This is a genomic window from Paenibacillus sp. MT124 (assembly GCF_058792755.1).
On the sequence record NZ_CM179500.1, the window covers coordinates 2,936,619 to 3,167,304 of the forward strand.

Sequence of the window (230,686 nt, forward strand, 5' to 3'; positions counted from 1 at the left end):
GGCCTGATCCCATTTCACACCCACGCCGAATTGGCTGCTGAACGAACTGAGCGGAATGAGTACGCGTCCTTCTCGCTGAACCGGGGCTGCGGCAAGCTTCACTTTGGTGCCATTGACGGTGGCTGTGGTATTCCCCACTTGAAGAAGTACCTCTGTAGCCTGACCTTTTACTTTGCCTACGGCTTTGACGGTTTGGGTTTTACTGTTCCACGTAATCTGGATTCTCAAGGCTTCACCTACGGTACGGAAGGGAACATAAGTAACGCCTTTATCAATTCGCGGGGCAGCATCAAATTGCAGTGCAACATTATCCAACTTGACCGATATGGCAGGTGCTGCATGCACATCACCGATGTTTACCGTCGTTCCAAGCAAGGACAAACCAATCAAGGTGGCAGCAATGGTTTTACCTATGTGTTTACGAACCATGTTTGTATATTCCTCCACATTCATAAAATAGTAGAAAAAAGGACGTATGGACAGTAATCTAGCATAGTGTAGTATAGCAAAATTTTCATAGAGTTCCAATTACAAGATGAACTAAACTTGGCTTTATTGATAATCATTTTCAATTGGGCTACAATAGTGGAAAGAGTAAACCAAAATGCGGTTAGGCTGGAGGGTAACCAGTGTGACTGCAATCAGGAGGAATAATGATGTTGATTCAAACGCGCAGTATGGTTATAGAAAAAGGGCATAGTGACAAGGTACTGGAACGTTTCAATGGCCCAACCCCAGTGGTGGATATGCCTGGTCTGATTGATTTCAGTGTCATGGTCAACAAGAAGAGCAAGGAACATGAAGAGGTTATGGTTATGATTCGTTGGGAATCGGAGGAAGCGTGGAAAAACTGGGAGAAAAGCGATGCACACATCCAGGGCCATCGCAACAAAAGAGGGCAGGAAAAACCTGAATATCTGATCAGCACAACCGTAAATATGTATGAAGTCCAGACTGTAAAAACTGGCAAAGGTACGGTTCAACAATAGGTTCAACAAATAGTGTTTATATGACGATCATCAGGACCTCCACGGGAGGTTCTTTTCATTCAAACCAGCAACGAATAGAGCGCACGTCTATATAGAAAAATTAACATCCTTGGCGGCTGCCGAGCGCCTTTCTTGCCGAAACGATACGTAAATTGCTATTATGAATGATAATATATACTTGAATTAATCAATCTGGAGGCATATCAATGAATCAGCGTTTCCGTATCACCCGAACCATGCAAGAACAAATTGGGGAACCAGCCATCACTCTGGAAGAGTGCAAGGCATACTTTGCAACCCAGCCTGACTTTACGTATTCACAGGTTTACACGGTTCAGGGAACCGAAAGTACCATGTCCATTGATGGAGATTTCTTTATGTGGAAGCAGGATAACGTGGACATTCCTTTCCGGCTATATTCAGGGGATTTGTACGTGGCCATTTCCAGTGAAGCTGTGGTTCCCAAGATGATTGAAGTCGCGACTGCTCTGCAAGCAGATACTGTAGAGGGATAGTTCATTTGAAGCCTGGTCCTTAAGTGGATCAGGCTTTTTTTATGACAATATGATGATTCGTAGCCACCTAAATGTTGGAGTATTATCAATAAAATATGTAATGGACTTGCCGAAACGACAAGAATGTGTTGCAAAATGTAATAATTTTGTTCAAAACGTAAATTTAATCTCCAATTATTTCATTTATCTTGTTATGATCTAGAGGATAGATTTGGTAACACACAACATAAGACAAGAGGTGAAAGGGATTTATGAAGCATCGTAGTAAGCTCAGCTGGATTGTCATCATGGTTTTGGTGTTCTCTACTCTTTTTGGTGGAATTGCGGCTGCCGAGACGTACACCGTTAAAAAGGGAGATACGTTGTGGACCATCGCCAAAACAAATGGGACAACCGTAGCAGAGATGCAAAAGCTCAATCGATTGAAAAACGTAAATGTCCTTCAAATTGGCCAAAAGTTAAAGCTTCCTGAGAAGCCGTCCACAGGGAGTGAGGTTCCTCAAAAAGAAGAGGAAGCCGACTCCACTACAATCACCATTCTGGGCACCTCTGACGTGCACGGGAATCTGTGGGGCTATACTTATGAAGATAGTGCGGAAACAACGAATAACGGGCTCGCACGGATATCTACATATGTCAATGAAGTGAAGAAGACCTCCCCTAACGTGTTGTTGATTGACAATGGGGACACATATCAAGGCAATATTTTAACTGATGATATTTATCGTAAAAACACAGATGTCATTCATCCTGTTTCCAAAGCCATGAATGCCATGAAGTACGATGCCATGGTTTTTGGTAATCATGAATTCAATTTTGGACTCGATCATGTGGATCGAATTATGAAAGAACTGAACTTCCCCGTACTTGGAGCCAACATCAAGACAGAAGATGGCGGGACACTTGGCGAGCCGTACAAGATTATTAATGTAGATGGCATAAAAGTAGGAATTATCGGTGTAACGACACCCAATGTACCTCGTTGGGACGGCGATAAGGTAGACGGCCTTACGTTCGAGCATATGGGTGAAACGGTGAAGAAGGTTGCACAATACCTCAAAAATGAGAAAAAAGTGGATGTACTTATCGCGAGCGCTCATGCAGGCATGTTTGCTGAGTTCGACGAAGACGGAGCTTCAGACTCGGCTGAACGAATTGTAAAGATGGTGCCTGAACTTGATGCCATGCTGGTTGGGCACATGCACATTGTGGTTAACGAAAAAATCGGACAAACCGTGATCGGTGGCCCTCGTAACCTCGGCCGTGACATTGTGCGTTTTGATATCGAAGTGAAAAAAGATCAAGGTAAAAATAAAGTGACGGACCGTCAGGTTCAAGTGGTAGACATGGCTTCCTACACCCCTGATCCGGCGATTCGTGACCTGGTGAAGGAAGAGCACGAAGCTACGATCCAATTCATTACAGGTGGTGGTTCTGCCGGAGCGGAAGGCTCGTCGGGTGGTATCTTCGGTCAGGCAACCGAGGACTTCCAGCCTGTGAATGAAATTAATGGGATTCCTGAAGGCAAACTTCAAGATACAGCCGTGGTTGATCTCATCAACAAGGTTCAGATGGAAGTGAGCGGAGCGGATGTTTCGGCTGCTGCACTCTTCAAAGACACCTCCAATCTGAAAAAAGGTAATATCACATATGCGAATATTTTCGATATTTACAAATTCGATAACGTGCTCTATACCGTTAAGGTTACGGGTAAAGAACTGAAGGCGTATATGGAATGGTCTGCTTCCCATTACAACCAGTGGAAAGAGGGAGATGTTTCGATCAGCTTCGATCCTGAGGTTCCAGGTTATTTGTATGACATGTTTGCTGGCGTAGACTACAAAATCGACCTGTCCAAGCCTGCAGGGCAGCGTATCGTCGATGTAATGTATCAAGGCAAGCCTCTGGCTGATACACAAGAACTGAAGCTTGCTGTAAACAACTACCGATACAGCAGCGCACTGAAAGCTTACAAATTGGTAGAAGCAAACCGCGATTGGGAATCACCACGCAGCATTCGGGATTACCTGGTTGAATATATTCAAGAACATCAGGAGATTTCCCCGGAAGTGGACAATAACTGGGAGATCGTTGGAATCGATCTCGCTAGCCCTTATCGGGATGAGATCATTAAACTGGTGAATGAAGGAAAGATCGATGTTCCTTATGACCAATCACTTAATGTGAACGAGCTGCTCAAGCAAGGAATTATTAAGAAATAATAGGAAGTAAACCTGCTTCCAAATTGCAAGATAAATCAGTCGCCATCATGGCGGCTTTTTTATTTTGTGAAGGCAATTCGGATGAGTCAGTTTATGTAATAATGTGGTTTTGGTTATTCTTCAAGTTGACATGACCAGGAGATTAGACATCTGGTGAACGAAGGAGTATTCTTGTTTATACTTATGATTAATTGAAGGAGACCAAAAGATGAAGCCGCATTCCATAGAACGTATTAAGATTCCAGCCGGATTCTGGGCAGGCTTGGAGCAATTGGGGATCGACACCCATGTCGTAGCCCGCAGAGCACAACTGCCACTCACCAAGATTACGAATACGATCGTCAATACAGACGAATATTTTGCAATCTGGCAGGCTTATTCCGACCTCATGGGCGATACGGCTGAAGGAATCATCAAACTGGCAACCGCTTTTGAAACAGCCCACTATCCACCAAGTGTATTAGCCACCTACCATGCTCGTGACTACCGTGATGCGCTATATCGGATGGCTCGGTACAAACGGATGTGTCCTCCCGAAGGCTTGCACATTACCGAGGAGCATGATCGCTGCATTATTGAACTGGAGTGGATGAATGGTGGACCGTCCGGACCTCCCGTCCTGGTTGGAATTACGCTGGCCTTTCTTCTGGAGCTAGGACGTCGTGGTACGGGGCTGTCTTTGAATGCACTGCAGGTCGAATTCTCACAGCCCATGGGGGATGTGAAGGCTCTGGAAGCTTACTTCGGCTGCGATATCCGGAAGGGTGCAACAAGCAATCGATTGATTTTGCGTCAAAAGGATCTGGATCTGCCCTTCATCACGTATAACGAAGAGCTGCTTGAGATGCTGACGCCCATACTTGATCGCTCGCTGGATGAACAGAAACAGGCTCAATCCATGACAGAAGCGGTCGTATGGATTCTTAAACGGAGCCTCACAGGTGGACGTCCCGATGTCCAAATCGTAGCGAAGGAGTTAGGCGTAAGTGATCGTACACTACAGCGCAGACTCACCGATGAGAACACCAGCTTCAAGCAGCTGCTGACCCAAGCCAGACATGAGCAGGCTCGAGTATACCTAGCTGATCCGTCACTTGATATCAAAGAAGTGGCCTTTCTTGTAGGGTATGAAGACCAGAATTCATTTTATCGGGCATTCCGGCTATGGGAAGGGGAGACGCCTTCGAATTGGCGCTCAAAGCAAGAAAGCTGGCCTGAAAGGCTAGTCACGAATTGATGGATAATCTATTAGATACAAAAACCACTGAATTAGGATTCAGTGGTTTTTGGTGTTAATGAAATAAATGATAGATTAGTGCCTATTCTTCATAAGGAAGGATGGCATAGATTTTCCAGCTGTTATCATTCATTTTCTTGAGTTTATACAATCCGTCCATGGAAACCGTTTCTTCCTGTTGTTCTTTACCCGAATGGATCGTTACTTTCATCTTGCCGCCTTCTGCTTCTAATACAGCCAAACGGTTAGAGGTTTCGATGACAGTAAAATTCGGTTGGGAGAGCATTTCAATATCCATTGTGGTTTCTTCATCTACTGCAGAAGTAATATCTTCCAGAGACGTAAAATTGGATGAAAGCTGATACCCTGTGTAATAGGTTGCATAGGTTACAGACAACTGATCATATTTATGATCCGTCATAGCTTGAATCTCCGACTTCGTAGCAGTGGAAGCAAGTGCCGTCAGTTCAGATGTATCCGGCAGCTCGGTTTGCTCCAATTGTAAAGCACGTTCAAGCATGACTACAGCTTGAGCGCGTGTAGCTTTTGCGAAAGGTTGAAACGTAGTCGTTGTCATTCCTGAAACAATACCAGCCTGGCTCGCTTTAGTAATAGCGGAAGCTGCATAGTAGTTTGGGACGTCCTTGAAGGTTTTGGATGGACCTTTAAACTCTACCGTATCGGAGAACGCACGTACGACCATTACAGCGATATCGCCGCGCGTAATCGGGAGGTCAGGTCCGAATTCAGTGCTGCTTACACCCCCAACGACGCCGAGTGAACTGGCAATCCGAATGGACTCAGCATACCATTTGCCTGCTTTTACATCACTGAAGGATTTTCCTTGAGCTGTACTATGTAGTCCTGTAGCCTGAACAAGAATAGCTACGAATTCTGCACGAGTGATGGGATGATTGGGCTTAAGAGCGACCTCGCCATTGCCCAGGCTGTAACCGTTAAGGAGGTCAGCGTTAACGAAATTGTCAAGCGTATCGTACGCCCAGTGGCCATCAATATCTGTCGGGAAATACAAATCTAGCGATTTGTACGAAGCGGCAGCATGGGCTTTGCTCCACGAAAAAGGGAATACCACAAGGGTCATGGCGAAGAAGAAAAGAGTGAAGCGGTTAATCGTTTGTCTCATCTAGGAAGTTCCTCCTGTAAATTGAAATTTGCCGTCATTCAGCATAACAGAGAAGGGGATGGATGGCTAAAGGAAATCTTTACTAACGATTGAATCGATTAAATTTGAGACTAAAGATCCATTTATATACCATTAATTCACTTATATTATATATAGTGTAAATTATATTTTAGGAGAGTGAATGATGTGAAAAAGAGTAAATTGTTTTTTGCCATGGTCATGAGCATACTGATAGCCATTTCGATACCTGGTATTGGTCAAAGCTCAAAGACATTCGCTGCGACAGAACGGACACCTGTTGTCTTTGTTCATGGATTAACAGGTTCTGATAGCAATTTCGCTTATATTGAAAGTTATCTGCGTGGTCAAGGTTGGTCCAGAGATGAGCTGTTTGCGATTGATCTGCCCAGCAAGCAGGGGAATCAGCTGTTGAATTCGGCAGCTATCAGTCAATTCGTAGACAATGTACTTCGGGAAACAGGCCATAGCAAAGTTAACATTGTGGCTCATAGTATGGGCGGGGCTAATAGTTTATATTACATATTGAACCGCGGGGGCTCTACCAAAGTGGACAAGCTGGTCACCTTGGGGGGCGCCAATCGTTTGACTACAACTTCAGCCCCACAGGGAGTTGAGGTTACTTCCATCTACTCTACCAGTGACACGATCGTTTCTCCTGCACTTTCCCGTTTGAGCGGAGCGAATAACATACAGGTTTCGCTAGTTTCCCATATCGGTCTGCTCTTCAATTCACGGGTTAATGCCTTGATTAAGACAGCATTGAATGAATAGAGAGACAGCGGCAGCTGAATGAAACATGAGTGATCCCATAGATCACTCGTGTTTTTTTTGTATTTTGCTAACAGATGAATTTATAATAGATTGTATTGTACATTGCTGCGTCCATACATAGAATTTTGATTGCCCAAATAGACACAACAAAGGAGCTTACACGAATGACGATGACCGAGAAAGAAAAAGCACAACAAGGACTCTTATATGACAATAACAACGATCCGCAGTTGGTAAACGAACGCCTTGAAGCAAAAGAGCTGTGCTACGACTACAACCAGCTTCGTCCGCGCATGATATCCGAAAGAGAAGCCATTATGAAAAAACTTTTGGCAAAAACAGGAGAGAAGTTTTGGATAGAACAGCCTTTCTATTGTGACCAAGGATACAACATTGAGATTGGAGAAAACTTTTATTGTAATCATAATGCGGTAATGTTGGATGCAGCGAAGATTACCTTTGGCAGCAATGTGTTCATTGCACCGAATTGCGGATTTTACACTGCTGGTCATCCTTTGGATGCTGAACAGCGCAATCAAGGGTTGGAGATTGCACTCCCGATTACAGTAGGGGACAATGTCTGGATTGGCGGAGGCGTATCTGTGCTGCCAGGTGTAACGATTGGAGACAATACGGTGATTGGCGCGGGAAGCGTAGTGACGAAGGATATACCGGCAGGAGTCATTGCTGCAGGCAACCCATGCAGAGTCATTCGAGCGATTACGGAAGCAGATAAGAATAAATACCCTAGACGGTAAATGGGTCATAACCCAAGAGAATAGAAGGGAGAACGGGAGCCAGTTTACTGGAACCCGTTTTTGGTTTCATTGATTTGGCGTTGACGGATGCATTCCCTTCAGAAGAATGAACGAAATGATCACATGACTTGAGCTTCAGAGCAAAGTAAATCTTGCAGAAAAGCGTTATGGTTATGTTTGCAGCAGATGACAGAAGGTAGGAAGAAGAATGGATGTACAACGAACTGAAAAATTAATTCATGCTCCAAAAGGAATGGAACAGGCACCAGACAAAGAGGGAAGCTTGAAATGGAATGGGCTTACAGTCATCCAATTTTGTTTGCATACGCAGGGAACCAGAGGAAGCTTTTTTCTGAAAGACCATCTACTGCTGTTCGTTAAATCAGGCGTATACACGGTTAAATTTAGGAATGAAAAGTATACAGTGCGTTGTAATGAAATGATATTCTTGCACAAAGCGATCAAGGTAGACTACGAAAAGTCGGGTGAGCCCGGTACTGAACATTTACTGGATTATATGATGTTTTATATGAACGGGGATATACTTCAGAAGTTCGCAGATTTTGCAGATTGGAAGACCATTCATTCCATCAATGAGGTCGCCCCGGTATCTGTCATTTCAGTTAACGCCCCAATGAGAGCATATATTAACTCCCTAAAATCATATTTTAACCAATCTGATTCGATCAGCGACGGATTGGTCGGCGTCAAGTTCATGGAGCTGCTGTTTCATCTTGCTGAAGCAAACACAAATTTGCTGCAACAGCTGCTGTATCCTCATCCTACTGAACGGAGTCAGATTGAACAGGTCGTTGAAGAGAATGTGACCAATCCCGTTTCCATTGAAGATCTGGCCTATTTGTCTGGCAGAAGCCTGTCAACATTCAAGCGTGAATTTCGGACATTGTATAACTCTTCTCCATTAAAATGGATCCGTAATCGCAGATTGGATCTGGCCAGTCAGCTCCTGCTCGAGTCGACACAATCGGTAACGGATATCTGTTTCGCCTGCGGCTTCGAAAATACGACCCACTTTTCCAAGGTGTTTAAAATGCGCTTTGATCTATCGCCAACTGAATATAGACGACGGAACTTAAGAAAAGAATAACGAGGAGGACGAGAAAATGGAATATGTGAAGCTGGGGAAGACAGGGTTGGATGTGTCTAGAATTTGCCTCGGATGCATGGGATTTGGCGATGCCAGCCACTGGATTCATCAATGGGTACTAGACGAGGGGAATAGCCGGCCAGTCATTAAGAAGGCTCTGGAGATCGGCATCAACTTTTTTGATACAGCGAATGTCTATTTGCTGGGTGCAAGTGAAGAGATCCTTGGGCGGGCCTTGAAGGACTATGCCAAACGAGACGAGGTTGTTATTGCGACCAAGGTGCATGGACGAATGCATGAAGGACCGAACGGCGCCGGATTGTCCCGTAAAGCCATCATGAGCGAAATCGATAAGAGTCTGATGCGGCTTGGAACGGACTATGTGGATCTGTATCAAATTCATCGCTGGGACTACCATACCCCAATCGAAGAAACCATGGAGGCATTACATGATGTAGTCAAAGCCGGAAAAGTAAGATATCTCGGTGCTTCTGCAATGTACGCCTGGCAGTTCCAAAAGGCCTTATTTGTCGCTGAGCGTAATGGCTGGACCAAATTCGTTTCCATGCAAAATCATCTGAACTTGCTGTACCGTGAAGAGGAACGAGAGATGCTTCCCCTATGTAAGGAGGAAGGGATCGGAGTCATTCCTTACAGTCCGCTTGCTTCAGGAAGACTGACGCGTGACTGGTCGGAAACAACGCATCGCTCGGAGACGGATCAGGTCCAGAAATCCAAATACGACTCTACTGCCGATACGGATCGCTTCATTGTAGAGCGGGTTGCAGAGATTGCAAGCAAGCAAGGTGTTCCGCGGGTTCACATTGCTCTGGCATGGCTTATGCAGAAGCAGCCCGTAACAGCTCCCATTATCGGTGCGACGAAGATATCACATTTGGAGGATGCCGTTGCAGCCATAGATTTGAAGCTGACAGCAGAGGAAATTGCGTGGTTGGAAGAACCTTATGCGCCACATCCGGTTGTGGGTTTAATTCCAATTCAATAATCTGTGTAAATATATTAGCGGATGAAGGGCTTGCCCTATCGTTCGCTTTTTTTGTTTCCCGTCTTCAACATGAAAAAGGGTCAATTGGGAAAGGATACCTTAAGCGGTCCAAAATATTACAGAAGAGGAATGAAGAAATGAGTAAAGCATCAGAGGCCTCAACGGAGGAAAAGAAACTAAAGTGGTGGCAGCTCAGCTTGCTTGGTGTAGCAGGCACCATTGGTACAGGATACTTTCTGGGCTCCAGCCTCGCGATCTCGATCGGTGGCCCTGCAGTATTAGTGGCTTACATTTTGGCTGCCCTCGGTACATATGTAGTTTTTGATGCCTTGGCGAGAATGACATCGGATCACCCTGAGCAGGGATCTTTTCGTTCTTATGCCAAGAAGGCATTCGGAAGCTGGGCAGGCTTTGCCAGTGGATGGGTGTATTGGTTTTCGGAACTGCTTATTATGGGAAGTCAGTTGACGGCCTTGTCCATTTTTTCGCGTTTTTGGTTCCCGAATGTTCCTCTCTGGATATTTGCTGCCGGATTTGGAATTGTCGGTCTTTGCATCGTTTTCTTCGGGAATAAAGGATTTGACCGGGTTGAAAATGTACTTGCCATAATCAAACTCGCAGCAATTCTTATGTTTTTGGTACTTGCCATCGCGCTTCTCGCAGGATGGATTGGGGGAACAAAATATGAGCATAACGTACCGCTGAGCATGACTGAAATTTTCCCGAAAGGCGGGATCGGTCTGTGGTCTGCGTTTCTATTTGCCTTTTATGCCTATGGGGGAATTGAGGTGCTCGGAATCATGTCTTACCGTCTTCAAAAACCTGAAGAGGCTCCCAAGGCAGGCAAAGTGATGCTGATCTCGCTTTCAACGGTATACGTTGTGTCGATTGGACTGGCTCTGACCATGGTCCCGCTGGGGGCCTTTAATCCCAAAGAGAGTCCTTTTGTACTGGCACTGAGCAGTGATCATTTGGCATTTGTTCCGCATTTGTTCAATGGAGTGTTAATTGTAGCAGGTTTCTCTACCATGACGGCGTCACTCTATGCGGTGACCTCCATGATGCTGACCTTGGCCCAGGAAGGAGATGCTCCGCGGTTATTCTCGCGAAAATGGAAAAAGAAATATCCATTATTCGCGCTCTCACTGATCGGATGCGGGCTTATCGCAACCATCGTCATGTCTTTGCTGCTTCCTGGCAAGGTGTATGAATATGTAACAACTGCAGCCGGATTGATGCTCATGTACAATTGGTTGTTTATTTTGTTATCTTCTGGCCGTCTCCTGAAAGCAGGGAGGTTCAGCGTTGTCAAACGATGGATTGGGCTTGTACTGATTGGCCTCGCTATAACAGGTACGCTTTTTCACCCGCTGAGTCGACCCGGATTCTTTATCAGTCTGCTGCTTGTCTTACTTATTGGAATTAGCGATATGATTGTGCAACGAGTTCACAAGAAGAAGAAAAATGAAGAGTCTTCCACCACAGATCAGGAAGAAAAAGAATCACACAACACCCTGGAAAGTCCGAGCTTCCACATTACCGGGATTCGACTTCGAAAGAACAAGATCAAATGAAAAACAGAAACTGAACAGCTTTCGCTCCAAAATAACATCCGAAACCGACAAGAGAGAGGCCGGAAATGATGGATATGCCCTTAAGGACGCCTAAAGTAAGATACTTGCGAAATAAACTCGCAGCGGCGGCCATGAATATATCCCAGATCAGGATACCCAGAATAACGGCTCCACTGTTGATTAGCGTCTGCTCCAGGGATGAATCATTCACCGCCTTGGCCAGAATGGATCCGTAAATGCCAAGCCAAAACATAATGGATAGGGGATTGAACAGTGACATCAGGAATCCATTCATGAACGATTTGGATAGCGCTGCTTCGTCCCCTCTCATATTCGACTGCGTAAGGGTTCCTGCATTTTTGATGCTTTCCACACCGGTATACACAAGCACAAAAAAACCAAATAGCCATAAGAAAGCCTTTACAAAGGGCAGATCCAGCAAATGAATGATGCCGAAATAGACGAGCAGCATGTAAATGATATCAGCAGTGATCGCGCCGAGTCCAACAAACCAGGAAGGCATGAATCCACCCCGAACACCCTTGTCCAACTGAGCAGCATTGATGGGACCGATTGGGGCTGACAATGAAATCCCCAGTAAGATATAACCTAGTATCATGGAACGTTGTCCTCTCCTTTCATGTACTTTATCAGCTTATTCCAGGGAGTACTTAAATAGGACAATGTCTAGATTTTGGCATAATCTTGACGGATATGATCCATATTAAACGGAAAATAAAGGATGTGAGATGATGCTGTTCCGCTGGATGAAAAGAGTATTTCAATCACAACCGCTACCTCAGAAGAACGAGAAATCCTTTCGAAATCAAACAAAGCCATATGAAAAATTGGATCCATCACTTTCGAATACACTTAGCTCCATTAGAGAATCTTTTAAGGACAGTCCAGATTTTGTGGTTCGTGAATTTGCTGAATCTGCAGCCTATAATACCCCACTAGCGGTTTGTTATATTGAAGGTTTAACTGACCCAGTCCTTCTCGTAGAGCTAATGGAACATGTAGTTCATTTTGTCAATACAGCCGCATCTAATGAGGAATTACGAGCGGACGATGTCGTGAGAAGGATCTTACCTACGGGTCATATTGAAAATCTGGATTCACCTGATCTGATTTACCGAGCAATTTTAACCGGATATGTGGTTGTTCTGGTTGATGGTGTACGTTATGCCATGGCAGTTCCCATTCCTGGAGGAGCAAGAAGGTCAGTGGAAGAGCCGACTTCTCAGACTGTGGTTAGGGGACCGAAAGAAGGTTTCACAGAAGAAATCAATACCAATATGACTTTAATTCGGAGAAAAATAAGGACTCCTGATTTGAAATTTCAAATGCATTATATCGGAGACTACACACAAACATCGGTTGCTGTAGCTTATATTCAGGGCATCGCCAAGCCGGAAGTGGTAGCAGAGGTGACGAAGCGTTTGAGCTCCATTCGTACGGACAGTATACTCGAGAGTGGTTACATAGAGGAATTCATTCAGGACGCTCCGATCACCCCTTTTCCAACCCTCATTAATACCGAGCGGCCTGATACAGTAGCAGGCAGTTTGCTCGATGGACAAGTAGCCATACTTGTTGACGGGACACCATTTGCTCTTATTGGCCCCGTGACTTTTTTTAATTTTTTTCAAACGACAGAAGATTACTACCAGCGTTATGATATTTCTACTTTTTTGAGAGCCATTCGATTATTGTCTTTTTTGGTCTCTTTGCTGCTTCCATCTACTTTCATTGCATTAACCACATTCCAACAAGAGATGATTCCTACCACCTTATTGATTTCACTTGCCGCACAGCGGGAGGGCGTGCCGTTTCCTGCGTTACTTGAAGCGTTGCTTATGGAAATTACGTTTGAGGTCATTCGTGAGGCAGGTGTTCGGATGCCACGAGCGATTGGGCCAGCGATATCCATTGTAGGTGCATTGGTCATTGGCCAAGCAGCAGTGGAAGCGGGATTGGTTTCCGGGGCGATGGTTATCGTGGTATCGTTCACGGCCATATCCAACTTTGTTATTCCTTACTTCAGCATGGCAACAGCAGTACGTTTGATGCGTTTTCCATTCATGCTGCTCGCTGGTACCCTTGGATTGTTCGGTATATTGGTAGGTGCAGTGCCATTGTTGGTTCATTTGATATCGCTCAAGTCATTGGGTGCGGATTATATGATGCCTTTCAGCCCATTTTACAAGTCAAATATGAAGGATCTGATCTTGCGGGTACCTTGGTGGGCGATGAAGACGAGGCCGAATGAAAAAGCGGCACCTAACAAAACAAGGCAATCTGCACATCAATATCCTTCGGGCTCCAACAATGTTGTAGAACATATTCAAGAACCTGAACCTGACAGATAAGAGGGAGGCTTTTTTGTGATCCGGTGTTTCTACACACTTATACTCCTCGTTTCAGCGATCTCTATTGCCGGGTGTGGTAATCGTACGGAGCTGAATGAACTGGGCATCACGACAGCTGCAGGATATGACAGACAGAATGGTAATTGGATGATTACCTATCAGATGATTGTTCCTCCTGCGAGTAGTATAAACGGAACTTCAGGTGGATCTCAATCTGCGGTGACTACCTTTTCCTCTCAAGGGAAAACGATTCGGGAAGCGGTATCTAAAAGCAGTCTGGAGAATCCGAAAAAGTTATACTTTTCACATACCAATGTCATATTAATTGGCCAAGAAGCCGCACAATATGGACTGTCAGAGATCTTGGATGATTATTATCGCAATATCGATGCAAGGGAATCGGTTAAGGTGATCATCGCAGATGGCCAGGCGAAAGACTACCTGAAGAAACTGGTGCCACCTGAAAAACAACCTGGTCGGGCACTAGCTCAGATTATAGAACGTAACCATGAGCTTGGATCCTATTATCCGGTCATGAATCTGCATGAAATTGCCTTGAAAATAACGTCCGACAGTGGTTCAGCAGGCATTCCCATCCTCACAGTAAAAGGGCAAGATACAAGACAACTGGAGTCCATCGATATTTTTAAGCAGACATCAACACCAAGTAAGCTGAGATTACAAGGATTAAGTGTATTTTATAAAGATAAGGAAATCGGTGTATTGAATCAAAGAGAGAGCATGGGCATTTCGTGGCTAACTGACCGGGTGAACAGGACTAATTTAAGTTATGTCAATGCACATGGTGAAATCAATTCTTTTTTGGTTCAAAAAGCAAGTGTCAAGGTTGAGCCCGTGAAGTCGGGTCATCATTACAGCGTTCAGGTGAATGCTAAAGTGAAAGCTGAACTGAATGAGAGTACAACACTTGCAGATATAACAAGCCCCCATATTATTGACGAATTGCAGCTGCAAGCTGAGCGAATCATTACCTCACAGATGATGGAGGGGTGGAACGCAAGTCAGCGGCTCCATGCCGACATGTTAAGCATTGCTAACAAAATTCATCAAAGACATCCAAAGGACTGGAAAACATTAAAAGAAAAGTGGCCGCAGGAGTTGGCACAGATGGAGATTAACGTAAATGTCGACGTAAGCCTAAGACGAACCGGGCTGCTGCAGGATTCATTCAGTCGGTTGCTTCATAAGGAAAGCGGAGAAAGTGAAGGGGAACATTAACGCCAAGGAGATGTGTAAATATGAATTCAGCTGGATCCGTTCGTGTATCCGAATTGGCCGCTGGTCTTTCCCTGTTCGAAGTTGGAAGTACAACCTTGTTTCTGATGGGCGGAGAAGCGAAGCAGGACGCATGGTTAGCGATGCTAATTGGAGCATTTGCTGGCCTATTGCTGCTAATTATCCATCTTTCCATTCATCACCAGGAACCTGAACTGGATTTGTTCCTTCTGTTGAAACGCTACATGGGCAAGATACTGGGAACAGTAGTAAGCTTATCATTTATCGGTTATTTCGCTTATGAAGCTTCCCGGAATTTGCGGGATCTGAGTGAGGTTACCACGTTGACGTTGTTGAATAAAACACCCATGTGGTTGATCAGTATAATCAGTTTGCTGGTTGTAGCCAACACCGTGCGGTACGGATATCGTGTGCTGTTCCTCATTTGCATGATTTTGTTCCCTGTAATAGTTTTCGGTTACGTGTTAATCAGCATTCTTATTCCTGCCACTGGTCTTTTTCATACTGAATTGAGTTTGCCTGTATTGGAAAACGGGTGGGGAAACATATTCAAGGCTGCTATTCCAGAAATTATCTCCTTTCCATTCGGACAGGTTGTTTTGTTTTTGGTCTTTTATCCTTATGCCCGTAAAGGAAAGAATCTGAACAAAGTAGTGATCATAGCATATATGGCTACCGCGGTCAGTTTAACATTTATCAATCAACTCATTATTTTCGTTATGGGACCGGACATCGCAATGTTTAGTACGCTCCCTCTGCTGCAAACCGTTCAATTGATTGACATGACAGAGGTGCTTGAACGGATGGACGCCCTATTCACGCTGCTCCTGTTCTTGGGATTAGGGATTAAGATCGCTTTTTTTTTCCAAGGTGCTGTAATTGGGCTTGAAAGAATCACCGGACCCAGTTATCGGAAATGGATACTGCCAGTAGGGTTTACAGTGTATGGGCTGTCATTCTTATCTCCGAATTTTACAGAGCATCTTGAAGTTGGGCGAGGCATTACGTTGATCTATTCTTCACCGATATTTCAAATTTTTCTTCCCCTCATATTATTAATAGTTATTCTACTGAAAAAAAGAATGAAGACAAATAAGTGATGCTTCAAGACGATCAAGAAGTTGGAATGAATATCAGATACAGATTGGTAATAGTGACAAATGTGGAATAGCGAATAATAAAACGACTCAGTAAACACTGAGTCGCTTAACTTTAACATTTTATTTGGAGTCCGCTAATTTCAACGCCGTATCCGATTTTTCCAAATCATGCTCGACTTGTTCTTCGATATTGTAAGGATGATACATTTCGTTTTTGATCATATAATCGGCGATTTTTTGATGCGTATCAATTGCGGTGTCCAGTTGGGCCTTAAGCACTTTTCGAACACGTGGTGTTGCCGTTTCGGTAAGAGCAATCGCATAAGTGCGTACAGCTGACTTGGCGGACAGTAGCATATCGGTGGCAATCGCAAGATCATCCATTGGCTTGATGGCCTTTACCAGCATTTCCTTGGTCATCGACGTAGACATAATAAGAATCCTCCTTATTTCAATAGGGATTTCAACTCTTCAATTGCTTGGGAAGAATTGTTCAGATCGTCTTCAATCAAGGATTTTAGTTTCTCGTCTTGGACCAGCTCCAGCATGGTAACCGCTTTGGTAGCACATGATGTTTTGAGCGTTAGCAGTTCATGAATTTCAAGTTTCTCGTGGACAGCAAGTTCCTTCGTCGCCATCGTGAAACACCTCCAGATATCGATATCTATTGATTAGTACCCAAAATAATAGAGCAGAAACGTAAATGAAATGATAAATATAATGAATATTTCAATGGGTTAACGATTACTTATCGCTCGCTTTCCCATCGAGGTCGTGATGAAGTTCTGTGGCAGGAATGACAGGCTCGTAGACTTGTCCTTTTGGAACCGGGTTGGATACGTACACAAAATCACCAGTACCATCTGGAGCACTTCCTTTCGCCCACAAACCTTCACTGGATTCTGTACCTTCGGAAAGATTCCAGAACTCATAGGCTTCAGGTTGAGATTCCTGCTCGGCTTCTGGTGGGAAGGAAGCAGGAACAACGACGCCGTTCTTTTCTTCCAATTCCTGAATGGCAGCCATCCACTGGTACTGATGGTAACGGTCACGTGCCAACATTTTGCGGAACGTCGCCCGAACGCCTTCATCGGTAGTCATGTGATAGAGTCTTGCAACCTGGAGACGGCCCTGGCTTTCGGCATGAAGGTTAGAACGCATATCTGCAAGAAGGTTGCCGCTTGCCACAATATATGAACCGTTCCAAGGTACGCCGGTAGAGTTCGTAGGTAAGCCGCCGAGCCCGCTCACCAGCAGATGTTGAGGATTGATTCCTCCCATAATGGCTGCAGTAACAGGGTCCTCAGCTGCTTTTTGCTGCTCAGCAGGTGTGGCGCCATCCAGCAGCTGGCTTATCAAAGCGCAGAGCATTTCAACGTGGCCGATTTCCTCTGTGCCGATGTCCATAAGCATATCTTTATATTTTTCTTCGCCACGACAATTAAATCCTTGAAAGAGGTACTGCATCATTACGGTCATTTCCCCGAATTGTCCTCCCAATACTTCCTGGACCTGACGGGCGAATACGGGATCCGGGCGATCTACTTTTACTTCGAATTGTAATTCCTTTTGGTGTCTGAACATGTGAATCCCTCCATTGGTATGGTTGATTAATTCTAAATCTATATAACCTGTCCAATTAAATTTAAACAAAAGGGAAACACAAAAAAGACAAAGAGGGAGCAGAACAACGGCTCCTTCTTTGTCTTGAACGGGCATTGAATGTTCCTTAAATTAGGCGATGTTTAGGCTTACTCCGAATCTGGTCTTTTGATTTGCAGAGGAGGAGGAACAAGCCAGCCTTTTTCTTTGACTAATTGCAAAATGCGCACGCCTAATGCCGTCTTGGTTACGTGATATTTGGCGAATAATGCACCGATATCTTCCCGAATGGATTGTCCCATGACCTGGCTCGCTGCAACCAGACCTAACGAGGTGTCTGCTGCGATTTTGGCTGCGATCTCAGGATCAGTGAACCTTGCGCCAGCGGGGATATCTTCCAATTTGACAGGAGGTCTTTCGGGCAGCATTGGAGCTGGAGCGATGCCATTTTCGGTTAATAAAGCATCGCACTCTTTGATTTCCAGTTTGGCCTGATCCAGCAGGTCATCAAGGATTTTTTTCAGATCCTTATCTCCGGCATGGTTCATGTACGCCTGATAACAGGAAATGGAGCCTTTTGCTACCATCGAGCACTGCCACACGCTGAAGATTTCTCCGTAGTGCATCGGTTCGTCTTTGGGATTGCCACTTAAAATACCCATTTATCGTATCCCTCCAAATATTCAGTTGTTTTACCGGGATAGGTTCTCCTTAATAAAAGAATTATATTCTTGCTCCGAATCCAATCATTGGGTGAGCTTGCTATCACATAAATCCAGGAAGAAGGCAGAAACTAAGGCTGTAATTTACTTGAATGGAGGACAACCATGTTTTTTTATAGAGAAGATCTGATTAATATGATTGTTCCGGATAAGCCGGATCCGGCAGCAGCCAAAGTGTTACAAGAAACATTGGGCGGACAATTTGGAGAAATGCGTACAATGATGCAGTTTTTCTTCCAGAGCAGCAACTTCCGCGGAAAAGCAACACAATACAGAGACCTGCTTCGTGGTGTATTTCTGGAGGAATTAAGCCACATCGAATTGGTACAGCAAACGATAAATCAATTATTGACCGGAGCAGGAGCGGAGGGGGCAGGCGATGCCGGCCTGGACGGAGCTCCACTCGACGAAGCCATCAAGCATGCGAATCCGCATCATTATATTATGGGGGCTCAGAGTTCTCTGCCTGTAGATGCAGCTGGTAACCCATGGCTTGGGAATTACGTCTACGATCATGGCAATCTGGTCAGCAATTTGCTTGACAACGTTGTATTGGAATCGACGGGAGTGTTACAAAAAACAAGAATCTATGAAATGAGTACAAACAAAGCGTTTCGTGAAACGTTGGGTTTCCTGATCGTTCGTGATAATGCACATCAAAATGCATTCGCGAAGGCCCTCGAAACGTTGGGGGTGAATTGGGGAAAAGTGTTTCCAGTGCCGAACTACGATATCAACAAATACCCGGAATGCCAGAAATACGTTGACCTCGGCTTCCATAATGCCCAGTTTAACTTCCGGTTGGACAATACCCGGATTGCTGAAATATATAGCGGCCAATCACCTAGTCGTAATGGCGGCGAACTGAAAGTTACTGACCCTCCGCAGGGATTCCCGCTCCCATATATGCCGGAGCTTCCTAATGAGCATAGTCCGGGCCTGCATGACTTGAATGCCTGAGCACTTCCTTACATGTAATAATAGCTCCAAAAAAAAGAGCCCATATCCATGGGTTCCTTTTTTTTATACATATGTTATTGACGATGCTGGTTTGGAAACTGTCCGAACGTTTGCCCAGTAATACCGACATTCGGGTTGTTATAAGGTTGTTCTAAGTATGAAACATGTTGAGAAGTCGTGCTCACGAGCTGTTGAGCAAGATTGGCGATTTGCTGCAATTGCTGGATAGCTGTTTGGTGTCCTTGAAGTGCTGTTTGAATCATATGAGCCGCTTGCTGCTCGCGTTGAGCCAGTTGTTCGAGCTGCTGAGCATTGCTCTGCTCCTGTCTCAGCAGTTGTTGATACTGCATAGAAGCTTGCTGTGTTTGCTGCGTGAGCTGCTGAGCCAGTTGGCTAATTTGTTGGGACTGTGAAAATTGATTCAAGTGAGTAGCCTCCTAAATGTCATTTGGATTACTTGAAGTAGTATGCAAATCAGTTTGGTGAAATATTCATGATTTACTAAGAAAAAGGGAGCTTAAACGTTACTTGAAGATGATCTAAGTTGAACAAAATACAGACTAGATATAATTTGTTAATTGCTCCCAGATTAATCCTCTTGTATACTAGATTCGTTCCAAATGTTTACTTTTTACGCAATCAAGATTTAGTAGATTTAAGAGCTTTACACTAACAAGAAGGAGGATTTTCATGCTGAACAAGCAGACCAAATCACAAACGGAGAAACGAAAATATCATCCCTACGTTCGCACCCTTACAGGGCTGACTGCTGCTATGATCGCTGTTAGCGGAGGGTACGCCGCGATGCCTTCTCAGGCACTGGCGGAGAAAGCGGATATCTCCATCTACGATTGGAATTCATATTCCAAATTAACGGTACCTGAACTTAAACCTTCCTGGACAGTGAAGGTAGACTCTTATACGAATCAGAATGAAAGCTTTCAAGGACAACAGGCTGTTGCAGAAGACGGTAAAGTATTTGCCTTTTCTAATCGCAAGCTGATCGCCTTGGATGCAGCAACGGGCAAACAGCTCTGGGCATTTGGTAAAGATCTGACCCCGAGCATGGTTTATGACAATGGCGTTCTGTATGGTCTAACCTCCAGCCATAAGCCATATGCGGTAAATGCCAAGACAGGAAAGGCTGTATGGCAATCTGGCACTTCCACATGGATGGATACGCGTGAGCGGACCGAAGCATTAATTCCTACTGCAGATACACTATATGTCATCAAGGGAAGCACCACGTATGCTTTTGATCGGAAGACAGGCAAGCTGCGGTGGAAGGCGGATGAAGCATTAGCCGAAGGCAATGGTACATCGTATCTACAGGAATCGGATGGAGTGGTGCTGCGAACCTTCTTCGTGCAGGGGGCACTGACTTCTGTGCAATTGAATGCTTATGACAAGAAAAGCGGCAAAAAGCTATGGAGTGAGTTTGGACAGGGAGAGGCACTTCAAATTAAAAACGGATTGGTCTATTCCGTCGATTACTATACTCCGCTTCTTCAAGATTATGAATCTGTCCCGGACCGGAAAGTACAGGTGAATGCCTTCAATCTCAAGACAGGGACACGTAAAGGAAGCATGGACTTCACTTGGAAAATGTCCGGCGACCCGCCGTATGAGCGCGGCCAAGGGAGTATATTGGCTAATGATGGGAAGATCTATATTGAACAGGCAGGCAAGATTGCTGAATATGACCTGAATACGTACAAGAATGGTGATGCTCCGACGAGGACATTTCAGCCTCCTGGTGGGGTAAGTGGCGAGCTGGTAGGGGTTGTTCAGGAACGTCTGATCTACAGGGACTCTGTTACAGATAGTGAATTAAAGGGTGTCAAGCTGGTAAACGGCAGTGCGGTTCAATGGAATGGCGATGCTCCTGTGTCGCAGGTTAGCATATATGGCAAAGGAATCTATCGTGCGCAGCGTAACGGAACACTGCTTGGAATCAATATGCTGACAAGCCAGCCTGTATTCCGTGTGAAAACCGGGGCTGACTTGCACGAGGCAACGCTGAAGACCGGCAGCATGATTATTGTACAGGCCGAAGGCAAACTGATTGGCGTCAAGCTACCAGCATCGCTGAAATAGTGGGCGATTGAAGAGTGGTGCTATGAGGGAAAATAAATAGAGCTTAGAGGGACGGATATTTTTCGTCCTTCTTTGCTGTGCATAAGTGTCTTATAAGATAGGCAAATATGGATTGACGAATGAGTGCATAGTGTATATATTATATATACACACTATGCGCTTAATAAACACCAATGAGGTGAATGACCATTAAAATTCTGATATCCAACGCTTCGAGCGATCCTATCTATATGCAGATATTAACCCAGATCAGGCAAAGTATTTTAAGCGGGGAGTTGGTTGCCGGGGATAGTCTTCCCTCCATCAGGCAGCTCGCCAAAGATCTGCAAGTCAGCGTGATTACCACCAAACGTGTCTATGAAGAGCTGGAAAAAGAGAAATTAATTGATTCCGTCGTAGGCAAGGGCAGTTTCGTCTCAGGAGCCAATCAGGATTTTATTCGGGAGCAGCGGATGAAACGGCTGGAAGAGAAAATGCTGGAGATTATTCGGGAAAGTAAGGAATTAAGTATGACGGAGCAAGAAGTAATTCATCTTTTTACTATGTTGTCTGAGGAGGAAACTTCATCATGAATGCAATTGAACTGCGTAATTTAACCAAGGTGTATCCCTTATTTAAGGTGGACAATGTATCTCTGGATGTAAAACAGGGGTATATTACTGGGCTCATTGGACAGAATGGGGCGGGGAAAAGCACCCTGATCAAAATGATCATCGGCTTGATCCACCCAGACTCGGGTACGATCAGGACACTGGGACAGGGGATGCCCGCTCAGGAGGTAAACATTAAGCAGCGTATTGGTGTCGTATCTGATGAATGCTTTTATTATGAACATCTGACGATCCGAGAAATGAAAAAAATGATTGCACCCTTCTATAAGAAGTGGGATGAGCAGAAATTCAATGGCTACCTAGAGCAATTTGAATTGTCTCCGAAAAAGAAAATCGCTGATTTGTCCAAAGGGATGAAAATCAAGTTCTCTCTGGCCATCGCTCTATCACACGATGCTGATCTTCTCATTATGGATGAGCCGACATCCGGTCTTGACCCTGTATTCAGAAGAGAACTTCTGGATCTGCTCTCGGATCTGATACAGGATGAGACAAGATCCATTATTTTCTCAACACATATCACGACGGATCTGGAGCGTATAGCGGACTATATTGCATTCGTCAATCAGGGAAAACTTGTTTTTAACGAAACAAAAGATGATGTGCTTGAGAGGTATACGATCGTTAAAGGAGATATGGAGCTGCTAGATGGGGATATCCGGAATCAATTTATCGGACTTCGCGAGACAGCTGTTGGTTTTGAGGCACTGGCAGACAACAGGGAAGAGGCTGCACGGTTATTTGGAAGTTTTGCCCTTTTGCAAAGACCAACTTTGGAGGATCTGATCTACTTTACGGCAAAAGGGGGACGCAAACATGCTTAACCTGCTTCGCAAAGACTTCATAGCATTAAGAAGTTCATTATGGACTATAGGATTATATCTTGTTGTGTTTAGCTTGGCCTTTATACCCAATATTGAAATGTCGATGTATTTTGTGGGGATCTACACCGCATTTGGTTCGGTAATCTTGGCAACCATGATCGATATCAAAAACCATAATCATAATTTCCTGGTTACCCTTCCAGTCAGCCGCAAAAATATCGTGCAAGCCAAGTATGTATCGGCCATCCTATATACCTTATTTGGCGTGCTGGCCTCGTTCGGAATTCACTGGCTGGTTAACTTGAATTTCCCAGAACTGAACAAGCCAAGCTATACCTTCATGGACATTATGGTTTCCATAGGCATGGTAATGGTGCTGGTATCCATCTATATGCCGCTCTTTTACGCACTTAGTAAAAAGGGAGCCGGAATAATCAACGCCATTTTCATGGTTACACTCATTCTTCTGGCGCAGCCTTTTGCTGTGCTTATGAATATGGTCAGTGAGAAGGGCGTAGATGGCCAAGTAATAGCCATGATATCGATTGGGATAATACTCATCTTCGGTGCATCCTATGTTTTAACCACTCGTTTGTTTGCGAGAAAGGATTTATAGGAATTTGATCAAATGATATGAAGAAAACCCCGCCGCCTGATTCGTCAGGTAGCGGGGTTCTTCATTATTTTGGATCGGATTTCGTAACTTCAATCTGAAATTGATCGGAATATGATTTGAGGTTGCCCGCAAGGCCGGCGAGCTGACCGGAAATGTTCGATAGTTCGCTCGCGGATCGCTGCTGCTCCTCGGCACTGGCCGTGACTTCTTCAGCCATGGCTGAAGTTTCCTCTGTTGCAGAAGCGATATAGCTTAGGTGCTGTTCCACTTCCTGACGAATGGAATGCATATTCATTGTGCGGTTCTCCAAACGCTGAGCAAGCTCGTGCACTTCAGTCGATAATTGGCTAACCTGTCTGAACGCCTGAAGGCAATCAGCAATCTGTTTTTCCTGCTCTTTGACCGCTACCATATTCGCTTCAAAATGACTGCCCATCCGTTGGATTTCTTGAACAAATGAACTCAGAATCCCATCAATCTCCTGGATGGAATGTTCAGATTGCTGAGCGAGCTGGCCCATTTCACCAGCAACGACGGCAAAACCTTTACCAGCCTCACCAGCACGGGCTGCCTCGATGGAAGCATTCAGTGATAAAATCTGGGTTTGTTTCAGGATATTATGAATTTGTCCACTAATGGAAGCAGCGAGCTCTGATTGAGTGGTTAAAGACTTGGAAATTTCTTGCTGATGCTCAACCCGCTTGGCATTCTCCCGGCCCTTTTCAAGCAGAACCTCATGTTCGCGTGTAACTTGTACTTGTACGGCAGATAGCTGCTCAGAAGTATGGGTGAACTGCTGCACGTATGTACCAACTTCATCCATAATCTTGCCGAGGTTCTCTGAATGCTGGACGGAGTGTTCTGTCTCTTCCGCCTGTTTCATGGAGCCTATGGCGATTTCCTCGATTGCTCTGGAAAGTTCTTCGGTCTGACGCTGATTTGTCTGAGCGGTTTCCGCAATATTTGCCGAGGACCGCTGCAGCGTATCAGACCCTTGCTGTATTCCCTTCAGTATGTTCGTCAATTGCGAAGCCATGACGTTAATCAGGTCACTGATGTCACCGAGCTGATCGTTGGACAGATGTTTGGATACCACTGTGAGATTCCCATCCGCTACCTGTTCGAGGCTTGACTTGATATCGCGCACTTGTCTGAGAATGCCTCTTACCACCAATAGCATCATGACCAGCGATAGAATCAATACAACCACAAAAATCGGAATAATGGTCCGATACGCATTATTCACCGATTCAGAGGATACTTGATTCACTGCTGCAGCAGAAATATCAATGCCCAGATAACCAACAATTTCATCTTGTGAATCCTTGATTGGTGTAAAGGAGGAGAGCAGCTGTCCCCAGGTTGGATCATCCACAATGCCTGTAGTAACGACTTCACCGTTTAGCAAGCGTTCCTGAATCTGGGGATTGAATTCCATTGCCGTTCCGTAAGGGCTATATTCCGTATCGTCCCAATCTGCTCCATCTATCGTGTACATCCAACCATCTGGCGTTTTGTTATACATATATACATAGAGGGCTCCCGATTGAAGCCGGACTTTAGCGAGTTCGTCTCTAAGACTTTTGTATTCATCGCTTTCCTCCGAAGCCGTAGAGTATAATGTCTTGATCGATTCCGATTCCTTGCCCAGCAGGGAGGCGGTGTTTACTGCTAACTGCTGATTCTTTTGCTGTATGGTCATTACAGATGCATTTTCACTGGAATGTATGGTCGTCCACATGATGAGACCGCCCATGGCTAGTAATGGCACCAGAATGATTAAATACAGTTTGAGTCTTAAGTCCATCTTTATCTTGCGGGTCTGTCTCACGTTCTGTTCCCCCTTGGAAGTAGTTAAAACAACGGGTTTTTCGTATAACCCCATACTATTTATCGTAAATTGTGAGGAAGAAATGAAGATCAGTCCTAGATTTAGATTGACATATGTGAAGATGAGCTGCTCAGAAAACGGCGAAGACCCGGATATAAACCGATTTCAACTGAAGGATCTGGACCTCTGAGATAAAATGGTAAAATGGGTGCTGTACAAACAAAAAAAGACCTAATCCGGCTCGATTGGTCTTAACAGCGTTCATGAAATTTACTAGTTACTCAAATGCTGCACCAGCATCTCAACGAATCGTTTGGCGAATTTCAGATCGCTTTGAACGGTAACGTGATCTTCTTCTGAAGCCAGACTCATTTTCTGCAGCATACTCATCATGGATACAAAGATAAAATGGGCTGTGTTAAGGGGATCAGGATCAGGCTTCAGCGTACCATCTTTATATCCGGTCTCCAGAGCATCTAACAGGAAATGTTGTTCCTTTTTACGTTTGATAAACAGATCGTATTGTTCTTTCAATTCTTGGCCTGAATCATAGGCGTCATAATGCAGGTCGAATAATAATACGAATTTGATATAACCGAGATGAGTGGAAGCGTAATTTACCCAAGCTTCAAGCATGGAAGCAAGCATCTCTTGGCCGCTCATTTCTAGAGAAGAAGCATTTTTCACGTATCCGGTCATACTCTCCAGAATCTCCACTTGTACCGCCAGAATAAGCTCGTCCATGGATTGAAAGTGCTTGTAAAAGGTAACCCGGCTTATTCCGGCTTCGCTGCATATATCTTTGATATTCACATTAAGGAAGCTTTGCTTCATGCATAATTCTTTGGCTGCTGCAATCAGAGCTTCCCGGTTTTTGTTTTTAAAATTTTGGTGCCAGTTCTCAGTCATAGGAAATAACCTGTTCCTTCACATGGTTTTTTTGCATCGTCCGTACAAGGGCGGGCCCAAGGATAAGTGCACCAACAATATAAGGAATATGAATGTGTTTGTCAAACAGCAATCCATCAAACAGTGGTCCAATAATGTTCCCCATGCTGGAGTAAGGTTGTATTAATCCTGCAGCATATCTCTGACGATTCCGGCATAACTGGCGACCATAGTTCTCAATAAATATGAATATATTTACATGTAATTTACATAAACATGCAAAAATCAACATATTCCTCTCGTATGATATAGCTGGCTAATCTAGTAATCATTCATGTAATAGCGCTAGATTCACATTATTGCCAATTGAGAGGAGAATATGATGATTAACCCATTGTACAAAAAGGTTCTGGCCATCCTGCTATCAACCGCACTGGTTATTGGATGGTTTGGGGGACTGGGCTCCGCACCAGTAGTCAAAGCAGCGGAGACAGTTGAACCTCAAGCAGACATCTTGCTTAGCAAAAATTCAACGTGGAAGTATTTTGATCAAGGTCAGGATTTAAAATCGGTATGGCAAGCTGTCTATGAAGACAATACTTGGGCAGTAGACAATGCTCCTTTTGGTTACAAAGATAATGGCAAAGGCATATCAACGACATATTTCGGACCGCTTCAGACAGAAGTGGGCTATGGTGGTAACCAAGATCTGAAACATCGCACTACATATTTTCGCACAACACTGACAGTTAACCAGGAGCAAATCCAAAATTATGGTCAAATTCTGGGTACCTTTGGCATTGACGACGGTGCTGTTCTATATGTAAATGGCACAGAAGTTCGCCGGTTGGGTATGCCTGATGGTGAGATTAACTACTCTACCAAAGCAACATCTTCTATGGATCTGCCGGTTATGTATACCGATGTGGATCTGACCGAACCGCTTCAAACGCTCCTGCATGATGGGGAGAACATCATTGCAGTGGAAGTCCATCAGCAAAGCGATGGAAGCTCGGATCTATACTTCGATATGGAATTGAGAGCGTTAGCTGACGCACCAGCAATCGATATTAGCAAAGTTACAGCGACGTTCCATGGTGACGCCAAATCGAGCAAGGGATTTACCTGGTATACTCCGCTTGCTTCGACCAATAGTCAGGTGCAAGTGGTCCGGAAACAGGACGGAGCTCCTGATTTTAATGAGGCACAAACGTTTAATGGTGAAGCCATAATCTCCAGAAACTCTCCGGGAGAAATGGTTCATAAAGCAGAAGCTGCAGGACTTGAAGCAAACACTTCATACTATTATCGTGTAGGTGACGAGACGCTTGGCCTCTGGAGTGAAACAGGGGAGTTCAAGACAGCTCCAGAGGGTGGAGCATTTACCTTTGTTGACTTAACGGATACACAAGCGAAGGATGAGGAAGAGGCCCGTTTATCCGCGGCAACGCTGTCAAAAGCATTAGCTACCGTTCCAGATGCAGAGTTTGTCGTTCACAACGGTGATGTTGTCGAGAATGGGACCTCGGAACAGGAATGGAACTGGCTGCTTGGTTATTCTCAAGAGGATTTGATGAGAACGACACTTGTACCATCTGCAGGCAACCATGAGAACAAAAACTATGCATTCTATGATCATTTTAATGTAAAACAGCCGGAGAATGCGGCGACGGTCACAGGTGCTTATTATTCCTACGATTACAGCAATGCACATTTTATCGTTCTGAACTCCAATGAAAATTCGACGAATTATGCCAACTTCTCGAACGAACAAGTGGAGTGGATGAAGCAGGATGTGGAGCAGGCCAAATCTGCTGGAGCTGAGTGGATCATCGTCAATATCCATAAAGGACCGTATACAACGTCTAATCATGCGACCGACAGTGATATTATGGGTGATAACGGGGTTAGAAATAAAATCGCTCCGCTTATGAATGAGCTTGGCATCGATCTTGTGCTTCAAGGACACGATCACATCTATGCTCGCACAAAACCAATTAAGCAGGATGGAACAGCTGAAGAAGTTTCCACAATAGAGGAAACTTTTAAAGGACAAAGCATTAAATACACCGTTAACCCGGATGGAACTATTTACATGATTCCAGGTACAGCAGGGGCCAAAGTATACTTCAAAAATACGAAACCTCAACTGGGCGATGCATACTTTAGCCTGTTTGAACGAGCAGAAGAGAATCATGCCCGTGTGTACGGAGATACAACGAGTGCAGCAAGAGGTCAGGTGCAGAATTTTACCTCATTGACAGTTGATGGCGGCAAGCTTACAGCGATCGTTTATGAAATCGATCAGAATCGATTTAATGCTGAACCTTTTGTCGTAGATACATTCGGAATTACCAAGGACACACAATCCAATGATGAGCAAGTGAGCAAGGTTACGGTTACGTTTAATGGAGATCCAACCACTAGCAAAGGATTTGCCTGGTACACATCCGAACAATTCACAGGAAGTGACCTACAGGTCGTAGAAAAAACAGCAAATATCGCTGACTTCTCCAGTGCAATCTCTTATGAAGGACGTTCCGACCGCTCCGTGAATTCCCCTGCTGAACTTGTACACAAAGCGGAAGCAACGAATCTGAAGCCAGATACGCTTTATTCCTTCAGAGTAGGCGAAGCTTCCAGCAATACGTGGAGCAAGACGGGCACGTTCCGTACAGCGCCGAAGACAGGAGCCTTTACATTTATCGACCTGGCCGATACGCAGGCGAAGGAAGAGGATGAAGCGATCCTTTCCTCCGAGACACTGGACAAGGCACTTGCAACCATTCCGAATGCACAATTTGTGATGCACAATGGAGATATTGTTGATAAAGGTGTCAAAGAAGAGCAATGGTACTGGCTTCTCGGACATTCTCAATCAAGTCTTCTGAATACAACCATCGTTCCATCGGCGGGGAATCATGAAGATGAAAATTTCGCTTTTATCGATCATTTCAACCTGGATGTACCGGAGAACTCGGCGACAGAGACAGGGGCTTATTATTCGTACGATTATAGTAATGCACACTTCGTGGTGCTGAATTCGAATGAGGATTCAGAAGAGTATAACAATTTCTCAGCAGAACAGGTACAGTGGCTGCAGGACGATGTAAAAGAAGCTCGCAAAAACGGAGCTGATTGGATCATCGTCAATATTCATAAGGGTCCTTATACAACGTCCAATCATGCGACAGATTCGGATATTATCGGAACAAACGGAGTACGTAACAAAATTGCTCCGCTGATGGCAGAACTGGATATCGACTTTGTGTTACAGGGGCATGATCATATTTACGCCCGCACCAAACCGATTGATAAGACAGGAAAGGCAAAAGATGCTGTCAAGATTACGGAAACATTGAACGGTAACAAGATTGAATACGCCGTGAACCCGGATGGTACCATTTATCTGATTCCAGCAACAGCTGGACCGAAAGTATACTACAAAAATCAAGATCCTGTTCTTGGGAATGCGTATTACAGCTTGTTTGAGTTGGCAGAAGAAAATCATGCTGCAAAGTATGGACCAGATCCAAAGGACGATCGTCGTCCGAAACGCGGGCAGGTTCAAAACTTTGTGGGCATCACCATCGATGGGAACAAGCTTACAGCGGTAACGTACGAGATTGATCAGAATATAAATGATGCAAAACCGTTTATTATTGACCAATTTGGAATGATCAAGAAGTCGAATACAGAAACGCCGAATCCAGGACCGGGTACATCTAATCCTGGCTCAGGTGGCAGTTCTGGAAACAGTGGCGGGTCTGGAAGCACTACCCCAACACCTGGAACAGATTCTGAGACGACGCAGCCCGGAACAGAACAGGGAGGTAAGCCGGATACCAGCAATCCGGGTCAGTCTGGCGGTGGCAACAATGAGAATGTACCACAGCTGAAAGATACGGAAGGACACTGGGCGAAGTCGCTCATCGATCAAGCTTTGACTGCAGGATTTGTACAAGGATATGGCGATGGAACCTTCCGTCCGGATCAAAAAGTAACTCGGGCGGAGTTCATTACCATGCTGGGCAGAGCCATGAAAATGAATACAAGCAGCACGGCAACTACGTATACCGATGCGAAACAAATTCCAGTCTGGTCTGCTCCATACATTGTGGAAGCAGCTTCAGCAGGCATTATCAGTGGATACACGGATGGCTCCTTTAAGCCGAATAAACCACTGAACCGTGCTGAAATGGTAACCATGATTGCTCGTGCAAGCGGCACACCGGAAGGCTCCAAGGCTTCGCTTTCTTTTGAAGACTGGAATCAGATTCCTGCATGGGCAGCGCCGTACGTGGCTTCCATGGTTGATGCCGGCTTGATTGACGGTATAGGCGGTAATCGATTTGCACCAATGCAAACGGCAACGCGGGCTGAATCGGTCAAATTAATCTTAAGTCTTCTGGACGAAAACTAAATATTCGTTGATAGTCAGCCTGACCCTGTACGGTTATTTACCTGGGGTCAGGTTTTTTTGCGTAACAGAAAGATCCTTTTATTTAAATTTCACAGATAGGTAATCCATTCTCTGATACAATGATAGACAAGTGCGGTTAACCCATAATTAGGAGTTGAAATCATGTTGCCCATTATTAACTTGCAAGGAGTCTGGAGAATGCAGCTTGACGAGAACAAGCTGGGAATCAATAGTCCGTATGACGACACGATAACCATGCCAAATACAACGTCCCATGCCAGAAAGGGAAAGAGAAACGAGCTGGCTGAGGTTGGGGCGCTCACGGACGAATACGCTTTCGAGGGATGGCTCTGGCTGGAGCGGGAGTTCGAGGTTCCGGAGGAATTGGAAGGAAAGTATTGCTGTCTGCACTTGGAGCGTACACGGGTTACAACGGTTTGGATAGATGATATTCCACTAGGTACACGAAACAGTCTCAATACGCCCCATGAGTATGTTCTGAATGAAGGGCTCTCTGCAGGTACACATACCGTTAGGATCAAGGTGGACAACACGAGCTACCCAACCAAAGGGGGGCATATGACCTCCAAGGATACACAGACCAACTGGAACGGCATTACGGGTAAACTGGAATTGAAATTCAGCAATGAAGCACGTATGAGTGATGTGCAAATTTACACTGATGCGATGCATAAATCGATAACGCTTTCGGTAAAATTGGATGGAGTGCTACGGAACACCCAAATTGCAGTGTCTGCCAAAAGTTTCGCCATTGATGAACGAACTTCCGACCCAGAAGAAGCGGCATATGAAGTTGCCGAGCGGATGTACCCCGTTGATCATAACGAGATGAGTATCTCTTATCCGCTCGGGGATAAAGCGCTCTTATGGAGTGACGATGCACCTCATTTATATAAGATTGCCATCACGTTGCGCGAAGAGAATGGGAGAATCATTGATGATCGTGACATCGTAATTGGACTGCGGGATTTCAAGGCGAGTGGAGACAAGTTTACAATCAATAATCGGCCAACCTTTCTGCGCGGCAAGCATGATGGGTTGATCTTCCCGTTAACGGGCTATGCACCAACGGACGTAAACGAGTGGGTGAGAATCCTCGGCATTTCGAAATCCTACGGTATTAATCATTATCGTTTCCATACCTGTTGTCCACCTGAAGCAGCATTTGCTGCAGCCGATCTGCTGGGAATCTACATGGAACCCGAGCTGCCATTTTGGGGAACGATTACGGATGAGAGCGATGCGAACCATAACCAGGCAGAACAGGATTATTTGATTGAGGAAGGCTTCGCCATTCTGCGCAGCTTCGGGAATCATCCTTCATTTGTCATGATGTCACTGGGGAATGAGCTGTGGGGGAGCAAGGAAAAGCTAAGTGCTATTCTGAAAGACTATAAGGCATATGATCAGCGGCATCTATACACGCAAGGCTCCAACAATTTTCAGTTTACCCCGGTTATTCTGGAGGAAGAAGATTTCTTCAGTGGTGTGCGGTTCTCCCGCGACCGCTTGATCAGAGGTTCCTATGCGATGTGTGACGCTCCGCTGGGTCATGTTCAAACCGATCTGCCTGGTACAATGAAGGATTATGATGAGCACATCTACCCGCAGCAGCACTCTGGACTAGAGGATTCCCATTCGCAGGAACAGGAGATTCAGATTCAATACGGGACAGTCTCCAAAACCGTGAAAGCGGCTGCAACGCACAAGGAGCTTATTCCTCATCTTCCTGTAGTCTCTCACGAGATTGGACAGTATGCCATGTATCCGGATTTTGCGGAGATTGAAAAGTATACAGGCTCAATCAAAGCACATAACTTTGAAATCTTTCGAGAACGATTACAGGCCAAGGGCATGGGGCATCTCGCTGAATCATTCTTCCGTGCCTCAGGTCAATTGGCCGTAGACTGTTACAAGGAAGAGCTTGAGGCAGCTTTCCGATCCGAGCGACTTGCAGGCTTTCAACTGCTTGATTTGCAGGACTTTAGCGGACAAGGGACGGCCCTTGTCGGCATATTGGACGCATTTATGGACTCCAAAGGTTTAATTAGTGCGGAAGAATGGCGAACCTTCTGCTCGGATGCTGTCCTTTTGGCTCGCTTTGAGAAGTATAACTATGCTGCTCGTGAGACATTTAACACTTCGGTAGAATTGAGTTACTATCGTCCGGTCCCTCTGAATGGTGAGACGTTGCGATGGGAATGTACTCAAGGAACCAACATTATATCCGAAGGAGAACAGCTCATTACAGAGGATCACATGAAGCCCTACCAGAAGCTTGGGAACATCCTTGTAACTCTGCCAAGTGTAGAGAATATGACTCAGGTAACGTTAAAGTTGTCCATATCGAATACGGACATTTATAAATCCTATAACATTTGGGTCTACCCTGAGCAAGAGGATCGTCAGTTTGCTGACGCGCCTGTGTACAAGGAGCTGACAGATGCAGCGCTGCAGAGGTTGGAAGAGGGAGGCTCAGTTCTTCTGCTGGCTTCTCCCGGACAGGTTAGCAACGCTATTGAGGGCTTATATAGTACTGATTTCTGGTGTTATCCCATGTTCCGGTCCATCTCGGAAAGCATGAATAAACCTGTTCCGGTGGGTACGCTTGGTTTGCTAATTCAGAATGATCATCCGGCTCTTCAGCATTTCCCAAGCGAGATGCACTCCACTTACCCATGGTGGAATATTGTCACCCATTCAAGCTCCATCATTTTGGACGACCTTCCGGCCGATTTACAGCCGATTGTGCAAACGATCGATAACTTTGAGCGTAATCATAAGCTCGGACTGTTATTTGAGTGCAAAGTAGGCAGCGGCAAAGTGTTAGTTGGGGCGCTGGATTATGACCAGCTGCTTGGTCAGATCGAAGGGCGACAATTTATTCACAGTCTGCTGCAATATATGGAAAGTGATGATTTTCACCCGATGCACGAGATGACTGCTAAGGCATTGAATCAGCTGTTGTTTAAATAAACGCTAAAAGGTGATAGAGGCCGTCCTTAAAGGACGGTTTTTATTTTTTTGTGCACTTATACATTGGATTGTAGAGACTCATTGAGCGTACATTTGCATTTTTTTCGATGACAAGCAAGTTTGCAGCGTATTCGACATAGAATCAGCTATCCCAACAAATGAGGTGATGGTTTGTTTTTTAATATCAAAGAATTGCAGTATCATGCGAAACCGGATCGTCCGGATCCCGTATTTGCGAGAAAACTTCAGGAAGTCCTTGGCGGACAGTTTGGTGAGATCACTGTTGCTATGCAGTATTTATTTCAGGGCTGGAACGTACGCGGGGATGGAAAATATAAAGATTTACTTATGGACACGGGGACAGAAGAACTCGCCCATGTGGAGATGCTGGCTACAATGATTGCGCGTTTGTTGGATAATGCACCTCTGGCAACATTGGAGGAAGCCGCTAAAGATCCTGTCATCAACGCTATCCTCGGGGGGAGCAATCCTCAACATGCCATTGTGACTGGATTGGGAGCAGCACCAACAGATAGCAACGGTTATCCATGGAACGCCAAATATACAATTGCAAGCGGTAATCTGCTTGCTGACTTCAGACATAATCTGGCTGCGGAGTCTCAAGGGAGGTTGCAGGTTGCCAGACTGTATGGAATGACCAATGATCGCGGGGTCAGAGATATGCTATCCTGGTTACTTGCACGAGACACGATGCATCAAAATCAATGGATCGCAGCTATTCAGGAGCTGGAAGAAAAAGAGGGTGTTGTTGTTCCAACAACCTTCCCGAGAGAATTGGAAAAACAAGAGGTATCCTACGTGCTGTTTAATTTCTCGCGAGGAGACGCAAGTGCAACTGGACGTTGGGCTCATGGACCAAGCATGGATGGTCAAGGCGTGTTTCAATACGTGCAGCATCCTCAGCCGCTTGCAGCTGCGCCCAAATTGCCTCCTGCACCTCCATACATTTATAATACACCGGCGTATGCTCTCAGGAAGGAGAATGCGGAGAGCCTGCCGCCCATGGTTTAGCCGGTACAATTGAATGGTTCGTATGTATTCGCAATATATACAGCGAGCAGGCATTCGAATCCCCGGAAGGCCTGCTCAGCGTTACCGTGTTCCTGCTTATAGCGAAATTGCTTTGTTGGCCATGGCTACATCGTTCGCCAGCAGCTTCGGAAGATCATAGGAAGGGTAGAATCCCTGCTCAAGCATAAAATAAAACACTTTGCCATGCAGGTTAATGGCGCCGTTTAATTGTTTTTGTAACGTTTCCCGTAGTTGGGGAGTGGCCGTTTCAGTAATTGCAATGGCATAGCTCCGAACGGACGTCTTAGCGAATCCGAGCAACTGGCCCGCGTAGAACGCGGTCATGTCCTGATCATTTCCGCTGTTTCTGTTTCCTTGGGGGGCTAGAGGGAAGTATTGCAAGAGCTCCTTCAGGTTCTGTTCGATGCTCATGATGGCCTCCTTGTACAAGGCTTGCAAGGTAGGGTTCTTCACATCGTTAACTACCATTTTAAAATGTGTTAATTGGTTGCTCTGAAATGCAGTTAATTCATGGAGCTCGAGTGTCTCGTGCCATGCTAGATGCTGTTGCCGGTTAGCTTCATAAGTATACAACTAAAATCCCTCCTAAACGGTATGCATTAGCCTATGCACGACATTAGCAAGGGTTACTGATCCGTTGAAATACATAAAAAATGTAAAAAAGCCTTCTGCATATCCTTGGTCCATAAAATCAATAATAAACTTCGGACTGCGCCAAAAAGCAGACAAATATGAGGAGGTTACACGATATGCAATTGCAAAATCATCAAAACATTGAAACAGGTACGATCCCACCACAACTCAACCATGGCGGACATGAGATGTTTGATGTCCATGAGGTGCTTGCTGGAGCCATTAATACGTTAAATACCTATACGATGCTGAGTCAGCATGTCCAAGATCCGGAACTGCGTGATATTTTGCTGCGTCAAAAACAATTTATGTCCGAAGAGTACAACATTACGCTGGAATGCTTCAGAACTGGACAAGATCCATCCAAACCGACGCAGAGCTATAAAATGTCACAAGACAACGACTTCACATATGGCATGAAACCAAGCCAACCGAAGAAGCCAATGCTCTCGGCAACTGAAATTTCTGACCAAAGCATCTCTCTGAGCATGTTGAATGCAGTGAAATCGGGAGCAGTAATGAAAACAACGGCTGCGCTTGAATCAACAAACCCGGTGGTGCGTCGTGTACTGGCAGATTCACTGCCAAACTGTATCGAGATGGCATATGAGATCTCCATTTATCAAAATAAGAATGGATTCTATCAGGTGCCACAGCTCCCGCAGCAGGATATGCAGCAAATGCTGAACGGGTACGCACCATCCATGATTGCATCCCAAACAGGTGGAAACTTGCCACACTAATCTTTAACGTGTAAAACCGTACCCCATAGAGGACATGCATATGTCTACTATGGGGTTTGTCTTGCACTTTGTCATATACAGAGACATATTAGATATTTTCTTGAGCAGTTTTTGATCAGAGGTGATCGATAAAAAAAGAACACCGGGCTAAACGCCAGATGTTCCATTAAAGGTATAGATCTTAAAGTTACAAAAAGATAAGTAATAAGGTTCCGGCAATAAAACAATAGTAGGAGAAATATTTTAAATTTCCTTTGGCCATAATGCCCATGAACCATCTCATTGAGAAATACGTGACTACGAGTGTCGTTATGAAGGCAATCAGATAAGGAATGGCAAGCTCTGATCGATTGGGGTCGTTTGCGATGTCGGATGCTCCCATGACCAGTCCACCCAAGCTAATCGGGATGTAGAGCATAAAGGAAAACCTGAGCGCAGTTTCCTGTTTCATACCGACCGCTATGGAAGCTATTACGGTTGCTCCGGAACGGCTGATCCCTGGAATCAGGGCTACAGCTTGAGCCAGTCCAACGAGAATCGCATCTTTGGTAGACAGATCTCCATCACGTTTACGGCCGCGCAGATTGCGAATGAGCCACAAAGCAACTCCGGTAACTAAAAGAGCAATGGAGACGGTATGTACGGAGGCAAAAACTTCTTCAATTCGATCCTTCAACAGTACTGCAGCGAGCGCGGCAGGAATCGTCCCGATAATAATGTATAACACAAACATAAATTCTGCCCTGTATTGTTGGTCACGTGTACGAAGGTATTGAACTGCGCCAACAATCAGCTTTTTGATATCTTCACGAAAGATAAAAACAATAGCTATTAGTGAAGCTGTGTTGGTTAGAATTTCAAACGATAATCCGTTTTGTTTCATGCCCATCAGCCGCTGTGCAATGATCAGGTGTCCGCTAGAAGAAACTGGGATTGGCTCCGTTGCTCCTTGGACCACACCCAAGAACAAATACTTCAACCACAAAATAATGTCTTCCATCTTCTCCTCCTTGACGTTATTTCCAGAAAATATACATAGGTTTTCATTCTATCATGATCATAGCTTGTTCTCTTGTTGGGTTGCAAGTTTTAATATCTAACCGTCATGATTCACTTGAAATAATTGGTTGATTTTAAGGGAGGTCAACGATTATACTAGACCATATCTTTTGAATTGAGGTGAAATGAATGTCTTACCGTATCGTTCGAAGTAACTAGTTTTCGGGCCGGATCAAAACGCGTACCGGCTATCAAGGGGTTCGTATGCCCATTTGATCGCATGAAACTAGAAACTTTGGATGGTGCCCAGGCAATCATTTTGTTCGCAGGCCAGGACACATCAGATCTATGGAACCTACAATGACCTTCTCATAGAGAAGGTCTTGCACAGGTCCATGTCTGGAATCGTCCTGGCTTTTTTCTCATTTTAAAAGATAAAGGGGCAGGAAAACGGTGTTAAAACAATGTTTATTTCAATTAAAATGGTGGATTTTCCTATACATTGCCTTAGGCTGGGGCATTCAACTATTCAGCAGTTTGGGGATTCTTTTCTTCCAGAAAATATTGGACACGGCTATAGAGGTTAATCAGATGGATGAGATGATCCATATGATCATGATCTACGGAGCACTTCTGGTGGGGACGGTCATTCTGAACTACGTGGATGAGTATCCAAGTGTCTATCTCTCCAAGCGGTTAACCGAGCAATTGAAGATCATGGCACTGGCCAAAATAGCAAAAATCGATTATCAGGCTTATCAAAACGTGGGAACTGGACAAATGATCAAAATCATCGAAAATGGTTCAGAGGCAGGAAATGAGATCATTTATGGTTTTTACCTTAAAACATTGCATGAACTGCTGCCAACGATTTTGTTCAGTCTGCTGTTTATCAGCTTCTACGATCCACGGATTATGATTATTATTGCGGCTGGTTATGTCGTCGTTTTTGGAGTAACAAACCTGATCTTGAAATTTCTGTACCGAATGAAATCAACGATATTGAACGAACAGGAGTCCATCTCCAGATACTCTATACGCGGATTCATGGAACTGGTTGTATTTCGGACGAACAAACGATATGAGAAGGAAATGGCGAAACTCAGCGCATCAGCACGGCTAATGATTAACAAAAGCGCGCAGCTGCGGATGATTCATGAAGCTTTTTTTGCGATATTTGAGGTGTTTATCACCGTCATTAAGCTTGTCATCCTGTTCTTTGGGGTTAAGAGCGTTATTACAGGAGACTCTTCCATTGGCGTGATCGTGGCATTGTTTCTTTTTATAGAAAAGATATACACACCTATCGCCATTTTCAACGTGCTGTTCGTGGATTATCGGCTGAATCAAGTGACCTATAAGCGCTTTGAAGCGTTTATTCAAGCTCCGGAGGACCGCAACCTGGATCGTGGTCATGAAATGATGGGGCTGAAGGGGAAGATGGAGTTTCGCGACGTCTTATTCGGTTATGGTGGGGATCGTATCTTACATGATATCTCGCTGACCATTCCCCAAGGTTCCTCCGTTGCACTGGTTGGCATGAGTGGGAGCGGAAAATCAACGTTGATCAAGCTGTTAACCGGCCTGTTAAAAAAGAACAGTGGCAAGCTGATGGTGGATGGCGTGGATATCGACGAGCTGAAGCTGAATAGCTACTATGACCATATCTCATATTTGTCACAGGAGACGCCAATCTTCGATGCGACCATCCGGGACAATGTTTGCTTTGATCAATCGATTTCGGATGAAGCTATCTACCAATTGTTGGATAAGGTTCATCTGAAACATACCATTCTGAAATGGCCGGAGGGATTAAACACGCTTGTTGGTGAGAGAGGGTTGAAGTTGTCTGGCGGGGAACGTCAGCGGCTTGCCTTCGCCCGAATCCTGTTACAGCGCAGAAACGTGTTGATTCTGGACGAACCAGTGTCGGCTCTGGACAATATTACGGAGAAAAGCATCATGGAAACGATCCTGAAGGAGTTCAGCGGCAAAACGGTCATTATCGTCGCACATCGATTGAACTTCATCCGGCAGGTTGATCAGATCGTGGTTATGGACCAAGGAAAAATTGTCGGTCACGGACCTTTCGACAAATTGATTCAGAACTGTGAACCATTCCGGGAACTGTGGCTAAGAAAGGACGTAGAGCAAGCTTTGCAGCCGACTTGAATGATGGTGGTGGGTAGATCCATTTCTTATATAGCTTAGGTTCGGATTGTTCCAGAACAGATCAGAAGATAACAATAAAAAAGGATTTCCGTCATTGGACGGAAGTCCTCTTTTTATTTTACTGCTTAATCCATATCTTAGAAATGTCCATAAAACCAAAGTCCGACGTCTGAAGGCCTGAAAGGCTCTGATTAAGCTGAGCCCTTTTGTTCACATGGGCCCCATGCAATATCCAGCAATTACGGCGTAATATATCCTCTGCTTCATTCAGCAGGCTTATCCGATCAGGTTCATCCAACTGTGCAAAAGGCTCCAGCTTATCATCCAATATGGACATCTGCTCAGGTGACATGCAGGCATTGAACTGATTGGACGACGTCTTGAAATAGTGAATCATGCCGTATTGCCAATCCTGCTCCAGAATCTCCTCCGCCATGATCAAATCCGCAAACGATGTCTCTTGAGGCTGGAGGTTGTCGATGGAAGCAGCCACCTCAATGTGCAGTCCAATTGCTGCTGCACGTTGCTGTATCCAATGAGCAACACGCATATCCTTGTTAACGGTACAAGACAGAATCAAGGTTTCGCCCTGATAACCGCTGCTGTCCAGCAATTCATGTGCATGATCAAGCGATGCTTCGGACCAGTGCTGCTGCGCACTTCTCCATGGGAAAAAGCTGCTAGCGGGTGTAATCAGATTCTCTCCCAGTTCAGCGACTAGAGCTGCAGAGTCATACACCATTCTCAGTGCTTGCCGAAAATGGGGATGATGGTGGATACCAGGCTTCTGGAAGTTAAACAGCAAATACTGACATCCGAGTGCAGGATAATCAATATCTTTCGTTGCTTCATCATTTGAAGGTTTATTCAAGCGTTCGGTTCCTTGCAATTCGTAATGTCGGTATTGGCTGCCCAAATCCGGTACAAACCAGATATATACCTGATCAAGGAGGGGACGAAGTCCATAATAGCTGTCAAATGCACGAAGTACGAGCACTTCATTATTCAGTTCATCAATCTGGAAAGGGCCTGTACCGATCAGTTGGTTCGAACTGTCAACATCATAGGGGAGAATGGTCATGGGAATGCAGCTGAACAGGTGCAGAAAAAAACGATTGGGCCGATGAAGATAAAAACGAATGCAGTAATCACCCTCTAATTCAGTGTGATCGATATCCCGGTACAGCCATAGTGAAGGGCTTTGGACATCATGCAGACGCTGCCACGTTGACTGCACATCTGCTGAAGTCATGATGCGTCCGTGATGAAACCGGACACCCTTACGCAGATAAAAGACCCACATCTTATGGTCCTCACTGCATTCCCACGAATGTGCAAGACTTGGCTGAAATGTTCCTGACTGAGCATCGAAGGTAAGTAATGTATTGCAGATCTGACCAAGCAGATAAGTCTCAAATGCCGTGTAGACAGAAGCCGGATCCAGGTTCCCCAGACGGCGCGAACGCATCATTCGAAGTACATCCTGACCCGAGCTTGTTTCCATATGGCTGTGAAAACCCATCTGCTGGTTCAACAAACGCAGCAATCTCTGCCTGACCATGCCATTCAGGTCCCAAGATTCCAGCGAACCGATGAGTTCGACAGCTTCCTTCATTTTGCCATTGCTTATTAAGCCAAGAAAGTGATCTTCCATTACTTCATCCATACTCTTTAGAAGTGTCAATTTGGAATGATGTCCCCTGCCGATTCCCGGCTGCCAAACAATGAAACCACCTGCTTCCAGCTTTCGCAATATGAATTTGACATTACGTGGAGTACAGAATAGCGCGATCGAGAGGTTTTCTATAGTTATCGCAGCAGGTTCATTCACATGAAGTGCAAGCTGCTCTGATGTGACAAGCCGAAGGTAGTGTGTGATGTATATATCCATAGGTCTTCTCCTTTAAAAAAAGGTGAAATGCAAAATGAATTGCTTACACTTTTATTTCCCCCTTTGATCCTTACAATTATAACTAATGAAAGTGACATGCGCAGTCCTTTTTTAATCACCCGGAATAGGAGATATACCTTATGAAGCATCTTCTCAGGCAAATACACCCTTTGGCGTGGACCATCATTATCGGTACCATGTTCGGACGTCTGGTGACATCCATGAGCATTCCGTTCTTATCCATCTATTTAACTCGCGTATTGGAGGCTTCGCCGACAGAAACGGGTCTAACCGTTGCAGTAAGCTCGCTGGCTGGCGTACTCATTAGCTTCTACGGAGGATACGTCTCGGATCGGATTGGTCGTCCAATTGTTATGCTGGTCTCGGTGTTTAGCTGGGCAGGCGTTTTTTTTATCTTTTCATCGGCGCAGCATTTATGGGTATTTTTCATTGCCAACACACTAAATGGCTTATGCCGTGCTTTTTTTGAGCCGACTTCACGCGCGTTGTTGTCGGATATTACTCCTTCACAGCACAAGCTGCTCGTTTTTAATCTGCGCTATGCTGCGATTAATCTTGGTGTTGTTTTTGGTCCAATTATCGGACTTTACCTTGGATCGGCTGAATCGACGTTTCCGTTTATCATAGCAGGCATGGTATATGTGATGTACGGCATGGTCTTGTTGTTTCAGTTTAGCGTTAGGTATACCGATCTCTCTAAGCCAGTCAACACGCTTGCACCAAGCCTGAGGGCTGCTCTGAGTACAACCACCAGAGACCGGGTATTCCTGATGGTCCTCATTGGAACAACGTTCTGCGAACTGGGTTTTGGACATTTCGGTTCAACATTAGCTCAGTATCTGACCCTGAATCCGAATGTAGAGGACGGAAGCCGAATTTTCTCCTACATGTTCTCTCTTAATGCCATGACCGTGCTCCTCGTCCAATACCCGATTGTTCGGACAGCCAGGCATTATTCGCCAATTGCCTCTCTTATTCTTGGTAATATTCTTATTGCTGGAAGCTTGCTGCTGTTCGGTTGGGCGGACGGTCTGGTGCTTTTATTCATTAGTGTCATTCTGTTTACCATTGGAGAAGTGCTGCTGTTTACCATGATGGACTTGTTCATTGACCGGATTGCTAAACCGGAGAACAAAGGGATCTATTTTGGAACCATTGGCTTTAATCATTTGGGCAGTGTGATAGCACCTGTGTTTGGAGGTCTGCTTCTTGGCCATTTTGGGGCAGCGAATGGGGTTTCCGTCTTTGTTCCGCTGGCTCTCGCAACTGCATGCGGGCTTCCTTTTCTATGGAAGGCACGGCAGCATCAATTATCGAGAGAGCGTAAAGAAAAAATGTTTCAAGCGAGTGCTTAATAAGGTAATGGAAGGTGCGGCTGTTGACAGTTATAAGTACATGGTTGAGACAAAACATTTTTGATTGAAAGAGGGATTATTGTAAATGATAAACATATTGCGAACGAATCCAGCATGAAAAAACACATACTCACCTTTCACCAAAAAATGGTTTGGGTTAAGGAATGAAAGATATGAGGAGTGCGCTTTACAACGGTAAATAAAGAGTCAAGGCAAAGCATACTTATGTAGTGACACCGTGAGCATCATCATTGGAAAAGAAATCAATACTTAAAATTTAAATTGTTTATTTTCACAAAAAGATTATGACTGTATAATGAGCAATACGTCTGAAAAAAATGTAACACAGTAACGTAGTAGACCGAGAAGGGGAGGACATATGAAAACAACAAAGGTCTCGTTTTTTGTACTTTCGCTAATGCTGCTCTTGGTGACCGGATTATCTGGTTGGGCCGGAGCGGCTGATGCAGAGTCCAACACCAGCAAAACTTATGTCATCGGCACAGACATTACCTTTGCTCCGTTTGAATTTCAGGATGTAAATGGTGATTTTGTCGGAATCGACATGGATTTGCTTGATGCCATTGCCAAAGATCAAAATTTTAAGTATGAAATTAAAGCGCTCGGATTTAACGCCGCCGTGCAGGCACTGGAGTCAAACCAGGTGGATGGCGTTATTGCGGGGATGAGTATTACCGATGAGAGAAAACAAAAGTTTGATTTCTCAGATTCTTATTTCGATTCAGGCGTAGTTATGGGCGTAAGCGCCAATAACGATACCGTGAAAAGTTATGAGGATCTTCGAGGCAAAAAAGTTGCTGTTAAAACGGGAACAGAGGGTTATACTTTTGCAGAGTCTATTGCCTCGAAATATGGCTTTACCATTGTACCGTTTGATGATTCTTCACAAATGTATGATGATGTCAAAACCGGAAACTCCGTAGCCTGTTTTGAAGATTATCCTGTACTTGCTTACGGGGTGAAGCAGAATAACGGTCTTAAAACGGTTACAGAACCCGAAATAGGAGGCTCTTATGGGTTCGCCGTAAGCAAAGGCAAGAATCAGGAACTTCTGCAAATGTTCAATGATGGACTAACAAATATCAAGGCAAACGGGGAGTATAAACGTATTACTGAGACCTATGTTGGTGAAAATGCTTCGACAACTGCCAATATGGGACGCTGGGAGTTGGTTCAGAAATCCCTACCATCCCTGATTAAAGGTCTGGGTAACACGCTCTTATACACCATTGTTTCTTTGTTCTTTGCCTTTATTCTGGGTCTGATCTTCGGATTTATGAAAGTGGGACAAAATAAATTCCTTCGCGGTGTAGCCACGGTATTTGTGGATGTATTCCGCGGGATTCCATTGATCGTCCTTGCCTTCTTTATTTATTTCGGGATTCCGCAGGCGCTTGGCTTCACGATGCCTCTGTTCCTGGCAGCCATTCTGACGTTAAGCTTGAATGCCGGAGCATATGTTACCGAAATTATTCGCGGGGGGATTCAATCGATTGATCGTGGACAGATGGAAGCTGCCCGTTCACTTGGTATTCCTTATCGCAAAGCGATGATGAAGATTGTTATCCCTCAGGCCATCCGGGTTATGATTCCTTCATTCATTAATCAGATGGTTATTACACTGAAAGATACGTCGATCTTGTCCGTCATTGGTCTGGTGGAGCTGACGCAATCAGGTAAAATTGTCATCGCAAGAACTTTCGCCTCTTTTGACATCTGGTTAACGGTTGCGATCATGTATCTGATTGTCATCATCACATTGACTAAAATCGCTGACCATCTGGAGGTGAAGGTTCGCCGTGGGTAAAATCAAGGTTGAAGGATTGAAGAAAAGTTTTGGCTCGAATCAGGTTCTGAAAGGGATCGATATGACGGTCGCCGAGGGCGAAGTGGTCTGTGTCATCGGCCCGTCCGGTTCGGGAAAAAGTACGTTTCTGCGCTGTATAAACCAATTGGAAGAGATCACTGCAGGCCGGGTTATCGTGGATGACCAGGATCTGAACGATCCGAAAACCAATATCAATAAAGCTCGTGAAAATATCGGCATGGTATTTCAGCACTTTAACTTGTTTCCGCATTTTAGCGTGCTCAAAAATATCATGTTCGCACCAAGAGAGCTTGGTAAGCTCAACGAGCAGCAAGCTAGAGAAACGGCTCTTCGTTTACTTGATCGGGTAGGTTTGTCAGACAAAGCGGATAGCTATCCTAACAAACTTTCGGGTGGTCAAAAACAACGTGTCGCAATTGCTCGCGCGCTTGCGATGAATCCAGACGTCATGTTGTTTGATGAACCGACTTCCGCGCTTGACCCTGAGATGGTTGGTGAGGTTCTGGGCGTAATGAAGGACCTCGCCAGCGAAGGAATGACGATGATGATCGTTACCCATGAGATGGGATTTGCTCGTGAAGTTGCAGACCGGGTTATCTTCATGGATGGCGGATACATTGTAGAGCAGGGCACGCCTGCCGAAATATTCGGTAATCCGAAGCATGAACGCACCATCAGCTTTTTGGAAAAAGTTCTTTAATATTTGGCGGAAAAACCTTCAAGACACTGTTCTTGAAGGTTTTTTTGTTATATATATATCAGAAAATAAGAGGTTAAATATGGTAATATTAGAACGGTTTTATTTTTTGGTAAGTTATTTTAAATAACAAGGGGGTTCGGAGATATTGAAACTTCAAATAAAACGACGGATCGGGATATGTTTTGTTGTGATTATTCTCTCGATCTCCGCATTGTTAACTTATGTCTATCTTAACGATAGACCTGGAGGGTTCTCAGATCAACGGATGTCCAAATGGTTGGGAGTGGATGAGACCATACACATCCCTATCGGGAAGACTCCCGAAAGCGCGATTCAAAAGTTTAGAACAGAACAGTTATCATCACATATTATCCATGAAGAGCCAGTGGAAGGCGGCATGATTGTATTTACACAAAGAGCAAGCTCTGAATCCAGTAACCTTCAGATAGAATATGTACGAAAGCGGATTTTCGGTTGGAAATGGGGATGGGGTGGAGGATACGGGATTAGTAAATCTTCTTCAAATTCACCCGAAATGGACTATATGAGTATGCCTCGCTTGGAGCATATCGAATCTCCTTTTCCCATCGTATACGGAAATGTACTGAACCCTGCAATCAAGCGGATAACGGTCGAGACGAAGGGGAATGGAACACAGATTTCTACTGAAGCTAAATTGGTTGAGGTGGGGGCTGAAAGAAACATATGGTTTGTATTGCTTCCCTCGTCTGCAAGCACTCCATTCGAAATAAAGGCATTTAACGAAGAAGGCGTACGTATCGCAATTAAGGAGATTAATGATCCTAACGACATCGGAGCTCTACTGATTGAAGACTGATTACACTCAGCCTGATAAGAAATGCAACCCCAACAAAAGCATAACTGCTGCGTATCTTAGGTCGCCTTATATGGCGGCCTTTTTGATAATTATACCCGTACCAACCGATTCTCCACCGAATGAACCGATCCTGCAGAAGCTTGCGGTGTAAGCGATTGGTTCATTGTTTGGCCGATTGCACGATTGTTGATCATGCTGCTCGCCCATATGATGTGAACAGAGGATCCTGCTCATCATTCACACTATTAACTGCTAAAGGGGGCCCGAGATCGTATGGCTGAACTGACGGAAACACCTGCCCGGCAACCCGGAGTTACAGTCGTCAAACGTGCCAAAAAAGGATATTTGCGAAACATGAGGAAACATTGGATGTTGTATGTCATGATCCTGCCCGGCATTTTGTTTTACATTATTTTTAAGTATATCCCTCTGGGAGGAAGCGTCATTGCATTTCAGAATTTTCAGATCATGAAAGGGATCTGGAGCAGCCCGTGGGTGGGCCTGGATAACTTTAAGTTTATTTTTACGTATCAGGACTTCTATAATGTACTTCGAAACACAGCTCTGATTGCGTTCTACAAGCTGGTTGTCGGATTTCCAGCTCCCATCCTGCTTGCGCTGCTGTTTAATGAGGTACGGAAGATGCTGGCCAAACGTTTCCTGCAAAGTCTGTTCTATTTACCGCATTTCCTCTCCTGGGTCGTAGTGGGTGGAATCGTCTTTGAAGTTCTTGCCTCGGGTGGTTTTGTAAACGCTGTCCGTGGATGGTTTGGCTTCGAGCCCATTCTGTATATGCAGCAAGAGCAATATTTCCGGCCCATTGTTGTCTTGTCTTCCATATGGAAGGAAGTGGGGTGGGGGACCATTATTTATCTTGCGGCCATCAGCGGCGTTGATCCAACCCAATATGAAGCTGCCGTCATGGACGGAGCTAATAAATGGAAACAGGCGATTTATATTACACTGCCCGCATTGTTTCCAACGATCCTGATTCTGTTCCTGCTGAATATCGGAAATTTCCTGGAGCTTGGTTTCGATCAGGTCTATAACCTGCTGACGCCAATGACCTATTCGGTAGGGGATATTATTGAGACATATGTATACCGCTCAGGTGTGCTGCAGGGGCAGTATAGTGTCACCACGGCGATTGGACTGTTCCAATCCGTCATCGGGTTTATCCTGCTCTGGGTCTTCAATCGATTGGCCAAAAAGACAGGGGAGGGGTTGTGGTGATAAAACAAACCTTTGGTGAAAAATGCTTTCAAGTCGCCAACTATGTGTTCTTGACAGCTGCAGCTTTAACCATGATCCTGCCATTGCTTCACCTGCTCGCTGTATCCTTAAGTTCGCCGGTTGCCGCCGATTCCAAGGAAGTTTTTCTGTGGCCGGTCGGCTTTACCATGGCTTCCTGGAAACATATTTTACAGAGTTCGGGCCTTTGGCAATCGTTTGGTGTAACCGTATTCATAACGGTAGCAGGGACAGCGCTGAGTATGCTCTTTTCCGTGCTGACCGCCTTTCCGTTATCACGCAAAGAGTTTCTAATTCGCAAACAGGTCATGCTCGGAATTGTCATCACGATGATCTTCAATGCGCCGATGATTCCCTTCTTCCTGACGGTCAGAGAGCTGGGGATGATGAATTCCATATGGGCACTGATTATTCCGGGGGTCATCGGTACGTTCAACATGGTCATTCTGCGCACGTTCTTCATGAACTTGCCCAAGGAATTGGATGATACTGCCCGGATTGATGGCTGCCACGATTTTAGAATCCTGTTCCAGATCTATCTGCCGCTGTCCAAGCCGGTTCTTGCCACAGTCAGCCTGTTCTATGCCGTAGGATACTGGAATACGTTCCAGCGCGCCGTACTCTTCGTTCGGGATCCTGATCTATGGCCGCTTCAGATGAAGCTGCGTGCCTATTTGACCAGTCCGGAAGAACTGGCTCAGGTCAATATGTTCCTTGATGATTACGACTTCAACACAACCACATTGAAAGCAGCGACAATTCTTTTTGCAAGCGTTCCCATAATATTGGTGTATCCTTATTTACAGAAATATTTTGTCAAAGGTTCGCTGCTTGGATCGCTGAAAGAATAAATCATGATCAAGGGGATGATTCGATGAGAAGACGACTGACCCAAAAGTTTGTACCGATTGTGCTCAGTATGGCCATGCTGTTAGTCGCCGGCTGCAGTTCCAATACCAGCGATTCAGGGAGTGGTTCTGTTGAAGGGAGCTCCGGTATCCCAATCGTAAAAGTATTCAAGAGTCATATGGGCATCGGGAGCATGCCCGCAGCTGATGATCCACACGTGAAATATGTTGCTGATAAGACGGGTGTCCAATACGAGCTGATTACGACGCCTCCTGGCTCGGAACCCTCGGAATATCTGAACCTGATGATCGCTTCCGATGAGCTGCCGGATATTTTGCGCCCGATCGGAGGCGTGGAACAAACATTGATTCAACAAGGTGGAGCGCTGCCGCTGGATGATCTGCTCCCTGAGTACGCTCCGCATGTCTGGGAAAGTATTCCTCAAGAAGCCTGGGATATTGTTCGCTCAGCTTCTCCCGACGGCAAAATTTATTATGTCCCCAAAGTATTCCTTGTCCCGGAACGGGCACCTTTGATCCGCAAGGATTGGCTGGATAAGGTGGGTATGGAAATGCCAGCAACCGTTGACGAATATGTTGAAATGCTTAAAGCCTTCCGTGACAAGGACCCGAACGGCAATGGCAAAGCAGATGAACTGCCCACAAGCGGAAGGGAATTTGGAAGGTGGATGGACCATCTATTTGCCATGTATGGAGTCGCCATGTGGGAAGGATATCCGGAATGGGATGAATACAACGGCAAGATTCAGTATGCCGGGACAACGGATAACATGAGAGAAGCAATTAAATTCATTCGGATGTTATATGAAGAAAAACTGCTCGATAATGAAACGTTTTTGAACAAAGGGGAAGTATGGCAAGCCAAAATTAACAATAACCTGGTGGGCAGCTGGTACCACTTGCCGGCGAATGTTCGCGATCGTCTTAACGCTATGCTGACACAGGCACCGAATGCTTATATCGCAGCGATGCCACTGCCCAAAGCCGAAGGCTTCGAAGCGTTTGTGACGCAGAAGAGCATGGGTGAGCCGGAATGGATGATTCCAGCTGTGAAGCAGGATAATGCACCCAATGCATTGAAGCTGCTTGATTTCTTCTACAACCCTGAAAATGATGAATTTGTCCGTTTTGGCCTGGAAGGAGAGCAGCATGAAGTCAAAGACGGACGAAAAGTCATTCTTCCGCCTGCCGACAACAAACCGCTTGCCTTGGGTATGAAGAACCTGACTACTGCAGAGGACATGAACAAACGTATTGAAGAGACCTATCCGGAGGACCAACAGCAAATGGTGAAAGACATGTTCGTTGTGAGCACAGCCGATGCCCGGCAAATTGCGGGTGATGGTCTCCCGGCTTCCGTGTACGAAGGGTTCCCAGATATCCAGTCACATAAGCTGTTTCAGGAAGTATTGACCAAGATCGTTATCGGAGAACTGCCTCTGGAGGCTTATGATGAATACGTGAAGAAATGGAATGCTTCTGGAGGCGAAATGGTTACCCAGCGGGTCCAGGAATGGTATGAGAAGGTGAAGAAGTGAAAAAAAGATATGCTATATGCGGAGTGAGTGGCAGAGCTTTGGGGCAGTTCGCTAAGCCTATACATGAGTTGTTCACCCACAATTCGGAGATCGTGGCATTGCTGGATACGGATCCCGCGCGTTTTGAAGCTTATCGAGCGCGCTTTCCGCATCACTCCGAAGTTCCTGTGTATGGAGTTTCTGATTTTGCGTCCATGGTGGAGGATACCAAGCCAGACTGCATTATTGTCGCCGGCAGGGATGATACCCATGTCCACTATATAACCGCCGCGCTGGAGCGGGATTTGGACGTAATTACCGAGAAACCAATGGCGACAACCGGAGCGGACGCCAGGCGAATACTGGATGCTGAAGCGGTGAGTAAAGGTAAAGTCATCGTAACATTCAACTACCGATATATGCCCATTCACATGCGGATCAAGGAATTGATACAGGAAGGAAAGATTGGCCGAGTCACTTCCATCGATCTCAACTGGTACATTGATACGCATCACGGCTCCAGCTATTTCAAGCGCTGGAATCGTGAGCGGGCTTATTCGGGTGGACTGTCAGTTCACAAAAGCACCCATCATTTTGACTTGGTTCAGTGGTGGATTAACCAAAAGCCTGTAGAAGTCTTTGCTTATGGAGCACTGAATTATTATGGTGCAGATGGGGAGTGGAATCCGGCACGGGAAGATGGTCGGCATTGTCGTACGTGCAATGTCTCGGAAGATTGTGCGTATTACTCCCGTTGGACACCGCGCAGTCGGCAGATCCGCGTACCGGATGATCATCTGAACCTGCTAGGCTCGGCAACTGCGGACTTTCCATACACAGCATACCGTCCGGATCAATGCATTTTTGATTCTACCATTGAGATCGAAGATACGTATACAGCATCTGTGAGATACAGTGGCGGCGCACTCATGAGTTATTCGGTCAATTTTTCCCTTCCTTATGAAGGTTATCGGCTGGCAGTGAACGGTACGAAGGGGCGCCTGGAAACACTTGAATACCATATGCCTGCACGTACTCCTTTTCCGACTCCGGTTCAAACCATCGACTATTTCCCCCTGTTTGGTTCCAAAGAGACCATACATGTCGTACATCGGGAAGGCGGACATGGCGGAGGGGATCCATTACTTCTAGAGGATATCTTTCTTGGAGAAGATCAACACCGCCCTTTCCGGATTCTGTCCGGAGCCGTGGATGGAGCTTACTCTGTCGCAGCAGGCGAAGCCGTATGGCGTTCGGTCTCCGAGCATCGTCCTATAACCATAGAAGCGGTGCTAGGAGGCTGGGGGGATAAGGTGTCAGTGCAGAATTCGAGAAGTGAGTGAACATTTAATTACGTTAAATGATGGTGAAAACAGCCAAAACAGCGGGCAAGTGTGAGATCGAGATGCTTGAAGAAGTCAAAATAGGCTGTTGGGCCGGGTCGCACCAGGCAGGGCGAAACTGTATAATTGCGGTATATTGCACATAAGGTGGGAGATAACTGTGACCCTTTCCTTTTTGAAGTGGTTAAAATTCAATTTCACCAATACCCAGACCCGGCTGCTGCTTATTTTGACCATTGTTGTCTTCATGATTATTATCGCAGTAGGCATGACAACGTATTATTCGGCCAAGTCGGTATTACAGCAGGAGCTCAGTGAACCGCAGCACCAGATGCTGCGCATCAGTATGAATGATATTGATGAAGTTATTCGGGAAAGCGACCAGATTGCTGTGAAAATTGCACTGAATAACCATGTGTATAAATTTCTCACAAGTGAGGTGCAGGGGTCATACCGCAATGTCACCGAATTGGTACAGTTTCTTGAAACCTTGACTAGCAGTACTCCTTTTATTAAAAGCGCTTACATTTATGATGTGGAAAGGGAGAGCATGGTCGCTTTTCCTCAGGGATATAGTTCAAGCAAAGTCAATTTTCCCGATTCGGGCTGGGTAGGTGTGGCTGCTGAATTAGATGACCGCCCCATGCTGGTGAAGCGGAGGGAGATTGCTGCAGGTTCAGGGGTTCCTGCCTCCCAGATTACACTTTATCGCAAGATTATGCTGGCGGGTCAACTTAAAGGGATTATTGCCATCAATTTCAAAACAGATCAAATGTTCAAGCACATGCTTCTTTCTTCCGTCTCTGATCTCGATAATCATCGTTTCATTCTGGATGCCGACAATAAACCATTATATGACCTTGGTAATTATCCAGTAGGAGAGGAAGCGGTGGACCAGGTCCTCGCGACTCTGGAAGGAGAACAGCTTGGTGAGTTCAAGCACGAGGGTCAATTGCTGCTCGCTTCACAGACGATGTCCCCGTATACAGGTTGGCGCTATCTTTCAATTATTTCCCAGGAAAGTTTACTGTCCAATGCCCAGAAGATTAGGAACATTGTATTCTTCGTTTCACTGTTGGCACTTGCCGCAGGCGCCGCTACGATAGCTTTTTATAACAGAGCAGCCTTTAAACCGGTGAAACGGATGAGACAACTGCTTAGCGGATATGACCGTCACCGTATCAGTCCAGAGTTGATTGATCTCGAGAAATTAACAGGACAACTGCTGACGGACCATGCACAGCAAGCCATTAATCTCAGACAAACACTTCCTGAAGCATCCTCCAAATTTCTGACCGACATTTATGCGGGACACATGACGGGTTACCGGGAAATTGGTGAAAAGTGGAATCGATACTTCAAGGAATGGAGTGATAGTCCGCTGACCGTTGCTATATTGTCTATTGATAATTATCACGCATGGTGCGAAAGGTTTAAGAAGTCGGATCAATCCCTTCTGAAGTTTGCCATTGCCAATATCATTGCAGAACTGCTGTCAGGGGAGTGGCGTCTCACTCCTGCAGATCTGGGCAGGGACCGATTGCTAGTCATGCTGCAGCCGCTTGATCCCGTTAGAGATACGGATGCATCCACTTCAATTGGTGAAGCACTGAGAATGATTCCGAAACTGCTCAAGTTCCAGGTTTCCGCAGGCGTAAGCGAGGACCAAGGCGGACTCAAGGACCTTCAACAGGCGATGCAGCAAGCGGACAGCGCTCTGGGTTTCAGGTTGTACCACGGATATGAACAAGTGATACGGTTTGAGGACATTTCTGGTCACGAAGAACCTGGACGTGCAGAGGAAAATGAATTCATGTCCCAATTGACTGAAACGATCGAAGCCGGCAGTGGTGAAGATGTAATCAGGCTCATGGATAAAAGATTTAACCGCATGAAGAGTGAACGGTGGCACCCGTCCTCGGCGATATCCTTTCTTGAATCTGTAGCGGAGACGCTGGAACGAATTCGCATGAAACGGGATCCTGAAGCTTGCGGGTTCCGAGTTTATGGTTTGCGGACAATGAATCTGGAGTCTGCATGGTCACTGCTGCGCAATGAGGCAGAAGCGCTCGCAGCCTGGTATGACAGCATGCTGCTCAGGAAGGATTATATCGTTTGCCAAACGATGATTGCATTCATGAGTGACCATCTGGAAGACCCGGTTAGCATTCAGGACATTGCTGAGCATGCGGGTATCGGTTCCAGTTTGGCAAGTCAGCTGTTCAAGCAAGAAATGAACGACACCATTCTTGGTTACTTTACGAAGCTCCGTATGGACCGGGCTTGTGAACTCCTGCGGGATACCAACTACAGAATATCTGAAATCGCTTCCATGGTGGGGTATCAGCATGAGAATAGTTTTATCCGTGTATATCGCAAAACCAAGGATATTACACCGGGGAAATACAGGGAGATGATGCGGGCCCGGAGGGGGTCCTTATTGGAATCCTAGTCCCCCATTCGAATGAAGAGAAGGAGGAACAGCTTACATGAACCGTAAAACGATAGTCACTCGAAACCATCCGGTATTGACCCAGCTTGAGCCCAGGTCTCCTTTGTCTGTCGGCAACGGCGAATTTGCATTTAGTGCTGATTTTACCGGCCTTCAGACCTTTCCGGAAGCATACGAAATCCCTCTTGGCACACAGTCCAATTGGGGGTGGCATTATACCGGAGGGCATGAGGTTTTCGGCGATCAGGATATCGTCTACCAGTCGTTTGAAACGTATGGACGGAAAGTGGCGTATCCCATGAAACCTGAGAACCGAGAAGAAGCCTATCACTGGCTGCGGCAGAATCCGCATCGTCTTCAACTGGGGCGACTCGCGTTTCGCATACTGAAAGAAGATGGAGAAGAAGCAGATCTGTCACATGTGAATCCGGTACGACAGGAATTAAATCTGTGGACAGGTACACTTCACAGTGAGTTCACCGTAGATGGGTTCAGGGTTCAGGTGGAGACTGCCTGTGATCCGGAGAACGATGGCATCGGCATTCGTGTACATTCAGAATTAATCCGCAAGGGGCGTCTGCATTTGTTCCTTGTTTTCCCCTGTCCGGATATGACACATCGGAGCTGGTCCAAGTCCGTTTTTCCCGATTGGGAACAGGACAGCAGACATCACACCGAGCTAATGGCGAACGATTCGGTTTCAGCTTCACTGAAACGGATTTTGGATGAAGACGAATATGGTGTGAGGTGGATCTGGGACAAGGGGCGTCTGGAGCAGACCGGAGCACATGAGTTTACGCTTATTCCTGAAGTATTGGAGCTTTCAGATAGCTGGTCTTGCAGTGTTGCTTTTGCTGCGTCGAACCCATCAGTTCAACCAGCTGAGGCCGTAATCCACGCCAGCTCGGTCTACTGGGAGCAGTTCTGGAACAGTGGAGCAGCCATGGATGTATCCGGCAGTAAAGATCCCCGAGCAGCAGAATTGGAGCGACGAATTGTGCTGTCCCAGTTCCTATGTGCTGTACACAGTGGCGGCTCCATGCCGCCTCAGGAAACGGGTTACATGTATAATAGCTGGTTCGGTAAAATGCACCTAGAAATGCACTGGTGGCATGCTGCACATTTTCCCCTGTGGGATCGTACAGATCTGCTTCGCAAAAGTATGGATTGGTATATCACCATTTTGCCCAAGGCTCGTGAACTGGCACGTTCACAGGGATATGCTGGTGCGCGCTGGCCCAAAATGGTTGGATATAACGGTGGGCAGAGCCCTTCACCAGTAGCACCAGGGTTAATCTGGCAGCAGCCTCATCCGATGGCACTTGCCGAGATGTGTTACTTGGCCCGGCCTGAGAGGTCTGTATTGGAACGGTATAAGGACATCGTATTCGAGGCAGCTGATTTTATGGTTTCCTTTGCCCACTGGGATGCTGAAAAAGAGGCATATGTACTTGGGCCGCCGTTGATTCCAGCTCAGGAGAATCATGCCATGAATGAAAGTCTGAATCCGCCATATGAACTGGAATACTGGAAATTTGGCTTGGAAATCGCCGCTATGTGGGCGGAGCGGCTGGAGCGGCCTGTGAATCCGGAATGGAAAAAGGTTGCGTCTCATATGGCAAATCCTGTGCATGAGAATGGAGTGTATCTTGCGCACGAGAATTGTCCAGACACATTTACTGCCAAGAACCATGATCATCCTTCCATGCTCGGAGCGCTCGGCCTGCTTCCCGGCACGCTGATTGACGGCAAAATCATGAAAAATACACTTCTCAAAGTGAAAGAATGCTGGGATTGGGAATCCGCATGGGGGTGGGACTTTCCGATGTGTGCGATGACAGCGGCAAGGCTGGGAGAACCTGAGCTGGCCGTTGACTTTTTATTGATGGATGCCACCAAAAACACCTATTTGCCCAATGGACACAATTATCAAAGGCCAGGATTATGGGCGTATCTGCCTGGGAATGGTGGACTGTTAACTGCGGTAGCAATGATGGCTGCCGGATGGAGCGGTGAGGAAGGCGGGAACAATCCGGGATTTCCGCAGGACGGGAGTTGGTCAGTTCTATGGGAGGGGCTGCACCCCCTGACCTGATCCGATTAGGTGATCGTATGTTCACACGTTGAGTAGTCGGGATTGGCTTGAGCAATAATACGCGAGCGAAAAAGGAGCGATTACGTTGGTTGAAACGTTAACAAAGGTCTCTACTCAGAATCGCAGAATGTCTGCCAAAATTGCGGATACGCTAGTTTCCGAATGCCTGGATGGGAATCATCCCAAAATTGCCGGGAAATGGGGGTACGTTGCCGGAATGACGCTTCTGGCCCTCGAACGTGCCGCCGTTTGGAATAGTGAACCTCGATATAGTGAACTGGTTCTCCATCATATGGATGGCCTGATCGATAAAGACGGTACCATCAGGAACTATCAACTTGAGGATTATAACCTGGACATGATCAATGAAGGCAAAAATCTCTTTTCTATGTGGAAGCTTACTGGGGAAGAGAAATACCATCAAGCCATCTTGCAACTGGTCGCCCAGTTGAAAGGGCAGCCTCGAACCAGTGAGGGCGGATTCTGGCACAAAAAAATATATCCGTTCCAGATGTGGCTTGACGGGATCTATATGTCTTCCCCGTTTCTGGCAGAGTATGGCCATATGTTCGATCACCCTGAGAGCTTCAATGAAGTCGCGCGTCAAATTCTACTGATTGAGCGGAAGACCCGGGATCCGCGAAGCGGTCTGCTGCACCATGCATGGGATGAGAGCAGGGAACAGCGCTGGTGCGACAAAGACACGGGTCAATCGTTCCACGTCTGGGGCAGGGCGATGGGGTGGTATGCGATGGCGGTAGTGGATGCATTGGAGTTTTTTCCAATTGATCATCCTCAGCGCGGTCAGATCATGGGCATCTTCGAGAGAATGGCCTATGCAATCGCCCATGCCCAGGATCAGGAGAGCGGACTGTGGTATCAAGTTATGGACCAGAACGGCAGGGAAGGCAACTATTTGGAAGCGTCGGCTTCCTGCATGCTGACCTACGCCTTAGCCAAGGGTCAGCGTCTGCATTATTTGGCTGAACTGGATCGCAAAGTTGTTGATCTGGCGTATGCTGGTATTCTCAGTCACTTTGTTACGGAGGATGAACAGGGGGTACACCTGCACCGCATTTGTCATGGGGCTGGACTCGGAGGAAAGAAATATCGTGATGGTTCTTATGCCTACTATATTAGCGAACAGATCGTCAGTGATGCTCAGATGGGAGTAGCACCATTCCTGCTGGCCAGTATTGAAATGGAGATGCGGGGAGCAGAAGGTGCGTGAAGAAATTAAACGGATCTCAAGCGGGCAGACCCGATAGGAACAAGATGATTCTGAAGTATCCCGCTTCATGGTGGAAGGGGATGTGGCGGGAGGCACTTCCTTCCGGTAATGGGATAATTGGTGCCTCTGTGCGAGGTGGTATACATCAAGAAGTGATTTTACTGCAGCATGGTGAACTATGGCACTGGGGAAGAAAGGATGAACTCCCCGACGTCAGTCACACATTGCAGGAGACCCGGCGACTTATGGACGCTGGGGAATTTTCGGAGGCCAGCTGGCATCTGACCCGTGCCGTGCAAGCAGAAGGATATGCTTCCAAACTATCCTCCCGTTTTCCTTTGGCTGAATTGACACTTACCATGAATTGTGACAATGCTTTTCACCATTATCGCAGGGAACTGGATATGGAAACGGGAGAAGTTCATGTCTGCTGGGAGGAAGGGGGACGAAAGATTTCAAGAAGTCTTTTTGTCTCTCGTGCAGATGATTGTGTGGTGTTCAGAATAAACGCTGAAGTACTGAACACGAGCGATTCGGTACAGGTTAGGGAATCAGGAAGTACGCCAGTGATATCGGGAAGTGTTGGTCTTCAATTTCCGCCGGGTGACCGTGAGCGGGATGATGAAGAATTTAAGGAACTGAAAATATCCGTCACGGTTAGAACGGATGAAGATGAGCAATATGTATTTTATGGTGGCAGAAATGACGATGGAGAGGATTATGGCGCTGTAATGCGTCTAATGTGTGTGGGAGATGATCATGGGGCTGGAGTGATGCCTTCCCATAGAGCATTACATTTCCCGGGAAAAGGGGGTACCATTCCAGACACGGATCAGCGAGATGACAGCGGAAAACAAGCCATTCACGCAGAGATCCCGTTCGAAATGTCGGGCGAAGTGCTTGTTCTCGTTAAGATGTTTGTTACAGGCAAGCGGGAAGAGGAATGGTTACGACTGAAGCAGGAGCTTGCAGGGCTGGAGACTGATTATAATTCAATGCTATCCAGACATATGGAGCTACATCAGCCGCTGTTTCACTCCGCAGAGCTTGATCTGGATGATGCGGCTGATGACGGGCGCAGTAATGAAGAGCTTCTGTTAGATGCTTATGAAGGCGAAGCTCCCTTGGGGTTGATTCGCAAGATGTGGGCATTCGGTCGATATTTATTCATTAGCGGAACCTCTGAGGAAGGCAATATGCCTTTTGGTCTTTATGGGCTATGGGGCGGAGATTACCGATTAATCTGGGGTCATCACATGGCTAATGAAAATGTTCAGATGATGTATTGGCATTCGGCTGTTGGCGGTTTAACCTGCATGAACCTGTCTTTGTTTCGGTATTACACCGATTTGATGGATGTCTTCAAGGAAAATGCACGCAAGCTCTATGGCTGTCGCGGGATCTACATCCCTGCTGGGACTACGCCAGGCATGGGCATCCCAAATCAGGTTGTTCCTGTCATCATGAACTGGACCGGAGCAGCCGGGTGGCTGGCCAGACATTATTATGAGCATTTTTGGTATACCGGTGATATGCAATTTCTGCGCGAGCAGGCGCTGCCCTTTATGAGAGAGGCCTTACAGTTTTATGAAGACTTTCTGGTGCTGGACGAAGAGGGATGGTATATGGTATACCCATCCGTTTCACCCGAGAACACACCGCAGAATTTCATGCCTCAGGATGGTAAACAACTCGCACATCCCATGCCTACAGCCATTAATGCCACAATGGACGTCGCCATCATCAAGGAATTATTGCAGCATACCATACAAGCGAGTCGGATAATCGGTGTTAATAGCAGCAAAATACCAGAGTGGGAAGATATGCTTACACGTCTGCCTTCCTACATGTTGAATAAGGAGGGGGCTGTCAAGGAGTGGCTTCATCCTGCTTTTGAGGATCGGCAAGATCATCGTCATCTGTCCCATCTATACCCTGTTTTTCCAGGACAGGAAGTCAGTCGGGAAGAAGACCCACTGCTTTTCAAAGCCTTCGAGAAAGCAGTACACCAGCGAAGACTTGGAGCACAGAGTGGGTGGTCCCTGGCTCACATGTCATCGATCTATGCCCGGCTGGGCGACGGAGAACGGGCTTTGGACAGCCTGGATCATCTTGCCCGGTCCTGTGTTCTATCTAATGGTTTCACACTCCATAATGATTGGCGCAGTATGGGAATTTGCCTGACGTTAGATGCTGCTCCAGTTCAGCTTGATGCCAATATGGGCTGGGTTAATGCCGTACAGGAAATGCTGCTGCTGGTCTCGCCTCAACGGATCAAGCTGCTTCCGGCACTTCCTGTAAGAATGCTGCGTGGAGAGCTGCAGAATTGGCGTATACCCGGAGGCGTTCTGTCGCTTGCATGGGACCGCAAGTCAGGGACATTTCAAGCTGAGTTAGCCGCCACTAGGCGGATGTCCTCGAAAGTTCAGCTCCCGGACTGGGTCGACATCTCTTTATGTAGACAGTTTGGCAAGAACAAATATAAACCACTCCCCATGGAGAATGGTGCATTCCTGCTTCATTTAGAAGAAGGGGAAAAGTGGTCGGTGGAACTGAACACGGAGTAATATGAGACACTTAAGAAGTCGCCCAAGTGGCGGCTTCTTTATTCTTTTTATATATCATAAAATCTCGGGTGGATTTGTAAAAGTTAATATTATTAATATATTTCTATTGTTTATATTAAGAAAATAAATAAAAAAGTAATTATAACTTTATATTGTTAACTTTTAGATTGTCTGTTATACTTCGGTTCATAACAAGTTAACTAATATGACATGAGAAGATGACAGGAGGAGTTATGAATGGGAAATCGATTAAAATGGAAGGTTTTCGCTGCGTTATCCATTGGTTCACTGTTAATGCCAGGTATGAATGTAGTCAATGCTGACATTGATCAAGTGTCCGTGAAGCCAAAGACACATGTTCTGAAGGCAAATTCCGAAAATGTCCGGTGGGGTAATATCGGCATGGGTGAAGCAGTACTAACCGTCAACTCCGGAGATATCGTTACGGTGGATGCGATTACTCACCATTCTGGCGATGATTATGAACGAATGATCAAAGGTGACGCTGGCGTCGAAGATATTTTTCATTGGACCGAATCCGAGAAGACGGAAGCAGATCGTGGTCCGGGAGTACATATCATGACAGGCCCAATCGCGGTTGAAGGAGCGGAACCGGGAGACGTACTGGAAGTGAAGATTTTGGATATGAAACTTCGTCCTAATGGTAACGGCGAATATGCAGGAAAAACATATGGTTCCAACGTGGCTGCAAACTGGGGGTTTCTATATGGAGAGATGGAAGAAGAACCGGTGACACGTGAGGTTGTGACGATTTACGAAATGGATTCTGAAGGCGGTACCGATTACGCTAAGGCATTATATAGCTATAGATGGACTCCTCAAACCGATCCGGATGGAAATGTGCATCCTACAATAGATTATCCTGGTGTGGTAGTCGATCATACAACGGTGAAGGAAAATCACAATGTCCTGAAAGATGTTCGAGTGCCTGTTCGACTCCATTTCGGTACCATGAGCGTAGCTCCGAAGGAAGCGGATATCGTTGATTCGGTCCCACCTTCCTATTATGGCGGAAATATCGATGACTGGCGTGTTACGGAAGGAGCAACCATGTACTATCCGGTTTCTGTCCCGGGAGCGCTGCTGTCGATCGGTGATCCACACGCAGGGCAAGGAGACTCTGAATTAAATGGAACAGCCATTGAAACGTCTGTAACTGGAGATGTTCAGATTATTCTTCATAAAAAAGATAAGCTGGATAACAAATTAAAGTCGTTAAACTTCCCATTGCTGGAAAATGAGAACGAGTGGGTGGTCCATGGTTTCAGCTACGCCAACTATCTTGAAGAACTGGGTGAGGATGCCCAGAAGGAAATCTTCGATAAATCTTCCCTCGATAAGGCGATGAAAGATGCTGCGCATAAAACCAAGGCTTTTCTAATGAGAGGCATGGAACTAACCGAAGACGAGGCTTACTCTTTAATGTCGGTAACCACCGATTTTGGGGTTACACAGGTAGTGGATGGGAACTGGGGAGTTCATGCGATTGTTGACAAGAAGTTGTTTGGAGACGCTGAACGGAATATGACACCATTACGCAGCAGCTTTGAACAATTTGGTGCCAAGATTGAATGGGAGCCAAAAACGAAAATGGTTTCAATCCTGTATAATGGCAATACACTATCAGCGAAACTTGGAGAAACGAAGGCTTCATTCAATGGAGAAACCGTTAGACTGATTGCTCCTATTCAATTAAATGCCCAGAAGTCAGCAGAGGTAAGCGAGTACTTCGTCAATTTCTATCAAGCCAAGCTTTCCAAGACGAACTAACCCATTTCATAAAGCAATAATTCCTTCATATTAATAACAAGAACCGTTGGTCTTAATGCCTGACGGTTCTTGTTTTTTATATATTCAATCCATCCTGATTTTTGTGTCGTTTCATCAGAATCTGCGTTTCAGCACGGACGATACCTTTCAGCGAATATATGGATTCGTTCATGAATTGTTCCATCTCTTCAATACTCTCGACAAGAATATGTATATGGAGGATACAGGGACCAGTCATTTCGTATAACACAGCGACTTTATCGTTATGTTTCAACGCCTCTATGATCTCATTCAAATGTGCTGGCTCCACTTCAAGCTCCAAATAGGCAGATATCTTTTTGCCGAGCTTTTCGGCGCTAATTACAATGGAGAACTGTTCAATGATTCCTTGATTGACAAGCCGGTCTATGCGCTCTTTGACGGCAACACCAGACAATCCAACCTCTTTTGCCAAATCGGTATAGGATATCCGGCTGTTTTGAGCCAGTCTTCGTAAAATATGACTATCAATTGAATCTAACATGAGTTTCACTCCTTTCCGCTTCATATTGTAACAGAAAAAAAGACAGCCCGCCCGTGCGGGGTACATAATCCCTCAGATTTGGAACACACTAACAACCGTCGTGGGGTGAAGTGTCTCTGCTGAGTTGCTTCAATATTTCCGCTTAATATCCCTCGGCATGTTAACTAGTAAATATATAGTAACTTGACAATGCTCATTAAAAGGAATACGATTAATTGTGTCAAATAAACGACAAAACTTACATTATGACTAAATTATATGATTATGGTTACATATAAAATTATGTTAGTTTTGTCTAAAATTCAACAATTACTGGAGGAATCACCATGACTAATCTTAAAGACAAAGTTGCTATCATTACAGGCGGAGCTTCCGGAATTGGTTTGGCTACAGTAAAAGCCTTCTTGGATAAAGGGTCGAAGGTTGTTATCGCAGATTATAATGAAGAGCACGGCAAAGCTGCCGAGCAGGAATTAAAACAAACATATAATGATGATGTCGTGTTCATCAAAGTTAATGTTGCCGACGAAAAACAAGTTGAAAACCTGGTAGCAGAGACAGTGAAGCAGTTTGGTAAACTGGATGTCATCTTCAATAATGCAGGCATTGGTGTTCAAAAGCCTTCACATGAATTAACGGACGAAGAATACAAACGTGTCATCGCAATCAATCAGGACGGTGTATTCTACGGTGCGAAATATGCGATCCGTGAAATGCTGAAAACGGGCGGAGGATCTGTAATCAGCACTTCCTCGATCCTGGGTTCTGTTGGTGAACCAACTTCCATGCCTTATGCGGCTAGTAAAGGTGCGGTCAACCAAATTACGAAATCACTCGCTCTGGAGTATGCGGATCGTAACATCCGCGTCAACGCAGTTGCTCCTGGATTTGTGGAAAGCGGCATGGTAAACAAAGAATCACTGGGTGAATTTTACGACGGCCTGGTTGCCAAACATCCGCTTGGACGTCTGGGTAAACCGGAGGAAATTGCTCACGCTGTTGTATTCCTGGCTGAAAATGATTTTGTTACTGGAACAACCGTCTTCGTTGATGGCGGATACCTGGCAAAATAAGATTCTAATAAGAAGAGGCTCCCTTAAAGGGAGCCTTTTTAATTTCTGTTATTTCAACTTCCGGGCGGAACCGTTAGAGTTGTTGTTATTGAGGAATAAGCTTTAAGAAAGCTTTGCTGTCGAAATTCATCAGCTTGTATTTGTCAGTCTTAATATTTAGTTGGGGCCAGTGCTCGTTCGATTGGCTTTGACATATTTAAGCTGAGCGACAATGATGACGCTAATGATTACGAGCAGGAACCAGGAGCTGATTTTGCTGAAACTAACCAATTGCCAGGCATCGTGCTGGTCAGGGTACTTCCAGCCATTAAAAAATGTAGCAATATTCTCGGCAGCCCAGATGAAGAAGCCTACAATGACAAAAGCGAGCGATAAAGGCATTCGATATGTCTTGGTCCGTACCCGGTAGATGATCCATGTTTTCCAAAATACGATAAAGACCAGAGCAGTCAGCCACCAACGAAAATCAGGAATGAAATGGTGGGTGAAGAAGTTGAGATAGATGGCTCCTCCGAGCAGAAAGGAGGGTGCAAAACCAGGCCATCCAGTCATGTCCATGCGTAATCTGCGCCAGATCTGGCACATGAAACTTGCCACACTCGCATACATGAAGCCGCTGTACAGCGGCACTCCAAATATTTTGGTGAATCCAGGCTCTGGATAGGACCAAGAACCCATGCTTACTTTGTACAGTTCAAGAACCAGGCCAATCATATGAAACACACATATGACTTTAATTTCATCCCAGGTCTCCAACCCACTTCGGTACATGAGATATTGGACACCAAGCAAGATCAGTAGAATGGCATCATAGCGATGAAAGAATGGAACCTCGATCACGCTGGTGATGGCTAGGGTTCCGAAGATGGCCACAGGGAAAATGCAGCTCATCGCCTGATGATAGCCGAAATGCAACAATTGAATAAAAGCTTTCAAATCGGGAGATCTCCTTCCGGTGCTTTGTTCTAAAAATGATGTAGAATTCAATTTGCCTTCTATAAGTACATATGTAGAGCTACCGTTAATCATACAGAGACGAAACCAAAGAAAAAAGAGAAATTAAATGATGAATCTCTTCTAGTTTTCGTGTAGGCATATACGTGTCAAATGACCTAAAAAGGTTTAAATCTATATACAAAAGTTTCTTCATGAGAGAAAATTAGGATTTATACATACGAGAGAGAGGAAGATTAGGTTGAAGAAATGGCATTACCCTTTATTAACATTCATGCTATTCGGATTACTTGTTGCTTGCGGAGGGCAAAAGGGGGTAACCCCGGAAGTGTACAAACAAATTCAGGAAGGCATGAGTCAGCCCGAGGTAGAAGAACTAGCAGGTCAGCCAGCTGAGAAAGAAACCAATAATCCCTATGATGTATGGATCTATGATGGCCAAGATGGAATTGAACGAGGCGCAACGGTGCGAATTGAATTTTCCAAAGAGGATCTGGTTCTGTTCAAATCTCAGAAAAAGCTGTTTGAGGCGCCCACGGCCGAAGAGAAAAAATACACTCCGGAAGGAGAGCTGAAGGAGTTCATCACCACATTCAATAACCTTGTCATTCAAAATGAAGACGTGGAGTTCCTTCAGCCGATTTCGACGGAAGGCCTGGATTTTAAGAGAACAACCTTTTACGATGGACAAGGCACAATTATTACGGTATCCGACCCAGCAATGATCAATGATGCCAATCAATATTCGAACAAGATGCATTTTGAAATCCAAGAGGATGGGACATTAAACGAGATCTATTATATTGGTGCAGATCTTGAATATCCTGTTCTGGTGTTACATGCGCTGAACGTTAGTGAGGAAACCATTGATCAAATCCTGACAAGTTATAAGGACATTGATGTGGAGACGTTGGAAAGTAAAAGCTTTAACTTTAATGAGGGTCGCTATTCAATCGACGTTAAGAACGGGACACCACGAACGTTAGTTGTGACCATGAATGATAAGTAACGCAGTTACGATAAGGAAAGCTGGTCCGGGCAATCTTGTTGTCAGGATTGTTATTTTTGGACAAAACATATGGCAATAATCTCCTGTATTAGACGGGCCGCCCCGTATGCTACAATTCTCAAATGTGCCAATTATTGCATTCATATTCTGGTATATAATATCTCTAGAAACGGCAGATGATCATTTGATTAAAAAAAATTCTAAGTTGGTCTGGATATTCGTAGTCCTTATTTTAATCCTTATTGGATTCTACAACTATCAACTCAATACGGCGAGAGAAGAATCGGAAAATTTGAAGAAACTTTATCAAGCTAAAAATAATAGTGGTTTTCTGACACTTTTGAGACAAGGACATTCGGTTATTCCCTTGGCCGAAACACTTGAGAAAATCAGCAAAGTAACCGATCAGGAAGATCCTGCTAAAGTGCAGAAGTTTATCGAACGGGCCAAGAGCCAAGCGGACGAAGCTACACAATTTCTGATTACGCTTGTAGAGTTTAGTGATAATTATGTGAACGATTCTACCCCTCAGTTTATGGTGAATCAAACAGTTATGACTTCCAAGGAGCAGGAGGATTTATTTATCCTTGCAATGCAAGCGGATGTATTCAGGATCATGTACGAAGTCAGTTACAGTTATTGGAAAGATAAACCAAAGCAAATCCCGCAGAAAACAAAAAATACGCTTGCTTCCATAGCCAAAGAGTTACAAGCCATGGATGTCACCCTTTTACAGTTCAAGGAAAAGGCCGCACACGAGATGGTATGGGGACAGTTTGCGACCACGGAGCAATTGAAGATTCTAACTATGAGAACAATGAAGCCTCATTTTGAGGAATTGATTAAAATCATGACAGAGTTCAGAGAATAAACAAGGACAATGTTATTGCAGGATATATGATGTCCAATAAGCAACATTAAGCAAAGATAGCTACGATACAAGTCGCCGATATGGCGGCTTTTTTTCGATTACGTCGACAGTTTCGTATTTTTTCCATAATAGATGTGACGTATGAATTTATATCCTTTATAGTAGAAAATAAAAGCAAGATCCGAGGAGTCCTTATATGAACAAACAAGCAGTACCGTTAAATTCGTTGACCAGTGTCACGGATGGAGGCCATATCATTTATTTGTTCGAGGATTTCGATCGTTATGTTGATAATGCGGTATCCTATATTCTAACGGGTATAGACCAAGGTCATCACATTTTATTGATAGAAGAAGCAGACACATATCATGATATTTATAACAAGCTTAATGATGTTATTTCTGGTGACCAGCTTCAGTATCTTCATTATGCTAACAACGTGGATTATTACGGATCACGGGGAGATTTTAGTTTTGAGCATATTCTTACTCATTTTCACCAGGTAATGGGGATGGTACAAGAGAATAACATGTCCATTCGTACGTGGGCCAATGTAATGACGTGGGGGGAGCATAGCGAGGACAAGATCCAGGGGAATTTGGTGGGTTATGAGCGACAGACTTGCGGCGTAGTCCGTGAATACGGGATGGTATCTGTATGCGCATATAACGCATCCGCCATTTCTTCGTCCTTGCAGCTTAAGATGATGAGAGAGCATGAGTACATGATGACTGACGTGGAATTTGTGAAATCACCCTTATATAGCCATCTGTCTTCGGACGAGGTTGTATTCCCTTCCCTTTCAGTACAGAGGAGATTGCTTAACGAACAGAAGCATCTCTTAATCGAGAAGGAAGCCATGGAAATGGCCAACCAGGTGAAGAGCGAGTTTATAACCACGATGAATCACGAGATTCGGACCCCGATGAATGGCGTGATGGGAATCACGGATCTGTTGGCTGCAACCGATCTTACCAATAAGCAGAAGGAATATGTAGCTACACTGCAAAAAAGCGGGAAGTCTCTACTGCGTATCGTCAATGATATTCTGGATTACAGCAAATTGGATTCAAATCATGAACAGCTCCTGAAGGAAGCCTTTAGCATCAGGGAAGCCGTAACGGATACGCTGGATATCCTTGGGGTTGGAATTCTGAATAAGAAACTGCAAGTTAACGTTTCCATTGATCCGGATATTCCAGAGATTCTGATTGGGGATGATGGAAGATTCAGACAGGTGATTCTTAATTTGCTGGGAAACGCCGTGAAATTCACGGATGAAGGTGACATTTCCTTGGAGGCCAGACTGCTCTCCATAGATGCTGGTAGCATCCGGCTTCAATGTACGGTCAGGGATACAGGGATCGGAATTCCTCAGGATAAACGGAGTCATTTGTTTATTCCATTTCACCGAGTTGATAACAGTGTTACTCGCCGGACGGAAGGTACAGGTCTCGGATTAGCGATATGTCATCGGATTGTACAGTTAATGAATGGTGAAATTACTATTGAAGCGGAAGATCCGACTGTGCGCGGGTCCGCAATTACATTTACTGCGGAATTCGGTACGTATACAGCATAAGTAATGCAATACTTAGAGGCTCATTTAGAGGGAATATTTGTGCTCACCGATGTAAAGTAAGTGGTCAGGTGATTTCGAATTGTTAATTCTACATGGACATATGGTAAAATGGATGAAGTATTTATCTTTCAGACCACATAAGGAGATCACTATGCAACTTATACAACCTCAAGATGTCCAAGCCCGGCTCAATGGTTTCATTGATCAGGATCTATACTTACACCTCGAAATGACGACAGGTGCGTACGCCAATCACTACGATAGTACACGTCACCCTGCCTCGGCTTTCATTTCCAATGCGGCCATTCGATACACACAGGGATCCATTTCAGGCACGAACCCATACCGGGTAGGCTTAAAAACGACGACGGGTTGGGTTTATGCGGAAGGCCTTACCCATATTGATGAAAATGAAAAGGATCGACTGATTTTAGCGGGTCATGACAGCCAGGGGAAATTGGTTGTCGCCTTTCAACTTAGTCGGGAGAGTTTCTGATGGAAGCGGAGGATCGAAACAGCATGAACAATAAATCATACGAAAATGAACGCATTTTGGTAATATATCCCCATCCTGACGACGAGGCTTTTTCCGTTGCCGGAACGCTCGCAAAATATATTGATGGCGGTGCGTACGTTACGTATGCCTGCCTGACTTTAGGCGAGATGGGCCGCAATATGGGCATTCCGCCATTTGCGAACAGGGTCACTCTGCCTGCCATCCGCAAGGTGGAGCTCGAAGAGTCTGCTCAGGCGATTGGTATTCATGACTTGAGAATGCTTGGTTTTCACGACAAGATGATCGAATTCGAGGATGCACATCTGCTTGATAGCCGCATCATGGATTTGATAGAGGAACTCAAACCAACCATCGTATTTACCTTTTATCCAGGTTATAGCGTGCATCCCGATCATGATGCTACGGGTGCTGCAGTCATACGGACGATTTCCCGGCTGCCGGCAGAAGAGAGACCCATCGTATATTGTGTTGCTTTCTCCAAAAACCATGAGCAAGCCATCGGAAAGCCAGATGTACATGTTGATGTAAGGGGATATCTGGAGCAAAAAATGGGAGCCATTCAGGCTCACCGTTCGCAATTTCAGGCTGCAGAGCTTGTCGGTAACCGGAAATTGGATGATGAAGAAATCCAGCGCAGATTCGGCAGAGAAGCATTCTGGACGTATCGCTTCGAGTAAAATAGCTTACCCTACCAACGGAAGAACAGTGGGCCGCCTTCAAGGCGGCTTTTTCATTTTTAAACGAGAAAGACGTATGGCTCAGAAACATTAGATTGACAAAGGTTCAAATTAAGGATATTCTTCTTGAAGATTATTAATAGGCTATGCTAGTATCTCGGGGAGGGCTTAACCTGATGTCAACTCATCAAGACAAAGATCCCATTGGATTGCTATTATCCAGAACTTATTTTGTCCACAAAAAAAGAGTTACCCATCTACTGCAGGATTACGGCATAACACCTGAACAATATGGGATGCTCGAACAGCTGTATCAGAACGAAGGCATTACACAGAAGAAGTTATCCGAACTCCACGGTAAAGATCAAACAAGTGTCGGCAAGACATTGGAGCGGTTGGAACATAAGGATCTTATTATTCGAAGCACCGATCCTGTTGATCGGCGAGCCATCCTGCTGCGGCTTTCCGAGGAAGGGAAAAAGCTTTATTTACAGGTAGTTCCTCTGATGAATGATATGGATCAGTCATTGAGGGAGTTAATTACCCCGGAAGGGGCAGAACAACTTGCCGTACTCCTCAACAAAATTTATGAAGGAATCTCCAGCTGATTCGTCAGCTGACTTTTTTTGTGGATATACATGCATAGCCTATTATATGTTAGCCTATTAATTTGAAATTGGAGCCATATCCAAGAAGGAGAGAAATACATGTCTGTTTTTTCAGTATTAAAAGATTTTATGAGGATTCTACAAACCAAGATTGGATTGGTCTTTGCTTTGGTCGTTCCATTGATATTCACCATTGTCTGGTTGACGGGATACAACGGAGCAACGGAACGAGTGGACCAACTTAAAATAGGTATTATTAACTTGGACGGAGCGAATGGACAGAGAATAGAAAAGATCATTCAGGAAACAGTCCCTTTCAAAACAGAAAACTATTCATCTCTTGAGGAAGCTGAGCAAGTCATGAATGATGGGGATATTGGTATGATCGTAAGCATTCCTGCCCAATTCGCTGCGAACCTGGACAAAGGGGAAGGGCAATTAACGTATTATGTCAATCAGGCAGCTTCGGAAGTTTCCAGATCCATATTGGAAGGATCAGCTGAAGGGATATCTACCAGCGTAGGTGCTCAGCTATCAGGAATCGTTCAAAAAGAAGTAGTCACGACAAATGTGGTCAAGTCTAACAACATCACCAATTTTGCACTCAGCATGCTGCCCATGATCCTTGGGTTTATCACATATATCGCAGTGATGACCATGAATATTCAATTGAATCTGTCAACCATGATCCTAAGTCACAAGTACGACCGATGGAAAATTTTCTGGGCCAGACAGCTTCTGTTATTGATGGTGTGTATCGTAGCGCCTCTCATTATAACGACTGTAGCCATGTTGTTTGTCACACCTGTCGCTTCCTTCTGGGAAATGTGGGGATTCCATATTCTCGTATACATCGCCTGCGTATGCCTGACTCAAATGTCATTTGTATTATTTGGTGGATTGGGCGCACTGTTCAACGTAGCCTTGATTCCTTTCCAGCTCATGACAGCAGGCAACATTATCGCAACCGAAATGCTCACACCATTCTATCGTCATATCGGGGATTTCCTGCCTGCATCCAACGCTGTCCGGGGATACGTCCGACTTATCTATAGCGGAGCACCAGTGACTTCAATCGTGATTAATCTTATTTTGATTGCACTGGTTACATGGGGAATAAGCTGTGCACGTGTGGCTTTGCATAGAGCACCAGCACCTGGCGTTGCAACCACTAACGCTCATTAAACATGACAAGCAATATATACGAACAGAAATAAGAATATGTTTGCATGATAAGTCGCCTTGCAGGCGGCTTTTTTTGCTAGAATGACAGGTGTCATTTCAAAGGTTTTTCACTGTATTCAGTTCAAATGGCATACTCCATCTAATTCTTGGGTACGATTGACAATTAACGTTTACATATGTAACATTTAAATAGTAACAAACAAAAATATAATAACTAACGGAGGGATTTTCCTTGGCTAAAGTAAATGTAGGCGAAGAGAATGCACAACCAATTGAACTGTATTATGAAGATCATGGCGCGGGAAAACCCATCATCCTTATTCATGGATGGCCATTGAGCGGACGATCCTGGGAGAAGCAAGTACCTTCCCTGATCGAAGCAGGCTACCGTGTTATAACGTATGACCGTCGTGGCTTTGGTCAGTCTTCCCAACCTTGGGATGGTTATGACTATGATACCTTTGCTTCGGATTTACATAAATTGATTCTGCACCTTGATCTGCATGAGGTTACACTGGTTGGGTTCTCCATGGGAGGCGGCGAGGTAGCTCGCTATGTGGGAACTTACGGAACCGAACGTGTTTCCAAAGCCGTATTTGCGGGAGCAGTTCCTCCTTATCTCTATATAACTGAAGACAATCCTCAAGGTGGATTGGATGATGCAACGATTGCAGAATTCCAAAATGGCGTAAAAGGGGATCGTCTGGCATTCCTGGAAGGCTTCACAACTAACTTTTTCGCCGCAGGAGACCGCAAGGACCTTGTGAGCGAACCGTTCCGTATCTATAACCGGGACATTGCAGCTCTGGCTTCTCCTAAAGGGACATTGGATTGTATCGCTGCCTTTGCTCTTACCGATTTCCGTCAGGATCTGGAGAAATTCAGTATTCCGACACTGGTTATCCATGGTGATTCCGATGCCATCGTTCCGCTCGAAGTGAGCGGACAACGTACACATGAATCGATCCCTGGCAGCCGTCTGGTGGTTGTAGAAGGTGGGCCACACGGATTTAATGCGACTCACCCTGAACAATTTAATGCAGCATTGATTGATTTTTTACAGGGTTAAGTTTAACTGGACTGAAGGCTTCTGAAAAAAGCAAGAAATGAAAAGAGCAGGACACTCCATATGAAGGAGGGGCGTCCTGCTCTTTTTAATTTAAACTGCTTTGATGGCATGATGTTGTTCACGTGCGATTTGGGTCGCTTGAACCATGTTGCGCAAGGAAGCGACCGTTTCTTCATGTCCACGGGTTTTCAGGCCGCAATCGGGATTAATCCAGAACAGCTTGGGATCCAGCACACGCAGGGCGCGCTCAATCATGGTTGTCATTTCTTCCACGCTCGGGATACGAGGACTATGGATATCGTACACACCAAGCCCTATGCCGAGATTGTACGTATTCAATTCAAAGCTGTGAATGAGCTCGCCGTGACTTCGTGATGTTTCTATGGAGATGACATCAGCATCCATGGCTTCAATGGAATCGATCATGTCATGGAATTCACAGTAACACATATGGGTATGAATTTGCGTTGTATCTTGTACCGTACATGTGGAGATGCGGAAAGCTTTGACCGCCCAGGCCAGATAATCAGCTTGCTCATTTTGCTTGAGTGGAAGGCCTTCACGAACAGCAGGTTCATCCACCTGGATCATGCCAATACCCGCCTGCTCAAGGGCTTCCACTTCCTGTCTGAGTGCATATGCCAGCTGATAAGCAATGTGCTCACGCGGAATATCATCCCGGACAAAGGACCAGTTCATAATGGTTATCGGTCCGGTCAGCATGCCTTTTACCGGTCGCTGGGTCTGTGACTGAGCGTACTTGGTTTCTTCAACCGTCATTGGCTGAACGAACGCAATGTCACCGAAAATGATCGGTGGTTTTACACAACGGGAACCATAGGATTGTACCCAGCCATACTGAGTGAAGGCAAATCCTGCGAGTTTCTCACCGAAGAATTCCACCATATCTGTACGCTCAAACTCTCCGTGAACGAGGACGTCCAGTCCGATCTCTTCCTGAATTTGAATCCAGGCATCAATTTGCTCGCGAATAAACTGGGCATATTGCTCGTTGCTCAACTCACTCTTGCGCCATAGCTGCCGGGTCTTGCGTACCTCTGCAGATTGAGGAAAACTGCCGATCGTAGTTGTCGGAAAAAGAGGCAGATTCCATTTTTCCTGCTGAGCAATATGACGTTTAGCGAACGGGAGCGAGCGCGAAGGCTCTTGCAAACGGAGGGCTGCGACAGCCTGCTGCACGTCAATGCGATTACGTTCCTGTGACTGCTCAAGAGGCAGCAGCGCCTCATCTGCTTTATCAATCGCCTCCAGAATGTCGGCATGTCTTGATGTGCATGCTTTTGTCAGAAGAGCAATTTCCTTCAGCTTCTCATCTGCAAAGGCGAGCGAGCTCTTGAGCGCAGGGTCGAGGTTCGACTCGCGTTCTGTTGTAACAGGCACATGCAGCAGACTGCAGGACGATTGCACTATTAAACGTTCAGGTGCGACCTGCTCAATCAGCACATCAAGCAGGGACAGTTTCTCTTGAAGTGAAGCCTTCCAGATTCCACGACCATCAATAATGCCTGCGCCCAAAATTTTGTCAGCCGGGAAGCCTTTAGTTTTAATGGATTGCAGATTGCCGGAGAGCCCTTGGGCGAAATCCAGTCCAATTCCTTGTACCGGAAGGGTTATAATGTCGCTATAATTCTCCACAGATTCAAAGTAAGTCTGCAATAAAATGTTCAAGTTAGGGACTGCGTCTGCAAACGTCGTATAGATGTTTTGCAGAAGCTGTAAGTCATCCTTGCTTAATTCGGTAACCAGAACAGGTTCGTCAATCTGAACCCACTGTACACCTTCTTCTGTAAGTTCCCGAAGCACCTGCGTGTAGAGTGGAAGCAAACGTTCCAGCCAGGCTTCCGTCTCGGATTTGTCGTAACCTTTGGAGAGCTTCAGGAAGGTTAAGGGTCCAACGATCACCGGCTTGCCTTCAATCCCGAGCTTTTCTTTGGCTTCGCGGTAAGCGATAAGAGGTTTATTTTCGGTAAGTGCGGGAGTTACGTCATTTAGCTCTGGGACGATGTAATGATAGTTAGTGTTGAACCATTTCGTCATTTCGCTGGCTGCAGCGTCCTTGGTGCCTCGTGCGATGCCATAATACACCGACAAAGGAACGGCCCCGCCATCATATGTAAATCGTTTGGGAACGATACCGAACATCACGGCAGTATCAAGAATGTGATCATAATAACTGAAGTCGTTGACTGGAATAAGATCAATTCCTTGATCATGCAGCTTGCGCAAATGGCCTAACCGGATCTCCTGTAAACGGGTGTGAAACGTGATTTCATCCAGTTTGCCCGACCAGAAGGCTTCCAGAGCTTTTTTCCATTCCCGATCAGCGCCAATTCGCGGGTAACCCAATACACTGCTTTTAGTCATTTACATAACCCCTCTTCAAATGTGTTACAGAAAAGTTATCACAGTTGTGAAGTTATAACGTAATTCCATTAAATTATATCTAGCTATAGCCTGAGACTATATCAGAAGAGGGGATATTGGCGAAAAAAGAATTGGAAGTTTACTCCATATGGTATGATTACCTAAACACATACACAAAAATTGGCTCTGGTGAGAGTAAGTCATCGATCTGAACCATTGGAGGGGAAATGATGAACAAAGATCAAGAAACTCCCGAGATGATGAGAGAGCGACTACAACGAGAAGAGCAGCACGATCATGCTGCGGGTACGTTCAAGAATGGATTGGAGCGTGCGCAATTCGGTAATCTGGGGGAACTGGCAAGCAGTCTGGGATGGGTCGGTACAGGCGTGGTTATCGTAGTAATTATTGCTGTTTTTGTATGGTTGAAATAATTGTCTTACTTATACAAAAGATCTATCGATAGAATGATTGACGCTGCGATCATCAGGTGTTATTTTATACACATCTGTAATGCCTATAAAACCAATAGAGTAAAGGGGTTTTGCACATGTCGTTGGTTGTGCAAGCGGCTGCTGAGGACGTACGCAGCGAAGATTCAGTGCAGTTGATCCGGGAATTAAGCAGTGAGCTGGGCTTGTTATACGGCGGGGATGGAACCGCAGGCTTTCAACCATCGGACGTCGAAAATCCTCGTGCTGCCTTTATTGTAGCCAGATTGGATGGGCATCCGGTTGGGTGCGGAGCCATTAGGCGGCTGGATGATCAATCCGTTGAGGTTAAGCGTATGTACACCAGACCCGGTTATCGCCGTAAAGGAGTTGCTCAGGCCATACTTGCGGAAGCGGAGCGCCTTGCTGCGGAATTTGGTTATACCAATCTGAAGCTTCAGACTGGGCCACTTCAGCCAGAAGCTGCAGCGCTATATGAAAGAGTAGGGTATTACAGCATTCCGATTTTTAGTGGCGACTGGGACAGGGTTCTGGCTTTTCAGAAAGACCTGGTGCATCAGCAAGTGAATTGAAAAATATAAATAAAGCACCTTCAAGGCTTTTAGCTTGCCGTACGACAAGTAGAAGCCAAGAAAGTGCTTTATTTTGGTTTGAAAACTGCTAATAAATACAACAAACAAAGTGTAAATAACCTACGAGATTAGCCCAGGAATGACACAGTAGACATGTGAAATCCGATCCTAATTGTCCTACTGTTTTTCCTTAGCATTTAGTTCAGCAATAAGCTTGTCACCTTCAACATCCAGGTTAGGAAGCGAACGATCCAGCCATTTTGGCAGCCACCAGGCTTTATCCCCGAAGAGAGACATGACTGCCGGAACCAACGCCATTCGAACAACGAATGCATCAATCAAAATACCCAAGGCCAAGGCGAATCCAATCTGCTTAATCATAATATCATGCGTGAAAATAAAGCCTGCAAATACGGAAACCATGATAATGGCAGCTGCAACCACAACGCGGCTGGCCATCTGATAGCCATTCATAACGCTTTGGTTACCACGATTTCCGTGTACATAGGATTCTCTCATCGAAGAAACAAGGAAGACCTGATAATCCATAGCCAGACCGTAGAGAATTCCTGTTACCATGATTGGAATGAAACTGAGCAGAGGACCGCCCGTGTCAAAATCAAACAACGCCTTCGCCCAACCCCACTGGAATACGGCAGTGGTCAGACCGAATGTAGCCAGAATACTAAGCAGGAATCCAATCGTTGCCTTGATCGGAACCAGGATGGAGCGGAAGACCAGGAGCAGGATGACCAGAGACAGAATAACGATAATTCCGATATATACCGGGAAGACTTCAGCCAATTTGGCTGACATATCAATATTGACCGCTGTAAGTCCGGTAACGCCAAGCTTCATATCGTGATTGGTTGCAATGGTAGAGTCAGGAGAACGCAATTCTTCAACCAGCTGTTTGGTTGCTGCGTCGGTTGGACCCGAATCTGGAATAAGACTTAGGATGGCCATTTTGCCATCTTCACTCACACCTGCTGGTGTGACAACAGAGACATGTTCAAATTGTTGCAGATCCTGGGCGATGGCGCCCAATGTTTGTAATGATACGGTTTGGGAAGCGTCAGTAGGTTCAGCAACAATGAGCAGGGGACCGTTGAATCCTTCACCAAAACCTTTCGTAATAGCATCGTAACTTTGCCGTGCAGTAGTATCCAGGTTAGCGGTAGCGCCAGAAGGCATCCCCAGTTCCATTTTGGCGACCGGGATTGCAGCCGTACCCAGAACGACAATAACAGCTACAATGACAAGCCAGCGGAATTTAACGACACCAGAGATCCAGCGATTGGCAAACCCGTTTGATTTTTTGTGTGCGTTGTCCTGATTTTTCTCTCTTGCTTTACGAGAGCAGATGCGCTCACCGAGGAGACCCAGCAATGCCGGGAGAAGAGTAAGGGCAATCAGTACGCTGAACAGTACGGTAACCGAGGCGACGATAGCCATCATGCTCAGGAAGGTGATACCAATAACCAGCATTCCACAAAGTGCAATAATAACCGTTAATCCAGCAAAGAACACGGCACTTCCTGCTGTTCCAACAGCTCTGCTGGCCGCTTCGCGTGCATTCAGGTTCTGGTCGAAAATAAGTCTACGCTGACGATTGACGATGAATAATGCATAGTCAATACCAACGGCAAGCCCGATCATGAGAGCGAGTACAGGTGTAAAGGATGTCATGCTGACAAAGTTGGAGACAGCAAATGCTCCACCAACACCAGCCGCAACCCCAAACAGGGCAATGACAATCGGCAAACCTGCGGCAACAACGGATCCCAGTGTCATGAACAACACAATTGCCGCAATGACCAATCCGTAGATTTCGTTGGTTCCAATCGGTATGCCCACTTCTTTCAGGGAATCACTTGGCAAAACCGAGATGTTTGTACCTTGTTCGGCTTCGCTTACTGCATTCACAACCGAATCCGTGACACCTTTAGGCAGGGAGTTTTGCTGCACTGTGAATTGGAACTGGAACAGCGCAACATCTCCAGCGTTTGAGATCAACACGCCAGGTACTGGCATTCCTTCAATCATGAGTGGTCCATAAGGAGGCAGGTTGCTTGGATCCGCACTTTGCGCGCCTGCTCCAGCAGCACTCTGACTCGCCTGTTCCTGCATAGCTGAGGCATCGGCGCCACTTGCAGCAGCGAGCTCAGCAGGGTTAATGACATAATCCAGTTTGTAAACTTCACTTACTGCCTTACTGATGGCTGCCAAATTCTCAGGCGTATCCAAACGCTCGCCTTCAGGAATATTAAAGATTACGCTGCCCTGACCACCAGAGGCTTGAGGAAGCTCCTTTTCCAATTTGTCCAAGACGTTCTGGGATGCGGTTCCTTCAAGTTTGATGTCTGAAGACACGTGCACACCGTTTATGCCAAGCGCCGTTCCGACGATGCCAAGCACCAAAATCCAACCCATAATGAAATACCACGGTTTATCGTAGGCCGTTTTCCCCAGCCTGTAGAGTAATTTTGACATCGAAATGATTTCTCTCCTTCTATCTCTAATGTTCGCCTCTTCTAAAATCCATCTCGCAAATACGTAAACATAGAATCTATGTACTCATCGAATGAAATAGATTCTTCCTTATCTCCTGAAGGAAGCCCAGGAAGTTGTACGTGTACACTCCCATCCAGCATAGGGATAATTGCCGCACAAACAGCGCCAGCAAGAAAGTGATTATAACCCGCGGGGTAACGATCTCCGAATAATTCACTTAACATCAATTTAGCACCGTTTTGCAAGCGATTCAGCAGGGTGAGCGTATGAGGCATTAAGCTTGGATAGTTCTTTGACAGTTCTATAATCTGATAAATTCTTCGAAGGACTTCTTCAGTCAACTGCATCTTAATGAACTGATACATCACCTCAAGCGGTGTTGTATCCTCAGGCAGCTGACTGATCATATCGAAGTATTCCTCCATCCTGTGAAAGTGCTCACCGGCCATGACGACGGCTTCTTCCTTACAGGAAAAATGATTGGCGAATGTTCTTCGCGAGTATCCGGCACGCTGCACAACGTCCTCAACCACAAATCCGTCCATTCCATGCTCTAATGCGAGTTGGAACGCAGCTTCAGATAGGGCACTTGCAGTCGCTTCCTTTTTAATGGCTCGTAAGCTTTGTTTCAAATGGTCTCACCTCCAGTTCCACATTGAATGTGTGAATGGTACTATCATATCAACTGATTGCCCATTGTGCAATTTTACCCAAAGGGTAATTTTGCGCAAAAGGAATTTAATCGTTTTGTTAGGAAGATGCTTGATGAAATTTGTGGACAGCGATGTGAAAAACAATTATGTTAATACTTAACGAAAGTATTTTCATAAGTGTGAGGGGCGAGAAGGATTACAAAAGGACCTATTACTAACAACACCATGCGAGTGAAGAAGATGAATGAGGAATTGGTGCGGCAAACATTAAGGACAATGAGACAAGGTACCAAATCTATGGTTGCACAAGCAACAGGGTTGAGTATTGCTACCTGCCGCAGCATATTAATCGATCTCTTGAATGCAGGTGAACTTGTGGAACTGGATATGGAGGAATCGAGTGGGGGCAGGCCTGCTCAGATCTATAAGTACAACGAAAACTATGCCTACATTGTTGGTCTCATCGTGAAGGCAGGAATCAGCCATCACTCCATCACCTATGGCGTGGTTAATCTGACAGGGGAAACTGTGGAAAAAGGGGAACTGCATACGGAAACGGATCAAATGAATGAAGCATTCATCATTCAGCTCATTGATCGCCTCATCGATAACCATCCGCAGATCCGAGCTGTGGGTATCGGTGTCCCAGGTGCAGTTCATCAAGGCATCATTAATGTGTCGGATATCCCCAACCTGGTCCATGTTCCACTGGCCGATTCCATCCGAGAAAGACATGGGGTCGAGGTTATTGTAGAGAATGACATGAACCTGACGGTGTACGGTCTATATCAGAAACAGGAATATGAAGATGAGGAGTCTATCATTGTCGCGACCTTCATTGAAGGCTCCTTACCAGGTGCAGGAATCATGATTGATGGGCATATTCACAGGGGGAATACCCAGTTTGCCGGGGAGATCGCCTTTTTGCCATTGGGTCTCTCCCATGATGAGCAGTTTAGATTACTCCATAATCGGAATACATTCCATTCGATTGCAGCACGTGCCGTGTCAAGTCTGATTGCTGTGATGAACCCTGAGACCCTTGCATTGACTGGTACGTTGGTACAGCCGGAGGATGTAGAGATTATCCGGAATGAATGTTTGAAGTACATACCAGAGATGCATATGCCTCAGATGAGGCTATTGAATGACCCAGATGAGAATTATATGTTTGGATTAATATCGATGACTCTGGAAAGCCTCTCGTATTCGCTGCAGCTTGTGGAAAAACGGAGGTAACGAAGACTATTACAATACGGAGAGGATGCTGGATATATGGATACGAAAACGGAAAAACAGAAGATGCTGGCTGGAGAGCTCTATAAAGCTTGGGACTCTGAACTGACGCGTGATCGAGCGTACGCAAGACGGATGACTCGTATGTATAATCAGAGCACCGAAACAGATGAGGAACTTCGAACAGACATCTTGAAAAAATTGCTGGGCACAACGGGTGAGCACTTGAGCATGGAGCCTAACATCCGGTTCGATTATGGCTACAATATCCATGTGGGTGATCACTTCTACACCAATTTCGATTGCACCATCTTGGATGTATGTGAGGTGAGGATCGGCAGTCACTGCTTGTTTGGGCCAGGAGTTCATATTTACACAGCGACACACCCGATTGATCCTTTCGAGAGAAATGAAGGGCCCGAATATGGTAAGCCGGTAACAATCGGAAATAACGTGTGGGTAGGCGGACGAGCGATCATCAATCCTGGAGTCACCATTGGCAATAATGTAGTCATTGCATCCGGAGCCGTGGTAACCAGGGACGTTCCAGACAACGTGGTTGTTGGAGGAAATCCAGCCAAGGTGATCAAGAACATTGAAGTTTCGCAGTAACCTCCTATGCTGTATTGAAAGCTGAGAACGCATATCTATGTAACAGCTTGTTGATTTTTGAGATTCGTGGTAGACAGCTAAATCTGCATGATGGGATGATAGAAATAAATCAAAGCCGATATGGAGAGCGTTCCATATTGGCTTTTTTGCATCTGGGCAATTGAATCCATCTTGTGTTAACATGTGCACTAACTAATCCTATACCATGCTTATAAAGGGGAACCCATGTCCATTCGAATAAAGATGCTGCTGTCCTTCACGGGCATGCTCGTGATAAGTTTGCTGTTTATCCTGCTTACGGCAAGTCTGTATACGATTGCGGCAACAGGAGATCTGCAGAGTTTTCGTGATATTTATAAGGTGCATTATCAGATTAACCCACTGACTGAACAGGGAGAATCGATCTTTCAAGAGATGAAGTTTATGGCCAAAAATGAACCGGATGAGCTGCAAAACAAAGATTTGCTGCGTGAATACGACATGAAACTTCGAGCCGAGAAATCAGGTCTCTATGTCAGACGCGAGAACAGCCAGATCTTCGAATCGCTGACCTTCAATCAGCCTGAACTGAAGCAGGCACTGCCTGCCTATGATCTGAATAACTATCAGATACGCAGTACGTTTAATATTGGTGAACGCTTTTATGCCTATGCCAAATTTGACTTTAAGTACACGGATGGGGAACGGGGAAGCATCTTCGTCATTCGTGAACGGAGTCCTTTTGCCGAATTGACCCGTAAGCTGCTGCCCGTGATGTCAATCCTGCTCATCGGGGTGCTCATTATTGCAAATCTGCTGCTGTTCCGCTGGATTACTCGCAGCTTCATTAAGCCGTTGAATCAGCTGAGGAACTCTGCAGAGCAGATAAAGGAAGGGAACCTCTCCTTCAAGCTCCAGCTTCATTCCAATGACGAGGTAGGCCAGCTTAGCGAAGCGTTTGAGAGCATGCGTAACCAGCTGCAGCGTTCCAATGAACTAAGGCAGCAGGACGAAGCCAATCGCAGAGAGCTCATCTCCAACATTTCGCACGATCTCCGGACACCGATCACCAACATTAAAGGCTATATTGAGGGGATTCGTGATGGAGTGGCGAACACGCCCGAGAAAATGGAGACCTACGTCAATATCATTCACTCGAAGGCAGTCAGCATGGATAAGTTGGTGGATGAGTTGTTCCTCTATTCCAAGCTGGATTTAAATCAGGAGCCTTTCCTGTTCAAGGTCGTAGACCTTGTTGATTTCCTTGAAGACAGCATTGAAGAGCTGAGATACGATCTGGAGGATAACGGGGTCGCACTCGATTGTGATAACCAGTCGTCAGGTCCTGTTATGGCTTCAGTGGATCTCGACAAACTAAAACGGACTGTCGTCAATATAGTCGATAATGCACTGAAGTACATGGAGAATGAACACAAGCGATTCGGCATTACACTTCAAGCAGATAACGAATGGATTACGATGGCGTTTAAGGATAACGGCAAGGGAATACCGGAAGAGGCGCTGCCTCACATCTTCGAGCGTTTCTATCGGGCAGAGCAATCTCGCAATTCCTCAACCGGGGGAAGCGGATTAGGACTGGCGATTGCCCGTCAAATTATTGATGGACACGGAGGATTCATCTGGGCAGAAAGTATGCCTGGTGAAGGTACAACGATTTATATTCAATTGAAAAGGCTGATGGACAAGGGGGAGTAGCGGCAGTGACAAGCATATTAATCATTGAGGACGAAACAACAATTGCCGAACTGGAACGCGATTATTTTGAGCTTAACGGATTCACGGTGGAGCTCTGTCATAATGGAGAGGAAGGCCTGAAGCTCGCTCTGGAGGGAGATTACAGTTTGATCATTGTTGACCTGATGCTTCCGGGGCTTGACGGCTTCGAATGCTGCAGGCGTATTCGCGAGGTGAAGGAAGTACCGATTCTGGTCGTCTCTGCCAAAAAAGAGGAGATAGACAAGATCCGAACCTTTAATTTGGGCGTCGATGATTTTATTACCAAACCGTTCAGCCCAAGCGAGCTGGTTGCTAGAGCAAAGGCTCATCTAACCCGCTACGAGAGACTGCTGGGCATGAGCAAACCCGTTGAGCAGGATGAGATTCACATTCGCGGACTGCATATCGACAAAGGATCACGCCGCGTTTTCTTGAACGGGGAAGAGGTCGCGATTACAACCAAGGAATTCGATCTGCTCGTATTTTTGGCGAGTCATCCGAACCGTGTGTTCAGCAAATCCGATCTGTTCGAGCGGATCTGGGGCATGGATTCCAGCGGTGATATCGCAACCGTTACGGTTCATATTCGCAAGCTGCGCGGTAAGCTGGAGACAGATCCCAAAAATCCGGATTACATTGAGACCGTATGGGGTGCGGGCTACCGGTTTACGGTATAAGTTTCGATAAAAATTAGCTTCAGTTTATATTTTGTTAATCATTTTGACCTTGGGAGTTTCTTTTTGTCCTCTATTCTATAGATACAAGCAAGACCAACCTATAGAGGAGGAATTCAACCATGAATCCGACAACCCGAAAAATCGCTGCATTTCTGACCATAACTGCATTAGGTACGGCAGTATTACCGCTTGCTGCGAACCAAGTACATGCAGCTACATACGTTACAAACGCTGCCGCAACAACGGCACAGCTTAGCAGTCAGCAGATCGACACTGCCATCAAGGAACTGAACAGCTTGGGAATCATGAACGGATATGCCGATCAATCCATGGGTGAACAAAGAGCCATTACTCGCGCAGAACTAGCTTCACTAGTGTATAAAACCTTTAGTTTGGAAGACAAGACGGGAGAGAGCGTAGATTTAACAGACGTTAATCCGTCTGCATGGTATGCGCCTTATGCAGCAAAGCTCGTTGAACTGGGCATCATGGAGGCAAATGACGGTCAATTCAATCCGCAAAGCCAAGTTTCCGATGCCGAACTTGAGCAAGTTGTATCCAAAGCGATGCAGCGTGACGTGAAATCCGTTCACCATTGGATGAGCACGTTCTATGCCGAGAATGGGTCGTCTACTCGCGGTGAAACAGCGGTGCTGCTGAACACGGCCCGCCAGGCCATTCCTTCCGAGCAGGCTAAGATCGAGAGTGTACGATCACTGAATGCCATTACGTTGATTGTGACTTTTGATAAACCACTCACAGCAGCAGATGAAGTATTTGCCAAAGCACAAAAGGATTTTGCGCTTAGTGGCGGTTTGAAGTTAACCAACATGCCTCGCCTGAAAACAGGATCCATCGCAACTTACATCGTTCCAACGTCTGTTCAAAAAGCGGGTGAGGTGTATAACCTTACTTATAAAGGACAAGATGTGGGTTCCTTCGAAGGCAGTGGAACCAAATTAAACATGACGAAGGTTAGTCAAGTCACGAACGATACGTTCGAGATTGAAGCATTGCGGGAAAACGGTGTCGTTGATTATGGCTATATTATTTCGGCATACAGCGGTGGTCGAGGAGCTAATGCGTTCGTGCTGGATGAGAAGGAACAAGCTGGAGGCCAAACGTATCAGATTATCTCATCCATGCAGGCAAGACAAGTCATAATTACGCCGGAAGGCGGAGAACCGATCGTTGCCAGATACGTTCCGTTTACGCAATCAACAGACGGCAAACAAGAACCGAAGTTCAGATTGCCTGAAGGACAAACGCTGCAATCCGGTGTCCAATATACCGTATCTTCGGATTGGGCGAACATCGATAATGCAACATTCACCGCACAATCGTTTGATGCGCTGCAAGTTGCCAGTGCACAGGCCGTGAGTGAAACCTCCATTGAAGTTACACTTGCTCAAGATCCTGGGGATGAGCTGTTTTCGGGCCGAAGCGTAACGTTAACCTCCCCGAGCGGTGACACCCTGACGGCAACCTATAAATATTCAAGCCGGAAAGGCGCAACAGGAGTTTTCGACCTCGTTAACGATGGCAAATTAAATCCGGACACGACCTATGAAATCAGTCCAGTGGGTGATTGGAGTGTCGCTTCGGAGGTAACCGTAACGCTACAGTAAGGAGGCAGTATGAGTAAGTCAATCCTAATAGCTATTCTTATCAGCACGATGTTCGTCGTCCAAGGCTGTGCTCCGGCAGTAAATAACAACTCCATGGTGAAGGAGCAGGCAGCTTCCCTGAATGAACAGCTTCTAGAGGCAGCAGGAGGATCAGATCCTGAGAGAGTCGAAAGACTAATCCAAGAGGGTGCCGATATCAATGCTCAAGATGATAGCGGAAGAACAGCTGCGATGATTGCGACCTACAACAATGATCTTGCATCGGCTCAATTGCTGATTGAAGCTGGAGCAGATGTTAACATACAGGACGAGATGAAGAACAATCCGTTTCTGTACGCTGGCGCTGAAGGATATTTGGATATTTTGAAGCTCACAATTGATGCGGGAGCCGACCCAGCCATGACGAATCGATATGGAGGAACAGCGCTGATTCCCGCTGCAGAGCACGGATATGTGGATGTGATACGGGAGCTTCTGACTCAAACGTCAGTAGATGTGAATCATGTGAATCGATTAGGCTGGACGGCATTGCTTGAAGCGATCCTATTGAATGATGGGAATACACGGCAGCAGGAAACGATCCAGCTGCTCATTGACCATGGAGCAGATGTGAATCTTGCGGATGCTGATGGTGTATCGCCTCTGAGTCATACCAAGAAAAAGGGCTTCAAGGAAATCGAGGAGATTCTGCTTCAGGCAGGTGCGAAATAAAGTATATGGGAAGATCGATAATATGAAAAGAAACAGCATAGCAACGTAGCATGTGGAATATCTATTGTGCATATGATTCTAGGAGAAGTCGCCGATATGGCGGCTTTCTTTGTTTTAGACATAGAAGTTTGAAAGTTGAAATGAATTCATTCCAATCCACTCGTTTTCCGGCTTTGCAATCGCAAATGTTAGGCTGATGGGTGTTAGATATACCTTTTCATTTATAAAAATATATCTTTATTGGTGTAATATGGGTTATCATTTGAGAAGATTAAATCTTGCGGTGTGAATTTTAGGCGGAAAGGAACGGGAAAGTGGAAAGAACATTTAATACGGTTTATTCAAGAGTGAAGTGGAATTTGATAACCATGACCTTATTGGGAATTTTTTGTGTATTTAATTTCAACATCAGCGATGAGCGGTGGTCTAAAATTTTTTACGCGTTTTTTACTATATACGTTTTGACTTATATCATTGTGCTGTTAAAAATGTTATTTACGAAACTAACGTTTACGTTCGGAACAGATTATGTTGTTTCCTCGAAGGGAAAGCAATTCGAAGCTTCTCAAATCAAGTGTATCTACATGAATAACCAGAGAATTGGTTTCAAACTGCATGGCCGGTGGTTAGTGCCAATGGAATTATGTTTCTTTTTTGATAAGAATGAAGAACGCGAAGGGTTACAGCAGCTTCACCAATGGGCACAGCACAATAAGATAGAAGTGAAAAGGAAATTCTTTCAGACATGGACGTAATATATCGGATGATAATAGTGTCATTCAGCTCAATCTTAAGGAAGTAGGTGTCAACATGGATCGAGACCGTATTTATCTTCTAAAAGCATTTGAACAGGCTGAAATGGCAAGAGCTGAAGGAACCTTTCCCATTGGTGCAGTCATTGTTGATAACCATGGTGAGCTCGTCAGCATTGGTAGAAATAAAGTATTCTCCCAATGTGACACAACCGCTCATGCGGAAGTAGAGGCAATTAGAAAAGCAGGTTCATTCATGTTGGATATGAAAAGCAAGAGATTCAACCAGAATAACTTTTTAACGTTATATACAACTTGTGAACCTTGCCCTATGTGCAGTTGTACCATAATGATGACATTCTCAATCAAGCGAGTGGTGTGGGCTGCCAACGATGTAGCAATGGGGGCAATGCGCAAGTTTACAGAAGAATCTTTATTGTTGGATCAATTCAAAGACATATCTATTGAAGCTGCACCATATAAAGATCTCGAAGTGAGGCAAAGAAAACTAATGGCGGATTTCAATACAAGTCGTGGTTATTTAAGCACAGACTGGCACTTGGAAAAGATGTAGCAAAAAATCTTCAAGAAATCGTCAAGACAATACACATAAACCTATGTCACCTTTAACTAATAGATGGTTGAAAGGATTTTTCATGAAAAAAATGCTGCTCTCTATACTATTGCTACTTTTTCTTTGTGCATGTAGTAGCAATCACTTTGATCAAGAAACATGGTTTAACGAACCAGAGAAAAGAAATAGCATGGTGCATAGCTTGCTAAAGCATTTTGAACTAATAGGCATGACGGAGACGGAGATTATTGACTTGCTTGGAGAACCTACACAAAAAGTAGACGAGCTTTCTCGTCAATATGTTTACTATTTGGGAAGAGCAGGATTAGGAGTAGATGATCGCTTGTTACGACTTCATTTTAATAAAGAAGGTGGAATTGAAAGTCATGAGGTTACTAACGATTAGATCGTTTGCGACATAAAGTCATGGAAGATCTAAATTATGAAAGGAGGGGTAAATCAATTGTGATTACGCTCAGAAAGATTACATTGGATAACCGACGTGCAATCTTTAACCTGGAAGTTGCAGAAGAGCAGCAAAAATATGTGGCATCGAATCTTTCAAGTGTAGCTTCATGTTATGTTTTAGCGACCAATGGAGGTTCGCCTTTTCCGTTTGCAATCTACGCAGATGAACAACCTGTTGGGTTTGTAATGATTACGTATGGAATTACCGGTTATGATCTCCCCAACATTGCTGATAATAACTACTGCATATTACGGCTCATGATCGACAAGCAACACCAGAATAAAGGGTATGGCCGTGAAGCACTGAAGAAGGTAATTGACTTCATTCGCACTTTTCCGGCTGGTCCGGCCAAACTTTGCTGGATTCCCTATAGCCCAGAGAATCTGGCTGCGAAGAAGTTATATGAGAGCTTAGGCTTCAACGAGAACGGTGAAGTGTGTCATGGCGAGCTTGTAACGGTATTAGAACTCTGAAAAGTTAATATAGTTAGTTCTCATCGGGGTTGCTACGAGACATGAATCTAGCGAAAACATATCAAGAAAGGAACACTTAATGAAAAAACATCCTAAACATAGAGTAACTGCTGTAGCGGTCGTATTAAATGAGGAAAATAAGATTTTACTAATTAATGGGCCAAAAAGAGGTTGGGAAATGCCAGCAGGCCATGTTGAGGAGGGAGAGTCACTTTCTTCGGCTGTGATAAGAGAAACGAAAGAGGAAACTGGAATAGATATTGAAATCATTGGGTTTTCTGGAATCTTCCAAGATGTAAAGGGATCAATTTGCAGTACATTGTTTATGGCTAAACCAATTGGAGGGGAATTGAAAACATCAAGTGAAAGTATTGAATTAGGTTATTTCGATATTGAGGATGCGAAGAAAATGGTGACTTGGCGATCTTTTATAGAACAAATTGAGTATTGTACTCATCATAAAGATCCGTTTGTGTTTGAATTCAATCACTAGAGAGCAGAGCGGAGCGGAGGGACCATGGATTATATAAAATGGATCAGAAGCAAGGTCGGAAAAGATATGATTATTCTAAATTTTTCAGGCGCGATCATAGAGAATGAGGCACAAGAGATTTTACTCCAGAGAAGGCGGGATCGAAATGCGTGGGGGTTTCCCGGAGGTGCAATGGAGCTGGGAGAATCATCGGTAGAAACAGCAGTTAGAGAAATAAGAGAGGAAACGGGTTTAATCATATCCATAGGGGAACTAGTTGGCGTTTATACAAAGTATTTTGATGAATATCCTAATGGAGATAAGGCTCAGACCATTGCATTTATGTATCATGGAAAAGTGATCGGAGGACAATTAGCTGCTTGCAATGAAGAGAGCCTTGAGCTGAAATTTTTCCATCCTGACTTCATGCCGGAATTGTTTAACCAGCAGCACAAAGATGCTTTTGACGACTTTAAAAATAACCGTATAGGGGCTACTAGATAGCCTGATGATATGAAGTTACATAAGATCTGATCGTATAAGAAAATCTTTTCAATATGCTTGAAAAATAAAACCATGACAGTCCTAATGTCATGGTTTTTCTCATGGTTTGAGGAATATATTAACCCCCTGACAGGTAAAAATCAGTTTCTAATGAAACGTTACCTATATCCCAAACAACAGGATACCTATAATTATTTATATGAGGAACATGACCAATTTAACGAATGAAGTGGAGTGAAGAAAACAAATGAAGGACTTTTTTCGCTATGACACGATGGAAGAAAGAGAATCTCTGCTAGCTAGAGCCAGAAATGTGGCACTAACTGCATTACAGCAGTATGATCTGGCGTGGGAACGCATTCAGTTTATACACTTATCCGATACGATCACGTACAAAGTTGAAACAAATACACCCGATTCTTATTTGCTTCGGATTCATTCCGATCGTTGGAGCAAGGAAGAAATACAATCTGAACTTCTATTTCTTCAGTCCTTGAATACAGTGGATGACATTCATGTCCCAGTGGGGATCACTTCTCTTACAGGCTCTCGTGTAGTAGAGATGGATACGATTGAGGGTTATAGACGACCGTATGTTACGGTGATGAAATGGGTCGAAGGGGAGCATATACATGGTGAAATGACGGGAACTATAGTTACTAGAATGGGAGAAATGATGGGAAAGCTTCATGAAGCTGTTTCGGGCGTTCACTTACCTCCCAACTTTGTGCGTCCGGTCTGGGGAGCAGACTCTTTTCGAAGTGAGTTGGTGAAGCTTGATCGATATTATAACCGATTTTTGTCCGATCAAGCCTGGACGGAATATCAACATGCTGTCGAGAAAATATTGAGTAGACTTGCTGATATGGACAACAATGAACAAAACTACGGAATGATTCATGCTGATTTGCACGCCGGTAACATCGTTTTCAAGGATGGTTTACCGTATCCAATCGATTTTGGAAGATGTGGCTTTGGTTATTTTCTATATGATCTGGCAGGCAGTTTAATTGGACTCTATCCCAGAGAGCGAATGACTTTTATCCAAGGTTACGAGAACGTGAGAAAACTGGGAACTGATTATCTTCGAGACTTGGAATGTTTCTTCATTATGTTCATGATTGAGAACTACTGTCATCACGCCTCTAATCCAGAAGAAACGTCAAATTTATTGGATGAACAACCCTATGCTCAAGCATTAATCAGAGAATTTTTAAACGGAAACCCGTTTTTGTTTGTTCCGATTGAACCAGTGGACGTAGATAAGGTTCAACAGTGAATTTCTAACATACGTGTTATGGTTGGTTCTTAACTCCCCATTCACATAACTCTTCCATAATCGGCAGCAAGCTCTCTGCCTTGGCGGTGAGACTGTACTCGACCTTGGGTGGAACTTGCGGGTACTCCTTCCGGTTCACCAGACCATCGGCTTCCAATTCTTTGAGTTGTGAACTTAGCATCTTATAGGTTATCGCTCCAATCTGCCTCTTCAAGTCATTGAATCGAACGGTTTGACCTTCAGCCAAAAGGTAGAGGATCACCATCTTCCATTTACCCCCGATGACAGACACCGTATACCCAAAAGGGGTATCCTGAATGTTCTTCACTTTACCTTTATAATCAGTCATGCTCATACGTACACTATCCTTCCGGGTAGTACCTATCATTAAAGTGCGTACTACGATTATATTTTCGTTCAGTTTATACTAGCCTTACTTTCAAGTAAAGGAGAGTATCATATGTCTACAAAAACAATACGCTTGCTCATGCCGCAATGGCAGGGGGGCAACAATCCTAACTATTCTTTTGGAGCCGAACTGTTAGCCTGGCTGGCACCAGATAATGATCAACCCCTAATTAAGGTACCCGTTCATGCTTATGATGGAACACCACTTGTGAACGAGAACGGCATGAATGGAAGAACACAACTGCTGGAACAGCTGGAGGCTGCCCAGCATATCATCCAGGCTCACAAGCCGGATCGTATTGTTATGTTTGGCGGCGACTGTTTGGTCGAACAAGCACCCTTTGCCTATCTTAACGAACGATATGGAGGGGACCTTGGGTTAATTTGGATTGATGCACACAGTGACCTGGTTCGATATGTTGGCTATGATAACGGACATACGCTGCCACTCGGGAATCTTCTGGGTGAGGGAGACGAGGAGTTCTCGAGACATGTGAAGGTTCCTTTGAAGCCCGAAAATATCTTTATGGCGGGATTGGCAGTTCCTACAGAACAAGAGATGGAAGTGATTTCGGAAGCATTTGAAAGAATGGGTGTATACGCTGAGGAATCAGATACAGAAGTCATTCAGAGACTGGGAATCAAAACAGCCGGAACAGAGGAGCTCTCGAGCAGCACTGAAGTGATTAAGAAATGGATCAGAGAAAGTGGAATCAAACATCTTGCCATTCACGTGGATCTGGATGTGCTGGACCCCAAAAAATTCCGTTCTCTACTATTTGCTAACCCTGACGAACCATATGTTTTCTCACCTGCCGGAACCATGCAGTTACCTCAACTTCTGCATTTGCTTAAGGAGCTGTCAGAAGAAACAGAGGTCGTGGGACTGGGTATAACCGAGCATATGCCGTGGGATGCGATTCATATGAGAGATCTGCTCAGCGAGATACCGATATTAAATACGTAAGGTGCAAAGCTTCGAACATAGGTGTGGCTAACATTCTATCGGAATATTTGATACGATGTAGGGAGTCTGAATTAATTTGATAGAGAGCTAAGAAAGGCAGGCTGACCATGAATCTTATCTTTCCGAAAGTTAGTACACCCGAAGAAATCGCTGCACTGTCCCGCTTGGCCGCCGAAATTTGGCAGGAGTACTACGTATCCATCATTACGCTTGAACAGATTGATTACATGATTCAACAATACCAATCGGTATCAGCTGTTACAGAACAAATCCAAGAACAGGGCTATGAATATTATTTCATGCAACGTGATGATACGCCTGTCGGATACATGTCTGTAAAAGTAGAGGAAGGCAAAATGTTCCTGAGTAAGTTTTACATCGGCAAGGAACATAGAGGCCAAGGCTACGCCAGCCTAGCGTTCGCTTTTCTGGAGCAGCAATGTATAGAACGAGGCATTAACCTGATCTGGTTGACCGTCAATCGCCATAACGAATCAAGTATTGCTGTCTATGAGAAAAAAGGATTCCGGACTGTCCGGGAGCAGGTTGCGGATATCGGCAATGGGTTTGTTATGGATGATTTTGTTATGGAAAAGGCAATCCACGTTTCTTAAACGAAGCTTCCAGGTCAGTTCAATAGGATGAGTCAGACAATGAATGATTTATTGATCAGCATAAGAGGAGAAGTCGCTTAAATAGCGGCTTTTTTTATTGCATAAAACACGGATCTGAAATTACGCATATAAATGAAAGCCCTTTCTTCATTCTATGATATACTACGTTGTAACTGACAACCCATGAATAACGGAAGAGATATTTGTGCTAGTTATCCTCTCACTTTCACGCGCAAAGGAGATGTCTGAATGTTTAATGTTCTTGTTGTGGATGATGAGTGTGTTCAAAGAGAAGGAATCAAGGATTTGATCGCCCTGTATGGATTTCCTTTTCACATCATGGAAGCGGAGAACGGAAAGAAAGCAGAGCAGCTATTGATACGAAATGCAATTGATATTTTGATTACCGATGTCAAAATGCCGCTCATGGACGGACTGGAACTTAGCAGGATCGCACGCAAAACACAGCAAAATATCGATATCGTTATTTGCAGCGGATATGATGAGTTTGAATACGCACGCAGTGCCCTAAGGCTCGGTGTCGTCAATTATTTGCTTAAACCGCTTATGAAGGAAGAGTTTTTGCAGGTGATGGTGGATATTACGAAGATGAGTCCGTATGCGGGGAAGCCTGAGCCTGAAACGATGGAAATGAAGGTGATCCGGCAGGTGAAGGATTATGTGAAGGATCATTATCAGAAAGATATTTCACTAACAGAAGCAGCTCACGACGTGTATCTGTCTCCAGGATACCTAAGCATTCTGTTTAAGAAAGAAACCGGAGAGAACTTCTCCAAATATCTCACGGATTACCGGTTGAGCCGTGCGAGCCATCTGCTTGTTCACTCCAATATGAAAATTAATGATGTTGCGGTGGCTGTTGGTATAGACAACCATTCATATTTTGCCAAGCTGTTCAAAAACAAGTTCGGCGTTAGTCCGTTACAGTTCAGAGAGTGCGGGGTGCTTCATGATCGGGTGGATCAAGAGCAGGTTCAATGATATCAGGTTCCGCAACAAATTATTGCTGTCTCATCTGGTCATTGCCCTCATTCCCATTCTTCTGCTTGGAATACTCTCCTTCATTCAATCCTATCGTATTCAGATGAGAGAGCTGCGAAGCGAAGCTGAAGCAAGCATCGAGCAGGTAGCCAGCATTATGGATTACAAAATCAATCGTTACAATACGCTAAGCGAGTTTATGGTACTTAATCGGGATTTCTCTCAGATATTCACCAAAGACTATGATGAAAATTATTATCAGATGTACCTGGATTTTCGTGACATTATGGAGCCGATGATCTCGAACATCAAATTGATGGACGATGATATTGAAGGGATCACCTTCTACACATCGGGAGAACTGCTCGGAATTCGCAATAACATTTTGCCCATAGGGGAGCTAAGGAGCAAGGCTTGGTACGATGGTTTTCGGGGCAGACGCTGGATTGTGGACGGAGAGAAGCTCTACCTGGTTCAGGAACTGATCAGCAATCCAAAAGACAGCAACTTTATGGTCATATCCATACAGCATGACAGCATCTTTGGAGATCTGGATAATCTGTCTGAGCACATATCCGTTCATATGGAAGATCCGGAACAACATATCATTTTTCAGGAAAACAGAAAGCGGATTGGTGCTGTTGATTTGGAGAAAAGGGAAATGACAGACCTGAGTTTAAGTCGATCCCTTGCCAGCAATGGCTGGACGATCTATTACAATTTGCTGAATACCAATGCCTACGCGAATGCAATGAGCATTTTTCAAATCACGCTATTCGTCATCATCCTCAGTCTGATTATTACCTTTCTGCTGATATATATCATCTCCACTAACTTTACACGCCGAATTCTTCGCCTCAAGACCAAAGTTGACAAGGTGGAACGAAACAATCTGGATGTGATCATTCAGAGTTCATCACGTGATGAATTTGGTGAGCTGACGAATGGGATCGGGAAGATGCTTAGAAGGATCAACAGTCTGATCTCACAGGTCTATCGCGCTGAGATTGCCAAGAAGGAAAGTGAGTATAACAGGCTGATCAGTCAGATTAACCCTCATTTTCTGTATAATACACTCTCTTTTATCAGATGGAGGGCCGAGAAGAAGGCCGATATTGAAACAAGTTATATGGTATCTGCATTAGCACGTTTCTACAGAACGACGTTGAACCAAGGAAGGCATATGACCACAATTGAGGCTGAGATTCAGCATATTAAGGCATATCTGGACTTACAGCTCATTATGAATGATGGTCTGTTTGACGTGGATTATGATGTTGATGACGCGGTGCTGCAGGAACAAGTCATTCATTTTGTACTGCAGCCCATTGTGGAAAATGCCATCAAGCATGGTTTTGTGGGAGCAGCAGCGAAGGATTATGGCATTCAGATTACAGTTCAGCGAGTGGGTGAAGGCATCAGTTTAGCCGTTACGGATAATGGCGTAGGCATGACTTCGGAACAGATCACACAGCTGTTAACCAGTGAAAATGGGGGATGCGGTGTGCGCAATGTGAATGACCGAATGAAGCTCTATTACGGGCAGGACTATGGGCTCGTGATTCGTAGTGAACCCGGTTACGGAACAGAAGTATCCATGGTGATTCCGGCATCTTCACCGTAAGCAGCAGGAAAACGTCAAATAAAATACTAAGAAATGAAGGCGGTTGCTGCGGCAGCCGCTTGTTTGGTTTCCGAGTTAGAAATGACAAGGCCCACAAGATCGTTGAGGTCATGAAAAAAGTGATACATATCCGAAAATAATTGCATATACGCGAAAAATGAAGACGTATACAATTTGATTATTCAAGTAAATCACATAAAGGGGATGACAGGATGCACAAACGCAGCAAGATCGCTTCAATGCTGATGGCCTGTATGGTGCTCGTTATATTCAGTGGCTGTAGCGGGGGGAACAGTGATACCACACAGCCGCAGATATCAGAGCAGGACTACGAACCTTACGGCAAATATGAGACGCCAGTCGAATTCACGATCGGCCGTAATACCAATCATGTGAATAACCTGCCTCCTGGTGACACCATTGAGGACAATTTGGCCACACGGTATGTAGAAGATCGCGTGAATGTCAAAGCGAAGGTGGCTTGGGAAACAGACGATATGGATCAGAAGCTGTCCTTATCCATGACCACAGGTGAATTGCCTGACGTCATGTTAGTTAGCCGGGAGATATTTAATCAGTTGGTAGATAATGATCTGATCGCCGATATGACTGAGGTATATGAGAAGACAGCATCCGAAGGTGTGAAGAACATCTATGGCTCCTACGGTGATTTGCTGCTTGATCAAGTGAAGGTGGATGGCAAAATTATGGGGCTTCCGATGACAAACATCGGTAATCAACACCAATTGCTGTGGATTCGTAAGGATTGGGTAGATAAGGTGGGTGCCAAGCTGCCGGAAACGGCCGAAGATGTGTGGAATCTTGCCAGAACATTTGTGGAAAAGGACGTATCCGGCACAGGCAAGACGGTGGGTATGGTCATGGATTCAAATGCGATGAATTTTAGCCCAATGTTCGCGACGCATGGCGCGTTTCCAACGAATTGGATCGAGAAGGATGGTCAGGTGGTATACGGGTCCGTTCAGCCCGAGATGAAGCAGGCACTTGCTGAAGTTAGCGCCATGTACAAAGAAGGCTTGATTGATAAACAATTTGCAGTCCGGTCGAGTGAAGAGAAGGAAGCGCTGGTGATCAACGGACAGGCGGGAATCGTTTTTAATCCATGGTGGATCGGCTATACCAATTACAAGGATTCCATCAAGCAAAATCCCGAAGCCGTATGGGTCGCGGTATCTGCACCACTGGATCAGGACGGCAAGTTCAGAACAATTCGTCAGGATCCTGTGGGGGGAGGAATCGTTGTTGTGAACAAGAATTTCGCCCATCCAGAAGCCATAATGAAATCGGTCAATCTGACTACGGATTTCCTTTATTCCTTAACGGATGATGCGATCAACTACAAGAAGGAACATCCCGATGAGATGCTGACTGATGCGAGCCGCTGGAATAACGATCCTACTCAGATTCCAATGCAGGTCGATTTTGACGATGTGCTGAAGCGCTATTACGAAGATCTCATGAAAGCCGATGAGTCCGGAGATGCTTCCGCCGTTCAGGAAGACCGGGTTGTCTCGTTCAAGGCTTATCAGGAATTCAAAGAGAAAGGCAATGCCGTTGACGTCAACACCTACGGCGAATATCTATCTCGGATTGAAGGACAACGAGAAGCAAATAACCCCAATTTGGAAGTGACTCCTGCAGGCTTTTACGGGACGACAGAGACGATGAAGCTGAAATGGGCGAACCTGCAAAAGCTGGAAGAGGAAACAATTCTCAAGATCATTATGGGGCAAGCTCCTATTGATGAATTTGATACGTTTGTCGATACATGGAAGCGCACAGGCGGAGATGAGATTACGGAGGAAGTGAACGAGATGGCTCAAAGGTAATACAGGCTGTGTGAAGCAGGACTGTAGCATAGCGGAAGCCTGATACCAGACTTCCGCACCTGCCTTTAGCGATATGACATGCCTATAGATATAGCAAGATGGAGGTGAGAAGGCAATGGCGCAAGCAGAAACGACGATACCACCCAAAAGGGAACTACGCTCAGTCCAGAAGAAACGTAAGCGATTTGACGAAATGACCTATCATTTTATGCTCCTGCCTGGCATGGTGATGCTGTTTATTTTCTCGATTGTGCCCATGTTCGGCGTAATCATGGCGTTCCAGAAGTTCATTCCTGCCAAAGGCATATTCGGTTCCAAATGGGCGGGGCTTAGCAACTTCACCTATATGTTTCAACTGCCGGACGCGAAGCAGATTTTTATCAACACGCTGGTCATTGCTGTCGGGAAAATTGTGCTGGGATTGATTGTTCCTATTGTATTCGCCCTTCTGCTTAATGAGGTTCATCTGAAAGTGTTCAAGAGTTCGATTCAAACGATTGTGTACTTACCGCATTTCATGTCATGGGTTGTCTTGGGCACGATGCTGACCATGATATTTTCTTTTGACGGCATGATTAACAACTTCCTTGAGCTTCTCGGCTTGGAACGCATTATGTTTCTGGCCAGCAACGATTGGTTCAGACCGCTGCTGATCGTAACGGATACCTGGAAGGAGTTTGGTTATGGAACCATTGTCTATCTGGCTGCGTTAACGGCCATTAACCCTGCCTTGTATGAGTCCGCTGCAATGGATGGTGCGAATCGCTGGAAGCAGACGCTCCACATTACGCTGCCAGGCATGTTCCCAACCATTATCCTGCTGGGTACATTGAGTCTCGGAAACGTACTCAATGCCGGATTCGATCAGGTGTTCAACCTGTATAATCCGCTCGTATATGAAACGGGTGATATCATTGATACCTTTGTGTACCGCATGGGTCTGATCAATATGCAGTATTCGTTCGCAACAGCCATTGGTTTGATGAAATCGGTGATCAGCTTTGTTCTGATTGTCATTTCGTATAAACTGGCTTCCAAGTATGCGGGGTACAGAATTTTCTAGGAGGGTTAGCATGATTCAATCCAAAACACTCGGTTCCAGGCTATCCCGACTATTGATTATGTTCACGTTGATCCTCATTACATTCATGTCCCTGGCCCCGATTGTAAATACGATTATGGTTTCCATCAGCAGCAGTACGGCAGTGAATGCAGGCCGGGTTTATTTTCTCCCGGTGGAGCTGAACTTCTCATCCTACGCACAGATTTTGAAAGATACGAAGTTCTGGAATGCGTTTCTGATCTCGGTTGAACGGGTGGTGCTTGGTGGTGCGATCAATATGATTTTGACCATTCTTATGGCCTACCCCTTGTCACGCAGTATTTCACAGTTCAGATCCCGGAACACATACATGTGGATTATCGTGTTTACGATGTTATTCAGCGGAGGTATTGTTCCTTGGTACATGGTGATTAGCAAGCTAGGGCTGATTAACAGCATCTGGGCATTGGTTTTACCGGGTGCGGTACCCGTATTCAATGTGATCCTGCTCATGAACTTCTTCAAAGGCATACCCAAGGAACTCGAAGAGGCTGCCTTTATTGACGGAGCGGGGCCGATCAAAATTCTGCTTAACATCTTCATCCCGATTTCCATGCCGAGTTTGGCGACTATTATGTTATTTGTCATCGTTGGACATTGGAATAACTTCTTTGACGGAATCATTCTCATTAACGACAGCTCTAAAATACCACTACAGACTTACCTGCAGCGGCTTAGTCTAACGCGAGACCAAATGCAGAATCTCTCTGTTGAACAGCTGCAGCAGTACAATAAAATTTCGAACACGACATTGAATTCTGCCAAAATTCTGGTCTCGATGATCCCTATACTATTAATCTATCCTTTTCTACAGCGTTATTTGATCCACGGTATCGTCCTCGGGGCAGTGAAGGAATAATCTGATGACTTTAAGAAAGGAAGGATATGCAAATGCGAAAGAAAAAAATCGTAAGTCTGACGGTGGTTCTCAGTATTATTCTGGTTACTACGATGGGTGCAAGTGGTGGAGGCAAAAAGCACTATGCCAGTCAAGCACAGTGGGCGCAAGAGAAACTGGATGAATATTACTGGAACGATGAAGCACAAATGATGAATAACGCTTATCCTTCGACACCGGAAGGTGAAGAGCCTTTGAATTATTGGTGGAAGGCTCATGCTGTTGATGCACTGGTAGACGGATACGAACGAACAGGAGACGAAGCGTATACGGAACGGGCGGAAAAGCTGGTGCGCAGTATTATTGAACGCAATGGTTCGCTTCATAATGAATTTTATGATGATATGGAATGGCTGGCTCTTGCTGCTCTCCGTCTTTACGATGCCACAGGCAGTGAAAAAATGAAAGATTACGTGCTGGAACTCTGGGCAGATATCAAGACAGCCTGGTGGGAAGATGACCTGGGAGGCATGGCTTGGAAGAAGGACCAGCGATACAACCGTAATGCGTGTTCAAGTGGTCCGGCTTCGATTCTGGCAGCAAGGCTGTATGAGCGTTTTGGTGATCCTCAGGATCTGGAATGGGCTCAAAAAATATACGAATGGGAAAAACGCTATCTCGTTAATCCGCAAACAGGACTCGTCGCAGACGGCTTGGTGCTGCGTGAAGACGGCACACTTGATGTGAATGAAGCGTGGATCTTCACCTATAACCAGGGCACATTCATAGGTGCCGGCGTGGAGCTCTACCGGATTACGGGAGACCAGGTGTATTTGCAGGATGCAGAGAGGACAGCTGCAGGCTCCCTGAAGTCCTTGACGAATGAGAAAACCGGAATTTTCTTAGAGGATGGGGATGGAGATGGTGCCTTGTTCAAAGGCATATTGATCCGTTACATGGTAGAGCTGTATGATGCCGGGCAGAACAAGACTCTGAAGCAAGCGATCTTCCGGAATGCAGATGCGTTATGGAAAGGCAGCCGGAAAAATGGATTATTCAGTCAGGCCTGGGGTCAACCGGCCCAGAATCCGCTGCATCTTACGGCCCAGCTAAGCGGTGTCTTTCTGCTTGAGGCAGCTGCGAAGCTGGAGACAGGTAAACGTTCCAAGTCAGGAAAACAACAGAAATAGCAGCAGTTAAAATAAGCGTTTGTTTTGAAACCTTTTGATCATAAGCAATTCGGGTTGTCACACCACGGAAAAGAAGCATCGTATCCCTATTAAGGGTTACGATGCTTTTAAGCGTTGGGGTACTATACCGTATGAAGTATGAAGACTATTATGAAGACTATTTGATAGCAGGCAAATGCTTACTTTCTCGAATGAGGGAGAAATAGTCATCCGCTCGAACCACTTCAAATTCTTCTCCCAGCTCTTCAGTGAGTGCAAGTGCATCGGATGGAGTCATGCTCCAGGCAAGCAACCCAAGAGAAATGAACAACGGCGACTTTCCATCCCAGTTCGCTTTTGCTTCATTAAGGACCTGTAACCCATCCTGGGCTGTACTTATCCCGCGAATCGTAGATACCGGCAGACTCTTGCCAACGATCTCGACGCCATAGTTATCTTCATAACTAATGAATAGACCTGGTGAGTGATAGTCTTTCTCGTAAGCGTTTGCTTTAAATGGGGTGAGTGGTATATTTTCGCTGTCTGCCCGGTTTAAAACATACGAGATCGTCATGCCAGTCTTTTTGAGATATTTTTCGGTTTGTTGCAAAAATTGCCGGAAGCTCGAATCTGGCCATGCACCCGGATAGAAATATCCGGCACCGGATGGTCCGGCAATCAGCAGATCATTGGCAGTCGCCGTATTCACATAATGATTCAATATCGCTGGTGCGCCCTCATAGAGAAGCGGGCTTGATGTCCAGTTGAGTGGAACCTTGCCTCTCGCCGGATCGTCCCACATCACGCGCATGCGATGCTGATTGTACTGAAAATTATCGCCTTCAGTAAAGGTATACGTTACATAAATTTTGTTCTCCAGCTGGGGACGTGGAGATTTTTTGACAGGCTTGAAATTCGGCTCGGTTCCCGAGAATACGGTCAGATTACTGAACCAGTCGGCAGCGAGTACGTAAACGCCATAACGGGAGGCAATCTCAACAGAGCTGAATTCACCTTCCACATCATTGCTGAACCAGCCAAGGTAGGGGGTTCCCGATTTTACATCAGACATGATTTTCTCAAAAAGAGCTTTTTGTTCAGGTACATTAGAGTCAAGCCAAAACACCATCGCTTTATTGGCGACCGCATAGTCCCGTAAATAACCATAGGGTTCACGCTGTTCTGCAGAGAGAGGACGGATATTCCCAGCGGATACCTTATACTGGTTCCACATGTCCACTTCAGCCGTCAGTTCATTCGTCCCTGCAGGAGGGCTGAATTCATACACAAAATAATTGCCATTATCGGCGAACCGATGACCGCCTTGACCCTCAGCCACCTTGGAATTCTGTCTGTCATACAGAAATGCTTCTTCTTCAGGGGTGCCTGCAACGAAGTTTGCAATGACTTTGCCATCTGCCTTCACTGTAACTTCATGTACCGCCGGTCCCCAGCCATCCTGGGTTACGGCGTCATCAAACCTAAGGTATACCTCGGACTTGCCAAGTAGGGAAGAAAGGTCAAGGGAGTATGTGTCTCGGTTGCTGGCATCACGTATTGGCTGCTTTTCCTCAGCAATGGTCACAAAGGACTCCGGAAGGCCAGAGGGGATCCGAATCGCTGTATCCGGACCAAGTCCGACTAACATCTGCTGGGTCGTTTTCTTCCACAGGTTCTCATATTGCCAGGTATAAGCATCAAGCCGGCTGCTGAATTTGCCCTGCAGATCATCAAGGATCTTCAGTTTATACGGAGCTTTGGACAATTGGGCGGCAAGCTCTGGACTGGCAACAACCGCATCTTTCAGACCAGCAAGAGTGGTGGCCACATTAATTGAATCAGGCAAATTCGGGTCATACACAATCATGCCTTTGACATCGTTACGGTATGCCGAGAACACTTTCCAGTAATCCTGATGAAGCGTATAGGGTACATTGAGATCATTGAGCCAGGTCATTTTTCCTTCTTCCTGGGACTCGATCAGATAAATCCGCGGTTGTTTCCTGTTAACGATCCCCTGCAACGTTGCAAAGAGCAATTTGACATCACCTGGCGCATCATAGATATCAGCTGCATCCAGATGCTTCGGCTTCTTAAAACTGGGTAGTTCCCGGTTGACTTTGGAATCCACAGGTTTAGTGGTTTGTACAACGGTTTCCGAAGCAGACGCCGCTCCAGCAGTTAAGGAAAAAGCACATAGGAAGGCTAAACAGAACATCTTGAATCTACGAGCCATGGCGATCTCACTCCTTGTTTGTAGTCAAAAATTAGAGCGTGTGTATCCCTCAGTTATCTCATCCTCCTTTTGCGGCCAAAAGCCAGACACACATCTCATTTCAAGATATATTAAATATATTCATATATGTTATTGCAAGGGTTTCGACAAAACTTCCCATTTATTTAAGGAAAAGCGACATTCCGATCCCGATATTTACCTGGAAGAGTTATAGTATACTGCGGTTAAGTTCAGCTTGTTTATTGCGCTTGCTTGTGAAAGGATATATTATATATCTCAAATATTATGAATGAATTGGTGATGTGATCCGAATGAGTACAAACGAACGAATTCCGTTGTATCAGCAAATCCAGGACTATGTCAGACATATTATAACTACAGAAAAGATGAAACCCGGCGATCGCATACCGACAGAAAAGGAACTGATGGATCAATTCCAGGTCAGTAAAATCACCGTGGCCAATGCCTTGACCGGATTAGCGAATGAAAAGTTGATCGACAGGGTGCCCGGCAAGGGGAGTTTTGTGGCTGAAGAAAACGATATCGTACCTGCGCCGCGAGCAACGGCGATCGCATTGAAGGGAAGAGAAGGTATACTGGCAACCGGGATGGTCGGTGTGGTTATGCCTTCAATCCATGATTACTTTGCCATAAGACTTGTTGAGGGAATTGAACAGGCCCTTAGCGAAAAAGGTTATCGCAGCATGGTCATGTTTACACAAGGCAGGCTGGATAAAGAGAAGGATGCCATCAAGGAACTGAAGTCACTCGGCGCTGAAGGCCTGTTAATTTTTCCTGTCGATGAGGAAAACTATAACGAGGAGATCCTCGGCATGAAGCTTTCCGGTTTTCCTTTTGTACTGATCGACCGCTATTTGCCTGGTGTCGAGACACACTATATTGCGGCGGATGGACGACGTGGTACAAAACTTGCCGTAGAGCATCTGTGGGAGCTTGGCCACCGCGATATCGCCATCTGTTCGGATTCGCCACTGCAAACCGTCACGGTTCAGGAGCGGATCGAAGGTTATATCGAGGCATTGAAAGACAAAGGATCGTTAATTAATCCAGCGCATATGATTACAGATTTCCAACCCTTAAGTGTGCTTAAAGATGCGGAAACCCACCCCTTATACAGGTATATTGTAAACCGAATGGTCACGGCATACATTTCGCTCAACGGAAGGCTAGGTGTGCAAATTTATCAAATGGCGAAGCAAGCAGGGCTTCGGGTGCCTGAAGATGTATCCATAGTAAGCTTTGATGATCCCACATCCATTGTGGAGGAATTCAGCATTTTTACCCATGTGAATCAGTTTGAACGAGATATGGGTTATCAGGCTGCGGTTAAATTACTTGAAGTGTTGCATGGTCATGAAGAATCGAAAAGTTATAGTAAAATACTGATTGAACCTGAACTTATGATACGCCAGACCACTGGCAAGGCTCCTCAAACCTGATATGGATGAACATGAAAACCTTCTCCGTCAACGACGGAAAGGTTTTTTATTTTATCAAAAAACATATTGAATATATTCAATCCATATATTATAGTCTAGAAAATGATGGATAATCATACAACACAGTCCAAACCACATTTCACAAGGGGGTTAGAATGTGTCACGAGACCGCAAGGAAGAGCGCACCGGATTTCAGGAGTCTGCTCCGTATCATCCCGATTATGATTTGCAGACTGACTTTGTAATGGTTTATGGCATCGACGAATCCATGCCGGAACGCATCAAGCAATGGAAAGACAAAGGATATATTGTGCATCTCATGACCGGGGTTGCCTGGGGAGAATACAACGATTACCTTGATGGCGAGGTAGATGGCATACCCCACTGGGATGAGGCTCAGATGGATCGTCACCAGCAGATGATTCTTCATGGAAATAAACCGGTTATTCCGTACATGGTACCAACCATTTCGTTTGGACGTTATCTAGCCGAGCGCATTCGAATCGCTGTAGATGCAGGCGTTGAGGCTATCCATCTGGAAGAGCCTGAATTCTGGGTGAATGGTGGATATTCCGAAGCTTTTAAGAGGGAATGGCAGCTATATTACAAGGAGTCCTGGATTCCGCCGCATGCTTCGCCGGATGCCCAATATCGCGCTTCCAAATTAAAGGCCTATTTATATACCCGGGCCCTTGATCGGTTGTGTGCCGAGATGAAGGATTATGCATTGCAGCGATATGGCCGTGTCCTCCGCTTCTATGTTCCAACGCACAGCCTGATCAATTACACGCAGTGGCGAATCGTCAGTCCGCAATCACAACTTGTTGAGCTGGCTTCCATCGATGGATACATTGCACAGATCTGGACAGGGACATCGCGTACAGCCAATGTGTATGAAGGAGTTCGAGCGGAACGCACTTTTGAAACCGCTTACCTTGAATACGGCGTGATGCAGGAACTGGTACGTGGAACCGACAGGCGCATGTGGTTTCTGCATGATCCGATCGAGGATAACCCGAATTACACCTGGGCGGATTACAAACAGAACTATCTAAAGACCGTTGTCGCCTCGCTTCTGCATCCCGGGGTTGCCCATTACGAAGTCGCGCCATGGCCACGAAGGATCTTTCAAGGGACTTATCCCACGGAAGAAGGTTCCGGCAAGGAAAGAATCCCCGCAGACTATGCAACAACCCTGCTTCAAGTCATGCATACTCTGGGTAACCTGGACCAGAATGTGACCGAAATGGATAAAAATCCGCTGCAGGTTGGTGTTCTTATTGCCGATTCTGCTATGTTTCAGCGAATGAAGCCGGATCCAGAGGCGCCTAATCCAGGAAAGTATGATGGAACAGATCCTGAAGGGTTTCAGGAAGAGGGGGATACCGAGCTGCTCGATTTCTCTCCTTTTTATGGTCTCGCGCTTCCACTGCTAAAACACGGATTGCCCGTCCGTCCCCTTTTGCTGGATAATGTGCGACGGTATCCGGGTTATCTGGCGCCCTACCGTGTACTTGTCCTGAGCTATGAGTTTATCAAGCCACAGTATCCGGATGTTCATTATGTGCTGGCACAGTGGGTGCAGGATGGCGGGGCGCTGATCTATGTTGGCGATGATAGTGACCCCTATCATGATATTCGCGCGTGGTGGAATCTTAATCAGGAAGAGGGAAGGTCTGGAACCAAGTATCATTCCCCGCGTGAGCATTTGTTCGAGCAACTTGGTCTGAAGGAGAAAGCGGGCGGCGCCGACCGGATAGGCAAGGGAGGGATTGTCTGGCTGAACGAACATCCAGCAGAATTTACACGATCCAGGGCAGCTGCTGATCGCCTTCGTCAATCGGTTCAAGATATCATTGCCGCGCTCAACCCACCAGCTATCCGGTGGGAACCGAGGCCGTATTTCAAAATGAGGCGCGGCCCTTACATCATCGTATCTACTTTGAATGAGTCGGTAAGCGAAGAACCTCTGGTCATATCGGGCCCGGTGGTGGATTTATTCGATTCGAAGCTCTCTGTACTAAGCCAGGTGGTTCTGAAACCTGGAGAGCAGGCGCTGCTCTATGATGTTGAGTCAGGACGTCCAGCAACTGGAGAAGTTTCTCTCATCGCGGCTTCCTCCAGAATCGAATCTTTGTCCGAATCGGGTACAGGTTTTCAATTTTTGGCGAAAGGACCTGCCCGTCTGCAAGCAACCGCTCGGCTGTACAGCAAGGTTGAGCCTGTATCGGCCCATTACATTGTTGAAGGTCAAGCGGTATCCGCAGCTTGGGAATGGGATCCGGATTCACAGACCGTGCTTGTTCAATACGAGCATGGAAATGAAAACAATACAGAGGTACATGTGAGATGGTCTTCCTGATTTCATAGCCCAATCACCTTAACAGAGAGGAGCAACGATCATGCCATACGAACCGATTAGGCCAGAACGGTTAATACAGATGATAAATAAACTTCGAGAAGCCATATATGAGCCGATTACCGAGCTGGAAGTAAAAGCTTGGGTTACGCCAGAGCCCGTATCCTATGAATCCCGGATGTCGGGAACGGAAGTTACGCTCCATCCAGGAGAACGCTGGGGAGAGCTATGGGACTGTGCCTGGTTCCGTTTCACGGGCAAAACGCCAGCCCATAAAGTCAACAGTCATGAGAGCATCGTTCTCTTGTTGGACGTCAGCGGCGAACTATGTCTGGTCGACCACGAAGGAACGCCTGTTCAGGGGTTGACGACCATTAACTCCGAATTTGACTTCTCCTTGGGCTTGCCTGGCAAGCGAGTCGTTCAGCTCCGTGAAGCATGTATCAGAGGAGATGAGATCGAAGTATGGGCAGAAGCAGGCAATAACGATTTGTTTGGCAAGTATCAGGGCGGCTCTCTGAGAGAGGCTGTTATCGCAGTCTGCCGAGAAGACATTCGTAGTTTGTACTATGACACCGAAGTTCTACTGGAGACGGCAGAACATCTCCCAGCGGGTACAGCTCGCAAGGAAAGAATCTACCAGACACTCTATGACGTGTCCTTGCAGCTGACCGAATTCTCCGAAGAGCGTATCCGACTGGCGAAGAGACAAACGCATGAGCAGCTCAGTTTTCAAGGGGGAGATTCGGTCTTAACCCTGAGTGCTGTAGGTCATGCACATATCGATTTGGCCTGGTTATGGCCGATCCGTGAGACGATCCGTAAAGGGGCTAGAACGTTCTCGACCGTGCTTCGCATGATGGAACGTTATCCGGACTATGTGTTTGGAGCGAGTCAGCCCCAGCTGTACGATTGGATGAAGCAGCATTATCCCAAGTTATATGATCAGATCAAGGGACGAGTACGTGAAGGAAGATGGGAGCCGCAGGGAGCCATGTGGGTGGAGTCGGATACGAATGTGCCGGGCGGAGAATCCCTTGTACGGCAGATTCTGTATGGCAAACGTTATTTTCAACAAGAGTTCGGGATGGAGATGAAATCACTTTGGATGCCTGACGTATTTGGTTATTCGGCAAGCTTGCCCCAACTATTGAAGAAATCCGGAGTCGATTATATGATGACCCAGAAACTCTCCTGGAGTGAGTACAATAGACATCCCCATCATTCATTTATGTGGGAAGGAATTGATGGCTCAGCGGTATTAACGCATATGCCTCCCGAGGATACGTACAACAGCCCGGCAGCACCCCGTTCTATTGCCAAGGCTGAGCAGGGATATCTGGATAAAAATGTATCCGGACACGCGCTGATGCTCTTCGGGATAGGCGATGGGGGGGGAGGACCGGGTGAAGAACATCTGGAACGGCTTGAACGGACCAAGAACCTGCTCGGCTTGTCTCCCGTTATACAGGAGCCTTCATGGTCATTTTTTGAAAAGCTCAATGAAGAACGAGAGAAATTCCAGACGTGGCGCGGGGAGCTGTACCTGGAAAAGCATCAGGGTACCTTGACTAGTCAAGCGCGTAGCAAGCGGTATAACCGGAAAATGGAGAAAGCGCTGCGTGAATTGGAATTTGCATCCGTTCTGGCTGCAGCCCAGTTAGGTCACTCTTATCCCTCTGATCTACTTGAAACCATTTGGAAGGAAGTCTTGTTGTACCAATTTCATGATATCCTTCCGGGATCATCGATCAAGCGGGTATACGATGAATCGCTAATCAGGTATGAAGAGCTGTTCATCCAAACAGAGAACATGATTGCAGATACCTACAGCCGTTTGGCAGATCAGATGGCTCCAAGCGAGAAGTCTTCCTCCGCATCTGCAGTGGTGTTTAATTCATTGCCTTGGGAGCGCCAGGAATGGCTTTACATGCAAGGCCGGTGGATGAAGGTTCAGGTTCCCTCCATGGGATACACGGTTGTTCCTGAATATTCGAACCAGAACAGCATGGATGAGTCCGGAGCCTGCATTGAACAGGAATCAGGGATACTGGATTCAGAGTTACATGTAAATGTGGAAGAACGTTTCATAGAAAACGACTTATTCCTCGTGAAATTTGATCCGAACGGTGCCATTCTCTCTATCTTGGATAAAGCAGAAGCACGAGAAGTCATTCCACAGGGACATCAGGGAAATAAACTGCGTGTGTATCATGATGAAGGAGATGCATGGGATTTCAGCCATGATTATTCAGAGAAGGCCGGAGTGCCGCCAACATTGCATGAAATTCGTGAACTTCGCGAAGGGCCTAGGATTGGACTCATCTTCCAATACAGCTATGGCGAATCCGAGTTGACTCAGAGCGTTATTCTTACTGAGGGCAGCCGGAGAATCGATTTTGTAACCAAGGTGGATTGGCGAGAAAACGCCAAAATGCTGCGTACGTCTTTCCCGGTGAATGTTCGCACAGATCAGGTGCATTGTGAGATTCAGTTTGGCAGTCTGTCCAGACCGACCCATCGCAATACCATGTGGGATTTTGCCAAGGATGAGATCTGCGCACATCAGTGGATGGATATATCCGAGCCTGATTACGGTGTGGCGTTACTCAATGATTGCAAGTATGGTCACAGAGCCTTTGATAACGTGCTTGACCTGAACCTGCTGCGCAGCAGCTCGTACCCTGATCCGGAAGCAGATCGTGCTGAACACGAATTCACTTACTCGTTATATCCGCATCAAGGGAATCACGTTCAAGCCGAGATCTATCGAAGAGGCAATGAATTGAACATCCCTTTGCGTGTAGTGGCGTTACCCTCGGTAGGCGTTAAACATGATGGAAATCTGCCTTTCTCAAAATCATTTCTGCAACCTGACCATACACATGTCATGGTGGAGTCCATCAAAAAGGCTGAAGATGGTGACGAGATCATCGTTCGGCTGTATGAAACGTCTGGAACACATGCTCATACGGTCATTCACCTTGGATTCGATACCGCTGAGGCCTGGGAAGCTGATCTGATGGAGAACATCATATCGCCACTTCCGATGACAGATCCATCCCAAATATCGCTATCATTTAAGCCATTTGAAATCATGACTCTGCGTTTGAAGTTGTTGCAGGTACAGCAGAGGTAGCAGATGTTCGTCATTTGGAGAAAGGAGAGGTGGGAATGTGATCAAGCCAAGAGCAACCAACAATCGATTGATGAAGCGAATCTGGCAGCATAAACTTTTTTATTTGTTCATGCTGCCAGGTATTGTCTGGTTTTTTCTTTTCTCTTATGTCCCGTTGTACGGAATCCAGGTTGCCTTCAGGGACTACAACTTTATGGGTGGATTTACCGGAAGCCCATGGGCGGGTTTCAAGTATTTCGAACAGTTCTTCAATTACTATCAATCCGGTGACATCATCCGCAATACGATCATCATCAGTCTTATGAAGCTGCTGATCGGTTTTCCGATGCCCATTATTCTTGCACTCCTGTTAAATGAAGTCCGCATGATCCGGTTTAAGAAGACTGTTCAAACGTTATCCTACTTGCCTTATTTCGTATCCTGGATCGTAGTGGTCACGCTGATGCAGAGGCTGTTGACACCCTATGGTGGACCAGTCAATGACTTCATGGGAACGATGGGGGCAGAATCAATCCAGTTTCTGAACAATCCAACCTGGTTCTATCAACTAATTGTTGGATCGGACATCTGGAAAAACATCGGCTGGAACTCCATTATCTTCATGGCCGCCATCGCAGGGATCGATCAGCAGCTCTATGAGGCTGCCAAGATTGATGGTGCAGGACGCTTCAGGCAGATGTGGCACGTGACACTTCCCGGCATTCGCAGTGTGGCGATCCTCTTATTCATTCTTGCCGTAGGCAGCTTGATGAGTGCAGGATACGAGCAGCTGCTTCTTCTGAATGGACCTGCTACCGCGAGCATTGGCAGCGTACTGGATGTTCATGCCATCAACTCAGGGATTCGCGAAGGGCGCCTCAGTTATGCCGCAGCTGTTGGGTTATTCCAAAGCATTATAGGACTTATTTTGGTACTGACCGTCAATCGCATTGCCCGCAAAGTCAGTGATGTATCCCTGTTCTAAGGAGGTGACGATATGGAACGAAAATGGTCTGTATTCTCAGTGTTCAACTATACTTTTCTTGCGTTGGTCGGTTTCTCCATGATCTACCCCTTTATTTATATTTTGGCCTACTCATTAAATGAAGGTAAGGACTCGATGCAGGGGGCAATTTATTTTTTACCCCGAAAATTCACTTTGGAGAACTATGCCGAGGTATTTGATAATGCACGCATCTGGAAGGCATACCAAATTACCCTCATGCGCACCGTGCTGGGTACGTTCCTGCACGTGATATTGTGTACCCTTATGGCTTATGCACTTTCCAAAAAAACATTGCCTGGCCGTTCCTTTTTTACCTTTTACATTTTTTTGCCCACGATTTTCAGTGCGGGTTTCATTCCGTTCTTTATAACACTTCAAAAACTGCATCTGATCAATACCTTTTGGGTGTACGTTTTGCCTCTGTTATTTAATTTCATGCACATCATCATTATTCGTACGTTTCTGCAAGGCATACCGGAGGAATTGGAGGAGTCTGCCCGTATTGACGGCTATGGCGATTTCCAGATCTTTGTGAGAATCATCCTGCCTCTTTCAGGACCTGTGCTCGCAACCATTTCGCTATTTATCGGAGTAGCTCATTGGAATGACTGGTTCTCTGGTGCCTATTACGTATCCAACAAAAATCTGATCCCGGTGCAGACCTTGCTGCAAGAAATGCTGACGGAAGCAGAAGCATTATCCAATTCCATGCAGCGGGCAGCGCAGCAAGGAGGCCAGACGATAGGTGGAGTCGGCGGGGCAGGAGCAACACCGGAATCCATGCGCATGGCCCTGCTTGTTATTACGGTTTTTCCAATCTTGTGCATTTATCCGTTTCTTCAACGCTATTTTGTCAAAGGGGTCATGATCGGCTCGGTTAAAGGTTAATCATATCAGTTCTATCTATCAGGCTTAACCTTGATTCATTGATATCCATATCCAGGAGGCGATTGGTGTGAATAGGATTTGGTCGAAAGGCATTTCCGTATTACTCGTATCCATTATGACTGGAAGTTTGCTGAGTGGTTGTATGAATTCATCAGGGAACGGGGAAGGCGATGGAGAGGGTGGCGGAAACACGCTAAAAATATTGCATAATTGGAATGGTTCGGGCGGATCGGATAATGGAATCACCCCTTTAGAGGAAGTCATTAAGGAAAAGACCGGAGTGACTCTGGAATGGGAATATACCAAAGGCAGTGAGACCGAGAAGGTGAATCAGATCTTTGCCACACAGGATTTGCCAGATATATATACTGGACCTGCTTGGGGAGGGGAGCTTGATGGGATCATCAAAGCCGCCAAAGAAGGTCAGTTAGTCGACATATCCGATAAGTTGGATAACTATCCCAACCTGGCCAAGTCGATTGCGGAAGAAAATGTGCCGCCAGCATTATATGAAAAAGCGATCAATGCATATGACGGCAAAAAGTATCTGCTTTTGCAGAATCAGCCCGCTACAAACGAAGACGGTATTGATTGGCTCTACGGGTTCTATGTACGCAAGGACATTGCTGAAAAGGTAGGTGTGGACCCGCAGTCGGTGGTAACGAAAGAGGATTTTTATGCATTTCTCAAAAAAATAAAAGACGCCAACCTGCAGGAAAACGGACAGCCCGTATTTCCACTGGGCGGATTCAGTAACGGTTGGGCAGTAGGTATTGGCAATACGATGTTCTATTCTGGAGCAAGTTACGTAGACAATGGCGATGGTTCCCTAGAGCACAGTTTCTTCACTCCAGGTTATGAAGAATACATGCTGTTCTATCGTAAACTGTTGGCGGAAGGCCTGCTCGATCCGGATGTATTTACCCAAACCGACCCCATCGCCAAAGAAAAGATTAATCAAGGCCGGATTGCCATCCTCGCCGCACATTATCCGGCCATCTTGGATGCTTCGAAGGAATATGTCACCTCTCATCCCGGAAGCGATTACATTCCGGTTGGACCGTTAGAGCGTGCTGATGTTGATCCGAGTCGCCCCGTGGACCTTGGCATTCAGGGCAACAACGTAACGGTTATCACCAAAAGCTGCCAAGGTGCATGTGTGGATGCAGCACTTAAGTTTCTGGACTACATGGCTTCTGACGAAGGCTTTATGCTGGCCAGATATGGGGTGCAAGGCGTTCACTGGGATATGAAGGATGGCAAACCTGTAGCCAATCAGGAATGGTTTGAACAATTTGCAGCTGATCAATCTGGTAAAGTTCGCAAGAGTGTAGGTATTGGCATTGGTTTGGAATCGCTAACCGGACTTGATCGCATCAACTCATATGCCGGAGGAGATATCTGGGCAGATCAGGACAGACTGGATGCCATGGATCATGCTCGTAAAATACTTCGTCCAAACGGTACTCAGGTTATTACCGCCTATAATCCGGGGGATGTCATCACCAAAGCACCTGAATGGGAAATGTTGAAGCCTTCCATGGACAGGATGGGAGATGCCTGGAAGGAAGCTGTTTTTGCAAAATCGGATGAAGATGCCTTGAGCATCATTAACGAATTGAGGGATCAGCTGAAGAATACCGGATACGATCAAGCGATGCAGTTTACCAATGAAAATCTGAAAGGAAAAGACGTCGTGACCGTCCAGATGCCGAACTGATCTTTCTAACTCGTAAACTAATATGAGAGAATCCATGGGCTTTGTATTGCCCTGCCAGGCAGGCAAACGAAGCCCTTATGGATGAGTAGAGCAACGACCTGTAGAAGTTTAACGTGCGTATACATTTTAATATTCAGAAAAGACAACCAATCATATGAAGGAGTGTAGCGTCATGACAACAAGTTTCAGGCCGCCAGCGGTGCCGCTTGTAACGGTCGACCCGTATTTTAGCGTATGGTCTACAGCCGATCATCTCTATGAAGAACACACTCGGCACTGGACCAACAAAACTCAAGGCATGGTAGGCATGGCAGTGATCGATGGGAAAATCAGAAGATTTATGGGGAAAATGGATATACTCGATCGTTCTGCAGATGTGGAGGAAAACACCACACTTGTACAGACGAATCTGACTATCGAACCTGTGACGACTCGTTACACGTTTGAAGGGGAAGGCATTGAGCTTCAGGTTGAATTTACCACGCCGTTACTACTGGATGATCTTGAGGTCTTATCCAGACCCGTGACGTATGTTACATTCCTTGCTCGTGCGGTTGATGGCCTAGAACACCAATTGAAGATTTATTTTGATGTAACAGGAGAATGGTGTGTGAACACACCAGAGCAGCAAGTGACCTGGTCTTCTTCTGTAATCAATCAACAATTGCATGCATTGACTATGGGAACGGTTGAACAGCCCATATTGAAGCTTGCTGGTGATGATACAAGAATAGACTGGGGATATATGTATCTGGCCGTTCCCCTGTCCCCCCAAAGCCAATCGGTTGTTCAATCGGTATCAGGTCGTGAGCATTATGCTCGAACAGGAGAGTTGAAAGTAAACGAGGATGGCCATGAGCCAAGGGCAGTATCTGATGATATGCCTGTCATGGCAACCGAGATGGATATGGGTCACGTCCATGAAGAAACGATTTCCGGTTATCTGATGTTGGCGTATGATGACATTCACTCGATTGAATATTTTCATCAACCATTGAACGCCTATTGGAGAAAAGATGGAATGACCTTTCATGACATGCTGATTATGGCAGCTCAACAGTATGAAGAGATTAGGAAGAGATGCGACAGCTTTAATCATGAACTCCTGCAGGAAAGTCAGGAGGCGGGCGGCGCTTCTTATCGAGACATTCTGGCGCTCACTTATCGTCAAGCCATTGCTGCGCATAAGCTGGTTGTTGATGAAGCGGGCGAAGTCTTATTTTTCTCCAAGGAAAACTTCAGTAATGGCTGCATTGCCACGGTGGATGTAAGCTACCCGTCGATTCCGCTGTTTCTGAAATATAATCCTGAAATGGTTAAAGGCATGATGCGTCCCATCTATAAATATGCCAAAAGCAGTGAGTGGTCGTTTGATTTTGCGCCCCATGACGTCGGGACTTACCCCAAAGCGAACGGGCAAGTATATGGGGAGAACAAGCTGGAGTACCAGATGCCGATCGAAGAATGTGGCAACATGCTTTTGATGGCGGCGGCGGTAAGCAAATATGAGGAGCATGATGAATTTGCCCGAGAGCATTGGGATCTTCTGACGAAATGGGCGTCTTATCTGCTGCAGCATGGTTTGGACCCGGACAATCAGCTGTGCACCGATGACTTCGCAGGCCATCTAGCACATAACGCCAATCTTTCCATCAAAGCGATATTGGGCATTGCTGCCTACGCATATATGTGTGATCAGCTCGAGATGCAAAAAGAAGGAGCCGTATACCGCGAAGCGGCTGCAAAGATGGCAAAAGAGTGGGTGTCCATGGCGGATGCCGATGATCACTATAAGCTGACGTTTGACAGCTCCAATGAATCATGGAGTATGAAGTACAATTTGGTGTGGGATCGTCTGTTAGGCTTCAATCTGTTCCCAAAAGAAATTGCTGTGAAAGAACTCAATTATTATGCACGTCAACAAAATCGATATGGAACGCCTCTGGATAGCCGGGATACGTATACCAAATCCGATTGGCTTGTATGGTGTGCCTCCATGAGCGAAACACAAGAGCAGTTTGAACAAATGATTTTGCCACTATGGCAATTTATGAATGAGACAACAAGTCGTGTACCAGTAACCGACTGGTACGATACCCTAACCGGTAAACAGCTGAACTTTCAGAATCGATCCGTTGTTGGGGGATTTTTTATTCATCTGTTAAAATAATTCCTTTTTCACAGACATACGCTCTCTCGAGGTAAAGTTAAAAAGGATTGACGTATCCTCATCTGGGAACTAATGTAATAATGTAATGAACCGGAATTCCCGAGGAGGCATTATGAAATTACGTTCCCTTTCTTTTTTGTGGAAGCTATTGTTATTCTCTATTGTCATAGGAACTCTCCCGGTAATTGTTCTGGGTACCTTTTCATACTATAATTCCTCTTTGTCCGTTCAGGAAAAGGTGAATGAAGGAAATAAATTGCTGCTGCAGCAAACGCAGATGGGTGTAGAGCAAATGCTGAGAACCGTTGATAACTCGGCGACGCAATTCTTGCAGTCCCCGATCGTTAGACAGGCATTCAGCAAGCCGATTACGAATGAGGATTTTGAAATGGTTCATGAGCTGTATAAGGGTATTGCTACAATTCAAACGTACGAGCTGGGGATTAAGGAGATCTATTTGTACAGTTTGAACAATAAATGGCTGGTCACAAGCACCGGTGTGAATGAATACAGCTCCCCTGAATTCAAGTCACAACTCGAGATGTTTTCTCGTGAACAGGCTGGATCTTTCTGGAGCAGAGGGCAGGATAATCTGAATGATTCGTCGGAGTCTGTCTATTTCGTCAAAAAATATCCTTTTAACGCTGCGAATCCCAAAGGCCTGATCAGTGTAGCGTTGTCTCCCGACGTGATAAGGAGAACGTTATCCGTTCAAAACGGGAAAATAGCAAGCGCTTTCATATTGGATCGCGATTTAAATCTTATTCATCGAAGTGATGAAGGTGCGTCACCAGGAAGCAATATGTCGGGGGAGTCCTATCTTCAACAGCTTCAAGAAACCGAATCCACCACCGGGCAGTACATATCCAAGCATGAGGGGGAGACGGTAACCGTTACCTATCGTAAATCTTCCTACAATGGCTGGGTTTATGTTTCGGTGGCCTCTAATGAACAAGTGAACGAACAAAATCAGATCATTGGCTGGATTACCTTGCTCGTTTGCTTTTTGATCTTGCTCATTACTCTAATTCTGGCGTGGTTTGGTTCGAAGAGAATGTACAGCCCGATTCGATCCATCTATTCGACCCTTGCAGCTGTAGCCACCCCGGAAGCAGGGCGGGAGAGAGCTTCGGGAGAACTGCAAGTGATCGGTGAACGGGTAAACGATCTGATTCGTAACCACTCTGTTGTCATGAACGAGCTCCAGGGCCAACAATCACAGCTGAAAGAGTTCTTCATGCATAAATTGCTAAAGGGTGAGATTGCTCATACCGATTTTGAAGAGAAATTGGGTCTGTATGGCGTTAAGCAAACATGGTCGTCCATGAGCCTGATTGCGATCCAGATGGATACCCTTATAGGTACCCGCTATGAGGAGAGGAATCGGGATTTATTATTGTTTGCAATCAGTAATATGGTCGGTGAATTGATACCAAGTGATAACAGGTTGGTACCAGTAGTAGCCACTGATTACCAAGTTACCCTGATCGGCTCATCGAACGTGGGTGCAGAGCTTAAGGAAGAGTTGTTCATGTTATCTGTTGACGTCCAAAAGGCAGTTGCCCAATATCTCGGGATCCGGGTTAGTATCGGAATCAGTCGTCCATTTCACGTTTTTGACCAAGCAAGGAATGCACTGCATGAAGCCATGACATCACTGAAATTTAGTGTGGGACTTGGGCAAGAGTCCATTCTGTTTATAGAGGATGTGCAGCCGCAGAAAAATGATCCGGGCAGGTTTCCACATCACCGAGAACAGGCGCTGTTCGATGCCATACGAGCAGGAGACCTGGCCCAATCCGAGATCGAATTGGAACATTTTATGGAGGAACTGTTTCCGGCCCAAACACCATTTCAGCACTATCATTTGTCACTTTTGAGGCTGCTGGTGAATTTCCTCAAATTCGGTCATGAGCTTTCTATTCCAATGGAAGGCATTGAGGGAGATGAGTCCTCTTTAATTGATACATTATTTAAGCTGAGGAACGTTACGGAGATGAAGACCTGGTTTTGGACATTATTTGTTGTGCCATACGCCAAGGAACTGGAGCATCGCCGAGAATCGCAGTTTAAGCATATATCGGAAGCCATCGTCGACATGATTCATCGGGAGTTCGATTCGGAATTAACCTTGGAAAGTTGCTCAGCTCGAATCAATTATCACCCCCATTATGTGAGTCGGGTGTTTCGACAGGAGACGGGGGTAAACTTCGGGGAGTACCTGACAATGTACCGAATGGATATGGCCAAGAAGTGGCTGAAGGAGACGGATATGAAAATTGCTGAAATTGCAGAGCGTCTGCAATATAATAATTCGGCCAATTTTATTCGCTCCTTCCGGAAAATTGCTGGAACAACCCCCGGAAAGTACAGAGAAGAACAATAACTTGTTACCATACTTTTCTTAGACAAAATTAGCCCCTAGGTGATGAGATAAATCATCGTCCTGGGGGCTATTTGTGATTTTATGAGAATGTATCCGATATTACTTATTCACAGATTTGGCGTAATCTGCATTAATCTCTTCAATAATTTTGCTTCCGCCACCTTGCAGCCACTTATCCACCGCCTGATTCCAATCCTCTTCGCTGGCGGTACCCATAATGTACTTGACTGTGGCATCCTGTATGATTTTATTGAGTTCATTACCGAGCTCAATGGCAGTATTAGAGATATAAGGAGAGGCAGGATTTTGAATGGCAAAAGTGGCGTTGTCTTTGAACAATTCTGTGCTGAGCTTCTCCAATTCGGTACCGAAGTTCTCCACCTGATCCTGCAATATCATAAACTGGTTGCTATCCGTCATTTCTGACCGCAACTTGGGATCCGGGTTTTGTTTGTATTCTCCATTTTCAACCGAGTACTGCTTGCCTTCAACGCCATATTTTAAAAGGTTTTGCATGTCCTTCTCCGATACCTTATCGAAATAAGCAAGAATTTGCTTCAATTCATCTTCCGTTTTGACACTTGTTTTCGGAATCATGTACATTCCCAAATAACCTGTGCCTGCTCGCGTGGCATTTCCGTTCGGGCCAGAGATGCGGTTAATCAGATTGATTTTGGCATCGGGGGCGACCTTCTTGACATTCTCTTCAATGTTCTTTCCATCCACCATGTTGTCAATCCACAATCCTGCCTTACCTTTGTACATCACCGATCGACCGTCCTGAACGAGCGCAAAATCCTGATTGATAAGCTTCTCATCATATAGTTTCTTGTAAAACTTCAAGGTATCCATATAAGCGCTGGTCATGTGAGCCGGGATTAACTGTCCGTCTTTCAGTTCCCATTCATTTGGGCCTCCCAGATAGACCAAGATGTCTTTGAATCCAGCGATATTATTTCCCTGCATGCCTACCGCAAGACCGACGGTATCCTGTCTGCCATTTTGATCCGGATCCTTTGTGGCAAACGCTTTCAATACGTCATAAAGTTCATCCACATTTTTCGGAGCCTCCAAATCCAGATTGTGCAGCCAATCCTGTCGAATCATCAGACCGAAACGGGCAATATCCCGTTCGCGATACAGGCCATATATTTTGTTGTCAATGGATGAGTTGCTTAACACGACATCAGACATCTTGCTCAGATTTGGATAACTGTCGAGATACGGTCCCAATTCCCAGAACATGCCTGACCGGGCAGCATTGATGATAAAAGAAGCTTTTGGCTCCAAAGCAACGAACGTTTTGGGCAGCTCGCCGGAGGCAACGGTAGCGCTTAATTTATCCGTGTAGGATGAGGAGGGGACCCAGGACACAGTTAGATCCGTGTTCGTTTTCTCCTCAAGCAGAGCCAAAATGGAGCTGTTCGCATTCATCTGTTCCGCACTGTACGTTGGCAGCATCATGCTCAAGGAGAGAGTACCTTGTGCACCGCCCGTACCTGTCTCCTGAGCCTCGTTGGAATTGTTGCTGGCACATGCTGTAATCATTAAGCTTAATGAAGCGATAAGAGCTCCAGTGCTAATCAACGACTTCCGATATGGTTTCTTCATATTCAAATCCCCCTAATCGTGATTTCATGATTTAAGTTACGATCAGCCTTTTACAGAACCAAGTAATACGCCTTTGGCGAAATGCTTTTGCAAAAATGGATACACGAGCAGGATCGGTAGAGTGGATACAACAATGACAGCCATCTTGATAGATTGCTCCGGTGGGGAAACATAGTCTGATTCCATGGCAGTGGAGTCCCCGATTCCACCAGAAGCCAAAATAACGAACTGACGTAATAGCACTTGAATTGGCCATTTGGTGTTATCGTTAATATAAAGCACAGCACTAAAGTAAGTATTCCAATGGCCTACCGCATAAAACAGGGAGAAAGTAGCGATTGCCGGCATGGAAAGAGGCAGAACGATGCGAAAAAATACGCTTAAATCATTGCATCCATCGATCTTGGCTGACTCTTCCAAGCTCTCGGGAAGCTGCTGAAAGAAGTTCCGGATAATGATCAAGTTAAAAGCGCTAATGGCTCCAGGTATAAGCAAGGACCAGTACGTATTAATCATACCTAACTGTTTGACCACGAGAAACGTTGGAATCATGCCACCACTAAATAACATCGTAAAAACGATCAGCATGAGTATCGGTTTGCGGAAGTCCATGTCCCTTCGAGCCAATGGATAGGCCATTAAACAGGTCAAAAATATGTTGATCAGCGTGCCGAACACGGTAATGTAGATGGTAACAAGCAAGCTTTTGACAAGTGTGGGGGTTGAAAAGATGTACCTGTATGCATCCAGTGTAAACTCTGTTGGAAACAAAATGAACCCACGTAGTAATAATTCCTTCTGGGTGGCGAAGGAGCCAGCAATAACATATATGAAGGGTAGTACAGTGAGCAGAGCAAATACAGTCAACAGCAGTATGTTCAGTACATCGAAAACTCGACTTCCCACGCTAGGTTTGATAGGCATTCCTTGATGAGCTCCTTCCTTAGTAAATTCCTTCTTCACCAAACCTCTTGGCCAGATGATTGGCTACAACTACGAGCACCAAACCAATCAAAGACTTGAACAAACCAACTGCGGTACTGAAGCTGTATTGCCCTTGGCTAATCCCTACGGAGTATACGTAAGTATCAAATACTTCCCCGACTTCACGGTTCATGGCGTTGAGCATCAGGAAGATCTGTTCGAAACCAGTATCTAGGAAGTTCCCCAGACGAAGAATCAACAGAATGATGATGGTGCTGCGAATGGCAGGCAGCGTAATATGCCAGAGCTGGCGAAGTCTGTTCGCTCCATCCATCCGCGCTGCTTCATACAACTGTGGATCGACCCCTGACAGCGCGGCAAGGAAAATGATTGTTCCCCAGCCCGATTCCTTCCAGATCACCTCAGCAGTAACGATGGTTCGAAACCACTCATTGCTCGCCAGGAAATTAATCTTATCCCAGCCAAAGTACACCAGAAGATCGTTGACGATACCACCTTCTGTTGTTAAGAAAATATAAGCAATCCCCACGACAACTACCCATGACATAAAATGCGGAATATACACCAATGTCTGAATAGTTCGCTTAAACAAGTGGTGGCGAAGTTCATTTAACATAAGTGCAATAAAAATGGGTAAGGGGAAGAAAAACAGAATGTTGAGCATGGCAAGCATGAGCGTATTCCGGAAAAGAACGATAAAGCTAGGATCGTTAAATAAACGTTCAAAATGTTTGAGCCCTACAAAAGGACTATCCCAGAAGCCTAGGAATGGCTGGTAATCCTTGAAGGCGATGAGTATTCCATACATGGGCCAGTACTTAAATATAAGAAAGTACAGCAGGCCTGGAAGAAGCATGAAGTACAACCATCGGTTTCTTACCATTCTGCCTAACAGCGTTGGTGTTCTGGAGGCGGGGAACATGAGTGTGGTAGCTTTTGTATTTCTTTGCATGTGACTTCATTCCTTTCCTCAAGAGTCTCATATGGGGATGCAACCTTAGCTGTATCATAGTGGCGGGATGAAATTACCGTCGATAGTCCTTGATTGTGGAGATGGTTCTTAGAGTACGGAATAGCGCGATGTTACAGCGTGTAGTCATCCGTTGCGCCGGTGTTCATTACTTGCTTTTTTCCGTATAAACAGCGATATAGCGCCATCAGGAAGCACATGTCTATGAAGACACAACAAAAAAGGAACCCTAAAAACGGGCTCCTTATCTATCTCGGAATTCTTTAAGATTTTGAGGGTTGTCCAACCAGCTGAGTCAATCACTGAATATATGTCCAGAGAGAAAGTACGAACTCATACAAAAAGTAAAACGAAAACCCGAGCAGAAGTATGCCTGCTGCAATGGAAACCCAATGGATCATTCTCCGGCTCATCACTTTTCGTGTGACGGAAACCAGAGAGACTAGACCCATGTCGTGGATCAGAATACCGCACAGCACACCACAAGCCGCAATAGCGAAGCTTTCCTTCCCGGCTGAACGATAGGAATCAGACAGTACGGCTCCGAATACGGAAACCCAAAAGATCAGATTACCTGGGGAAATGGCTACAAGCAGGCCGTTACGGTACGTTTTCCAAAACGATTTCTTCACCTTCTCGTCGGTTGGCGTGATATCCTGATCTGCATTTCTGATCGAATCATAGCCGAGGTAGGCAAGAAAACCGGCTCCAACAAGCCAGAGAGGAATCTGGACATAAGGTAGCGAAAGGATGGTGGCGAATCCAAAATACATGGCAAGGATCAATGCAGTATCCAGGGTCATTCCACCCAAACCAACAGCCCAGCCGTGAATGAAGCCATTCTTCAAGCCCTGTTTGGTCATCTCTACGGTGATTGCTCCGACTGGCATGGCGATAGCTAGTCCAATCAGAACATATTTGATATACAGTTCCATGTCCATAATCATTTCCCTTTCCTGAATCCGGTTAATGAGACGCTCCTCCTAATATCTGCAGAGTACAGCTTATTCGAAGGAGGCCTCATTTAGGACAAGGAAGGGTAAACTTCTATTCCTGAATCTTCTCCGCTTGGAGAGCACGAAGAAAAGGACAACGAGAAGGGGAGGTATCATCATCTCTAAGAAAGTACTGCTTATATTCGAGATTCCCATGCGATCCATATTGTTTTAATTCAGGATGAGCGGGTACTGCATCGTATTCGGCAAGTCGTTCACGAATCTTGGGCCCGATGGCAGCAGCTTTCTTGGGGTGAGCATTCCACTGGTCAAGAACCCAGCGAGGTGTCATAGCGAGCATAAAATATGGGAAACTTCGGCTCTGCCTGAACGTGTGAGCAGGTGTTCCGCAATAGACGAAATAACGCTCATCGTCATAACAGAACTCCCATAAGGGATTCTCCGGGTTCTCTGGTATATCTGACGGCCATGGCTTTACATCCAAATCACTGACCTGGCTTAACAGTCCCCAAAAAAACGTTTCATAATCCAAAACCGTTCTAGTTGTATCCCTTAATTCGAGAAAAATAATCAATGAAGAATATTCACCAAAAGAACGCGAGGCCCGGCCGTATTCCGAAATGATCTCCGCGAGTTTACGATCGGTGGGCTGGTGATCTGAGCCAGAAACAAAACCATACCGAAGATGACCCATGGCGAAAGCTTGCGTCGCCGGAATACAAGGGAAACGTGCTTCCCGATCACTCATTTTGGAGGCAAACAAGCGGTAGGCATCCTTTTTCCATTCTTCCAGAGGAGCATCGTTGTTCTCCAGTTCAGAATGTTGATACAAAAGCGACATGAACAGTCCTCCTTTTACTATAGGATATCGTCCAGAGGCAAATTGGTGACTGTCCCACATCACTTTGATAGGGTAGGCGGGTGAATATATTCAATAATTTAAAAGGCGCCCACCATCATGCCATTGTCCGTACATTTTGTTATCTCTTGTGTGTGTAATGAATTTATCCAATCTGTGATCAAACGTTGCAGGTTGATTCTTAACGCTCTGGATCGTGTCGATCCGTACTCTTGTATATAACGCGGGAAAAGCCATGAAATTTTCATAAGTTTGTGTATCCTCTTTGAGCCTGATCTCAATATCCTCAGCAATGCGTAAAGAATCAATGTCCATGTTCGGCAGCACCCGTCTTCCTTCATCCCTCATGAATCCCAGCTTTTCAAGACGTCTTACTCGTTCTTTGTTCAATTCAGTCCAGGAGCTGTTATGGCTTCGGGGTGACAGTCTCTGTGCAAGCGCTGTGTCAGAAATTTTCTTCTTCAGTCCATCAATCCAACCGAAGCAAAGGGATTCTTCCACGACGTCCAAATAAAATAGCGTATCCGACTTTGCAGTCATGCTTACAATAACCCAGCAGGAAGTTTCAGTCCTGCAATGGGTCTGAAACCATAATCTTAAGTCTTCTCTTGAGTTTACAGAGAGTAAATTGTGAATTTCCATAGTTCGACTGCTCCAATCATTACTAGCCTGATTCGTTGTTCATTTAATTGGACTGCACGGGTTGCTGATACCAATACAGACAATAGTCGTTCATGGTGGACGCATGCCCCAATTGACGCAGCATGGTAGATACATTGCCCCTGTGGTAAGTACCGTGATTCACCACATGAAGCAGCATGTTGGACAATGTTGTTTCGCGTATACCAGCGTATGGATTATCAAGTGTAATGGTTTGCTCCAAATCGGTTTGACGCTGTATCCATTCATGATATCGTTCTGCCAATTCCGCATAAGTGTCCATGTACTCTTCGACGGTAAGGAGTGTTTTTCCATTTAATGGCATGCACTCTTGCAGCGCTTCACCCATTTCCATACCTGATAAAACTCGATACCACATCTGATCGACTGCGTAGATATGGCTTAGGGCATGGGCGATGGTGGGGAAAGAGCTGTTCAATTTTTGACTTAGTACAGAAGAGGGCAATTCCTTGATTCTGCCCAGGATGGTTTGGTTAGCCCACGTGTGGTAATTCAGCATCTCCACTGGATAATTCGTCATTTGAAAGGTCTCCTTTTGTTGTACAATGATTTTTGTTTTTTGAATCTGTAGTGATTATAAAAAAAGAAGTATGACAACAGAGTGTCATACTTCTTCGTATAGCAGGATTGCTTGTTGCAGCTGTTCTTTCAGAATCCCTCGAAGTTCTCGAGGCTTCATCACTTCGACTCCACTGCCCAAACTCAGCAGAAATGATCGAAGCCACCTTGCCTGAAGAGGTTGGTAAACAGAAATTCGCATGGTCATGCTTCCATCCTCATTAAATTGCTTCTCTGCCTGATGAAAATGATCCAGCGCTTCCGCTAATACCTCAGGAGCAACCCGAAAGACAACGTCACTTATTTGATTTTGCCATTCCTCATTTTGCAAAGAAGTCTCTCTTGGCACCTCATTGTGCGGTAGGAATGATTCTTGGGTCAGCGAGAGATTCATCATTCGCGATAGACGAAATTCCCGGTAATCCTGACGTGTCCGACAGAAACCATATACGTACCAATTTCGATATTTAAAATAAAGCGTCACCGGTTCCAACTCACGGGTTGTGCGTTCATTCTTGTTATTAACGTAATCGAAGTGCACAACGATATGCTTCGTGATCCCCGACCGCAGCTCGCGAAGTGCATAGTGATCCATACGGTGAGTTTCCAAGTCAACCGCCAAGGTCGGGGTTTGCTGATCAGACCCGACCGTTTGCAGACGTTCAATCGTGCCCTGTGCACGCTCATCCTCAAATACAGTGGAGAGGCTGCGAAGAACCGTAATCAGAGAGTGAACATCGTACGACCCGAGCAGGCTTTTGTCCATTTTGTATCCGTCAATCATGCCATACCCGCCGTTTATTCCTTGATAAGAAACAACCGGAAAACCAGCAGCACAGATCACGTCGATGTCGCGATATATGGTTCTTTGGGATACCTGAAACTCTTCGGCAAGCATGGAAGCAGAGACAACTTCGTTGTTCAGCAGCTTATAGATCATAGAGATTAATCGTTCCAATTTCATGAGTAAGGCCCGCCTTGTCCACCGTTTTTATTCGTTATCGTTGGTCGTTATTATATCATAAGTGATTGCTTAACAATAATAAAACAATAAAAATCAATAATTATTTATTGTAAAACGATAAATTGTGTGATAAATTCAAATCAATTAAAACAAGTGAGGTGCTTTTTGTGAAACGAGGTTCAACGATCTTTCTAAAAATGGCTGTACTGCTTATTGGGCTTCCCATTCTAGCTTTATGCATCTTCGGCATACCTTGGTTAGCGAATCATCCGGTGAATCCGAATTATGCCGGTTCGCTATATCCTATTGTGGTCATTATGTACCTCTCTGTCATACCATTTATCATTGCTCTGTTCCAGTCATTCCGTCTCCTGAGCTACATCGATAAGAACGAGGCCTTCTCTTCAATTTCGGTCCGTTCTTTAAAAATCATAAAATATTGTGCTATTGTAATCAGTAGTCTATATCTCGTGATGCTGCCGTTCGTTTTTCTTGTAGCAGATAAGGATGATGCCCCTGGGCTTATTATTGTGGGGATGGTTCCTATTTTTGCTTCGCTGGTCATTGCGGTGTTTTCCGCTGTTCTCCAAAGACTGTTACAGGAAGCCATTGATATTAAATCCGAAAATGACCTAGTGGTTTGAGGTGAAGACATGGCCATTATAATCAATATTGATGTGATGTTGGCAAAGCGGAAAATGACAGTTACCGAGCTTGCGGAGAGAGTTGAAATTACGATCGCCAATATTTCGATATTGAAGAACGGGAAGGCAAAAGCGATACGTTTGTCCACGTTAGAGGCAATCTGCAAAGCGCTGGATTGTCAGCCCGGAGATCTATTGGAATATAGAGCGGATGAAGACGAAGACGAAGATTCCATTGAGCAGTCTTGATAACGATGAAAAAGACTCTGCATGTTGAGTGCAGAGTCTTCTTTTATGATAAATGTTCCTCTTTCATATGATTGTGAATATTTCTGAACTGCAGGGGGGTGACGTTTTCCTGACTTCGAAAACATCTAATGAAGTAGCTTGACTGGGAAAAACCTGTCTCTAAGGTAATTTGCTTAATGGAAAGATTGGTCGTAGCTAATAATTGCTTCGCATGCAATAACCTGGATTCCATTAGGAACTCCGGAAAAGAGATTCCAATCGTTTGACTAAACTTGCGGCTAAAGTATGGAGTACTATAACCGGCGATCCCGGCTGCTTGTTCTAGCGTGATGTGCTCATTACTATGGGAGCGGATATAATTTGCTGCTTCACGAATCCGCTCTGCGGTTGGATTCATGGAAACATTGATTTGGCTCGCTCCGGACTGTAATCTTGTCAAAAGTTCATACAACGTTGCGGCCATACTGTGCTCATCGTCAACCTGATATCCCCTGCCTATCTCCAGTAATCGGTCCATCAGAGCTGTAATCATAGGAAAGTTGGAACATTGAAACAGCCATGGCTCATCCACTCCCTTTCCATTCAATAATTCTTCAAGACGAATACCGTAGAAGTGAATCCAACGAATACTCCAGGGGTCATCAAAGTCCGAATGATATGTTTGCCTGAGACCCGGACCGTAGAGGAATCCCTGTGCACGCGTTAACTCATAAGAATTGGTTCCGCTGTGCAGAAATCCTTTCCCGTCATATACAAGATGCAGATTATAGCATTGATCCAAATTAATTTCTTTGGTCCGATACTCTCGATTTACACGATGCTTCGGAAAGTCACTGTAGCCTCCAATAAAATCGGGAAAGCATACATGCCGGGGAAAAACCGGCTTAGGAAGAAAGAGGTGTTCTTTCACGCGTATCCTCCAGTTGAACGCAATATTTTGATGTATTTCATTATAATAAAGCAAGTCATCCGTTGTATTGTTAGTTATTGATGACAATATTTTATTATAAGTCGCATAATCTTGTCATTTAATATACGCGATTGGTCCAATAGAATGGAGTTAGTAACGTAGTTAAAGGGGACAATGAGATGGCGAAATCAATACACGTGGACGAATTAAAACTGGGTGTCTGTTACTACCCCGAGCATTGGAATGAGCAATTATGGGAAGACGACTTCCGCAGGATGCAGGAGATGAATATTACGGTTATTCGGATGGCTGAATTCGCATGGTCCATCATGGAACCGGAAGAAGACCGATTTGATTTTAGTTTTTTTGGGCGGGTGATGGATCTTGCGCACCAATATGGTTTAAGTGTCATTCTGGGGACACCGACTGCAACCCCGCCAGCATGGTTAACTGAAAAGTATCCTGAAGTGTTAAATGCGAATAAGGATGGCGTCTTGTATCGGCACGGCATGCGACGTCATAACAATTACAGCAGTCCGATCTATCGGCAGCAATGTGAAAAGATAGTGCGGAACATGGTTCTGGCATATAAAGATCATCCCGCAGTCATTGGATGGCAGATCGATAACGAACTCAACTGCCATATCAATGTTTTCTATGCTGAGGCAGACCATATCGCTTTCCGTGAGTGGCTGAGAAATCGGTACGGGTCACTGGAACATCTGAACCAGGCATGGGGTACGGTATTTTGGAGTCAGACCTATACGGCGTGGGAACAAATATATCTCACACGGAACATGGTCAATTCATCGCCCAATCCCCACCTGGCGCTGGATGAAAAGCGCTTCATATCGGCGAATACCATTTCATTTGCCAAGCTTCAGGTGGATATCATTCGTGAATTGGACCCGGAACATTGGATCACGACAAACGGTACGTTTGGACATATAGACAATCATGAATTGACGGATGAACTCCTTGATTTCTTTTCCTATGATTCGTATCCGCAATTTGCCACAATATTTCCTGATGAGGACGAGAAGCCATTGCAAGACCGGGCTTGGAGCATGAAATTGTCGAATGTACGCAACATGTCGCCGAATTTTTGCGTAATGGAACAGCAGTCTGGTCCAGGCGGCTGGGTTGATAGTATAGGTATGGGCACGCCAAGACCGGGCCAGATCCGATTATGGTCATACCAATCCGTTCTTCATGGCACAGACCTACTTGTATACTTCCGCTGGCGTACGGCAACGTTCGGAACCGAGATGTATTGGCACGGTATCAATGATTACCACAATCAACCCAACAGGCGAGTGCGTGAAGTTGCACAAGTGGGCGAAGAGTTTGCCCAAATAGGACGAGTTATTGCAGGTACGACATATCAAGCGGACGTTGCCATCCTGCAGGATTACGATAATATGTGGGACGGAGAGTTAGACGAGTGGCATGGTCCGCTTCACCACCAAAGCACACGCGCATGGTTTAAGCAGCTGCAATACCGCCATATCCCTATAGATCTAGTTACTCTGCGACCAACGACCCTACTGGAACATCTGTCCAAATATAAGGTGATCATCTATGCTCATCCCGCAATCATGACAGACGAAACAGCAGAACTTCTTCGAGCTTACGTCAGCCAAGGAGGTACCCTGTTATTCGGCGCACGGACCGGATATAAGGATCTCAAGGGACATTGTTACATGAGGCCATTTCCAGGAGCTGTTGCAGCGTTATGTGGAGTAACTGTAGAGGATTTTACCTTAGTGAAAGGAACCGTGACTGGGGCCAAGTTGCAATGGAAGGGTACAAGTGAGCAGTGGTCTCACGGATTAGAATCGGTTGGATTTAACGAAATTCTTCATGTGGAACATCCAGAGGTACAGGTGGTCGCCGAATATGCCTCCGAATACTATGCAGGTAGCGCTGCGATGACGAGGCGTGCAGTAGGTCAAGGAGAGGTATGGTATTATGGGGCCGCTTACAATGAACCAATCGTTGATGCTCTCATGGATGAAATAGGGCTGTCTTCGCCGGTTGATGACCTGATAGAAGTACCTTCCGAAGTTGAAATCGGCATCCGTTCTGCCAAGAATAGATTATATCTATTCTTACTCAACTACTCGGACCAGGAGGTTTCCATCAAGCTCAAGAAGGAAACGAAAGAGTTACTAACGGGAACATCCTATAAGAATGAAATCAAAATGTCTGCATATGGTGTTTTCATTTTTGAGATAGATAAGTGATATAAGATAACAGCTGAACTTACTATGTTCGGCTGTTTTTTAGTTGGATAATAAGTAAGGTATAGTTTACCCGGGAATTAATGGAATTATCTTATGAACCTAATGAAGTCTTTGAGTATCTAATAAATAGATAGTTTGAGAAGGAGGGGAGATCTTCGTGGATTTAATTGAGAATGCAGAACTTGCGAGAAAAGGGGATAAGGAAGCATTTGTGTTATTAATACGAGCGGTACATCAGAGCCTCTTTGTTATCGCAAGATCAATTGTTAAGAACAACGAAGATTGTGCAGATGCGATGCAGGAGACCATTGCCAAAGCATTTTCTAATGTACATACACTGAAAGAGCCTGCTTATTTTAAAACATGGATAATTCGGATATTGATTAACGAGTGCAATCAGATCAATAGAAAAAAGAAGCGAGTATCCCTCATTCCTTATGATTTAAGAAAGACATCTTATAAGGATGAGTACGAGCAAATTGAGCTGTTTGAGGTGATTGACGAACTGGATGTACAGCTTCAGACCATCGTCACGCTATTTTATATCGAGGATATGTCGGTCAAGGACTAGAAATCCCCTTATGAATTCCGAATTGAAGGATTAGATCATATTCCAGAGGAGCTCACCATGGAAAGGGAAGTAGTTATAAACGATACAACGACCCTAACTGGTCTGTTTTACTAAATGAATAGCAAATAAACGAACTTATTCCCGAGATGGAGTAAGTTCGTTTTTTTTAGTGACTAATGAATGAGTTCAAAATTTGTGCCCATCTTGGGATATAAGATTTATGACACACCTTTCAAAGAGCAATTTCGTTAAACGATTCATTCAGATGACTTAATAAAAAATCAGATGCTTACCGATTCTTGAGTGGAGATTGCTTTCTCGATGGCGAGAGACAAACGCACATCCTTAAGAGCTTCGGTCAGGGGATAAAAAGAGATATTCTCTCTCACAAAGGCAGACATGCGCGTCAAAATTTCAACCATGGCCAGCTCTTCATCGGAAAACGGTACAGAAGAGAAGGGATTACGGTACAGGCACTCTTGTCCTGCGCGTAGCTCACGGAGGGAGAGCGGTCCCAGACTTCCTTCCATGCCGCTCTGAATCCGGTGGATGGAGTATGTATCATATGCATCGGTACCCAAGCTGATCGTGACTTCGTTATCCCGTATCTCCCCATGAGATCCGCGAATCAAAACCCGGTTTTGACGGAGAGGCGAAAAGTATTGAGAACGGGTGAAGTCCAGCACAGCACTCTTGCCGTTATGAAAAGACAACATGGCGATCTCTTGAACTTCATTCTCGATTCGATCCTGGACTTGACGACCGCGATAAGGTACTTCCAGAATGGGAAGTTCGAAGCGGCGGCCGACAATTTCGCTGCTGATATCGTTGAGCGACAGCCAGTTACGTATCAGACTGATCCCATGATAACCGTGTGCTACTGATGCTTGAACATGATGAACCTGCCCCAGTTTCCCTGACTGGATCAGGGACATCCGAGCGAGTTGATGCGGCAGCAGGGGATACTGTTCTGCAATTTGGATCTGATCGTTTTTCTCAGCAAAAGAGGACATTGTCCTCAAGCTTTCTTCATCAAAAGCAGGCGGTGTTTCAACCAAGAGAGGAACCTGTAGTGTTACAAGTTCTTCAAGGACGGCAGGAACGGATGTTTTGGACACAGCAACCAGAAGAAAATCACAATGACGGGCCATTTCAAAAGATGACTCGAAAAGGGTGACGCCCCAACGTTTGGCAGCCTCCACATATTTGGACGGATTACGCACAGCTACGCCGCTGATCTTGAATATATGGGGGAGCTGCTTCGCGATCCGCAGATAAGCTTCTGCTCTCCAGCCAAATCCTATAATCCCAAAGCGAATGGGTTTACTCAAAAAAATCTCCTCACTTTTTATGCTTCTTCTGATAGAAATATGTATGTGTATTCCTGTATTCTCTACTCAAGGATACCACGTAGCTAAGCATTTTCAACGAAAGAATTGGAGTAAGAAAGTGTAACTCGAATATCTATAAGAGTCTGATCGATGTTTAATCCTTCGTATGACTTAGTTAACCTACACAGCGATATGAGAAAAAGCCCTGAGTTGTTCGATTTGAACAGATTCAGGGCTTAATACGCTCTCTTAGTTGGAGAATGGGACGGATAATTGTCCAATCGCAGCAGTAGTTTTAACTGGATACAACGCGACTTGATATTGCGGAATGGCTTCAATGCGGCAGAATTCGGCGATCTCGACTCCCTCAAAGCGCTCAATTTGTGCCTGATTAACAAAGGTATGGACCGTCCCTCTGCGCTGGGGCGTTATGGATAAGTGCAATTCAGAGAATTCAAGCTGAGTGTAAAATTCCTTCAGGCCTATGCACCAGGTCTTACCGTAAGAGATATGATCTGTTATGAGCCGGCCATTCAGGAACGCTTCGGCCACATCACCTTCATAATCTACCTCAAGCCATACATCGTGAATATGGGATGGCCATTCTCCGGCAAATTGCAGCAAGGCCGATTTCTCCGCAGGTTTCTTCATCAAAACCTCTGGTGTATATTCAGGCAGGTCTATTGCATAGGTTGTGAAAAGAGTGGAACCCACGTGTTGACAATGGATAGCGCTGGAATGATGTGTTTGCAAATCTTGCTCTGGCTTGGGATACAGTGAAACAGCAATATGGGAAGATCCTGTCGATGTGCAGATAAGCTGATGATTACTGACCGTTACGGGACAATCGCTGATAACCAGTGTTGGTTGTCCCCATAGTTCAAAGGTGTATGCTTTTGCGCTTCTTCTCTTGAAAGCACCACAAAACGTACGGAACCACCATCTGTGGTTAGGAAGTTAACTGATTTATTTTTGTCTACGCTTGGTTGAATCACATAATAAGATCCGTGGTCCAATATTACACTTCCGCTGCACTGCACATCCTTTAGATTCGTTTTGGAAACGACGTATTCCGGTGTCATGCCTTCATGTGCATAGAAGAAAATCGTTTTGTCTTGATTTGTGTCGATCATGGTGAGCAATGGAGCCGTTGCACTAAGTAAGGACACGCCATGAAGTTCCAGATTGAACGGCAGCATCAATCCGATTCCTTCAGGAAGCTCAAGTTCACCTTCAGCGGGGAAGGCAACGCTGCCTTTGGATGTTTCCAATTCGATTCGTATTTTACGGCGGGGCAGGTCGATCTGGTCCTGAAAATTATTCAGAAAAACAAAGCCCGAGCCGTCCTGATGTCTGACACACCAGCGTAGTGTCTCTGTATCTGTCGGATCGATGGTAGACTGACCCTCAGGCAGTACCGTTTTCATCGGAGCAAGGACCGATCCGAAAGATTTAAGAAACAAGGAGATGGCGCGGATGCGGTCATAAGATGCACCGACTCTGCCGAACTCACCCAAGGGAGACTGGTAGTCATACGTAATTTTCGGCAAGAATTGCTCATTGAGATAACTCTTCTTGCCGACGGGGTTGGAGCCGCCATGATACATGTAATAACCGAGCAGATTGCTGCCGCTGGCCAGTTTGACAAGGGTCATGGCTTCAATACTGTTTTCCGGGACGTATGGCCTCACATTATAACTGACCTGCATACCACCAGCCATTTCGCAATACGCAACGGGATATTCAGGCGTGTCGAAATGAACGGGCTCCGCCGGAGTAATATGAAGATCGCGATACACGAATTCCTTGCTTGGAGGCTGGTCAGGCAGCCAGGACGTATAGGCGTAACCTGCAAGCATGGGCAAAAAGCCTTCCTCAGGAACGGCTGCCCCGCCCCAAGCGGTAGCTGTGAAGAACAGAGGACGAATGCCAGCTTCCTCGGCAATGCGGCGCAGCTCGGCCAGATGAGCTGTACCTCCGGTTCCGGAGGACAGAAACTTACCGGTTTTGTAACCCCAGGCATCATTCGGTGCTCCGGCGTGCATGAATTCATTTTCCAACTGCACAGCTATCACGGGTCCTCCGTCCTGATACAGGCTGCCTTTCATCTGACTGGCAATTTCCCGATACAGTCTGCGTGTCAGCTTCAGATATCCGGGATCATTGGAGCGGATCTCAATAGGCTTGGAAACTACCCAATCCGGAATTCCTCCATTGCGAACTTCACCGTGGCAGAATGGACCGATACGAAGAATGAGGGGCAGATCCAGTTTGGCACACAGATCGATGAAATGGCGCAGGTTCCGATTTCCACCCCATTCAAAAATCCCTTCTTCTTCCTCATGAAAATTCCAAAATACATATGTAGCGACGATATGAATTCCACCGGCCTTCATTTTCAGCAGCTCTTCTTCCCAGTACAAGTATGAAAACCTGGAGAAGTGAAATTCACCTACGATCGGGATGAAGGGCTCGCCATTACGAGTCATATAATAATTGGTGAATCCAAAGGCATCTCCTTTGGGATTGGTTCCACCATGCATACCCAATTTTCCCGGATGGATTTTCTTACGGTCTGCATCTATTAATGATAATTTTGAGATGTGACTCATTGCTGGGACAACCTCCTTGTGATATGTTCTTTACGATGAATTCTACTGTGTTCAAAAATAAAAGAAATATCGATACAGCTACATTTTATATGGAATAGATCATAGCGAGGTAGTGTGATAATGGCTGAAAAACATGCGGATTATGCTATAGTTGGACACAGGCCCTTTGGAATATTGATCGCAGGTCATTATAAGCAGTTGAACGGATATGAGATTCATCGACCAACAGGGAGCGTCGACTGGTTACTAATGTATACGCTTTCCGGTAAAGGGGAAATACAGCATGGCAAAAATTCAATAACCTGCACAGCGGGGGATGTGGCAATTCTTATGCCAGGGCTTCCGCACCATTATAGAACAAAGCAGGATCATTGGGAATTTATATGGGTACACTTCATACCCGATCCCCATTGGAGTACTTGGTTGAAGCTTCCCGAAACGTCTGCTCGTTTCATCTACCAGCGGATTGTTTCGGAAGACGTACAGCATGATATTCAGAATGCTCTTCAAAGATTGGTGCGTCACGGATTTTCGGAAGGCCGATCGGAACAATATCGCCGATTATCCGAGCTGGCCCTGGAGGAGACGTTGATACACATTCAACACACCTATCCACCGGATGTTCCGGCGACGATGGATCCCCGAATTGCGGAGATCATGCGGTATCTGCAGATGCATCCTGCGCAGAAGATAAGCATACCGGAACTTGCGAACCGATGCTGTTTATCCACCTCACGCCTCTCTCATTTATTTAAGGAGCAGGTAGGGGATACGATTCTAAATACCGTTCACAAGTTCAGGTTGGAGAAGGCAGCGCAGCTTCTCGCCGGCACGAACCGGCAAATCGCAGAGATCGCTGCGGATGTCGGATTCGACTGCGGTATACATTTTACAAGGAAATTCCGTGAAGCGTTTGGCGAGACACCGTCAGCATTTCGGAAACGAAAAAATAACCTTCAAGTGTGATTGTTAGATTGTTCGTATAAGCTGCTGAAGCGAAAGATAAATCCAATGAAAGCATTTATAATGTGTAGAACTTAAAATACGGTTACAGTATTAGAGGAGGACAAGTGCAGCATGAACCTTTTTCACATCCAATCCACCATACACGGAACTGATCGAACTGCAGCCTTCCTGGAAGATAACTTTATCGGGATCGATTGGCCAGCTACAGGGGATTTGGAACAACTGCCGGCTGAAGAATGGAAAGAGCAAATCAGGCAGTATTATGCAATACCTGAATCGGAACTGAGCGGAGTAATAGGTACCCTACAGACGTTTATAAACATTATACAGGATGGAGATCATGTCTTAATTCATGACGATGAGTGGGTATATGTTGGAGATGTGGGTGATTACTTTTACGATGACTCCGTTAGCATTGGAGAAGATTCGATATGTCATCGGCGAGGTGTAACGTGGTTGGGGCGAATTCCACTGACAGATATAAACGACAAGGTACGTGCTCTGATTTTGAATGCTTCCATCATTTCAACATTCGAGTATCCACTTTCACAGGCTCAATTGGATCCATGGCTTTCAAGAACTCCCGAAACGGAAACGGCAGTTCAACATTCGGTTGGCGTAGATGACGGGACGATACAGGAAGCTCTAGGTGTACTAAAGAATGCATTACAGAGCGAAGACGAGGAACTTCGTATTCGTGCGGCGACGGCCATTTTACAATATGCCAAAAAATAAAAAGAACCTTAACAATGAACAGATAAGTAGTAACGAAAATTGAATTAGCAGACGTACGAACTTTCAATGTACATTAGTCCTTACTTTTTTATAGAAAGAAGCACGCAAAGCCCTCATGAAAAAAAGTGAGCTTTGCGTGCTTTCGTACATATTATGATGTTTTTTTGGATTGCATGCAGGCTGATTTGATGGTGTGTTCGATCAGCGTAGCGATGGTTACGCGACCCACTCCACCCGGGACGGGTGTAATGGCAGATGACTGAAATGTACATCAATCCTTTTAACTTTTAGCTATACTTGGAACTGTGTGAAGATTGGTATATACTTTTTTGAGTTAAGAAGATTAAAAGGAGATTATAAGCAGTGTATATTAAAAAATGGCTAGGTGCTGTACTCATTATTCTTGCGACGATGCTGTTCGCAGGTTGTTCACTAGAATCGCTATCTGTAGATGATTCGACCCAGACTCATGCTGTCTTGAACCAATTTGACGAAGTGGCCAATTATCTTGCAGAGCATCAGGAACTTCCGGATAATTATATTACCAAGAAGGAGGCCAGAGCTTTGGGCTGGGAACCAAGTGAAGGAAATTTGCAAGATGTGGCCCCAGGCAAAAGTATCGGCGGTGATATATTTCAGAATCGGGAAGGCTTGTTACCCAAGAAAAAGGGAAGAACGTGGTACGAGGCAGATATCAATTATTCCGGGGGAACCCGGGGAAGTGACCGAATTCTCTATTCCAGTGATGGCTTAATATACAAGACAACCGATCATTATCGCACGTTTGAACAAATCAAATGACCAAAGGTAGGATGGTATGAAGACAGTAATCATTGATGGAAATGATATTCATGGAAAAGAAGAGCTGCATGATATTCTTCAGGCGAAGCTGGGGTTAGATGACTCTTACGGGCGGAATCTCGATGCGTTATGGGATGTCATTACAGGCTTCATTTCAATTCCACTAACCATTCAATGGGTGAATTTTGAGGCCAGCAGGGCTGTGCTTGGAGAATACGCTGATCAGCTAGTGGAGTTAATGCGTGACGCAGAAGAAGAGCTGGATCAGTTTCAATTGGATCTGAATATGTAAAAATTAAACGTGCAGTCCGCTGAGGACTGCTTTTTTTATTGTGCAACATGTTCAGTGAGGTTTCCGTTAATGAGTTTAGGAATCCATAGGAGGTGAGGGTCATCCCAAGGAAGTTGTTGCACTTCATTTATCTTTTGTCACTGGTTAATCTGACTACATCTTGTGCAAGCACGTTTACGAATACAGAGGCTGATAACAGTCTAAGTGGACTATATCTTGCAGCATTGGAAGAGGTCATATCAACAGATTCAGCTCTTAATCGATCGATGGAGTATATATCAATAGACTATGATCGGACACCTGCATTAAGTGATTCGGATGGACAACATATAATGAAGTTCTTACGAACGATATATAAGGTGGACGTTTATAACCTAACTTATGAACAATTGCTTAAGCAAGGTTTATATGAAGGTAATGAAAGCAATCTCCGGGGAATTTTACTGCGGATCGAAAAGTTTGAGCTGGCAGACGAGCAGAATGAGGCCACACTTGTGATAAGTAAATATCGTTCGAATGAGGGTTCCATCGCTGTAAAAATAACGCTGCAATATAGGGATAACAATTGGATGGTAGTTGATCATGATACCTTGAAAGAGAGCTAATACCGGATAAGGTTGCGAGGCTATAAAGTTCTCCGAACACTAAACAATCTGTCTTAAAAGTCGCCTTGGCGGCTTTTTTTGATCTGGGAATGGAAGTCTGTCTGCGGGATTAAACATTCAATTTAACTCATTTTAAAATGAGAACCAGAATTAGCTTGTCAAAATAGACTGCATCATGATAAAGTGATAACGATTATCAATATCAATTAAAAAAGGGTGGGTTTACATTGTTGAGACGATCTTATTCGATCTTGCTTATTCTGGCACTAACCGTGCTGCTTGTACTAAGTGCATGTGGTCAAGCCGCGACGACGAGTACAGCGACCGATGCAAGTGCTAACACGGCAGAGCAGACAACTAACTCAGCATCTGCAGCTGAACCAGCGACGAATGACGAAGGGGAGACGGTTACATACCAATCGGATGCGGGAGAAGTCGAGGTACCCAAGACACCGCAGCGTGTCGTTGATTTGACGGCGTTTACGACAGGATACTTTGTAGCACTGGATGTTCCCGTGGTGGGAGCTCTCTCTGGAGCAATGGGCAATAAGTATATTAAGGATCAATTGATAAGTGAAGGAACAACTGATCTGGGTGAGCAGCCTACAGCGGAACAGCTGGTAAGTCTCAAACCGGATCTGATCATAGCTTATACGGGCACAGAAGGCCTTGATCAATTGTCTCAAATTGCCCCTGTGGTGCAGATCCAGTATGGCAAACTCAACTATAAAGATCTTATGCTTGAATTAGGCAAGCTAACGAATAGGGAAGATGCAGCGAAAGCCTGGGTTACAAACTGGGAAGCGCAGATTAAGGAATGGAAACCCAAAGTTGAGGCCGCAGTCGGTGACCGTACTGTCTCCATTCTGAATCCATACGCGAAGGGATTGTACGTATTCGGCCATAACTATGGTCGTGGCGGTGAAATCCTCTATGGTGAATTTGGCTTAAATGCCCCTACCAAGGCTCAGGCAGAAGCGATCGACAGCGGAACAGGTTTTGCTTCGATCTCCATGGAGGTGCTGCCGGAATATGCAGGTGACATCATCTTTACAAGCCCGTGGTCGGGCGATACAAGTGATGCCGAAGTTGTATACAGCAATACATTGTGGGAGAATCTGCCTGCTGTTAAAGAAGGACTTGTCTTCCAGCTGGATAACACATCGGACACATATAACGACCCTATCACTTTGGAAGGACAATTGAAATTTATTACGGACAGCTTGCTTTCAGTGAAGTAAGCAGTAGAAGAACACTCCTGACCGTCACGAAGTGACAGAGGAGTGTTGTTTTTTTTATAGCTGAATTATAATACGTAGGATTCTCCATCCTCAGGAACAGCAATGTTACTGGTGATTCCTTTATCCTTCAAAAAGCTTCTTAAGTCTTCTCTGGAAAGACCCCAATGGTTAACTGCTTCCATGTGGACTACAATGATTTTCGCGTCTGGTGCTGCTTGGTATACTTTATAGATATCGTCTATGCCCATAACCAAGGAACCACCCTCCAGAAACTGATTATCTCCTCCATTAACAACAAGAACTTCAGGTTTGTGAGTGTGGATCACTTCTTGAACAGATTCGACCCAAACGGTGTCCCCTGCTACATATAAAGTCTGCTCACTAGTGTGTTTAAAGACCACACCACATACTTCGCCAGCAAGCTTCAGGACTTCTCCTCTCCCATGCTCCCCTTTTGTTTTAAAGAGTTGAATGCCCTGAAATACTGAATCTTCATGAAGAATCTCTACATTGTTAAAGCCAGCATTTTTAACTTCAGACGCATCAGCTTCGTTCTGTACAAACATTTTGATGTCTTTGGGCAGTGCTTCTTTTGCCGCATCATCAAAGTGGTCCAAATGAAGATGGGTAACGATCACCGCGTCGATACCACGGACTATATTTTCAACAGAAGTCGGAAGGTCGACCAATGGATTCTTCTGATCCTGCCTCGCAGAATTTGGGAATGGAGGATACACGCCCTTGTCAGCCAGGAATGGATCAATTAAAAAGTGTTGTCCTGCATATTCAACGATAATCGTAGCATTTCGGATTTGAGTTATTTTCATTGTAATTCTCCTTTGATCATAAATATATAAATAGCTTACACGCTCCGCATGTCTGCGTACATGCATAGAATCAAGTCTTTCTTCTCATTTACTTGAATAATGAAAGTATTTCTTTTCATGATGGGTTTGTATGTAGAATAGAGTAAGCTTTACTTATCTCATGAATTGGGTTTTCATTGGTGATGATACTAAAATTAAAAGGGGGAGGATAACGAGTGCTCGATCACATAGATGAATTAATTATTAAAGAGCTGTCCGAGAACAGTCGCATTACGATGAAGAAGCTGGGAGAGAAGGTTCATCTCACTGGACAAGCAGCTGCTTCGAGAGTGTTGAAGCTGGAGGAAAATGGAGTTATTGAAAAATACACCGTCCAAGTAAATCAAGTCAAATTAAACTGCTTAATCCATGCGTTTATCACGATCAAACTGACGAATCCACATCATCAGTCGTTCCTGTCTTTTGTTAAAACTGAAAATGATTTTGTACTAAATAACTATAAAGTGAGCGGAAACGGATGCTACATTCTGGAGGCCAGATTTCCATCCAATGAAGTGTTGGATCAATTCCTTGTTCGTTTAAACGAACATGCGAACTATAGTCTTTCCATTGTCATTAACAAGCAAAATTGAATAGAAAACAAGAATAAGGACGCCTGATCCCTCCAGCTCTGACCATCGGAGAGCACTGGATTTGGATCGAGCATCCTTATTATTAGTCTATACGTACGAGACATGATAGCGTTTTTTTTGTCCGAATCATCGACTTAGTCATCGGAATACACAGTTGCGTTGAAACTTTCGGGTCCGAGTCGGACATTGCTTACGCCGGTATCCGGACCATAGGAGAATGTCGCATAGACAGAATAGACGAGCTGGCCATTTCCCGGTGGAGTTACGTTATAATCGGAGCCCGTAAAACTGAGCACACACGGGCTAAAGAAAGGGTTGCCGATGACAGTCCTTTCTGCGCGGTACACCAGCTGCTGCGAGGCTCCCAAACCACGATATACCTCAATGGCAAGAGAACCGTTGTTAAATAACTGATTGGCGGTTACCGTGACTATACCTGAGAAAAGTGTACGGATGGTTGGTCCCGGATTACTTATTTGCAGCCCAACTTGGGCGAACAATAAAGGAACGCCGTTTGTGAAACTGGGAGTGAGAACGCCCTGACCCCCTTTAGAGCCTTGAGAAGTTCTTGCATCTAATGTCTTTACCATTTGAAGTCCTCCTTTCTTCGAAGCTAAGGAGTAATCGAAACGTAGAGTTAATCGTCGCTGTAAGCGACCGCATTGAAGCACTCCGGTCCAAGACGGGTGGCTTGTTCTGATGCGGATACAGGGACGAACGTTGCAAAGCAGGAGTAGATGATCTGCCCATTGGCTGGTGCAGGCACATTGTATTCTGAACCTTCAAAGCTCGCCAAAATCGTACTGTCGTTAGGAAACACAGGCTGGGAAACCACATAGATCGGTTGGCCCGTATAAGTTGCCCCTCTGAATATTTCAAAACGAATGGAAGAAGGCAAGGAAGACACATTGGACACTGAGATCCGATAGGTCCCATTAAATTGCGTTCGAATGATCGGCCCCGGATTTAAAATATTGAGTCCAACAACTCCGAGTAGGGTAGGTGTATTTGCGCCAAGCGGAACGTTGAGCGGGGTAATGCCTGCTGACCCCAGTGACGTACGGGCGTCAAGAGTACGAACCATAGCAATTCCTCCAATCTATCATTTTGTCATATGATATGTTGCTCAGTGGAAGGAGTTGTCCGCTTAGCGGCAAGAACTTTAAGCTGCTCCAGAGAGATACAGCACGAATCAAACGAATTTTTATTTGGAGACTTGAAATGAACGTGTATACTTGAGGAAAAGAGTAAGTTGCCAATTAAACCAACGGACTAACTATATTCTATATAGGAGGAATTTACTTGAAGGAATTTGAAGATTTTCTGGCACGGATGGATAACCCGGAACAGCGTGCTCGAGCCGAAGAAGTGCTGAATTGGGTGGCTGCGAGATTTCCTAACCTCAAGGCCAAGATTGCATGGAATCAGCCAATGTTTACTGATCATGAGACCTTCATTATCGGATTCAGCGTAGCCAAACAGCATATGGCGATTGCGCCCGAGAAGGCAGGCATTCTTCAGTTTTCAGATGAGATTGTGGAGGCTGGCTATGATCATACGAAGGAATTGATTCGAATCAAATGGAGTCAACCCTTGGATTTTTCTCTGCTGGAGAGAATTATTGCTTTTAATATTACAGACAAGGCAGACTGCTCGACTTTTTGGCGGAAGTAAAAGCAAAGCATGATATAACTTCGTTTCACGAATGACAATGGTTATGTAAAGGTTAAATAGAAAGGTGTGAGCCAGATGGGGCAACATGCAGGTAATCAAACTAAAGGTGATATCGAAGAGACATCTGCTGAAGAGACTGCAGGATATGGCTTGAGCGATACACCGGATTCATTAATGGAAGCGTTCATGGAGGCTGAGTATATCGTTGGCGGTCATGGCAGTCGCAAAATCAAGGTGCTCCAGAAAGCATTTCAGCACATTGACGGTGAGATGGACAGCGATCATTACGGGAGCGGAGAAACCATTGAACATTTTCAGCGGCAGATGGCTGAAGTACTGGGCAAGGAGGCGGCCATCTTTTTCCCGAGCGGGACCATGTCACAGCAGATAGCGCTGCGGATTTACTGTGATCATAAGGGACTGAAGCGTGTAGCGTATCATCCCCTGTGTCACATTGAAATTCATGAAGAGAATGCGTTGAAGGAGCTTCATCAGATTGAAGCGGTTCTGCTTGGTGACAAGGACCGATTGATACGACTGGAAGATGTACAAGCTATCGAAGGCGAGATAGCCTGTCTATTGCTTGAATTGCCCCAGCGGGAGATTGGTGGCCAGCTGCCTCCATATGAAGAACTCGAAGCCATTTCGGCTTATTGCCGTGAACGCGGAATCAAGCTGCATTTGGATGGAGCCAGACTGTTTGAGATCACACCTTACTATCAGAAGTCGGCAGCAGAGATCTGCAGCTTGTTTGATAGTGTGTATGTGTCTTTCTACAAAGGTATTGGCGGTATTGCAGGAGCCATACTGGCTAGAGATAAGGATATGATTAAGGAATCCCGAGTTTGGAAACGCCGGTTTGGCGGGGATCTGATCGGTCTGTATCCTTATATTCTAAGTGCCCAATATTATTATGATCAACGTATCAATAAAATGGGAATCTATTATGAACAAGCGAAGCAGCTCGCTTCACTGCTGAATCAATGTTATGGAGTACGCACGCTGCCCGAAGTACCCGTGTCGAATATGTTTCATGTATACATCGAACGAACCCCAGCTGAAGCTGAACCGATTCTCAGCAGAATGACGCAGCAGTTTGGAATAGGGTTAACTTCGTATCTAAACGAAAACAGTGAGACTGGGCATTGTTCATTTGAACTTTCTCTGGGAGACCGATATGAAACCGTACCGGAAGATAGGCTGCAATCTGCTCTGATATGGCTGGATGAACAGCTGCGTTCGCATGGTCCGAAGCGCTGAGTTGACTTCATTGCGAAATTTAAGGAAAACGTTCGAATTGGAAAAATCAGTCTTTAGTCGGAGGCGTGGGAGGATGATGTCCGTATAATTATGATTTGAAGGGAGACGTCAGATCATTAAAGTATGGACATCTTTATGACAAATGGAGGTTGAGGGGATTGAATAGGCAAGTCCAAGGCACTAATGCACCAAGCCTGTTTCGCAATCGGTTTCTTCAGACAATCTTGTTATCCAGCGTTCTCCTACAGATCGGCATCTGGGTTCGGAATTTTGCAATTCTACTGTATGTGGCAGAGACAACGAATAATGATCCATACGCCATTTCACTCATTAGTGTGGCTGAGTTTGCGCCAATTTTTGTGTTTTCGTTCATCGGAGGTACCTTTGCTGATCGCTGGCGGCCAAAACGAACGATGATATGGTGTGATGTATTATCTGCCGTATCGGTATTTGCAGTTCTCCTGACCATACATTATGGCTCATGGCATTCTGTCTACCTTGTTGCATTTATTTCGGCAATTCTGTCGCAGTTCTCCCAACCTTCAAGCATGCGATTGTTTAAGTATCATGTTGCAGAAGAACAGCTGCAGCAGGGCATGGCTCTATTCCAATCGCTGATGGCCATCTTTATGGTGCTTGGCCCGATGCTTGGCACCTTCGTATACAGCACGTTTGGCCTGGAAATATCCATCGCTGTTATGGGCATCGTTTTCCTGCTGTCCGCACTCGTTCTTGTTCGTCTGCCCGAGGATCAGATGCAGACACAAACGGCAGCGGTTAAAGGGCAGTTCCGAAAAGAATTCGTGGAAGGGTTTCGTTACGTTTGGCAAAGTCAGGTGCTCCGAATGCTCGGGCTGGCGTTTATACTTGCGGGTCTCTCCGTTGGCGTAGCTCAAGCGCTCAACCTGTTCATTGTTACCGAGCAGCTTGGCAGGAGCAAGGAATTCCTGCAATATCTTCTGATGGTGAATGGTGCAGCCATGCTAATTGGTGGGGGAATAGTAGCCACATTTGCGAAGAAGGTTCCACCACAAATTCTGCTGGCGATTGGAATGGTAGCCGGTGCGGTATGTACAGCCATCGTGGGTTATTCAACAAGTGTTCCCGTCACGCTGACTGTTCAATTTCTGAATGGACTGGTATTCCCTTGCATTCATATAGGGATCAGCACTATGATTCTGAAATGGTCGGAGGCTTCGATTGTTGGCCGTGTAAATGGCGTTTTGAATCCGATGTTTGTAGGCATGATGGTCATTTCCATGTCGTTCGCAGGGGCGCTAAAAGATACCTTTTCACTGAGCACCATCTACAGCGGAGCAGGGTTTTTATTTCTCATCGGTGCATTCGCCATGATTCCAATCATGAACCACAAAGCACCGGATAAATTACCGCAAGTGGCCCAAGAGGTGTAATACAGCAGCAGCTTCATATATGCAGTTCACAGGAATCGGCATGAAGTGCCGGTTCTTTTTTGTCCTTCACAATGAAGTAACCTTGCATATAACCAACGGTTCATACAAAATGGGATGGAAGGATTTCTATACTGAGCGTCGTTCGACTCGACTGATTCATTGCAGCGAGGAAAGAGTAAACTCAGAGAACGATAATGGAGGAAACAGATCATGACGTTAGAAGAATTAACGGAATACTGCTTGTCGTATCCCAGTTCATATGAAGATCATCCATTTGGAGAGGGATGGACGGCGATACGCCACCAAGGAAACCAAAAATTATTTGCACTCATATTGCACAACTACAACGGACAAGTATGTGTAAATCTGAAGTGTGATCCGGAACGTTCAGATTTCCTGCGAAATGCATTCCCGGAGGTGATTCCCGGTTACCATATGAACAAGGAACACTGAACACCGTTAATGTGGAAGGTAAATTGCCTGTAGAGGATGTGCAAGGAATGATTAAGCACAGTTACGAATTGACAAGGCCCAAGCGGGTCAAAAAGAAGAGCGAAGCTTAGTGCAGGATAGTAGATTCCCATAAAGTTGAAGTCAAAAGGTTAAAAGATAAAAACCCACCTTGTTAGGTGGGTTTCTTTGGGTGGCATTTAAGAAAATGAGCTCCGGTTGTAGAGCTTTTTAGCCTTTGACTGCTCCAGCCGTAAGGCCGCTTACGATGTATTTCTGACCGAATAAGTACAGGATGAATACGGGCAGCGAAGTCAGTACAAGATTGGCGAAAATCAAATTCCAGTCCCGGCTGTACTTGCCGTAAAAATTGTAGATCGAAAGCGGCATCGTCCACGTGGAGCTGTCTGTCAGGAAGTAAACCGGAATCGTGATGTCATTCCATACCGACATGAACACCATGATGGCCACTGTCGCGTTAACAGGCAGAATGAGCGGCGTGACGATCCGGAAGAATACGCCGAACACGCTTGCACCTTCCAGAAATGCAACCTCGTCGAGTGCTCTCGGAATGGTTTTGATAAAACCACTGTACAAGAATACACTGAATGCCGTATTCAGAGCGGCATAGATCAGGATAACACTTGTAATGCTTCCATAGAAGCCCAAGCCCTGTACAACTCGAATCGTTGTAATGATCGACATTGGAGCAATGAGTCCCATGAAGAAATACATATAGATCGTTCCGGAGACTTTCGTTTCTCTGCGAGCAAGAATGAATGATGCAGCTGAAGATGCCACGATATTGATTACCGAGGATACGCCAGTAATCCAGATACTGTTGAGAAAAGCCCTCGATAGGCCGCCTTCTTCGAAGACCCGCACGTAGTTCGAGAACTGCCATGTATCAGGTAAACTAAGGGAGAAGCTGAGCACCTCTGCGCTTGTTTTGAATGAACCGAAGATCAGAATCACGAGCGGCAGGAGAACAATCAGGGAGGCCAGAATTAGAAATCCTTCCACAATGTAATTGCGGATGGCAAGTTTGCGAGTATAGCCCATGTTATTCGGTAACCTCCTTACGACGCATAAAAATCAGCAGCGGAATGGCGATAATGGTGACAACGACGAACAGCAGTGTGTTGACTGCGGTACCGAGTCCCCAGTTGCCTTCACCGAAGGAACGCAGAATAATGGTACCCACAACCTGAGAAGCATTTCCCGGACCTCCGCCCGTCATGACGTAGACTTCCGAGAATACTTTCAGTCCACCGATCAGGGTCAGCATCAGGTTGATATTAATGGCTGGCAGCAGCAGTGGCAGCGTGATTTTAAAGAAGCTTTTCCATGAGCTAGCCCCGTCAATGGTAGCAGCTTCGTAGTATTCCTGGGAAATGGATTGCAGCCCGGCCAGATAGATGGCCATTTGAAATCCGGCGCTTTGCCAGATGGAGACGATGGCGATGGTCCAGATGACGATGGACGGATTGGTCAGCCAAGCATGGCTTAACGAGTGCAAGCCTACAGCTTCGAGCAAGTTGTTAATCGTGCCTTCGGTTCGCAGCATCGGTGTAAACAAAATACTGATGACGAGAATGCTCAGAATGGAAGGGGAGTAGAAGATGGCACGCAGCAGATTTTTGGTTCTTAATCTCATATTAAGTCCTACAGCCAGTAATAGACCGATGACATTTTTGCCAACGACAGTGACGATCGCGAAGATCGCCGTATTTTGCAGTGCCAGGATCAGCGTTTTGTCAGAGAAGATCTTCTTGAAATTGTCCCAGCCGATGAACTGAAGTTCCAGTCGATCCAGCCGCCAATCCGTAAATGAATAGTAGAATCCTGCGATGGCAGGGATGACGAAAAAGATGGAGTAGATCAGCAATGCCGGATAGATCATGTAGTACGAATACAGATTTTTAGCCCTTTTCATGTCTCACTCTCCGTTATAGCTCGGGCAGCATAGTAACAAGATGCTATGCTGCCCGGTTTTTTATCTTCTTAGAAACCGGCTACACCTTTGTCTTGCATCAGCTGGCTGAACTTCTCGTCCCACGCCTTCAGTACTTCTTCCGGTGTCAATCCGCCTGCAAATTGATCCTGCAGCAATCTGTACAGTTCACTGCGGTCCACGAGCATATAAGCATCAGTAGTTAGCACCGTTTTCTTAGGCGTAATGTAATTGTCTACGATATCCTGTTTATAGGCAGGCAGCTCAGGCGTAGTTACGTCACTGAAATTGGATACATAACCTTTCGAATCAACGATCTGCTGAGCAACGTCCTTCGAAGCAATAAAGTCCAGGAACTGTTTGGCTTCTTCCAGATGTTTGGATTTCTTCGGAATGAACAGCTGCCCGCCGAGTGGACTCGCACCCAGACTCGCATCCTGGGAAGACGGAATTGGGAAGACGCCGAGTTCCATGCTAGGATCCTGCTCGGCCACACCTTCGATCAGCCAGTCACCCATAAACATCATGGCGACTTCCTTGTTCAGGAATTTACCCACGGCCATATCGTAGCTGTCGCTAAGCACGTCTGTGTTGGTGTAGCCTTTGGTGTACACTTCGTACTGCTGCTCCAGGAAGGTTTTGAACTCCGGAATATCGGACCATTTTTTCTTATTGCTGTTCAGGTCATCAAAGAACGTAGGATCATTCTTGGCTACAAAGTCAGCAAAAGCTGCTGCGGGCCAGATGTTGGCTGCCCAGGCATCTTTGTAAGGCATAAATACGGGAGTGATGCCGCTCGCCTTGATCTTTTCGCATATAGCCAAAAACTCTTCATAGTTAGTCGGAATGGACAAACCAAGGTCTTCAAAGATCTGTTTGTTGTAAACAACCCCTTGCATGCCTGTATCCTGGCTGACATGGAAGCTGTAGAGATGACCGCCGGAAGAAAGGACGTCCTTGTTCACAATTCTGCTCGCCCAAGGTTCGTTATCCAGAATTTCAAAATTACGTTCCAGGTTCAGGTCCGTCACAGCACTCGCCAGATTGTATTGAATGATATCAGGCGTTTCATCAACAGCCAGCTTGGTTTGCAGTACGGTCGTGGTCTGTTCTGCTGGAATAAGCTGCAGATTCACACGTACATTTGTCTGTTTTTCAAACTCATCCAGAATGTCCTGCTGAATAAAGGCAGAGTCCTGCGAGCTTTTGGAGATGGCGAGTTCCAGTGTGACCTTGGAACCTTTGCTGTCTCCGCCAGCAGCTGTTCCGGAATCACTTCCTCCAGATCCGCATGCGGTTAATGATATGGATAATAAACTGGCCAAAACAATGGATGCTGCTTTTTTTCTTGTATGATTCTTCAATGCAAATCCCCCTCTAAAACGTTTAATGAATCCGTTTACAATCTCGATTATAAATTTTTATCTGTTCCCGGTACATGTCTGTGCTTGAACGTTCATGTGTAATATTCTGAACTTGAAATCGCTATCATTTCAAACGTTCACATGATACAGTAGGACATAAATGCTTGAGAGACGCATCATGTTGGGGGAACAGGAGGACATTTGGAAGGATGATAAAGCTGATACATCGGGCAACTCAATTCAGTTTGCAAACGAAGGTATTCTTGACATTTCTGGCCCTGCTAATGTTCGTGCTGGGCTGTTTTATCGTTTATGTAAACGTTATCGTTATCCGCCCGCTGAAACTAAAAACGGAGCAGGATATGCTAGTGACAGCGACTAAAGTCAGAGAGCAGGTTGATCTCTATGTTGAGCAGCAGAACCAGTTGTCCCAGCGAATTTTGGCCAGTAAGGATGTTTTTGCAACGATGGAGAAGAGTTCCGCGGCTCACAGTAATTACGAGAGGCTGAATCAGATCCGGAAGCTGAAAGACATCATGTTTCAGGCCATCGGACCCAGTATGAATATGAAGGACATGACGATCTATGACAAGGAAGGGGTGCTGCTCACCTCGTACCTGGGAAGTGGAGACCTTCCCGCCATGCTCAGCAGCATGATGGCTAACAGCGGCGATGGACGAGAGTGGGAAGGGAACGGATTCAATCTGGTGCGCCAAGAGGATACGATCTCCTTTGTCCGCACGATCAATGATCAGAACGGGAAGGTGTACGGTTATCTGAGTATTCAAATGGATCAGGCTTATATCCAAAAACTCACTGAGGGAATTGCTGCAGGCGAGGTGTATATTCTGAATCAGCAAGGTAATCAAATGACCGGATCGGAATCAGGAACCACGTTGTCGAAATGGACCAAGCCGTTATCCGACGAAGGATTGGACGTGGACAAACAGAACAACTACGTCACGCATTCGACCTCCCCCAGCACGGGATGGATTACCTATATTGTTACACCGAAACAGTCGGTACTAGGCTCAATCCATTCGGTACAAAGCATGTCGATCCTATTGATTACAGCCTTGATGCTGGTGTCTTTTGTGTACATCCTCTTGACCACACGCAATTTGCTGCTTCCGATCCGCAAGCTTCGTAGTCAGATCTGGCGTATCAATTACAGCAACATGAATCTGAAGGTGGATGAAAGACCGAAGAACAATGACTTGCTGCTGCTGAATGAAGCTTTTCAGGATTTGATGGAACGATTGCAGCAATCCATAGACCGGGAAAAGGCAGCCTTACATGAAGAAGTCATGGCGCGCAATTCTGCTTTGCAAGCTCAGATTGCTCCTCATTTTATACACAACGTCCTGTATCTCATCAGCATCGCAGCACAGGAGGGGAAGACCAAGGTAGTATCGGATATGTGCAAACATCTCTCGGACAGTCTGCGCTATATTGTCTCCTCGCCTTACGCACATGTGACTTTGGCAGATGAGTTGGAGCATACCAGACACTACTTATCACTTGTACAGCAGAAGTATGAAGAAGATCTGGAGTGGGAGATTCATGCCGACGCTTTGGCGAGTGAAATTCGACTTCCGAGGCTGGTCATTCAACCTTTTGTAGAGAATTGCATTGAACATGCCTTTTCTAATACGGCACCGCCTTGGCGCATTCAAATTACGGTGAAACAATATAACGGACTATGGGCTCTGGAGATTAAAGATAACGGAGAAGGCTTCACACTTGATAAAATTCAGGAAATCCTCGCGAAGGTTCAGGAATCCGCTGCTGGAGAGAACCATCTTATCAATCATCCAACGTCCCTTGGTAATATGGGGATGCTCAATAGCATCAACAGGCTTAAACTGATGTATAGCAATCGGCTTTTTTTCAACATTTTCAACAATCACGCACATGGCGACAACGGGGCCACCATTCAAATCATCGGCTCGCTGACAAAGGATTTTTACTAGGCAAAGGGGAGACATGTGATGTATAACGTCATGATTGTAGAGGACAGCAAACCAATACTGCGTAATATAAAAATGCTTTTGGATGCGCTTAACCTGCCCATTCATGTGGTGGCCACGGCAACAAATGGAGAGGATGCCCTGGCTGCAATTCAGCTTGAACCCATTGATCTGCTGCTAACCGATATTCGGATGCCGAAGATGGATGGGTTATCGTTGATTGAGCAAGCGAAGAGGGTGAACCCGGACTTGAAAGTGATTCTGATTAGTGGTTATAGCGACTTTGAATACACACGAAAAGCGCTCAATCTGCAGGTGTTCGATTATTTGCTGAAACCGGTGGAACAAGAAGCGTTAGAAGAGGTCATGATACGGGTGATTGACCAGCTTGATCAACAGAAATCCAAAAATCTGAATGACTTGCAAGAGATTGTCGACCCTCAGTGTTATGCTGAAGTGCAAAAGGGGGAGGATTTATCGCTGTTTTCTCAGATGATGATCATTTTGCGTAAGCAGCCATTTACACCAGGGAAGGAACTATGGACACAGCAGACGCTTCTTGGCTTCGTGGAGGTTCTCTTTGCCCCTCAGCCTTGTCATGTGTTACAGAGTCGAACGCCGAATCAATTTATCGTTTTCGTAAACAAGGGAGTGCTTGCTGCTTATTCCTCCATGCATGAATGTCTGGAATCATTACGGCGGCATTTGGTTACGTATCGAATGGATGTGATGATTGGAGGGCAGCTGCTCTCCTCTGATTCGGGACATCTGCCAGAAGTCTACCATCGAATAACCTCGATACTGTCTGCACAGCAGCGGTTGAACCAAGGATTGGCACTTGATACTGGAAACCCGGTTTCGACGGCCAGGCTGGAATCAGGATGTCTGGATTCCACCTTGGAATCCACATTTGTGCAAATAATACAGTCTTATCAGAAAGATCGGTTTGCTCTGAAGCTCTCCGAGCTGCTGGACCGATGGGCGGAGCAGCATGTGCATGTGAGAGAGGTGGAACGTTTCATTGGATTATTGGTGGATACATTCGCTCATTTGTACGAAGAACAAGGATCAGGGATCAGGCTTGGTCTTGAGCATCGGGCCAAACAGCTCTTGGAAGCAACGACATATGCAGACTTCTGCCAGGAACTACAGGAATGGACAGGGCAGTGTTTTGATATGCTGCAGTCGCATATCCGAAAAAGCAAGGAGCTCCTATTCGAGCAGATGGATGAGTACATCAAGCTTAATAAATATTCCCATTTATCCATCAGCGACATTGCTTTGAAGTTTCACGTCAGTCCATCTTATGTTAGCAGAGTGATCAAAAACGTAACGCAAGCCACTTTTGTTCAGTATTATACCCGGCTGAGAATTCAGGAAGCCTGCAGGCTGATGGAACAGCAACCTGATATGAAGTTTAAGGAATTATCGGACCTTCTATCCTTCAGTGATCAGCATTATTTCTCTAAGGTGTTCAAGGAGTATACAGGATACAGCCCTACGGAATACAAAGAATTGATACCTACCAATGGCTATCATCATTAAATACATGTACGAAAGAAATATAATGGAATCTGTAATTTTGCAGTGAAAAGTAGCAAAAAACCTAGCTCCGAAAGGAAACTAGGTTTTTGGTGTTTCTCTAGTTGGTCACCGATTGACCCATCTTATTCATTTTATGGATATCCTCCGTCCCTGCTGCGATGGCGGTTTTATAATAGGCACATTTGTGTTCAATGACTTCCATGGTCTTTCTCAGTTCTTCCATTTGTGCTTCTACACTGGCTTTACGTTCAATGAACATGTCGTATCTCTCCTGCAGTGTGGAGTCGCCTTCGGAACACCATTCAATGAAATCCTTGATATCCTTAATCGGCATACCCGTGAGTTTCAGGCACTGAATAATTTTCAGAAAATCAATGTCCGATTCTTTAAACTTGCGCACTCCGCTCGGGGTACGTTCGACAAAAGGCATAAGTCCTTCCTTATCATAATAACGCAATGTATATACGGTGAGATTCAATTCTTTGGCAACTTCGCTAATTGAGTATGTCATACAGTTCTCCTTTACTTACGGCATAGACTTCGAGTTAACTCTAGCTTCTGTGGGGAATCTTATCACGGTAAATACAGGATGTCAAAGTCAGCATTGACATAATGGGGATTTAGAAATATCTTTATCTATTTCTATAAAAAAATTTAGAAAAGATATTTGACCTAGAGTTAACTAGAGGGATTAAGATAATTTTGCGAGAGAAAAAGAAGGAATGATTGGTCATTGTATCAATTGTGATTCTTGCCCCTGAATGGGTGTGTTCTCTTGGAAAATGAACATCTTAGGAGGTTTTAATGATGATTACTGCTAAAGCACGTGCTGTGGACGGACCAGATCAATCGTTCCGGTCAGCTGAAATTAAACGACGCGATCTGGACACACATGATGTCCTGATTGAAATCAAATATGCCGGCATTTGTCACTCTGACATTCATACGGCTCACGGTGAGTGGGGTCCTGTGAATTATCCGCTGGTTCCTGGTCATGAAATTGCAGGAATTGTGACGGAAGTAGGAAGCGAAGTTTCCAAATATAAAGTCGGTGATCGAGTAGGCGTAGGCTGTATGGTTGACTCCTGTGGGGAATGCGAAAATTGTCGCCGAGGCGAAGAGCAGTATTGCCTCAAAGGCAATATTCAAACGTACGGTGGGGTTGATAAATACGGTGAACCAACACAAGGTGGATATTCGACTCACATCGTTGTAACCGAAAATTTCGTTATTCGGATTCCGGATAACATTGCACTCGAAGCCGCTGCACCGTTACTTTGCGCAGGTATTACGACATACTCTCCGCTTCAACATTGGGGAGCAGCTCCAGGGAAAAAAGTAGCGATTGTAGGTATGGGCGGTCTCGGCCATATGGCTGTCAAAATTGCACATGCCATGGGTGCCGAGGTGACTGTTCTGTCCCAATCCCTGAATAAAAAGGAAGATGGTTTGCAGTTTGGTGCAAACCACTATTACGCCACAAGTGAAGCTGAAACGTTCGAGAAGCTTGCGGGTTCCTTTGATCTGATCATTAACACGGTAAGTGCCAATATCGACATTAACGCTTATTTCGGATTGCTCACGCTGGATGGCACACTTGTAAACGTAGGTGCACCTGGTGAGCCTCTCGCAGTAAACGTCATGTCATTAATCGGCCACCGTCGTTCATTTGCCGGATCCATGATTGGTGGCATACGTGAGACCCAGGAAATGATGGACTTCTGTGCGGAACATGACATCACACCTCAAATCGAAGTGATCTCGGCTGATCAAATCGACGAAGCTTACAAACGCGTACTTGCTTCGGATGTGAAGTACAGATTCGTTATTGATACAAGCACGATGTAAGTGCTGAATTGAAACTAAACTACATGTAAAAGACTGCGAGGATGTCTCCAAAGTGTTAACTTTGAGGACATCCTCGTTTTTTTACTGGCAGTAGTCGACAGTTAGAAATGTAAATTTCTATTGTTTAACTTGTAGATCTGCTTTTATTTATAGTCGCACTTGAATTCTGAGAATTCTGCCACAGATCCTTCGCCATAGGCATATAAACCGATGACTACGCCTGTAAACCCACCGGCTACCTCAGAGGATAGATATTTCGTATGTGCACTGCCTAATTCGATCTCTTCGCCCTGGGTATCCAAGCTAAAGGTATAACGATCATTGGTTGCCCGGATCTTCAATGTGGCGTGATTACGGCTCCCGAGATCCACTTCGTTTTCAACTGATTTGATATCTCCAATATTAAGGCGCTCGATTACCTTGTATCCTTCAGCGTCTTTCCTTATAGCCAGATCATAATGATGGTGCTCATCCATATACAGGGTGATGCCTGCCTCTCCATCTGTAAGATTAACATCACAAGAAATATTGGCATTGAAGTCCTTTTGCCGTATACCGATGAAGGTTGGAGTGCCCGGTTGATCGAGTGAGACGTCTGTTCCTTTAAGCGTTAGCTTGTTGGATTGCAGCATATAATTCTCTGAATGAGGATGTCTGAGATAACACCAGTCCTTGTCCCATTCCGTGTTGTCAAAAGTAAAGGACTTCTTCTCCACCTGAACGACAGATTCGGATATCCGGTCTGTTTCAAAAGTTAATAGAGTCGTTCCATGGTGACCTGCTGTAAACCAGCCGTCTTCATCAAATGTTACAGGTGCTACAAAAACTTCGCGGCCCAGATGGTGAAACGTCTGCCATTGTCCGATCTGCCGGAATCCCAAGTGGAAGAGCCACCAATTTCCCTCAACATCCTGAACCAGATCGCCATGCCCAACACCCTGCAGCTCATAACCGCCCAGGTTACGGTTGGTTAACACCGGATTGTGAGGATAGGCTTCGAAAGGACCGGAGACAGCGGATCCGCGTGCGTACGTTTCCATGTGACCGTATTCGGTGCCTCCTTCAGCAGCCAGCAGATAATAAAGACCGTTGATCTTATACATATGAGGACTTTCCAGGTAACGTCCACCAGTACCTTGCCATATTGTCCGGCTCGGCGTAAGCTTTTTGCCGGTTTCAATCTCAATCTCACATTGAACGATCCCCGAGACGCCAAAATCGTCAGAGCCGTTACTCATAAAGTACGCTTTTTGGTCTTCGAAATACAAGTCCGGATCGATTCCGCCCTGGTCCACGAAGATGGGCTCAGACCACTCGCCATAGATATCGTCTGTCCACACATAGAAGTTCTGGCGGGTCGTATCATTCGTGGTCGTCATGTAGAATCGCCCGTTATGATGCCGAAGGGTAGGAGCAAATACGCCTCCTGAACTGTTTACATGTGCAAGCTGTACCTGACTCGTTTTGGTTAGACAATGACCAATCTGTTCCCAGTTAATCAGATCTTTGCTCTCGAAAATGGGTACTCCGGGGAAGTATTGAAATGAACTGCATATCAGGTAATACGTATCGTCTACTCTGCATACGCTCGGATCTGGATAGAACCCTTTGATGACGGGATTGTTAAACTGCATTCGTTCTTTCACCTCGATGATAAATTCATATAAATAAGAATTCTAATAATAGGAAGCTACTGAAATTAAACACCAACCCACGGTCTATTTCAATAGAAGGGACTTGTAATTTCTATTTATATTCTTTAAATTTATATAAATGTGATTTCACTGAGTGATCAGGAGAGTGAAAAAATGATTCAATCGAACGGGGAGTCCCAGTTTATGCCTTTATACGATGCGCTGGCCAGTGAAGTTCGCTGGCGGATTATGGAGTTGATCGCCGAGCAGGAGATGAGTGTCAAGGATATTGCCGCACAGATCAAACTTAGCCCGTCTATTGTCACGATGCATATTCGAAAACTGGAACAAGCCGAACTAATCGGAAGCCGAAGAGTCCGGCGTAATGGAGGAACACACAAAATGTGTTTTCTCAAACAAAAAAAGATCGAAATCGAGCTGCCCGCAGCTAGCAGAGTGACGAATATGAGGGAACAGACCATTTCAGTGGGTCATTATACGGCGTTTGATATTCATCCCACTTGTGGTCTGGGTACAAGGGAAAAGGAAATCGGAGTATGGGACGATCCTCGCTATTTCCTGGATCCTGAACGGGTTCAAGCTTCCATCCTATGGTTTGGGAGAGGTTATGTGGAGTATAAAACGCCTAACTATCTATATCCCAATCCCAATGCGGATGCTATAGAAATCTCCATGGAAATCGCTTCGGAAGCACCCGGTTTAAGAGATGATTGGCCATCAGATATTACCTTTACCTTTAATGGTATTAAGCTTGGAACCTGGACAAGTCCAGCGGATTTTGGCAGGGCGGCACGAGGCAAGTACACACCGGAATGGTGGCATCGCAACGTGAATCAATACGGATTATTAAAGACGATTCGAGTGGATGCTTCGGGGACAACGATAGATGGAGACTGGATGTCAGACGTGACGCTGAATGATGTGAAGCTGGGTGAACCGTTCTGGACACTCAGGTTTGCGGTTGAAGAACAAGCGGATCATGTCGGGGGATTAACGTTGTACGGAGCTGGTTTCGGTAACCATGATCAGGACATTGTGATCCGAGTATATGTCGATGACAAACCAAATTATGGTTAACATATCCGTTCGATCTATGCTATAATACAAAACAAATAAGGCTTGTTACTGATTTTAATCAGGCAATACCTGTGTATATGTATGCTCAACGTTTCTTTGAGTGTGCATATATATGGGTTTTTTTGCGTTTACATACGGTAATACATTAACAATTACAAGAATTACATCACTGATGCGACGTCGTTTACAGAGCAATTATTAGCTATTAATAAAATTAAATATATACCATTAATTAAATTATTTACTAGATATACCGATATATAGTTTTGTTCTTCATTTTATACAAGAGAGGGAGATCCATTTGAACGAAAAGAAGAAAAAGAAAAAAGGGTCATTATTCACGAGACTAGCATCTGTTTTACGTTTGATGAGTACCAGACTCATAGCCGCTTTCCTAACGGTTCTTATCATTCCAACAGCACTTATCGGATATTTCTCTTATCACAGTGCACAAGAACAGGTTCAAAAAAGCATGACCGATCCGATGAATACGATACTAACCATGGCAGGGCAGCATATTAATAATCTGGTAGGGACAAAAGCAGAACTATTAAGTTATATAGATGGGTTGTTAAGTTCTGATACCAGTCAGGTGAACATTGAAGCAGTGCAAGCAGAATTAAACCAGTTAGCAGATACATATCCTGATATTCTAGAAATTACTGTAGGTAACGATCAGGGCAGCTTTATTGCTTCTCCAGAGATCGGAGAGACAACATATGATCCACGCATTACGGAATGGTACACCAATGGTAAAAATAATAAAGGATCGGTCTATTTTTCTAACCTTATGAAAGACTCCGATTCCGGGGAGATTTATGTGGAGATATCCCAGGCTCTCTCAAGTGGACAAGGCGTAGCAAGCATAAAACTTGATCTGGCACCATTAGCAGAAGAGATCTCCTACGTGGATGTTGGGGGGAACGGAAGTTTAATTGTAGTCGACTCCAATCGAACCATCGCCGCCTGGGCTGGTGCTATTGTTGAAGGTGGTGGAGGAGAGCTTGGCGGGGCGCTTATTGACGGGATACCTGTCCATTCCAATACAGCATCTAGTCCTGATGAACCCATGGCATTCTCCCAATTTGTCCGAACGGACCTGGAATATGACTTGGAGGTTTACAACGGCGTTAATGCGTTAACAGGCTGGAATGTCATCGCTTTGATGGGGCATGAAGATTTCATTGCAGCAGCGAAACCAATATTGGTCACTAGTCTTACCGTAATTATCATTTCTACATTGCTGGCTGGAATGATCATATTCTTTATTTTGAGATCCTTCATGGTTCCTATGCAAAAATTACGAACGGCAACCCGTCGCGTTCGAGAAGGAAATTTGACAGAACGGGTTGATCTTAGGAATAAAGATGAGTTCGGCATATTGGCCAATGACTTTGACCAAATGACCATTTCATTACAATCTGTCGTGACAGAACTTAATCAGACATCGTCCCTTCTAAACCATACCTCACAAATGATACAGGAAAGCACCGAACAAACGAACGCTTCTGTTCAACATGTTGCTGAAACAATCCAGCAGACCGCTGAAAGGGCAGTCGCTGGTGCAGAAAGTTCTGAACAAACAGCGAACGCAGTGGAAGAGATGGCCAGAGGGATTGGTACCATTGCTGAATCTGCAAGTGCCATAGTAGATTCGGCTGAGGAGACACAGCGTGCTGTCGCGAACGGTGGGAAAACCATCAACCAGGTTGGCGACCAAATGGAGCACATCCTAGTGGCCGTCCAGGAAACCTCAGCATTCATTAACGAGCTGTCTAATCTATCAGCAGAAGCGAACAGAATGAACGAGGCGATTGCGGATATCTCTCGCCAAACGAATCTTCTATCACTTAATGCTTCAATTGAAGCAGCGAGAGCAGGAGAGCATGGAAAAGGTTTTGCCGTCGTTGCAGGTGAAGTACGCATGCTGTCCTTGCAATCCAAACAAAGCGCGGAGGAAATTGGCGCAACCATCGGCAAAATGTTCGACCTGATCGAGAAATCCACATTACTAATGAATGATAACGTTCGAAGTCAAGTCGGCGAAGGGATGCGCATCAGCCGCGAGGCTTCAGCAACCATCTCGAACATTGAACAATATACGGCTCATATTGTGGACCAAATTCAGGATGTATCTGCTGTATCAGAGCAGCTGGCAGCAAGTACGGAGCAAGTCTCTGCTTCGGTGGCAGAAATGGCCAATATCTCCAAAGTGTCTGCTGACAGTGCCCAGACCACTTCGGCAGCAGCCCAAGAGCACATGGCGGCCATGGAGGAGATTGCTGCATCATCCGTGCAATTATCCAAAACAGCTGAAAATATGCAAAACTTGGTCCGTCGATTCACGCTCTAGGTTAAATATAAGTTTAGGTTTGAATGACAAAGACGCTCCTTATCAGGAGCGCCTTATTGCATGTTATCTAAGTAGCCGTGATGGTGTGTTAAGGATTGACTAGATCAGGGAGATATCTCTTTTATGATGAATGGGAGGTGGTAGTATCCCCGAACATATCTTTTTGATTTCGCTTGCGAAAGCTTCGCGGCGATTCACCGACCGTTTTGGTAAAAAGAATGGTGAAGTAATTGGGGTTATCATACCCAACCAGCTTGGAAATCTCCCATATTTTCTTCTTGGTCGAGACTAATAGTCGGGTTGCTTCACCCATTCGTCGTTGGATCAAGTAATGATAGGGGGAGGTGCCGTAGCGATTTTTATACATATGAATGAGATAATAGAAATCGATATGAAACTGTTCAGCGAGTTCCTTCAGTTTAATGTTTTGTCGGTAGTTGGTATCCAGATAGTCCTTAATACTCTCAGCAAGGGTGTTGCTCCGTATAATCTGTCCAGAAGACTGTTGAAGGCCGGACATGCGTTCGATGATCAGTAGTACGGCTTTCAACACATGCTGGGAGATGCGCTCGTATCCATCCTCACGAATGGAGAATTCACTGAATAAGGTCTGCATTAACGAATGCAGCTCTTCCGAATACCGGTTTGCACGAATGATTGGTTCACTACCTGGAGGTACGACCCAATCGGCGTCGCTCTGAATATCCTCTCTGAAACGAAAGCCACAATAAAAGGTGGATAACGGATATTCCGGATCAGACTTTTCTTCGTGAAGTGTTCCTCTATTGTATATGAGCAGGTCTCCCTTTTGGGCCAAGTGCTTCGCACCATCAATGGTGAATGATCCCTTTCCTTCATTAACATAAATAATCTCGTGCAGATCGTCATGCTTATGCGTCGGAAAACTCCACTGCGGATTGCCGGCCAGCTTCCCGACATAAATTATGATACAATCCTGATCTTCATATCGTTGGCCTTGTTCGTGGCGTGTGTCCATCTATGTCTTCCCTTCGAGGTTCTATGATGAAAAATGACAACATACATCATGTTTTGAATCAAATCCACAACAACCTTGATTGTCGTCTGACACGTCTGACAGTACAATTTCACTATCCAATATGTACTATATATCGAAATCACAGGGATGGGAAAGCAGAAAATACATAGCGTAGGAGCTGTCTTAAGAATTGAAGCGCTTGCAACATTAGAAAGGATTAGTGAAATTAAATTGATGACCAGAACTAGAGAAAATCTACTTATTTTAACGCTTACGCTCGTCAGCTTTGTGCTCGGAACAACCGAGTATGTCATTGTGGGTGTGTTGAAAGAAATTGAGAGTTATATGAAAGTATCTCTCGCTGCTGCTGGTGCCCTAGTATCCGGATTCGCTATTGCTTATGCCGTGGGGACACCATTCGCCGTGGCATCCTTGGCCAAAATATCCAGAAGAAGCTCCATCTTAATTGGATTCGCCATTGTGCTTGTGTTGAATGTATTAACCGTGTTCTCAACAACGTTCCCTTCCTTGATGGCTATTCGCATCGTTTCGGCCGTTGCTTGCGGACTTACGATATCGCTTTCGATCTCTATCGCAAACGACGCCGTTCATCGGGAGCGGAGAGGGGAAGCTATCGCTTGGATTTTGGGCGGGTTTTCCATCGCGAATGTTCTAGGTGTGCCCCTTGGTACTTTTATTGGACAGCATCTGTCCTGGTCCATGACATTCGTAGTTACTGCTTGCATCGGTGTCGTGCCGTTTGTTTTCATGTTCCGAATCCTACCACGCCGCACGACTACCGTTACCGGTTCATTTGGTGATCAGATGGCTCTCTTTATGAAGCCTCGCATTTTGTTAGCCTGCCTAATCCCCGTGCTGGGCAACAGCTGTATCTTCGTTACTTTCACTTATATTACACCGCTTCTCAGTGAGTCTATGGGGGTGCCTGTACGTTGGATTAGCGCTATACTCCTGATCTATGGGGCATGCAGTATTCTGAGCAATTGGATCGGTGCGAAAATAGCAAAGGGTGATTTTCTACCCAAACTTAAGTGGCTTTTCGTCATCCAAGCGGTTATTTTCCTCGGACTGAGTTTCGCTGTATCCAATCTCTGGCTTGGTTTGACGTTCCTGCTTCTGATCGGCTGTCTGTCTTCGTCCATGAGTGCAGCATCCCAGTTATATCTGTTTGATGTATCTGGAACGATTGCACCGGAATCCAAAGCTTTTGCATCCACACTGCTGCCTGTGGCGGCCAATGTGGGCATTGCTCTCGGTTCTGGGGTCGGTGGACTTGCCGTTAACCTTGGCGGTGTGGCATGGGTGCCGCCGGTAGCCGTGGTATTAGCTTTGCTGGCTTTTGCAATTACAAGAGTATGCCAGCGGTCCATTCAGTTGAATGCAGATGAAGCGACCACTTCAAATGCTGCGTAGATAAATGAGCACCAAAAAAAGACCAGGTATATGGGCTTACCATGTACCTGGTCTTTATATTTATAATGCACCAAAGATTGCTTGAATTAACCTTTTCCGTTTTTACTTTTCGGAATAATGTAGAGTTCTCCGTCGTCACCATATTCTGCATAGGCGATATCCTTTATATTGTCATAGCCTTGCTTCTGAATTTCTACACTGACCATCTCCATATCGATATTTTTACCTTTCATGGACTTCTTAAGCAGCTCTCCTTTATCAATTACGGTTACCGCAAAACGATCTGGTGATGTCTCCATACCCATATCTTCTGCGGTAGGTGGTTCGTACTCGGGCCTGCGAAGCACGGATAACGATCCATCCGTTTCGAGGATGGCGTATTTCACTTCCTGAATAGAAAATACATTCTGTTTACGAAGCATGGAAAGCAGCTGTTTAAATTCAATATCGTATTTTTTTAACAAGCCTTGATTGACTTCTCCATTATCAATTAAGAGCACGACTCGTCCTTCCGCGACATATCCGAACTTCACAAATCTTGTTGTGGCTTTCTCGAAAAGGTAAGAGAGTGCAGTCCAGAGTGCTAATGCGAATAATAGATGAGATACCTTGATCTCATCATCATACAGCGTATTTCCCACAATCTCACTGAGCACCAACGAGGATAGGAAATCGAGCGGTGTAAGTTGGCTTAGCGTTTTTCTGCCGGTAATGAACGCAATGGCCCACAGGCCAAAAAAGCTAATGACTAGCTTAATGCTTAACTCCATGAACATTCCTATCCCTCCCAAGTTCGGAATCTTGATTAATCATTACCCGGGATATTCTATAAATAACATATTGAATGATTTACCAGTGAAGCTGAATCTATAAAAGATGTGCGGGAGTAGGCTGGGCATAGGGTAGGAAAATGCAATAATTTGGTGAGTTTGTATATGAGGAGATCTGATAAAATGAATGAAAAGATTTACCTTTTCTCACATAGCGATTAACATGAAAATGACCCCATTAGGAGGTAAACCAATGAAGAAGCCCATGATCGGAGTCCTGCCGCTGTATGATTCCAACAAAAAAAGTTACTGGATGCTTCCAGATTATATGAACGCAATCGAGAGTGCTGGCGGAATTCCAGTGATGCTGCCGATGACAACGAATCTCGAAATAATTGTAACTTTGGCGAATGAGTTTAATGGGTTCTTGTTCACGGGCGGACATGACATTAATCCGGAGCTTTATCATGAAAATGCAGAGGATACCTGCGGGGAGTTATGTATGGAACGCGATATGATGGAGTCCTTGCTATTTCAGAAAGTAATCGAACTCGATAAGCCTGCCTTCGGCATATGCCGGGGATTACAGCTGTTTAATGTGATACTGGGTGGATCTTTGTATCAGGATATTCCTACACAGCTTCAAGTAAGCAATACGGTTAATCATAAGCAAAGCCCGCCCTATACGAATCTGGTACACGATGTACATATTGAAAAGGGTAACTTGCTGCATGACATTATTCAAGCAGATACGATCAAAGTGAACAGTTATCATCATCAAGGGATCAAGACGCTCTCGGATAAATTACAAGCAGCTGCAGTCGCCGAGGATGGAATTGTTGAATCCGTCGTTATGCCGAACCAAAAATTTGTACTGGCAGTGCAATGGCATCCGGAGTACAGCTACACAATAGATGCATCTAGCCAAAAATTATTTTCAGCCTTTGTTCGTTCTTGTACATTCGTTGGTTATGATATCAATATTGACGAGATAACAGCATAAATATAGTAAAAGCAGTCGATCCGTGCGATCGGCTGCTTTTACTATTTTATAGGCAGACCTAGATATGCGTATTACGGAAAAAGGCGTAATGCTTACCTTTCCTCAGACCATGTCTGATACATTCCAGTTAAGATACGGGGGAGTGGAACCGATTTTTGTCTACTCAATCCAAATACTAATCTAATCAATGTTTTCGATAAGCCAATTACTTTCTTTGTTTTTTGTGAAGTAATACGTTATGGCTGTATTCTCCACACTTCCATCCTCATGTTTTTTGGCATATTGAACTCCAATCCGAATTTGTTCACGGCCATTAATGCTTATCTTTTCTAGAAGGTCCAGATCATTAAACATAAACTGAGCGTTTTCTTCATCGAAGAAGAGTGATTCTTTCTGTGAACCTTCATAGAGATGGACTTTGAATTTCTTCTTATCATTTTCAACAATACCTTCAAGATTGCCTTTGAACTTTGAAATGATGTCATCATTAAAAAAGTCTTTTTTATACCGTTCAAAATCAATGAACACGCCTTTTTTGAAATCCTCCGCTCCAATCTCCTTGAATTCCAACCCTTCGGGATCAATTAGTCTCTGCGATTCCGTTTTGACATTAGTTGAAGTAGGTGTTTGATTCACTGGTGTTTTGCTGTTTGAATGATTTGTTTGGTTAATTTCATTCATCGAATCTCCACCGGATGCTGTACAAGCAGATTGAAGCAAGAACACAGTCATTACAACAGAGAAAATACCATAATAACGTCTATACATTAGAGTTATCCTCCAATTTCTAATTTTTTCGAACCATCAACTATTCCAATAAATGAACAAAATTCATGGCAAAAAGGTTTGAAACCACGAAGTAAAGGTTTAAATTTAGCCCTAATTACAATATTTAAACATATGAAAAATTCACAATAATAAACACTTTCTACGTACTTTGCTTCTACATACCTAAGTGTTCATATCTGCTCACCCTCGTTGTTTAAAAAAATTCACGATGCTTAAGAAAAACACAAGCACTTTTTCTGAGAAGTTGAGTGATTCGCAGATTGATTCCTCTGGAATAGAAAAAGAAAGAACCCCTTGGTTGTACTCTACCAAAGGGTTCTTAATGAGGCTCGTTCGATGTCGTCGATTACATGCTGCGCTGCGGTTCTACTGAATTTGGCGGATCATACTCCATTTTCATTCCATCAAGGAAGGTTAACAATTCTTCGTTGAACTTCTCAGGTTCATCGAATAGCATGGCATGACCACTATCTTCAAATCTTACGATGCGGGAACCCGCAATGCTCTGTGAGGTTAGTTCTCCCAACTCAGGCTCCACAATTTTGTCTTTTTGTCCGTGGAACACAACCGTTGGGATTTCTATAGCAGCCAGATCTTCACGAAGATCCTCATCTCGTAATGAAGCAGCAGCTTTAATCGTACCATGGTGTGATGCCTGATAGCAGAGCGATTCCAGCCACACCAGCATACCCGGATTTGATTTTGTTTTGGTAAATTTCAAACCGAATTTGTTGAGCATGGCAGGTCTGTTCTCATAGGTAGCATGTATTAACTGCGCTGTTACTTCGTCAGGCTCCATCCCATACTCCATACCAGACTGGCGGGTAAAAACGGGAGTAGCTGCTCCTGCCAGAAGAAGTCTCTTAATACCGTGGCCGTTATGACGTGACATATACCGAGATGCTATGGCTCCACCCATAGAGAATCCAACTAAAGCTGCATTCTCCAGCTGAAGTTCATCAATAACTGCACGCAGATCATCCGCCATACGGTCATATGAATAACTTTCCCAAGGCGCATCAGATTTACCGAAGCCGCGAATATCCATTCCGATGCAGCGGTAACCCTGAGAGGCCAGCAAAGTATACTGGTATTCAAACATAAGATGGTTGGCTGGCCAGCCGTGCACTATTAAACGCATGTCTGTTTGGGCAAACCATAAAGTAACATCTTCATGAATACTAATGAGCAGTAAATAAATGAAATTGGGATCAGGGCGATTAATCTATAAATGGCTTGAAAAGACAAGGGAATAAGCGAAAACGAAATATGAGAACGATCGGTAAAAATAATTATTTACTGATCGTTCTCATTCTGTTAGGATGATTTTACAGGAAAAACAAACCAATGAGCATCTGTAGAATATTCTTTTAAACGTTATAAACACATTACAATCGGTGAAAGGGGGAACCTGAGATGGCAAGAAGCAAAGAATTTGAGGAAAACGAAGTTTTAGATAAAGCCATGAAGCTGTTCTGGGAGCAGGGGTATGAGAAAACGTCGATGAGTGATCTCGTTGAGCATATGGGTATTCATCGCAGAAGCATTTATGATACGTTCACCGATAAACGTACCTTGTTCTTCAAAGCAATAGAACGGTTCGGTAATCGTACCGATGCCAAATTGGCCGCAGGCGTCAAGCAAGCCAAAACAGCCAAGGAAGCTCTTCATTTTATCTTTGATTATATGAGCAGCACTGAAGAGGGCGAGCCACCTGGATGCATGTTTGTCAATTCTGCAGTAGAAATGGCGTGCCGGGATGAAGATGTAGATGCCAAAGCAGTAGGGGCCTTTGAAAAAGTGGAGCAGCTTCTTGTGGAGCTCGTCACCTGGGGGCAAGAAAATGGGGAGTTCTCAAGCCAGTATGGCGCGCAAGAATTAGCGGAGTCCTTGCATAATGCTTTAATCGGGATCAGGGTAATGGCCAGAACATCAGTGCCTAAGGAAAAGCTGGAGCGTATTTCCACAATGAGCATGCTTTTGTTAGAAAAATAAGATGAAGTGATGTCGTCTTGACGGGATATTAGAATGGTCATACTCAATAAAAGCAATGACGGATGGATAAGTGCAGGAGCCAGCTCCTGCCTTAACCAAATACAGAGCATTCTTGTGCACCATTTTTAGAACGATCATTCTCATATAAGAATTAAGGAGTGTTTAAACAAGCAGTGGTTCGACGAGGTGCTCGCATACGGCTGGGCATTCGGCCCAGGTGGGGAGCATCTGAAAAGGAAAGAGATCGGTATCGCAATTTCAACAGCAGGCACTGCGGCTTCATATCAGCCCGGTGGATACAATCTGTTTACAATTCGGGATATTGCAAAACCAATGGAGGCGCTCGTCAACTATGTCGGGGCCCATTATCTGCCGCCATTTGCTATCCATAACGCCAATCATATCACGGATGAACAGATCGCCATTAGCCAAGAAGCTTACGTGGATCATCGAAGAAGTGTAAGACATGTGCAAACAACGGGTTTGGTCACCATTAATAAATAATCATAAAATTTAGGGGAGGAACAAAAAATGACAAACAAAAAAATTGCATTGGTAACTGGAGCGAACAAAGGAATCGGGTATGAGGTTGCAAGACAGCTCGGGGAATTAGGCATTACGGTTTTGGTCGCCGCACGCAACCAAGCAACAGCTGATGAAACAGCAAACCAACTAAGCAAGAAAGGCATCGAAGCCGTGGGTGTAGAGCTGAATGTGACAAACCCGGAGCATATTGCGAAGGTAACCAGATGGATTAGTGACACGTATGGTCGGTTGGATATCCTGGTCAATAATGCAGGGGTATGGGCTGAAAAAGAGAATTACGAAGGCGATGCACTGCGTGATACGTTTGAGGTCAATACATTCGGTCCTTATCATCTGACAGAATCATTAATGCCATTGCTTCTGAAAAGTGAGGCTGGTCGAATTGTTAATCAGAGCAGTGCTCTCGGTTCCATACAATTTCTGCTGACCAATGAGCTTGCGCAGCGGATTTCCACACCTGCATATTCAGCATCCAAGGCAGCATTAAACATGCTGACAGCATATTGGGCTCAGAAAGCGCAAGGGACGAATCTTAAAGTGAATTCCGTACATCCCGGTTTGGTTAAAACACAAATGGGCGGTGAAAAGGCAGAGTTATCCCCAGTGGAAGGTGCCAAAACGGCTGTGCGTCTGGCTACCTTATCTGAAGAAGGTCCAACAGGCAGCTTCTACTATATGGATAGTCAGCTTCCTTGGTAACTCATTAAAGCCGCATATTGCGGCTTTTTTTGTTAATGGATGTTAGATAAAGAAGCAACAAAGGCTTCAATCTAAACGTCTACTAAAGTAGGTAGCTGTGTTGTGAGGAGGAATACAATTGAGAAAATCGCTCATAGGTGTGACGCTACTCGTTCTTCTATGTACCCTTAATGGATGCCAAGTATTCTCGACAAGTGAAGTTGGGGATTATATTCTTCAGAAGGAAGAAGATCGAATTCTTGTAGCGGAAAATATATCTAAAGAAGATGTGGATCAACCTTTTGGCGATCTTAGAGAAAAAAAGGTCACCCTAATCCATTATATTGTTGAAGATTCGGAGCTCCTTGAGCAGCTTGAAGTAGGGGACAAAGTTAAAATTACTCCCAAAGTGAATGAGGAAGGGTTCTATCATGTTAGAAAATCCGATCCACCTCAGATTATCGCAGGCGGGATTGAGAGAGAAGAATAAACCATAAACTTCAATAATTTCTATAGTAAATAAGTACAAAGAAAAGGGAGAACAATATAAATGAGTAAAGGTGTAAAGTTTCAATAACTTTAGTAACTATACTAATGTCTGTTGATAATCTTGATTCCATAAATAACTTATTGTATCCGGGAATGCAGAAAGGACATGCAATTCTTGCGAAAATGGTTCGTGACCTTATAAAAATGTTCTTTCCTCAGTGAAAAAGGAGATCACTCATATGTTACTGTTGCATTGTGCAAACTACAAGTAAGCATCGGAGCAGAAGTGAAACCATAATGAATGTCATGAACCAGCTCGGAAAGCTAAATGGAAAAGCCATATCTGATTAAAGGAATGTCTGGACCAGAATGAGGAAAAAAGTTTTTTTGAGTTATCCCTTGATTTTTTTAAAAGTGTTTGTTATTGTTTAACCTGTGATTTTGGAAAGCAGTTATATCAATTGGAACGAGCACTTTCCAGCAGATAATTTTTGACCACTTCCATGAGGGAGTCAAGGCCATACGGACAGCCGGGTCAAACGCCGATTGGCAACTTATGTTGCCTTATTGATTGAGTTAAAAGCTCAAATTTTATAAGTTGGTTACTTTACAACCAGTGCAATTGCACATCAACTTGTGAAACGGTCAATAAGAGTGGTAAAGGCGAATTATTTGCTATATAGACTCTGATCTGATATTGATATACATGAGGGAGCTTTCCACCAGAGGAGTTCTTTTGAACTTTTTTGGTTATGGAGACTTTACGTTTTTTCACGATGTATATCGACAAGCAAGTGTGATGATGCGCGGGTTGCGGCATTTATTCACCTTGCTTTTTTTGTTGTCAGGAATTGACGGAAGTTGAACAATGAGAAGACCTTGAAACGGACATTTGAATCAAAAACAAAAAAATCTACATATGGGATAGGAGAATGTAAAAATGGGAAAAGCACTAATTATCGGCGCCGGCGGCGTGGCTTCTGTGGCAGTACACAAATGCGTTCAAAATAGCGAAGTTTTTGAGGAAATCTGTATTGCGAGTCGTACCAAATCCAAATGTGATGATCTCAAAGCGAAGCTGGACGGTGGCAAAACAAAAATTACTACAGCACAAGTGGACGCGGATAATGTAGACGAATTGATTGCTCTGATCAACGAAGTTAAACCGGATATCGTTATGAACCTGGCTTTGCCTTATCAAGATCTGACGATCATGGATGCGTGCCTTGCAACCAAAACGCACTACATGGATACAGCTAACTATGAGCCAGAAGATACTGCAAAGTTCGAATACAGCTGGCAATGGGATTACAAAGAGCGTTTCGAAAAAGCAGGAATCACTGCACTGCTGGGCAGCGGTTTTGACCCAGGCGTAACTGGCGTATTCTCTGCCTATGCCCTGAAGCACTACTTTGACGAAATCGAGTACATCGACATCCTGGACTGCAACGGCGGCGATCACGGCTATCCGTTCGCAACCAACTTCAACCCGGAAATCAACATCCGCGAAGTTTCGGCAAACGGAAGATACTGGGAAAATGGTGAATGGATCGAAACTAAACCGATGGAAATCAAACGTGTCTACGACTTCAAGGAAGTTGGCGAAAAAGACATGTACCTGTTGTACCATGAAGAGCTGGAATCTTTGGCGAAAAACATTCCTGGCTTGAAACGGATTCGTTTCTTCATGACATTTGGTCAAAGCTACCTGACTCACCTGAAAGCACTTGAGAATGTGGGCATGACTTCCATCGAACCTATCGAATTCGAAGGCAAACAAATCATCCCGCTGCAGTTCCTGAAGGCGGTACTGCCTGACCCGGCATCCCTTGGACCACGTACTGTGGGCAAAACGAACATCGGCTGCATTTTCAAAGGCAAAAAAGACGGCAAGGACAAAACGTACTACGTTTACAACATCTGTGATCACCAAGAGTGCTACAAAGAGGTTGGTTCCCAAGCTATCTCGTATACAACAGGCGTTCCAGCAATGATCGGCGCAGCTATGGTCATGACAGGCAAATGGAACAAACCAGGCGTATACAACGTGGAAGAGTTCAACCCGGATCCGTTCATGGAAGAGCTGAACAAATGGGGACTTCCATGGGTAGAAGACTTCAACCCGGTTCTTGTTGACGAACTGCCAGAAGAAGTGAAAGAATCGGAGCTCGTTCGTTAAGATGCGGTTTGAGCAATTACCGACACCATGCTTTGTTGTTGATGAGGCGCTTATTGAGAAAAATGTAAAAATCCTTAACGGTGTCATGCAGCGTACAGGTGCCAAAATCGTACTGGCTCAAAAGGCATTTTCCATGACAGCGATGTATCCACTAATCGGACAATATTTGAGCGGGGCAACGGCAAGCGGGTTATATGAAGCCCGTCTGGGCCACGAGGAAATGGGCAAAGAGAATCATGTATTTGCTCCAGCCTACCGCGAAGACGAGATCGATGAGATTATTTCAATCTGCGATCACATTATTTTCAACTCTTTTTCGCAGCTTGCGAAATTTAAGGATAAAGCACTTCAGGCTGGCCGCAAGATTGGCTTGCGTATCAATCCTGAATGCTCAACCCAGGAAGGGCACGAGATTTATGATCCGTGCTCTCCAGGTTCACGTTTCGGTGCCAAACAGGAGGATTTCCGTGCAGAGCTGCTGGAAGGCGTCTCCGGTTTGCATTTCCATACACTATGTCAACAAAATTCCGACGATCTGGAAACGACGCTGAACGCAGTGGAAGAGAAGTTCGGACAATGGCTGCCTCAAATGGAGTGGATTAACTTCGGTGGTGGACACCACATTACACGTGAGGATTATGACATTCCAAGACTGGAAGCATGCATCAAACGCATGCAGGACAAATATGGCCTGGAAGTTTATCTGGAGCCAGGGGAAGCTGTTGCGCTTAACGCGGGTTATCTGGTGACTTCTGTGCTGGATTTCCACAAAAACGGAATGGATATTGCCATTCTGGATACGTCGGCCACTTGTCACATGCCAGACGTACTGGAAATGCCATATCGTCCGCCGCTTGTTGGCTCCGGAGAAGCAGGAGAGAAGCCTCACCTGTACCGTCTTGGCGGTCAAACTTGTTTGTCTGGTGATGTCATTGGAGATTATTCGTTTGATGAGCCTTTGAAAGAAGGCGATCGTCTGGTCTTTGAAGATATGGCGATTTATTCCATGGTCAAAACGAATACATTCAACGGAATGCCATTGCCAGCCATCGCTGTAAAACGCAAAGATGGCGATTGTGAAGTTGTCCGTGAATTCGGGTATCAGGATTTCAAAATGAGACTGGCCTAGTTAGCTATTATGTATATCATTAATAATAAAACCGGATTCCACGAATAGGAATCCGGTTTTTATGTTTTATCTTAGGAGTACTACAAGGACGATATGACTAAAGTGATTTATAATCTCGAATGATCACATCTATAACCCGTTTTCCCCAGTTGGATGACTCCGAACCTGGTTCATTCCAGGCATAAGTGATAAGTGCTTTCCATAATGCCCATCCTCTCGCACGGTTAATCATATCTTGGTCAGCATTCATTCGGCGGAGGAAAATATCACGACTACTACCATCAAAAAAGTTCCATGCCATCACCAGGTCGCTGGAAGGATCACCTACGCCCATCGTTCCGAAATCAATGACACCGCACAATCGGCCGTCTTGTACGAGCAGATTTCCTACAGCAACGTCACCATGCAGCCAGAGCGGTGTGGCTTCATATTTTGTGGCAAGGGCAAGCTCCCATATTTCCAAAAACAGCTTTGGATCGTACGGACTGGGTAAAACGTCAATGACGGATCTGGTGTCCTGGTCATAAACAGCCAGGTTTCCGCCGCGATGAAAATTTTGGATGCCTGCGGGTATACCTTGGCTTGCATCAATCGCTTCCAGTTCAATTAGAAAACCAGCGAGATCCTCAGCAAATGTGTTCAGATCCGTTATATTTTCAGCTGTGACTGTGTTGCCTTCAATCCATTGGTTAACAGACCAGGGAAGAGGATATGCTGCCGTAGGCTCACCTTTTGCAATCGGTGCCGGAACCGGCAAGGAGAGATAAGGCTTGAAAATGGGCAGCCACGTCAATTCTTTTTGAACAGCAGAGGCATATCGCTCATGACTCGGTAAACGAACAGTCATCTCATTTCCTAATCGATAGGTCCGATTATCGTGTCCACTTTTGTCCACGGGTGCTATGGTTAGGTGTTTCCACTCGGGAAATTGACTCTGGATCAGCTGACGTACCAGTTCAGTCGTAATTTCAATCATTTCACTCGCCCCCTGCGGAAGTCGTTAGGTGTTTGTTGATGCTGCTTTTTGAAAGACTGAATAAAGTGATTCACATGATTGAAGCCCACTCTATGGGCTATCTCCGTTATAGTATAGTCGGTCGAGCTTAATAACTCACAGCTTTTTTTAATTCGATACTTAATCAAGTAGGCATAAGGGGTCATATGAATTGTACGCTTAAAACTTCGGGTGCATTCCGAAACACTCAGATGAGCTGCATCCGCGATCTCCTGTAATGTAATCGGATCTGCATAATGACGGTGGATGAAACTGAGCATGAATTGAAGTCTCTCCTGTTGACGCTTCACGTTCACTGATGCTTCCTCTGTCGATAGCGAAAAATTGGAGATTATGGTCAGCCACAGCTGTACCGTCTGAATGGAAACCACGTACTCCCAGCCCCATTGTTTGGTCATCTCAAATTTACTCTTCATATTCCACAGCATTTCTAATACTTGGATTTCCCATGTAACTTCGCCTTTGATTACAAGGGATACGAAGGACGAATTGGTATAGGGGAGGACATAGTTTTTCTCCATGGCACTATCCGAGTAGAAAGCCAGCAATTTCTCCGGAAAATTAAAACTGACGTACTGTCCGTTATGCGTCAAATGGGTCGTAACATGAAGAATGCTTTTATTGATCAGAATGGCCTGACCTGTATGTAATTCATGATCCATCCCGTTAACCTGGATCACCAGTGTACCTATGGTAACCAATGTGATCTGTAGATCTTGATGCCAATGCAGGTCGTTAAACCCTCTTCCTTCAGGGATGCTATCGTGGACCGTATGCGTGTACATGATATAAGGGAAGGAAGTATCGGGATATTGGATGGTCTCATGCAAGGGTTTCTCCATGGAGTTGATTCCTCTCAAATGACGATATTTCGATATAAATGAAAGATTTAATTACACTAATGAACGATAAGCGGTGATATTATTATATCAGATCTTAAGGTTATCAATACAATCCTGTGCACAGACGATTGGATAAAACATCCTGGAGGATTTACATGTGAAAATGAAACAATCGTCGTTACCGCTCCATCCGAATATATTACTTTTGATCAGCATCCTGTCTGTTTCGATCTCATCGATTATGATCAAATCATCAGAAACGGCAACCGCTGTGGCTGGAATGTACAGATTGTACATATCCGTAATCATTATGCTTCCTTTTGTACCCTGGAAAGCCCTTCTGATCTCTAATATGAACAAGAAAGACTGGGTTACCGTAGGGGTAGCAGGGCTATTTCTTGGATTACATTTTTTATTTTGGATGGAATCCTTGGTCCATACTTCGGTGGCGAGTTCCATGGTCATCTTGTCATTGCAGCCTTTATTCGTAATGATGGGCTCCTATTTTATGTTCAGAGAACGATACAGCATGCTAACGATCTTTTGCTTAATTGCAGCCCTCATTGGTTCAATCATCATTGCTTGGGGGGATCTGGGGATTTCGCGAGAGGCGATATTAGGAGACGGACTATCCTTGTTGGGAACCATTTCGGTTTCTGCTTATATGCTTGCAGGGCAGAAGGTCAGCCGTAAAATAGACTCGAATTTATACAGTATCCTTGTTTTTTTGCTGGGCGGGACCGTGATGCTGGTTTATTGCTTGTTCAATCAAATTCCTTTGGTGGGTTACCGTTCTTCGGATTGGACCTATTTCTTGTTGCTCGCCGTAATTCCAACCATTTTTGGTCAGAATATTTTTAACCTGCTATTAAAAACGATCGGCGCTACGACAGTTTCTGTAGGGATTATTGGAGAACCTGTTCTGGCAATTCTTCTGGCTTATCTATTTTTGGGAGAAACGATATCTGCATTTCAATTAACAGGCGGATTGATTACATTGTTCGGCATGGGCATGTACTTTTGGATCCGCTCCTCAAGTCATTTCGCAGCTAAACAAGAATGGATTTAGTGTATGATATTGGAATAAAACAAAAGATGAGGAGATTATATACATGGCAACCATTGATGATTTTATGAAGCTGGATATCCGCATTGGAACAATACTTCATGCTGAGTTTTTTGCAGAGGCAAAAGTGCCGGCGATCAAGCTGGAGATTGATTTTGGAGAAGAGATTGGTATCAAGAAATCGAGTGCACAAATTACGAAAAGATATGAAGCGGAAGTGGTCATAGGGAAACAAGTTATTGCTGTTGTTAATTTCCCTCCGCGCCGGATCGCCGGATTCAAGTCGGAGGTATTGGTTCTAGGAGGGGTACCCGAAAAAGGGGATGTCGTGTTGTTAAAACCGGACATTGAATTACCACCAGGAACACCTATAGCGTAAAAGATTCTCGGGTTAGCGATCGAACTAAAATCGCACGATGTAGAAGCATCAAATAACGACGTTATAAAGAGGCTATTTCCAGACATGTTTATCTGTCTGTGAAATAGTCTTTTTATCATAGATAAAAGCTATATAAATGGTTGTAATATTGTCATGTTAAGCGTAATTGGATCATAAGATGGGGAAATAAACTGGACAAGCGAGTAGGAGTGAGGAAGTCTTGAGTGTTCAACTTCTGATCAGTTATATTTTCCTTGGTTTGACGCTTGCTGCTCCCATTGGGCCTGTCAATTCAGCCCGATTGGACAAAGGCATCAAAAATGGTTTTTGGCATGCATGGATGGTCGGAGCAGGTTCCATGATCGCCGATGCTGCCTTTATGCTGTTGATTTATATGGGCTTGGTTCAATTTCTCAATATCCCCTGGGTACAAATTCTCCTCTGGCTCGTTGGCGGGTTCACGCTAACTTATACTGGCATCGAGAGTATTCTGCAAATCAACAAAGTGAAGCTGCATTCGGCCAAAAATCGCAAGGATTCCCTCTTTCACTGCTTCATGCTGGGATTTTTTATGTCGATCACCAGCCCGATGTCCATCATTTTCTGGTTAGGCATTTATGGATCCATTTTGGCCAAAACGGCAGTATCATTCGGGACAAGTCATCTGCTGATATACAGCAGTATGATCTTCATCGGATTGACGCTCTGGGATTTGCTTGTGGCGGGGTTAACTACAGGAATGCGGCGTTATCTCAATCAAAGAAGCCTCTCCATCATATCCGTTGTATCCGGTTTGTCTCTGGTTGGGTTCGGCGTTTATTTTGCGCTTCAAGGGCTGCGTGCATTGTTCTCGTAAAGGATGGGCGTACACCCAAATGCTTCAATTCTGGAGTGGGACAACGCGACACCGCCATGATAGGCACATAGACTGCTCTCATCAGTTATGCAGAAAACTGCATGATAATCAAACTGAAGGGACGATGTACTTTCATGCTGCGAACGATTGTTGTACCGAACAAGTACCAACCGATGCTGAACCTAAGGGAAACTGCCGAGGCTATACATTTTACAAAAAAGAAGTTTCAGGAACGATTGGAGCAGCATCTAAATCTGATACAGGTACCCTCACCTGTTCTTTTGCAAGAAGGCACAGGAATTAACGATAATTTGAACGGAATAGAGCGGATCGTTTCTTTCGATGCATTGGATATGGAAGAAGGACAGATTGAGGTTGTTCAATCCCTAGCGAAGTGGAAACGGATAGCACTGAAGACATATGGCTTTCAGGTGGGTGAAGGATTATACACCAATATGAATGCCATCAGACGAGATGAGTGGATGGATAATCTGCATTCCATCTATGTGGATCAATGGGACTGGGAGAAGGTCATAGCAGAAGATCAACGCAACCTAACGACCTTGAAGGAAGAAGTAAGCAAAATCTATCGTTTGATTCAAGCAACAGAGCAAGAACTCTATACTCAATACTCATGCCTTGAGCCCATTCTGCCCGATCAGATTTTCTTCATCACAACACAAGAGTTGGAGGACCGATATCCGGATCTCACCCCAAAAGAGCGCGAAAATGAGATTACACGCCAATACGGTGCTGTGTTTATCATGCAGGTAGGTGGGCTGCTGAATTCAGGGATTGTGCATGACGGTCGTTCACCGGATTATGATGATTGGACGTTAAACGGAGATATTTTATTATGGTTTCCGGTGCTGGAGCAGGCTCTGGAAGTCTCATCGATGGGAATACGTGTTGATGCCGCTGCACTTGAAAAGCAATTGAAACTGAGTCAAGCGAACGAACGGGCCGCTCTTGATTTTCATCAATCTGTCTTGAACGGAGTACTTCCTTTCACGATTGGAGGCGGAATTGGTCAATCCAGACTGTGTATGTTTTTGCTGCGAAAAGCGCATGTTGGAGAAGTGCAGGCGTCGGTGTGGAATGACAGAACGTGGCGGGAATGCGAAGAGGGAAATATTCCTCTATTATAGATGCATTGAAGCGTTTGAAACAGGAAGAGGATATCCTTCGCGGGATATCCTCTTTTTTTGCTACGCCTTGACCTTATGTTTTTTCCACCATCTTGTCATGATCCAGGTGACCAGAGCTATCACAAAAATCATGATCAGACTTACATAAAAACCTACCCGGATGTCCGGTTTCATTAGTGTCCCACTTACCGCGCCTAATAACAGGACTAGACCGGAAATGCCAAGTATGACATCCCTGGCGCGGATCTGAAGTATCTTGAAGGCAGCGATAATGATAAAGGACCAGTTATACATCTGCAATATACCGGCTGCGGTAGTGATGTACTCATATATCTTTCCTGGAAGCAGCAGGGCTGTCACTATAGAGGCGCATAAGCCAACCGCAGCAAGCACAAGGGAAGGTAGAGGAAGTTGTTTGAATTTTAATTTTGCTTTGAACAGCTTAGGCGCGTCTCCATCCTTGGACATGGTCACCAGAAGGTTGACTACAGCAAACAAAGAAGCGCTCATGGCCGAAAAACCGGCCAAGATGATGGCGCCATTGAATACATGAGGAAAGAATTCCAAACGATACGACGATAGAGCCGTAACAAACGGGCTTTCCTTTTCATTCATCTTCGTATAGTGCACCATGAACACGGCCATGCCAATCGATAACATATAAAGGATGGAAAGGCCGGTTAACATCACCTTTCCGGCTTTTGGGGCATCCTTTTTATCCTGTAACTGGATGGACATGAGTCCGATGGTCTCTACACCGCCATATGCGTAAAATGCATAGAGAAGTGACGACCAGAAGGATGGAAACTTACCTGGGAACAGTTCAGCAGCTGAACTTGGCATGCCTGGCCGTTCATTGCTTCCCCCATGTATCCAGCCGAAGAGTGCTGCTGCAGCCAGTAGAATAAACATGACAATGGCTGCGGTTTTGACCACAGCGAGAACATTCTCAATCTTATCAAACCATTGTGTTCCAAGTAGGACAACAAAAATGGAGAGTATGGCATAACCCGCCGCAAAAACCCAGAGTGGAACATTAGGAAACCAAAATCGGGAGAGAATGGACAAAGCCGTCAGCTGGCTCCCCATGATTAAAATTTTGGTACTCCAATAGTTCCATCCACAGCCAAACCGGGCCCAACGCCCAAAGGCTTTGCCTGCATAATAACAGAACGAACCTTCCTGAGGATCTGCAGTCGTCATTTTGGCCAGGAAGTGAAACACAATGTAGGTACCCAGAGCGGCGATCAAAAAGGATAACACCATTGAAGGTCCGGTTTGTTTGATCCCTATTCCCGAACCCAGAAAGTATCCGGTACCAATCGTACAGCCGATGCCAAGCAGGGATAGCTGCCACCATTTTAAGTTTCCCTTCTCCTTACCTTCAGATGAAGAGGAAGCATCTTGTGCAGCACAACTTAAATCCGTCAAAGTAGGTACACCTCTCCTTCTCAGATATGGTGAACCATTAGGAGATAAAATATGCCTCAACTTGTTACGTACGCTTTTTCGGGAAAAGAATACAGGTTCGTTGACACAGCTCTAAATGGTGTCTTACAATCTAAACGTCATTACATGGTGTCTAATCCCACAACCGTCTACACCCATAGAAAATCAAGATGGATCCATCTCAATAAAGTTAAACTTGAATGTCCAAGTTATGGCTGTATTCTATGAATAAATAAATTGGAGGGTTCTAACGCATGAGCGAATCTAATCAGGAGTACATCGTACTCACTGGTGCAAGGGAGAACAACCTCAAGAACGTTTCTTTGCGCATCCCCAAGCGTAAAATTACGATCTTCACCGGAGTATCCGGATCCGGCAAGTCATCAATTGTCTTTGATACAATTGCGGCAGAATCCACTCGATTGTTGAACGAAAACTTCAGTATGTTCGTTCGTACGTTTCTGCCTCGTGTTCCCCAGCCAGATACCGATGCCATTGAAAATCTGAGCATGGCGGTGATTGTGGATCAGAAGCGGCTCGGCGGCGGATCTCACTCCACAATGGGAACAATCACCGATATTTCACCTATCCTTCGTCTTCTATTCTCTCGCGTTGGACAGCCTTATGTCGGGCCAGTAAACATGTTCTCGTTTAATGATCCGCAAGGCATGTGTCCTGAGTGCAACGGAATCGGACGCAGACTTGGCGTGGATATGAGCAAGGCTGTGGACATGGAGAAATCTCTAAACGAAGGGGCGCTCATGCTCCCCGATTATGCCGTGGATGGCTGGGATTGGAACATGGTGCTGCAATCAGGAGACTTTGATCCCAATAAGAAGTTAAGTGAATACTCGGAAGCGGAATTGGACCTTCTTTTATATGGTAAGGCAAGAAAAGTAAAGATGGATTTCGCTGGTAAAGCAACGAATATTACCGTAGAAGGTGTTATTGAGAAATTCACAAACAAGTACATCAAGCAGGATGTGAAGACGAAATCGGAACGTACTCAAAAAGCGGTTATGCCGTTTATCTCTGAAGGTCCTTGCTCCAGCTGTAACGGTGCGCGACTTAGTCAGGCAGCACTCAGTTGCAGAATTCATGGACTGAATATTGCGGAGATGTCTGCCATGGAAGTGGGCCAGCTTATTCGCACCATCCGGGAAATGAATGATGCAGTTGCAGCACCGGTCATTAAGTCTTTGTTGGAACGACTGCAGCATCTAGTGGATATTGGACTGGACTACCTGACATTGGATCGTGAGACAGATACGTTATCCGGCGGCGAGTCGCAGCGTGTCAAAATGGTGAAGCACCTAAGCGGCAGCCTTGTCGATGTCACCTATATCTTCGATGAGCCCAGTGTTGGCTTGCACCCTCGTGACGTACACCGATTGAATGAATTGCTTCAAAAGCTGCGCAACAAAGGTAACACCGTGATTGTTGTTGAGCACGATCCGGATGTCATCAAGGTTGCGGACCATATCGTGGACGTCGGACCTTACGCTGGTAAACGTGGTGGTACCATTGTATATGAAGGAAGTTTCAGTGGATTGCTGGAATCTGGCACTCTGACTGGCAGACACATGAAGCGGCCTTTGCAATTAAAACACGACTGCAGGCAGCCATCTGGCAAACTGCTTATTAAAGATGCAACTTTGCATAACTTGCAGAATGTGAGTGTTGATATTCCGACCGGAGTGCTTACTGTCGTCACAGGTGTTGCCGGATCGGGAAAAAGTACGCTTATCAACGAAGTGTTTCTCAGTCAGCATGCAGATGCAATAGTAATCGACCAGTCAGCAGTCGGTGTATCCACACGGTCGAACCCGGCAACGTACACGGGCATTATGGATGACGTGCGCAAAGCGTTTGCCAAGGAAAATAAGGTGAATCAGGGCTTGTTCAGCTTCAATTCCAAGGGAGCGTGTGACAACTGCCAAGGACTTGGTGTCTTATATACAGACCTTTCCTTTCTGGACAGCGTGAAGCTGCCATGCGATGTATGCGAAGGCAGAAGGTTCAAAGACGAAGTGTTGGAATACAAACTTGGTGGCAAGTCGATTGCTGAAGTGCTGGAGATGACCGTTGAGCAAGCGCTCGAGTTTTTTCAATTACAAGAAGTGGTACGCAAGCTTCAGGCGATGAGCGATGTCGGATTGAACTATATTACACTTGGCCAGCCGTTAAGCACACTCTCAGGCGGGGAATGCCAAAGAATCAAACTCGCAAGTGAACTGCACAAAAAAGGTAGTATTTATGTAATGGACGAACCAACGACAGGTCTTCATATGTCGGATATCGGTCATCTTCTGGAGATCATGAACCGTCTCGTGGATGCAGGCAACACGGTTATTGTGATTGAGCATAATCTCGATGTGATCAGCCAGGCCGATTGGATTATCGATATGGGACCGGATGGAGGAAGCAAGGGGGGACAAGTTGTATACGAAGGTATTCCTTCACAGATCATCCATGCAGAACAGTCGATTACTGGGCGATACTTGTCTATGAATTGAAACATTATTGGCTGTCCAGCCATATGAATCAGAACGTCTAATGACTGCTTACTTAAATGGAACAGAAACATACTTACGGAGGTTTGCTTTTATGTTGATCAGAGAGATTGAAGAAAGAGATAATCAACAGGTGGAACATCTGATCAGAACGTGTTTGATCGAATTTGGTGCGAATAAACCAGGGACAGCCTGGACAGATCCACATTTGGGAGACTTCTATCATCTGTACCAGAATGAGGGGTCTAAATATTGGGTAGTTGAGCAAGATGCTGTGGTCGTAGCGGGCTGCGGTATTGGTCCGATTGACGGTTATCCTCAGATTTGTGAGCTGCAAAAGATGTATGCATTCCAAGAAACCAGAGGTACAGGGATCTCAAGTGAATTACTGCAGGTTGTCCTTGATTATGCGAAAGATCATTATGAACAATGTTACCTGGAAACCCTGAGCAATATGACGGCAGCCAACAAGTTCTATGCCAAAAACGGATTTATTGCATTAGACAAGCCCTTGAATGGATCTGAACATTATGCATGTGATACTTGGTATTTGAAAACATTATAAGTGATCTGATTAGCTCGGATATGTGCGTTACCGATAGACCCTGAGAGATGGGGGTTATCGGTTTTTTTATTTTTATCAATTATTGCACAGGTCAACAGTAGCTAACTGCATACATTTACCTTTTTATGTATAATCAGAGTGTGAAATGGATTATCAATGAACTTGTAAATAAAGATCGAATGGAGGAGGGAATATATGCTCGCTATCATCTTAATTTTGGGTTTGCTCTTTATTGTTGTTTACTTGCGTGCGATCTATATGAAGCTTGAAAGAATAGTTGAGGTCTTGGATCAAAAAAATGAATTCTGAGAACAAATTGCCATGGGACTGCAATTATTATCAACAAGAAGGTACTCATCTTAGAAGGGTTACATAATAGAGATCAATGAAGAGTAGCTGCAGCGTGCAGCTGCTCTTTTTCATTTTGAAGCACGATTTTGATCTACTTGAGCTTATATGCATATATATGCTTAGTGGTTTCGGATAAAGATGACTTCGCTCTGCCTTCACGTAAGTTCTTAAATTTATAGCATAGGAAGCTTAAAAAAGTACATACAGACATTTCGTGACGAGTGGTATTCTAAATTCGATATGTGTACCAGATTGGCTAAGACAACTTCTCAAGAAGAAAGAAGGACTGCTATATGCTTACATTAGATGACAAAAGGGTATGGGTAGACCACGTTGTAAACAAAATCACAGCAAAAATGGATTGGGTCAGTGTTAAATCCAAAGACAAAATCCCATATACGACTATTGATGGAGAACATGATGACAGATCAGTCCATAATTCAACCCATTCAGCTGACGACGGAATATGTTGGTGGACGAATGGATTCTGGGGAGGCATGATGTGGCAGTTGTTTAATGCAACAGGAGAACCCAAATACAAACAAATTGCTGAAATCTCTGAAGTGAAATTGGATAGCTGCTTCCAGAAATTCGATGGGCTGCATCATGATGTAGGATTTATGTGGCTGCCGACGAGTGTCGCGAATTATAAACTTACAAGCAATCCGGAATCCCGCAATAGGGCCCTGCATGCAGCCAACCTGCTTGCTGGCCGGTACAATCCGGCAGGAGAATTCATCCGAGCCTGGAATGATATTGAGGGTGAAGACACAAGAGGATGGGCGATCATTGATTGTATGCTTAACATACCACTTTTATATTGGGCCACCAAGGAAACAGGTGATCCGCGTTTTCAGCACATTGCGATGAAACATGCCGATACCACCATGAATACCTTTGTAAGACCAGACGGTTCAGTTAACCATATTGTTGAATTTGATCCGGCGGTGGGTGGGGTCATCAAAACCTACGGAGGACAGGGATACGCGGAGGGTTCTTCTTGGACTCGGGGACAGAGCTGGGCATTGTATGGTTTTATGATGAGCTATAACTGGACGCAAAAAGAGGAGTATCTGGATACGGCTAAACGAGTAGCCCACTATTTTATCGCGAACATTCCTGAACACGGAATCATTCCTATTGATTTTAGGCAGCCTGCAGAACCTGTACTGGAGGATTCAACAGCAGCGGCCATCGCTGCCTGTGGCTTGATTGAGATCGCCAAGGTTGTTGGAACTCACGACAAACAGTTATATCTGAATGCAGCGTTGAAGCTGCTCCAAACACTAGAACAGCTAAGAACCGATTGGACTCCCAGCTGCGATTGTATTCTACAAAACGGTTCAGCAGCGTATCACGCCAAAAGCCACCATCAGTCTATTATCTACGGAGATTATTTTTTTATTGAAGCAATATTCAAACTAAAAGGCACAGATTTATATATTTGGTAGATTGATAACGATAAAGAAGAGAAACAACCCACAACCCAAAAAGTCGTGGGTTGTTTCAGGATTACTGAAACAATATCGTTGTATAATCTACGAATGAAAATTGTGCAGCACAAAATCTAAAAAGAACGTACAATGAGATGCAATAAGATCATATCTTCTACTGTGTGCTTATGTTCTTTTTGGTATAGATCGAAATTTAGGTTAGACCCTATGTTCTCTATGAAGAGTTGAGTTGTTCATATTCGGCGTAGTTAAGGAAGGTGATTGTATGGAATACATAAAGCTATTACTCGCAGATGATGAACCCATCATATTGCGTGGGTTAAAAAAGCTGATATCCTGGGAACAGCTTGGGATCCGGATTGTGGCTGAAGCTAATGATGGGACCGAACTACGAGATCTGATAGCCAGACATAACCCCCAACTTATTATTAGCGATATCAGTATGCCAGGTGGAAGTGGGATAGATGTGATTACGGAGTTGAATGAACAAGGGTACCGCGGCAAGGTTATATTTATTAGTGCTTTTCAAGAGTTTGGATATGCCCGTCAAGCGATTCAGTTAGGGGCACTGGATTATCTGGTAAAGCCAATAAATAAAATTCAGCTGGAGAGGGTAGTTAGCAAAGCCGTATCTATGATCCGAGAAACCTCGGACGGTGAACGGAACAAAAAGATGTTATCTTATTATGAAGAAAAAAATCGAGCCAATACCATTGAGCAGCTTCTTGACGGATTACTGGACGGTGATACGAATACCATAGCTGATTTGATACAGTTGGGTGTGATCGTAGTTAGCCGATTTATTACCGTTTGTGTTTTGGAAATGGACGATTATGCTGCCACCTCCCGGTGGGAAGAACGCGAGCGTCACTTGGTCAACTTTGCAGTGTCCAACATTATTCGAGAGACATTGGACCAGGAACCGTTGAAGGGAACCGGCTTACTAGTTCAAAAGGAAGGATTATTTACGATCCTGGTTCAGCATGAGGAGAAAGACTATCCTCTTCAATTGGCACAAGACCTTCGCCATAAGATTCAGCAATATTTGAAGCTAAGTGTCTCGTGCGGAGTTGGTACGAGCAAGGAAGGTATTGAGAAAGCAGAAGAAACATACCGCGAATCGTTGAAAGCGCTTAATAGTAAATTTTTTGTGGGATCAAATCAAGTTATTCGTTTTGGAGAAGCAGCGACGGAAGCGAATAAAGAAAACAGGCCCATAACCGTTCTTCAATCCCATTTAGTAAATGCATTAACGTGTATGGAACGAGAAAAGATCGAACCGCTGATTAAGGAACTCCTTGAACAAATCAGGATACAAGCGGGAAACAACAAAAACCTCGTGCTTACAGGAGTATATAATGCAGTTTTGACGTTGATTCAGGAATTGGAGAAATTCGGTGGAGAGTTAGAGGGTTACCAACGAGGCTTGCTTGAAAAATGGACTGACTGTGTCTCTTATGCAGATGTTGCTCAAGAAGTCGAAGCGGTGTTAACGGAAATGCAGCAGAAACTTGCGAGTAAGGTGTCAGGAAAAGAACGTGCGTTGCTTACGAAAGTCAAATCGTATATTGAAGAAAACTATGACAGTAACATCACACTGGAATCCATGGCTGCCCTAGTCTATATGAACTCCTACTACTTCAGCAGTTTCTTCAAAAAGCACACCGGTCAAAATTTCAAAAACTACGTCACAGAAGTGCGTATGAGCCACGCGCTAAAGCTGCTTATGGAGACGGAACTCATGGTTTATGAGATTGCCGATCGTGTGGGCTACAACAACGTAAGGCACTTTAGTGATATGTTCAAGAAAAAATATGGAAAGGTACCGCAAGACTATAGGCAGTCTTTCCGTCAGTTCGAAACATAACGAATAAAGAAGGTGTTTCCTTCATGCGTTTCTTGACCAAAAGCATTTTTGTCAAATTTTCAGCTTCTTTTATTTTGGTGGGGCTAATCCCACTTTTTGCGCTAAGTTATTTCTCTGTGCAAATCTTCTCAAGCTACGTGGAACGGTACACCACGAGTAATCAACAACAAATGATTATGTATATGAGTTACAATCTGAATTCAGCTTTTCAACAATATAATGATATTTCCAAGCTCATGTATAACGTTCGCTACGAGGGTTTGGCCGAAAACATAAATCAAAATCAGACGTTCAATGTCAATGAGCTGGAGCAGATCAATTCAATTCCCATCGACTCGTTTCTGAAGACATTATTGTTTAGCGACAATTATATATCAGCTGCTTATTTTATGAGATCGTCAGACGGCAAAATCTACTCTCAAGAAAGAGAGAATAGAGGCCTGACAGAGGATGCACTTCCGGTTCATGAATGGAAAGAAACGATGAGAAGCCAGCCTTCCAAGGCTGCGCTTTTTCCGACGCATAAGGATGATTACTTTATTGGTTCCAAACGCGAAGTATTTACACTTGCACGCAATCTGATTGATACCTCCGGACGTCTTACACGTGAACCTAAAGTGGTTGGAACGCTCTTCCTGGACGTCGATACCACCATGTTCCAGCAATTCCTGAATGAGCTCTCTCTCGGTACTCAGGATGAATTAGTTCTGCTCAATGATCAGGATGAGATGTACTTCAGCAACCAAAAGGATAGAACACTGGATGAATTCATCTCCAAAAGCAAGGATGCTGAAATGTTAGTACTCCGGGAAGACATCCCTTTTATTGAAGGTCAATTAGTTGCAATTATTCACCGAGCAGGGTTGTTTGAACAGCTTTTCTCCGCCAGGGCTACCGTATATCTGGCCATCCTCATTTGCACCGTTGTATTAATTGTCATGGGAGCTTGGTTTTCACGGCGGCTCGCAGCACCTATTCGCAAGCTAATCCAGCAGATGGCCGTAGTGGAGTCCGGGAAGCTGAGTGCCAGACTCCCTGTAACCAGCAACGATGAAATAGGCAGACTGACCCATGGATTCAATCGAATGGTTGAGCGGTTGCAAGTCCACATTGATGAAGCTTATATCGCTCAGATCAAACAAAAGCAAACTGAACTTAATGCACTAAAAAGTCAAATCAGACCGCACTATCTGTATAATACGCTTGAAGTGATTCGTATGAATGCAGTAGACAAAGATGCGGAAGAAGTCGCTGACATGATTCACTCTTTGTCCAATCAACTGAAATATGTCATTGACTACGGAGAAGATCGTGTAAGTCTATGGAGAGAAGTTGAACATCTGCATGATTATTTCTACATCATCTCCATTCGTTATGAAAACAGATATGTACTGCATTGTGACATTGCTCCTGACGTGCAGATGGAATGGCCGGTCTTGAAATTATGTTTACAGCCTATCGTCGAAAATGCCATTCAGCATGGACTTCGTCAAAGGAAAAAGGGGACGGTAGGGATAACGATAGAGAAGCAAGAGCGTAATCTGGTCATTGTTATTTATGATAATGGTATAGGCATAAGCGAAGAGAAGCTGAAAAGCATTAATGAAGGTCTGTATACGGCCAATCCGCATAACAAATCAGTGGGACTGAAAAATGTACATGAAAGAATTCGATCGATGTATGGAGAAAATTATGGTCTCTCTGTGAGTAGTCAGGAAAATATCGGGACGTCCGTGCAGCTCAGCTTTCCTGTTCCTGAATAGGTCCCTTGAAGAGCGAATGAACTTGTCCGCTCTTTTTTTATTCTTAAATTTACTGCACATGAGGCTTTAAAAAGTTCATACAAACCAAAACCAGGCAGTGCTATTCTAAATACGAAAACGCTTACCTATAAGGAAAAGCTGTTTGAACTTTGTTGATATGGAAGGGAGTTATGTACGTTATGCTGAAATCAAATTTCAAGTTATCGGCTTTGCTGCTTGCACTGACTATGACCTTAGGTGCTTGCAGCACAAGCAGTAGTCCGAATTCCGATGAAAACGGGTCAACAAGCAGCAATGACAAAGTAAGTTTCACCATTGGTTATGCTTCAGGGGATCCTGCTGCCAAAAAAGCGATCGCTGATTCCATCAAAAGATTCACGGAGGCTAATCCGAGTATTGAAATTAAGGATATGAGCGAGAACACAAGCAATTCCTATCTGGACTGGTTAAAAACTAAGGATGCGGTTGGAGAGTTCCCTGACCTTGTTGAGATGAGGGATACAGAGGTCTTTGCCGATGGAGGAAAAATCGTGGAACTTCCTTCTGACCTGATTGAGCTGTTTGATTCCCCACCTGAGGTTGACGGAAAGATTTGGAATGCTCCCATAGCCAATAATGTGCCCCAAGGAATCATATACAGCAAAAAGGCATATGCCGATGCAGGGATTAGTGAGCTTCCCAAAACGTATGATGAATTCATTGCTATCCAGGAAAAACTGAAGGCCTCTGGTATAACCCCGATCGTTGTTGGAGGCAAAGATATTTTTCATATGGGGTTCTGGGTGAACAAGTTTCTCATTGATGAGGTATATGCAAAAGATCCGGATTGGAATTCCAAAAAGACAGAGCAGTCTGTCAGCTTCGCAGATGAAAACGTCGTGCAGGCGATGACGGATTACAAAGTGTTGTTCCAAAATTATGTAGACAAAGGGTGGTTAAGTACGCCTGATAACCAAACAGCTTCTTTTCTAATCACAGGAAAGGCGGCACAACTATACTCGGGTACCTGGATGTTCTCACAGATCGAAGAAGCAGATCCAAGCTTTGAATACGGTTTCTATGCAGTCCCGGACCGGGAGGGTCATGTGAATGTGATCGGACTTCCGTCACCTGCCGGTTGGACACTTTCTGCTGAGGCAGCCAAGGATCCGAAGAAGACGGAAGCAATCAAGAAGTTCATTCGTTTCTTCTTCGAGCCGGAGCAGTATTCTCTGTATCTTGCAAGTGTTAACGGAATCCCCTCTACGCAAGCAGAAGTGACCTATGAAACCGGAGAAGCGATGCAGACGGCCCTTGATCTGATGTCAGATCCGAATGTAACAAAGTCCTTGGCGATTAACAATTGGTGGGGAGAGAACTTAATACCGCCACAATTCCGAAACTGGTTCTATAAAAAGCTGCAGGAAATGGTCCTGAATGATGGTGATGTGAAAACGTATATGGAACAGGTTGATACGGAATACGATAACCAGGTCAAGGCAAATTCGATGTAAACTAATTCGCGGGGGACCGCTACGGAGTGGTTCCTCCTTGAATAAGGAAGGAGTATATGAAATGGGAATACCTGCATCAACGGATAAAGCAACTTTGGCAGCTGTATCCGCTCGAAGACGGAAGAAAAAGCATCATCCTTTTGCTGTTGTTTTTATACTTCCGTCGTTAATTCTGTACACGCTATTTGTTATTGTGCCTACTCTGGGAAGTGCATATCTAAGCTTTACGTCCTGGGATGGCATAAGTGAAGATATCCGCTATATCGGCTTTGCTAATTTTATTGAGATATGGAGCAGCCCGAGGGTTCATAATGCCCTCAAAAATACGCTTATCATGACGGTGAGCCTGGTTGTGCTGGAAAATATCGCTGCGATCGCCATGGCCCTCATGGTGGACAAAGTCCGTTGGTTCAAAAATTTGTTTCGGAGCATATTTTACTTTCCTACCTTACTGAGCGGAATCGTAATGGGCTTCGTATGGGCGATGATCCTGAATTACAACTTTGGTGTGGTGAATCAAATTCTGAACCATATTGGCCTTGGGAGCTGGACAATGGATTGGTTGGGTGATCCCAAGTACGCTATGCTGTCCGTGATCCTGTCTACCGTTTGGAAGGGGGCTGGTTACTACATGATCATTTATTTGGCCGGACTTCAGAGCATTCCTGCAGAGCTGTCCGAAGCAGCCAATATAGACGGTGCAAATGGCTGGCAGCAATTTCGATTCATTACCTTCCCACTGCTTGCCGGGTCTGTTACCGTATGTATGGTTCTTTCAATGATTAGTGCGCTGAAAATATTCGATCAAATTGCAGTAATGACCGATGGAGGGCCTGGTTTCGCAACAGAAACACTGACATATATCATCTACAAAGTCGGTTTCGGGGAGTTAAGACAGGGCTTCGGGACAGCTCTTGCCATGGTGTTATTTGTGATTATTCTTGTTATCACCGTGATTCAAGTGAAAATCCTCCGCAAGCGGGAGGTGCAGTATTAACATGACTATGCAGACACGCAAAAAAACAACGGATGTCATTCTCTTCGTCGTTATTCTGATATTCGCTATCCTGTTCTTTTTTCCCATCTTCTTTAATTTAATGTCTGCCTTCAAAAGCAATGGTGAAATCATGCGAAATGCACTCTCATTACCAACTTCGTTGTACCTTGAGAATTTCAAGTATCTGTTGACCGAGACGGAGTTCCCGAGAGCGATCCTGAATAGTCTGATCCTGACCGTAGTCTCCATTGTGATGCAGATATTGATCATTCCTATGGCTGGTTATGCCATTGAAAGGAGAAATGCCAGATGGACGAATTTTGTATTTCTCTACTTCCTGGCAGGGATGATGATTCCATTTCAGGCATACATGATTCCTTTATTTAAAGAATTGAAAATGCTGGGCCTCTATGGAAGCCTCGCTGGGCCAATATTGGTTTATATCGCAGGGGCTATTGGATTTGGTTGCCTGTTGTATACCAGCTTTGTTAAGGGGATTCCAAAGGAAATTGAAGAAGCTGCGGAAATTGACGGGTGCAGTCGTTACAGCATTTTCTGGAGAATTGTATTCCCGCTGCTCGGACCGGTGACAGCTAGTATGATTATTTTAAACGGTTTGGGGATCTGGAACGATTTTCTCATGCCAATGCTCGTTCTTCCTTCAGGTGAGCCCAAAACCATGGTTGTTGAAATTTACCGCTATATCGGTGAGTTCTCCTCCAGATGGGATATGATATTTGCTGGAACTGCCTTGTCGGTGGTACCCGTGCTGATCGTTTTTGTTGCTCTGCAACGATACTTTGTGAAGGGGATCTCTGCAGGAGCAACCAAGGGATGAAATCAGCAGGCTTCTTGTAACAATTGAAGAACTAACGGTATGATAATAAAAACGGATAAAAAAAGAAATGAGCCAGTCGCCAAAATAATTCACGTGACTGGCTCATTTAGGTATGGAGATGCTCTAAACCAGGTAACCCATGATCAATAGAATCGATAGAGTCGTACGCCGTGCGAAGGAATATTCATCTGTAGAACGTCTTCAGTAAGTTCGGCTGGCGTTTCATTCCACAGCTCGGTGCCCGAGGTGAAGCCCGTAAGACCGATGTCATCAACAGACAGACTTACCGGGAGCTCTGAATCACCTACATTGAATAATGCAGCATAACGGGATTGATCAGCGGCTTCTGCTGTCCAGACAATGAGATTACCTTGGCGCAGCGTTTCCTTGGCTCCATGGCTATCCTGATTCATGCGCAGCACTTCCTTGTTGGTTAACAGGGATAGGGTCCATTCGTCACAGTCGCGAAGCTCACCGCCGAAAATGAGCGGAGAGCGGAAGATGCTCCAGAGCGACATCATGGTCAGCTGCTCATCCCGTGTGAAACGAGTCCAGCGATCCGCGCCACCTCCGTCAACGGACCGGATGCCGATATGGCCGAGCGGGAGCATGTCGCAGTCCGGCCAGCATCCCGCCTCAGGGATACCTTGCCAGGTTCGGCAGCGATCAAACATATCCAGCAGCAGTGGCCATTGATCCCAGAAGTCATCCGTGACCCGCCACATATTGGCATGTTCAGCGAAGAACGCGGAGTATTCCACAGGAGCTGGACCAGGAGAGAGACTCAGTACCATAGGCCGGCCGCAGCGTTCGATAGCTTTGGAGATTAGCTCGATCTCAGGCTGATGGGTATCATACAGCCTGGATGCAGCGATGTCGTCTACCTTGACCAAGTCCACGCCCCACTCGGCGTAGAGTTCAAAAAGAGAGTCGTAATAGGCCTGCGCACCTTCCTTCGATGCGTCAACACCATACATGTCCGTATTCCATGGACAGATCGAATTGGTATGTGCAATATCGCGTGCTGTAACGGTGGTATTCAGAATAGGGGTAGCTGCATGTGCAGCCTGCCTTGGAATCCCGCGCATAATGTGAATGCCGAATTTTAATCCAAGACTATGTACGTAATCGGCTAATGGCTTGAATCCTTGACCGCCTTCAGCAGAGGGAAAGCGGTTCTCAGCAGGCATAAGCCGGGAATATTCGTCCATCACCAAAGGAACAAAAGCCCGGTATTGAGAGGAATTTGCATAAGGTTCATACCATTGGATGTCGACGGTAATGTAGTTCCAGCCGAAGGGTTTGAGATGTTCAGCCATGTATTCCGCGTTCCCGCGAATTTCTTCTTCCGTTACGGCCGCACCGTAACAATCCCAACTGTTCCAACCAAGCGGTGGTGTGGGTGCTGCATGCTTGTGACTCATGTGTAATCTCCTTTGACTGATTAATTATTGCTCTGGTTAAGTTCATATTAATCAAGGAGATTAGCAATATCTATAGTAATCTTGGAAGATGAATTGTACTATATTGCTGTTAATCAAAGAACAGTTTACGATAAGCAAGGCTCTCGCCTCCGCTGCGGAACTCCCCTGGTGTAAGTCCGGTCATGGTACGAAATGCTTTAATAAAATAACTTCCGCTGGAATACCCGATACGCTCGGCAATCATGTCAATGCTATGTTCGGTTCCCCGAAGCAGTTCCATGGCTTTATCAATGCGAATGCGAGTTAAATAAGCTACGGGAGTAAGTCCCGTGCTGGCCGAGAAACGCCGAATCAGATGATATTTGGACAAAGAGACATGCTCGGCTAACTGATCAATACTAATCATTTGTGAATAATGCTGCTCTATAAATTCAGCTGCACGCTTGACGTTATCCGGCCATGTATGCTTGTTCCGCAGAGTCGTAACCTGTAATCTGGCCAGCTCCGTCATGAATTGATATACCGAGGAAGATGCGATCAAGGGATCGGAGATTCGGCCTGCTGCTGCATCATTTACAATCATTCGCAACAACTTAACTGGTGTACAGTCTGCTGGGAGATAGGGGACTTCCCCTGCTTCGCGCAAAAATTTACGCCAGTGAGGCAGAATTAGATTCGGCCGGAAGAGCAAAAACAGAAATTCCCACGGTTCTCTGGATTCAGGGTGATAGTAATAGCGATGGGGTCCAGGGATCTCGGCAAGAAAAGCCTGTCCGGCAGAGACACAGTGCTGCTGTTCTCTTGATTCGTATACTCCCTGACCAGAAAGCGTGTACTGGAAAAGAAGGAGAGGCCCATCGCTTCGTGTCAATCCATCCCAATGATAGGAAGGATTGCTGATGCTATCAGAGCCTGCCGCATATAATATACATAGTTGCAGTTCCGGATCTTCAGCGAATCGAAAGCCATATGTACCTTTGGGTATGTCCATAAATATCTCCTTATGGGTCTAAGAATATATGCGATCTAGCTTGTGGAATAAGTATGATTATAATAGAAATCGTGACCGTTTGTTATGTTTACTGTTCGCACGGGAGTATTTCATGAATTTGACCATGAGCTGGACTGATGGATGAAACGTTCCAAAATTCTTTTGGTCAAAGGCATGAAGATATTCAATATGAATCCGCCTAAACAAACGGTTAGGATCGTTCCCATCCCGATGGGTCCTTTTAGGATCAACGCTAATCCAAGAAAAATAAGATAAATGCACGTTCTGGCTACAAAGAGATTCGTTCGCATAAGTTCCTGTACAATTAATGTTAATCGGTCCAAAGGAATCGGTGCAAAATGGGTCAATAAGTATGTGGCAGTTCCTATTCCAATGAGGATCAGGCCGATGACCATGTATGCCCATTTAGTTAGCCATAACTCAGGTACAGTCCAGCTATGCAATAGAAAAAGCCAAATATCGATGCCAATTCCCGTAACTAATGCGGTCAACAATCCTAAAACTTCCGGTCTGCTTCTCCGTATGAGCGAATTACAACATAACAGAAGTAACGCTATGATAATCTCCCAGCTGCCTACAGAGAGCCCCACCTGAACAGATAAACCTACCAAAAGAGCGTCAAACGGGGATGTCCCGAGATCGGAATGGATTGTGAGTGAGATCCCAAGAGTCAATATCAAGATTCCAACGCAAAAAAATACATATTTCAACTTAATCCACCTCATTTTTATGTTTTTTGTTGCAAATACAACATGTTTGGAGTAGATTTAATATAACCACTTTTTATTGCATTTGCAACAAAAAAGTGAGGGTTCAAAGTGGAAATAGGACTACGAAAAAACTGTTTATTTCATAAAGGGGCGATATCTTTACATGACAATAAAAATTATAAAGTGCAGTCGTGAAGATCTGCAGACACTCCAAAAAATCAGTATAGACACGTTTCATGATACATTTAAAGATCAGAATACGCCTGAGAATATGGAGGCATATTTGGCAAAAGCATTCCACTCGGAACAACTGGAAAGGGAGTTGGCTAATCCATCTTCAGACATTTATTTTGTATATTTCAACAAAGAACTAGCTGGCTATTTAAAGGTCAATGTCGATGATGCACAATCCGAGAAAATGGGGGAAGAGTTCCTTGAGGTTGAGAGGATCTATATTAGAAGCCAGTTCCAAAACCATGGGCTGGGTAAGCATTTATTGAATAAAGCAATCGAAATAGCGATGGACAAGAACAAAACCAAAGTATGGCTAGGGGTATGGGAGAAAAACAGGAAGGCCATTGCTTTTTATCACAAGATGGGATTTATCCAGACAGGAGCCCATTCCTTTTATATGGGGGATGAAGAGCAGACCGATTTTATGATGAGTAAAACTCTCGTATAGCATAGCAAAACTTCGCAGTTCCTGCATTGTGAAATCAAAAGATGAGTACAGAAAAAAAAGAACCTGAATGCTGCATTCAGGTTCTTTTTTATGGTACACGCAGGGAGAGAAAGCTTACTGATAAATGAATGATTGATTTCACTCACATGGCCTCTTCAATCTCTGGCAACACCTTGGGCACTGAAGAGGATCTCATTCGTTGATTCACATACAGAACGAGGCCAAGAGCGATCCAGCCCGTACCAAGAAGCAAAGAGGAAGCTTCAAGTTGAGTGATAAGATATAGAATGAACAAGGCGCCTAACAAGGGAAAGACCATTCTCACAATCCAGTCCTGCACACTGCGTTTTTTCTCGCGAATGATGTAGTGACAGATGACGGAAAGATTAACGAACAGGAAGGCCGTTAGCGCACCGAAACTGACAAACATGATGGCTGTCTCCAGACTAATGAATAAGGCAGCCAGGGAGATGATGCTGACCAGCACAATGTTGAACACAGGTGTACGGAATTTGGGGTGAACAGAACTGAATTTCCGAGGAAGCAAGGAGGATCTACCCATGACAAACAGCAGCCTTGAAACGGTTGTCATGGAGGACATGCCCTGTGCGAGCACGGAGAAAATAACGACAAAGGTGAAGATGGATGCAAGCGTTCCTCCGCCTATAACCTGCATTAATTCGAATCCTGCAGCGTCCATATGTGTAAAAGTGAACGAGGGATACATTTGTTGAATTAAATATGCTGTTGCAAAATACATGATCCCGGCGACGCTAACGATAATCAGGATGGCCCGAGGTATCGTTTTTTCGGGTTTTCGCGTTTCTTCCGCCATCGTTGTAATGGAGTCAAAACCAAGGAAAGAGAAACAAACAAGAGATGCACCCGCCATTACGGCGGAGAAAGGAACCCCTTCTACGGAATGAAGAGGATTAAATCCTGCGGATACCCCTTGTGTCACTGCTTTGTATACAAGAAATGCACAGAACCCTGCTATAAAAATGATCTGCATCAGAACAAAGATTTTGTTGACGTTTGCTGACGTTTTGATGCCGATGATGTTGATGGTCATCACAATTAGGGTTAAAAGCACAATCCAGACAGGAGAAGGGATGGAGGGAAACTGAGCATGTAGATTAATGCCAAACATGAGTACAGCTACAATGCAGGAAAACAAATAATCAAGCAGAATCACCCAGCCCACCAGAAAACCGATAAACGGATTCATGGCCTGGCTTACATAGGTATACGCCGAACCAGACACTGGAAAAGCTTTGGCCATCTGCCCGTAGCTGCCAGCTGTAAATAAAATGGCTACAAAAGCAAGGACATAGGCAGCCAGGAGCATACCTTGTGAACCCTCATGCAGCACGCCGAAACTTGTGAAAAAAATCATGGGAGACATCCAGGCCAGCCCCATGGTCACCACATGGCTCAAGGAGAGATTTCTTTTTAGTGTTATATTTTGTGACATTATAAAACCTCCTTCAGAATCGAGAATGATACATCGTAATGCTATGTCATGACACTTCACATTTTTACAGGGGTTTTATCAAAAATCAAGTTATTTTTTTAGAAATATACGAACATTAGTGCATTTTCTATAGTACGTATTTCGTTATTTTGAGAAGAATATGAAAAAAGTGCAAGTGTAATTGGTTTTTTTATCGCATATTTTAAAAAAAGTATTGTGAAATGTAATTTTACGTGTTAGTATTCATAACATCAATTAAATAAAATGTTTTCTAGGGTTCCGAGCCGTCCACTGGCTGACTGGTCCGAGAGAAAACGCATTGGGAGATTAAAACCTGATGTACACGGCGGGATAAAAGCCCGGGAGAATCGATCAAAGAGCAATCTTTGATGTTTCTCCCGGGCTTTTTTCTATACTTTTCTACAGGAGGAATGAACAATGACAGCCCTATTTACAATGACGATGCAGCCTGGAAGCAAATGGTCTGCTCATGTAGGAAGAGGAAAATCCATTACATTAAAGGCAACAGGGGATCGAGCTAATGTGTCGGCATTGTTCTTCCATGCACATGATCCAGCGGAACGGTACAATATGCCGGATACGCTCAAAGCCCAACATACCGCTTTTTTGACAAGAGGCAATATATTGATGACGGATCAGGGAAAGGCGCTTGCTTCCATTACGGAGGATTCGGTAGGCTGGCATGATCCTTTATCCGGATATACAACACGAGAGGGTACGGATGAAAAGTATGGGAAGACCTCATATCAGGATCACCGTAATGACTGGCTTAGAAGCGGGGAAGAGAACTTAAAGGTTGAACTGTTCCGGAACAATCTGTCACCACGCGATATCGGGGTTCCGGTCAACTTTTTCTCCAAAGTCGTTTGTGAGCTGGACGGAACGATGAATTACTCGCTGCAGGAAACGGCAGAACGCTCAGTGACCATCCGCACAGAAATGGATATGCTGCTCGTGTTATCGAACACACCTCATCCACTTGATCCTTCGGGACAATACCCGGCCGCATCCATCGTTGTTTCCGTGACAGATGCCGAGCCTGTCTCTGAGATGGACCCGTGTGTACTGCACTGTGCAGAGAACCGGAGAGCCTTTGAAAATACGTGGAACGCATATGCTTTGCTGAAGGGAGCCAACTAATATGAGTACATTTCAACCTGTCCAGAGTCCATTACTGACCGAAAAAGCCTGGTATGAGCAAGTCATCGCTGCGGGTGATGGCTGGATACATGATTTGCTCCCAGGCCAGGTTCTTCGCATTGTTGATATGGAAGGCAATCAAGCTGTTGATACGCTGTTTTATTCCACGGAGGATCCGTCAGATCATTATAGTGCAGTGAGAACCATTACCCGCCAGGGCAATCTGTATTTGACAACAGGTTCAACGCTGCTCGCTGAATCAGGCCGAGAGTTGTTGCGGATAACAGCCGATACCTGCGGAAGGCATGACACAATCGGTGGCGCTTGCTCCGCTCAGAGCAATACCGTCCGCTATGCTCATGATAAATTGCCCATGCACAACTGTCGTGACACCTTTATGTTAATGCTCTCTCAGCGAGATGAATATACCAAGCGGGATCTCGCCCCAAACGTCAACTTTTTCATGAATGTGCCAGTGACACCGGAAGGAGAGTTAACCTTCGCCGATGGTCTATCTGCACCGGGTCGCTATGTTGAACTCCTTGCTTTGGCACCGGTAACCGTCCTGATCAGTAACTGCCCGCAGTTAAACAATCCATGTAATGCCTACAACCCAACACCAGCCAAAGTCCTTATATGGGATGCAGAAGGAGTGAGCGCCAATGTTTAAAAAGGTACTGATTGCGAATCGGGGTGCCATTGCAGTACGCATTATTCGGACTTTGCGTCTGATGGGTATCTCCAGTGTAGCCATCTACACTACAGCAGACCGAGATAGCTTACATGTTGAGCTTGCCGACGAAGCAGTACTGATCGGAGAAGGGCCCGCAAGAGAGAGTTACGTCAACGCCGAATTGGTACTCCAGACAGCAGCAGAGACAGGGGCAGATGCGATTCATCCCGGGTACGGATTTCTGAGTGAGAACGCGGCTTTTGCCAGAGCGTGTGCTGAGCGAGGTATTACGTTTATCGGTCCCTCTCCTGAACATATTGAGCTTTTCGGCTTGAAGCATACGGCACGAGCAATGGCTGCAGAAGCTGGAGTACCCTTACTGCCAGGCACAAGCCTGATACAGTCTCTGGATGATGCGGTTCAACAAGCTGAAATCATCGGTTATCCCGTCATGTTGAAATCCACTGCCGGTGGTGGTGGAATCGGCATGCGGGTCTGTGAACACGATGATGTGCTTAGGGAGGCATTTGAATCCGTAACACGTTTGGCATCCGCCAATTTTAATGACGGGGGCGTGTTCATTGAAAAGTATATTGCACGTGCACGTCATGTCGAGGTTCAGATTTTTGGCACAGGTAACGGTGAAGCAGTCGCTTTGGGAGAGCGTGATTGTTCAGTGCAACGGCGTAATCAGAAAATCATTGAAGAGACCCCTGCACCATGCCTGCCGGATGCAATCCGGCAAGAGATGCATGAGTGTGCCCGCAGACTGGCGATTTCGGCAGGTTACCGTAACGCGGGAACGGTTGAGTTTCTGTACGACCCTGATGAGCAGCGGTTTTATTTTCTCGAGGTGAACACCAGACTTCAAGTCGAGCATGGGGTGACAGAAGAGGTACTTGGCATTGATTTGGTGGAATGGATGGTCAAGGAGGCAGCTCACGAGAGCGATTCATTAAACGTTATGGTTCCCGTACCAACAGGACACAGTCTCCAGGTACGTCTGTATGCTGAGGATTGCATGAATGATTTTCGGCCGAGCGATGGACGCATTGATGCCATTCACTGGCCTGATGACGTGCGAGTTGAAAGCTGGATTCAGCCTGGATTGAACGTAACTACCTTGTATGATCCGATGCTGGCAAAATTAATAGTGCACGCGAGCACGCGCATGGAAGCTATAAACAAAATGAAGAGTGCTCTTCGTGAACTCCGGGTATACGGTGTCACCACCAATCAGGCTTATATCGAAGCATTTCTGGATAACGATGCTTTCGCTAATGGAGAAGTATATACCCGAATGCTTTTGGGCTTTAAACCAATGGAGCGTGCGATCGAAGTTCTGGACGGAGGTGTTCAGACGACTGTACAGGATAGTCCCGGCAGGATCGGCTACTGGGATATCGGCGTACCGCCGTCCGGCCCGATGGATCAGCTTGCCTTCCGCATTGGCAACAGACTGCTCGGCAATGACGTACAAGCGGCCGGAATGGAAATGACGCTGCGTGGGGGAACTTATCGCTTCCGGGATGAAATGACCATCTGCCTGACAGGAGCAGATATGAAAGCCGAACTGGATGGCGTTCATGTGGAACCTTACACACCGACAAATGCATCTCCTGGTGCAGTGCTGACTCTGGGTGAAGCCAAACAGGGAATGCGAACGTACCTGCTCGTATCCGGGGGGCTCGACATGCCGATCACACTTGGCAGCTCAGCAACCTTCACATTGGGGGGATTCGGTGGACACCGTGGGAGTGCGCTGCGAACGGGTGCAGTTCTCCGGGTGCATGAAAAAGAAGGAAATGCTCCGGCTCTGCTTGCTCCTCTCAGTACAGAACGCAGACCACAATACAACAATGAATGGACGATTGGTGTGATACCGGGACCTCATTGTACGGACGAATATGTTCTTCCGGCTTATCTGAATCAGCTGACGGAGACGACATGGGAAGTGCATTTCAACAGTTCCCGAACAGGTGTCCGATTGATCGGTCCGGCTCCGCTGTGGGCAAGAACCGACGGTGGAGATGCAGGACTTCACCCTTCCAACATTCATGATAACGCCTATGCCGTCGGTGCACTTGATCTGACAGGCGATATGCCGATCCTGCTCGGTCCGGATGGTCCCAGTCTTGGTGGTTTTGTCTGTCCGGTGACAACGGCAACGGCTGAATTATGGAAGCTGGGTCAACTCAGCCCTGGTGATAAAGTCCGTTTCAGACTCATTACCGTTGAGGAAGCCGAGCAGTTAAGAGCAGAACAAGAGTTGTACTTGCGGGAACTGGACGTTCCGCATGAGTTGCCGGTTTTAGTCGAAACATCAACTGGTGAGTATATGCCGATTCTGGCCCAAGCGGTGGAAGGCAGACGTTTCTCCATTACTGTACGCTGCTCTGGTGATGAAAATATTCTGGTCGAATACGGAGAACGCGAGTTGAACTTGTTATACCGATTCCAGGCATACGTACTTATGGAAGCAATTAAGGAGAATGGAAACATTCCTTATATCGAATTGACACCAGGCATTCGCTCTCTGCAGATCCACCTGGATGCTACCCGCATGACCGTAAAAGAAGCGGCAGCACGAATCATGGAGCTGGACCTGCAGCTTCCTGAGCTGGAAACGATTGAGGTACCCTCGCGAATTGTCAAATTACCATTGTCGTGGGATGACCCAGCGACGCAGCTCGCCATTGAGCGATATCAGCAAAACGTTAGACCTGATGCACCTTGGTGTCCCAGCAACCTGGAGTTTATCCGGCGTATGAATGGACTCGGTTCGCTGGAAGAGGTAGCGGAAATTGTATTCAACGCCTCGTATCTCGTCATGGGACTTGGTGACGTGTACCTGGGAGCACCTGTTGCCGTACCACTGGATCCACGCCACCGGCTCGTAACCACCAAATATAATCCTGCACGGACATGGACTCCAGAAAATGCCGTAGGCATAGGCGGCGCGTACCTCTGCGTGTATGGCATGGAAGGCCCGGGTGGGTATCAATTTGTCGGTCGTACAGTGCAAATGTGGAACTCGTTCAGAGAAACAAGCAATTTCGAGGCAGGAAAACCTTGGCTGCTGCAGTTCTTTGATCAGCTTCAATTTTATCCTGTTTCGGAAGCTGAACTGCTGAAAATGCGTGAAGAATTCCCGCGAGGAGGATTTGAACTTCAAGTAGAGGAAACCACATTCCATCTGGGGCCCTATCTGAACTGGTTGAAAACGATTGAGAACGAATCCGGAACTTTTCGTCAGCAGCAGCAGAGTGCATTCCAGGCTGAACGAAATTACTGGAAGGAACTCGGTATTGCGGAGTATGTATCTGAACCTGAAGCAGCGGCAGCGCTGGAAGAAGTCGAGATGCCGGAAGGGAGTCTGGGCATGAGCAGTTCAATGTCGGGCAGTGTATGGAAGGTACTGGTTGAGCCTGGCCAGGAAGTGCGAAAGGGAGACACTATTATAATAGAAGAAAGTATGAAAATGGAGTTTCCGCAGCTCGCTCCAACGGATGGAGTTATTGCTTCTATCTACGTCTCGCCGGGTGACCAGATTAAATCGGGAGACTGGATTGCTGCCATCATTCCAACGATTAAGGGGGAGGTTGCGCGATGACGGTAAATGCCATCCCGGAATTGATGTCGATCAGTGCTCTGCGTACAGGATATCTACGAGGAAGCTTCACACCAGCGGAAGTGGTGGAGAGCATCATCGAGCGGGCAAAGGATACGGAGGATTACCATATCTGGATCACGCCGCCGTCTAGGGAACGAATTACGCCGTACCTGGAGAAACTTCAGCACTTGTCCATTACCGAATATCCGCTGTGGGGCATTCCTTTTGCCATCAAAGACAACATCGAGGTCCAAGGCTGGCCAGTAACGGCTGGTTGTCCTGAGTTCTCATCGGTTTCGGAACACCATGCTATTGTTGTGGAACGACTTATTGCTGCAGGTGCCATACCTGTCGGTAAAACCAATCTGGACCAATTCGCCACAGGATTGGTCGGTACGAGAAGTCCTTATGGGGAGACACGTAACGCATTGCAGCCCGAACTGATCAGCGGAGGATCCAGTTCAGGCTCAGCCGTAGCGGTGGCACTGGGGCAAGCATCGTTCTCACTTGGGACAGATACCGCCGGGTCGGGCCGAATTCCGGCTGCACTGCATGGTCTGGTTGGTTACAAACCTGCAGTAGGCGCATGGCCTTCCGCTGGTTTGGTGCCTGCATGCCGCAGCATTGACTGCATTACCGTGTTTACCCATGACCTCGAAGATGCTGTTTCCGTTGACCGGATCGTACGAGGCCCGCATGCAGATGATGCTTTCTCCAAAACACGTCCTTTGGGACCAACCCGTGCACCTGCCAAATGGTTGTTACCCAAAGGAGAATTAACCTTCTTTGGTCCCTTTGCAGAAGCATACGAGGTGGCTTGGCAAGCCGCCAAACAAACCTTGCTGCAGTCAGGAGTACATGTCGAAGAGGTCGATATATCCATGCTGCAAGAAGCCGCAGCACTTCTGTATGAAGGACCGCTTGTTGCAGAACGATGGGCGGATCTGGAGATGTTCGCCCATCAGCATCCAGGAGCGTTGTTTCCTGTAACGGAGAAAGTGCTCCGAACAGGCAGCAAGGAAACATTTACGGCTGCTGCACTATTCCGGGCACAGCACCGACTAGCCGAAATTCGGCGAAGCACGGCAGAATGGCTGCATAACGCCATTCTTGTATTGCCAACCTGCGGAGGAACATGGACAAGAGAACAAGTGCAGCAGGATCCGATTCAAACCAACAGCCACATGGGAATGTACACGAATCATTGCAATTTGCTTGATTTGAGTGCCATTGCTGTTCCGGCAGGCAAGGCTGCAGAGGATATGCCTTTTGGAATAACCCTGTTCACATTGCCTGAGCAGGAAGCTTCCATGGTTGAAGCAGCAAGAATACTTGAGCCGCATCACAAACGTCTTTTGGTTGCTGTCTGCGGACTGCATATGAGAGGCATGTCACTGGAACCCCAGATGACCGGGTTAGGAGCCTTTTTTGTGGAGGAAACGCGAACCGCTCCAGAATATCGACTGTACAAACTGAACACAAGTCCTGCAAAACCGGGGTTAGTGCACTCCCTTGAAGAGGGGACATCCATTGATCTGGAATTGTGGAGCATGCCGCTATCCTCCTTTGGTTCATTCACTGCAACTATTCCTGCTCCATTAGGTATAGGGAAAATTAAGCTGCAGGACGGCAGGTTGGTATCCGGATTCATATGCGAAGCTTCGGCTGCTCAGGATGCAGTGGATATGTCTCATTTGGGAGGCTGGAGAAACATCGTTTCGGGTGATGCAGTAGACACGAAGTAGTTGTTCTTGTTTACGGAGGATAAGTAAGGCTAAAATGTGGATTAATCATTCATGGGTCACATCTCACATTAAAGTCGCTATTTATAGCGGCTTTTTTGTATAGCTTTCTTTTTTGTTTGAACATTATGGGGATATTAGTATAGAAAAGAGAGAGTGACTTTATTTAGAAAACACATCTTCAAACCTTGAAGTATTCATATTATTTATTATGTAAACCTTTATTATTTATATTGATAACTGATTCTATAAATTCTACAGATGGTAGACCCAATCTATGGATTTGATAAATACACTGGGGGATATATTCATCTCTGTACACTTTGAACGATTAACATGTCTGCACCTTATTGAATTGTTGAATAATCAAATTCAAATAGTTTAAGATCCTTGAGATGGTATCTAAATCAAGTGAGCTAGCAGCCTTATTTTCCAATAAATTTATACGATCCTTCACAAAATGAATAGAAGTAACACATTAAACATAAGGACAGCGGTTTCTTCTGTAATAGAGGTAACAATCATCTGTGTAAGAGGAATAGGCAAACATATGAGACAAATGAGATAACTGATATTATTTCATTTGTTGCATAATAGGATTAGGCGTTTCGTGGATTATCTATAGCTTGAATAGGAGGAATGAAGAATGGAGTATGTAACATTAAATAATGGGGTACAGATGCCGATTCTCGGATATGGAGTTTATCAAATTCCAGATCAGGACGAATGTGAAAAATGTGTGCTAGATGCGATAAGCGTAGGCTATCGTTCCATTGATACTGCACAGGCGTATCGTAATGAAGAAGCTGTAGGACGTGCCATCAAGAAAAGTGGAGTGCCAAGAGAGGAGTTCTTTATCACGACAAAAGTCTGGATATCCAATGCTGGCTATGAAAAAGCGAAAGCTTCAATTGAGGAATCACTGAAAAAACTCCAGCTTGATTATTTGGATTTGCTCCTGATTCATCAGCCATTCAATGATTACTATGGGACATACCGGGCAATGGAAGAATACTATAAAGCCGGTAAGATTAGAGCCATCGGGGTCAGCAATTTCTATCCGGACAGATATATCGATCTCGTACAGTTCAGCGAGGTTGTACCTGCAGTCAATCAGGTCGAGACGCATGTTTTTAACCAGCAAGCTAAAGCACATGAGATTATGAAGAAATACAATACGCAGATTGAATCATGGGGTCCTTTTGCAGAAGGTAGAAATGACCTGTTCACTAACGCTACTTTGCAGGAGATTGGGAATCAATACAATAAGTCGACAGCACAAGTCGCTCTGCGCTTCCTCATTCAACGCGGTGTAGTCGTAATTCCGAAGACGGTCAATAAAGATCGGATGGAACAGAACTTAAACGTTTTTGATTTTCAATTATCTGCTCAGGATATGGAAAAAATAACTGCTCTTGATACAGAGCAAAGTGCATTTTTCTCCCACTATGATCCGCAAACCGTTGAATTCCTGACAGAATACGGTAAAAAAGGGTTGGAATGAACCTCAAAAACGAATAGTACGGATAAAAGACCGTCCAACAAGGCGGTCTTTTTGTTTATGTGACTATGATTGCACCAGTAAAGCTACCAGCACGAAGTTTAGAACGTTTTGTTTTAATATTTGAATTAGTACCAATACTACATATCCAAGGGGGATTGTGGAAATGAAGTTACAACCTGAATTTTCTAAACAAATTCGCGAGAATGTCGATCTCATATGTGACTTCATGGGAAACAGTTCTGATTTTGTTGTTCGTGAGATCACAATTGGGAGGAATCAAGCGGCTCTGTTTTATTTGGATGGAATGGTTGACTTGCAAAAGGTTCAGGACAGCGTGATTCGTCCATTGCATGAATTCACCTTTTCCGATTCCAATGAGTTGTCTTTGCCATTTTTGAAAAATAGCATACTAGATGTCGGAGAAGCAAGTTTGGTTCAAAACTATGAAGATGCATTGGACCAGATTCTATCAGGCGGACTGCTCCTGCTAATCGACGGGATGGGGGAAGGGATAGTCGTTTCCATACCTGGTTGGGAAGAACGCGGTATAACCGAATCGAAGACGCAGCCTGTGATCCGAGGTCCTCAAGAATCGTTTACGGAGAATCTGCGTACCAATACAACGATGGTCCGTCGCCGAGTGAAGGATACAAGAGTTCGGCTAACAAACGTCAAGGTTGGCGAAAAAACAAAGACAGACATATCGGTCATGTATATGAATGGGGTGGCAGATCAGAAAATGGTTCTGAACCTGTTATCCAAATTAAAAAGCATGAGGATAGATCGAGTGCTTGAAGGGGAGTATCTCGAAGAATCTCTGACAGAGAAGAAACAGTTGACCATTTTCCCGATATTTTATAATTCGGATCGCCCAGACTCTATTGCAGCAGGTGTAATGGAAGGGAAAATCGCGATATTTATCGACGGAACTCCCTTTGTCATCCTTGCGCCTGCAGTATTTGTTGATTTCATTCAATCCGCGGAGGATTATTATCAATCTTTTATTTATAGCAGCATCATTCGAGTCTTAAGGTACATCTCCCTGGCAATATGTATGCTGGCTCCAGCAATATATGTGGCACTAACTACATTTCATCAGGACATGATCCCAACGGTTCTATTACTGAGTTTATCTGCGCAACGTGAGGGTGTACCCTTTCCTGCATTTGTTGAGGCGATGATCATGGAGATCATATTCGAGATCCTGAGAGAAGCTGGTCTACGAATGCCGCGAACGGTCGGTCAGGCCGTTTCGATTGTTGGATCCATTGTCATCGGCCAGGCCGCTGTAGAAGCTAACATCGTTTCGCCAGTTATGGTCATTGTTGTCGCGATTACAGCAATTTCAAGCTTTGTTATCCCGTCCTATACCATGGCTATTCCCATCCGGATATTACGGTTTGCTTTTATTGGAATGGCCGCCATGTTTGGCGTATACGGATTGACGGTAGGCATACTCATGCTCCTTGTGCATTTGAATAGTCTTCATTCATTCGGTGTGCCATATATGAGTCCAATAGCCAATTTCCAATCGTCGAAACAAAGCGATGCCGTACTGCGGTTTCCATTTAAGAACAAAGCAAATCATCACAACAAACCAAGGGAGTAAGCTGATGAACTCGTACCGATCCATCATGTCAACATTGTTAGTGTACATTTTGCTTATGGTTATTGTTACGGGGTGTTGGAGTAGTAAGGAGTTAAACGAAATATCCGTCGTGATGGCTATGGGTATTGATACTGTAGATGGCCAGTATGAGATTAGTCTGCAAGTAGTTGATCCGTCTCAGATGTCTCGTAATCGAGCGATGGAACGGTCACCCACAATCGTTTTTTCCAGCCGTGCAAACACGCTGTTTGAAGCTCTTCGAAAACTTACTACGGAGTCATCAAGGAAGATGTATCTGTCTCACCTAAAGTTTGTCATCTTTGACGAAGATACAGCAAAAAAAGGAATCAAGAAGCCGCTGGATTTCCTGTTTCGTGATCATGAAGTTCGGCCTGATTTTCATTTGGCTGTTGTCAGAGGCAGTTCAGCTAAGGATGCTGTTACGTTTGTGGCTCCAACCGAGGTTTTGCCTGCAATGGATATGTATAAAGCTTTGAATGTGTCTGAAAGGACATGGGCACCCACTTCCGCGGTTAATGTCAAAGACCTTCTGCAGCGTTTAAAGAAGGATGGCATTGAGCCGGTCTTGACTGGCATTCGGCTGAACAATCTGGACAAAGGATTGAAGGTGGATAATGTGACTAAATCGCCACAACACGCGAACTATTTATTTACCGGCATTGGTGTCTTTCAGGGAGATCGTCTGATCGGCTGGATAGAAGAGTCCAAAAGCAAGGCGTTTACCTACATATCAAACCGTGTTTCCAGTTCTGTAGCTTCCGTCATATGTCCGAATTCAGAAGGGGAATTTGCTTTTGAAGTCATACGTAACAACGTTAAAATGAAACCGGACATAAAAAATAATGAACCGATTGTCTCTCTTGTCGTGGAAACTGAAGCAAACATCGGCGAGGTTGGATGTGATGCTGACCTGAAGGATGACAAGACATTTAATGAGTTTCAGGCAGCAGCCAGAGAAGAACAAGAACAGATCCTGAAGGAAGGTATTGAAAAGGCGCAGCAGATCGGTTCCGACATATTCGGATTCGGAGAAGCCTTTCATCAAAGGTTCCCTCGTCAATGGCACCAATGGAGAGGGGATTGGAAGCAGAAATTTCAAAAGCTTGAGGTGAAGCTGGATATCCGTTTCCATTTAAACCGGGTTGGGAAAATTACCAATCCTATCGACTCTAAACCGCAACATTAGGAGTGAATGTATATGCTGTATGCGGTACTAATCATCTCGATTCTGACCATGTTCTATGAGTTTCGTCAATTGAAAGAGAAGCACTATGTGCGTGAAATGGTGGTTAGTTTAACATTGTTCACCGTAGGGACGACGTTGATCATTCTGGAGCTAGTACACGTTGAACTTCCGAGTCCATTAACAGGTATCCGGTGGGTTTTCCAACCGGTAAGCCAGTACTTTGCACGTATTTTATCTTAAAGGGGGGACGGTAGTGGGGAGCAAATTAACTGTTCGACAAGCCATCACTTGGTTTGTATTGTATCAGATTGGAAGTGCGTATTTGGTGCTTCCAGCTGCCATAAGTTCTGTTGCTAAACAGGATGCCTGGCTTTCCATCCCCATTTCCATTGCTTTTCATTTGCTTTTGATACCCTTATATACTTCTATCGTCAAGCAAATGAAAGGCAGATCCTTTGTTGCGCATCTCCGAAGCGTGTTTGGTCCCTTGGGCGGGACGATTAGCATCCTCTTTATACTTGCCTTTCCCTTTCTGGAGTGTATCATGACACTTCGAAATCTGGGAGACTTTGTGACGACCTCCATTATGCCCGAAACTCCCTATGATGCCGTATATTTTATTATGCTCCTGGCCGTCTATTTTGCTGTTCGCTCGGGTCCGGTTGTTATCGGGCGTTGTGCGGAGATTCTAATCTTTTTTCTTCTGGCCCTTTACTTGTTGGTCAGGATTACTCTTTTTTCAGAGGCAGATATCAAAAACCTGCTGCCGATGTTGGAGAACGGACTGAATCCTGTTATTCTCGCATCCATCCATCTCTTTGCTTTTCCATATCTGGAGGCAGTTTTGTTTCTTTTCTTTGCACATCACTTCCCGGATCCGAAAAAGTGGAGAAAATCGGTGATTGCAAGTGCTCTGATTAGTGGAGCCATGTACTTTTTCATGGTTATGCAGATCATCACAGTAATCAGCGCTGGTGTCGTGGCGGACTTGACGTTTCCTACTTTTTTTATTGATCGGACCATCAGTATTGGGGAGTTTCTTCAGCGGTTTGAAATCATCCTTGCCATTGTCTGGTTCGTCACGATTTTTTTTCGTCTTGCATTGCTTCTATACGTTTCAGCACAAGGACTTGCAGAATCTTTTCGTCTTCGAAGCATGAATTCACTATTCGTTCCTTTGATACTGATTATGTTGGCCATGGCCAATTTTATCTGGCCCAACGTTTCATATATCATTGAGATAAATCAGGTTTGGCCTTACTACGCCATGATCTTTGGCATTGGGTTTCCGATCGTGCTCTGGTCGACGGGTAAATTGAAGGGTTCATTGTATTCCAATCACAAGTAGAAAACTCTGGCTTCAAGAAAATGTAATGAGAAGGATTTGTTTTTATTGAAGTGGCACTTGCAATCTCAATGGTCTGGATTCAATGTAAAACACCCTAATTGCGCAATTAACGGCAATCAGGGTGTTTAATGTATTAGAAACAGCTGAATGAGCTAATCCGCTGCAGGTCAATGCCGCTGTACACCCAGAAAAATCCAGTCCAGCGGAAGCCGGCTACCGAATTTCTGCCGACAAATACGGGATACATCCAGAAGCCAGGACCTTGATTCGGCCAAATATACGTGTACCGGAACAGGCAACCGGATATTGCTCTTGGATCTACAGCATACAATGAAGGCGACTGCTGTGGAACAAATGAAGGCGGCGGTCCGGGAGGAGGCTGCACCCCTTGCGGTCCACCGCCCCCACCTCCGGGGAACGAAGGTGGACCTGATGGTCCTCCAGGACCTCCAGGACCACCCGGTCCGAAAATTCCACCAGGACCGCCTGGTCCACCAAACCCGCCACCCGGTCCAAAGGGAGGTAAAAATGTCATACATCATCACTCCTGTTCATTAGTCTAGGGTATTGTATGTAGGCATTTAAACAGGGGAATGGGTTGAAGCCTATGGATGCGGAAATTTTGTAGACTTTTCGTTCTATGGATACAAAAGAATGTAAGAGTACAATACATGATTGGGTTTGGAAAATGCCTTTCAATCCTATGAGACAGAGGCATTACGCATGCCCGCTGAATAAGACAATTTTAGGAGCTGTTCAAGTCAGGGTGGAATCTTCCCGTTCATAAAAAAACTACTGGCTAACTGAGAAAACGTAAAACACCTCATACGAGGTGTTTTTTATTTATAATTTGCTGTTAACAGAGAAGGAAGTCTCTCCGCAGCTAATTTTCAAATGTGTTGACACGACACCATTTGGTGTCATATAATCAATTCGACACCAAATGGTGTCTTAATAAAACAAACACAAAATATAAATTGACATTAAAAACAAATCCTCCGTATCATCCATGTTCCGATACAGTAGATTGGAGGGAAGTGGTGTGAGTGAGAACCAAAGATCACGTGATGTATTTGATGCCATTGCAGATCCAACCAGACGTCGGCTCATGCAGATGTTAACCGAAGCAGAGGAGGTACCTCTTCATGAATTAACCTCACAATTTGAAATGGGGCGGACGGCGGTATCCAAGCATCTGACCATTCTTAAAGAGGCGAATCTGGTCGTTGACCGAAAAGTCGGCAGGGAAACGAGGTATAGGCTCAATGCTTCACCATTACAAGAAGTTCAAGATTGGGTGGCTTTCTACAGCAAGTTCTGGAGTATAAATCTGATGCGCCTGGATCAACTATTAAAGGAGGAAGAAGAATGAGTTTAACATTGGAATTGGACTATCAGTATACGACGTCGGTCGAGAAGCTCTGGTCAGCCTTAACGGATTCAAGCAAGCTTGCCAAGTGGGTAGCCAATATTCATACCGGTCAGGGGATGGAGAATGATTTCAAACCAGTCGTTGGTCACCATTTTCAATTTCGAACGCAGGCAACGGAGTACTGGGACGGAATTATTAAAGGAGAAGTTCTGATCGTAGAAGAACCACTTCGCCTGTCCTATACCTGGGAAAGCGGAGAGAAACATACGGTTACGTGGACATTACAAGATTTAGGAAACGGTAAAGTGAACCTTCACCTTGAACAAACCGGAATTTCCAATCCTCAAGCACTGGCTGGTGCCAAGTATGGCTGGAGTAAATGGTGCGATGAGCTTGAGAAGCTTTTGGCATAATCTTAGGAGGGACATCGATGTTAAAAGGTGAGAGAAATACAAAAATTGATCCCTATTTCAACAAGCTGAAGAACTGGAAAGAAGAGTTCGAGCTGCTGCGGGAGATCGTTCTGGATTGCGGGCTGACAGAAGATTTTAAGTGGATGCATCCCTGTTACACATTGGACGGTAAAAATATCGTTCTGATCCATGGTTTTAAGGAGTATTGTGCCCTGTTGTTTCACAAAGGGGCGCTGCTAAAAGACCCTCATGGAATCCTGATTCAGCAAACGGAGAATGTGCAGGCAGCACGTCAGCTTCGGTTCACCAATGCTCAGATGATTCAAGAAATGCAGCTGATCATCCAGGATTATATCGAGGAAGCCGTTCAGATTGAGAAAGCGGGTCTGCAAGTTGAACTTAAAAAGCATGACGAGTATACCCTGCCTGAGGAATTAGCCAACAAATTTGTTGAAATACCCGATCTGAAAGCAGCTTTCGAAGGACTGACACCAGGACGCCAGAGAGCATATATTATGCATTTTTCTTCACCCAAACAATCCAAGACCCGAGAGTCGAGAGTTGAAAAGTACATCCCGCATATCCTTGATGGGAAAGGGCTTAATGACAAGTAATTGCGTGTTTGTGGGTATAAAATACGTCACACCTTAAGTCGCTAATATAGCGGCTTTTTTATTTTTTTTTTAAAATTTCATGACCGTACTTTTAAGGTTTGTCAGGGGATACAACGGGTAACAAGAACGAAAAAAAGCAATACTAACAGTCATAATGAATGCGAAAAATTTGTCAAGATGGTGATTATTAATATACACTATATTTTATGAGTTCTTATCCAAGGAGGAAATTGAATGCATCAAAGAAAGAAACCAAAATCGAATAAGGCAAGAATTTTTTCAAAAGTTATATTGATCATCATCGGGGCTTTTATTACGGCATATGGCCTTGAAGCCATTTTGATTCCCAACAATGTCTCGGACGGTGGTGTGACGGGACTGAGTATCGTTGGTTCACAATTGTTTGGATTGCCACTGGGGATGCTGATCGGTATAATCAACATTCCTTTTGTGTGGCTGGGATATAAGCAAATCGGTAAAAGCTTCGCTCTCTATTCCATTATCGGTATTGCTTCACTCGCAGTAAGTACCAGTCTGATGCACCATGTACCTACCATTATTGAAGGGGACACCTTGCTGGTTACCGTTGTCGGCGGGATTATCATCGGTTTCGGTATGGGTCTGGCACTTCGTAATGGCGGGGCATTGGACGGAATAGATATGCTCGCTGTACTGCTTTCACGAAAGGTTCCTTTTGGTACCAGTGATCTAATCTTGTTCCTAAACATGTTTGTATTTATCGTCGTTTCATCTGTGTTTGGTCTACAAGGCGCCATCTTGTCGGGGCTAGCTTATTTCATTGCTTCCAAAGTTATTCATATCGTTGAAGAAGGCTTGAGCGGTTCCAAAACGTTTAAAATCATCACCAATCAACCCGAAATCATGGTCGAAACCATTCGAGACCGATTAGGTCGTGGAGCAACCTATACGGATGCATATGGCGGATACTCCAATGAACAGTTCAAAGAAATCACTTGTGTAATCAACCGTATGGAAGAGAGCAAAATTAAAGAGATCATTCATGAAATTGACCCGAACGCTTTTGTAGTTGTGTATGATGTGGCAGAAGTGAAGGGCGGCAGCTTCAAAAAGAAAGATATTCACTAATACTTAAGCATGATGGAAAGACATAAACATAGGTACAACAAAAGGTCGCTAAATATAGCGGCCTTTTTTAATGCTCTTTATATTTTGTATTTTCAAACGTCAATCAAAGGCTTCCGATTCGCTTCAAATGGAAATAAGGTTAGTGCAGCCTCAATAAAGGCATTTACTGCAAGGGTACGTTCATTCTCCGGACTCGTTGCAACATGGATATCCCGATAGGCTTCAGGTGACAGGCGTTTCAGACAAATGCCCGGCGGCAAATCCAGGAGGGACAACTCGGACATGACAGCCAATCCTTCACCGGCAAGAATCATCTGAAGTGACGTTCTGTAGTTGTATAGAATGTATTCGACCTGTGGCGTGACTCCGGAACTTTCAAACCACTTAAGGACAGGCGGCTCGTATCCCGCTTTCCAGAGAAGCATGGGCTCCTCCCGCAGATCTTCAGGGTGAATGATGTTTTTCGATGTTAAAGGATGATCCTCTCTCATGACAGCATAAATGCCTTCACGATACAGAGGGAACGAATCTGTCGTCTCTTCGGAAGGAATGAGCAGGCCAACATCAATCTGTCGATTATCCAACCAATCCTGCACCTCCGCAATCGTGCCTTCCACGATACTGAACTCCAGGTTAGGGTATTGCTGCTTCATGTAACGGATCAGTTTTGGGACAAAGTAGGACGAAGCTACCGGGAAGGCACCAATCCGGACGGATCCAATCTCCAATCCTTTTTCACTCGAGATTTCTTGATCAATCTTCTCATAACCTTGCAGAATTTCCCGGAAGATCCGGACGATACGTTCACCGATCGGCGTGAGTGCAACACCGCGACGACGGTCACGGATAAGTAGTGTAACTCCGAGATCACGCTCCAGAGTTGTGACTGCACGGCTGACTGCGGGCTGTGTCATGTTCATTTTTTCGCTGGCGAGTGTAAAACTGCGGGTCTCTGATATCGTGACGATTAACTGCAGAAGAGATTTGTTCATATCAAATTTGGTAACTCCCTCATAAGTTATATTCATTTTATTTATATTTGAGTGTATTGTATCATGTTTATAGCAAAGCAGAAAAGAGAGGCAGTAACTAAAACGTATCGGATTCCACTGACACATCACACTAAAGATCCGGAATCTGGAATACAAGCGGATAGGAGGAAGATGATATGAAAGTAAGAGCCTGGTTGTTTTTGATCTTGGCTAATTTATTTTGGGCGGGAAACCTGATGTTTGGAAAGGCCGTAACGTCCGACTTTCCGCCGATCTGGGCGTCTTTTCTAAGATGGGTGATTGCGGCAATTGTATTGATTCCGCTCGCGCAGCTGGTGGAGAAACCAAACTGGCTGAAAGTATGGAAGAATAACTGGGGCATTTTGCTATTCTTATCCCTGGTAGGCGTTGTGTCCTATACACTTCTCACATACACGGCATTGCAGCACACATCATCTACAAACGGCAGCTTGATCAACAGTCTAACTCCAGCCGTGATGATCGTGTTGTCTCTGGTTTTCCTGAAAGAAAAAATAACAGGATGGCAGGGCGCAGGGTTGGTATTATCGTTCCTCGGTGTCCTGACTGTGCTAACGAAAGGTCATTTACTCGGGTTATTCAGTACGCATTATAACCAAGGAGACGGTATTATGCTGGTGGCCGTATTTTTATGGGCGATCTATTCAATAGTGGGCAAAAGAGGACAGCATCTCCCGCCAATTACGTTCGTTGCCTTTACTGCCTTTATCGGTGTTATATGTATGATTCCGTTGTTATTTTTCCAACCGCTGCGTATGGATAACATCACAACCTTTGGCATGAACGGTATTATATATCTGGGCTTATTCCCTTCCATCGGCTCATTTCTGTTCTGGAACCAGGGAGTCAAAGAGCTAGGGCCGGGGAAAGCCAGTATTACAATGAATTTGATGCCCATCTTCACTGCCATTCTATCCGTTGTGGTTGGTCAGGAACTGCTGATTTCCCAAATGGTTGGCGGTATTATCGTCATTGCGGGAATGTTGTTATCAGCAAATTTGATACGCCGGAAAGCAACGTCCAGAGCATTTTGGAAACGCACAGGAAGGACCGCTTAATATCGTCATGGTTTACCTTCTTCAGACACAAAAGAAAATAAAGAAGACAGAGACTGTTGTCCCTGTCTTCTTTGCGTTTTAGCCTATTTTGCTGCTAAATTCATCTCGACGCACATGAGTATGAAGGCACCTGCCCCGTGCAGATCGTTTTCACTGGTTGGCCGAGCAATATAGTGATCATAGTCGCCAATTCCTGTGCCAATACAGATATTACCGATGATAACCTTCCCGTTCTCGTCAAAGTGTAATGTATCAATAACGCCTTGGTAACCTTTCCATGCATACTGCAAATATTTTGGGTCCAGATAGCCGAATCGAACGGCTTTGGCAATGGCATGTGCAAAGAGTGCCGTACAGGAATTCTCATGCCAGTTATCCGGATGATCACCTTTGTCGATGACTTGATACCATAATCCGGTGGCAGGATCCTGGTAATTTGTCAGAGCGATCAGCAGATCCTGTACGATCGTTACGAGTTTATCTTTGTCCGGATGATCCTCAGGCATGTATTCGAACATTTCAAGTAGTGCTACCGGATACCAGCCAATGGCCCGGCCCCAGAATTCCGGAGCAAGACCCGTAACAGGGTCAGCCCATTTGGCTTCTTTTGTCTCATCCCATCCGTGGTAGAGCAGGCCAGTGACAGGGTCTTTTGTATGCTTTTCCATAAGCAGCGCCTGATAGGTCATCATATCGATGTAATCGCTCTCACCAAATGTTTTGGCGAATTGCACCGCGATAGGTCCAGCCATATATAAGCCGTCCAACCACATTTGGTTCGGATAATGTCCCTTATGCCAGAATCCGCCTGATGCATTTGTTGGCCAGGATTTTAGCAGAGGAACTAAGGTGTGAAGCGCCTTTTTGTACCGTTCATCTCCCGTCTGCTCGTAGAGAGTGAAGAGAAGAACACCGGGCTGGATATCGTCCAGTTCGTCAGACTTATACTTTTTGATGCTGCCATCCTCCAGAATCTGACTATCGACCCAGCCTTTCATGTAATCATAGAGCTTTTGTTCTCCGGTTTGTCGCCAACATTTCTCCATCCCGGATAAAAAGACACCCTGATGATAATGGAATCGGTCTGGCGGAAGATGCTCCGGCTCGAATGTATCCATAATTGCTTCACAGGCTTTTAACGCCCATTGAATTGGCGTCATGGTAGATGAAGTGGTTTGCATGGTTCCTTCCTCCTTGGTTGGTTGTACTCCCATTTTACCAACAGATTATGTACATCATTTGCGGAAATTGCCTATTTCTTCTTATTTCTTGCGATATAATATAAACATCAAGGACGGAACGGAAGGGAGCATGACTTTAATGGGGAATCTTTACTTTGAAAATTCGGAGAGTACATTTCTGGTATCCCACCGAAAAGCATTAAGCCATCATATGCCGGTAAGCCATTTTCACAGCACGTATGAAATCTATGTGTTGATGTCGGGGCAGCGGGAATTTTTCATCCAGGACCGGACCATTACCATCGCGGAAGGCGACGTGGTTATTATTGCTCCCAACGTTCTGCATCGCACGACCAATGCGGAACGGCCAAAGCATGAGCGGCTTATTATTAATATGCATGCACAATATTTTTCGGTGGACGGTGCCCATGAAGAAGTGCTTCAACCTCTACTTCAGCGGGATTATTTGATTTTGAAAGGTTCCCTGCGCAGTAGAGAGCTGATTGAAATGCACACAAGAGCCATTATGCAGGAGATGAAGGAGCGCAGAAGCGGCTTCGAATTGTATGCCCAGACACTTGCCGTGCAGCTGCTTATCATTTGCTGTAGACAATACAGGCAGCATGACGCGGAACAGCTGGTATCTCCAAGTCCCATGCATGAACGTATTTCAGAGATTGTCCGTTATATTAATGACCATTACATGGAGGAACTGTCGCTTCATTTGCTGGCAGATCAGTTCTATATCAGTCCTTTTTATTTAAGTCGATCGTTCAAAGAAGCGACAGGATTCGCTTTTGTCGAATACGTTAATAGTGTGCGAATCAAGGAGGCAAAAAAGCAGCTTGAGAGCTCAAATCTCAAGGTCAATTTGATTGCGAGGAAGGTAGGATTCGGGAGTGTGACCCATTTCGGTCGGGTATTCAAAGCGGTCACAGGCCATTCGCCATTGCATTATCGAAGGAAACGAGACTGAATTTCATGCATAAGCTTCGCTCTCTTATGGAACACTTCTGTAGTGCGACTAAACAGCACGGATTCCATTTTTGGGGAGGTGACATGTATGAGCAAACCGGATAACCGTGAAGACAACGTGCAGCATTTGCAAAATGCGGTTCAAAACACGATTGAAAATTACCGGGAAGCGGAGGACTATCTCGAAGAATTCGGAGATGAAATTCCAGCTCGGGAAAAAAGTCAGATTGAGGAAAAGAATGAGCGCCGCAAACATAGCATTTCCGGATTCCGTGAAGAAATTCAAGATGAATCCAAGCATCAGCAAAACTCATAATGTGGAGATCATTTTGATTTTGTAGGAGGGTTATCAGATGACGAATCAGGATCCACAAGAACTTCTTAAACAAAAACACGAGCTGGATGAGCATAAAAGGCAGTTCACCAATTTTGCCCGAAGCGTTTCAGGTCAAGGCGAAGTAGAAGCCGGGCAAGAATTCAGTCATGACCGGCAGGATGACGATCAAAACCGCATGAAATCTGTTGAGAACAAGCGTGCTTAACGGATGAAACCCGCTAATAAGCTGATCCATTATTGGATCGGCTTATTTGTTTCTTCAACATATTTTTATCCGGTTGTGACTCTCACCTGAATTTCGGTCAAGAATTGATCGGAAACGATGGTATCCCGATTATTGATTTCATAAATTTCAAAAAGCCAATTACTTCATTTTGCTCGTTCTAGTCAAGCTGGCTGGAATAGCTGTTCTAAACGGTTCAATTCTATTCTATAAATAAAATCGGCTCCTGCATGCGCAAAATGAAACGACACTTTTTTCCGAGCGTATCAGTTGTTTGAAGGCCTAAGATATCTCTATTGAATGGAGAATGCCCATGAGTGGAATGAGGTTAACTGACACCGGAATATCCGAAAAGTTAAACGCGACAGTAATGAATGCGGTGGTCTATGATACCTACGGAACGCCAGAGGTCCTGCGAGTAGAAAAGGTAGACATTCCGGCGCCCAAGGACAACGAAGTATTAATTGAAGTCCATGCGACTTCGGTTAATTCCTGGGATTGGGATCTCCTTCGCGGGAAACCGTTTGTTAACCGGATAGGTGCCTTTCGTCACCCGCGTTACCGGATTCTCGGTGCAGACATCGCAGGGAGAGTCATTTCGGTGGGATCGGGTGCCAAACGATTCAAACCGGGTGACGAAGTGTTCGGAGATCTGTCCGGCTGCGGCTGGGGCGGATTCGCGGAGTATGTGTGTGCGAACGAAGAGGCGCTGACTCCCAAGCCAGCGGGGATCACACATGTGCAAGCTGCATCCATTCCACAGGCAGCCGTTCTGGCTCTGCAAGGACTGAGAAATCAGGGGAATCTGCAAAAGGGAGAACATGTTCTGATTAATGGTGCAGGGGGCGGAGTTGGGACGTTTGCCATTCAATATGCCAAATTGCTGGGAGCAGAAGTGACCGCGGTTGATCGTAGTGAGAAATTGGATATGCTGCTTGAAATAGGTGCCGATCATGTGCTGGATTATACCAAAGAAGACTTCGCGGCAAGCGGACCAAGCTATAATCTGATTCTTGATGTCGTCGGCAACCGTTCTGCGTTCGCACTAAAGCAGGCGTTAGTGAAGGGAGGCACCTATGTCATGATCGGGGGACTGATGCCGCACATTTTGCTGAACTTAGTAGGGAGTCCATTCGTTTCTTGGCTGGAAAAGAAGAAATTAAGCCTTCTTATCCATAAACCGAACCATGGAGACCAGATGATCTGGAAGGAGCTTGTTGAATCAGGCCAGGTTACTCCTCGTATTGGTCGGGAATATACTTTAAGTGAAACATCTCAGGCCCTTCGTGACCTGGGAGAAGGCCGGGTAAACGGAAAAGCTGTTGTCTGCTTGAAGAAAGCTACAAATGATGATTGATGATGGCAATATGCTGTCACAACGTTTTTTCAAGAGACAGGAAACACGCATTTTATGTTATTAGAGATTTTTTCGTCATAGTTAAGCAGAGTAGGATGACCAAGTCGCGATTTCTGCGACTTTTTTTAATTTTGAGGTAATGGTTCGAATGATTGACCATGTACAAACAAAAAAAATCCTAAGTTGGGAGGTTTTTAGCTGTATGGCAGGTTCATGGGGCCAAGTTGCTCTGGAGGAAACTTACCTGTTGCTAAAATGGCATTCTATTGTACAATATTTTCGCAACGATTAGTTTAAGGTGAAAGGTAAGTCTTGTAGATCAGGAGAGGTTGATGAAGTTTGATTAAACGAATTCAATTCGAACCCGGAACGTTCAGTCGGTGGCTTCACGGCATCTCATTTAAACAAAGAGTTCGATTCGCCTTCATAATTATGATAACGCTTGCAATAGGTTCAGTTGGCATGACGACATATTGGATTGCTTCCAAAGAAATTCAAAAGAACGCATTTGAATCCAGCCAAGAGACGGTAAACAAAACGAACCAGATCTTGGACGATAAGCTGTCGGGAATCTCCGATTCGGTCCGTTCTCTTATGTTCAGTTACGCTTTTAAGGACATGATGCTGGATGTTCAGAGCAACGATATATCGAACTATTATGTGCACTTGTCCGAACTTCAGTATGTATTCTCCCAGGTTTCCTTTAATGAACCACTAATCGACAGCATCCTTATTGCTACACCCATCGGAGACTTTTATCCAATATCGCAGCGGCGTACGCCAAACCATTCCTTCTATGAGTCCAGCATGTATTACGATGTAAAGGAAAACTACGGGGGGATATGGATTAAGGGGCACATTGACAAGTTTTTTACCGGTAACAGTCGGGCACTATCCTTTGTGACGAAGGGAACACTAGATAACAATTCCAATACGAATGTGTTTATCGTCGTAAATGTGAACGAGAGCGGATTGATAGGTACGGTCAACAAACATTCCTTGAATGATGACAGTGACTATTTTGTCATTGATTCAAAAGGGGAGGAAGTAATTCGGACCGCTTGGTCCTCCAGCCATAATCTGATGAAGGATAGCATGCTTTTGATGAATTTATCCGAAGACACACAGGGCTCCTTTTTTCATTCATTCGACAATACCGATTATCTGGTGAACTATACCCGTTCTTCCGTTATGGATGACTGGAGTTTGTTCGGTATTCAGCAAAAGGATAAACTGCTTGAGCAAATGAATAATGTCAAACGAACCACCTTTTTTATTATGCTTTTCTTTTTACTTCTTACCTGGTTTTTATCCACCCGATTGACAGCACTCCTGTTAAACCCGCTTTATAAGCTGCAGCGCCTCATGAAGGAGGTAGAAGATAATCGCTTAAATGTCCGCTTCAATAGCCGTTCTACCGATGAAGTAGCTCAAGTGGGCTATCAATTTAACCGAATGCTGGATGAGATCAATCGTCTCATCGATGATGTGAAACTCAGCGAATCCGGGAAAAGGAAGGCTGAGATGCGAGCGTTAACCGCGCAGATGGAACCTCACTTTTTATACAACACCCTTAACACCATATATTGCAAATCCATACTAGGTGAAAATGATGAGGTCAGCGAGATGATTATGTCCTTGTCCCACATGTTCCAGTTAGGTTTAAGCGGAGGGAAAGACTGGAACACACTTGAGGAAGAACTGCTTCATGTGAAACAATACTGCCTCCTTCAGCAAAAATGCTATGAGGGGATGTTTGACTTTGAAGTTACGGTAACTCACGATTCGCTATTAACGTCGCTCTTGCCGAAAATTTTGCTGCAGCCCATTGTGGAAAACAGCATTCAACATGGCTTTAAGGATATAAGTTCAGGTGGCCGGATTCTAATGCATGTCACTCTCCAGGATCGTTTATTACATCTAAGCATAGAGGATAACGGAACAGGAATGGAAGTTGAGCAAGTAGAAAGGCGGATGCGGGAACCTCGGATCACCAACAAAGGGTATGCCCTGAACAACATTGTGAACCGACTCAACCTTTTTTATGGAGAAAAAGCCGGAATTAAACTGACCAGTCTTCCTGGAAAAGGATCAAGAACGGAAATATGGATGCCCATTCTAGAAGGGGAGGTAGAAGCATGATCCTTGAACAGCAAATGGTAAAGCTCTGCATCATCGATGACATTCGAAGCGTGGTCGATATGATCGCACGAAAGCCCCCTTGGGAGGAGCATCACATTGAGGTGGTTGGTACAGCACTGGATGGTGAGGAAGGTATTCGCCTTGTGCAGGAAAAGAGGCCCGAAATTGTGCTAACCGATATCCGCATGCCCAAAAAGGATGGTCTCGCCATGACTCAAGAAATCCTCGAAAAATCTCCTTCCACCAAGATCGTTATCCTAAGTGCATATACGGATTTTTCATTTACGAGACAGGCCATTCGTTTAGGTGCATTTGACTTCGTGAAGAAGCCGTTCTCGATCGACGAGATTGTCCAAGTCGTATTAAAGGCGAAGAAGGCTTATTTGGAGGAATGGCAGGAACATAGCAAAGTGTTGGAACTGAAGCAAAATATGATGCAAAGCCTGCCCGCTCTGCAACAAGAGCACCTGTCTCTCCTGATTCATCATCGAACTAATGCAACGACTGCCTATCTCCGATGGCAAACTCTCGGCATTCAGCTTGATTCTAGGGACTTCAATCTCTTTATCGTGGAATTGGATCGTTTCATGGACAAATATAAACAGCAGCCTGCGCGGGAAGTGGAGCTCATTCGCTTCAGTCTGCGAAATGTTCTGGAGGAAACGATTCGAGGTTTCACTCGTGGTGTCGTTTTTGGCGAGGCATTAAACCGCTTTGTATGTCTTATCAATTGCAGGGACATCGAGCTGGCTGAACGGATATCGGAAGCGTGCCGAACAAACATGTATCAATTCACGCATTCAACGATTTCCATTGGGGTTGGAACCTGTGTGGATACGATTGATGAACTGCCTGATTCGTACCAAAAGGCCTTAAATGTACTGGAGTATCAATTCTATACCCATGGTATGAATAGTTATATAAGCACCTCGGAGGATGAGAAAACGCTCTTGAATTATACGGTTTCGACGGAACAGGAATTGCTATTCTCCTTGCGTTCCGGGCATCGCGAAAAGTGCCGGCTCATATTGGAGCAGATTTTTAATGATCTATTACAGCGGGATCCCCTCCCGAAACCCCAGCAAGTCGAAAACATATGCTATGAGCTATCCTCCAAAATCTGTAGGGTGATGTCGGAGCACTATCCACCGGATCGGGTAAAAAAGCTTGAAGATCAATGGAATGCTGTAAGGCGTTCAGGTCATGTTTCATTTCAATTGATGAGGGAGACGGTAAAGGGAATATGTCTTGAAGCTTGTACATGGATTGAACATGAACGATCCGACGAATCCACGAAACTGATCTATCAGGCAAAAGAATATATATGTGCAAATCTGCATACGAATCTATCCCTTGATGTTTGTGCCAAGGAGTTTAATATCAGCCCCGGATATTTTTCAAATCTATTCAAAAAAGTACTGAATATATCCTTCCAACAATTCGTTGTTCACCAGCGGATGGAGAGAGCCAAAGAGATGCTGATCGACGATTATCAGGTTCAGGAGATCGCTCAAAGCCTTGGTTACGAGCATCGCCGCTATTTCAGTGAAATGTTTAAGAAGCATACCAATATGACTCCATCCGAGTTCAAGCTGTATAGTACAGGGAAAATCAGTACGCCTGCCGATCTGGTCTAGGGTTGCTCATTATAGATTAAGCCTTGTTTCCGAACGATATTTGGATGCAGGGCTTATTTTTTTGAATGATGGCACATTGATGAAGAAACCTGCCCTTGATGTGTGGTTACCCGCATTATGTGAGTGAAGAGCACCCCCTATACTAGAGGAGAAAGAACGAGATTGCAGATATGATGAGGAGGTTAGGTAGATGAAAATAAGCAAAAAATTTCTCATCTCGGCGATGTTTTTGGTGCTTACAGGGAGTTTGGCAGCTTGCAGCAGCCCCAAGCCCTCGGAACAAGGCTCGGGAACAGAACTGGATGCCAAGACAAAAATCACATACTGGACGGGAGATCGCCATGATTCCGAGTATGTCAAAGAAACGATTAATACATTTAACCAAACGAATAAGGACAACATCGAGGTTGAGCTGGTCATCAAGGGAGATGATTTCGATCAGGCGCTGGATATGTCTTACCAGACCTCAGAGCCGCCGGATATTATCCGTGTGAAGGAAAATACCATCCAGACGTTTTATAAAAAAGGATTTCTTGCCCCTATTGATGAGTTTTTGACGGACGAGATGAAGGATAAGTTCCCGGTCATGGAGGACTTGAACAGCTTTGAAGGTAAACGCTATAGCCTGCCTAACTATGGTACGACGATGCGATTGATCTATAACAAAGAACTTTTTGACAAAGCAGGTATTCAGCAACCACCCACCACTTTGGAGGAGCTGGTCGAAACAGCTAAGAAAATAACCGAAGTGGGGAAGGCCAGCGGAGCCTATGGATTCGCTCAGAATTTCAAGAGTCCTTCAAGTGCTTTTGGTCGCTCCGCACGAGTGATCGCAGAGGTTAGCGGGTTCGGGGGATTTGGATATGATTTTAAGACCGCACGCTACGATTTCAGTAGTTTTAAGCCCATTATAGAGGCTTTCAAAAAAATCAAAGATGATGGCAGCATGCTGCCGGGTGTGGAGTCGTTGGATATTGATCCACTGCGAGCACAATTCGCAGAAGGTAAAATTGGCATGTATTTATCCTTTTCCGCAGAGGCAGGAGTTTATCAATCGCAATTCCCGGCGAAGATTGACTGGGCCGCAGCACCCGTACCCTCCATTAATGGACAATTCAATGGCGCCTCTGGTTTCTTGGGTGGCCAGTGGTTGGCCATCAGCTCTCAGTCTGAACATAAAGAAGCTGCCTGGAAATTTCTCACGTACATGTACGACGAATCCATCCTGAAACAGTACCAGGAAAAAGGATTTGGCATATCCATGGTTCCTTCAGTTAGTGCGGTCGCCGCCAAGCCGGAAGTGAAAGGGATTGACGGATTCCTTCCAAATCAATACGACGGTGTTTGGCCAGTATATCCGTCTGTAGCAGTTCAAGGCATGAAGTCGGATGATGCGTTTTTCAGTTATATGCTGAGTGGTGGCGATCTGGATTCCATCATTAGCGATTTGAACACTCGTTATAACGCCGCCTTGGATGCTGCCATCGCAAGCGGGGATGTGAAGGCGGAACCAATAGCAGATTTTAATCCTCTTGATCTTGCAGGGCAATATGCGAAGTAGAAGCAGACCGGGGATGGTGCTTATACCATCCCTACCATTAAAAAAAGTGAAAGAAGTACAGGGAGTTGAGAGGATATGAATAAAGCGAAGAATGCTGCCTTCTCATACAGTTTTCTTTTGCCTAGCTTTATTCTGACCATGGTTTTGGGCATTTACCCGATGGTATGGGCGCTGAGATATATGTTCTACGACTACAAAGGATTTGGCACGGAGCGATTTGTAGGTTTGGCTAACTTCAAACGCATTCTGGGAGATCAGCAGTTCTGGGAGTCCGTTGCAAATACGTTCATTTACGCCGGAGGCAAACTTCTGCTATCGATTCCGCTTGCCTTAATCCTGGCTGTGATTCTGAACTGGAATATCAAAGGGAAAAATCTGCTTAGAGCCATTTTCTTCATGCCGACGATTATAAGTACGGCGGTCATGGCAGTCGTCTTTTTTACTATCTTCAACTCGTATAATGGCATTCTGAATCAATTTCTGATGAAGTATCTTTTTATTCAAAATGCCGTCGACTGGCTCGGCATGGATTATGCGATGCTGACCGTTATTCTTGTGGCGGTATGGGGAGCGATTGGAAATTACATGCTTTTATTTCTGGCGGGTCTCCAAAACATTCCCCATGATGTGTACGAGAGCTCTGCACTGGATGGGGCTAACAAATTCCAGCAGTTCAGATACATCACCATTCCAATGCTTGGTCCAGTCATGCAGATGATTATCATGCTCGCCATCATTAATGCACTCAAAGGTTATGAAAGCATCATGGTCATGACCGATGGAGGTCCGATCGGGAAAACGAATGTCATGTTCCTCTACGTGTACAAATTATTTTTCCCGCCGGCTGGCGGGGCTGCGGCGACGCAAATTCAGGAGTTTGGGTATGGGAGCGCCGCAGCCTTTGTTACGGCCTTGATTGTCGGCGTGATTACAATACTTTATTTCTACGGCTCTCGTAGAATGAGTCAGAACGATTAAGGAGGAACGTTCATGAAGATCGCCTGGAATACCGCACTATGGACGTTTCTGATCATCGTTGCATTCCTGACCCTGTTCCCTGTGGCAATCACCTTTCTTGGTTCTTTCAAAACCAATGCCGAGCTGACGGCCGGTGCCACATTTCTGCCGGCTGATTGGCAATTTTCCAACTACATTGAAGCATGGAAACAGGCGAATTTTTCAACCTATACGCTGAATAGCCTCTTCGTTGCCAGTGCCTCGACGCTCGGGACATTACTCGTGGCTTCCATGGCAGCGTATGTCGTGAACCGCATGGATTTTATCGGTAAAAAGATCTACGTCAGCCTTCAGGCATTCACGATGTTTGTGGCCATTGGCGCTGTTGTGCTTCGACCCCAATTTGACCTTATGGTTAAGCTTCATCTACATGACTCGCTGTGGGGCGTCATTCTGATTCTGATCAGCGCCCATGCTTCAGCCTTTTTTATCCTGCTTAGTTTCATGAACGGGATTCCCAGGGAGCTGGACGAAGCAGCTCGGATCGACGGCTGCTCACCGGGAAGGACATTTTGGAGAATCATCATTCCCTTGCTTACGCCAGGGCTGGGTGTATGCGCATTGTTTGCCTTCCGAGGCGCGTGGAACGAGTATCTGCTCCCGTTTGTATTTACGCTTAGCAAACCTGAATTGCAGACGTTGACCGTTGGTTTGGCCAATCTGAAATACGGGGTCGCCGCCGCTTCACAGACACACTTTATGATGGCTGGTGCGTGCCTCTCTATTCTGCCGATTCTAATCGCGTATATTTTTGCTAACAAATCCTTTATGCAAATGACCGCCGGTTCCTTGAAGGGGTAGCAGGAATCGATCTAACCAGGAGGCATATGCCATGAATTCACTTCATATCGGAGATTTGACCACAAGTTCTGTCATTCAACGTTATCCGGATAATCCGATTCTGGATGCATCCCGGGTTCCTTACCCGACTGCACTTGTATTTAATGCAGGAGTAACCAAATTCAACGGGACGTATGTGATGGTGTTTCGGAACGATTACGGCTCCACCGAACAGATGACACTTGAACCACATCATACCACGGACCTTGGAGTCGCTTTCAGTAGAGACGGTATCCATTGGGAAGTACGGCCAAAGCCTTGTTTTAAGCTGTGCGATCAAGAGATCATTCGGGCATATGACCCTAGACTTACGGTGCTAGACGGTCGTTGTTATATGTGTTTCGCCGTGGATACGAAGCATGGTATTCGCGGTGGAGTTGCTGTTACGGACGATTTTGAGAACTTTGAAATTTTGAGTCTATCCACGCCGGATTTGCGCAACATGGTATTATTTCCCGAGAAAATCGGAGGAAACTACGTGAGACTTGAACGGCCATTCACCGTGTACAGCCGAGGAGGAATGGACCGGTTTGATATGTGGATATCCGAATCTCCGGATTTGAAATATTGGGGCAATTCCGACTTGCTGCTGGCTGTTGAAGACGTTGCTTTTGCCAATGACAAGATCGGACCTGCTGCTCCACCAATCAAGACTAAGTATGGGTGGCTTACCACATTCCATGCCGTAGATATTGATCCAGCAAGGGGTAAGAATGGATGGGAATCATCCTGGAAGAAGCGGTATACGGCAGGCTTGATGCTGCTTGACCTGAATAATCCGAAGAAAATCATTGGCAGGGCCAAGGAACCCTTAATGGCGCCTGAAGTAAGTTACGAGATCGAGGGAGGGTTCCGGAATAACGTAATCTTTCCTGGCGGGATGATCCTCGAATCTGATGGTGAAGTGAAAATCTATTACGGCTCAGCAGATACGGTGGAATGTCTGGCCACGGCACATATTGATGATCTGATCAAGCTATGCCTAAACGATTAAAACGAGGTGGATAAACTATGACAGTATGGAACCTGCTGAAGGATCCGCCTGCTCGTTATCGAACAAAACCATTCTGGTCATGGAATGACGATCTGAATAAGCGCGAGCTATTAAGGCAGATTGAAGAAATGCATAAGGCAGGTATTGGTGGTTTTTTTATTCATGCCCGAGGAGGATTAACGGTACCATACATGGGTGAGGCGTGGATGGATTTAAACCAATTCTGTATCGAGAAATGCCAAGAACTCGGGATGGAGGTGTGGCTGTATGATGAAAATGGCTGGCCCAGTGGTTACGCAGACGGAAAGCTGCCTGCCCTCGGTCATTCCTATCAGCAAAAGCGTCTGTCATACGAGTGGGCACCCTTTAATCAAGAAGAAAAAATGACAATTGCCAGCTATATTCAGATTGAAGATCGGCTGCATCTCCTTAAACAAGATGATCCACGCAGACCTGACTTCCGCGTGTATTACGAGGTCAATCCGTATTATATTGATACGCTAAGCAAGCATGTGGTGAGCACATTTATTGAGATGATTTACGATGCTTACTGGCTAAGGCTGGGGCCAAAATACACTTCTGCAATCAAAGGCATATTCACGGATGAACCGCAGTTTGGTCGAGGTGATCTTCCGTGGTCACTGGAGCTAGCGGATGTGTTCGAGAGCCGTTACGGTTATTCGATTCTTGAAGCTCTTCCAGGACTGATTCTGGATACGGATAACTGTCGCAAAATGAGATATGATTATTGGTCTTGCGTTACCACGATGTTCACAGAAGCCTATGCGAAGCAGGTGGGTACGTGGTGCGGTGAGAGAGGGTGGATGTCTGTTGGTCACGTCGTAGACGAACAAACGCTTATGAGTCAAGTTACCTCGGTAGGCGACCCTCTTTGCTTTTATGAGTATTTGCATATTCCAGGGTGTGACTGGCTGGGCCGATCTGTTGGCGAAGATCCGCTGGTTCCCAAGCAGGTCAGCTCTGTTGTACGTCAACTCGGCCAAAAACAGGCCATCACTGAAAGTTACGGCTGTACGGGGTGGAATATCAGCTTTCGGGATCTGAAACGAATCGGCGAGTGGCAATTTGTTCATGGAATGAATCTCATGTGCCAGCACCTACAGGCATATTCGCTAAGAGGTCTGCGAAAGCGGGATTATCCGCCTTCTCTCTTCTATCAGCAGCCTTGGTGGGAACACTATCATCGCTTTAACGATTACTTTGCCCGGTTATCGATGCTTCTGGTCGAAGGCTCCAGGCAAGCGGAGGTATTGCTGCTGCATCCCATCAGCACCGCCTGGGTGGAACAACAGGGTTCAGATTCAGCAGGGATAGAGCCGTATCATCAATCGTTTGCGCAGCTGTCTCGCTGGTTGTGTCAATCGTTCATTGAACATGATTACGGAAGTGAAGGGATGTTGGAGCGACATGGAAATGTTGATGGCGGAAAGTTCGTTGTAGGGGAAGCCCGCTACTCGGTTGTAGTCATACCTCCATGCGTAACATTAAGCAGCAGGACAGTCGGTTTGCTTCATCAGTTTATCCTCCAGGGGGGGATGTTAATTGTACTTGAGCCTTATCCTCATTTGATTGATGGAGAACAGAATGAAGATATCAATCGTTTGATCCATACTGCCCTAAAACCCGCCAATACCCGTTTATCCATAGCCGAGATGATATCCGGTCAGGTTGCGCCGTCCATCTCAATACATGACAGGTGGGGAAATCCTATTGCATCCGATATGGTTAACATCCAGAAACTTAAGCTTGACGACTCTTACCTATACTATTTGGTGAATTCAGGTGACGAGTCATATTCGGATATTGAAATAACCATTCATCAAAAGGGGAAGCTTTGTCTTATTGATTTGGAAAGAGGTGACCTCTTATCAGTGAACCAAAGAACGGTTGATGGCGGTACGCGGGTTGCATTGACGCTCTATCCTGTTCAGTCCTATATGTTCCTGCTTACACAGCATGATGTGAAAAGTCACTCTGATCCAATAAATCTGCTTCAAACGGACATAAGCAATTGTCATATTTATCATCTGGATAACCAGTGGAAAATCGAGCAAATCGATGTGAATAGCATCACGCTGGATACCTGTAGGTATCGCGTGAAGAATGGGGAATGGTCTTCGGAAATGCCCCTTATTTTTATTCAGGAAAAGCTGCTGCAGATCGGTTCCTCCGTTCATATCGAGTTGGAATTCAGCATTAACCTTTCATTCGAACCTGCTGACGGACAAGAGATGTATTTAGTCGTGGAAAACCCGGAGAAACTGCAAATTGTTGTGAATGAAATAGATGTTGAATCAACCAGCTATGGTTGGTGGAGGGATATCTCTTTCCAAAAGATAAATATCGGGGGATGCCTTGTTAAAGGACGTAACAAGATCAGGTTCAGCCTGTACTTCTGGAATAAACCTGAAACGTATGCGGCGATGGCCCGGGCAAACCAATTTGAATCGGAAGCGAATAAGCTTACACTGGATACGGAACTTGAAAGCATATATATTATCGGTGATTTTGCTGTCATTTCCCAATCTGGTTATGTGGGTCATGAACATGGAGTGAGATGTACGGAGGGACCGTTTATACTCGCCAATTCTCAGCAAATATGCTCGCTCGAAGGCGATTTGGTAAGTCAGGGTTTACCGTTCTTCGCAGGAAGCATTAGAGTTGCGCAGACGATCCAAATTCAATTCGGTGATGGAGATTCCTGGCTTTGGGATTTTGGTTCACAACCAGATGCAACAGTCACCAGGTTAAGGATTAACGGAGTAGAGATTCGTCTTTTCTTATGGGAGCCGTATGTCTCCAATATCACAGAATTTCTTAGACCAGGAGAAAATCACATCGAACTCGAACTGACCGGTAGCTGCAGGAACTTGCTCGGGCCACATCATCATATTAAAGGGGAGCCAATTAAAGTAGGCCCAGACAGCTTTAAGGATAAGCCGGGATGGACGGATAAGGATCTGGATCCGAACACTTCTATTTACCAGGAGCGTTATGCGTTTGTACCCTTTGGACTCTCTGCCACTCCCAGATTGGTTCGTATTCCTGGATGATTAGAACTAAGGATAATTTTGCTGAAGAATTATTGTATGCGCTTTCTAAGGTGATGAAATGACTGGAGGCGATATGAAATGGCATGGGTTAGAACGCATTTTCGTGCAACCATTATTCTTACTATAGTTTTTGCTTTACTGCTGACACCCTATTCGAATGCTCACGTTAACGCATTGGAGAGTGAAGAACAGCATCTTCAGGGGAGTTCAGCGACAATTACAACCTACGAGCCATCGGTCCGGTATGCACGTTCCGTGAATTACACGCTTAAGGCAAACGGAGTGCCTGTTCCTGTTGTGAAGGGGTTCAGCGATTATGACTATGCGCATTTTTCGATGTCAGATGGCCCCGTCACTTACGAATTAACGATCCTGAACACGGACAAGGTGCATGAGTATTCGATAAGTCCGAAGAAACTCGGAATCCAAGCGGACAAGATCGAGGGGAGAACCATCACTTTCACGACTCAATCTGACGAATACCTTATCGTAATGATGAATAATCGCAAGACCCGCATGGTCATCGCTGCAGATCCACTCGAAACGGATGTGCCTGCTTCAAGTGGGGAGGGGATCTTTAATATCGGAGCCGCGCCGTATCATGTGGCATCCTCAGGTTCGTCAGCCACTGGAGTTTCAGCAAGGACCCAGGCCATTCAACAGGCCATTGAAGATGCCAGCCAATACGGGTCCTTAAAAGGCGGAGGAGCCCAAGGGATAGTTTATGTACCTGCAGGAACATATTTGATTGGCAACCTGGTCTTAAAAAGTAATACGGCGATTTATATGGCACCCGGAGCCACCTTGGTAGGTACGGGCAAAACTACAGATTACGTAGAGCATTGGTTCAAGGATTCGATGGGACGACCGGCAACCTGGTGGATCTCCACAGCTTTCCAATCCGAGAACATTCGAATATATGGACGAGGTACGATTGACGGTAATGGGCAAGCGCTGCATGATGACAAAAGTACCAACGGAAAAGGAATGATTAATAACCTGGTTGTTCCGATCGATACGACCCACTTTGAGATGGAAGGCATTGTCATCCGAGAATCAGCGGGCTGGGCTGTGGTTACGGTGCGATCAGATGATCTTGTCTTCCGAAATCTAAAGCTCTTTAACAGTTTGGGCATGGGGGAGAACGATGGTATCGATATTTGTGAATCTCAAGATGTCATTGTACAGAATAGCATTGGTATCTCGCTTGATGATCCCTTCTCTACAAAATCATGGAAATCGGATACGGATATCGCTTCCGGAAGAGTGCCATGGCCCGGTAATCCTGAGCCTGTTCGCAATGTGCTATTCGAGGACACGATTGCTTGGACGTTGTGCTATGGATATAAGGTTGGTCAAGGCGTTATGCAGAATCAGTCCAATATCGTATTCCGCAATGGCGTTGTTTATAAAGCAGCAGTCGGGTTTGCCATCCATCATAAGTACGGCACCGGTACGGTGAGGGATGTTCGCTTTGAATCCATGGATGTGGAAGACATTAGCGGGAAGAACGAAGACAATAGTGCCTGGATGACTCTATTTACGGTGAATGCTGGCAATAACGGTGTTGGGCCCATCAGTGATATCAAGATTAAGGATATTACGGTACGTGACGCTGGCGAAAGTTTTGCGAAAATGAAAGGCATGGAAGGTGCCAAGATCACGGATGTGACCTTTGAAAATATATATATGCCTGGAGCAAGCCAGCCGGCCACTACACTTCACGAGATGAACTTTTTGAGCAAGGAACATTACGATGATATTACAATCAGGCCAGTTCAATATGAGGAACCACTGCCCAGAACCAACTTGGCGCTTCATCGTCCCGCAGTGGCTTCATCTCGTGATGGAGTTGAAGATACCGCCCCATACGTAAATGATGGGAATTTCACTACACGCTTTGGTTCAAAACGGGGAGTGGACCCAGGTTGGGTATATGTGGATTTAGGCGAGATTAAAACGATAGATGAAGTGAGGTTGTATTGGGAAACTGCTTATGGCAAGAGTTATCGAATACAGGTTACCGAAGATCCGAGTCAAGAGGGGAATTGGCGAGATGTATACAGTACCACAACAGGTCAGGGTGGTATAGAGACCATAACCTTTGACGAAGTTCAAGCACGGTATGTTCGAATGTATGGAACCGTTCGGGCAACCATATACGGATATTCGATCTGGGAGTTTGAGGTTTACGGTCCCGAGTAGAATTCAATAGCATTGCGGCAGTCTCTATCATTGAATCAATGCATTCAGAGACTGCCGCTTTTTATATTATTTTGAGATGTGATCTTTATCCAAGCAGAGTTACGACGAAAAAAGCACCTCCGTTGCAACTGCCTTATGGATCGGGAGTGGCTGAAGGGCGGTTGATTGATCAATATGGACAAACGCATCATAACGGTCCGCCATGCTGGAAGGTACATAATTGCCGTAGCGTTCAAGCTTCGGATCATATACCACACCGATGGCGCGGTGACCAATGACTTTATGCAGTAACGAGGACGCTTCGGAGAGCATGACCATACCATTACGGCCACCTTCTGCCTGATGCATGTAATCCTCCCAGCTTCCCGGCTGCCCGGGTGGAACGACCATTTTCTCAACAGGATCTCCCCAGGCTCTTCCTGCAAGGACTTCTCCTTTATAGGTTCCGAAGCCAACGGCAAACACCTGATGTTGTGCATCCTCACGCAGCAGCTGACCAACATTCACCATGCCATCTTCCAGCATGTCTGTTGCTCGCGCATCTCCAATGTGTGTATTATGCTCCCAGACAATGGCCTTGGCAGAGGACCCGTAATAGGACATGATACGCTTCAGTGATTCCACCATATGCCTGTCACGTACATTCCAGGAATCCGAGCCACCGCGGACCATCGTTCGATAATAGGCTTCTGAGCTGGAAGTTACCAGCATGTTGACCTCTGCGTTCAATTCTTCTTCACTACCCGGGTGCGCCATGCGCCGTTGCTGCATCTGCTTCAACAGTTCAACCACTTCATTCTCACAGCTCTCGGAGAGTAACCCTGCTGCAATACCATAACTCTGATGATCCTTGTTGTATGGATCGAAGCAGGCATAGGTGCGGCGGGCCTGTTCCAATTGAGGAGATTTGGTTTTCTCCAAATACCCAATAATGGCCTCCATCGATTCCCATAAGGAGTACATATCGATCCCGTAAAATCCGACCTTCGAACGTTCACTGTGTCCATCCCGATTCGCTGCATTATGTTCTTTCAGCCATTCTGCAAAATCACGAATTTCTGTATTCGCCCACATCCAAGTCGGCCAGCGAGTAAAATCACCCAGTGCGTCTGCTGCCGAAGAATCGGCACCCGGTGCTCCTTTTATATACCGATTCAACCGATAAGCAGCGGGCCAATCTCCTTCAACACCGATGATGTTAAATCCCTTACTTGTAATCAGCTTTTTCGAAAGTTCAGCCCTGTATCGATAGAAGTCGGCTGTCCCATGACTTGATTCCCCAAGGAGCACAATATCTGCATCCCCGATCGCATCAACCATTCGGTCCAGATTCTCCATCTCGTCCAAAGGGATAAATAAGGCACCCAGTTCTTTTAAATAAGCGTCTTTCTCTGATTGAGAGTTAAAATTCATGAAGTTCTTCCTTCCTATAGGCGGTATGAGAAAATTATTTCCGAATTGTTCACTGAATAACCGAATCAAGCTGCTCAGGTGGGAAGCGTAAGGAAGTGAAATGATTGAAAATCGTCCTTGTCATCATTTAAAATGATAGGTGATTGGAATGAAGTGACTTGAGAACTTTCTACACGGTTGCGGAACGGGGCAGCGTAAGATGTCACTAGTTATTACCAAAAAAGGTTTGAGAGGGGCACATGGGGAAGGAAATGAAGAAGACGGAACAATTACAAGTACATAATAAACTAGCAGTACCTCGATTGAAAGATGTAGCTATAGGTTATGTGTCCTTGTTGTTCATATGCTCTGCGGCATTATTCGTATTCGTTCAGATGGATATGGTCTCCATGCAGCGTCTGTTAGCTTTTGAGAAACCTTTGCTTATGGTCTTTCTTGTTCTAGGATGCTCGCTTGGCCTGATCTTATTTGGTGTTTTGATGGCGTATCTGGTACCTGAGGAGTATATTCATGAGTCCAATAAGGAGTATGCCAATCAGTCCCTTTGTTACATTTTTATTTTTATGAGTTTGGCAGGTCTCTTTGAAGAGCTGCTGTTTAGGGGAATCATCCAGAATTTGTTATATGTCGTATTTGATGAGAAGTGGGTGGCAATTATTGCTTCATCAGCCTTGTTTGTAGCTTTTCACTTTTCCTATTTTAAAGCGCCCATCATGCTGCTCAATATAGTGATACCAAGCCTTTTATTTGGCTCATTGTATGGGGCAACCAATAATTTAATGGTTCCTGTAATTGTTCACGTAGTGATGAATGTGGGCGTGACACTGTTGTTCAAGTATAAAGTCATCGTTCTAAAAAAAAGATAAGTAAGACAAGGGCAAGGGATCTAATCGTTATAACCCATTACACCTGGATAAATTGAAC

At 45.2% G+C, this 230,686-nt stretch carries 197 protein-coding genes, 1 pseudogene and 1 riboswitch (1 of these 199 running past the window's edge); of the genes and pseudogenes, 142 read left to right on the forward strand and 56 right to left on the reverse strand.

What is annotated here, in order from left to right; translation table 11 throughout:
- Positions 1-429, reverse strand: partial view of a stalk domain-containing protein gene (locus AC3RCI_RS13510; protein WP_492529461.1) — the 5' portion only. It extends 846 nt beyond the left edge of the window; 429 of the gene's 1,275 nt are visible here — the first part of the coding sequence; the start codon lies at positions 427-429; its stop codon lies beyond the left edge, outside the window.
- A 227-nt stretch (positions 430-656) separates the two neighbouring features.
- On the opposite strand from AC3RCI_RS13510, the gene AC3RCI_RS13515 reads away from it, so the two are divergent.
- The 4 genes from AC3RCI_RS13515 to AC3RCI_RS13530 all read left to right on the forward strand — a co-directional run bounded on the left by AC3RCI_RS13515 (position 657) and on the right by AC3RCI_RS13530 (position 4,963).
- Positions 657-989, forward strand: a complete 333-nt coding sequence (locus AC3RCI_RS13515) for an antibiotic biosynthesis monooxygenase (RefSeq protein WP_127535879.1) — start codon at positions 657-659, stop codon at positions 987-989.
- 206 nt (positions 990-1,195) lie between these two features.
- A complete protein-coding gene (locus AC3RCI_RS13520) occupies positions 1,196-1,504 on the forward strand; it encodes a hypothetical protein (protein ID WP_492529463.1) in 309 nt (102 codons plus the stop codon).
- A 251-nt stretch (positions 1,505-1,755) separates the two neighbouring features.
- Positions 1,756-3,726, forward strand: coding sequence for a 5'-nucleotidase C-terminal domain-containing protein (locus tag AC3RCI_RS13525; RefSeq protein WP_492529465.1), 1,971 nt, complete (start codon positions 1,756-1,758; stop codon positions 3,724-3,726).
- Between the two features lie 208 nt (positions 3,727-3,934).
- On the forward strand, positions 3,935-4,963 hold the full coding sequence (locus AC3RCI_RS13530; protein WP_492529467.1) for a helix-turn-helix transcriptional regulator: 1,029 nt from the start codon (positions 3,935-3,937) through the stop codon (positions 4,961-4,963).
- Positions 4,964-5,045: 82 nt separating this feature from the next.
- Here AC3RCI_RS13530 and AC3RCI_RS13535 read toward each other — a convergent pair whose 3' ends face one another.
- On the reverse strand, positions 5,046-6,107 hold the full coding sequence (locus AC3RCI_RS13535; RefSeq protein WP_492529469.1) for an S-layer homology domain-containing protein: 1,062 nt from the start codon (positions 6,105-6,107) through the stop codon (positions 5,046-5,048).
- A 213-nt stretch (positions 6,108-6,320) separates the two neighbouring features.
- Between AC3RCI_RS13535 and AC3RCI_RS13540 the strand changes: the two genes are divergently transcribed.
- From AC3RCI_RS13540 to AC3RCI_RS13560, 5 genes are all read left to right on the forward strand, one after another.
- On the forward strand, positions 6,321-6,899 hold the full coding sequence (locus tag AC3RCI_RS13540) for an esterase/lipase family protein (protein WP_492529893.1): 579 nt from the start codon (positions 6,321-6,323) through the stop codon (positions 6,897-6,899).
- A gap of 170 nt (positions 6,900-7,069) precedes the next feature.
- The gene (locus AC3RCI_RS13545) at positions 7,070-7,657 is read left to right on the forward strand and encodes a sugar O-acetyltransferase (protein ID WP_492473780.1); all 588 of its coding nucleotides are present in this window, start codon (positions 7,070-7,072) and stop codon (positions 7,655-7,657) included.
- Positions 7,658-7,865: 208 nt separating this feature from the next.
- On the forward strand, positions 7,866-8,765 hold the full coding sequence (locus AC3RCI_RS13550; RefSeq protein WP_492529471.1) for a helix-turn-helix domain-containing protein: 900 nt from the start codon (positions 7,866-7,868) through the stop codon (positions 8,763-8,765).
- 16 nt (positions 8,766-8,781) lie between these two features.
- Positions 8,782-9,771 (forward strand): aldo/keto reductase, encoded by a 990-nt coding sequence (locus AC3RCI_RS13555; protein WP_492529473.1) that lies wholly within the window; start codon positions 8,782-8,784, stop codon positions 9,769-9,771.
- Positions 9,772-9,908: 137 nt separating this feature from the next.
- Positions 9,909-11,345: an amino acid permease gene (locus AC3RCI_RS13560; RefSeq protein WP_492529475.1), complete on the forward strand. Its 1,437-nt coding sequence runs from the start codon at positions 9,909-9,911 to the stop codon at positions 11,343-11,345.
- Here the strand turns inward: AC3RCI_RS13560 and AC3RCI_RS13565 are convergent.
- The gene (locus tag AC3RCI_RS13565; RefSeq protein WP_492529477.1) at positions 11,338-11,964 is read right to left on the reverse strand and encodes a LysE family transporter; all 627 of its coding nucleotides are present in this window, start codon (positions 11,962-11,964) and stop codon (positions 11,338-11,340) included. The genes AC3RCI_RS13560 and AC3RCI_RS13565 overlap by 8 nt on opposite strands.
- 133 nt (positions 11,965-12,097) lie before the next feature.
- Here AC3RCI_RS13565 and AC3RCI_RS13570 point away from each other — a divergent pair, with 133 nt between their 5' ends.
- The 3 genes from AC3RCI_RS13570 to AC3RCI_RS13580 are packed head-to-tail and all read left to right on the forward strand — an operon-like array spanning position 12,098 to position 16,074.
- On the forward strand, positions 12,098-13,717 hold the full coding sequence (locus AC3RCI_RS13570) for a spore germination protein (protein ID WP_492529895.1): 1,620 nt from the start codon (positions 12,098-12,100) through the stop codon (positions 13,715-13,717).
- A gap of 15 nt (positions 13,718-13,732) precedes the next feature.
- Entirely contained in the window at positions 13,733-14,956 is a 1,224-nt protein-coding gene (locus tag AC3RCI_RS13575) for a Ger(x)C family spore germination protein (RefSeq protein WP_492529479.1), read from the forward strand.
- A 20-nt stretch (positions 14,957-14,976) separates the two neighbouring features.
- Positions 14,977-16,074: a GerAB/ArcD/ProY family transporter gene (locus AC3RCI_RS13580; RefSeq protein WP_492529481.1), complete on the forward strand. Its 1,098-nt coding sequence runs from the start codon at positions 14,977-14,979 to the stop codon at positions 16,072-16,074.
- A 120-nt stretch (positions 16,075-16,194) separates the two neighbouring features.
- Here the strand turns inward: AC3RCI_RS13580 and AC3RCI_RS13585 are convergent, their stop codons facing one another.
- The 4 genes from AC3RCI_RS13585 to AC3RCI_RS13600 form a co-directional block, all read right to left on the reverse strand.
- On the reverse strand, positions 16,195-16,506 hold the full coding sequence (locus AC3RCI_RS13585; protein WP_492529483.1) for a spore coat protein: 312 nt from the start codon (positions 16,504-16,506) through the stop codon (positions 16,195-16,197).
- A 14-nt stretch (positions 16,507-16,520) separates the two neighbouring features.
- The gene (locus tag AC3RCI_RS13590; protein WP_095287312.1) at positions 16,521-16,712 is read right to left on the reverse strand and encodes a spore coat protein; all 192 of its coding nucleotides are present in this window, start codon (positions 16,710-16,712) and stop codon (positions 16,521-16,523) included.
- Between the two features lie 106 nt (positions 16,713-16,818).
- Positions 16,819-17,658, reverse strand: coding sequence for a manganese catalase (locus tag AC3RCI_RS13595; RefSeq protein ID WP_095287311.1), 840 nt, complete (start codon positions 17,656-17,658; stop codon positions 16,819-16,821).
- Positions 17,659-17,825: 167 nt separating this feature from the next.
- A complete protein-coding gene (locus tag AC3RCI_RS13600; protein ID WP_153978365.1) occupies positions 17,826-18,338 on the reverse strand; it encodes a DUF3231 family protein in 513 nt (170 codons plus the stop codon).
- Between the two features lie 165 nt (positions 18,339-18,503).
- Between AC3RCI_RS13600 and AC3RCI_RS13605 the strand changes: the two genes are divergently transcribed.
- Complete coding sequence (locus AC3RCI_RS13605; RefSeq protein ID WP_095287309.1) at positions 18,504-19,358, forward strand: manganese catalase family protein; 855 nt, start codon at positions 18,504-18,506, stop codon at positions 19,356-19,358.
- Positions 19,359-19,432: 74 nt separating this feature from the next.
- Here the strand turns inward: AC3RCI_RS13605 and AC3RCI_RS13610 are convergent, their stop codons facing one another.
- Positions 19,433-19,783, reverse strand: coding sequence for an AMP-dependent synthetase and ligase (locus AC3RCI_RS13610; RefSeq protein ID WP_336779961.1), 351 nt, complete (start codon positions 19,781-19,783; stop codon positions 19,433-19,435).
- Between the two features lie 265 nt (positions 19,784-20,048).
- Between AC3RCI_RS13610 and AC3RCI_RS13615 the strand changes: the two genes are divergently transcribed.
- From AC3RCI_RS13615 to AC3RCI_RS13630, 4 genes are all read left to right on the forward strand, one after another.
- On the forward strand, positions 20,049-21,455 hold the full coding sequence (locus tag AC3RCI_RS13615; RefSeq protein WP_492529485.1) for an outer membrane protein assembly factor BamB family protein: 1,407 nt from the start codon (positions 20,049-20,051) through the stop codon (positions 21,453-21,455).
- Positions 21,456-21,643: 188 nt separating this feature from the next.
- Complete coding sequence (locus tag AC3RCI_RS13620) at positions 21,644-22,027, forward strand: GntR family transcriptional regulator (protein ID WP_492529897.1); 384 nt, start codon at positions 21,644-21,646, stop codon at positions 22,025-22,027.
- Positions 22,024-22,890: an ABC transporter ATP-binding protein gene (locus AC3RCI_RS13625; protein ID WP_492529487.1), complete on the forward strand. Its 867-nt coding sequence runs from the start codon at positions 22,024-22,026 to the stop codon at positions 22,888-22,890. Before AC3RCI_RS13620 ends, AC3RCI_RS13625 begins: the two co-directional genes overlap by 4 nt.
- The gene (locus tag AC3RCI_RS13630; RefSeq protein ID WP_336779964.1) at positions 22,883-23,506 is read left to right on the forward strand and encodes an ABC-2 transporter permease; all 624 of its coding nucleotides are present in this window, start codon (positions 22,883-22,885) and stop codon (positions 23,504-23,506) included. The genes AC3RCI_RS13625 and AC3RCI_RS13630 overlap by 8 nt, the downstream gene beginning before the upstream one ends.
- A 64-nt stretch (positions 23,507-23,570) precedes the next feature.
- Here AC3RCI_RS13630 and AC3RCI_RS13635 read toward each other — a convergent pair whose 3' ends face one another.
- Together AC3RCI_RS13635 and AC3RCI_RS13640 are read right to left on the reverse strand one after the other, a co-directional pair.
- Positions 23,571-25,337 carry a methyl-accepting chemotaxis protein gene (locus tag AC3RCI_RS13635; RefSeq protein ID WP_492529489.1) on the reverse strand — a complete coding sequence of 589 codons (1,767 nt, stop codon included), beginning with the start codon at positions 25,335-25,337 and terminating at the stop codon, positions 23,571-23,573.
- Between the two features lie 273 nt (positions 25,338-25,610).
- Positions 25,611-26,246: a TetR/AcrR family transcriptional regulator gene (locus tag AC3RCI_RS13640; RefSeq protein WP_492529491.1), complete on the reverse strand. Its 636-nt coding sequence runs from the start codon at positions 26,244-26,246 to the stop codon at positions 25,611-25,613.
- A 358-nt stretch (positions 26,247-26,604) separates the two neighbouring features.
- Between AC3RCI_RS13640 and AC3RCI_RS13645 the strand changes: the two genes are divergently transcribed.
- The 3 genes from AC3RCI_RS13645 to AC3RCI_RS13655 all read left to right on the forward strand — a co-directional run bounded on the left by AC3RCI_RS13645 (position 26,605) and on the right by AC3RCI_RS13655 (position 34,677).
- Entirely contained in the window at positions 26,605-30,648 is a 4,044-nt protein-coding gene (locus tag AC3RCI_RS13645; protein WP_492529493.1) for an S-layer homology domain-containing protein, read from the forward strand.
- Between the two features lie 162 nt (positions 30,649-30,810).
- Positions 30,811-33,645, forward strand: coding sequence for a DUF8487 domain-containing protein (locus tag AC3RCI_RS13650; protein WP_492529495.1), 2,835 nt, complete (start codon positions 30,811-30,813; stop codon positions 33,643-33,645).
- Positions 33,646-33,816: 171 nt separating this feature from the next.
- Positions 33,817-34,677, forward strand: a complete 861-nt coding sequence (locus tag AC3RCI_RS13655; RefSeq protein WP_336779969.1) for a manganese catalase — start codon at positions 33,817-33,819, stop codon at positions 34,675-34,677.
- A 96-nt stretch (positions 34,678-34,773) separates the two neighbouring features.
- On the opposite strand, the gene AC3RCI_RS13660 is transcribed toward AC3RCI_RS13655, so the two are convergent.
- Positions 34,774-35,271, reverse strand: coding sequence for a spore coat protein (locus AC3RCI_RS13660; protein ID WP_336779970.1), 498 nt, complete (start codon positions 35,269-35,271; stop codon positions 34,774-34,776).
- Between the two features lie 176 nt (positions 35,272-35,447).
- On the opposite strand from AC3RCI_RS13660, the gene AC3RCI_RS13665 reads away from it, so the two are divergent.
- Positions 35,448-36,074 carry a spore coat protein gene (locus AC3RCI_RS13665; protein WP_336779971.1) on the forward strand — a complete coding sequence of 209 codons (627 nt, stop codon included), beginning with the start codon at positions 35,448-35,450 and terminating at the stop codon, positions 36,072-36,074.
- Positions 36,075-36,261: 187 nt separating this feature from the next.
- Here the strand turns inward: AC3RCI_RS13665 and AC3RCI_RS13670 are convergent, their stop codons facing one another.
- Positions 36,262-37,074, reverse strand: a complete 813-nt coding sequence (locus AC3RCI_RS13670) for an undecaprenyl-diphosphate phosphatase (RefSeq protein ID WP_336779972.1) — start codon at positions 37,072-37,074, stop codon at positions 36,262-36,264.
- Positions 37,075-37,526: 452 nt separating this feature from the next.
- On the opposite strand from AC3RCI_RS13670, the gene AC3RCI_RS13675 reads away from it, so the two are divergent.
- A complete protein-coding gene (locus AC3RCI_RS13675; protein ID WP_492529497.1) occupies positions 37,527-39,245 on the forward strand; it encodes an ABC transporter ATP-binding protein in 1,719 nt (572 codons plus the stop codon).
- A 118-nt stretch (positions 39,246-39,363) separates the two neighbouring features.
- On the opposite strand, the gene AC3RCI_RS13680 is transcribed toward AC3RCI_RS13675, so the two are convergent.
- Positions 39,364-41,136 (reverse strand): ABC transporter substrate-binding protein, encoded by a 1,773-nt coding sequence (locus AC3RCI_RS13680; protein ID WP_492529499.1) that lies wholly within the window; start codon positions 41,134-41,136, stop codon positions 39,364-39,366.
- 140 nt (positions 41,137-41,276) lie between these two features.
- Here AC3RCI_RS13680 and AC3RCI_RS13685 point away from each other — a divergent pair, with 140 nt between their 5' ends.
- The 13 genes from AC3RCI_RS13685 (at position 41,277) to AC3RCI_RS13745 (ending at position 61,015) form a co-directional block, all read left to right on the forward strand.
- Positions 41,277-42,512 carry an MDR family MFS transporter gene (locus tag AC3RCI_RS13685; RefSeq protein ID WP_492529501.1) on the forward strand — a complete coding sequence of 412 codons (1,236 nt, stop codon included), beginning with the start codon at positions 41,277-41,279 and terminating at the stop codon, positions 42,510-42,512.
- Positions 42,513-42,891: 379 nt separating this feature from the next.
- A complete protein-coding gene (locus AC3RCI_RS13690) occupies positions 42,892-44,340 on the forward strand; it encodes an amino acid ABC transporter substrate-binding protein/permease (RefSeq protein ID WP_492529503.1) in 1,449 nt (482 codons plus the stop codon).
- Entirely contained in the window at positions 44,333-45,061 is a 729-nt protein-coding gene (locus tag AC3RCI_RS13695; RefSeq protein ID WP_127535854.1) for an amino acid ABC transporter ATP-binding protein, read from the forward strand. Before AC3RCI_RS13690 ends, AC3RCI_RS13695 begins: the two co-directional genes overlap by 8 nt.
- A gap of 145 nt (positions 45,062-45,206) precedes the next feature.
- Complete coding sequence (locus tag AC3RCI_RS13700) at positions 45,207-45,899, forward strand: hypothetical protein (protein WP_492529505.1); 693 nt, start codon at positions 45,207-45,209, stop codon at positions 45,897-45,899.
- Positions 45,900-46,253: 354 nt separating this feature from the next.
- Positions 46,254-47,132 carry an ABC transporter permease gene (locus AC3RCI_RS13705; protein ID WP_246310935.1) on the forward strand — a complete coding sequence of 293 codons (879 nt, stop codon included), beginning with the start codon at positions 46,254-46,256 and terminating at the stop codon, positions 47,130-47,132.
- Positions 47,132-48,001, forward strand: coding sequence for a carbohydrate ABC transporter permease (locus AC3RCI_RS13710; protein ID WP_095287290.1), 870 nt, complete (start codon positions 47,132-47,134; stop codon positions 47,999-48,001). Before AC3RCI_RS13705 ends, AC3RCI_RS13710 begins: the two co-directional genes overlap by 1 nt.
- A 23-nt stretch (positions 48,002-48,024) precedes the next feature.
- Positions 48,025-49,557 (forward strand): extracellular solute-binding protein, encoded by a 1,533-nt coding sequence (locus tag AC3RCI_RS13715; RefSeq protein WP_336779978.1) that lies wholly within the window; start codon positions 48,025-48,027, stop codon positions 49,555-49,557.
- Positions 49,554-50,879, forward strand: a complete 1,326-nt coding sequence (locus AC3RCI_RS13720) for a Gfo/Idh/MocA family protein (protein WP_492529507.1) — start codon at positions 49,554-49,556, stop codon at positions 50,877-50,879. The genes AC3RCI_RS13715 and AC3RCI_RS13720 overlap by 4 nt, the downstream gene beginning before the upstream one ends.
- 160 nt (positions 50,880-51,039) lie before the next feature.
- Positions 51,040-53,331: a helix-turn-helix domain-containing protein gene (locus AC3RCI_RS13725; RefSeq protein WP_492529509.1), complete on the forward strand. Its 2,292-nt coding sequence runs from the start codon at positions 51,040-51,042 to the stop codon at positions 53,329-53,331.
- 37 nt (positions 53,332-53,368) lie between these two features.
- The gene (locus tag AC3RCI_RS13730) at positions 53,369-55,426 is read left to right on the forward strand and encodes a glycoside hydrolase family 65 (RefSeq protein ID WP_492529511.1); all 2,058 of its coding nucleotides are present in this window, start codon (positions 53,369-53,371) and stop codon (positions 55,424-55,426) included.
- A gap of 127 nt (positions 55,427-55,553) precedes the next feature.
- The gene (locus AC3RCI_RS13735) at positions 55,554-56,657 is read left to right on the forward strand and encodes a glycoside hydrolase family 88/105 protein (RefSeq protein WP_492529899.1); all 1,104 of its coding nucleotides are present in this window, start codon (positions 55,554-55,556) and stop codon (positions 56,655-56,657) included.
- On the forward strand, positions 56,654-59,224 hold the full coding sequence (locus tag AC3RCI_RS13740; protein ID WP_492529513.1) for a glycosyl hydrolase family 95 catalytic domain-containing protein: 2,571 nt from the start codon (positions 56,654-56,656) through the stop codon (positions 59,222-59,224). The genes AC3RCI_RS13735 and AC3RCI_RS13740 overlap by 4 nt, the downstream gene beginning before the upstream one ends.
- Before the next feature lie 237 nt (positions 59,225-59,461).
- Positions 59,462-61,015 carry an acetamidase/formamidase family protein gene (locus AC3RCI_RS13745; protein WP_492529515.1) on the forward strand — a complete coding sequence of 518 codons (1,554 nt, stop codon included), beginning with the start codon at positions 59,462-59,464 and terminating at the stop codon, positions 61,013-61,015.
- A 76-nt stretch (positions 61,016-61,091) separates the two neighbouring features.
- Here AC3RCI_RS13745 and AC3RCI_RS13750 read toward each other — a convergent pair whose 3' ends face one another.
- Positions 61,092-61,538, reverse strand: a complete 447-nt coding sequence (locus AC3RCI_RS13750) for an Lrp/AsnC family transcriptional regulator (RefSeq protein WP_127535846.1) — start codon at positions 61,536-61,538, stop codon at positions 61,092-61,094.
- Positions 61,539-61,864: 326 nt separating this feature from the next.
- Between AC3RCI_RS13750 and AC3RCI_RS13755 the strand changes: the two genes are divergently transcribed.
- Complete coding sequence (locus AC3RCI_RS13755; protein WP_336779984.1) at positions 61,865-62,611, forward strand: SDR family NAD(P)-dependent oxidoreductase; 747 nt, start codon at positions 61,865-61,867, stop codon at positions 62,609-62,611.
- 156 nt (positions 62,612-62,767) lie between these two features.
- Here AC3RCI_RS13755 and AC3RCI_RS13760 read toward each other — a convergent pair whose 3' ends face one another.
- Positions 62,768-63,547: a DUF817 domain-containing protein gene (locus AC3RCI_RS13760; protein ID WP_127535839.1), complete on the reverse strand. Its 780-nt coding sequence runs from the start codon at positions 63,545-63,547 to the stop codon at positions 62,768-62,770.
- Positions 63,548-63,806: 259 nt separating this feature from the next.
- Here AC3RCI_RS13760 and AC3RCI_RS13765 point away from each other — a divergent pair, with 259 nt between their 5' ends.
- From AC3RCI_RS13765 to AC3RCI_RS13800, 8 genes are all read left to right on the forward strand, one after another.
- Entirely contained in the window at positions 63,807-64,574 is a 768-nt protein-coding gene (locus AC3RCI_RS13765; protein ID WP_336779986.1) for a hypothetical protein, read from the forward strand.
- Positions 64,575-64,758: 184 nt separating this feature from the next.
- On the forward strand, positions 64,759-65,445 hold the full coding sequence (locus tag AC3RCI_RS13770) for a hypothetical protein (protein WP_336779987.1): 687 nt from the start codon (positions 64,759-64,761) through the stop codon (positions 65,443-65,445).
- Between the two features lie 196 nt (positions 65,446-65,641).
- Complete coding sequence (locus tag AC3RCI_RS13775) at positions 65,642-67,027, forward strand: MEDS domain-containing protein (RefSeq protein WP_492529517.1); 1,386 nt, start codon at positions 65,642-65,644, stop codon at positions 67,025-67,027.
- A 151-nt stretch (positions 67,028-67,178) separates the two neighbouring features.
- Entirely contained in the window at positions 67,179-67,523 is a 345-nt protein-coding gene (locus AC3RCI_RS13780) for a YojF family protein (RefSeq protein WP_095287272.1), read from the forward strand.
- 23 nt (positions 67,524-67,546) lie between these two features.
- Entirely contained in the window at positions 67,547-68,221 is a 675-nt protein-coding gene (gene bshB2, locus AC3RCI_RS13785; RefSeq protein WP_336779989.1) for a bacillithiol biosynthesis deacetylase BshB2, read from the forward strand.
- Positions 68,222-68,397: 176 nt separating this feature from the next.
- The gene (locus AC3RCI_RS13790; RefSeq protein WP_492529519.1) at positions 68,398-68,829 is read left to right on the forward strand and encodes a MarR family winged helix-turn-helix transcriptional regulator; all 432 of its coding nucleotides are present in this window, start codon (positions 68,398-68,400) and stop codon (positions 68,827-68,829) included.
- Between the two features lie 99 nt (positions 68,830-68,928).
- Entirely contained in the window at positions 68,929-70,014 is a 1,086-nt protein-coding gene (locus AC3RCI_RS13795) for a YhgE/Pip domain-containing protein (RefSeq protein WP_336779991.1), read from the forward strand.
- Between the two features lie 232 nt (positions 70,015-70,246).
- On the forward strand, positions 70,247-71,083 hold the full coding sequence (locus AC3RCI_RS13800; protein WP_127535833.1) for an alpha/beta fold hydrolase: 837 nt from the start codon (positions 70,247-70,249) through the stop codon (positions 71,081-71,083).
- 90 nt (positions 71,084-71,173) lie between these two features.
- Here the strand turns inward: AC3RCI_RS13800 and metE are convergent, their stop codons facing one another.
- Positions 71,174-73,468: a 5-methyltetrahydropteroyltriglutamate--homocysteine S-methyltransferase gene (gene metE / locus AC3RCI_RS13805; RefSeq protein ID WP_492529521.1), complete on the reverse strand. Its 2,295-nt coding sequence runs from the start codon at positions 73,466-73,468 to the stop codon at positions 71,174-71,176.
- 230 nt (positions 73,469-73,698) lie between these two features.
- Here metE and AC3RCI_RS13810 point away from each other — a divergent pair, with 230 nt between their 5' ends.
- Together AC3RCI_RS13810 and AC3RCI_RS13815 are read left to right on the forward strand one after the other, a co-directional pair.
- On the forward strand, positions 73,699-73,902 hold the full coding sequence (locus tag AC3RCI_RS13810) for a DUF6366 family protein (RefSeq protein WP_492473640.1): 204 nt from the start codon (positions 73,699-73,701) through the stop codon (positions 73,900-73,902).
- A gap of 116 nt (positions 73,903-74,018) precedes the next feature.
- The gene (locus tag AC3RCI_RS13815) at positions 74,019-74,492 is read left to right on the forward strand and encodes a GNAT family N-acetyltransferase (RefSeq protein WP_492473641.1); all 474 of its coding nucleotides are present in this window, start codon (positions 74,019-74,021) and stop codon (positions 74,490-74,492) included.
- 177 nt (positions 74,493-74,669) lie between these two features.
- Here the strand turns inward: AC3RCI_RS13815 and AC3RCI_RS13820 are convergent, their stop codons facing one another.
- Together AC3RCI_RS13820 and AC3RCI_RS13825 are read right to left on the reverse strand one after the other, a co-directional pair.
- Positions 74,670-76,985, reverse strand: coding sequence for an MMPL family transporter (locus AC3RCI_RS13820; RefSeq protein ID WP_492529523.1), 2,316 nt, complete (start codon positions 76,983-76,985; stop codon positions 74,670-74,672).
- A gap of 41 nt (positions 76,986-77,026) precedes the next feature.
- Positions 77,027-77,638, reverse strand: a complete 612-nt coding sequence (locus tag AC3RCI_RS13825; protein WP_336779996.1) for a TetR/AcrR family transcriptional regulator — start codon at positions 77,636-77,638, stop codon at positions 77,027-77,029.
- 261 nt (positions 77,639-77,899) lie between these two features.
- Here AC3RCI_RS13825 and AC3RCI_RS13830 point away from each other — a divergent pair, with 261 nt between their 5' ends.
- The 12 genes from AC3RCI_RS13830 (at position 77,900) to AC3RCI_RS13885 (ending at position 88,762) form a co-directional block, all read left to right on the forward strand.
- On the forward strand, positions 77,900-78,898 hold the full coding sequence (locus tag AC3RCI_RS13830; protein WP_492529525.1) for an ROK family protein: 999 nt from the start codon (positions 77,900-77,902) through the stop codon (positions 78,896-78,898).
- Between the two features lie 36 nt (positions 78,899-78,934).
- Entirely contained in the window at positions 78,935-79,507 is a 573-nt protein-coding gene (locus AC3RCI_RS13835; protein WP_492529527.1) for a sugar O-acetyltransferase, read from the forward strand.
- Positions 79,508-79,732: 225 nt separating this feature from the next.
- Positions 79,733-81,202, forward strand: coding sequence for a sensor histidine kinase (locus tag AC3RCI_RS13840; RefSeq protein ID WP_492529529.1), 1,470 nt, complete (start codon positions 79,733-79,735; stop codon positions 81,200-81,202).
- A 5-nt stretch (positions 81,203-81,207) separates the two neighbouring features.
- Positions 81,208-81,900, forward strand: coding sequence for a response regulator transcription factor (locus AC3RCI_RS13845; protein WP_127535826.1), 693 nt, complete (start codon positions 81,208-81,210; stop codon positions 81,898-81,900).
- 119 nt (positions 81,901-82,019) lie between these two features.
- Positions 82,020-83,528 carry an S-layer homology domain-containing protein gene (locus AC3RCI_RS13850; protein WP_492529531.1) on the forward strand — a complete coding sequence of 503 codons (1,509 nt, stop codon included), beginning with the start codon at positions 82,020-82,022 and terminating at the stop codon, positions 83,526-83,528.
- A 9-nt stretch (positions 83,529-83,537) separates the two neighbouring features.
- Positions 83,538-84,239 carry an ankyrin repeat domain-containing protein gene (locus AC3RCI_RS13855; RefSeq protein WP_492529533.1) on the forward strand — a complete coding sequence of 234 codons (702 nt, stop codon included), beginning with the start codon at positions 83,538-83,540 and terminating at the stop codon, positions 84,237-84,239.
- 810 nt (positions 84,240-85,049) lie between these two features.
- Positions 85,050-85,565 carry a nucleoside deaminase gene (locus tag AC3RCI_RS13860; protein WP_492529535.1) on the forward strand — a complete coding sequence of 172 codons (516 nt, stop codon included), beginning with the start codon at positions 85,050-85,052 and terminating at the stop codon, positions 85,563-85,565.
- An 82-nt stretch (positions 85,566-85,647) separates the two neighbouring features.
- A complete protein-coding gene (locus AC3RCI_RS13865; protein WP_492529537.1) occupies positions 85,648-85,971 on the forward strand; it encodes a hypothetical protein in 324 nt (107 codons plus the stop codon).
- A 59-nt stretch (positions 85,972-86,030) separates the two neighbouring features.
- On the forward strand, positions 86,031-86,507 hold the full coding sequence (locus tag AC3RCI_RS13870; RefSeq protein WP_492529539.1) for a GNAT family N-acetyltransferase: 477 nt from the start codon (positions 86,031-86,033) through the stop codon (positions 86,505-86,507).
- 79 nt (positions 86,508-86,586) lie between these two features.
- Positions 86,587-87,000, forward strand: coding sequence for an NUDIX hydrolase (locus AC3RCI_RS13875; RefSeq protein ID WP_492529541.1), 414 nt, complete (start codon positions 86,587-86,589; stop codon positions 86,998-87,000).
- A 24-nt stretch (positions 87,001-87,024) separates the two neighbouring features.
- Complete coding sequence (locus tag AC3RCI_RS13880) at positions 87,025-87,483, forward strand: NUDIX hydrolase (protein WP_492529543.1); 459 nt, start codon at positions 87,025-87,027, stop codon at positions 87,481-87,483.
- 247 nt (positions 87,484-87,730) lie between these two features.
- The gene (locus AC3RCI_RS13885) at positions 87,731-88,762 is read left to right on the forward strand and encodes a phosphotransferase enzyme family protein (protein WP_492529545.1); all 1,032 of its coding nucleotides are present in this window, start codon (positions 87,731-87,733) and stop codon (positions 88,760-88,762) included.
- A gap of 16 nt (positions 88,763-88,778) precedes the next feature.
- On the opposite strand, the gene AC3RCI_RS13890 is transcribed toward AC3RCI_RS13885, so the two are convergent.
- Positions 88,779-89,117 carry a winged helix-turn-helix transcriptional regulator gene (locus AC3RCI_RS13890; protein WP_492473651.1) on the reverse strand — a complete coding sequence of 113 codons (339 nt, stop codon included), beginning with the start codon at positions 89,115-89,117 and terminating at the stop codon, positions 88,779-88,781.
- A gap of 105 nt (positions 89,118-89,222) precedes the next feature.
- Here AC3RCI_RS13890 and AC3RCI_RS13895 point away from each other — a divergent pair, with 105 nt between their 5' ends.
- The 8 genes from AC3RCI_RS13895 (at position 89,223) to AC3RCI_RS13930 (ending at position 98,357) form a co-directional block, all read left to right on the forward strand.
- The gene (locus tag AC3RCI_RS13895; RefSeq protein WP_336780005.1) at positions 89,223-90,137 is read left to right on the forward strand and encodes an arginase family protein; all 915 of its coding nucleotides are present in this window, start codon (positions 89,223-89,225) and stop codon (positions 90,135-90,137) included.
- A 107-nt stretch (positions 90,138-90,244) separates the two neighbouring features.
- Positions 90,245-90,751 (forward strand): GNAT family N-acetyltransferase, encoded by a 507-nt coding sequence (locus AC3RCI_RS13900; protein ID WP_492529547.1) that lies wholly within the window; start codon positions 90,245-90,247, stop codon positions 90,749-90,751.
- Between the two features lie 249 nt (positions 90,752-91,000).
- Complete coding sequence (locus AC3RCI_RS13905; RefSeq protein ID WP_492529549.1) at positions 91,001-91,753, forward strand: response regulator transcription factor; 753 nt, start codon at positions 91,001-91,003, stop codon at positions 91,751-91,753.
- Complete coding sequence (locus AC3RCI_RS13910) at positions 91,722-93,377, forward strand: sensor histidine kinase (RefSeq protein ID WP_492529551.1); 1,656 nt, start codon at positions 91,722-91,724, stop codon at positions 93,375-93,377. Before AC3RCI_RS13905 ends, AC3RCI_RS13910 begins: the two co-directional genes overlap by 32 nt.
- 212 nt (positions 93,378-93,589) lie before the next feature.
- On the forward strand, positions 93,590-95,227 hold the full coding sequence (locus AC3RCI_RS13915) for an extracellular solute-binding protein (protein ID WP_492529553.1): 1,638 nt from the start codon (positions 93,590-93,592) through the stop codon (positions 95,225-95,227).
- Between the two features lie 115 nt (positions 95,228-95,342).
- The gene (locus AC3RCI_RS13920) at positions 95,343-96,290 is read left to right on the forward strand and encodes an ABC transporter permease (RefSeq protein ID WP_492529555.1); all 948 of its coding nucleotides are present in this window, start codon (positions 95,343-95,345) and stop codon (positions 96,288-96,290) included.
- 10 nt (positions 96,291-96,300) lie between these two features.
- Positions 96,301-97,188: a carbohydrate ABC transporter permease gene (locus AC3RCI_RS13925; RefSeq protein WP_153978414.1), complete on the forward strand. Its 888-nt coding sequence runs from the start codon at positions 96,301-96,303 to the stop codon at positions 97,186-97,188.
- A 32-nt stretch (positions 97,189-97,220) separates the two neighbouring features.
- Positions 97,221-98,357: a glycoside hydrolase family 76 protein gene (locus AC3RCI_RS13930; RefSeq protein ID WP_492529557.1), complete on the forward strand. Its 1,137-nt coding sequence runs from the start codon at positions 97,221-97,223 to the stop codon at positions 98,355-98,357.
- A 157-nt stretch (positions 98,358-98,514) separates the two neighbouring features.
- Here the strand turns inward: AC3RCI_RS13930 and AC3RCI_RS13935 are convergent, their stop codons facing one another.
- On the reverse strand, positions 98,515-100,572 hold the full coding sequence (locus tag AC3RCI_RS13935) for a GxGYxYP domain-containing protein (protein ID WP_492529559.1): 2,058 nt from the start codon (positions 100,570-100,572) through the stop codon (positions 98,515-98,517).
- Positions 100,573-100,883: 311 nt separating this feature from the next.
- Here AC3RCI_RS13935 and AC3RCI_RS13940 point away from each other — a divergent pair, with 311 nt between their 5' ends.
- The 8 genes from AC3RCI_RS13940 (at position 100,884) to AC3RCI_RS13975 (ending at position 115,679) form a co-directional block, all read left to right on the forward strand.
- The gene (locus tag AC3RCI_RS13940) at positions 100,884-102,032 is read left to right on the forward strand and encodes a GntR family transcriptional regulator (RefSeq protein WP_336780012.1); all 1,149 of its coding nucleotides are present in this window, start codon (positions 100,884-100,886) and stop codon (positions 102,030-102,032) included.
- A gap of 157 nt (positions 102,033-102,189) precedes the next feature.
- Entirely contained in the window at positions 102,190-104,394 is a 2,205-nt protein-coding gene (locus tag AC3RCI_RS13945) for a hypothetical protein (RefSeq protein ID WP_492529561.1), read from the forward strand.
- A 40-nt stretch (positions 104,395-104,434) separates the two neighbouring features.
- Positions 104,435-107,530 (forward strand): alpha-mannosidase, encoded by a 3,096-nt coding sequence (locus AC3RCI_RS13950; RefSeq protein ID WP_492529563.1) that lies wholly within the window; start codon positions 104,435-104,437, stop codon positions 107,528-107,530.
- Positions 107,531-107,567: 37 nt separating this feature from the next.
- Positions 107,568-108,494, forward strand: coding sequence for an ABC transporter permease (locus AC3RCI_RS13955; RefSeq protein ID WP_336780017.1), 927 nt, complete (start codon positions 107,568-107,570; stop codon positions 108,492-108,494).
- A 12-nt stretch (positions 108,495-108,506) separates the two neighbouring features.
- Positions 108,507-109,403 carry a carbohydrate ABC transporter permease gene (locus AC3RCI_RS13960; RefSeq protein WP_127535806.1) on the forward strand — a complete coding sequence of 299 codons (897 nt, stop codon included), beginning with the start codon at positions 108,507-108,509 and terminating at the stop codon, positions 109,401-109,403.
- A 67-nt stretch (positions 109,404-109,470) separates the two neighbouring features.
- Complete coding sequence (locus tag AC3RCI_RS13965) at positions 109,471-111,123, forward strand: extracellular solute-binding protein (protein ID WP_492529565.1); 1,653 nt, start codon at positions 109,471-109,473, stop codon at positions 111,121-111,123.
- A 172-nt stretch (positions 111,124-111,295) separates the two neighbouring features.
- The gene (locus AC3RCI_RS13970) at positions 111,296-113,293 is read left to right on the forward strand and encodes a glutaminase family protein (protein WP_492529567.1); all 1,998 of its coding nucleotides are present in this window, start codon (positions 111,296-111,298) and stop codon (positions 113,291-113,293) included.
- Between the two features lie 112 nt (positions 113,294-113,405).
- On the forward strand, positions 113,406-115,679 hold the full coding sequence (locus AC3RCI_RS13975) for a helix-turn-helix domain-containing protein (protein WP_492529569.1): 2,274 nt from the start codon (positions 113,406-113,408) through the stop codon (positions 115,677-115,679).
- A 99-nt stretch (positions 115,680-115,778) separates the two neighbouring features.
- Here the strand turns inward: AC3RCI_RS13975 and AC3RCI_RS13980 are convergent, their stop codons facing one another.
- The 8 genes from AC3RCI_RS13980 to AC3RCI_RS14015 form a co-directional block, all read right to left on the reverse strand.
- Complete coding sequence (locus tag AC3RCI_RS13980; protein WP_492529571.1) at positions 115,779-117,290, reverse strand: extracellular solute-binding protein; 1,512 nt, start codon at positions 117,288-117,290, stop codon at positions 115,779-115,781.
- Positions 117,291-117,332: 42 nt separating this feature from the next.
- The gene (locus tag AC3RCI_RS13985; protein WP_154893213.1) at positions 117,333-118,214 is read right to left on the reverse strand and encodes a carbohydrate ABC transporter permease; all 882 of its coding nucleotides are present in this window, start codon (positions 118,212-118,214) and stop codon (positions 117,333-117,335) included.
- A 19-nt stretch (positions 118,215-118,233) separates the two neighbouring features.
- A complete protein-coding gene (locus tag AC3RCI_RS13990; protein ID WP_492529901.1) occupies positions 118,234-119,157 on the reverse strand; it encodes an ABC transporter permease in 924 nt (307 codons plus the stop codon).
- A gap of 347 nt (positions 119,158-119,504) precedes the next feature.
- Positions 119,505-120,140: a LysE family translocator gene (locus AC3RCI_RS13995; RefSeq protein ID WP_492473664.1), complete on the reverse strand. Its 636-nt coding sequence runs from the start codon at positions 120,138-120,140 to the stop codon at positions 119,505-119,507.
- A 112-nt stretch (positions 120,141-120,252) separates the two neighbouring features.
- Positions 120,253-121,002, reverse strand: coding sequence for a YqcI/YcgG family protein (locus AC3RCI_RS14000; RefSeq protein ID WP_492473665.1), 750 nt, complete (start codon positions 121,000-121,002; stop codon positions 120,253-120,255).
- A 90-nt stretch (positions 121,003-121,092) separates the two neighbouring features.
- Positions 121,093-121,662: a YdeI/OmpD-associated family protein gene (locus tag AC3RCI_RS14005; RefSeq protein ID WP_492529573.1), complete on the reverse strand. Its 570-nt coding sequence runs from the start codon at positions 121,660-121,662 to the stop codon at positions 121,093-121,095.
- A 43-nt stretch (positions 121,663-121,705) separates the two neighbouring features.
- Positions 121,706-122,221 (reverse strand): DinB family protein, encoded by a 516-nt coding sequence (locus tag AC3RCI_RS14010; protein WP_492529575.1) that lies wholly within the window; start codon positions 122,219-122,221, stop codon positions 121,706-121,708.
- Between the two features lie 84 nt (positions 122,222-122,305).
- Positions 122,306-123,223, reverse strand: a complete 918-nt coding sequence (locus tag AC3RCI_RS14015; RefSeq protein WP_492473668.1) for a helix-turn-helix transcriptional regulator — start codon at positions 123,221-123,223, stop codon at positions 122,306-122,308.
- 167 nt (positions 123,224-123,390) lie between these two features.
- Here AC3RCI_RS14015 and AC3RCI_RS14020 point away from each other — a divergent pair, with 167 nt between their 5' ends.
- A complete protein-coding gene (locus tag AC3RCI_RS14020) occupies positions 123,391-123,867 on the forward strand; it encodes a DUF2975 domain-containing protein (protein WP_154893208.1) in 477 nt (158 codons plus the stop codon).
- Positions 123,868-123,876: 9 nt separating this feature from the next.
- Positions 123,877-124,116 carry a helix-turn-helix domain-containing protein gene (locus AC3RCI_RS14025; protein ID WP_127535795.1) on the forward strand — a complete coding sequence of 80 codons (240 nt, stop codon included), beginning with the start codon at positions 123,877-123,879 and terminating at the stop codon, positions 124,114-124,116.
- 43 nt (positions 124,117-124,159) lie between these two features.
- Here AC3RCI_RS14025 and AC3RCI_RS14030 read toward each other — a convergent pair whose 3' ends face one another.
- Positions 124,160-125,026, reverse strand: coding sequence for a helix-turn-helix transcriptional regulator (locus AC3RCI_RS14030; RefSeq protein WP_336780028.1), 867 nt, complete (start codon positions 125,024-125,026; stop codon positions 124,160-124,162).
- A gap of 179 nt (positions 125,027-125,205) precedes the next feature.
- Between AC3RCI_RS14030 and AC3RCI_RS14035 the strand changes: the two genes are divergently transcribed.
- Together AC3RCI_RS14035 and AC3RCI_RS14040 are read left to right on the forward strand one after the other, a co-directional pair.
- On the forward strand, positions 125,206-127,272 hold the full coding sequence (locus AC3RCI_RS14035) for a beta-galactosidase (RefSeq protein ID WP_492529577.1): 2,067 nt from the start codon (positions 125,206-125,208) through the stop codon (positions 127,270-127,272).
- A 157-nt stretch (positions 127,273-127,429) separates the two neighbouring features.
- Positions 127,430-127,843, forward strand: coding sequence for a sigma-70 family RNA polymerase sigma factor (locus AC3RCI_RS14040; RefSeq protein ID WP_492473671.1), 414 nt, complete (start codon positions 127,430-127,432; stop codon positions 127,841-127,843).
- 281 nt (positions 127,844-128,124) lie between these two features.
- Here the strand turns inward: AC3RCI_RS14040 and AC3RCI_RS14045 are convergent, their stop codons facing one another.
- The 3 genes from AC3RCI_RS14045 to AC3RCI_RS14055 form a co-directional block, all read right to left on the reverse strand.
- Entirely contained in the window at positions 128,125-129,174 is a 1,050-nt protein-coding gene (locus tag AC3RCI_RS14045) for a Gfo/Idh/MocA family protein (protein WP_492529579.1), read from the reverse strand.
- A 249-nt stretch (positions 129,175-129,423) separates the two neighbouring features.
- Positions 129,424-129,825, reverse strand: a complete 402-nt coding sequence (locus AC3RCI_RS14050) for a hypothetical protein (RefSeq protein WP_492529581.1) — start codon at positions 129,823-129,825, stop codon at positions 129,424-129,426.
- A gap of 185 nt (positions 129,826-130,010) precedes the next feature.
- On the reverse strand, positions 130,011-131,786 hold the full coding sequence (locus AC3RCI_RS14055) for a beta-galactosidase (protein ID WP_492529583.1): 1,776 nt from the start codon (positions 131,784-131,786) through the stop codon (positions 130,011-130,013).
- A gap of 120 nt (positions 131,787-131,906) precedes the next feature.
- Here AC3RCI_RS14055 and AC3RCI_RS14060 point away from each other — a divergent pair, with 120 nt between their 5' ends.
- Together AC3RCI_RS14060 and AC3RCI_RS14065 are read left to right on the forward strand one after the other, a co-directional pair.
- The gene (locus AC3RCI_RS14060; RefSeq protein ID WP_492473674.1) at positions 131,907-132,752 is read left to right on the forward strand and encodes a helix-turn-helix domain-containing protein; all 846 of its coding nucleotides are present in this window, start codon (positions 131,907-131,909) and stop codon (positions 132,750-132,752) included.
- Between the two features lie 111 nt (positions 132,753-132,863).
- On the forward strand, positions 132,864-133,487 hold the full coding sequence (locus AC3RCI_RS14065; protein WP_492473675.1) for a DUF8426 domain-containing protein: 624 nt from the start codon (positions 132,864-132,866) through the stop codon (positions 133,485-133,487).
- Between the two features lie 151 nt (positions 133,488-133,638).
- On the opposite strand, the gene AC3RCI_RS14070 is transcribed toward AC3RCI_RS14065, so the two are convergent.
- Positions 133,639-133,737, reverse strand: a complete 99-nt coding sequence (locus tag AC3RCI_RS14070; RefSeq protein ID WP_492529903.1) for a hypothetical protein — start codon at positions 133,735-133,737, stop codon at positions 133,639-133,641.
- A 161-nt stretch (positions 133,738-133,898) separates the two neighbouring features.
- On the opposite strand from AC3RCI_RS14070, the gene AC3RCI_RS14075 reads away from it, so the two are divergent.
- From AC3RCI_RS14075 to AC3RCI_RS14090, 4 genes are all read left to right on the forward strand, one after another.
- Complete coding sequence (locus AC3RCI_RS14075; protein ID WP_127536571.1) at positions 133,899-134,288, forward strand: ribonuclease domain-containing protein; 390 nt, start codon at positions 133,899-133,901, stop codon at positions 134,286-134,288.
- Positions 134,289-134,304: 16 nt separating this feature from the next.
- Complete coding sequence (locus tag AC3RCI_RS14080) at positions 134,305-134,580, forward strand: barstar family protein (protein ID WP_154893198.1); 276 nt, start codon at positions 134,305-134,307, stop codon at positions 134,578-134,580.
- 332 nt (positions 134,581-134,912) lie between these two features.
- Positions 134,913-135,185, forward strand: coding sequence for a hypothetical protein (locus AC3RCI_RS14085; protein WP_492529584.1), 273 nt, complete (start codon positions 134,913-134,915; stop codon positions 135,183-135,185).
- A 227-nt stretch (positions 135,186-135,412) separates the two neighbouring features.
- The gene (locus AC3RCI_RS14090; RefSeq protein ID WP_492529586.1) at positions 135,413-136,426 is read left to right on the forward strand and encodes an ABC transporter substrate-binding protein; all 1,014 of its coding nucleotides are present in this window, start codon (positions 135,413-135,415) and stop codon (positions 136,424-136,426) included.
- 65 nt (positions 136,427-136,491) lie between these two features.
- Here AC3RCI_RS14090 and AC3RCI_RS14095 read toward each other — a convergent pair whose 3' ends face one another.
- Positions 136,492-137,253: an MBL fold metallo-hydrolase gene (locus AC3RCI_RS14095; RefSeq protein ID WP_492473678.1), complete on the reverse strand. Its 762-nt coding sequence runs from the start codon at positions 137,251-137,253 to the stop codon at positions 136,492-136,494.
- Between the two features lie 215 nt (positions 137,254-137,468).
- Between AC3RCI_RS14095 and AC3RCI_RS14100 the strand changes: the two genes are divergently transcribed.
- Positions 137,469-137,885: an Lrp/AsnC family transcriptional regulator gene (locus AC3RCI_RS14100; RefSeq protein WP_336780039.1), complete on the forward strand. Its 417-nt coding sequence runs from the start codon at positions 137,469-137,471 to the stop codon at positions 137,883-137,885.
- 134 nt (positions 137,886-138,019) lie between these two features.
- Here AC3RCI_RS14100 and AC3RCI_RS14105 read toward each other — a convergent pair whose 3' ends face one another.
- Both AC3RCI_RS14105 and AC3RCI_RS14110 read right to left on the reverse strand, forming a co-directional pair.
- Positions 138,020-138,475: a hypothetical protein gene (locus AC3RCI_RS14105; protein ID WP_336780040.1), complete on the reverse strand. Its 456-nt coding sequence runs from the start codon at positions 138,473-138,475 to the stop codon at positions 138,020-138,022.
- A gap of 47 nt (positions 138,476-138,522) precedes the next feature.
- Complete coding sequence (locus AC3RCI_RS14110) at positions 138,523-138,969, reverse strand: hypothetical protein (RefSeq protein WP_336780041.1); 447 nt, start codon at positions 138,967-138,969, stop codon at positions 138,523-138,525.
- 248 nt (positions 138,970-139,217) lie between these two features.
- Here AC3RCI_RS14110 and AC3RCI_RS14115 point away from each other — a divergent pair, with 248 nt between their 5' ends.
- From AC3RCI_RS14115 to AC3RCI_RS14130, 4 genes and pseudogenes are all read left to right on the forward strand, one after another.
- A complete protein-coding gene (locus AC3RCI_RS14115) occupies positions 139,218-139,559 on the forward strand; it encodes an iron chaperone (RefSeq protein WP_492529905.1) in 342 nt (113 codons plus the stop codon).
- A gap of 150 nt (positions 139,560-139,709) precedes the next feature.
- Positions 139,710-140,819, forward strand: coding sequence for a threonine aldolase family protein (locus tag AC3RCI_RS14120; RefSeq protein ID WP_492529907.1), 1,110 nt, complete (start codon positions 139,710-139,712; stop codon positions 140,817-140,819).
- Between the two features lie 158 nt (positions 140,820-140,977).
- Complete coding sequence (locus AC3RCI_RS14125; protein ID WP_492529588.1) at positions 140,978-142,231, forward strand: MFS transporter; 1,254 nt, start codon at positions 140,978-140,980, stop codon at positions 142,229-142,231.
- A gap of 210 nt (positions 142,232-142,441) precedes the next feature.
- Positions 142,442-142,794, forward strand: a pseudogene (locus tag AC3RCI_RS14130) (MmcQ/YjbR family DNA-binding protein).
- 118 nt (positions 142,795-142,912) lie between these two features.
- Here AC3RCI_RS14130 and AC3RCI_RS14135 read toward each other — a convergent pair.
- The 3 genes from AC3RCI_RS14135 to AC3RCI_RS14145 all read right to left on the reverse strand — a co-directional run bounded on the left by AC3RCI_RS14135 (position 142,913) and on the right by AC3RCI_RS14145 (position 145,999).
- Positions 142,913-143,743 carry a carbohydrate ABC transporter permease gene (locus AC3RCI_RS14135; protein WP_492473684.1) on the reverse strand — a complete coding sequence of 277 codons (831 nt, stop codon included), beginning with the start codon at positions 143,741-143,743 and terminating at the stop codon, positions 142,913-142,915.
- A 1-nt stretch (position 143,744) separates the two neighbouring features.
- Complete coding sequence (locus AC3RCI_RS14140) at positions 143,745-144,617, reverse strand: carbohydrate ABC transporter permease (RefSeq protein ID WP_492473685.1); 873 nt, start codon at positions 144,615-144,617, stop codon at positions 143,745-143,747.
- A gap of 68 nt (positions 144,618-144,685) precedes the next feature.
- On the reverse strand, positions 144,686-145,999 hold the full coding sequence (locus AC3RCI_RS14145) for an ABC transporter substrate-binding protein (protein WP_492529589.1): 1,314 nt from the start codon (positions 145,997-145,999) through the stop codon (positions 144,686-144,688).
- 209 nt (positions 146,000-146,208) lie between these two features.
- On the opposite strand from AC3RCI_RS14145, the gene AC3RCI_RS14150 reads away from it, so the two are divergent.
- Both AC3RCI_RS14150 and AC3RCI_RS14155 read left to right on the forward strand, forming a co-directional pair.
- A complete protein-coding gene (locus AC3RCI_RS14150; protein WP_492529591.1) occupies positions 146,209-147,972 on the forward strand; it encodes a cache domain-containing sensor histidine kinase in 1,764 nt (587 codons plus the stop codon).
- 18 nt (positions 147,973-147,990) lie between these two features.
- Positions 147,991-149,514 carry a response regulator gene (locus tag AC3RCI_RS14155; protein WP_492529593.1) on the forward strand — a complete coding sequence of 508 codons (1,524 nt, stop codon included), beginning with the start codon at positions 147,991-147,993 and terminating at the stop codon, positions 149,512-149,514.
- 97 nt (positions 149,515-149,611) lie between these two features.
- Here the strand turns inward: AC3RCI_RS14155 and AC3RCI_RS14160 are convergent, their stop codons facing one another.
- On the reverse strand, positions 149,612-150,025 hold the full coding sequence (locus tag AC3RCI_RS14160) for a MerR family transcriptional regulator (RefSeq protein ID WP_127535771.1): 414 nt from the start codon (positions 150,023-150,025) through the stop codon (positions 149,612-149,614).
- Positions 150,026-150,321: 296 nt separating this feature from the next.
- On the opposite strand from AC3RCI_RS14160, the gene AC3RCI_RS14165 reads away from it, so the two are divergent.
- The gene (locus AC3RCI_RS14165; protein WP_336780252.1) at positions 150,322-151,362 is read left to right on the forward strand and encodes an NAD(P)-dependent alcohol dehydrogenase; all 1,041 of its coding nucleotides are present in this window, start codon (positions 150,322-150,324) and stop codon (positions 151,360-151,362) included.
- A gap of 143 nt (positions 151,363-151,505) precedes the next feature.
- On the opposite strand, the gene AC3RCI_RS14170 is transcribed toward AC3RCI_RS14165, so the two are convergent.
- The gene (locus AC3RCI_RS14170) at positions 151,506-152,996 is read right to left on the reverse strand and encodes a glycoside hydrolase family 43 protein (RefSeq protein ID WP_492529595.1); all 1,491 of its coding nucleotides are present in this window, start codon (positions 152,994-152,996) and stop codon (positions 151,506-151,508) included.
- Between the two features lie 174 nt (positions 152,997-153,170).
- On the opposite strand from AC3RCI_RS14170, the gene AC3RCI_RS14175 reads away from it, so the two are divergent.
- Complete coding sequence (locus AC3RCI_RS14175) at positions 153,171-154,094, forward strand: ArsR/SmtB family transcription factor (protein WP_492529597.1); 924 nt, start codon at positions 153,171-153,173, stop codon at positions 154,092-154,094.
- Between the two features lie 301 nt (positions 154,095-154,395).
- A complete protein-coding gene (locus tag AC3RCI_RS14180; protein WP_492529599.1) occupies positions 154,396-156,447 on the forward strand; it encodes a methyl-accepting chemotaxis protein in 2,052 nt (683 codons plus the stop codon).
- 121 nt (positions 156,448-156,568) lie between these two features.
- Here the strand turns inward: AC3RCI_RS14180 and AC3RCI_RS14185 are convergent, their stop codons facing one another.
- Entirely contained in the window at positions 156,569-157,444 is an 876-nt protein-coding gene (locus AC3RCI_RS14185) for a helix-turn-helix domain-containing protein (protein ID WP_492473692.1), read from the reverse strand.
- 234 nt (positions 157,445-157,678) lie between these two features.
- On the opposite strand from AC3RCI_RS14185, the gene AC3RCI_RS14190 reads away from it, so the two are divergent.
- Positions 157,679-158,878, forward strand: a complete 1,200-nt coding sequence (locus tag AC3RCI_RS14190; protein ID WP_492529601.1) for an MFS transporter — start codon at positions 157,679-157,681, stop codon at positions 158,876-158,878.
- Between the two features lie 86 nt (positions 158,879-158,964).
- Here the strand turns inward: AC3RCI_RS14190 and AC3RCI_RS14195 are convergent, their stop codons facing one another.
- The gene (locus AC3RCI_RS14195) at positions 158,965-159,654 is read right to left on the reverse strand and encodes a DUF421 domain-containing protein (protein ID WP_492529603.1); all 690 of its coding nucleotides are present in this window, start codon (positions 159,652-159,654) and stop codon (positions 158,965-158,967) included.
- Between the two features lie 247 nt (positions 159,655-159,901).
- On the opposite strand from AC3RCI_RS14195, the gene AC3RCI_RS14200 reads away from it, so the two are divergent.
- Positions 159,902-160,651, forward strand: coding sequence for a gamma-glutamyl-gamma-aminobutyrate hydrolase family protein (locus tag AC3RCI_RS14200; protein WP_492529605.1), 750 nt, complete (start codon positions 159,902-159,904; stop codon positions 160,649-160,651).
- A gap of 180 nt (positions 160,652-160,831) precedes the next feature.
- Here AC3RCI_RS14200 and AC3RCI_RS14205 read toward each other — a convergent pair whose 3' ends face one another.
- Together AC3RCI_RS14205 and AC3RCI_RS14210 are read right to left on the reverse strand one after the other, a co-directional pair.
- Complete coding sequence (locus AC3RCI_RS14205) at positions 160,832-161,419, reverse strand: hypothetical protein (protein ID WP_492473696.1); 588 nt, start codon at positions 161,417-161,419, stop codon at positions 160,832-160,834.
- Positions 161,420-161,786: 367 nt separating this feature from the next.
- On the reverse strand, positions 161,787-162,581 hold the full coding sequence (locus AC3RCI_RS14210) for an alpha/beta fold hydrolase (RefSeq protein WP_492529606.1): 795 nt from the start codon (positions 162,579-162,581) through the stop codon (positions 161,787-161,789).
- A gap of 275 nt (positions 162,582-162,856) precedes the next feature.
- Here AC3RCI_RS14210 and AC3RCI_RS14215 point away from each other — a divergent pair, with 275 nt between their 5' ends.
- From AC3RCI_RS14215 to nspC, 6 genes are all read left to right on the forward strand, one after another.
- Positions 162,857-163,435: a TetR/AcrR family transcriptional regulator gene (locus AC3RCI_RS14215; RefSeq protein ID WP_492473698.1), complete on the forward strand. Its 579-nt coding sequence runs from the start codon at positions 162,857-162,859 to the stop codon at positions 163,433-163,435.
- A gap of 150 nt (positions 163,436-163,585) precedes the next feature.
- On the forward strand, positions 163,586-163,939 hold the full coding sequence (locus AC3RCI_RS14220) for an NAD(P)H-dependent oxidoreductase (RefSeq protein WP_492529909.1): 354 nt from the start codon (positions 163,586-163,588) through the stop codon (positions 163,937-163,939).
- Positions 163,940-163,966: 27 nt separating this feature from the next.
- Positions 163,967-164,680, forward strand: a complete 714-nt coding sequence (locus AC3RCI_RS14225; RefSeq protein WP_492529608.1) for an SDR family oxidoreductase — start codon at positions 163,967-163,969, stop codon at positions 164,678-164,680.
- 118 nt (positions 164,681-164,798) lie between these two features.
- A complete protein-coding gene (locus AC3RCI_RS14230; protein ID WP_492529610.1) occupies positions 164,799-165,149 on the forward strand; it encodes a DUF3221 domain-containing protein in 351 nt (116 codons plus the stop codon).
- 939 nt (positions 165,150-166,088) lie between these two features.
- Entirely contained in the window at positions 166,089-167,327 is a 1,239-nt protein-coding gene (locus AC3RCI_RS14235) for a saccharopine dehydrogenase family protein (RefSeq protein ID WP_127535759.1), read from the forward strand.
- A gap of 1 nt (position 167,328) precedes the next feature.
- Positions 167,329-168,456: a carboxynorspermidine decarboxylase gene (gene nspC, locus AC3RCI_RS14240; protein ID WP_095287195.1), complete on the forward strand. Its 1,128-nt coding sequence runs from the start codon at positions 167,329-167,331 to the stop codon at positions 168,454-168,456.
- Positions 168,457-168,553: 97 nt separating this feature from the next.
- Here the strand turns inward: nspC and AC3RCI_RS14245 are convergent, their stop codons facing one another.
- A complete protein-coding gene (locus tag AC3RCI_RS14245; protein ID WP_492529611.1) occupies positions 168,554-169,432 on the reverse strand; it encodes an aminoglycoside phosphotransferase family protein in 879 nt (292 codons plus the stop codon).
- Complete coding sequence (locus AC3RCI_RS14250; protein WP_492529613.1) at positions 169,429-170,313, reverse strand: helix-turn-helix domain-containing protein; 885 nt, start codon at positions 170,311-170,313, stop codon at positions 169,429-169,431. Before AC3RCI_RS14250 ends, AC3RCI_RS14245 begins: the two co-directional genes overlap by 4 nt.
- Before the next feature lie 163 nt (positions 170,314-170,476).
- On the opposite strand from AC3RCI_RS14250, the gene AC3RCI_RS14255 reads away from it, so the two are divergent.
- The 4 genes from AC3RCI_RS14255 (at position 170,477) to asnA (ending at position 173,762) form a co-directional block, all read left to right on the forward strand.
- A complete protein-coding gene (locus AC3RCI_RS14255; protein ID WP_492529911.1) occupies positions 170,477-171,382 on the forward strand; it encodes a DMT family transporter in 906 nt (301 codons plus the stop codon).
- Positions 171,383-171,425: 43 nt separating this feature from the next.
- Entirely contained in the window at positions 171,426-171,758 is a 333-nt protein-coding gene (csaA, locus tag AC3RCI_RS14260; RefSeq protein WP_492529615.1) for a chaperone CsaA, read from the forward strand.
- 220 nt (positions 171,759-171,978) lie between these two features.
- Positions 171,979-172,614: a LysE family transporter gene (locus tag AC3RCI_RS14265; protein ID WP_154893170.1), complete on the forward strand. Its 636-nt coding sequence runs from the start codon at positions 171,979-171,981 to the stop codon at positions 172,612-172,614.
- A 134-nt stretch (positions 172,615-172,748) separates the two neighbouring features.
- Positions 172,749-173,762, forward strand: coding sequence for an aspartate--ammonia ligase (asnA, locus tag AC3RCI_RS14270; protein WP_492529617.1), 1,014 nt, complete (start codon positions 172,749-172,751; stop codon positions 173,760-173,762).
- Between the two features lie 60 nt (positions 173,763-173,822).
- Here the strand turns inward: asnA and AC3RCI_RS14275 are convergent, their stop codons facing one another.
- On the reverse strand, positions 173,823-175,193 hold the full coding sequence (locus AC3RCI_RS14275) for an amino acid permease (RefSeq protein WP_492529619.1): 1,371 nt from the start codon (positions 175,191-175,193) through the stop codon (positions 173,823-173,825).
- A 272-nt stretch (positions 175,194-175,465) separates the two neighbouring features.
- Here AC3RCI_RS14275 and AC3RCI_RS14280 point away from each other — a divergent pair, with 272 nt between their 5' ends.
- The 8 genes from AC3RCI_RS14280 to AC3RCI_RS14315 all read left to right on the forward strand — a co-directional run bounded on the left by AC3RCI_RS14280 (position 175,466) and on the right by AC3RCI_RS14315 (position 187,052).
- Positions 175,466-177,727, forward strand: coding sequence for an ATP-binding cassette domain-containing protein (locus AC3RCI_RS14280; RefSeq protein WP_492529621.1), 2,262 nt, complete (start codon positions 175,466-175,468; stop codon positions 177,725-177,727).
- A gap of 91 nt (positions 177,728-177,818) precedes the next feature.
- Positions 177,819-178,289 (forward strand): GNAT family N-acetyltransferase, encoded by a 471-nt coding sequence (locus AC3RCI_RS14285; RefSeq protein WP_492529623.1) that lies wholly within the window; start codon positions 177,819-177,821, stop codon positions 178,287-178,289.
- 644 nt (positions 178,290-178,933) lie between these two features.
- Entirely contained in the window at positions 178,934-180,091 is a 1,158-nt protein-coding gene (locus AC3RCI_RS14290) for a glycoside hydrolase family protein (RefSeq protein ID WP_492529625.1), read from the forward strand.
- 268 nt (positions 180,092-180,359) lie between these two features.
- Complete coding sequence (locus AC3RCI_RS14295; RefSeq protein WP_492529627.1) at positions 180,360-181,961, forward strand: response regulator transcription factor; 1,602 nt, start codon at positions 180,360-180,362, stop codon at positions 181,959-181,961.
- Between the two features lie 23 nt (positions 181,962-181,984).
- The gene (locus AC3RCI_RS14300; protein ID WP_336780074.1) at positions 181,985-183,724 is read left to right on the forward strand and encodes a cache domain-containing sensor histidine kinase; all 1,740 of its coding nucleotides are present in this window, start codon (positions 181,985-181,987) and stop codon (positions 183,722-183,724) included.
- 179 nt (positions 183,725-183,903) lie between these two features.
- Positions 183,904-185,217 (forward strand): ABC transporter substrate-binding protein, encoded by a 1,314-nt coding sequence (locus tag AC3RCI_RS14305; protein WP_492529629.1) that lies wholly within the window; start codon positions 183,904-183,906, stop codon positions 185,215-185,217.
- A 61-nt stretch (positions 185,218-185,278) separates the two neighbouring features.
- Positions 185,279-186,214: a carbohydrate ABC transporter permease gene (locus tag AC3RCI_RS14310; RefSeq protein ID WP_127535745.1), complete on the forward strand. Its 936-nt coding sequence runs from the start codon at positions 185,279-185,281 to the stop codon at positions 186,212-186,214.
- 1 nt (position 186,215) lies between these two features.
- A complete protein-coding gene (locus AC3RCI_RS14315) occupies positions 186,216-187,052 on the forward strand; it encodes a carbohydrate ABC transporter permease (RefSeq protein WP_492473713.1) in 837 nt (278 codons plus the stop codon).
- Between the two features lie 143 nt (positions 187,053-187,195).
- Here AC3RCI_RS14315 and AC3RCI_RS14320 read toward each other — a convergent pair whose 3' ends face one another.
- From AC3RCI_RS14320 to AC3RCI_RS14330, 3 genes are all read right to left on the reverse strand, one after another.
- Positions 187,196-188,476 (reverse strand): glycoside hydrolase family 27 protein, encoded by a 1,281-nt coding sequence (locus AC3RCI_RS14320; protein ID WP_492529631.1) that lies wholly within the window; start codon positions 188,474-188,476, stop codon positions 187,196-187,198.
- A gap of 109 nt (positions 188,477-188,585) precedes the next feature.
- Positions 188,586-189,467, reverse strand: a complete 882-nt coding sequence (locus AC3RCI_RS14325; protein WP_492529633.1) for a helix-turn-helix domain-containing protein — start codon at positions 189,465-189,467, stop codon at positions 188,586-188,588.
- 110 nt (positions 189,468-189,577) lie between these two features.
- Positions 189,578-190,198, reverse strand: coding sequence for a YczE/YyaS/YitT family protein (locus tag AC3RCI_RS14330; protein ID WP_336780079.1), 621 nt, complete (start codon positions 190,196-190,198; stop codon positions 189,578-189,580).
- Between the two features lie 163 nt (positions 190,199-190,361).
- Here AC3RCI_RS14330 and paiA point away from each other — a divergent pair, with 163 nt between their 5' ends.
- The gene (paiA, locus tag AC3RCI_RS14335; RefSeq protein ID WP_492473716.1) at positions 190,362-190,880 is read left to right on the forward strand and encodes a spermidine/spermine N(1)-acetyltransferase; all 519 of its coding nucleotides are present in this window, start codon (positions 190,362-190,364) and stop codon (positions 190,878-190,880) included.
- A gap of 142 nt (positions 190,881-191,022) precedes the next feature.
- Here paiA and AC3RCI_RS14340 read toward each other — a convergent pair whose 3' ends face one another.
- Positions 191,023-192,354, reverse strand: coding sequence for an APC family permease (locus tag AC3RCI_RS14340; protein ID WP_336780081.1), 1,332 nt, complete (start codon positions 192,352-192,354; stop codon positions 191,023-191,025).
- Positions 192,355-192,614: 260 nt separating this feature from the next.
- Positions 192,615-192,722, forward strand: a riboswitch (guanidine-I (ykkC/yxkD leader).
- Between the two features lie 70 nt (positions 192,723-192,792).
- Between AC3RCI_RS14340 and AC3RCI_RS14345 the strand changes: the two genes are divergently transcribed.
- From AC3RCI_RS14345 to AC3RCI_RS14385, 9 genes are all read left to right on the forward strand, one after another.
- Positions 192,793-193,515 (forward strand): urea amidolyase associated protein UAAP1, encoded by a 723-nt coding sequence (locus AC3RCI_RS14345; protein WP_492529635.1) that lies wholly within the window; start codon positions 192,793-192,795, stop codon positions 193,513-193,515.
- A gap of 1 nt (position 193,516) precedes the next feature.
- On the forward strand, positions 193,517-194,185 hold the full coding sequence (locus AC3RCI_RS14350) for an urea amidolyase associated protein UAAP2 (protein ID WP_492529637.1): 669 nt from the start codon (positions 193,517-193,519) through the stop codon (positions 194,183-194,185).
- Positions 194,178-197,801 (forward strand): urea carboxylase, encoded by a 3,624-nt coding sequence (gene uca / locus AC3RCI_RS14355; RefSeq protein WP_492529639.1) that lies wholly within the window; start codon positions 194,178-194,180, stop codon positions 197,799-197,801. The genes AC3RCI_RS14350 and uca overlap by 8 nt, the downstream gene beginning before the upstream one ends.
- A complete protein-coding gene (locus AC3RCI_RS14360) occupies positions 197,798-199,546 on the forward strand; it encodes an allophanate hydrolase (protein WP_492529641.1) in 1,749 nt (582 codons plus the stop codon). The genes uca and AC3RCI_RS14360 overlap by 4 nt, the downstream gene beginning before the upstream one ends.
- 643 nt (positions 199,547-200,189) lie before the next feature.
- A complete protein-coding gene (locus tag AC3RCI_RS14365; protein ID WP_492529643.1) occupies positions 200,190-201,047 on the forward strand; it encodes an aldo/keto reductase in 858 nt (285 codons plus the stop codon).
- 163 nt (positions 201,048-201,210) lie between these two features.
- Entirely contained in the window at positions 201,211-202,656 is a 1,446-nt protein-coding gene (locus AC3RCI_RS14370; RefSeq protein WP_492473096.1) for a spore germination protein, read from the forward strand.
- Between the two features lie 4 nt (positions 202,657-202,660).
- Positions 202,661-203,863, forward strand: a complete 1,203-nt coding sequence (locus AC3RCI_RS14375; protein ID WP_492529645.1) for a Ger(x)C family spore germination protein — start codon at positions 202,661-202,663, stop codon at positions 203,861-203,863.
- Between the two features lie 12 nt (positions 203,864-203,875).
- Complete coding sequence (locus AC3RCI_RS14380; protein WP_492529647.1) at positions 203,876-204,103, forward strand: hypothetical protein; 228 nt, start codon at positions 203,876-203,878, stop codon at positions 204,101-204,103.
- Between the two features lie 13 nt (positions 204,104-204,116).
- Complete coding sequence (locus AC3RCI_RS14385; RefSeq protein WP_492529649.1) at positions 204,117-205,211, forward strand: GerAB/ArcD/ProY family transporter; 1,095 nt, start codon at positions 204,117-204,119, stop codon at positions 205,209-205,211.
- 133 nt (positions 205,212-205,344) lie between these two features.
- Here AC3RCI_RS14385 and AC3RCI_RS14390 read toward each other — a convergent pair whose 3' ends face one another.
- The gene (locus AC3RCI_RS14390; RefSeq protein WP_492529651.1) at positions 205,345-205,746 is read right to left on the reverse strand and encodes a collagen-like protein; all 402 of its coding nucleotides are present in this window, start codon (positions 205,744-205,746) and stop codon (positions 205,345-205,347) included.
- A 507-nt stretch (positions 205,747-206,253) separates the two neighbouring features.
- Here AC3RCI_RS14390 and AC3RCI_RS14395 point away from each other — a divergent pair.
- The 4 genes from AC3RCI_RS14395 to AC3RCI_RS14410 all read left to right on the forward strand — a co-directional run bounded on the left by AC3RCI_RS14395 (position 206,254) and on the right by AC3RCI_RS14410 (position 208,717).
- Positions 206,254-206,583, forward strand: coding sequence for an ArsR/SmtB family transcription factor (locus AC3RCI_RS14395; protein WP_127535729.1), 330 nt, complete (start codon positions 206,254-206,256; stop codon positions 206,581-206,583).
- Positions 206,580-206,996, forward strand: a complete 417-nt coding sequence (locus tag AC3RCI_RS14400; RefSeq protein ID WP_492529652.1) for an SRPBCC family protein — start codon at positions 206,580-206,582, stop codon at positions 206,994-206,996. Before AC3RCI_RS14395 ends, AC3RCI_RS14400 begins: the two co-directional genes overlap by 4 nt.
- A gap of 17 nt (positions 206,997-207,013) precedes the next feature.
- The gene (locus tag AC3RCI_RS14405) at positions 207,014-207,610 is read left to right on the forward strand and encodes a YdeI/OmpD-associated family protein (RefSeq protein ID WP_492529654.1); all 597 of its coding nucleotides are present in this window, start codon (positions 207,014-207,016) and stop codon (positions 207,608-207,610) included.
- 234 nt (positions 207,611-207,844) lie between these two features.
- Complete coding sequence (locus AC3RCI_RS14410; RefSeq protein ID WP_127535726.1) at positions 207,845-208,717, forward strand: YitT family protein; 873 nt, start codon at positions 207,845-207,847, stop codon at positions 208,715-208,717.
- 92 nt (positions 208,718-208,809) lie between these two features.
- On the opposite strand, the gene AC3RCI_RS14415 is transcribed toward AC3RCI_RS14410, so the two are convergent.
- Positions 208,810-209,709 carry a LysR family transcriptional regulator gene (locus AC3RCI_RS14415; protein WP_492529656.1) on the reverse strand — a complete coding sequence of 300 codons (900 nt, stop codon included), beginning with the start codon at positions 209,707-209,709 and terminating at the stop codon, positions 208,810-208,812.
- Between the two features lie 176 nt (positions 209,710-209,885).
- Between AC3RCI_RS14415 and AC3RCI_RS14420 the strand changes: the two genes are divergently transcribed.
- A complete protein-coding gene (locus AC3RCI_RS14420) occupies positions 209,886-210,806 on the forward strand; it encodes a DMT family transporter (RefSeq protein WP_492529658.1) in 921 nt (306 codons plus the stop codon).
- 83 nt (positions 210,807-210,889) lie between these two features.
- On the opposite strand, the gene AC3RCI_RS14425 is transcribed toward AC3RCI_RS14420, so the two are convergent.
- Positions 210,890-211,987, reverse strand: coding sequence for a glycoside hydrolase family 88/105 protein (locus AC3RCI_RS14425; RefSeq protein WP_492529660.1), 1,098 nt, complete (start codon positions 211,985-211,987; stop codon positions 210,890-210,892).
- A gap of 139 nt (positions 211,988-212,126) precedes the next feature.
- Between AC3RCI_RS14425 and AC3RCI_RS14430 the strand changes: the two genes are divergently transcribed.
- From AC3RCI_RS14430 to AC3RCI_RS14485, 12 genes are all read left to right on the forward strand, one after another.
- Positions 212,127-212,963: a helix-turn-helix domain-containing protein gene (locus AC3RCI_RS14430; protein WP_336780095.1), complete on the forward strand. Its 837-nt coding sequence runs from the start codon at positions 212,127-212,129 to the stop codon at positions 212,961-212,963.
- 87 nt (positions 212,964-213,050) lie between these two features.
- Positions 213,051-213,278 (forward strand): small acid-soluble spore protein Tlp, encoded by a 228-nt coding sequence (tlp, locus tag AC3RCI_RS14435; RefSeq protein WP_492473088.1) that lies wholly within the window; start codon positions 213,051-213,053, stop codon positions 213,276-213,278.
- Positions 213,279-213,315: 37 nt separating this feature from the next.
- Positions 213,316-213,504 carry a hypothetical protein gene (locus tag AC3RCI_RS14440; protein WP_110822176.1) on the forward strand — a complete coding sequence of 63 codons (189 nt, stop codon included), beginning with the start codon at positions 213,316-213,318 and terminating at the stop codon, positions 213,502-213,504.
- A 331-nt stretch (positions 213,505-213,835) separates the two neighbouring features.
- The gene (locus AC3RCI_RS14445; protein WP_492529662.1) at positions 213,836-214,879 is read left to right on the forward strand and encodes an NAD(P)-dependent alcohol dehydrogenase; all 1,044 of its coding nucleotides are present in this window, start codon (positions 213,836-213,838) and stop codon (positions 214,877-214,879) included.
- A gap of 339 nt (positions 214,880-215,218) precedes the next feature.
- Positions 215,219-217,021, forward strand: coding sequence for a sensor histidine kinase (locus AC3RCI_RS14450; RefSeq protein ID WP_492529664.1), 1,803 nt, complete (start codon positions 215,219-215,221; stop codon positions 217,019-217,021).
- Positions 217,018-218,658, forward strand: a complete 1,641-nt coding sequence (locus AC3RCI_RS14455) for a response regulator transcription factor (RefSeq protein ID WP_492529666.1) — start codon at positions 217,018-217,020, stop codon at positions 218,656-218,658. Before AC3RCI_RS14450 ends, AC3RCI_RS14455 begins: the two co-directional genes overlap by 4 nt.
- Positions 218,659-218,848: 190 nt before the next feature.
- Complete coding sequence (locus AC3RCI_RS14460) at positions 218,849-220,219, forward strand: ABC transporter substrate-binding protein (RefSeq protein WP_492529668.1); 1,371 nt, start codon at positions 218,849-218,851, stop codon at positions 220,217-220,219.
- Positions 220,220-220,294: 75 nt separating this feature from the next.
- Positions 220,295-221,197, forward strand: coding sequence for a carbohydrate ABC transporter permease (locus tag AC3RCI_RS14465; RefSeq protein WP_336780100.1), 903 nt, complete (start codon positions 220,295-220,297; stop codon positions 221,195-221,197).
- 12 nt (positions 221,198-221,209) lie between these two features.
- A complete protein-coding gene (locus AC3RCI_RS14470; RefSeq protein ID WP_492529670.1) occupies positions 221,210-222,037 on the forward strand; it encodes a carbohydrate ABC transporter permease in 828 nt (275 codons plus the stop codon).
- Positions 222,038-222,068: 31 nt separating this feature from the next.
- Entirely contained in the window at positions 222,069-223,070 is a 1,002-nt protein-coding gene (locus tag AC3RCI_RS14475; RefSeq protein WP_336780102.1) for a glycoside hydrolase family 130 protein, read from the forward strand.
- Positions 223,071-223,087: 17 nt separating this feature from the next.
- Positions 223,088-226,144: a glycosyl hydrolase gene (locus AC3RCI_RS14480; protein ID WP_492529672.1), complete on the forward strand. Its 3,057-nt coding sequence runs from the start codon at positions 223,088-223,090 to the stop codon at positions 226,142-226,144.
- Positions 226,145-226,222: 78 nt separating this feature from the next.
- Positions 226,223-228,349, forward strand: a complete 2,127-nt coding sequence (locus tag AC3RCI_RS14485; RefSeq protein ID WP_492529674.1) for a galactose-binding domain-containing protein — start codon at positions 226,223-226,225, stop codon at positions 228,347-228,349.
- 99 nt (positions 228,350-228,448) lie between these two features.
- On the opposite strand, the gene AC3RCI_RS14490 is transcribed toward AC3RCI_RS14485, so the two are convergent.
- Complete coding sequence (locus tag AC3RCI_RS14490) at positions 228,449-229,762, reverse strand: erythromycin esterase family protein (RefSeq protein ID WP_492529676.1); 1,314 nt, start codon at positions 229,760-229,762, stop codon at positions 228,449-228,451.
- A gap of 239 nt (positions 229,763-230,001) precedes the next feature.
- Here AC3RCI_RS14490 and AC3RCI_RS14495 point away from each other — a divergent pair, with 239 nt between their 5' ends.
- Complete coding sequence (locus AC3RCI_RS14495; RefSeq protein ID WP_492529678.1) at positions 230,002-230,628, forward strand: CPBP family intramembrane glutamic endopeptidase; 627 nt, start codon at positions 230,002-230,004, stop codon at positions 230,626-230,628.
- The last annotated feature ends 58 nt before the right edge of the window (positions 230,629-230,686 follow it).

Bases quoted from the DNA above. Each gene is read 5' to 3' on its own strand.
- AC3RCI_RS13515 (WP_127535879.1), top strand. From the start codon at position 657: ATGTTGATTCAAACGCGCAGTATGGTTATAGAAAAAGGGCATAGTGAC.
- AC3RCI_RS13520 (WP_492529463.1), top strand. From the start codon at position 1,196: ATGAATCAGCGTTTCCGTATCACCCGAACCATGCAAGAACAAATTGGG.
- AC3RCI_RS13525 (WP_492529465.1), top strand. From the start codon at position 1,756: ATGAAGCATCGTAGTAAGCTCAGCTGGATTGTCATCATGGTTTTGGTG.
- AC3RCI_RS13530 (WP_492529467.1), top strand. From the start codon at position 3,935: ATGAAGCCGCATTCCATAGAACGTATTAAGATTCCAGCCGGATTCTGG.
- AC3RCI_RS13535 (WP_492529469.1), bottom strand. From the start codon at position 6,107: ATGAGACAAACGATTAACCGCTTCACTCTTTTCTTCTTCGCCATGACC.
- AC3RCI_RS13540 (WP_492529893.1), top strand. From the start codon at position 6,321: ATGGTCATGAGCATACTGATAGCCATTTCGATACCTGGTATTGGTCAA.
- AC3RCI_RS13545 (WP_492473780.1), top strand. From the start codon at position 7,070: ATGACCGAGAAAGAAAAAGCACAACAAGGACTCTTATATGACAATAAC.
- AC3RCI_RS13550 (WP_492529471.1), top strand. From the start codon at position 7,866: ATGGATGTACAACGAACTGAAAAATTAATTCATGCTCCAAAAGGAATG.
- AC3RCI_RS13555 (WP_492529473.1), top strand. From the start codon at position 8,782: ATGGAATATGTGAAGCTGGGGAAGACAGGGTTGGATGTGTCTAGAATT.
- AC3RCI_RS13560 (WP_492529475.1), top strand. From the start codon at position 9,909: ATGAGTAAAGCATCAGAGGCCTCAACGGAGGAAAAGAAACTAAAGTGG.
- AC3RCI_RS13565 (WP_492529477.1), bottom strand. From the start codon at position 11,964: ATGATACTAGGTTATATCTTACTGGGGATTTCATTGTCAGCCCCAATC.
- AC3RCI_RS13570 (WP_492529895.1), top strand. From the start codon at position 12,098: ATGCTGTTCCGCTGGATGAAAAGAGTATTTCAATCACAACCGCTACCT.
- AC3RCI_RS13580 (WP_492529481.1), top strand. From the start codon at position 14,977: ATGAATTCAGCTGGATCCGTTCGTGTATCCGAATTGGCCGCTGGTCTT.
- AC3RCI_RS13585 (WP_492529483.1), bottom strand. From the start codon at position 16,506: ATGTCTACGTCGATGACCAAGGAAATGCTGGTAAAGGCCATCAAGCCA.
- AC3RCI_RS13590 (WP_095287312.1), bottom strand. From the start codon at position 16,712: ATGGCGACGAAGGAACTTGCTGTCCACGAGAAACTTGAAATTCATGAA.
- AC3RCI_RS13595 (WP_095287311.1), bottom strand. From the start codon at position 17,658: ATGTTCAGACACCAAAAGGAATTACAATTCGAAGTAAAAGTAGATCGC.
- AC3RCI_RS13600 (WP_153978365.1), bottom strand. From the start codon at position 18,338: ATGGGTATTTTAAGTGGCAATCCCAAAGACGAACCGATGCACTACGGA.
- AC3RCI_RS13605 (WP_095287309.1), top strand. From the start codon at position 18,504: ATGTTTTTTTATAGAGAAGATCTGATTAATATGATTGTTCCGGATAAG.
- AC3RCI_RS13615 (WP_492529485.1), top strand. From the start codon at position 20,049: ATGCTGAACAAGCAGACCAAATCACAAACGGAGAAACGAAAATATCAT.
- AC3RCI_RS13625 (WP_492529487.1), top strand. From the start codon at position 22,024: ATGAATGCAATTGAACTGCGTAATTTAACCAAGGTGTATCCCTTATTT.
- AC3RCI_RS13630 (WP_336779964.1), top strand. From the start codon at position 22,883: ATGCTTAACCTGCTTCGCAAAGACTTCATAGCATTAAGAAGTTCATTA.
- AC3RCI_RS13640 (WP_492529491.1), bottom strand. From the start codon at position 26,246: ATGACTGAGAACTGGCACCAAAATTTTAAAAACAAAAACCGGGAAGCT.
- AC3RCI_RS13645 (WP_492529493.1), top strand. From the start codon at position 26,605: ATGATGATTAACCCATTGTACAAAAAGGTTCTGGCCATCCTGCTATCA.
- AC3RCI_RS13650 (WP_492529495.1), top strand. From the start codon at position 30,811: ATGTTGCCCATTATTAACTTGCAAGGAGTCTGGAGAATGCAGCTTGAC.
- AC3RCI_RS13665 (WP_336779971.1), top strand. From the start codon at position 35,448: ATGCAATTGCAAAATCATCAAAACATTGAAACAGGTACGATCCCACCA.
- AC3RCI_RS13670 (WP_336779972.1), bottom strand. From the start codon at position 37,074: ATGGAAGACATTATTTTGTGGTTGAAGTATTTGTTCTTGGGTGTGGTC.
- AC3RCI_RS13680 (WP_492529499.1), bottom strand. From the start codon at position 41,136: ATGGATATATACATCACACACTACCTTCGGCTTGTCACATCAGAGCAG.
- AC3RCI_RS13685 (WP_492529501.1), top strand. From the start codon at position 41,277: ATGAAGCATCTTCTCAGGCAAATACACCCTTTGGCGTGGACCATCATT.
- AC3RCI_RS13690 (WP_492529503.1), top strand. From the start codon at position 42,892: ATGAAAACAACAAAGGTCTCGTTTTTTGTACTTTCGCTAATGCTGCTC.
- AC3RCI_RS13705 (WP_246310935.1), top strand. From the start codon at position 46,254: ATGAGGAAACATTGGATGTTGTATGTCATGATCCTGCCCGGCATTTTG.
- AC3RCI_RS13715 (WP_336779978.1), top strand. From the start codon at position 48,025: ATGAGAAGACGACTGACCCAAAAGTTTGTACCGATTGTGCTCAGTATG.
- AC3RCI_RS13730 (WP_492529511.1), top strand. From the start codon at position 53,369: ATGAACCGTAAAACGATAGTCACTCGAAACCATCCGGTATTGACCCAG.
- AC3RCI_RS13735 (WP_492529899.1), top strand. From the start codon at position 55,554: ATGTCTGCCAAAATTGCGGATACGCTAGTTTCCGAATGCCTGGATGGG.
- AC3RCI_RS13745 (WP_492529515.1), top strand. From the start codon at position 59,462: ATGGGAAATCGATTAAAATGGAAGGTTTTCGCTGCGTTATCCATTGGT.
- AC3RCI_RS13750 (WP_127535846.1), bottom strand. From the start codon at position 61,538: ATGTTAGATTCAATTGATAGTCATATTTTACGAAGACTGGCTCAAAAC.
- AC3RCI_RS13755 (WP_336779984.1), top strand. From the start codon at position 61,865: ATGACTAATCTTAAAGACAAAGTTGCTATCATTACAGGCGGAGCTTCC.
- AC3RCI_RS13775 (WP_492529517.1), top strand. From the start codon at position 65,642: ATGAACAAACAAGCAGTACCGTTAAATTCGTTGACCAGTGTCACGGAT.
- AC3RCI_RS13780 (WP_095287272.1), top strand. From the start codon at position 67,179: ATGCAACTTATACAACCTCAAGATGTCCAAGCCCGGCTCAATGGTTTC.
- bshB2 (WP_336779989.1), top strand. From the start codon at position 67,547: ATGAACAATAAATCATACGAAAATGAACGCATTTTGGTAATATATCCC.
- AC3RCI_RS13790 (WP_492529519.1), top strand. From the start codon at position 68,398: ATGTCAACTCATCAAGACAAAGATCCCATTGGATTGCTATTATCCAGA.
- AC3RCI_RS13795 (WP_336779991.1), top strand. From the start codon at position 68,929: ATGTCTGTTTTTTCAGTATTAAAAGATTTTATGAGGATTCTACAAACC.
- metE (WP_492529521.1), bottom strand. From the start codon at position 73,468: ATGACTAAAAGCAGTGTATTGGGTTACCCGCGAATTGGCGCTGATCGG.
- AC3RCI_RS13810 (WP_492473640.1), top strand. From the start codon at position 73,699: ATGAACAAAGATCAAGAAACTCCCGAGATGATGAGAGAGCGACTACAA.
- AC3RCI_RS13815 (WP_492473641.1), top strand. From the start codon at position 74,019: ATGTCGTTGGTTGTGCAAGCGGCTGCTGAGGACGTACGCAGCGAAGAT.
- AC3RCI_RS13820 (WP_492529523.1), bottom strand. From the start codon at position 76,985: ATGTCAAAATTACTCTACAGGCTGGGGAAAACGGCCTACGATAAACCG.
- AC3RCI_RS13830 (WP_492529525.1), top strand. From the start codon at position 77,900: ATGAATGAGGAATTGGTGCGGCAAACATTAAGGACAATGAGACAAGGT.
- AC3RCI_RS13835 (WP_492529527.1), top strand. From the start codon at position 78,935: ATGGATACGAAAACGGAAAAACAGAAGATGCTGGCTGGAGAGCTCTAT.
- AC3RCI_RS13840 (WP_492529529.1), top strand. From the start codon at position 79,733: ATGTCCATTCGAATAAAGATGCTGCTGTCCTTCACGGGCATGCTCGTG.
- AC3RCI_RS13850 (WP_492529531.1), top strand. From the start codon at position 82,020: ATGAATCCGACAACCCGAAAAATCGCTGCATTTCTGACCATAACTGCA.
- AC3RCI_RS13855 (WP_492529533.1), top strand. From the start codon at position 83,538: ATGAGTAAGTCAATCCTAATAGCTATTCTTATCAGCACGATGTTCGTC.
- AC3RCI_RS13860 (WP_492529535.1), top strand. From the start codon at position 85,050: ATGGATCGAGACCGTATTTATCTTCTAAAAGCATTTGAACAGGCTGAA.
- AC3RCI_RS13865 (WP_492529537.1), top strand. From the start codon at position 85,648: ATGAAAAAAATGCTGCTCTCTATACTATTGCTACTTTTTCTTTGTGCA.
- AC3RCI_RS13875 (WP_492529541.1), top strand. From the start codon at position 86,587: ATGAAAAAACATCCTAAACATAGAGTAACTGCTGTAGCGGTCGTATTA.
- AC3RCI_RS13880 (WP_492529543.1), top strand. From the start codon at position 87,025: ATGGATTATATAAAATGGATCAGAAGCAAGGTCGGAAAAGATATGATT.
- AC3RCI_RS13885 (WP_492529545.1), top strand. From the start codon at position 87,731: ATGAAGGACTTTTTTCGCTATGACACGATGGAAGAAAGAGAATCTCTG.
- AC3RCI_RS13890 (WP_492473651.1), bottom strand. From the start codon at position 89,117: ATGAGCATGACTGATTATAAAGGTAAAGTGAAGAACATTCAGGATACC.
- AC3RCI_RS13895 (WP_336780005.1), top strand. From the start codon at position 89,223: ATGTCTACAAAAACAATACGCTTGCTCATGCCGCAATGGCAGGGGGGC.
- AC3RCI_RS13900 (WP_492529547.1), top strand. From the start codon at position 90,245: ATGAATCTTATCTTTCCGAAAGTTAGTACACCCGAAGAAATCGCTGCA.
- AC3RCI_RS13905 (WP_492529549.1), top strand. From the start codon at position 91,001: ATGTTTAATGTTCTTGTTGTGGATGATGAGTGTGTTCAAAGAGAAGGA.
- AC3RCI_RS13910 (WP_492529551.1), top strand. From the start codon at position 91,722: ATGATCGGGTGGATCAAGAGCAGGTTCAATGATATCAGGTTCCGCAAC.
- AC3RCI_RS13915 (WP_492529553.1), top strand. From the start codon at position 93,590: ATGCACAAACGCAGCAAGATCGCTTCAATGCTGATGGCCTGTATGGTG.
- AC3RCI_RS13920 (WP_492529555.1), top strand. From the start codon at position 95,343: ATGGCGCAAGCAGAAACGACGATACCACCCAAAAGGGAACTACGCTCA.
- AC3RCI_RS13925 (WP_153978414.1), top strand. From the start codon at position 96,301: ATGATTCAATCCAAAACACTCGGTTCCAGGCTATCCCGACTATTGATT.
- AC3RCI_RS13930 (WP_492529557.1), top strand. From the start codon at position 97,221: ATGCGAAAGAAAAAAATCGTAAGTCTGACGGTGGTTCTCAGTATTATT.
- AC3RCI_RS13935 (WP_492529559.1), bottom strand. From the start codon at position 100,572: ATGGCTCGTAGATTCAAGATGTTCTGTTTAGCCTTCCTATGTGCTTTT.
- AC3RCI_RS13940 (WP_336780012.1), top strand. From the start codon at position 100,884: ATGAGTACAAACGAACGAATTCCGTTGTATCAGCAAATCCAGGACTAT.
- AC3RCI_RS13950 (WP_492529563.1), top strand. From the start codon at position 104,435: ATGCCATACGAACCGATTAGGCCAGAACGGTTAATACAGATGATAAAT.
- AC3RCI_RS13960 (WP_127535806.1), top strand. From the start codon at position 108,507: ATGGAACGAAAATGGTCTGTATTCTCAGTGTTCAACTATACTTTTCTT.
- AC3RCI_RS13970 (WP_492529567.1), top strand. From the start codon at position 111,296: ATGACAACAAGTTTCAGGCCGCCAGCGGTGCCGCTTGTAACGGTCGAC.
- AC3RCI_RS13975 (WP_492529569.1), top strand. From the start codon at position 113,406: ATGAAATTACGTTCCCTTTCTTTTTTGTGGAAGCTATTGTTATTCTCT.
- AC3RCI_RS13980 (WP_492529571.1), bottom strand. From the start codon at position 117,290: ATGAAGAAACCATATCGGAAGTCGTTGATTAGCACTGGAGCTCTTATC.
- AC3RCI_RS13985 (WP_154893213.1), bottom strand. From the start codon at position 118,214: ATGCCTATCAAACCTAGCGTGGGAAGTCGAGTTTTCGATGTACTGAAC.
- AC3RCI_RS13990 (WP_492529901.1), bottom strand. From the start codon at position 119,157: ATGTTCCCCGCCTCCAGAACACCAACGCTGTTAGGCAGAATGGTAAGA.
- AC3RCI_RS13995 (WP_492473664.1), bottom strand. From the start codon at position 120,140: ATGGAACTGTATATCAAATATGTTCTGATTGGACTAGCTATCGCCATG.
- AC3RCI_RS14000 (WP_492473665.1), bottom strand. From the start codon at position 121,002: ATGTCGCTTTTGTATCAACATTCTGAACTGGAGAACAACGATGCTCCT.
- AC3RCI_RS14005 (WP_492529573.1), bottom strand. From the start codon at position 121,662: ATGGAAATTCACAATTTACTCTCTGTAAACTCAAGAGAAGACTTAAGA.
- AC3RCI_RS14010 (WP_492529575.1), bottom strand. From the start codon at position 122,221: ATGACGAATTATCCAGTGGAGATGCTGAATTACCACACGTGGGCTAAC.
- AC3RCI_RS14015 (WP_492473668.1), bottom strand. From the start codon at position 123,223: ATGAAATTGGAACGATTAATCTCTATGATCTATAAGCTGCTGAACAAC.
- AC3RCI_RS14025 (WP_127535795.1), top strand. From the start codon at position 123,877: ATGGCCATTATAATCAATATTGATGTGATGTTGGCAAAGCGGAAAATG.
- AC3RCI_RS14035 (WP_492529577.1), top strand. From the start codon at position 125,206: ATGGCGAAATCAATACACGTGGACGAATTAAAACTGGGTGTCTGTTAC.
- AC3RCI_RS14050 (WP_492529581.1), bottom strand. From the start codon at position 129,825: ATGAAGAAACCTGCGGAGAAATCGGCCTTGCTGCAATTTGCCGGAGAA.
- AC3RCI_RS14055 (WP_492529583.1), bottom strand. From the start codon at position 131,786: ATGAGTCACATCTCAAAATTATCATTAATAGATGCAGACCGTAAGAAA.
- AC3RCI_RS14060 (WP_492473674.1), top strand. From the start codon at position 131,907: ATGGCTGAAAAACATGCGGATTATGCTATAGTTGGACACAGGCCCTTT.
- AC3RCI_RS14065 (WP_492473675.1), top strand. From the start codon at position 132,864: ATGAACCTTTTTCACATCCAATCCACCATACACGGAACTGATCGAACT.
- AC3RCI_RS14075 (WP_127536571.1), top strand. From the start codon at position 133,899: ATGCTGTTCGCAGGTTGTTCACTAGAATCGCTATCTGTAGATGATTCG.
- AC3RCI_RS14080 (WP_154893198.1), top strand. From the start codon at position 134,305: ATGAAGACAGTAATCATTGATGGAAATGATATTCATGGAAAAGAAGAG.
- AC3RCI_RS14085 (WP_492529584.1), top strand. From the start codon at position 134,913: ATGAAGTTCTTACGAACGATATATAAGGTGGACGTTTATAACCTAACT.
- AC3RCI_RS14095 (WP_492473678.1), bottom strand. From the start codon at position 137,253: ATGAAAATAACTCAAATCCGAAATGCTACGATTATCGTTGAATATGCA.
- AC3RCI_RS14105 (WP_336780040.1), bottom strand. From the start codon at position 138,475: ATGGTAAAGACATTAGATGCAAGAACTTCTCAAGGCTCTAAAGGGGGT.
- AC3RCI_RS14110 (WP_336780041.1), bottom strand. From the start codon at position 138,969: ATGGTTCGTACTCTTGACGCCCGTACGTCACTGGGGTCAGCAGGCATT.
- AC3RCI_RS14115 (WP_492529905.1), top strand. From the start codon at position 139,218: ATGGATAACCCGGAACAGCGTGCTCGAGCCGAAGAAGTGCTGAATTGG.
- AC3RCI_RS14135 (WP_492473684.1), bottom strand. From the start codon at position 143,743: ATGGGCTATACTCGCAAACTTGCCATCCGCAATTACATTGTGGAAGGA.
- AC3RCI_RS14140 (WP_492473685.1), bottom strand. From the start codon at position 144,617: ATGAAAAGGGCTAAAAATCTGTATTCGTACTACATGATCTATCCGGCA.
- AC3RCI_RS14150 (WP_492529591.1), top strand. From the start codon at position 146,209: ATGATAAAGCTGATACATCGGGCAACTCAATTCAGTTTGCAAACGAAG.
- AC3RCI_RS14155 (WP_492529593.1), top strand. From the start codon at position 147,991: ATGTATAACGTCATGATTGTAGAGGACAGCAAACCAATACTGCGTAAT.
- AC3RCI_RS14160 (WP_127535771.1), bottom strand. From the start codon at position 150,025: ATGACATACTCAATTAGCGAAGTTGCCAAAGAATTGAATCTCACCGTA.
- AC3RCI_RS14165 (WP_336780252.1), top strand. From the start codon at position 150,322: ATGATTACTGCTAAAGCACGTGCTGTGGACGGACCAGATCAATCGTTC.
- AC3RCI_RS14170 (WP_492529595.1), bottom strand. From the start codon at position 152,996: ATGCAGTTTAACAATCCCGTCATCAAAGGGTTCTATCCAGATCCGAGC.
- AC3RCI_RS14175 (WP_492529597.1), top strand. From the start codon at position 153,171: ATGATTCAATCGAACGGGGAGTCCCAGTTTATGCCTTTATACGATGCG.
- AC3RCI_RS14185 (WP_492473692.1), bottom strand. From the start codon at position 157,444: ATGGACACACGCCACGAACAAGGCCAACGATATGAAGATCAGGATTGT.
- AC3RCI_RS14190 (WP_492529601.1), top strand. From the start codon at position 157,679: ATGACCAGAACTAGAGAAAATCTACTTATTTTAACGCTTACGCTCGTC.
- AC3RCI_RS14195 (WP_492529603.1), bottom strand. From the start codon at position 159,654: ATGTTCATGGAGTTAAGCATTAAGCTAGTCATTAGCTTTTTTGGCCTG.
- AC3RCI_RS14200 (WP_492529605.1), top strand. From the start codon at position 159,902: ATGAAGAAGCCCATGATCGGAGTCCTGCCGCTGTATGATTCCAACAAA.
- AC3RCI_RS14205 (WP_492473696.1), bottom strand. From the start codon at position 161,419: ATGTATAGACGTTATTATGGTATTTTCTCTGTTGTAATGACTGTGTTC.
- AC3RCI_RS14210 (WP_492529606.1), bottom strand. From the start codon at position 162,581: ATGCGTTTAATAGTGCACGGCTGGCCAGCCAACCATCTTATGTTTGAA.
- AC3RCI_RS14215 (WP_492473698.1), top strand. From the start codon at position 162,857: ATGGCAAGAAGCAAAGAATTTGAGGAAAACGAAGTTTTAGATAAAGCC.
- AC3RCI_RS14225 (WP_492529608.1), top strand. From the start codon at position 163,967: ATGACAAACAAAAAAATTGCATTGGTAACTGGAGCGAACAAAGGAATC.
- AC3RCI_RS14235 (WP_127535759.1), top strand. From the start codon at position 166,089: ATGGGAAAAGCACTAATTATCGGCGCCGGCGGCGTGGCTTCTGTGGCA.
- nspC (WP_095287195.1), top strand. From the start codon at position 167,329: ATGCGGTTTGAGCAATTACCGACACCATGCTTTGTTGTTGATGAGGCG.
- AC3RCI_RS14245 (WP_492529611.1), bottom strand. From the start codon at position 169,432: ATGATTGAAATTACGACTGAACTGGTACGTCAGCTGATCCAGAGTCAA.
- AC3RCI_RS14250 (WP_492529613.1), bottom strand. From the start codon at position 170,313: ATGGAGAAACCCTTGCATGAGACCATCCAATATCCCGATACTTCCTTC.
- AC3RCI_RS14255 (WP_492529911.1), top strand. From the start codon at position 170,477: ATGAAACAATCGTCGTTACCGCTCCATCCGAATATATTACTTTTGATC.
- csaA (WP_492529615.1), top strand. From the start codon at position 171,426: ATGGCAACCATTGATGATTTTATGAAGCTGGATATCCGCATTGGAACA.
- asnA (WP_492529617.1), top strand. From the start codon at position 172,749: ATGCTGCGAACGATTGTTGTACCGAACAAGTACCAACCGATGCTGAAC.
- AC3RCI_RS14280 (WP_492529621.1), top strand. From the start codon at position 175,466: ATGAGCGAATCTAATCAGGAGTACATCGTACTCACTGGTGCAAGGGAG.
- AC3RCI_RS14285 (WP_492529623.1), top strand. From the start codon at position 177,819: ATGTTGATCAGAGAGATTGAAGAAAGAGATAATCAACAGGTGGAACAT.
- AC3RCI_RS14290 (WP_492529625.1), top strand. From the start codon at position 178,934: ATGCTTACATTAGATGACAAAAGGGTATGGGTAGACCACGTTGTAAAC.
- AC3RCI_RS14295 (WP_492529627.1), top strand. From the start codon at position 180,360: ATGGAATACATAAAGCTATTACTCGCAGATGATGAACCCATCATATTG.
- AC3RCI_RS14300 (WP_336780074.1), top strand. From the start codon at position 181,985: ATGCGTTTCTTGACCAAAAGCATTTTTGTCAAATTTTCAGCTTCTTTT.
- AC3RCI_RS14305 (WP_492529629.1), top strand. From the start codon at position 183,904: ATGCTGAAATCAAATTTCAAGTTATCGGCTTTGCTGCTTGCACTGACT.
- AC3RCI_RS14310 (WP_127535745.1), top strand. From the start codon at position 185,279: ATGGGAATACCTGCATCAACGGATAAAGCAACTTTGGCAGCTGTATCC.
- AC3RCI_RS14315 (WP_492473713.1), top strand. From the start codon at position 186,216: ATGACTATGCAGACACGCAAAAAAACAACGGATGTCATTCTCTTCGTC.
- AC3RCI_RS14320 (WP_492529631.1), bottom strand. From the start codon at position 188,476: ATGAGTCACAAGCATGCAGCACCCACACCACCGCTTGGTTGGAACAGT.
- AC3RCI_RS14325 (WP_492529633.1), bottom strand. From the start codon at position 189,467: ATGGACATACCCAAAGGTACATATGGCTTTCGATTCGCTGAAGATCCG.
- paiA (WP_492473716.1), top strand. From the start codon at position 190,362: ATGACAATAAAAATTATAAAGTGCAGTCGTGAAGATCTGCAGACACTC.
- AC3RCI_RS14340 (WP_336780081.1), bottom strand. From the start codon at position 192,354: ATGTCACAAAATATAACACTAAAAAGAAATCTCTCCTTGAGCCATGTG.
- AC3RCI_RS14345 (WP_492529635.1), top strand. From the start codon at position 192,793: ATGACAGCCCTATTTACAATGACGATGCAGCCTGGAAGCAAATGGTCT.
- AC3RCI_RS14350 (WP_492529637.1), top strand. From the start codon at position 193,517: ATGAGTACATTTCAACCTGTCCAGAGTCCATTACTGACCGAAAAAGCC.
- uca (WP_492529639.1), top strand. From the start codon at position 194,178: ATGTTTAAAAAGGTACTGATTGCGAATCGGGGTGCCATTGCAGTACGC.
- AC3RCI_RS14360 (WP_492529641.1), top strand. From the start codon at position 197,798: ATGACGGTAAATGCCATCCCGGAATTGATGTCGATCAGTGCTCTGCGT.
- AC3RCI_RS14365 (WP_492529643.1), top strand. From the start codon at position 200,190: ATGGAGTATGTAACATTAAATAATGGGGTACAGATGCCGATTCTCGGA.
- AC3RCI_RS14370 (WP_492473096.1), top strand. From the start codon at position 201,211: ATGAAGTTACAACCTGAATTTTCTAAACAAATTCGCGAGAATGTCGAT.
- AC3RCI_RS14375 (WP_492529645.1), top strand. From the start codon at position 202,661: ATGAACTCGTACCGATCCATCATGTCAACATTGTTAGTGTACATTTTG.
- AC3RCI_RS14380 (WP_492529647.1), top strand. From the start codon at position 203,876: ATGCTGTATGCGGTACTAATCATCTCGATTCTGACCATGTTCTATGAG.
- AC3RCI_RS14390 (WP_492529651.1), bottom strand. From the start codon at position 205,746: ATGACATTTTTACCTCCCTTTGGACCGGGTGGCGGGTTTGGTGGACCA.
- AC3RCI_RS14400 (WP_492529652.1), top strand. From the start codon at position 206,580: ATGAGTTTAACATTGGAATTGGACTATCAGTATACGACGTCGGTCGAG.
- AC3RCI_RS14405 (WP_492529654.1), top strand. From the start codon at position 207,014: ATGTTAAAAGGTGAGAGAAATACAAAAATTGATCCCTATTTCAACAAG.
- AC3RCI_RS14410 (WP_127535726.1), top strand. From the start codon at position 207,845: ATGCATCAAAGAAAGAAACCAAAATCGAATAAGGCAAGAATTTTTTCA.
- AC3RCI_RS14415 (WP_492529656.1), bottom strand. From the start codon at position 209,709: ATGAACAAATCTCTTCTGCAGTTAATCGTCACGATATCAGAGACCCGC.
- AC3RCI_RS14420 (WP_492529658.1), top strand. From the start codon at position 209,886: ATGAAAGTAAGAGCCTGGTTGTTTTTGATCTTGGCTAATTTATTTTGG.
- AC3RCI_RS14425 (WP_492529660.1), bottom strand. From the start codon at position 211,987: ATGCAAACCACTTCATCTACCATGACGCCAATTCAATGGGCGTTAAAA.
- AC3RCI_RS14430 (WP_336780095.1), top strand. From the start codon at position 212,127: ATGGGGAATCTTTACTTTGAAAATTCGGAGAGTACATTTCTGGTATCC.
- tlp (WP_492473088.1), top strand. From the start codon at position 213,051: ATGAGCAAACCGGATAACCGTGAAGACAACGTGCAGCATTTGCAAAAT.
- AC3RCI_RS14440 (WP_110822176.1), top strand. From the start codon at position 213,316: ATGACGAATCAGGATCCACAAGAACTTCTTAAACAAAAACACGAGCTG.
- AC3RCI_RS14445 (WP_492529662.1), top strand. From the start codon at position 213,836: ATGAGTGGAATGAGGTTAACTGACACCGGAATATCCGAAAAGTTAAAC.
- AC3RCI_RS14455 (WP_492529666.1), top strand. From the start codon at position 217,018: ATGATCCTTGAACAGCAAATGGTAAAGCTCTGCATCATCGATGACATT.
- AC3RCI_RS14460 (WP_492529668.1), top strand. From the start codon at position 218,849: ATGAAAATAAGCAAAAAATTTCTCATCTCGGCGATGTTTTTGGTGCTT.
- AC3RCI_RS14465 (WP_336780100.1), top strand. From the start codon at position 220,295: ATGAATAAAGCGAAGAATGCTGCCTTCTCATACAGTTTTCTTTTGCCT.
- AC3RCI_RS14470 (WP_492529670.1), top strand. From the start codon at position 221,210: ATGAAGATCGCCTGGAATACCGCACTATGGACGTTTCTGATCATCGTT.
- AC3RCI_RS14475 (WP_336780102.1), top strand. From the start codon at position 222,069: ATGAATTCACTTCATATCGGAGATTTGACCACAAGTTCTGTCATTCAA.
- AC3RCI_RS14480 (WP_492529672.1), top strand. From the start codon at position 223,088: ATGACAGTATGGAACCTGCTGAAGGATCCGCCTGCTCGTTATCGAACA.
- AC3RCI_RS14485 (WP_492529674.1), top strand. From the start codon at position 226,223: ATGGCATGGGTTAGAACGCATTTTCGTGCAACCATTATTCTTACTATA.
- AC3RCI_RS14490 (WP_492529676.1), bottom strand. From the start codon at position 229,762: ATGAATTTTAACTCTCAATCAGAGAAAGACGCTTATTTAAAAGAACTG.
- AC3RCI_RS14495 (WP_492529678.1), top strand. From the start codon at position 230,002: ATGGGGAAGGAAATGAAGAAGACGGAACAATTACAAGTACATAATAAA.